Source organism: Colwellia psychrerythraea 34H, assembly GCF_000012325.1.
GTDB classification, from domain to species: Bacteria; Pseudomonadota; Gammaproteobacteria; order Enterobacterales; family Alteromonadaceae; genus Colwellia; species Colwellia psychrerythraea_A.
This window is the reverse complement of record NC_003910.7, coordinates 865,071-1,095,756: the sequence shown is the minus strand read 5'-3', so window position 1 is coordinate 1,095,756 and position 230,686 is coordinate 865,071. Positions and strand designations below refer to the sequence as shown.

201 protein-coding genes and 4 tRNA genes (2 of these 205 only partly in view) are annotated in these 230,686 nt (G+C 38.0%); 100 read left to right on the top strand and 105 right to left on the bottom strand.

Annotation, left to right across the window (positions count from 1 at the left end):
• The 9 genes from surE to CPS_RS04755 form a co-directional block, all read right to left on the bottom strand.
• Window positions 1-283: the 5' portion of a 5'/3'-nucleotidase SurE gene (gene surE / locus CPS_RS04795; RefSeq protein ID WP_041737346.1), read on the bottom strand. It extends 473 nt beyond the left edge of the window; 283 of the gene's 756 nt are visible here — the first part of the coding sequence; the start codon lies at window positions 281-283; its stop codon lies beyond the left edge, outside the window.
• A 30-nt stretch (window positions 284-313) separates the two neighbouring features.
• Entirely contained in the window at window positions 314-1,417 is a 1,104-nt protein-coding gene (truD, locus tag CPS_RS04790; protein ID WP_011041912.1) for a tRNA pseudouridine(13) synthase TruD, read from the bottom strand.
• 56 nt (window positions 1,418-1,473) lie between these two features.
• Window positions 1,474-1,986 carry a 2-C-methyl-D-erythritol 2,4-cyclodiphosphate synthase gene (gene ispF / locus CPS_RS04785; protein WP_011041911.1) on the bottom strand — a complete coding sequence of 171 codons (513 nt, stop codon included), beginning with the start codon at window positions 1,984-1,986 and terminating at the stop codon, window positions 1,474-1,476.
• Between the two features lie 70 nt (window positions 1,987-2,056).
• The gene (gene ispD, locus CPS_RS04780; RefSeq protein WP_011041910.1) at window positions 2,057-2,788 is read right to left on the bottom strand and encodes a 2-C-methyl-D-erythritol 4-phosphate cytidylyltransferase; all 732 of its coding nucleotides are present in this window, start codon (window positions 2,786-2,788) and stop codon (window positions 2,057-2,059) included.
• 23 nt (window positions 2,789-2,811) lie between these two features.
• On the bottom strand, window positions 2,812-3,111 hold the full coding sequence (ftsB, locus tag CPS_RS04775) for a cell division protein FtsB (protein ID WP_011041909.1): 300 nt from the start codon (window positions 3,109-3,111) through the stop codon (window positions 2,812-2,814).
• Window positions 3,112-3,180: 69 nt separating this feature from the next.
• The gene (locus CPS_RS04770; protein WP_011041907.1) at window positions 3,181-3,831 is read right to left on the bottom strand and encodes a hypothetical protein; all 651 of its coding nucleotides are present in this window, start codon (window positions 3,829-3,831) and stop codon (window positions 3,181-3,183) included.
• A 42-nt stretch (window positions 3,832-3,873) separates the two neighbouring features.
• The gene (locus CPS_RS04765) at window positions 3,874-4,992 is read right to left on the bottom strand and encodes a beta-ketoacyl-ACP synthase III (protein WP_011041906.1); all 1,119 of its coding nucleotides are present in this window, start codon (window positions 4,990-4,992) and stop codon (window positions 3,874-3,876) included.
• A gap of 191 nt (window positions 4,993-5,183) precedes the next feature.
• Window positions 5,184-6,209 (bottom strand): ABC transporter permease, encoded by a 1,026-nt coding sequence (locus tag CPS_RS04760; RefSeq protein WP_011041905.1) that lies wholly within the window; start codon window positions 6,207-6,209, stop codon window positions 5,184-5,186.
• 32 nt (window positions 6,210-6,241) lie between these two features.
• Window positions 6,242-7,123, bottom strand: coding sequence for an ABC transporter ATP-binding protein (locus CPS_RS04755; RefSeq protein ID WP_011041904.1), 882 nt, complete (start codon window positions 7,121-7,123; stop codon window positions 6,242-6,244).
• Between the two features lie 480 nt (window positions 7,124-7,603).
• On the opposite strand from CPS_RS04755, the gene CPS_RS04750 reads away from it, so the two are divergent.
• Together CPS_RS04750 and CPS_RS04745 are read left to right on the top strand one after the other, a co-directional pair.
• Window positions 7,604-7,810 (top strand): hypothetical protein, encoded by a 207-nt coding sequence (locus CPS_RS04750; protein ID WP_049757745.1) that lies wholly within the window; start codon window positions 7,604-7,606, stop codon window positions 7,808-7,810.
• Window positions 7,801-8,028, top strand: a complete 228-nt coding sequence (locus tag CPS_RS04745; protein WP_011041900.1) for a hypothetical protein — start codon at window positions 7,801-7,803, stop codon at window positions 8,026-8,028. The genes CPS_RS04750 and CPS_RS04745 overlap by 10 nt, the downstream gene beginning before the upstream one ends.
• Before the next feature lie 39 nt (window positions 8,029-8,067).
• On the opposite strand, the gene CPS_RS04740 is transcribed toward CPS_RS04745, so the two are convergent.
• Entirely contained in the window at window positions 8,068-10,317 is a 2,250-nt protein-coding gene (locus tag CPS_RS04740) for a GNAT family N-acetyltransferase (RefSeq protein WP_238383589.1), read from the bottom strand.
• 239 nt (window positions 10,318-10,556) lie between these two features.
• Here CPS_RS04740 and napE point away from each other — a divergent pair, with 239 nt between their 5' ends.
• The 8 genes from napE to pdxH all read left to right on the top strand — a co-directional run bounded on the left by napE (window position 10,557) and on the right by pdxH (window position 16,844).
• Complete coding sequence (gene napE, locus CPS_RS04735; protein ID WP_011041898.1) at window positions 10,557-10,718, top strand: periplasmic nitrate reductase, NapE protein; 162 nt, start codon at window positions 10,557-10,559, stop codon at window positions 10,716-10,718.
• A gap of 4 nt (window positions 10,719-10,722) precedes the next feature.
• Complete coding sequence (gene napF / locus CPS_RS04730) at window positions 10,723-11,271, top strand: ferredoxin-type protein NapF (protein WP_011041897.1); 549 nt, start codon at window positions 10,723-10,725, stop codon at window positions 11,269-11,271.
• A 19-nt stretch (window positions 11,272-11,290) separates the two neighbouring features.
• Entirely contained in the window at window positions 11,291-11,608 is a 318-nt protein-coding gene (locus CPS_RS04725) for a chaperone NapD (RefSeq protein WP_011041896.1), read from the top strand.
• Between the two features lie 56 nt (window positions 11,609-11,664).
• Window positions 11,665-14,163: a nitrate reductase catalytic subunit NapA gene (napA, locus tag CPS_RS04720; RefSeq protein WP_011041895.1), complete on the top strand. Its 2,499-nt coding sequence runs from the start codon at window positions 11,665-11,667 to the stop codon at window positions 14,161-14,163.
• Between the two features lie 9 nt (window positions 14,164-14,172).
• Complete coding sequence (locus CPS_RS04715) at window positions 14,173-14,676, top strand: nitrate reductase cytochrome c-type subunit (protein WP_011041894.1); 504 nt, start codon at window positions 14,173-14,175, stop codon at window positions 14,674-14,676.
• An 8-nt stretch (window positions 14,677-14,684) separates the two neighbouring features.
• Entirely contained in the window at window positions 14,685-15,272 is a 588-nt protein-coding gene (locus tag CPS_RS04710; RefSeq protein WP_011041893.1) for a cytochrome c3 family protein, read from the top strand.
• Window positions 15,273-15,867: 595 nt separating this feature from the next.
• Window positions 15,868-16,080, top strand: a complete 213-nt coding sequence (locus tag CPS_RS04705; protein ID WP_011041892.1) for a PA3496 family putative envelope integrity protein — start codon at window positions 15,868-15,870, stop codon at window positions 16,078-16,080.
• 110 nt (window positions 16,081-16,190) lie between these two features.
• Entirely contained in the window at window positions 16,191-16,844 is a 654-nt protein-coding gene (pdxH, locus tag CPS_RS04700; protein ID WP_011041891.1) for a pyridoxamine 5'-phosphate oxidase, read from the top strand.
• 88 nt (window positions 16,845-16,932) lie between these two features.
• Here pdxH and CPS_RS04695 read toward each other — a convergent pair whose 3' ends face one another.
• The 16 genes from CPS_RS04695 to CPS_RS04615 form a co-directional block, all read right to left on the bottom strand.
• Window positions 16,933-17,745 carry a M48 family metallopeptidase gene (locus CPS_RS04695; RefSeq protein ID WP_011041890.1) on the bottom strand — a complete coding sequence of 271 codons (813 nt, stop codon included), beginning with the start codon at window positions 17,743-17,745 and terminating at the stop codon, window positions 16,933-16,935.
• A 442-nt stretch (window positions 17,746-18,187) separates the two neighbouring features.
• On the bottom strand, window positions 18,188-19,321 hold the full coding sequence (locus CPS_RS04690) for a sodium ion-translocating decarboxylase subunit beta (protein ID WP_011041888.1): 1,134 nt from the start codon (window positions 19,319-19,321) through the stop codon (window positions 18,188-18,190).
• 8 nt (window positions 19,322-19,329) lie between these two features.
• Window positions 19,330-21,108: a sodium-extruding oxaloacetate decarboxylase subunit alpha gene (oadA, locus tag CPS_RS04685; protein WP_011041887.1), complete on the bottom strand. Its 1,779-nt coding sequence runs from the start codon at window positions 21,106-21,108 to the stop codon at window positions 19,330-19,332.
• A 65-nt stretch (window positions 21,109-21,173) separates the two neighbouring features.
• Window positions 21,174-21,452, bottom strand: a complete 279-nt coding sequence (locus tag CPS_RS04680; protein ID WP_011041886.1) for an OadG family protein — start codon at window positions 21,450-21,452, stop codon at window positions 21,174-21,176.
• A gap of 1,260 nt (window positions 21,453-22,712) precedes the next feature.
• Window positions 22,713-22,789, bottom strand: a tRNA-Arg gene (locus CPS_RS04675).
• 144 nt (window positions 22,790-22,933) lie between these two features.
• Window positions 22,934-23,010 (bottom strand) — tRNA-Arg (locus CPS_RS04670).
• A gap of 65 nt (window positions 23,011-23,075) precedes the next feature.
• A tRNA-Arg gene (locus CPS_RS04665) sits at window positions 23,076-23,152 on the bottom strand.
• Window positions 23,153-23,232: 80 nt separating this feature from the next.
• A tRNA-Ser gene (locus CPS_RS04660) sits at window positions 23,233-23,324 on the bottom strand.
• Between the two features lie 368 nt (window positions 23,325-23,692).
• A complete protein-coding gene (gene csrA, locus CPS_RS04655) occupies window positions 23,693-23,890 on the bottom strand; it encodes a carbon storage regulator CsrA (protein ID WP_011041885.1) in 198 nt (65 codons plus the stop codon).
• A gap of 453 nt (window positions 23,891-24,343) precedes the next feature.
• Window positions 24,344-26,974 (bottom strand): alanine--tRNA ligase, encoded by a 2,631-nt coding sequence (gene alaS, locus CPS_RS04650; protein ID WP_011041884.1) that lies wholly within the window; start codon window positions 26,972-26,974, stop codon window positions 24,344-24,346.
• 491 nt (window positions 26,975-27,465) lie between these two features.
• Window positions 27,466-28,524, bottom strand: a complete 1,059-nt coding sequence (gene dinB / locus CPS_RS04640; RefSeq protein ID WP_011041883.1) for a DNA polymerase IV — start codon at window positions 28,522-28,524, stop codon at window positions 27,466-27,468.
• A gap of 108 nt (window positions 28,525-28,632) precedes the next feature.
• A complete protein-coding gene (gene hemH, locus CPS_RS04635) occupies window positions 28,633-29,697 on the bottom strand; it encodes a ferrochelatase (RefSeq protein WP_011041882.1) in 1,065 nt (354 codons plus the stop codon).
• A gap of 678 nt (window positions 29,698-30,375) precedes the next feature.
• A complete protein-coding gene (gene ccmI / locus CPS_RS04630) occupies window positions 30,376-31,674 on the bottom strand; it encodes a c-type cytochrome biogenesis protein CcmI (protein ID WP_011041881.1) in 1,299 nt (432 codons plus the stop codon).
• 97 nt (window positions 31,675-31,771) lie between these two features.
• Window positions 31,772-32,239, bottom strand: a complete 468-nt coding sequence (locus CPS_RS04625) for a cytochrome c-type biogenesis protein (protein WP_011041880.1) — start codon at window positions 32,237-32,239, stop codon at window positions 31,772-31,774.
• A gap of 1 nt (window position 32,240) precedes the next feature.
• Window positions 32,241-32,789 carry a DsbE family thiol:disulfide interchange protein gene (locus CPS_RS04620; RefSeq protein WP_011041879.1) on the bottom strand — a complete coding sequence of 183 codons (549 nt, stop codon included), beginning with the start codon at window positions 32,787-32,789 and terminating at the stop codon, window positions 32,241-32,243.
• Between the two features lie 2 nt (window positions 32,790-32,791).
• Window positions 32,792-34,831, bottom strand: coding sequence for a heme lyase CcmF/NrfE family subunit (locus tag CPS_RS04615; protein ID WP_011041878.1), 2,040 nt, complete (start codon window positions 34,829-34,831; stop codon window positions 32,792-32,794).
• Window positions 34,832-35,166: 335 nt separating this feature from the next.
• Here CPS_RS04615 and ccmA point away from each other — a divergent pair, with 335 nt between their 5' ends.
• The 5 genes from ccmA (at window position 35,167) to ccmE (ending at window position 38,254) form a co-directional block, all read left to right on the top strand.
• Window positions 35,167-35,826, top strand: coding sequence for a cytochrome c biogenesis heme-transporting ATPase CcmA (gene ccmA, locus CPS_RS04610; RefSeq protein WP_011041877.1), 660 nt, complete (start codon window positions 35,167-35,169; stop codon window positions 35,824-35,826).
• 199 nt (window positions 35,827-36,025) lie between these two features.
• Complete coding sequence (gene ccmB, locus CPS_RS04605; protein ID WP_041737340.1) at window positions 36,026-36,679, top strand: heme exporter protein CcmB; 654 nt, start codon at window positions 36,026-36,028, stop codon at window positions 36,677-36,679.
• Window positions 36,679-37,425 carry a heme ABC transporter permease gene (locus tag CPS_RS04600; protein WP_011041875.1) on the top strand — a complete coding sequence of 249 codons (747 nt, stop codon included), beginning with the start codon at window positions 36,679-36,681 and terminating at the stop codon, window positions 37,423-37,425. The genes ccmB and CPS_RS04600 overlap by 1 nt, the downstream gene beginning before the upstream one ends.
• Before the next feature lie 59 nt (window positions 37,426-37,484).
• Window positions 37,485-37,718 carry a heme exporter protein CcmD gene (gene ccmD, locus CPS_RS04595; protein ID WP_011041874.1) on the top strand — a complete coding sequence of 78 codons (234 nt, stop codon included), beginning with the start codon at window positions 37,485-37,487 and terminating at the stop codon, window positions 37,716-37,718.
• Complete coding sequence (gene ccmE / locus CPS_RS04590) at window positions 37,718-38,254, top strand: cytochrome c maturation protein CcmE (protein WP_011041873.1); 537 nt, start codon at window positions 37,718-37,720, stop codon at window positions 38,252-38,254. Before ccmD ends, ccmE begins: the two co-directional genes overlap by 1 nt.
• A 110-nt stretch (window positions 38,255-38,364) precedes the next feature.
• Here the strand turns inward: ccmE and CPS_RS04585 are convergent, their stop codons facing one another.
• The 10 genes from CPS_RS04585 to pgi form a co-directional block, all read right to left on the bottom strand.
• A complete protein-coding gene (locus CPS_RS04585) occupies window positions 38,365-38,574 on the bottom strand; it encodes a TIGR02922 family protein (protein ID WP_011041872.1) in 210 nt (69 codons plus the stop codon).
• Between the two features lie 305 nt (window positions 38,575-38,879).
• Window positions 38,880-40,187, bottom strand: coding sequence for an N-acetylglucosamine MFS transporter NagP (gene nagP, locus CPS_RS04580; protein WP_420794789.1), 1,308 nt, complete (start codon window positions 40,185-40,187; stop codon window positions 38,880-38,882).
• Between the two features lie 100 nt (window positions 40,188-40,287).
• Window positions 40,288-41,418, bottom strand: a complete 1,131-nt coding sequence (gene nagA, locus CPS_RS04575; RefSeq protein ID WP_011041870.1) for an N-acetylglucosamine-6-phosphate deacetylase — start codon at window positions 41,416-41,418, stop codon at window positions 40,288-40,290.
• 97 nt (window positions 41,419-41,515) lie between these two features.
• Window positions 41,516-42,409, bottom strand: a complete 894-nt coding sequence (gene nagK / locus CPS_RS04570) for an N-acetylglucosamine kinase (RefSeq protein WP_011041869.1) — start codon at window positions 42,407-42,409, stop codon at window positions 41,516-41,518.
• A gap of 447 nt (window positions 42,410-42,856) precedes the next feature.
• The gene (locus CPS_RS04565; protein ID WP_138140237.1) at window positions 42,857-45,511 is read right to left on the bottom strand and encodes a family 20 glycosylhydrolase; all 2,655 of its coding nucleotides are present in this window, start codon (window positions 45,509-45,511) and stop codon (window positions 42,857-42,859) included.
• Between the two features lie 339 nt (window positions 45,512-45,850).
• The gene (locus tag CPS_RS04560; protein ID WP_011041867.1) at window positions 45,851-46,552 is read right to left on the bottom strand and encodes a SapC family protein; all 702 of its coding nucleotides are present in this window, start codon (window positions 46,550-46,552) and stop codon (window positions 45,851-45,853) included.
• A 62-nt stretch (window positions 46,553-46,614) separates the two neighbouring features.
• Complete coding sequence (locus CPS_RS04555) at window positions 46,615-48,174, bottom strand: tryptophan halogenase family protein (protein ID WP_138140236.1); 1,560 nt, start codon at window positions 48,172-48,174, stop codon at window positions 46,615-46,617.
• Window positions 48,175-48,198: 24 nt separating this feature from the next.
• Complete coding sequence (locus tag CPS_RS04550; RefSeq protein WP_138140347.1) at window positions 48,199-49,770, bottom strand: tryptophan halogenase family protein; 1,572 nt, start codon at window positions 49,768-49,770, stop codon at window positions 48,199-48,201.
• 182 nt (window positions 49,771-49,952) lie between these two features.
• Complete coding sequence (locus CPS_RS04545) at window positions 49,953-52,490, bottom strand: TonB-dependent receptor (protein WP_011041864.1); 2,538 nt, start codon at window positions 52,488-52,490, stop codon at window positions 49,953-49,955.
• Between the two features lie 560 nt (window positions 52,491-53,050).
• Window positions 53,051-54,691, bottom strand: coding sequence for a glucose-6-phosphate isomerase (gene pgi, locus CPS_RS04540; RefSeq protein ID WP_011041863.1), 1,641 nt, complete (start codon window positions 54,689-54,691; stop codon window positions 53,051-53,053).
• A gap of 255 nt (window positions 54,692-54,946) precedes the next feature.
• Between pgi and CPS_RS04535 the strand changes: the two genes are divergently transcribed.
• Window positions 54,947-55,969, top strand: coding sequence for a LacI family DNA-binding transcriptional regulator (locus CPS_RS04535; RefSeq protein ID WP_011041862.1), 1,023 nt, complete (start codon window positions 54,947-54,949; stop codon window positions 55,967-55,969).
• Between the two features lie 164 nt (window positions 55,970-56,133).
• Here CPS_RS04535 and CPS_RS23845 read toward each other — a convergent pair whose 3' ends face one another.
• The 10 genes from CPS_RS23845 to CPS_RS04490 all read right to left on the bottom strand — a co-directional run bounded on the left by CPS_RS23845 (window position 56,134) and on the right by CPS_RS04490 (window position 65,777).
• Window positions 56,134-56,289, bottom strand: coding sequence for a hypothetical protein (locus CPS_RS23845; protein WP_011041861.1), 156 nt, complete (start codon window positions 56,287-56,289; stop codon window positions 56,134-56,136).
• Window positions 56,290-56,455: 166 nt separating this feature from the next.
• Window positions 56,456-56,806, bottom strand: a complete 351-nt coding sequence (gene rraB, locus CPS_RS04530; protein ID WP_011041860.1) for a ribonuclease E inhibitor RraB — start codon at window positions 56,804-56,806, stop codon at window positions 56,456-56,458.
• Between the two features lie 300 nt (window positions 56,807-57,106).
• Window positions 57,107-57,835: a 1-acylglycerol-3-phosphate O-acyltransferase gene (locus tag CPS_RS04525; RefSeq protein ID WP_011041859.1), complete on the bottom strand. Its 729-nt coding sequence runs from the start codon at window positions 57,833-57,835 to the stop codon at window positions 57,107-57,109.
• Between the two features lie 160 nt (window positions 57,836-57,995).
• Entirely contained in the window at window positions 57,996-58,766 is a 771-nt protein-coding gene (locus tag CPS_RS04520) for a response regulator transcription factor (protein ID WP_011041858.1), read from the bottom strand.
• A 116-nt stretch (window positions 58,767-58,882) separates the two neighbouring features.
• Window positions 58,883-60,001, bottom strand: coding sequence for an ABC transporter ATP-binding protein (locus CPS_RS04515; protein ID WP_011041857.1), 1,119 nt, complete (start codon window positions 59,999-60,001; stop codon window positions 58,883-58,885).
• Complete coding sequence (locus CPS_RS04510; RefSeq protein WP_238383588.1) at window positions 59,998-61,560, bottom strand: ABC transporter permease; 1,563 nt, start codon at window positions 61,558-61,560, stop codon at window positions 59,998-60,000. The genes CPS_RS04515 and CPS_RS04510 overlap by 4 nt, the downstream gene beginning before the upstream one ends.
• A 62-nt stretch (window positions 61,561-61,622) precedes the next feature.
• The gene (locus tag CPS_RS04505) at window positions 61,623-62,633 is read right to left on the bottom strand and encodes an extracellular solute-binding protein (protein WP_081428694.1); all 1,011 of its coding nucleotides are present in this window, start codon (window positions 62,631-62,633) and stop codon (window positions 61,623-61,625) included.
• Window positions 62,634-62,734: 101 nt separating this feature from the next.
• Window positions 62,735-63,604 (bottom strand): sulfite exporter TauE/SafE family protein, encoded by an 870-nt coding sequence (locus tag CPS_RS04500; protein WP_041737332.1) that lies wholly within the window; start codon window positions 63,602-63,604, stop codon window positions 62,735-62,737.
• 51 nt (window positions 63,605-63,655) lie between these two features.
• Window positions 63,656-64,171: a YcxB family protein gene (locus tag CPS_RS04495; RefSeq protein WP_011041853.1), complete on the bottom strand. Its 516-nt coding sequence runs from the start codon at window positions 64,169-64,171 to the stop codon at window positions 63,656-63,658.
• A gap of 145 nt (window positions 64,172-64,316) precedes the next feature.
• Window positions 64,317-65,777, bottom strand: coding sequence for an HDOD domain-containing protein (locus tag CPS_RS04490; protein WP_011041852.1), 1,461 nt, complete (start codon window positions 65,775-65,777; stop codon window positions 64,317-64,319).
• Window positions 65,778-66,042: 265 nt separating this feature from the next.
• Between CPS_RS04490 and nagB the strand changes: the two genes are divergently transcribed.
• Entirely contained in the window at window positions 66,043-66,849 is an 807-nt protein-coding gene (gene nagB, locus CPS_RS04485; protein ID WP_011041851.1) for a glucosamine-6-phosphate deaminase, read from the top strand.
• Window positions 66,850-66,969: 120 nt separating this feature from the next.
• On the opposite strand, the gene panP is transcribed toward nagB, so the two are convergent.
• The 6 genes from panP to CPS_RS04455 all read right to left on the bottom strand — a co-directional run bounded on the left by panP (window position 66,970) and on the right by CPS_RS04455 (window position 72,824).
• Window positions 66,970-68,601, bottom strand: a complete 1,632-nt coding sequence (panP, locus tag CPS_RS04480; protein WP_011041850.1) for a pyridoxal-dependent aspartate 1-decarboxylase PanP — start codon at window positions 68,599-68,601, stop codon at window positions 66,970-66,972.
• 468 nt (window positions 68,602-69,069) lie between these two features.
• Entirely contained in the window at window positions 69,070-69,825 is a 756-nt protein-coding gene (gene trmB / locus CPS_RS04475; RefSeq protein ID WP_011041849.1) for a tRNA (guanine(46)-N(7))-methyltransferase TrmB, read from the bottom strand.
• Window position 69,826: 1 nt separating this feature from the next.
• Entirely contained in the window at window positions 69,827-70,591 is a 765-nt protein-coding gene (locus CPS_RS04470; protein ID WP_011041848.1) for an ABC transporter permease, read from the bottom strand.
• Window positions 70,592-71,572, bottom strand: a complete 981-nt coding sequence (locus CPS_RS04465; protein ID WP_011041847.1) for an ABC transporter ATP-binding protein — start codon at window positions 71,570-71,572, stop codon at window positions 70,592-70,594.
• A 545-nt stretch (window positions 71,573-72,117) separates the two neighbouring features.
• Window positions 72,118-72,348 carry a hypothetical protein gene (locus CPS_RS04460; RefSeq protein ID WP_041736669.1) on the bottom strand — a complete coding sequence of 77 codons (231 nt, stop codon included), beginning with the start codon at window positions 72,346-72,348 and terminating at the stop codon, window positions 72,118-72,120.
• 77 nt (window positions 72,349-72,425) lie between these two features.
• Window positions 72,426-72,824 carry a hypothetical protein gene (locus CPS_RS04455; protein ID WP_011041844.1) on the bottom strand — a complete coding sequence of 133 codons (399 nt, stop codon included), beginning with the start codon at window positions 72,822-72,824 and terminating at the stop codon, window positions 72,426-72,428.
• Between the two features lie 474 nt (window positions 72,825-73,298).
• Between CPS_RS04455 and CPS_RS04450 the strand changes: the two genes are divergently transcribed.
• Complete coding sequence (locus CPS_RS04450) at window positions 73,299-73,667, top strand: hypothetical protein (protein ID WP_011041843.1); 369 nt, start codon at window positions 73,299-73,301, stop codon at window positions 73,665-73,667.
• Window positions 73,668-73,669: 2 nt separating this feature from the next.
• Here the strand turns inward: CPS_RS04450 and CPS_RS04445 are convergent, their stop codons facing one another.
• Entirely contained in the window at window positions 73,670-76,360 is a 2,691-nt protein-coding gene (locus CPS_RS04445) for a serine/threonine-protein kinase (RefSeq protein ID WP_011041842.1), read from the bottom strand.
• The gene (locus CPS_RS04440; RefSeq protein WP_011041841.1) at window positions 76,353-77,366 is read right to left on the bottom strand and encodes an FHA domain-containing protein; all 1,014 of its coding nucleotides are present in this window, start codon (window positions 77,364-77,366) and stop codon (window positions 76,353-76,355) included. Before CPS_RS04440 ends, CPS_RS04445 begins: the two co-directional genes overlap by 8 nt.
• 516 nt (window positions 77,367-77,882) lie before the next feature.
• Here CPS_RS04440 and CPS_RS04435 point away from each other — a divergent pair.
• Window positions 77,883-78,755 carry a lysophospholipid acyltransferase family protein gene (locus CPS_RS04435; protein ID WP_011041840.1) on the top strand — a complete coding sequence of 291 codons (873 nt, stop codon included), beginning with the start codon at window positions 77,883-77,885 and terminating at the stop codon, window positions 78,753-78,755.
• A gap of 172 nt (window positions 78,756-78,927) precedes the next feature.
• Here CPS_RS04435 and pulA read toward each other — a convergent pair whose 3' ends face one another.
• Complete coding sequence (gene pulA, locus CPS_RS04430; RefSeq protein WP_011041839.1) at window positions 78,928-81,924, bottom strand: pullulanase-type alpha-1,6-glucosidase; 2,997 nt, start codon at window positions 81,922-81,924, stop codon at window positions 78,928-78,930.
• A 108-nt stretch (window positions 81,925-82,032) separates the two neighbouring features.
• Complete coding sequence (locus CPS_RS04425; protein ID WP_011041838.1) at window positions 82,033-82,974, bottom strand: LysR family transcriptional regulator; 942 nt, start codon at window positions 82,972-82,974, stop codon at window positions 82,033-82,035.
• 228 nt (window positions 82,975-83,202) lie between these two features.
• On the opposite strand from CPS_RS04425, the gene CPS_RS04420 reads away from it, so the two are divergent.
• The 3 genes from CPS_RS04420 (at window position 83,203) to CPS_RS04410 (ending at window position 89,231) form a co-directional block, all read left to right on the top strand.
• Complete coding sequence (locus CPS_RS04420) at window positions 83,203-84,138, top strand: TlpA family protein disulfide reductase (protein ID WP_011041837.1); 936 nt, start codon at window positions 83,203-83,205, stop codon at window positions 84,136-84,138.
• A 582-nt stretch (window positions 84,139-84,720) separates the two neighbouring features.
• On the top strand, window positions 84,721-87,540 hold the full coding sequence (locus tag CPS_RS04415; protein WP_041736667.1) for a TonB-dependent receptor: 2,820 nt from the start codon (window positions 84,721-84,723) through the stop codon (window positions 87,538-87,540).
• Between the two features lie 200 nt (window positions 87,541-87,740).
• The gene (locus CPS_RS04410; RefSeq protein ID WP_011041835.1) at window positions 87,741-89,231 is read left to right on the top strand and encodes a tryptophan halogenase family protein; all 1,491 of its coding nucleotides are present in this window, start codon (window positions 87,741-87,743) and stop codon (window positions 89,229-89,231) included.
• A gap of 169 nt (window positions 89,232-89,400) precedes the next feature.
• Here the strand turns inward: CPS_RS04410 and CPS_RS04405 are convergent, their stop codons facing one another.
• Window positions 89,401-90,378, bottom strand: a complete 978-nt coding sequence (locus CPS_RS04405; protein WP_011041834.1) for a zinc-dependent alcohol dehydrogenase family protein — start codon at window positions 90,376-90,378, stop codon at window positions 89,401-89,403.
• A 206-nt stretch (window positions 90,379-90,584) separates the two neighbouring features.
• Here CPS_RS04405 and CPS_RS04400 point away from each other — a divergent pair, with 206 nt between their 5' ends.
• The 5 genes from CPS_RS04400 (at window position 90,585) to CPS_RS04380 (ending at window position 97,243) form a co-directional block, all read left to right on the top strand.
• Window positions 90,585-91,484, top strand: coding sequence for a LysR family transcriptional regulator (locus tag CPS_RS04400; RefSeq protein WP_011041833.1), 900 nt, complete (start codon window positions 90,585-90,587; stop codon window positions 91,482-91,484).
• Between the two features lie 206 nt (window positions 91,485-91,690).
• A complete protein-coding gene (locus CPS_RS04395) occupies window positions 91,691-92,146 on the top strand; it encodes a class I SAM-dependent methyltransferase (RefSeq protein ID WP_138140235.1) in 456 nt (151 codons plus the stop codon).
• A gap of 325 nt (window positions 92,147-92,471) precedes the next feature.
• Window positions 92,472-93,899 carry a coniferyl aldehyde dehydrogenase gene (locus CPS_RS04390; RefSeq protein WP_011041831.1) on the top strand — a complete coding sequence of 476 codons (1,428 nt, stop codon included), beginning with the start codon at window positions 92,472-92,474 and terminating at the stop codon, window positions 93,897-93,899.
• Window positions 93,900-94,062: 163 nt separating this feature from the next.
• Complete coding sequence (locus CPS_RS04385) at window positions 94,063-94,650, top strand: TetR/AcrR family transcriptional regulator (protein WP_011041830.1); 588 nt, start codon at window positions 94,063-94,065, stop codon at window positions 94,648-94,650.
• A 412-nt stretch (window positions 94,651-95,062) separates the two neighbouring features.
• On the top strand, window positions 95,063-97,243 hold the full coding sequence (locus tag CPS_RS04380; RefSeq protein WP_011041829.1) for an MFS transporter: 2,181 nt from the start codon (window positions 95,063-95,065) through the stop codon (window positions 97,241-97,243).
• A 163-nt stretch (window positions 97,244-97,406) separates the two neighbouring features.
• On the opposite strand, the gene CPS_RS04375 is transcribed toward CPS_RS04380, so the two are convergent.
• Together CPS_RS04375 and CPS_RS04370 are read right to left on the bottom strand one after the other, a co-directional pair.
• Window positions 97,407-99,212, bottom strand: coding sequence for an alpha-amylase family glycosyl hydrolase (locus CPS_RS04375; RefSeq protein ID WP_238383587.1), 1,806 nt, complete (start codon window positions 99,210-99,212; stop codon window positions 97,407-97,409).
• A gap of 90 nt (window positions 99,213-99,302) precedes the next feature.
• Window positions 99,303-100,931, bottom strand: a complete 1,629-nt coding sequence (locus tag CPS_RS04370; protein ID WP_041736664.1) for an alpha-glucosidase family protein — start codon at window positions 100,929-100,931, stop codon at window positions 99,303-99,305.
• 279 nt (window positions 100,932-101,210) lie between these two features.
• Between CPS_RS04370 and CPS_RS04365 the strand changes: the two genes are divergently transcribed.
• Complete coding sequence (locus CPS_RS04365) at window positions 101,211-103,721, top strand: TIM-barrel domain-containing protein (RefSeq protein WP_011041826.1); 2,511 nt, start codon at window positions 101,211-101,213, stop codon at window positions 103,719-103,721.
• Window positions 103,722-103,724: 3 nt separating this feature from the next.
• A complete protein-coding gene (locus tag CPS_RS04360; RefSeq protein ID WP_011041825.1) occupies window positions 103,725-104,750 on the top strand; it encodes a glucokinase in 1,026 nt (341 codons plus the stop codon).
• A gap of 211 nt (window positions 104,751-104,961) precedes the next feature.
• On the opposite strand, the gene CPS_RS04355 is transcribed toward CPS_RS04360, so the two are convergent.
• Complete coding sequence (locus CPS_RS04355) at window positions 104,962-106,209, bottom strand: MFS transporter (protein WP_011041824.1); 1,248 nt, start codon at window positions 106,207-106,209, stop codon at window positions 104,962-104,964.
• 207 nt (window positions 106,210-106,416) lie between these two features.
• Here CPS_RS04355 and CPS_RS04350 point away from each other — a divergent pair, with 207 nt between their 5' ends.
• Window positions 106,417-108,786: a glycoside hydrolase family 65 protein gene (locus tag CPS_RS04350; RefSeq protein WP_011041823.1), complete on the top strand. Its 2,370-nt coding sequence runs from the start codon at window positions 106,417-106,419 to the stop codon at window positions 108,784-108,786.
• Between the two features lie 28 nt (window positions 108,787-108,814).
• On the top strand, window positions 108,815-109,483 hold the full coding sequence (pgmB, locus tag CPS_RS04345) for a beta-phosphoglucomutase (protein WP_232769045.1): 669 nt from the start codon (window positions 108,815-108,817) through the stop codon (window positions 109,481-109,483).
• Here the strand turns inward: pgmB and CPS_RS04340 are convergent.
• Window positions 109,469-110,488 carry a LacI family DNA-binding transcriptional regulator gene (locus CPS_RS04340; protein WP_011041821.1) on the bottom strand — a complete coding sequence of 340 codons (1,020 nt, stop codon included), beginning with the start codon at window positions 110,486-110,488 and terminating at the stop codon, window positions 109,469-109,471. The genes pgmB and CPS_RS04340 overlap by 15 nt on opposite strands.
• Window positions 110,489-110,681: 193 nt before the next feature.
• Between CPS_RS04340 and CPS_RS04335 the strand changes: the two genes are divergently transcribed.
• The 3 genes from CPS_RS04335 (at window position 110,682) to CPS_RS04325 (ending at window position 115,839) form a co-directional block, all read left to right on the top strand.
• Entirely contained in the window at window positions 110,682-112,955 is a 2,274-nt protein-coding gene (locus CPS_RS04335) for a TonB-dependent receptor (RefSeq protein WP_011041820.1), read from the top strand.
• A 114-nt stretch (window positions 112,956-113,069) separates the two neighbouring features.
• The gene (locus CPS_RS04330; RefSeq protein WP_011041819.1) at window positions 113,070-114,089 is read left to right on the top strand and encodes a glucokinase; all 1,020 of its coding nucleotides are present in this window, start codon (window positions 113,070-113,072) and stop codon (window positions 114,087-114,089) included.
• A 253-nt stretch (window positions 114,090-114,342) separates the two neighbouring features.
• Window positions 114,343-115,839: an MFS transporter gene (locus CPS_RS04325; protein ID WP_011041818.1), complete on the top strand. Its 1,497-nt coding sequence runs from the start codon at window positions 114,343-114,345 to the stop codon at window positions 115,837-115,839.
• A gap of 104 nt (window positions 115,840-115,943) precedes the next feature.
• Here the strand turns inward: CPS_RS04325 and CPS_RS04320 are convergent, their stop codons facing one another.
• The 3 genes from CPS_RS04320 to efp all read right to left on the bottom strand — a co-directional run bounded on the left by CPS_RS04320 (window position 115,944) and on the right by efp (window position 118,563).
• Window positions 115,944-116,966, bottom strand: a complete 1,023-nt coding sequence (locus CPS_RS04320) for a LacI family DNA-binding transcriptional regulator (protein ID WP_011041817.1) — start codon at window positions 116,964-116,966, stop codon at window positions 115,944-115,946.
• A 289-nt stretch (window positions 116,967-117,255) separates the two neighbouring features.
• A complete protein-coding gene (locus CPS_RS04315) occupies window positions 117,256-117,939 on the bottom strand; it encodes an outer membrane beta-barrel protein (RefSeq protein WP_011041816.1) in 684 nt (227 codons plus the stop codon).
• 48 nt (window positions 117,940-117,987) lie between these two features.
• Window positions 117,988-118,563, bottom strand: a complete 576-nt coding sequence (gene efp, locus CPS_RS04310) for an elongation factor P (RefSeq protein ID WP_011041815.1) — start codon at window positions 118,561-118,563, stop codon at window positions 117,988-117,990.
• Between the two features lie 97 nt (window positions 118,564-118,660).
• Here efp and epmB point away from each other — a divergent pair, with 97 nt between their 5' ends.
• Window positions 118,661-119,701, top strand: a complete 1,041-nt coding sequence (epmB, locus tag CPS_RS04305; protein ID WP_138140234.1) for an EF-P beta-lysylation protein EpmB — start codon at window positions 118,661-118,663, stop codon at window positions 119,699-119,701.
• A 99-nt stretch (window positions 119,702-119,800) separates the two neighbouring features.
• Window positions 119,801-120,103 carry a hypothetical protein gene (locus CPS_RS04300; protein ID WP_011041813.1) on the top strand — a complete coding sequence of 101 codons (303 nt, stop codon included), beginning with the start codon at window positions 119,801-119,803 and terminating at the stop codon, window positions 120,101-120,103.
• A gap of 56 nt (window positions 120,104-120,159) precedes the next feature.
• Here the strand turns inward: CPS_RS04300 and CPS_RS04295 are convergent, their stop codons facing one another.
• The 3 genes from CPS_RS04295 to CPS_RS04285 all read right to left on the bottom strand — a co-directional run bounded on the left by CPS_RS04295 (window position 120,160) and on the right by CPS_RS04285 (window position 123,239).
• A complete protein-coding gene (locus tag CPS_RS04295; protein ID WP_011041812.1) occupies window positions 120,160-121,824 on the bottom strand; it encodes a mechanosensitive ion channel family protein in 1,665 nt (554 codons plus the stop codon).
• Window positions 121,825-122,085: 261 nt separating this feature from the next.
• Window positions 122,086-122,589 carry a DUF3016 domain-containing protein gene (locus tag CPS_RS04290; protein ID WP_011041811.1) on the bottom strand — a complete coding sequence of 168 codons (504 nt, stop codon included), beginning with the start codon at window positions 122,587-122,589 and terminating at the stop codon, window positions 122,086-122,088.
• 83 nt (window positions 122,590-122,672) lie between these two features.
• Window positions 122,673-123,239: a DUF4136 domain-containing protein gene (locus CPS_RS04285; RefSeq protein WP_011041810.1), complete on the bottom strand. Its 567-nt coding sequence runs from the start codon at window positions 123,237-123,239 to the stop codon at window positions 122,673-122,675.
• Between the two features lie 280 nt (window positions 123,240-123,519).
• On the opposite strand from CPS_RS04285, the gene CPS_RS04280 reads away from it, so the two are divergent.
• Complete coding sequence (locus CPS_RS04280) at window positions 123,520-125,256, top strand: substrate-binding domain-containing protein (RefSeq protein ID WP_238383586.1); 1,737 nt, start codon at window positions 123,520-123,522, stop codon at window positions 125,254-125,256.
• Between the two features lie 78 nt (window positions 125,257-125,334).
• Window positions 125,335-125,889, top strand: a complete 555-nt coding sequence (locus CPS_RS04275) for a hypothetical protein (RefSeq protein WP_011041807.1) — start codon at window positions 125,335-125,337, stop codon at window positions 125,887-125,889.
• Between the two features lie 123 nt (window positions 125,890-126,012).
• Here CPS_RS04275 and sigX read toward each other — a convergent pair whose 3' ends face one another.
• Genes sigX through CPS_RS04260 form a run of 3 tightly spaced genes read right to left on the bottom strand, consistent with a single transcriptional unit; the run spans window position 126,013 to window position 127,678 of the window.
• Window positions 126,013-126,546: an RNA polymerase sigma factor SigX gene (sigX, locus tag CPS_RS04270; protein ID WP_011041805.1), complete on the bottom strand. Its 534-nt coding sequence runs from the start codon at window positions 126,544-126,546 to the stop codon at window positions 126,013-126,015.
• Between the two features lie 17 nt (window positions 126,547-126,563).
• Entirely contained in the window at window positions 126,564-127,388 is an 825-nt protein-coding gene (locus tag CPS_RS04265) for a mechanosensitive ion channel family protein (RefSeq protein ID WP_011041804.1), read from the bottom strand.
• A complete protein-coding gene (locus tag CPS_RS04260; RefSeq protein WP_041736662.1) occupies window positions 127,388-127,678 on the bottom strand; it encodes a hypothetical protein in 291 nt (96 codons plus the stop codon). The genes CPS_RS04265 and CPS_RS04260 overlap by 1 nt, the downstream gene beginning before the upstream one ends.
• 274 nt (window positions 127,679-127,952) lie before the next feature.
• On the opposite strand from CPS_RS04260, the gene CPS_RS04255 reads away from it, so the two are divergent.
• Window positions 127,953-129,011, top strand: a complete 1,059-nt coding sequence (locus tag CPS_RS04255) for an OmpA family protein (protein ID WP_011041801.1) — start codon at window positions 127,953-127,955, stop codon at window positions 129,009-129,011.
• A gap of 448 nt (window positions 129,012-129,459) precedes the next feature.
• Here CPS_RS04255 and groL read toward each other — a convergent pair whose 3' ends face one another.
• From groL to CPS_RS04240, 3 genes are all read right to left on the bottom strand, one after another.
• Complete coding sequence (groL, locus tag CPS_RS04250; RefSeq protein ID WP_011041800.1) at window positions 129,460-131,106, bottom strand: chaperonin GroEL; 1,647 nt, start codon at window positions 131,104-131,106, stop codon at window positions 129,460-129,462.
• 180 nt (window positions 131,107-131,286) lie between these two features.
• A complete protein-coding gene (locus CPS_RS04245; protein WP_011041799.1) occupies window positions 131,287-131,577 on the bottom strand; it encodes a co-chaperone GroES in 291 nt (96 codons plus the stop codon).
• Between the two features lie 130 nt (window positions 131,578-131,707).
• On the bottom strand, window positions 131,708-132,226 hold the full coding sequence (locus CPS_RS04240) for an FxsA family protein (RefSeq protein WP_011041798.1): 519 nt from the start codon (window positions 132,224-132,226) through the stop codon (window positions 131,708-131,710).
• Between the two features lie 132 nt (window positions 132,227-132,358).
• On the opposite strand from CPS_RS04240, the gene cutA reads away from it, so the two are divergent.
• Window positions 132,359-132,670 (top strand): divalent-cation tolerance protein CutA, encoded by a 312-nt coding sequence (gene cutA, locus CPS_RS04235; protein ID WP_011041797.1) that lies wholly within the window; start codon window positions 132,359-132,361, stop codon window positions 132,668-132,670.
• Window positions 132,671-132,675: 5 nt separating this feature from the next.
• Entirely contained in the window at window positions 132,676-134,502 is a 1,827-nt protein-coding gene (locus tag CPS_RS04230) for a protein-disulfide reductase DsbD (RefSeq protein WP_011041796.1), read from the top strand.
• Between the two features lie 260 nt (window positions 134,503-134,762).
• On the opposite strand, the gene CPS_RS04225 is transcribed toward CPS_RS04230, so the two are convergent.
• Genes CPS_RS04225 through CPS_RS04215 form a run of 3 tightly spaced genes read right to left on the bottom strand, consistent with a single transcriptional unit; the run spans window position 134,763 to window position 138,868 of the window.
• The gene (locus CPS_RS04225; protein WP_011041795.1) at window positions 134,763-137,228 is read right to left on the bottom strand and encodes a putative bifunctional diguanylate cyclase/phosphodiesterase; all 2,466 of its coding nucleotides are present in this window, start codon (window positions 137,226-137,228) and stop codon (window positions 134,763-134,765) included.
• A gap of 10 nt (window positions 137,229-137,238) precedes the next feature.
• On the bottom strand, window positions 137,239-138,531 hold the full coding sequence (locus CPS_RS04220) for an outer membrane beta-barrel protein (RefSeq protein WP_011041794.1): 1,293 nt from the start codon (window positions 138,529-138,531) through the stop codon (window positions 137,239-137,241).
• A complete protein-coding gene (locus CPS_RS04215; protein WP_011041793.1) occupies window positions 138,509-138,868 on the bottom strand; it encodes a hypothetical protein in 360 nt (119 codons plus the stop codon). Before CPS_RS04215 ends, CPS_RS04220 begins: the two co-directional genes overlap by 23 nt.
• A gap of 419 nt (window positions 138,869-139,287) precedes the next feature.
• Here CPS_RS04215 and aroQ point away from each other — a divergent pair, with 419 nt between their 5' ends.
• The 7 genes from aroQ (at window position 139,288) to CPS_RS04185 (ending at window position 144,574) form a co-directional block, all read left to right on the top strand.
• Entirely contained in the window at window positions 139,288-139,749 is a 462-nt protein-coding gene (gene aroQ / locus CPS_RS04210; protein WP_011041791.1) for a type II 3-dehydroquinate dehydratase, read from the top strand.
• Between the two features lie 90 nt (window positions 139,750-139,839).
• Entirely contained in the window at window positions 139,840-140,286 is a 447-nt protein-coding gene (gene accB / locus CPS_RS04205) for an acetyl-CoA carboxylase biotin carboxyl carrier protein (protein ID WP_011041790.1), read from the top strand.
• Between the two features lie 22 nt (window positions 140,287-140,308).
• On the top strand, window positions 140,309-141,655 hold the full coding sequence (gene accC, locus CPS_RS04200; RefSeq protein WP_011041789.1) for an acetyl-CoA carboxylase biotin carboxylase subunit: 1,347 nt from the start codon (window positions 140,309-140,311) through the stop codon (window positions 141,653-141,655).
• Window positions 141,656-141,763: 108 nt separating this feature from the next.
• Window positions 141,764-141,940: an oxidoreductase-like domain-containing protein gene (locus tag CPS_RS23165; protein WP_011041788.1), complete on the top strand. Its 177-nt coding sequence runs from the start codon at window positions 141,764-141,766 to the stop codon at window positions 141,938-141,940.
• A 180-nt stretch (window positions 141,941-142,120) separates the two neighbouring features.
• On the top strand, window positions 142,121-142,399 hold the full coding sequence (locus tag CPS_RS04195) for a hypothetical protein (protein ID WP_011041787.1): 279 nt from the start codon (window positions 142,121-142,123) through the stop codon (window positions 142,397-142,399).
• A 529-nt stretch (window positions 142,400-142,928) separates the two neighbouring features.
• Window positions 142,929-143,741, top strand: coding sequence for a 3-hydroxybutyrate dehydrogenase (locus CPS_RS04190; RefSeq protein WP_011041786.1), 813 nt, complete (start codon window positions 142,929-142,931; stop codon window positions 143,739-143,741).
• A 350-nt stretch (window positions 143,742-144,091) separates the two neighbouring features.
• Window positions 144,092-144,574 (top strand): LEA type 2 family protein, encoded by a 483-nt coding sequence (locus tag CPS_RS04185; RefSeq protein WP_011041785.1) that lies wholly within the window; start codon window positions 144,092-144,094, stop codon window positions 144,572-144,574.
• Between the two features lie 127 nt (window positions 144,575-144,701).
• Here the strand turns inward: CPS_RS04185 and CPS_RS04180 are convergent, their stop codons facing one another.
• Together CPS_RS04180 and CPS_RS04175 are read right to left on the bottom strand one after the other, a co-directional pair.
• On the bottom strand, window positions 144,702-145,685 hold the full coding sequence (locus CPS_RS04180) for an alpha/beta hydrolase (protein WP_011041784.1): 984 nt from the start codon (window positions 145,683-145,685) through the stop codon (window positions 144,702-144,704).
• Window positions 145,673-146,869 (bottom strand): MFS transporter, encoded by a 1,197-nt coding sequence (locus tag CPS_RS04175; protein WP_011041783.1) that lies wholly within the window; start codon window positions 146,867-146,869, stop codon window positions 145,673-145,675. Before CPS_RS04175 ends, CPS_RS04180 begins: the two co-directional genes overlap by 13 nt.
• Before the next feature lie 209 nt (window positions 146,870-147,078).
• On the opposite strand from CPS_RS04175, the gene CPS_RS04170 reads away from it, so the two are divergent.
• Window positions 147,079-150,585 (top strand): PAS domain-containing hybrid sensor histidine kinase/response regulator, encoded by a 3,507-nt coding sequence (locus tag CPS_RS04170; RefSeq protein ID WP_011041782.1) that lies wholly within the window; start codon window positions 147,079-147,081, stop codon window positions 150,583-150,585.
• Window positions 150,586-150,739: 154 nt separating this feature from the next.
• Complete coding sequence (locus CPS_RS04165) at window positions 150,740-151,705, top strand: DUF4382 domain-containing protein (RefSeq protein ID WP_011041781.1); 966 nt, start codon at window positions 150,740-150,742, stop codon at window positions 151,703-151,705.
• A gap of 121 nt (window positions 151,706-151,826) precedes the next feature.
• On the opposite strand, the gene CPS_RS04160 is transcribed toward CPS_RS04165, so the two are convergent.
• The 4 genes from CPS_RS04160 to CPS_RS04145 form a co-directional block, all read right to left on the bottom strand.
• Window positions 151,827-152,498: a response regulator transcription factor gene (locus tag CPS_RS04160; protein ID WP_011041780.1), complete on the bottom strand. Its 672-nt coding sequence runs from the start codon at window positions 152,496-152,498 to the stop codon at window positions 151,827-151,829.
• A gap of 113 nt (window positions 152,499-152,611) precedes the next feature.
• The gene (locus tag CPS_RS04155; RefSeq protein WP_011041779.1) at window positions 152,612-154,864 is read right to left on the bottom strand and encodes a TonB-dependent receptor; all 2,253 of its coding nucleotides are present in this window, start codon (window positions 154,862-154,864) and stop codon (window positions 152,612-152,614) included.
• A gap of 140 nt (window positions 154,865-155,004) precedes the next feature.
• The gene (locus CPS_RS04150) at window positions 155,005-155,955 is read right to left on the bottom strand and encodes an extracellular catalytic domain type 1 short-chain-length polyhydroxyalkanoate depolymerase (protein WP_138140233.1); all 951 of its coding nucleotides are present in this window, start codon (window positions 155,953-155,955) and stop codon (window positions 155,005-155,007) included.
• A gap of 166 nt (window positions 155,956-156,121) precedes the next feature.
• Window positions 156,122-157,018: a LysR family transcriptional regulator gene (locus tag CPS_RS04145; RefSeq protein WP_011041777.1), complete on the bottom strand. Its 897-nt coding sequence runs from the start codon at window positions 157,016-157,018 to the stop codon at window positions 156,122-156,124.
• A 149-nt stretch (window positions 157,019-157,167) separates the two neighbouring features.
• On the opposite strand from CPS_RS04145, the gene CPS_RS04140 reads away from it, so the two are divergent.
• Window positions 157,168-157,857, top strand: coding sequence for a type 1 glutamine amidotransferase domain-containing protein (locus CPS_RS04140; RefSeq protein WP_011041776.1), 690 nt, complete (start codon window positions 157,168-157,170; stop codon window positions 157,855-157,857).
• Between the two features lie 218 nt (window positions 157,858-158,075).
• Window positions 158,076-159,119, top strand: coding sequence for an NADP-dependent oxidoreductase (locus CPS_RS04135; RefSeq protein ID WP_011041774.1), 1,044 nt, complete (start codon window positions 158,076-158,078; stop codon window positions 159,117-159,119).
• Window positions 159,120-159,244: 125 nt separating this feature from the next.
• Here the strand turns inward: CPS_RS04135 and ssb are convergent, their stop codons facing one another.
• Together ssb and CPS_RS04125 are read right to left on the bottom strand one after the other, a co-directional pair.
• Window positions 159,245-159,946 (bottom strand): single-stranded DNA-binding protein, encoded by a 702-nt coding sequence (gene ssb / locus CPS_RS04130; protein WP_011041773.1) that lies wholly within the window; start codon window positions 159,944-159,946, stop codon window positions 159,245-159,247.
• 359 nt (window positions 159,947-160,305) lie between these two features.
• Window positions 160,306-160,701: an acyl-CoA thioesterase gene (locus CPS_RS04125; protein WP_011041772.1), complete on the bottom strand. Its 396-nt coding sequence runs from the start codon at window positions 160,699-160,701 to the stop codon at window positions 160,306-160,308.
• Window positions 160,702-161,143: 442 nt separating this feature from the next.
• On the opposite strand from CPS_RS04125, the gene CPS_RS04120 reads away from it, so the two are divergent.
• On the top strand, window positions 161,144-162,970 hold the full coding sequence (locus tag CPS_RS04120; protein WP_011041770.1) for a hypothetical protein: 1,827 nt from the start codon (window positions 161,144-161,146) through the stop codon (window positions 162,968-162,970).
• Window positions 162,971-163,042: 72 nt separating this feature from the next.
• Here the strand turns inward: CPS_RS04120 and pssA are convergent, their stop codons facing one another.
• Window positions 163,043-164,371, bottom strand: a complete 1,329-nt coding sequence (pssA, locus tag CPS_RS04115; protein ID WP_011041769.1) for a CDP-diacylglycerol--serine O-phosphatidyltransferase — start codon at window positions 164,369-164,371, stop codon at window positions 163,043-163,045.
• Between the two features lie 125 nt (window positions 164,372-164,496).
• Window positions 164,497-166,539, bottom strand: coding sequence for an FAD-dependent oxidoreductase (locus tag CPS_RS04110; RefSeq protein ID WP_011041768.1), 2,043 nt, complete (start codon window positions 166,537-166,539; stop codon window positions 164,497-164,499).
• A 165-nt stretch (window positions 166,540-166,704) separates the two neighbouring features.
• Between CPS_RS04110 and CPS_RS04105 the strand changes: the two genes are divergently transcribed.
• Window positions 166,705-167,190: a GreA/GreB family elongation factor gene (locus tag CPS_RS04105; protein WP_011041767.1), complete on the top strand. Its 486-nt coding sequence runs from the start codon at window positions 166,705-166,707 to the stop codon at window positions 167,188-167,190.
• A 30-nt stretch (window positions 167,191-167,220) separates the two neighbouring features.
• On the opposite strand, the gene CPS_RS04100 is transcribed toward CPS_RS04105, so the two are convergent.
• Both CPS_RS04100 and CPS_RS04095 read right to left on the bottom strand, forming a co-directional pair.
• A complete protein-coding gene (locus tag CPS_RS04100; RefSeq protein ID WP_011041766.1) occupies window positions 167,221-167,436 on the bottom strand; it encodes a dodecin in 216 nt (71 codons plus the stop codon).
• 134 nt (window positions 167,437-167,570) lie between these two features.
• Entirely contained in the window at window positions 167,571-168,935 is a 1,365-nt protein-coding gene (locus tag CPS_RS04095) for an MFS transporter (RefSeq protein ID WP_011041765.1), read from the bottom strand.
• 514 nt (window positions 168,936-169,449) lie between these two features.
• On the opposite strand from CPS_RS04095, the gene uvrA reads away from it, so the two are divergent.
• Window positions 169,450-172,281: an excinuclease ABC subunit UvrA gene (uvrA, locus tag CPS_RS04090; protein ID WP_011041763.1), complete on the top strand. Its 2,832-nt coding sequence runs from the start codon at window positions 169,450-169,452 to the stop codon at window positions 172,279-172,281.
• A 92-nt stretch (window positions 172,282-172,373) separates the two neighbouring features.
• Entirely contained in the window at window positions 172,374-172,919 is a 546-nt protein-coding gene (locus CPS_RS04085; RefSeq protein ID WP_011041762.1) for a GNAT family N-acetyltransferase, read from the top strand.
• 58 nt (window positions 172,920-172,977) lie between these two features.
• Here the strand turns inward: CPS_RS04085 and CPS_RS04080 are convergent, their stop codons facing one another.
• Window positions 172,978-173,196: a helix-turn-helix domain-containing protein gene (locus CPS_RS04080; protein ID WP_011041761.1), complete on the bottom strand. Its 219-nt coding sequence runs from the start codon at window positions 173,194-173,196 to the stop codon at window positions 172,978-172,980.
• Between the two features lie 609 nt (window positions 173,197-173,805).
• Between CPS_RS04080 and CPS_RS04075 the strand changes: the two genes are divergently transcribed.
• The gene (locus tag CPS_RS04075) at window positions 173,806-175,701 is read left to right on the top strand and encodes a propionyl-CoA synthetase (protein ID WP_011041760.1); all 1,896 of its coding nucleotides are present in this window, start codon (window positions 173,806-173,808) and stop codon (window positions 175,699-175,701) included.
• Window positions 175,702-175,841: 140 nt separating this feature from the next.
• Here CPS_RS04075 and CPS_RS04070 read toward each other — a convergent pair whose 3' ends face one another.
• A complete protein-coding gene (locus tag CPS_RS04070) occupies window positions 175,842-176,690 on the bottom strand; it encodes a pseudouridine synthase (RefSeq protein WP_232769051.1) in 849 nt (282 codons plus the stop codon).
• 448 nt (window positions 176,691-177,138) lie between these two features.
• Between CPS_RS04070 and CPS_RS04065 the strand changes: the two genes are divergently transcribed.
• Complete coding sequence (locus CPS_RS04065; RefSeq protein ID WP_011041758.1) at window positions 177,139-177,849, top strand: glycerophosphodiester phosphodiesterase; 711 nt, start codon at window positions 177,139-177,141, stop codon at window positions 177,847-177,849.
• 55 nt (window positions 177,850-177,904) lie between these two features.
• Here CPS_RS04065 and CPS_RS04060 read toward each other — a convergent pair whose 3' ends face one another.
• From CPS_RS04060 to hutI, 4 genes are all read right to left on the bottom strand, one after another.
• The gene (locus CPS_RS04060; RefSeq protein WP_101153672.1) at window positions 177,905-179,191 is read right to left on the bottom strand and encodes a hypothetical protein; all 1,287 of its coding nucleotides are present in this window, start codon (window positions 179,189-179,191) and stop codon (window positions 177,905-177,907) included.
• On the bottom strand, window positions 179,188-181,536 hold the full coding sequence (locus tag CPS_RS04055; RefSeq protein ID WP_011041756.1) for a bifunctional diguanylate cyclase/phosphodiesterase: 2,349 nt from the start codon (window positions 181,534-181,536) through the stop codon (window positions 179,188-179,190). Before CPS_RS04055 ends, CPS_RS04060 begins: the two co-directional genes overlap by 4 nt.
• Before the next feature lie 25 nt (window positions 181,537-181,561).
• The gene (locus tag CPS_RS04050; protein WP_138140232.1) at window positions 181,562-182,269 is read right to left on the bottom strand and encodes a hypothetical protein; all 708 of its coding nucleotides are present in this window, start codon (window positions 182,267-182,269) and stop codon (window positions 181,562-181,564) included.
• A 559-nt stretch (window positions 182,270-182,828) separates the two neighbouring features.
• On the bottom strand, window positions 182,829-184,085 hold the full coding sequence (hutI, locus tag CPS_RS04040) for an imidazolonepropionase (RefSeq protein ID WP_011041754.1): 1,257 nt from the start codon (window positions 184,083-184,085) through the stop codon (window positions 182,829-182,831).
• Between the two features lie 213 nt (window positions 184,086-184,298).
• On the opposite strand from hutI, the gene hutC reads away from it, so the two are divergent.
• The 3 genes from hutC to hutH all read left to right on the top strand — a co-directional run bounded on the left by hutC (window position 184,299) and on the right by hutH (window position 188,577).
• Window positions 184,299-185,036, top strand: coding sequence for a histidine utilization repressor (hutC, locus tag CPS_RS04035; protein WP_011041753.1), 738 nt, complete (start codon window positions 184,299-184,301; stop codon window positions 185,034-185,036).
• A 139-nt stretch (window positions 185,037-185,175) separates the two neighbouring features.
• Entirely contained in the window at window positions 185,176-186,870 is a 1,695-nt protein-coding gene (hutU, locus tag CPS_RS04030; RefSeq protein ID WP_011041752.1) for a urocanate hydratase, read from the top strand.
• Between the two features lie 162 nt (window positions 186,871-187,032).
• Complete coding sequence (hutH, locus tag CPS_RS04025; RefSeq protein WP_011041751.1) at window positions 187,033-188,577, top strand: histidine ammonia-lyase; 1,545 nt, start codon at window positions 187,033-187,035, stop codon at window positions 188,575-188,577.
• Window positions 188,578-189,038: 461 nt separating this feature from the next.
• Here the strand turns inward: hutH and CPS_RS04020 are convergent, their stop codons facing one another.
• The 4 genes from CPS_RS04020 to CPS_RS04005 form a co-directional block, all read right to left on the bottom strand.
• Window positions 189,039-189,971 carry a tRNA-dihydrouridine synthase gene (locus tag CPS_RS04020; RefSeq protein ID WP_011041749.1) on the bottom strand — a complete coding sequence of 311 codons (933 nt, stop codon included), beginning with the start codon at window positions 189,969-189,971 and terminating at the stop codon, window positions 189,039-189,041.
• A 348-nt stretch (window positions 189,972-190,319) separates the two neighbouring features.
• Entirely contained in the window at window positions 190,320-191,234 is a 915-nt protein-coding gene (locus CPS_RS04015) for an SDR family oxidoreductase (protein ID WP_011041747.1), read from the bottom strand.
• Between the two features lie 27 nt (window positions 191,235-191,261).
• Complete coding sequence (locus tag CPS_RS04010; RefSeq protein ID WP_011041746.1) at window positions 191,262-191,759, bottom strand: nuclear transport factor 2 family protein; 498 nt, start codon at window positions 191,757-191,759, stop codon at window positions 191,262-191,264.
• Between the two features lie 31 nt (window positions 191,760-191,790).
• Entirely contained in the window at window positions 191,791-192,687 is an 897-nt protein-coding gene (locus CPS_RS04005; RefSeq protein WP_011041745.1) for a bifunctional GNAT family N-acetyltransferase/hotdog fold thioesterase, read from the bottom strand.
• Window positions 192,688-192,743: 56 nt separating this feature from the next.
• On the opposite strand from CPS_RS04005, the gene CPS_RS23840 reads away from it, so the two are divergent.
• A complete protein-coding gene (locus tag CPS_RS23840) occupies window positions 192,744-193,505 on the top strand; it encodes a hypothetical protein (RefSeq protein ID WP_011041744.1) in 762 nt (253 codons plus the stop codon).
• A 220-nt stretch (window positions 193,506-193,725) separates the two neighbouring features.
• Here the strand turns inward: CPS_RS23840 and CPS_RS03995 are convergent, their stop codons facing one another.
• The gene (locus CPS_RS03995) at window positions 193,726-194,730 is read right to left on the bottom strand and encodes a phage integrase (protein ID WP_011041743.1); all 1,005 of its coding nucleotides are present in this window, start codon (window positions 194,728-194,730) and stop codon (window positions 193,726-193,728) included.
• Between the two features lie 501 nt (window positions 194,731-195,231).
• Here CPS_RS03995 and CPS_RS03990 point away from each other — a divergent pair.
• From CPS_RS03990 to CPS_RS03965, 5 genes are all read left to right on the top strand, one after another.
• Window positions 195,232-195,438 (top strand): hypothetical protein, encoded by a 207-nt coding sequence (locus CPS_RS03990; protein WP_011041742.1) that lies wholly within the window; start codon window positions 195,232-195,234, stop codon window positions 195,436-195,438.
• A 4-nt stretch (window positions 195,439-195,442) separates the two neighbouring features.
• The gene (locus CPS_RS03985; protein ID WP_041736653.1) at window positions 195,443-196,084 is read left to right on the top strand and encodes a hypothetical protein; all 642 of its coding nucleotides are present in this window, start codon (window positions 195,443-195,445) and stop codon (window positions 196,082-196,084) included.
• Window positions 196,081-196,533, top strand: a complete 453-nt coding sequence (locus CPS_RS03980) for a hypothetical protein (protein ID WP_011041740.1) — start codon at window positions 196,081-196,083, stop codon at window positions 196,531-196,533. The genes CPS_RS03985 and CPS_RS03980 overlap by 4 nt, the downstream gene beginning before the upstream one ends.
• A 100-nt stretch (window positions 196,534-196,633) precedes the next feature.
• Window positions 196,634-197,026 (top strand): DUF2513 domain-containing protein, encoded by a 393-nt coding sequence (locus CPS_RS03975; RefSeq protein WP_011041739.1) that lies wholly within the window; start codon window positions 196,634-196,636, stop codon window positions 197,024-197,026.
• Window positions 197,027-197,111: 85 nt separating this feature from the next.
• Window positions 197,112-198,292 (top strand): IS3-like element ISCps3 family transposase gene (locus CPS_RS03965; RefSeq protein WP_085961186.1). Its coding sequence is split into 2 segments (ribosomal slippage): window positions 197,112-197,397 and window positions 197,397-198,292, totalling 1,182 coding nucleotides; the frame shifts between segments, so codons are not numbered across the junction.
• A 220-nt stretch (window positions 198,293-198,512) separates the two neighbouring features.
• Here CPS_RS03965 and CPS_RS03960 read toward each other — a convergent pair.
• Window positions 198,513-198,983, bottom strand: a complete 471-nt coding sequence (locus CPS_RS03960; RefSeq protein WP_011041735.1) for a hypothetical protein — start codon at window positions 198,981-198,983, stop codon at window positions 198,513-198,515.
• A gap of 176 nt (window positions 198,984-199,159) precedes the next feature.
• Window positions 199,160-199,558, bottom strand: coding sequence for a hypothetical protein (locus CPS_RS03955; protein WP_011041733.1), 399 nt, complete (start codon window positions 199,556-199,558; stop codon window positions 199,160-199,162).
• Between the two features lie 111 nt (window positions 199,559-199,669).
• Here CPS_RS03955 and CPS_RS03950 point away from each other — a divergent pair, with 111 nt between their 5' ends.
• From CPS_RS03950 to CPS_RS22795, 9 genes are all read left to right on the top strand, one after another.
• On the top strand, window positions 199,670-199,912 hold the full coding sequence (locus CPS_RS03950) for a hypothetical protein (RefSeq protein ID WP_011041732.1): 243 nt from the start codon (window positions 199,670-199,672) through the stop codon (window positions 199,910-199,912).
• 2 nt (window positions 199,913-199,914) lie between these two features.
• On the top strand, window positions 199,915-200,118 hold the full coding sequence (locus CPS_RS03945; RefSeq protein WP_011041731.1) for a hypothetical protein: 204 nt from the start codon (window positions 199,915-199,917) through the stop codon (window positions 200,116-200,118).
• Window positions 200,108-201,541 carry a replication initiation factor domain-containing protein gene (locus CPS_RS03940; RefSeq protein ID WP_011041228.1) on the top strand — a complete coding sequence of 478 codons (1,434 nt, stop codon included), beginning with the start codon at window positions 200,108-200,110 and terminating at the stop codon, window positions 201,539-201,541. Before CPS_RS03945 ends, CPS_RS03940 begins: the two co-directional genes overlap by 11 nt.
• A 25-nt stretch (window positions 201,542-201,566) precedes the next feature.
• Window positions 201,567-201,911, top strand: coding sequence for a hypothetical protein (locus tag CPS_RS03935; protein WP_011041227.1), 345 nt, complete (start codon window positions 201,567-201,569; stop codon window positions 201,909-201,911).
• A gap of 6 nt (window positions 201,912-201,917) precedes the next feature.
• Window positions 201,918-202,172 (top strand): hypothetical protein, encoded by a 255-nt coding sequence (locus CPS_RS03930; protein ID WP_011041226.1) that lies wholly within the window; start codon window positions 201,918-201,920, stop codon window positions 202,170-202,172.
• A gap of 15 nt (window positions 202,173-202,187) precedes the next feature.
• A complete protein-coding gene (locus tag CPS_RS03925; RefSeq protein WP_011041225.1) occupies window positions 202,188-202,415 on the top strand; it encodes a hypothetical protein in 228 nt (75 codons plus the stop codon).
• Between the two features lie 120 nt (window positions 202,416-202,535).
• Entirely contained in the window at window positions 202,536-203,897 is a 1,362-nt protein-coding gene (locus CPS_RS03920; RefSeq protein ID WP_011041730.1) for a hypothetical protein, read from the top strand.
• Window positions 203,894-204,298 (top strand): hypothetical protein, encoded by a 405-nt coding sequence (locus CPS_RS03915; RefSeq protein ID WP_011041729.1) that lies wholly within the window; start codon window positions 203,894-203,896, stop codon window positions 204,296-204,298. Before CPS_RS03920 ends, CPS_RS03915 begins: the two co-directional genes overlap by 4 nt.
• A gap of 89 nt (window positions 204,299-204,387) precedes the next feature.
• Window positions 204,388-205,755, top strand: a complete 1,368-nt coding sequence (locus tag CPS_RS22795; RefSeq protein WP_011041728.1) for a zonular occludens toxin family protein — start codon at window positions 204,388-204,390, stop codon at window positions 205,753-205,755.
• A 277-nt stretch (window positions 205,756-206,032) separates the two neighbouring features.
• Here CPS_RS22795 and CPS_RS03905 read toward each other — a convergent pair whose 3' ends face one another.
• Together CPS_RS03905 and CPS_RS24245 are read right to left on the bottom strand one after the other, a co-directional pair.
• Complete coding sequence (locus CPS_RS03905; protein WP_011041221.1) at window positions 206,033-206,281, bottom strand: hypothetical protein; 249 nt, start codon at window positions 206,279-206,281, stop codon at window positions 206,033-206,035.
• Entirely contained in the window at window positions 206,271-206,405 is a 135-nt protein-coding gene (locus CPS_RS24245) for a hypothetical protein (RefSeq protein WP_011041220.1), read from the bottom strand. Before CPS_RS24245 ends, CPS_RS03905 begins: the two co-directional genes overlap by 11 nt.
• Before the next feature lie 1,062 nt (window positions 206,406-207,467).
• Between CPS_RS24245 and CPS_RS03895 the strand changes: the two genes are divergently transcribed.
• Window positions 207,468-208,499, top strand: coding sequence for a hypothetical protein (locus tag CPS_RS03895; protein WP_011041726.1), 1,032 nt, complete (start codon window positions 207,468-207,470; stop codon window positions 208,497-208,499).
• A 331-nt stretch (window positions 208,500-208,830) separates the two neighbouring features.
• Here CPS_RS03895 and fusA read toward each other — a convergent pair whose 3' ends face one another.
• Complete coding sequence (gene fusA / locus CPS_RS03890; RefSeq protein WP_011041724.1) at window positions 208,831-210,936, bottom strand: elongation factor G; 2,106 nt, start codon at window positions 210,934-210,936, stop codon at window positions 208,831-208,833.
• Window positions 210,937-211,915: 979 nt separating this feature from the next.
• On the opposite strand from fusA, the gene rpsJ reads away from it, so the two are divergent.
• From rpsJ to CPS_RS03790, 21 genes are all read left to right on the top strand, one after another.
• On the top strand, window positions 211,916-212,227 hold the full coding sequence (rpsJ, locus tag CPS_RS03885; protein WP_011041723.1) for a 30S ribosomal protein S10: 312 nt from the start codon (window positions 211,916-211,918) through the stop codon (window positions 212,225-212,227).
• Between the two features lie 14 nt (window positions 212,228-212,241).
• Entirely contained in the window at window positions 212,242-212,880 is a 639-nt protein-coding gene (gene rplC / locus CPS_RS03880; RefSeq protein ID WP_011041722.1) for a 50S ribosomal protein L3, read from the top strand.
• Between the two features lie 16 nt (window positions 212,881-212,896).
• Window positions 212,897-213,502, top strand: coding sequence for a 50S ribosomal protein L4 (gene rplD / locus CPS_RS03875; RefSeq protein WP_011041721.1), 606 nt, complete (start codon window positions 212,897-212,899; stop codon window positions 213,500-213,502).
• Window positions 213,499-213,801 (top strand): 50S ribosomal protein L23, encoded by a 303-nt coding sequence (gene rplW, locus CPS_RS03870; RefSeq protein ID WP_011041720.1) that lies wholly within the window; start codon window positions 213,499-213,501, stop codon window positions 213,799-213,801. The genes rplD and rplW overlap by 4 nt, the downstream gene beginning before the upstream one ends.
• 12 nt (window positions 213,802-213,813) lie before the next feature.
• Entirely contained in the window at window positions 213,814-214,638 is an 825-nt protein-coding gene (gene rplB, locus CPS_RS03865) for a 50S ribosomal protein L2 (RefSeq protein ID WP_011041719.1), read from the top strand.
• 81 nt (window positions 214,639-214,719) lie between these two features.
• On the top strand, window positions 214,720-214,995 hold the full coding sequence (gene rpsS, locus CPS_RS03860; RefSeq protein ID WP_011041718.1) for a 30S ribosomal protein S19: 276 nt from the start codon (window positions 214,720-214,722) through the stop codon (window positions 214,993-214,995).
• Window positions 214,996-215,006: 11 nt separating this feature from the next.
• Complete coding sequence (gene rplV / locus CPS_RS03855; RefSeq protein ID WP_011041717.1) at window positions 215,007-215,339, top strand: 50S ribosomal protein L22; 333 nt, start codon at window positions 215,007-215,009, stop codon at window positions 215,337-215,339.
• A 12-nt stretch (window positions 215,340-215,351) separates the two neighbouring features.
• Entirely contained in the window at window positions 215,352-216,047 is a 696-nt protein-coding gene (gene rpsC / locus CPS_RS03850; protein WP_011041716.1) for a 30S ribosomal protein S3, read from the top strand.
• Window positions 216,048-216,058: 11 nt separating this feature from the next.
• Window positions 216,059-216,472, top strand: a complete 414-nt coding sequence (rplP, locus tag CPS_RS03845) for a 50S ribosomal protein L16 (protein ID WP_011041715.1) — start codon at window positions 216,059-216,061, stop codon at window positions 216,470-216,472.
• Window positions 216,472-216,663 carry a 50S ribosomal protein L29 gene (gene rpmC / locus CPS_RS03840; protein ID WP_011041714.1) on the top strand — a complete coding sequence of 64 codons (192 nt, stop codon included), beginning with the start codon at window positions 216,472-216,474 and terminating at the stop codon, window positions 216,661-216,663. The genes rplP and rpmC overlap by 1 nt, the downstream gene beginning before the upstream one ends.
• A complete protein-coding gene (gene rpsQ / locus CPS_RS03835) occupies window positions 216,663-216,914 on the top strand; it encodes a 30S ribosomal protein S17 (protein WP_011041713.1) in 252 nt (83 codons plus the stop codon). Before rpmC ends, rpsQ begins: the two co-directional genes overlap by 1 nt.
• A gap of 461 nt (window positions 216,915-217,375) precedes the next feature.
• Window positions 217,376-218,332, top strand: a complete 957-nt coding sequence (pip, locus tag CPS_RS03830) for a prolyl aminopeptidase (RefSeq protein WP_011041712.1) — start codon at window positions 217,376-217,378, stop codon at window positions 218,330-218,332.
• Between the two features lie 109 nt (window positions 218,333-218,441).
• Window positions 218,442-218,513 (top strand): pyrroloquinoline quinone precursor peptide PqqA, encoded by a 72-nt coding sequence (pqqA, locus tag CPS_RS24240; protein WP_011041711.1) that lies wholly within the window; start codon window positions 218,442-218,444, stop codon window positions 218,511-218,513.
• Window positions 218,514-218,751: 238 nt separating this feature from the next.
• A complete protein-coding gene (pqqB, locus tag CPS_RS03825) occupies window positions 218,752-219,669 on the top strand; it encodes a pyrroloquinoline quinone biosynthesis protein PqqB (RefSeq protein WP_011041710.1) in 918 nt (305 codons plus the stop codon).
• A gap of 330 nt (window positions 219,670-219,999) precedes the next feature.
• Window positions 220,000-220,755, top strand: coding sequence for a pyrroloquinoline-quinone synthase PqqC (pqqC, locus tag CPS_RS03820; protein ID WP_011041708.1), 756 nt, complete (start codon window positions 220,000-220,002; stop codon window positions 220,753-220,755).
• A complete protein-coding gene (pqqD, locus tag CPS_RS03815; protein ID WP_011041707.1) occupies window positions 220,752-221,024 on the top strand; it encodes a pyrroloquinoline quinone biosynthesis peptide chaperone PqqD in 273 nt (90 codons plus the stop codon). Before pqqC ends, pqqD begins: the two co-directional genes overlap by 4 nt.
• On the top strand, window positions 221,017-222,153 hold the full coding sequence (gene pqqE, locus CPS_RS03810; protein ID WP_011041706.1) for a pyrroloquinoline quinone biosynthesis protein PqqE: 1,137 nt from the start codon (window positions 221,017-221,019) through the stop codon (window positions 222,151-222,153). The genes pqqD and pqqE overlap by 8 nt, the downstream gene beginning before the upstream one ends.
• Complete coding sequence (locus tag CPS_RS03805; RefSeq protein ID WP_011041705.1) at window positions 222,150-223,883, top strand: insulinase family protein; 1,734 nt, start codon at window positions 222,150-222,152, stop codon at window positions 223,881-223,883. Before pqqE ends, CPS_RS03805 begins: the two co-directional genes overlap by 4 nt.
• A 535-nt stretch (window positions 223,884-224,418) precedes the next feature.
• Window positions 224,419-225,735: an amidohydrolase gene (locus tag CPS_RS03800; protein ID WP_011041703.1), complete on the top strand. Its 1,317-nt coding sequence runs from the start codon at window positions 224,419-224,421 to the stop codon at window positions 225,733-225,735.
• Between the two features lie 284 nt (window positions 225,736-226,019).
• Window positions 226,020-226,913, top strand: coding sequence for a LysR substrate-binding domain-containing protein (locus tag CPS_RS03795; RefSeq protein WP_011041702.1), 894 nt, complete (start codon window positions 226,020-226,022; stop codon window positions 226,911-226,913).
• Window positions 226,914-227,333: 420 nt separating this feature from the next.
• Entirely contained in the window at window positions 227,334-227,633 is a 300-nt protein-coding gene (locus CPS_RS03790; protein ID WP_011041701.1) for a hypothetical protein, read from the top strand.
• Here the strand turns inward: CPS_RS03790 and norR are convergent.
• Window positions 227,630-229,213 (bottom strand): nitric oxide reductase transcriptional regulator NorR, encoded by a 1,584-nt coding sequence (gene norR, locus CPS_RS03785; protein ID WP_011041700.1) that lies wholly within the window; start codon window positions 229,211-229,213, stop codon window positions 227,630-227,632. The genes CPS_RS03790 and norR overlap by 4 nt on opposite strands.
• Before the next feature lie 235 nt (window positions 229,214-229,448).
• On the opposite strand from norR, the gene CPS_RS03780 reads away from it, so the two are divergent.
• On the top strand, window positions 229,449-229,721 hold the full coding sequence (locus CPS_RS03780; protein ID WP_011041699.1) for a hypothetical protein: 273 nt from the start codon (window positions 229,449-229,451) through the stop codon (window positions 229,719-229,721).
• A gap of 1 nt (window position 229,722) precedes the next feature.
• A protein-coding gene (locus CPS_RS03775; RefSeq protein ID WP_011041698.1) for an NnrS family protein crosses the window boundary here: on the top strand, window positions 229,723-230,686 show its 5' portion. Its footprint extends 323 nt past the window's final position; the window shows 964 of its 1,287 coding nt (coding positions 1-964); the start codon lies at window positions 229,723-229,725; its stop codon lies beyond the right edge, outside the window.

The window sequence follows — 230,686 nt, the reverse complement described above, 5'->3', positions numbered from 1 at the left end:
AATTCGCGCCTTTATTTATACCTGCAACCACTAAGTCACAATCAGTAAAAAGCTGGCTACTGCCTAAGTGCACTGAATCTGTTGGTGTACCGTTTACCGAGATAAAACCATTATCCAAATGCTCTGCCCGTAAAGGATTAAGCAATGTTAATGAGTTACTAGCACCACTGCAATTTCGATCTGGGGCGACTACGTTTACAGAAAAATGTTTAACGAGTTCATCAAAAAGCACTTTAATACCTAATGCATGCACGCCATCATCATTGCTCAATAATATTTTCATTTTACTCGTTAAGTTTTGTTCATCCATAATTTATGCCGAATCCTGCTGATTTGAGTTAACAGCTGTTTCTCTTTTATCAATACGCGTTGTCATATCTTGGTAGTTCAATAACTCACGTAAAACCGTCGTGGCGTAACACCCCGCAGGTAAAAAGAAACTAATTTTCACTGCATTACTCTCTTCTTGTGCTGAGTCTTCTTCCGCTGATAACAATTCAATATCGGTATCGCTAACCGTTAAGCGAATGCGACGGCGTTCTTGCTTTAAACCAAAACGTGGTAGCCCTTCACAAAATTCTAAATTCTTTGTCGCTACTTCTTGTTCTAATACCTGTGGTGCATTGCTAGTCATCAGTTCACCAGCGCCCCACATAGGTGCGGTTATATCCACATCTTTATCAGTAAAACGTTGTTGAATAGCGCTATCTACTTCATCCAGATGAAATACTGATTGTGTGCCCGCTAGCATTAACACATCGCCGACAGCTACTTTATCAAAACATTGCTGTTGAATTCGTTCATTAAGCACTGAATTAAAAATATGTGACCGGGCTGCCGATAGATACATACCACGCTTTTTCTTATCTTTTACTTTCTGCCCTGAGAATAATGATAAAGCACGTTCTATATTGCCACCGCCAATACCAAAACGCTGCTCGCCGAAATAATTAGGGACACCCTGTTCAACAATTTTTTGCCAGCGTTCAGTAAACGCTTTGATAGCGGTCACTTCACGTAAAATGAGCTCAAATCGATTACCAGTTAATGCACCTGTGCGTAATTTTTTATTATGTCGCTTATAAGAAAGAACCTCGACACCTTCAATATTCAAGTCATCTAAATTATATTCTTGCTTACCTGGAACGTGTATACCAAACCACTGCTCGGTGACCGCAAAGCGATCTTTCAAACCAGCATAAGAAACAAGCTGTTCTTTTACTTCAAAGTACTTTGCTAGTTCTCGAGCAACAAAGAGGGTATTAGCCCCGGTTTTTCGAATATGAACAAATAAATGCTCTCCTTCACCACAGGGTAAAAAGGGCAATTCTTCAAACACTTGAAAATCACTTATTTGACTACGTAATAAACCACTCGATTCTGGTTTTCCATGTAAGTAGGCTTGTTCAATTAACATGTCATCTATCTTCTTATAATTCTGTATGTGTTAGCGATAAAAGGCGATAAGCCCAACTAAATATTTTGTATTTCTTCGATAAGTGGTAAAGGATGTTCAATTGCAATTAATAAAACCACGGCATGCACTGAGATACCTTCTTTTCGCCCGGTATACCCTAGTTTTTCTGTCGTGGTGGCTTTCACATTAACTTGCTCAATTGTTGTTTTTAAGTCTTCACTTAAACAAGTACGCATCGCTACTAAATGAGGTGCCATCTTAGGTGCTTGAGCTACAATCGTAATATCAGCATTGCCTAGTTGAAAGCCCTTGTCTGTCATTAACGAAACAACATGACGTAGTAGTATTCTGCTAGAGATATTTTCATATTGTCCGTCGGTATCAGGAAAGTGGTTGCCAATATCAGCTAAACATAATGCCCCTAAAATAGCGTCACAAAGCGCATGAATCGCGACGTCGCCATCGGAGTGTGCGATAAATCCCAGTTCAAAAGGTATTTTTACTCCACCGAGCACTAAAGGCCCTTTGCCACCAAATTTATGTACATCAAAACCATGACCTATGCGCATTTTGTTGTCCTTTTATCTAGTTATACTAATCACATTAACTCACTGAACTGTTAAGATCAGGACAGTCAATCTAATTGGTATTATTCGCTTGCTTATTTAAATAAAATTCAGCTAATGCTAAATCATTAGGGTGAGTTATCTTTATATTTTCACTACTTGCTGAAACTAATAAGCTAGGTAAGTTAGCCTGTTCAATAGCTGAAGCTTCATCCGTTATTTTTAAACTATTTTCTAGAGCTTGCTCTATGGCAAGTGTTAACTCATCAGTCTTATACATCTGTGGTGTCAAAGCATGCCATAATTGCTCTCGCTCGACGGTGCTCTCGATAATAGTATTATCACCTTTAGCACTGTCTTTAATAAGTACGCCACGTTTCATGGTGTCTCTAACAGGCGTGGCTAATATTCCGCCGTAATCTTTGCGTAAGCATCGAGTAATTAACTTATCGATATCTTGATGGCTAACACAGGGGCGCGCCGCATCATGTACTAATACCCAAGGGTATTTATCGCTATCGACAGCCTTTAAACCATTGAGCACTGAATTAACTCGTTCAGTACCTCCGTTTACACGAATGATGTCTTTATGATGTGCTAGTTCAGATTCCGCAAAGTATTGATCCTCGGTTCCTAAAGCAACAATAACTTGACTGATTAACGGGTGACTTAACAACCTCATCACAGTATGCGATAAAATTGTTTCATTATTGATGCGAAGGTATTGTTTGGGACAATTTGCCTGCATGCGTTTACCTACGCCTGCAGCGGGTACAATAACAATAAACTTTAGAGTTGACGCCATTAAGAAGCTACCTTGCCTTTCATCTAATTATTTACGTTACGAGTGCTATTTTCTTTAGGAATAAGACGAAAGAATGTTTCATTTTCTTTGATCATACCTAACTCATTTCGAGCACGTTCTTCAATCGCTTCAAGTCCTAATTTTAAATCATCGGTGTCAGCAAAAAGTAATTTGTTGCGTTGTTGTAATTTTTCATTGGCACTTTGCTGGCGAACAACATTTTCTTTCAGAACGAGATAATCAGGCACACTATTTTTACCAAACCAAAGTCGGTATTGAAGTAATACTAATAGTATCAGCAAAATTGCTGTGAATACGCGCATGACAACCTAAATAAAGTGTATAGACAAATACGAGATTATTACCGTTATTATACCTATCTACGGGCAGAGTTAAATAGCTAACGGTTTTTTGAAGTTTTTCCAATTAATAGAGCAGGATAGTAACAATTCTCTCAACGTTGGGATAATAGGAAGTTGTTTATTATTGCCTTGCCAGCAGTGCCCCGTACAAGCTGAGGTCATTATTTTTTTATTGGGTTTGAGCAGGCGCTTATTTGTCTCTTGACCTTTATGCATTAATTCATCAGTGGTTAACGAAAACCAACCGCCGACATTTGTTCGTATCCTCTGCTTATCAAGATCGATCCGATCAATGCAATCAATAATAATATGATCAGCTAACAACACGGGAACAACAAGGCCGACGTAAATATCTTTTTGCAAGTACCAGTTAATTATGTTCGCACATTCTTGCTCAGTTTCTTGTCCAGATAAAGGTATTTGTTTACCTTGTTTGGCTGACCAACTGGCATTATGAGTATCTAGCAGCAGTGGCGAGTGCCCTTGTGCGATAACTGTTACCATAGCGTGAGCTGTACGAGTTATATAATATGACAAACTTTCTAAGCGTGCTTGTACAGATTGCGCACTTGAAAAGTCGCCTTTGGCAATAAGACTAATTTCACGCTGATAAAGGGCATTGCATAGCTCTGCAAAATCTCCCGTATCTGTGTGTAGTTGCCAAAGGCTAGATTGCGACATAATTCCTACTCTATATAAGGCCTACTTTACATGAGCTTTACTTTAGACATATTCCAACAATAAACAGCATGCTGAGTATCCTGCACCAAAAGAACATAATACACTTTTGTCTCCAGTCGCTAGGTCCTGTTTATTTTTGTGCAAAGCAATAATACAACCTGCTGAACTCGTATTTGCATATTCATCTAATATAATAGGCGCTTCAGCGCTGCTTGGTTCTCTTCCAAGAACTTTTTTACCAATGAAATTATTCATATTGATATTAGCTTGGTGTAAATATAATCGCTTAATGTCATCAGCACCTATATCCATTTTTGCCATTTCACTGGTAATTAAATTAGAGACCATAGGCAAAACTTCTTTAAACACTTTTCGTCCCTGCTGGATAAAGAATTTGTCATCATTATCCGAGTTTTCTGGACTACAGTTATTCATATAACCAATATTACTACGAATATTATTAGAAAAACTGGTCATTGGTTTTTCACTGATGATTTTAAAAACATGCTCCGCATTAGCGGTACTTTCATCTTCGATAATTGATGCCGTTGCTACATCACCAAAAATAAAATGACTATCTCTATCTCGATAATTAATTTGTGGTGATAGTATTTCAGGGTTAATGACCAACACTGTTTTTGCTGTGCCACTACGAATAGCATTTGCTGCATTGATAATGCCAAACGTTGCTGCCGAACAAGCGACCAACATATCAAACCCCCAACCACCACAGCCAAGGGCATTCTGTATTTCAATCGCCATAGCAGGATACGAACGCTGGGTATAAGCACAGGCAACAATAATAAGATCAATATCGGCTGGTGTTTTATTGGCAGCTAACATCGCTTCCTTAGCTGCTGCAACACCTATCTCGGCCTGCATAGAGAGTTGGTCATTATCACGTTCGGTATAACGTGGCGACATAATATCGACATTTAAAATGCTTTCTTTCTCCATGACATAACGGCTTTTTATGCCCGAAGCTTTTTCAATAAAACTACTGTCTGATGGAGATAGCGCGACGATCTTGCCTGCTTCAATCTCCTGACTATGAGTAAGATTAAATTTCTCTACGTATTGGTTAAAACAGTGTACTAATTCATCATTTGAGATGCTCTGGGTTGGCGTGTACAACCCAGTTCCACTAATCACTACAGCCATAATAGGTCTCTTAAAATAAGGGGTAAATGTCATTGTATTTATGTGACAACGACGTACTCAAGGCAAGTATACTGGTATGACCATGCAATTACCACCAACTCAAATAATGTCGTAAAGCTATCAAAACTTTACTCTACTTGCCTGTTTATAATACTAATACTACACCACAAAACCATCGTTTCAATTTTTATTTAACGTTCAGTATTCCAACTAAACAAATAAGCCCCTAATGCCAAAAAGACACTACTCATCAGCAATAATATATTAACATGAAAACTAATATCACTTAGTGTGGCACCTTCAGTAATAACGGCTCTTGCGCCAGCAACTAAGTGAGTAAGCGGCATAAAATCTGCTAATATTTTTAATCCCTCAGGTGCTCCTTCTAAACTAAACCACACGCCTGAAAGCATTATCATCGGCCAAGAGGTTACATTTAAAAGGCCGCCAATAAGCTCTTCACTTTTACTGCGACTTGCTACCAGTAGCCCTAGGCTAATTAAACAAAAAGCACCTAATGCGCCGATAATGAAAAGGTCTACATAGCTTCCCAGCATGAAAAAGTCGAAAAAGATATTACAGCCACTATAAACCACCGTTGACATGAACATAACAATGAATAGCCGTGATAATAATTGCGCAGAAACAAATTCAAAAGCAGACAGTGGCGTTGCTTTTAAACGCTTTAATACTGAGTTTTTTCGATAACGTACGATGACATAACCAACACCAAATAGGCAACTGAACATCATATTCATACCCAGTATTCCAGGTAGCACCCAATCAACATAACGAATGTTCTTGCCACTACTTTGTAGGCGAGTAAATCCTGACTGTTGACCAAGGAATATTTTTTCAACTAAATAACTCTTGGATGATTCTTCATTCACCCAATAACGCTTAGCATCATAGTCAACTAACAAATCGAGACTGTGACGGCTAAGCTTTGCTTTTGCTAACGCAAGATCTTTATAGTTAATAAAATCAATAAAGCGTAATTCAGTAAGCGATGTTTGCGCTGCATTTTCATGTTGTAATTGACCTTGATCTACCAGCAAGCCTATTTTATAGGCTGGGCGACCATCACCTGAAAAAATAAAGGAAAAACCGACCAGTAATAGAATTGGAAAAAATAGATTCCAACCGAGTGATGACTTATCACGGAAAAATTCAATATTTCGTGCTTTAAAAACAGCAAAAAAACGTTTGAAATTCATATTATTTCCTAAAATATAAGGGTCAGGGCTCGTTATGCTTGTAACGAATGACCTGTAAGCTTCAAAAATAAATCATCAAGATTAGCCGACTTAACATGCAAGCCATCAAGGGAAACATTATTTCTCATTAACAAGGATAAGGTTTGTTCAACGTTTTTACTCGTGATTTCAATACGATCAGCTAATTTATTCCAGCCATGTACATTGACCAATTCATTCGAAATTTGTGCCTGAGGTAGGTAGATAAAAACATCTTCAAAATGCTTAGCTAACAATTCATGCGGGGTTCCTGCTTCAATTATTCGCCCCAGATCCATGATGACAATATCATCACATAGCTGCTCTGCTTCATCCATATAGTGGGTTGTCAAAACAACAGTTTTATTCTGTTCTTTAATATTTTTGATCAACTGCCAAAAGTTTCGACGGGCATGAGGGTCTAAGCCCGTAGTAGGTTCATCAAGAAAGATAATTTGAGGGTCATTTATTAACGCTAAAGCGAGTAATAATCGCTGCCTTTGCCCCCCCGATAATAAACGATTGTCCCTATCTAAAAACTCACTTAAATCACACAGTTCAATTAATTGTGCTTGTGGTAAAGTGTTTTGATAGAAAGAGGCAAATAAGTTGAGTGTTTCTTTAACGGTTAAAAAATCTTGTAAAGCGGTATGTTGAAACTGAATGCCTATTTGCTGAGATATTTGACTATCAACATGCTGGCCTTGATAAAGCACATGTCCTGAAGAGGCACTTATAATACCTTCCATAATTTCAATAGTCGTCGTTTTTCCAGCACCATTAGGTCCGAGTAAACCAAAACAATGGCCCTGTTGAACGTCGAAACTCACGTTATCAACGGCACAGACATCTTTATATTGCTTACTAAGTGACTGTACGCTTACTGCTGCATTCATATATTAGCTCCCTTTTACTCAACATCTATGCCTGTTACCAATCAAGATACAGGTTTCAGAGTGCTTGAGCAATTTCAATACAAGGCGCACCTTTGTAGTAATGGTTATTCAGAAGAATATGCTCCTGCATTCTCTAATAACACCATCCATGTAACGTCCTGACAAAAAAGTGCAACGATGTAGTGGTGTTGCTCAAGCGCTTATTAGATGGGCTAAAAATGATTTATGTTGCGTTATTCATTTGAATAATGGAACGACCACTGTCTAAAATAAATGTCTTAACTAAATAGTTTTTAGCTATCACTAAAATCCTGCACTTTGAATCATAGCCGGTATATATACAGTGAATTGATGAATCGCAATCAGTAATACTAAATAACATTACTATCAATCACTCTACTAAAAACAACAAATGATAATAATTATCATTTGCATCTGATTGATTCTTTGTTTATGCTTAATAAAACAAGGGGAGAAAATATGGCCACTATTACCACTAACAAAATTGACAAAGTACAAGTTGAGATTTCTAGCAGCCTACTTTCTCATTTACTCAATTCAGGTTTATTACATTGCGGTGATTGCAAGTGTTTAAATGCCAATGCTAAAACAGTTATTTGGCATAACTTACTTGCAAGTAGCACAAGCAGTGACACTCTCGATGGAGAAGAAATATTATGTGCTTAACTGCTTCAAATGAATTTACTTATATGGAAAGCTGGCTGGTTATGTTACTTACCACCTATAACAACAACCCAAGTAGTGGTTTAGCTAAAACCATTAGCTTTTATCTAACTAAGTTGTTGCACCATGATGACATAAACTTTAGTGGTAACAAGCGCTGTGAATATCTTGCTATGCAACGATATTGGCAATGGCATGCAAGAAATAAAGAAGCCAGTTAACTAATTCATAGGCCTAATTAATGGACTTAGTTAATCAGCTCAGTTAATTGCAGTATTTAGTCTTAAATGTACATAGTTTTTAATATGATTGTTCAGCATTTTCTTCCCTGTTAAGCCAAATTGTTGGCAAACAGAGTCACTATCATGCTTTTGAATCAATCTTGCAACAAGCACTAAAGACTGCTGTAAAACTTCTGTTGAGTGGCACTTAGTTTCACTCAACAGATCCTGCTTAAGCCATAAATATAAACTATAACAACAACTACTATATAAGCGTTCACCACGTGAAAATGCCTGAACATTAGCAATATCTCGCTCAGACAAAGCGCTTACATCTCCTTTAGAGTTTTGTCTCAATAACAAAAATACAAGCTCCGTCGTAAGTGCTCTATATTCTTCTAACAGTAAATAATCGAAACTTTGATAAAAGTTACGCTTAAAACTCTGCTGCTCTTGCTTGCTTTTTACAACAAGTCCTTTAATTAATAAAGCAGAATGCTCTCCACTAGCCTTGTCCTTGGTGAAACCAATTCTAGCAGTAGAAAATCCAGCGTTAAGCCAGAAAGAAAGCAGCTCAGGATTAACCCCAAAACTAGCGCCAATAAAATCAACACCTTGCTCTTTTGCTAATAATTCTATGTAGTGAATAAATTGAGCACCAATACCTTGCTGCTGAATTTGTGGGTGAACAGCAATGCGCATAATACGTAAATATTTATAATTAAAGGCTTGTTCAAAACCGCAATGGCTGAATAATGATTGCGGCAAAAAATGATTACGTAAACGACGTTCAGAATGTTTTATTGCTCGAATATCTGCATCACTCACGTTATTCCCCTTCCCTTCATTCATCAATAAAGCAACAGCTAGCATTTCTGCATCATTATTTTTGGAAGAGTAAAGGCAAGTTAATTGTACTTGAGGGTTATCTAGTAGTAGCTGTAAATCACTCGGCTTAGTTTGGTAGTGTGCTGTTACCAAAATAGCAAAAACTTGCTTTAATAGTGCTTCATCAGCAACCAGCTCTTTTGCAGATATAACTTTGAATACAGGTTCATTTGATTTATTTAGGACTTCGGCTTTCTCGACAGAACTACCTTTGCCATAGGTAGGCGGCTGAGGTGCTAATGTTGTTTTCAACTTAGGTAATTCTGCATTTAACAAACAAGCGTCAAAGACCAATTGTTCAAGCGGATCATTTTCCCGCCAACGGATCGGCTGATTAATATGTAAATTCACCCATTGTGGGCATAACCTATCAAGTACTTTTTTAAACTTTAAAGTAAAACCTCGCCCAGCTCCTTCATAACCATGAACAGTACTAGAAAAAACCATCCGATGATAACTTCTAAGTAATTGTTCAAGTAGATAAACAGGAATTGCCGCAGCTTCATCGACCAAAAGAAGATTAAGTTTTATCGGTGACCTTATTAATTGGTCAACAGCCATAAACGTTAACTTAACCTTGCCAAAGGTAATCGTATTACCTTGCTGCTCGACGCAATTTAAGCTTTGCTTTAATTGCCGATAGAAAACTGACAGCGCTTGAACATCAGGAGCAGTAATAACAATATCAAACTCATCCTGTTCGTGTTCTTTCATCAGTTGAGCACAGGCAATAGCCAATGCTGATGACTTTCCTCGGCCACGATCAGCCGTTAACACTAGCGGTCTTTTTCTTTGACCTGAGAGTACTTTTTTGATGGCGATAACCGCACTGTACTGCTCTTGGGTAATACAGCCATGTGGGTAAGTCGAAGTTGCCGACAGCTTTACCGGATTATCTACATCAAAATGAAGAGGTAAAACCGAAGCTTGCGACTCCGTTATGATGGTATGACTAGGCATCTTTGATAATAGTGAATAAAAGCGTTTAAAAAACAGGCTTTGTTCAAGTTTCTCATCTCTCGATGGTATAACTAGAAATAATATTCCGCCAGCTTTTAGCGTGCCCGACAAGCCGGCAAATGCATCAATGGTAAACTCACTATCGACAAAAATAATAAAATCACTTTCACTTCCTAACTTATCCCGGTAGCGTTTTCTCTGTACATTTGCAGGAAATATAGCGCTATCACCATAAACAAGACATTGAACTTGCGAAGAAAAAGTTTGAAAATTTTGTTTAGTCTCTGTGCTTAAAGCCGCGTGAATCACATCAATAGAGCGTAATAAAGACATTGCCCAAGACTCACAACCCGATAAAACGACCATGCGTCGCTCATTTTTTGCTGCTGCTGTCCTGACATAATTGTTAAACCAGGATAGGAAATCTTGTACTTGCACCATATTTTTTTAAAACCCTGAAGTAGAAGTAAGTGAATAAAATCCAAGTTATCGAGTATGTTAAAGCAAAAAAAAAATATTTCGCCTAGCTTTTTTGCGCGATTAAACTCTATACTGCTTAAGGCCATAAATTAACTATGGTTAATTTGCTAAACCTGATCTAGATCAAACTATTTGACCTAGCAAGGGATTAAAGTTAACCCAAATTTAGCTTACCTTAATCATAAACTTTCGAGAGCATTATGAACCAAGCAACATCTCCTGAACAACAAAAAAAGCATGAGCGAAATACCTTTATTTTTCTGGCTGTTTTTTTAGCACCTATCTTATCGGTAATTATCGTTGCCGGTTTTGGTTTTGCAGTCTGGATCAGTCAAATATTCTTTGGTCCACCAAGCGCTTAATCTCTTGTCTACTAACAACACTAAAACAGTCGAACGTTTAGCCGATCCTTCAAGAAGGCGCTTTTTTCGCGGACGTGTAAAAACTAAACACGAATTACGCTTACCTTGGGTAATTAATGAAGCGGTATTTACCTCTGGCTGCACTCAATGCCAAGATTGCATTAGCAGTTGCGAGAGCAATATTATTGTTAAAGATGAAGATGGCTTTCCAAAAATCGATTTCAGTTTAGGTGAATGTACCTTTTGTAATAAGTGTATAGAGAGCTGTGAACAACCGCTTTTTTCGGGTGTATTTACTGAAGAAAATACTTTAAAAAATAAAAAAGCTTGGCCGGTAACGTTGGAAATTAGTGATAAGTGTTTAGCTAAAAATAATATTTATTGTCAAAGTTGCCGTGATGAATGTGAAACTAGCGTAATAAAATTTAATTACCTTAATTCAAGCATTCCACAACCCAGTTTAAATGATCTTGATTGTACTCAATGTGGCGCATGCATTAAAAGTTGCCCACAAGATGCAATAGCGTTTAACTTTGACCAAACAACAGTTTAAAAAATAATTTAAGAAATATATGACACAAAAAGACCATAGAACACCTGAATACCACGTAGCTAGTCTAGTTGCCTCGCCAATATTTGCACAACTCGATGAAGTGAAAGCGGTTATTACTGCTGTTGAAGGTGCAGAAATTCACGCAGTCAGCGATGAAGGTAAAATAGTTTTCACTGTTGAAGGTACTGGCTTTAAAGATCTTGACAAAAAAATAGATATTATAAGAGTCCATAAAGGCATACTTAACGTATCACCTGTTTATCACCAAGTTTTAGACGAGAGTGGTGATGACAATGCTGAAGAACAATACAGTGAAGTAGCCATCAAAAAAGAATAAAGAATAAAATTAACCCTGTTTAAAACCGAATCAAAAAGCAAAAGGAAGGTGACACGATGACAATTAATCGCCGCGAATTTATAAAAGCAAATGCGATTGCAGCAGCCGCTGCTGTTGCTGGGGTATCTGTACCTGCAGTAGCCTCTAACTTAATTACCAGCTCCGATATTACTAAACTTAAGTGGGATAAAGCTGCTTGTCGTTTTTGTGGTACAGGCTGTAGTGTTAATGTAGGCGTTATGGATGGCAAAGTTGTTGCTACCCATGGCGATATTAAATCACCTGTGAACAAAGGTCTTAGTTGTGTGAAAGGTTATTTCCTTTCAAAAATCATGTACGGCAAAGACAGACTTACCACTCCTTTATTACGTATGACCAACGGTAAATACGATAAAGAAGGTGAATTCACTCCTATTTCTTGGGATCAAGCTTTCAATGTAATGGCTGAAAAAGCTAATGATGCATTGAAGAAAGATGGTCCAGAAGCACTTGGTATGTTCGGCTCTGGTCAATGGACTGTTCAAGAAGGTTATGCTGCAGTTAAATTGATGAAAGCAGGCTTTCGTACTAACAATATTGATCCTAATGCTCGTCACTGTATGGCGTCTGCTGTTGGTGGCTTTATGCGTACCTTTGGTATCGATGAGCCTATGGGCTGTTACGATGATTTAGAAGCTGCTGATGCCTTTGTATTATGGGGCTCAAACATGGCAGAAATGCATCCTATTTTATGGACGCGTTTAACTGATCGTCGTTTAAGTGCACCCCATGTAAAAGTTGCTGTATTATCTACTTTTGAGCACAGAAGTTTCGATTTAGCCGATAACGGCATGATCTTCACGCCACAAACTGATTTAGCTATTTTAAACTACATTGCTAACTATATTATTCAAACTGGTCGCGTAAACAAAGACTTTGTAAGTAAACATACAAACTTTAGATTAGGCGAAACAGATATAGGTTACGGTTTACGTCCTGAGCATCCGCTAGAACAAAAAGCTAAAAACAACGGTAAAACTAAAGGCAGCTCTACGCCAATTGACTTTGATGAATACGCAAAATTTGTTAGCACATATACGGTTGAATCCGTATCAAAACTTTCTGGTGTTCCTGAGCATAAGCTAAAAGAATTAGCTGAGATGTATGCGGATCCAAAAATCAAAGTAACATCATTTTGGACTATGGGCTTTAACCAACATACTCGTGGTGTTTGGGCCAATAACCTAGTTTATAACATTCACTTGTTAACAGGTAAAATCTCAACTCCTGGTAACAGCCCGTTTTCATTAACAGGTCAACCTTCCGCGTGTGGTACTGCTCGTGAAGTAGGTACTTTCTCACATCGTTTGCCTGCCGATATGGTTGTTAAAAACCCTAAGCATCGTGCTATTGCTGAGAAAATTTGGGACTTGCCTGAAGGCACTATTCCAGCAAAACCTGGTTACCATGCCGTTTTACAAAACCGTATGCTTAAAGACGGTAAGTTAAACTTCTACTGGGTGCAGTGTAATAACAACATGCAAGCTGCCGCTAACATCAATGAAGAAGCTTACCCTGGTTACCGTAACCCGAAAAACTTTATTGTAGTATCAGACCCGTATCCAACAGTTACCGCACAGGCAGCTGATTTAATTTTACCAACAGCAATGTGGGTAGAAAAAGAAGGTATGTATGGTAATGCCGAGCGTCGTACACAATCTTGGTACCAAATGGTTGAAGCTCCAGAAGGTGCTAAATCAGATATGTGGCAATTAGTAGAATTCTCTAAACGCTTTAAAGTAGAAGATGTTTGGCCAGAAGAGCTGATTGCTAAAAAGCCTGAAGTTCGTGGTAAAACGTTATTTGATGTGCTTTATAAAGACGCCTCTGTTGGTAAGTTCCCACTGTCGGAAATACCTGAAGATCGTTTAAATGACGAGTCTCGTGATTTTGGTTTCTATATCCAAAAAGGCTTATTTGAAGAATATGCCAGCTTTGGTCGTGGTCATGCCCATGATTTAGCACCATATGACAGATACCATAAAGAGCGTGGTTTACGCTGGCCTGTTGTTAATGGTAAAGAAACTAAATGGCGCTTTAAAGAAGGTTCTGATCCGTATTGTAAACCTGGTAGTGACTGGGACTTCTACGGAAAACCTGATGGCAGAGCTGTTATCTTCGCTCTACCTTATGAGCCTGCAGCTGAGTCTCCAGATGAAGAATACGACTTATGGTTATCTACCGGTCGTGTACTAGAACATTGGCATTCAGGTTCAATGACACAACGTGTACCTGAGTTATATAAAGCGATGCCTGATGCATTAGTTTACATGCACCCTGATGATGCAAAAAAACGTAACATGCGCCGCGGTGATTTAGTGAAGCTTATTTCTCGACGTGGTGAAGTACAAACACGTGTTGAAACAAGAGGCCGTAATAAGCCACCTGTTGGTTTAGTGTATATGCCTTGGTTTGATGCCAGTCGTTTAGTTAACAAAGTCACTTTAGATGCCACCGATCCGTTATCGAAAGAAACAGATTATAAAAAGTGTGCTATTAAAATTGTTAAAGTTTAGGAGTCTACAATGAAAAATTTAAACCTAGCAGCAATTGCCAGTTTATTGGTACTAGCAGTATCGCCAATTATGTACTCTCTAAACGCTAATGCAGCAGATAAAGAAACAGTTAACTCTGTTGCAACACTAAGGGATGCAACTCCTATTGATGTGCAAAAAGAGCCTAACATCATTCCTAAAGTGATAAACAAGGATATCAAACAGGGTCGTAACTACCCTATGCAGCCACCTGTTATTCCACATACTACGCGTAGTTATGAGGTGAATAAAAACAATAACAAGTGTATGTCTTGTCATTCTCGTCATCGTACGGAAAAATCACAGGCACCTATGGTGAGTGTTACACATTACATGGACAGAGATGGTAACTTCTTAGCAGAAGTATCCCCTCGTCGTTATTTTTGTAATCAGTGTCATGTCACTCAACTTGATGCTGAACCACTAGTGGAAAATACTTTTGTTGATATGCATACTTTGATGAAACAAAAAACCACTAGCGCTAAAGAGCATTAGGAGGCGCCATGAAAAACATATTAATGATTGGTTGGAGAACACTAACTAAACCAAGTGGCTACTACAGCTTAGGCGTTTTGGTTATAGGCGGATTCATCGCTGGTATTATATTTTGGGGTGGTTTCAACACCGCTTTAGAAGTAACCAATACGGAAAAGTTTTGTATTTCGTGTCATGAAATGGAAAATAATGTTTATGAAGAGTTAAAAACGACTATACATTTTTCCAACCGTTCAGGCGTTCGAGCTACTTGTCCTGATTGTCATGTTCCACATAATTGGACTGACAAGATTGCGCGTAAAATGAAAGCATCTAAAGAGGTTTGGGGCGCTATTTTTGGCACCATTAATACTCGAGAGAAGTTTTTAGTGCATCGCAAACGTTTAGCGCAAAATGAATGGGAACGTTTAAAAGCCAATGACTCTTTAGAGTGCCGTAACTGTCATAACTTCGACTATATGGACTTTACCGAGCAAAGTGAGCGTGCATCTTACCAACACTCTACCGCTTTAGCTTCAGGTGAAAAAACCTGTATTGATTGTCACAAAGGTATTGCTCATCAGCTCCCTGACATGAAAGGCGTTGAAGGCTGGTAATCGCTTCAAATATCGTACATGAATAATGTAAACTAAAACCAGTGCTTGTCACTGGTTTTTTATTGCTTATATACCCAAGCCACTTGGAAATGCAGTTTCAGAGCTAAGCTAGGGTATCAGAGCAAGGCGTGATAGGAATATAATGGTTATTCCCTTATAAAGTATTGCAACGCAGCACTGATTTTCTAGCTTAGCTCCCGTAGGGTAAAGCGATAAAGGGTTATCTCCTGCGTTATTAATTTCGATAATGGAACAACCATTACTTTCAATCAATGCCTTGAATATAACTCTTTCTCACTTTACTGAATCCTGGATTTCCAAGTGGTTTGGGTATAGATCTCCCAAGATGACTTTTCATGGCCAGATAGAGAAATTTATATTATCTAACATGTCTATATTTAAGCCCGCTATAAAGGGCGAATAAGCGACTTGTATAAGCTTTATACCAACTTAGATTAAAAAAAAACTAGTCAGTAATTATTTATCATATTTTTGATATTTTTTTGTAAAGATGCATTGAAAATAGCCATTATCTTACCTATGTTAAACAATATACTTTGAAGTATTTTATTAATTAGTAAAAAAGGTAGAGAAAATGGAAATCGATATTGATGATAACTTTCCCGACGAATCAAGTGATAGCGGTTCAGATGAAAGTACAGACAACAATAGTCTAAAGGGTACGTCTTTAGCTGAAAAGAATGCTCAAGAACAAGCCCAAAAAAATCTATTAGCGCGCAAGCGTATTGATGAATTGAGAGAGAAAAAACGCCTTAAAGACTTATTAGATGATAGTGAGGATTGGTAGGCTGTAACAAATTATAATTCATCTTGGTATTAGCTTGATATAACTTTGCAATAACGTCATTTAAGCATAGAATAACTGCATACTTTTATTTTCTATTAACTTTAAATATTATGACGTTATTTGAAAAACTGCGTTGCCTGTTTACCTTTGGTCAAGGCGTCGCTTTACCTCTTCCTGAACTCTCTTCTAACACAACGCCCGATCAAATATTTGAACAATGGTTTGCTGATGCAAATAAGTCAGGGATATTGCTACCGGAAGCTATGTCTGTCAGTAGCTGTAATAGTGACGGACAACCTAGTTCTCGCATGGTCCTACTCAAAGATTATGATAAAGAGGGGTTTGTGTTTTTTACTAATTACGAAAGCCGTAAAAGCCATGAGCTAGCTGAAAACAATAAAGTAGCCTTATTGTTTCACTGGAATGTCTTACAACGACAAATTCGTATTGAAGGTACGGTTGAAAAAGTATCTATACAAGAATCTGCTGATTACTTTCATAGTAGAGACAGAGGTAGTCAAGTTGGTGCTTGGGCATCAAAGCAAAGTCAAAAACTTAAATACGATGATGAACTCAAAGAGCGCATGAGCCATTATCAAGATAAGTTTTCAGAAGGTGAAGTACCTCATCCTGAGTTTTGGGGAGGATGGCGAGTAAAACCTCATGCTATTGAGTTTTGGCAAGGTCGAGCTAATCGTTTACATGACCGCCTATGTTTTGAAAAAGATGGTGAAACATGGCTTAACCACAAATTAAATCCTTAAGGTATAACTCTACATTCTTTACGCCATAAGGATTTACAGCAATTAAAGTTAATTTACTTTAATTGCTGTAAATAACACAAATGACGGCTTACGCCTTCGGCGAAGGGATTACTTTAGGTTTTTGACAATTAGGTCTGCTATCTGTTTTATAAAGAGTCATAGCACTAGGTAAGTGTTCTGTTAGCTGGTTTATACGCGTTTTATTTGACGGATGAGTCGACATAAACTCTGCCGGAGCCCCCTTACTTAATTTCGCCATATTTTGCCAAAGCTTAATACTGGCGCTTGGTTCGAAACCAGAACGCGCCATCAGATCTTGGCCAACAATATCAGCCTCACTTTCATGAGCACGACTATAAGGCATAATAACGCCATACTGCAGTCCCAAACCTAATCCTGCCATCCATAAGCCTTTATTTTCCACGTCTGATAACCCAACAGCGGCGGTTGCAGCAGCCATCCCCATATTTTGCAGTTTATTAGCTGATAAACGCTCATTTGAGTGATGTTCAATAACATGACCAACCTCATGTCCAATAATCGCACCCAACTGATCTTGATTTTCAGTCACATTTAAAATACCGGTGTAGACGCCAATTTTACCACTAGGTAAAGCAAAAGCATTCACTTGTGCGGAATCAAACACAACAACTTCCCAGTCACCTTGATGAACCGATTTAGCGACATTTTTAGTTATCGATTTAGCAACACATTGCACAAAGTCATTAGTCGCTTTATCTGTGCTTATAGGTGTTTTCTTTTTCATGTCTTCAAATGAAGCAGCGCCCATTTTATCAAGCTCTGCATCTGAAAATAACATCACTTGTTTTCGACCAGTACTAGAACTTGTACAGGCAGTAAGCGCGATTAACGCGGTAAGCATAATGAGAGGTAGTTTCATGATTAACTTATATAATCCTTAAATTGTTATTAACTGTATTTTATGACGATGGCTACCAATATACCAGTAAGTAATCTTCTTAGGTTTATATAAAGCTATTCAAACTTCAGGAAACAGGCATAAAAAAACCGAGCTAAGCTCGGTTTTTTAACAGTACAACTTATACCAATTTGATTAAATTTCTTCCCAACTCAGAGCTATGTTAAATGTTCAATAACAAGGCAAATTTGTTTAGGTCTAGTCATTCTAAATCAAATAAATTTAACGATGCTAATGGGCATAGAACAAGTTCCCAAAGGGCGAGTTTAAAAGGCTTACATGCTGCGTTATTGATTTTGACAAGGGAATAACCATTCTCTTCAATCAATGTCTTGCCTCTAAGCCTTTTAATTCTCGCTGAGTGGGAAAGAACTTTATCAACTTGGTATTATTCAGTTAAACGCTAACCGCCCACTAAGGCCAATAAAATACCTGCAGCTACGGCTGAACCGAGCACACCAGCCACATTAGGGCCCATTGCATGCATTAATAAGAAGTTATGTGGATTTGCTTGCAAACCAACTTTATTAGCAACACGTGCAGCCATAGGTACTGCAGATACTCCCGCCGCACCAATTAATGGATTAATAGGGTCTTTAGAAAACTTATTCATCGTCTTGGCCATAATCACACCTGAAGCGGTACCGATTGAGAACGCTACGGCGCCCAAAGCCAAAATGCCTAAGGTTTCAACATTTAAAAAAGCATCAGCACTCAGTTTTGAACCAACACCTAAACCTAAAAAGATAGTGGTAATGTTGATAAGCTCATTTTGTGCTGTAGAACTTAAACGATCAACAACACCAGACTCTCGCATTAAGTTACCTAGACAAAACATCCCTACTAAAGGTGTTGCGGAAGGTAAAAAGAAAATAGTCATGGCTAGCACACCAATTGGGAAAACAATTTTCTCAATTTTAGTTACAGGTCGTAACTGCTTCATTTCAATTTTACGTTCTTCTTCAGTGGTCAATGCTTTCATTATTGGCGGTTGAATAATTGGAACCAATGCCATATACGAATATGCCGCGACAGCAATAGCGCCAAGTAATTCAGGTGCTAACTTTGAAGCAAGGAAAATAGCCGTTGGACCATCAGCGCCACCAATAATTGCAATGGCAGAAGCATCTTTAAGCGTAAACTCTATACCTGGAATATAATTTAACGCTATAGCACCAAATAATGTAGCAAATATTCCAAACTGTGCCGCTGCACCTAAAAATAGTGTTTTAGGATTAGCTATAAGAGCACCAAAGTCGGTCATAGCACCAACACCCATGAAGATAATGAGTGGGAAAATTCCCGTATCAACACCAGCATAGTAGATATAATGTAACAAACCGCCAACTTCTGAAAAGCCAGCAACAGGGATGTTAGTTAAAATCGCACCAAAACCCATAGGTAATAATAACAAAGGTTCAAAGTTACGAGCAATGGCAAGATAAAGTAAACCACAGCCAACTAACATCATCACAACTTGGCCTAATTCAAAATTCGCCAAGCCTGTTGATAACCATAAAGTATTTAAAGAATCCATGTTGGCCTCTAAGAAAAACTAAGTAAGGCATCACCAACGGCAACTGAGTCGCCCTCTCTGGTGAACAAAGATACTATTTCGCCAGCCGAAACTGCACGAATTTCTGTTTCCATTTTCATCGCTTCCATGATGATAACTACATCACCAGCTTCTACGTGGTCACCCTCTTGAACGATTACTTTGAAGATGTTACCTGCTAATGGCGCATTTAACGTTTCTTCAGCAGTGATAGATGCGGATTGTTTCATGGCATCATCACCAGCGGGGTGCGTAATAGCCTCAATACAGCCTCCAGCAGCGACGACAACATCATAAACCTTGCCATCGACACTTACTGCGTAACTTTCAGGAGAACACACAGGATTTGACGCTGAGCTACTTTGTGGTTTTGCACTTGCTTTTGTTGGAATAGGTTCAAAAGCACTTGGGTTGTTACGGTTTTCTAAAAACTTCAAACCTATCTGTGGAAATAATGCATAAGTTAATACATCATCAATAGTTTCATCAGCTAGATTGATATTCTTTTCTTTTGCTAAAATTTGCAATTCTGCTGAAAGTTTATCAACTTCAGGGTCAAGCAAATCAGCAGGACGACAGGTGATAGCTTCTTTGCCATCTAAAACACGTGCTTGTAGCTCAGCATCAACAGGAGCTGCGGTTGCACCGTATTCACCTTTCAATACACCTGCAGTTTCTTTTGTTATAGACTTATAACGTTCACCGGTTAAGATGTTAAGTACTGCTTGTGTACCAACAATTTGCGACGTTGGCGTTACTAGTGGGATATAACCTAAATCCTTACGAACTTTAGGTATTTCAGTTAATACTTCATCGAACTTGTCTGCAGCGCCTTGTTCTTTTAACTGGTTTTCCATATTAGTTAACATGCCACCAGGAACTTGTGCTGTTAAAATACGGGCATCAACACCTTTTAAGCTACCTTCAAATTCAGCATACTTTTCTCTAACGCCACGAAAATATGCGGCAACTTCAGCCATTTTCTCAACGTTTAGACCAGATGCTCGTGGACTACCTTCAACAATAGCGGCAATTGTTTCTGTTGGCGAATGACCGTAAGTCATACTCATCGAAGAAATTGAGGTATCGATAACATCAACATCACTATCAATAGCTTTCATTTGTGTAGCAACACTCAAACCTGTAGTTGCATGGCAATGTAAAGCAATAGGTAGAGAAACTGTTTCTTTAAGACGACTAATTAACTCTGCTGCATCATAAGGCTTCAATAAACCCGACATATCTTTAATACAAAGTGAATGAGCGCCCATATCTTCAAGCTGCTTAGCCATAGTCAACCAGCCTTCAAGTGTATGCACTGGGCTTTCGGTATAACTCAATGTACCTTGGGCATGTGCCCCAACTCTAACAGCGGCTTTAATAGAAGTTTGCAGGTTTCTAACATCGTTCATGGCATCGAAAATTCGAAAAACATCAATACCATTGATATGAGCACGTTCTACAAATTTTTCTACTACATCATCAGCATAATGGCGATAACCTAGTATATTTTGACCACGAAACAACATTTGTTGTTTGGTCTTAGGCATCGCTTTTTTAAGGGCACGAATACGTTCCCATGGATCTTCACCCAAGTAACGAATACATGAATCAAACGTTGCACCACCCCAAGATTCAATTGACCAATAACCAACCTCGTCTAGTGTTGCTGCGATAGGCAGCATATCGGCTAAACGAAGCCTAGTGGCTAAAATTGATTGATGTCCATCTCTTAAGACAACTTCGGTGATACCTAATGGCTTACTCATGTTAATGCCCTTTTATCTAACTTTTAAAATATAGTGGTGAAGAAGAGTTTCAATATTGGTCAAACTTATTTATCTTGGCTATGTTGAGCCCGATACCGTTGAACCGCCCCGCTGATTGCAGCAACAACTGCCGGTGAAATTTCACCCGTAGTTTTGCTATTACTCTTACTTTTTTTATTAGGTCGAGAATGTGGCACTACAATAGCATCTGGAAACTTTACCGCTAGTCTTGCCAACACAGTATTAATAAAGATAATTAATACACCTAGAAATGCAAACACAAATACCATTCCTGCTAACATGAGTGTTCCAGCTTCTATAAATTGCTGCTGCATATTGTCCATTTTTTATTCTCGTTCAAAAATCTTGCAATTAGAATAATCACTCCAATACCTACAATGCAAACAATTTTATGGTGTTTCATAAAAATAATTTACCGTCAACCCCCAAAACAACGAATATTCACCATAACAACAGAAATATACATGCCATTTTGCATACTTTAAATATTGTATACATTATCAAAAGCATGAATATAGGGTATCAGAAAAAGATAAGTACTGATTTTATACAATATACATAATGTATATTTGCATTCATAAACACTGAATATACATCCAAGTATTTGGATAGTTAACCCTAAAAAACAACTGATACCGTACTGTTTATTTCATAAAGTAAGCAACTAATGCCTAAATTAAATAAGTTGAATTGAATAACCTTGATAATTGGTCGTTTCATAGCTACTTTCGTGCCAAAACACTCCTTTATTCCAGTATCCATTCGATCATAAAAATCTAATAAATAACACTGAATCTCAGGGAGTGTTCAAATAATTCTAACCAAGGTAAATAGTTTAAGCATAGTCGAAAACGTCATTCAAGAGCCATATAAAGCACTATCACTATTCATGCTGATATTACGCCTCACAATTTAATCTTTGGGTGTAGGATGATCATCGTTACTATTGTCAGAGTCTTGAGGTAAGTAAAAACAATCAATAAATTAGCAAGAAATAAAGTAGCCACACTTTTCGTATTAAGCTTTATACAATTGCCTTTGATAGAGCCATTGATCCCCTAGAAAACAGGAAACATTAATATGTCTCCAACTTGAGCTAATGTCAGATACGTTAGTAAACGAGCCTGAGGCCGTAAATTGATTTAATCGTAGCTAGCTTGTTATTTAAAATAAAACTGCGCAGTTGACTTATGTTCGCGGTATTAAAATTTAACCTTCGCTTTCATGATTGACTTTTGCTTGAGCGGTCGCTCTTAAAAAAAGAACATTTAATATCTTTCAGGCATAAAAAAACCTACTAGAAGCTAGGTTTCTTTATATCTACCAAAGTAGAAATGTGGGGGGCGCGCGGCAGGAGTTGACCTTCCGGCCGTATAGGGTTCCAGTCGTAGCCAACTGTCTATTCAGTAAAAGGCTATCCAGCAGAGTTATGCATGCGTCAGGAAACGTTTATTTTCAAACCTAACCTGAGCTATCCGTTATTTCAGGTTAATTCCTTCCAATAAAGGTGCTAGGACATATATTTCAGGCATAAAAAAACCTAGCAAAAGCTAGGTTTTTTTATATCTACCAAAGTAGAAATGTGGTGGGCGCGGCAGGAGTCGAACCTGCGACCGCCTGGTTCGTAGCCAGGTACTCTATCCAGCTGAGCTACGCGCCCACGGTATGAAAACTTATTTATCCAGCCTTAACATAAGCTGCTTTTATTTTAGCACTCCTACTAATAAAGGAAGAGTGTTAGAATATTTCCCATAAAAAAACCTAGCAAAAGCTAGGTCATTCTATATCTACCTAAGTAGAAAAGTGGTGGGCGTGGCAGGAGTCGAACCTGCGACCGCCTGGTTCGTAGCCAGGTACTCTATCCAGCTGAGCTACACGCCCAAAGTTTAAAATTTTATCCAGCTTTAACAATAGCTGCTCTTCATTATTTTACCACTTGGAGAAAGTGGTGGGCGCGGCAGGAGTCGAACCTGCGACCGCCTGGTTCGTAGCCAGGTACTCTATCCAGCTGAGCTACGCGCCCTCATGAACTATTTTTTATATCTTAGTCTAAAGATAGCGAACTTTCGTTCTACACAACCACTATTCTTCATAAGAAGAAAATGGCGGAGAGCGAGAGATTCGAACTCTCGAACGGATTTAAAGCCGTTACTCCCTTAGCAGGGGAGCGCCTTCGGCCACTCGGCCAGCTCTCCATTTTTCTTTTACTTCTTTATTGTTGAGTACTAATGCGTATTAAATACACCTTAGATAAGAACCCTCTATCCGGTTACAAACCAGACATTCCCTTAACAGGTGAGCGTCTTCAGCCACTTGGCTGCCTCTCCAATGGGTGCGAATAATAAGGGATTCTAAAAATAAGTCAAACAATTTTTAGCATTTATTTAGTATAAATTTCTATTTGCTGACAATTCAGTCAAATATGATGTTTTTTAATCATTAACTTAACGCAAAGCTTAAAAAAACACCGCCTGAGCGGTGTTTTTTAGTCATTATATAAAGCTTTATATATAACAATGTTTCTCAGTTAGTCTAACAATCCACTTAAATGATAAGAGATTTATTAGACTTTATTACCTGAAGCTTCATTATCGCCTTTTTCGGCTTGAATGCGCATGTAAATTTCTTCACGATGTACTGAGATTTCTTTTGGTGCATTAACACCTATTCTTACCTGATTTCCTTTAACGCCCAAAACAGTCACAGTAACTTCGTCACCAATCATTAATGTTTCGCCAACGCGCCTTGTTAATATAAGCATATTTTCTTCCTTATCCTTTAAAGTGAGATCACTAAATAAATATATATAAGCTAGTAATATATTAGAGTTAGCTACTTTTTTAATCCATCCACTATAATTAATAGTCAATTTATTATAAAAAGTCATTATTCATTAAAAACACCATATCCGATGATAGTTTTCAATGAAACTTCGATTATGAGTAATAAAAGAGACTATTACTCTACTAAACGATCATATTTTAGCAATATTTCCATATCATTGAATAGCTTTATAGCTTAATTTTGCAGCCAAATCTGTGATCATTTGTAATGTTTTATGCGTTTAGATTAAATACTGACAAAGTAGAACCAATTTTCAGCGGAACGAACAGTGTTAAAACAACACAGTAAAAATGCAAAAAGGAAGCAAAATGCTTCCTTTTTAGTCTTTACGATAAATGATAACTTAACTCTTAATCATTCAAGGCCTCTTTTAAGCCAGTTTTTCTGTTAACCATGCTGAGACGCTTTCTAGTGCTGAGGTTATGTTTTCAGGCTGACTACCGCCCGCTTGCGCCATATCAGGACGACCACCACCTTTACCACCGACTTGTTGCGCAACCATATTCACAAGGTCACCCGCTTTAACTCGCCCTACCAAATCTTTAGTAACACCAGCAATTAAGCCAACTTTTGGACCATTGGCTGTAGCCAACATAATAACGCCTGACTGCATTTTGTTTTTAAGTTCATCAACCATGCCGCGTAATGCTTTACTTTCTACGCTACCTAAATCTGCAATGAGAACCTTAACACCATTAATTTCAATGGTGTTGTTTACTAAATCAGATCCTGCTTGTGCTGCTAGTTCTTGCTTAAGTTGTCCAATTTCTTTTTCAAGCTGCTTAGAACGACTAATAAGTAGCTCCACTTTGCTACTCGCATTAGTTACATCGCTTTTAACCAGTGCCGCAATAGTCGTTAAAGAAGCGGTTTGTTGATTTATAAAATCAAGTGCACCTGTCCCCGTAACAGCTTCAATACGACGAACACCTGCTGCGATACCAGATTCAGACACTATTTTTAAGAAACCGATATCACCGGTTCTATTAACATGCACACCACCACAAAGCTCTATTGAAAAATCACCGAGTGTTACTACACGAACTTCATCATCATACTTCTCACCAAAGAGAGCCATAGCGCCTTTTGCTTTAGCTTCTTCGATATACATTGATTCGGTTTGTTTTGCATGGTTGCGTCGAATTTCATTGTTAACCATTTGCTCAACATCATGTAATTCTTGAGCGGTAACGCCTTCAAAATGAGAGAAATCAAAACGTAACTTATCACTATCACATAATGACCCCTTCTGTGTAACATGCTCACCTAATACTTTGCGCAATGCTTCATGCAATAAATGTGTTGCGGTATGGTTTTTAACAATAGCCGCTCTGCGCTCAACATTAATTTCAGCTTTTACTCGACGATTCAAACCAACATCGGTATGAGCTGTACCTCTATGAGCAAAAGCATTACCTAATTTGATTGTATCTGTTACTTCAAATACTCCGCCATCAAGGTGAAGTAAGCCACTATCACCTACTTGACCGCCTGATTCAGCGTAAAATGGCGTATGATCTAATATCACAATGCCCTGTTCACCTGAGTTTAGTTGACTAACCGGGTCTTGATCTTGGCTGTTAAATAGCTCAACAACAGTCGCTGAATATGAGTCATTATCGTAGCCTTTAAAAGCTGTATTCTGGTCAGATTTAAGTTGTTGATTATAATCAGTGCCAAATTGACTTGCTTGCTGGGCACGCTCTCGCTGTTGCTTCATCGCAACATCAAAACCATCTTTATCAATTTTCAAGTTACGCTCTCGGGCAATATCTGCCGTTAAGTCGGCAGGAAAACCGTAGGTATCGTACAGCTTAAATACGTCATCACCTTTAATAATATCGCCAGATAAATTAGCTAAAATATCTTCTAATAAGATCATGCCACGATCGAGAGTTCGACCAAACTGCTCTTCTTCAATGCGTAATAGTTTTTCAATAATTGCTTGTTGCTGAGCCAACTCTGGATAGGCTTCTCCCATTTGAGCAATTAATGAGGCAACAAGTTTATGGAAGAAATGTCCTGTCGCTTCTAGTTTATGACCATGACGAATAGCACGACGAATAATGCGGCGAAGTACATAACCTCGGCCTTCATTTGACGGTACAACCCCATCAACAATTAAAAAGCTACATGAGCGAATATGGTCACCAATAACACGTAGTGATTTATGCTCAAGATCACTGCAATCAAGTAATGCAGCAGTATCTTTAATTAGTGCTTGGAAAATATCAATTTCATAGTTGCTATGCACATTTTGCATAATTGCAGAAATACGCTCTAAACCCATACCAGTATCGATAGATGGATTAGGTAACGGATCCATGCGGCCGTCACTTTGACGGTTAAACTGCATAAATACTATGTTCCATATCTCTATAAAACGGTCACCATCTTCATCAGGCGATCCTGGAGGTCCGCCGAAGATGTCTTCCCCGTGATCATAGAATATTTCAGAACAAGGTCCACAAGGGCCTGTATCACCCATTGACCAGAAGTTGTCTGATTCATACTTTTTGTTAGCTGACTTATCACCAATACGAATTATTTTATCTTCAGGTACACCAACCTCATCTCTCCAGTAAGAGAAAGCTTCTTCATCCGTGGCATATACTGTGACTAATAACTTTTCTTTTGCTAACCCTAACTCGCCAGTTAAAAACTCCCAAGCATAACTAATTGCATCATTTTTGAAGTAATCACCAAAACTAAAGTTACCCATCATTTCGAAAAAAGTGTGATGACGTGCAGTGTAGCCAACATTTTCTAAATCGTTATGCTTACCACCGGCTCGTACACAGCGTTGTGCAGAGGTTGCTCGTGTATAACTACGTGTCTCAGCACCTAAAAAAACATCTTTAAAAGGAACCATGCCTGCATTGGTAAATAATAACGTTGCATCATTACCAGGAACAAGTGAGCTACTTTTAACTATTTGATGTTGTTTGGTGGCAAAAAAATCTAAAAATGCCTGACGGACTTCTGCGGTGCTTTTAATCATGGGATACTCTACAAATCGATTTAGGTCTATTTTAATTAGGGTCTACGTTCATTATGGCTTTAGCTTTATACCGAAAAATTTAATCACGGGAATAACCAGGGTATTATAAAAAACGAATTTTCTTAGCTTGTTCTTTTTGTGCTGCTTATTATACGCAAGCTCACCTTGAAGATACCAATCAATTTCACAACTTTCACGCAATTCTTGGATAAATGTTGTGCAGACGCCTTTTTGTTCTAGTTCATTAGCTATGTAAAGCCAACCAGAGCCTCGATTCAATTGATATCGACAGCGACTGACAACAATGCACTCATCCCTCAAATAGCCTTTTGGGCTCAAATTTCGAAAGCCGCATCAATCTCTTCGACGAAAAATAACGCAGGGTTAGTTTTTGTAGCAATGCTAGTTTGGAATGTTCTGGTCGTTCTAATAAAATCACGGCACAATGTAGTGCCGTATTTTTCAATGCCACTCTGATCTGATAATAAGTGCTATAGCGAAAGAGACAACTGCTGACTTTCGCCTGGACTATCAGCAAATCCTAGTGTTAGACCAACAAGCCGTACACCGCGTTTATTTGAGCGGCTATATGCCTTTGATAATAAACTGATAAAAAGGGCTTGCTGACACTCGTTGCTTTGTGTTTCTACGGTTGTTTGATTAAAATCAGTAAACTTAAGCTTCACACCTTGCCTAATGATTTCCCTATTACTGTGGGGAGCGAGTCTAGTGAGTAATTTTTGGTATAAGGAATCAATAACAAGCTTACACTCATCTTGAGTAGATATATCGTGCGCCAATGTTGTTTCGATGGCGAGAGATTTGCGTTGCCGGCTGACTTCTAAATCTCGATTATCGACACCATGTGATTTTAAGTACAAGCTATTAGCAAACTTACCGACAATATTTTGTAGCGCTCGAATATTACTTTGACGTACATCAGCACAAGTTACATAACCATGCCTATTTAATTTTTCAAACGTTTTTGGACCAATACCGGGTATTTTCTTTAATGAAAGTTGTTCAACAAAGTTAGCGACTTTATCTGGGGTAATAACGCATTGACCATTAGGTTTATTTTCATCACTGGCAATTTTTGCTAAAAACTTATTCGGTGCAATGCCTGCTGATGCCGTTAAATTTAATTCATTAAAGATATCAGCTCTAATTCTCTCAGCAATAAGCGTTGCACTACCCTGACACATTGTTGCATCAGTAACATCCAGATAGGCCTCATCTAAAGATAAAGGTTCAATGAGATCGGTATAACGAGAAAATATTTCTCTAATATTTTTGGAGGTTTCTTTATAAACATCCATGCGGCCATGAACAATTTTAAGGTGTGGACAAAGCTGTTTGGCTTTAATCGCCGGCATGGCTGAACGGACACCAAACTGACGAGCTTGATAATTACTAGTACATAAGACACTACGCGGGCCATCACCACCAACGGCCAATGGGATATTTTGATATTCAGGAAAATCTCGCATTTCAATAGCAGCATAAAAGCAGTCCATATCAATGTGAATTATTTTTTTCTGATTACCCATAATGCACCCACCGCCATAAACTGTATATAAAAACAGTATACTATTTTTATATAGCTTAGCAAGTGAGTTTATTGAATTGGCGACTGACTAATTTTGTTCATTAAATACCTAGTTAAGGTTGGGCGCCCCCAATGTTGGTGCCAACACATCAAACAAGGCATCAATATGATCATCACGATCATTTAGCGCAGCAATATAATGATAGCTTTCACCACCTGCTTCTAAGAATACTTCACTATTTTCGTGAATTAACTCTTCAAGGGTTTCAAGACAATCAGCACTAAATGCAGGGCTCATAATAGCAACGTGTTTTATACCTTGCTTAGGAAGATTTTCCAGGGTCTCATCCGTATACGGCTTAAGCCACTCAGCCTTACCGAAACGTGATTGGAAGGTCATAATAATTTCATCATCAGTAAAACCTAAATCACTTTCAAGTAATAGCCTTTTGAGTAGTGAAGTTGTTTCCTGACAGAAGTCATAATAGGGATCTCCCCACTTATGAAATAGCTCTGGCATACCATGATATGACAACACTAAGCGCTCGGGCTTACCATGGCTTGCTACATGCTCTTTAACTGTTTCAGCTAATGCTTGTATATAGAATGGATTGTTATGATAGGTATTTAAAAAGTGTATCGATGGTATATAGCGCCATTTTTGTAATTCTTTACTAACAGCATCAAAAGTGGACGCTGTCGTTGGACCTGCGTATTGAGGATATAGAGGTAACACAACAAGTTTATCAACACCTTGTTGCTGAAATTTTTGTAATACACTCGCAATTGATGGGTTTCCATAACGCATGGCAAAATCAACAATAACATTGTCACCGTATTGAGATTTTATTTTCGTCGCCATTTTTTCTTTCTGTGCCGCCGTAATTGATATCAAAGGCGCGCCATCATCTTGCCAAACCGTTTGGTACAACTTGGCAGATTTTGCTGGTCTAATGCGTAAAATAATACCGTGTAAAATTAATAGCCAAATTAAGCGCGGAATTTCGACCACACGTGTATCTGATAAAAACTCTCGTAAATAACGACGTACTGCACTTGTTGTCGGCTCATCGGGTGATCCTAAATTAGTTAATAATACTGCTGTTGTTGTGCTTTTATTTTCATCAGCGGTATTATCACTATTTTGTTGACGTGCACTAAAGCGAGATTTCATTTGGCTTTTTCTTCTTATTTTAAGTTATTGAGTTTATATACCCGTTCCACTTGAAGATGCTCGTTTCAGGAAACCTGGGCGAATCATAATCAAGGCACATTTTTTGTTAATGGTATCCCCTTAGCAACAAATGTAACGACGGGTATGTTTTGCTCAGTTTTCCCCAAAGGGCTGGTTTATAAACGCTTTATACTGCGTTATTGATTTCGACAATAGAATAACTATTCTCTTCAATCAATGCCTTGCCTAAAGGCGTTTATCATTCCAGCTGAATCCTGCATCTTCAAGTGGAGCGTGTATATAATACCCATCGGACTCATTTATCGATCACTTAACGAGAATTAAAAGTCTTAGTGGCAAGGCATTAGTCAAATAGAGTGGTTATTCAGGAAAAATATGCCTCTATATTTTCTCATCAGCTGCATCCATTCAGCGCCTTGATCAAATTAGATAACGCCGATATAAGCTTTTTATACTCGACTTTTCAAGATCATTAACAAACTAAGAATATTACAAAAAAAATTAAATATAGAAAACTATATTTAATTTTATGTTTGTTTCAAACTCGTACTGGAGCTCTCAATTGGTCAATAGATGAATTCGTTTGATATAACCCCATTACCAACCAAGATGCTGATTTAGAGCATTTTCAATGGTAACAGGTATTATCAGCACAAGTTACTCAACCAGTTTATTCACAACTAATTCAAGTGCTTCACTGCGATTAACATCGATACCAAGCGCTTGAGCTTTATAGTCACCTGATTTAATGCCTACACCACCTTGCATTGAGACAATGGCATATACGTGTACTTTATCTACACTACTTAAGTTGTTTTCACTGCTCATCGCTTGACTATTATTCAACACAACGATAGTAGGTAAATCACTAGCTTTCATCTTAACCGCAGCAAGAGGCATACGCTGACCATTTGTCGGTACCGCATATATAAAGACTACTCGATCTTCTCCTTGCGCTAATTGCTTAGCAATATCATCTGATAAACGGACACTCACTTTTAATTGAGGTCCTGCTGCATCTGCTGGGTTATCAGCAGAACTACTTACTGACTGTTCTGCTGAGCTACTTGCTGAGACACCGAGTCGATTATTAGCTTCTGCAACCGCTTCTTTTAATGCGGTAATATTGACGCCTTGATTATTTGCATCAATAACACGCTGCCAGTGGATTACCGCTTGTTGGTAATTTTCACCAATAAAGTTATGCATGCCCAATAAAATATTGGTTGATGGATCATCTATATCAAGGGCTAATGCCTTATCAATATATTTTTGTACTTGGTCACTGATTTGTTGATTATTTTTATAATAAAGCGCTTGAGCAATAGCACCTAAAATATCGGCATGCTCCCCTTCAATTTTGATCACCCGATTAAATGCAATAACTGCTTCATCGAAGCCGCCGACTGCAACATAAGTTTGCCCTAGGTTATACCAGGCTTCACTATCTTCAGGGTTTGATTCAATATGTTTTTGCAGTTTTTCAATATGTGCCATAGCATCAGTTTCACGCTGTTTTAGCATTTCTTCTTGTGATTTAGCTTCTTGCTGCCCATGCCCTGCTGGTAACTCAGTAAGAATTTTATAACTGCCTTGCTTGTTATAAAGTGCCACAGAGAAAATGATAATAAAGACACTTAACCCTAGTGGCCAAAGAGGAGAATACGGCTTAACTACAGTAGTGGTAACTTTGTCTTCAGTCGAAGTAGTATCAATATCTTGCAATAAGGTATTATCAAGTTCAGCTAACAGGTACTGATAGTTTTCCTCATCAATGCCTCCTTCGCCGTAGTCTTTTTCTATTTCTTTTTTGTGCTCATGATATAGGCGTATATTGGTTTCATCACGCAAACTGCTATCGACACGAACATCTTGTGTTTTCTGTTTAAAGAAAGGTCGCCATACAATCAATAATAATAAAATTAAAAATATAAGGCCTATTACTAAAAATTCCATAATGCTATCTACTACTTCTTTTAATTTATCGAGTGGTAATACCAATCAGACTTATTTATTATCACTGAGTGAGAATTAATGAATCCGTTTGCTATACCTATTTATTGTTTGTTAAGTTTTTAAGCTTTTCTTTTTGCTCTGAGGATAAAGCCAAGACTTTTTTATCCACTGGTTTTCGGCGAACAATAACAATAACCACAATAATACCTAACAAAATTAACACTGCTGGACCAAACCATAAAATGTAAGTCAACTCAGAGACTCTCGGTCGATATAAAACAAATTCACCATAGCGGTCGACCATAAAGTTAACAATTTCACTATCGGCTTTACCTTGTTGCAATAACTCGTATAGCTCTCGACGCAAATCAGCTGCAATGGGTGAGTTAGAGTCAGCTAAGTTTTGGTTTTGACACTTAGGACATCGTAATTCTTTACTTAATGCTTGGAAGCGAATTTTAGTCACTTCATCATTAAATTCATAAGTTTCTACTGGGCTAGCCGAAGCTACATTAGCACCAAATGCGAAGACCAATATGAGTATAAATATGCTGAATAGACGCATGTTATTTCCCCTGCTTTTTTTCTTCAATTAGCTGAGCAATTAATGGCTCAAATTCACGTCGCCATACGCGTGTATCAATAGCACCAGCAAAACGTTTACGAATAATACCATGATGATCAATAACGAACGTTTCTGGCGCACCATAAACACCGAGATCTAAACCTAAGGTCCCTTCTTCATCAAAAATTGAAAACATATAAGGGTCTTCATAGTTTTGCAGCCATTTCTGTGCGGCAACACGCTCATCTTTATAGTTCAAGCCATACAATTTAACTTGAGGGTCTTTTGCAATATCAACTAAATACGGGTGTTCATACTTACACGTAGGACACCAGGTAGCCCAAACATTAACTAAAACAATATCACCAAGAAGATCTGCTTGAGTGACCATTTGTTCACTGTTATTAAGTGTTTGCAGAGCAAAAGCCGGCATAGTCTTGCCAACAAGTGCCGACGGCATATCCTGTGGGTTAAGTGATAAGCCACGATACAATACAACACCTAAGGCGATGACTAATATCAAAGGTAAAAAGCGAATTAGCTTACCCATTACTATATCTCCGATACTTTTGGCGTATTCGTTGGCGTTGCAGCCACTGTGTTTGTCAACGAGTCAGCAACAACTGGTGACTTAACAACTACAGTTTTTTTACGGCGATAGCGTTTATCAAGCATTGATAAAATACCACCTGCGCCCATGAAAATTGCACCTAACCAGATCCAACGAACAAATGGTTTATAATGTACTCGAATTGCCCACGCACCACCGGGTAATGGATCACCTAAAGCGACATATACGTCACGGAACAAACCAGGATCAATTCCGGCTTCAGTCATTCCCATCGTTTGTACACGGTAAGTGCGACGTTCCGGTTTGAGTAAACTAACGAATTCACTTTCGTTCGGGCCAGTAACTTTATAGATATTAATTTGTCCTTGCTCGGCACTGTAATTAGGGCCTTCAACATGTTTAATGCCTTTAAACTCAATTTGGTAACCTGAAATAGTTACTCTTTCGTTTAACGCCATTTTTACATTGGTTTCGCTTTCATACATTGAAACGATGGTAACGCCAACAATAGTGATAGCAATACCAGCATGAGCTGTGGCCATGCCTATATGGCTTGTCGTTAATTTTCCTACTGTTTGAAATTGATTTTTAACTTCTTTAACAACCACTAAGAAAACCCAAGTCGCTAACGTAATACCCATAGCAACCAAAGCATTGAACTCGCCACCATAAATCACAGGAAACAATAAACCAAAAGCAATACTAAATACCGATGAACTTAAAAGTCTTTTACGTAACTCGCCTTGTTTCGCTTTTTTCCAACGAATCAAAGGCCCTATTCCCATAATGATAAATAGAATACTCATGATAGGAACAAAAACGGCATTAAAATACGGAGGACCCACTGATATTTTCCCGTAACCTAACGCATCAACTAATAATGGATATAGAGTGCCTAAAAGAACGGTTACCGCTGCAACAACTAAAATAACGTTACACAATAATAGTGCCGTTTCACGTGAATAAAATGCGAAGCGAGAAAAGCTCGCCACAGTACTCGCTCTAAAGGCGTATAACGTTAAAGAGCCGCCTATAGCAATAGCAAGAATCACAAGTATAAAGATACCGCGAGAAGGATCAGCAGCGAAAGAATGTACCGAAGTAATCACCCCAGAACGTACTAAGAAGGTACCTAATAAACTTAAACCAAAAGCAAATATTGCCAGTAAAATAGTCCAGTTTCTAAAAGTGCCACGTTTTTCTGTAACCGCTAAAGAATGGATCAGAGCAGTACCGACCAGCCAAGGCATAAATGATGCATTTTCAACAGGATCCCAGAACCACCAACCGCCCCAGCCAAGTTCATAATATGCCCACCAGCTACCTAGCGCGATACCTAATGTTAAACACACCCACGCGCCGACAGTCCAAGGACGAGACCAGCGAGCCCATGCTGCATCCATTTTACCCGCCATTAAAGCAGCAACAGCAAACGCAAAAGCAACAGCAAAACCAACATAACCAAGATATAACAATGGTGGATGAATAATTAAGCCAATATCTTGTAATAATGGGTTTAAATCACGACCTTCCATCGGCACATTCGGCCATAAACGGTCAAATGGATTGGAGGTTAATAAAGTAAAAGCGATAAATCCGATAGCAATCATGCCCATGACAGCTAAAACACGGGAAATAAACTCTTCTTCAATACCTTTTGAAAAACGCGCAACGGCGGCAGTCCATGCAGTTAATGAGAACACCCACAACAATAATGAGCCTTCATGACCGCCCCAAACGGCGCTTATTTTAAAATAATAAGGTAAATGGGTATTTGAGTGACCGGCGATGTACTTAATAGAAAAATCATCAACGACAAAACTATAGGCAAGAATGACAAGACTAATACCAGTGAAAAAAAACATACCGTAAGCAAGTGGTCTAGCATAGGTCATGAGTTTCTTTAATGAACTCTGCTCCGGACTATGAACACCGATTAACGGAATTAAAGTTAAGCAAATAGCAAATGCTAAAGCAATTATAAGGGCTAAGTGACCGAGTTCAGGTATAAGCTCAGGCATTTGTGTTGCTACCATATCGGGTATCATTGGGTTCTCCGCTCTACTTCAAAAAACAATTAACCATGAGTAATTAGTAAACAATACTAATTAGGCTAAAAATTATCGCGTCATACTAACATTTTATCGGTTCAAATATTAATGTAAATTAACGACTCAAGTTGTTTCATAATGTTACAAGTTTCTTGGGCTATGTTAATGTTGGCTATGGTATTATATCACCCAAAGTGATTATACGATCCATATCAAGAATTACTCGACAAACATACGCTAGAATTCAGCCTCCTAGCTTGGTGTTATAGACTTTAACAAAACGTTGATACAGAATAGTGAATACATTGTCCAAAAAAAACTCAACTCCCTTGATCAGTGCAGTAAACCTCACCTGTATTCGAGAAGAACGCTTATTATTTGATGAGTTGTCACTGCAAATAAATGCCGGTGACATAGTGCAAGTTGAGGGCCCTAATGGCTCTGGAAAAACCAGTTTATTACGTATTTTATCGGGTCTCTCTCAACCCTATGATGGTCAAATATTATACAGAGAGCAACTCATAAGTCACTGTCGAGAAGAATTTCATCAAAATTTACTTTATTTTGGCCATTTATCTGGTGTAAAAGGTGAAATGACCGCAGAAGAAAATCTTGATTTTAATTTGGCATTACATGGTAACAAAACCCAAGAGAGCTTATCTTATTTAGCAAAGGTAAACCTTTCAGGCTTTGAAGAGTGTTTGGCATCACATTTAAGTGCTGGCCAGCATAGACGTATCGCATTAGCGCGTTTATATCAAAGTAATGTGCCTATTTGGATTTTAGATGAACCCTTTACTGCCATAGATAAACAAGGCGTTGCTAGTTTAGAGCGACTGTTTTCTTTACATGCTGAACGTGGTGGTTGTGTTATTTTAACCACACACCAAGATTTAATTAGCATAAAGCCTGAACAAATCAAAAAAATCACTCTAGATTACAGCTATGATAGTGCTGTTGATTAATATGCATTCCTTTTAGAGCGTTTAGAGAAATAACCTAATGACCTTAAAAGCCCAGTCTAGTCAAATGACTGAAAACTTAGTAGGCATTATCGATGAGACTCTCATAGATAATGCTTTGATAGAGAATACTGTGATAGTGAATACCGCTTTAGAAAGTACTGCACAGTCATCACAACCGCTCTCTTATCGCCATGCCTTTATGTTGGTATTAAAACGTGATCTTACCATTGCGATGCGCCATAAAGATGACATCATTAATCCCTTACTATTTTTTGTTATTGTAGTCACACTTTTCCCTTTAGGTATTGGTCCTGAAGCACAAACGTTAAGCCGTATTGCCCCAGGTATTATTTGGGTAGCAGCATTATTAGCGACCCTTTTATCATTAGACCGATTATTTAAATCAGATCACCTTGATGGTTCACTTGAACAAATGTTACTTAGCCCTCACCCGATATTTGTATTAGTGCTGGCTAAAATATTCGCTCATTGGCTTATTACTGGCTTACCACTTCTTTTAATAGCGCCGCTGTTAGCTGTGCTCCTGCATTTAGATGAACACAGTTACACCGCATTATTACTTACCTTATTGCTAGGTACGCCTGTACTTAGTCTACTTGGTGCAGTGGGTGTTGCACTTACCGTAGGGATTAAAAAAGGGGGGGTATTACTCAGCTTACTTGTTTTACCCCTTTATATTCCGGTATTAATTTTTGCTACCAGCGCGATAGATACTGCCGCGCTTGGCTTACCTTACAGCGGTCAACTTGCTATAATCGCCGCATTATTCTTTGGATCTTTAACGCTCGCCCCCTTTGCTGTTGGGGCCGCCCTAAAAGTGAGTACCAACTGATGTGGAAATGGTTACACCCTTATGCAAACCCAGAAGTGTCTTATCACTTTACTAATAAGTTATTACCTTGGTTAAGCGCCCTTGCGGCAATCTTTCTCGGTATTGGCTTAGTATGGGCATTATTGTTCGCCCCTGCTGATTATCAGCAAGGACATAGCTTTCGTATCTTCTACATTCATGTACCTGCAGCGTCATTATCTATGGGCATTTATTTTGCTATGGCCGTCGCCGCCTTTAGCAGCTTAGTATGGCAATTAAAACTTGCCGATGCATCTGCAGCCGCTATGGCTCCTGTTGGCGCAAGCTTCACTGCCATCGCACTAATTACTGGTGCTGCTTGGGGTAAACCAATGTGGGGTACTTGGTGGATTTGGGATGCCCGTTTAACATCAGAGCTCATTTTACTGTTTTTGTACTTAGGGGTAATTGCCTTACATAACGCATTTGAAGATAAAAACTTAGCCGGTAAAGCTGCTGGAATTTTAACGCTTGTTGGCGTGATAAATATCCCAATTATTAAATACTCAGTTGACTGGTGGAATACCTTGCATCAGGGGTCTACGGTAAGCAAATTAGGTAAGCCGTCAATGTCACTTGATATGTTATGGCCATTCATCTTTTGTTTTATCGGCTTTTCATTATTAGTCGGTGTGATCATTTGTCTACGTTTTCGTAATGAAATTCTAGCGCGCAATAGCATTCGTCCCTGGGTGCGTGAGTTAGTGGAAAACAACTCAAGTAGTTAATGACAGAACAAGCACTATAAATAATACACAAAATTAGCAAGGTAGTTGGAGAGCACTCAATGCAATTTAATAGTTTTAGCGATTTCATCAATATGGGCGGTTATGGCTTTTATGTCTGGCTTTCTTTTGGTGCTGCCGCTTTGATACTTACACTTTTATTGATCAGCTCTAAAGCGGATCATCAGAAAATCATCACCCAAATAGCTAAGCGTAAGCAGCGAGAAGACAAACTCCGTCAAGCTAAAGCACTACGTAAGCAACAAAATAAAGAATTAAACGAGGTAATTGAATAATGAATCCACGCCGTAAAAAACGTCTTGCTATTGTTGGCTCTATCCTTATTGGTATAGGCGTAGTGTCCGGGCTTGTTTTGTATGCCCTAAGTCAAAATATTGATTTATTTTTCACCCCGTCAGAGATCACGCAAGGTAAAAAAGAAACCGGATTAAAACCGAGTCTTGGCCAACGTATTCGTATCGGTGGTTTAGTGGTGCCGGGCTCAGTAAAGCGCGATCCTGAGAATCTTAAAGTATCATTTAGGCTTAGTGATATGGCCATGCCTATCGTTTTCAAAGATAGCGACCCTATGGTTACTGTGTATTACGAAGGAATATTACCTGATTTATTTCGCGAAGGCCAAGGCATTGTAGCCAATGGTACGTTGACCGAACACCCACCAACGGGCTTAAGTATTGAAGCAAGTGAAGTACTTGCTAAGCATGATGAAAATTATATGCCAGCAGAATTAGCTGAGGCTGCAGGTCAAAAGCATGACAAAGCAACTTACAGTGACAAACAATTAGAAAGTAAAAAAACTAACAGTTATTAATCTAACGTTTGACACAAAAAAGGTGACATTATGTCACCTTTTTTATTTATACAGAGTCCGTTTAATAAAACCTGTGTATTAATACTTTGTAAGTTCAGTACTTATTGATATCAATACTCATTCACCAGCTTATCACCAACGCTATTAATGACATCTATATCACCTTCACAGACAGCTACTATGGTTTTACCTCGTTTAAATTCCTGAGGTATGATCATATCGCCATAGGCATTTATATTAAAACTCTGAGTTTTTCGATACAGTGCTAATTCATTATCACAACAATAGATAACCGTAACTTTCCTTTTAGCTTCACACATAATAAATTCCTTTTTAATGCGTTACCTTCCTCTCTGCTTAAGCTGATAATCACTTTCATTGACAATATTATAAAAGTGGTCAGACCTTAACCAGTGAGATCATACTAATATGGTTAAACCAGTAGGTCAACACTGGCACAACTAGAACACCATGTTTTAAACATTAATCCTCTATATATTCCTACTTTCCTTACCAACACTTAACTAATTGAATTTTAGATACAAAAAAACCTCAACACCGTTTATATAGAATAAAAATGTATTGAGGTTTTCTTAGCAGCGTTTAAATCGAAGTTTAAATCACTTTATTTCCAAGACTTCATCTTACAGCCTTTAATTGCGTAAAATAAAATAAATAAATAACAAGGTAGCATAACAATATAACCACCTTGAAGGTCTACTGCTTTTCCACTGGTGCCACTTACTAAACTCCAGAATAATGGACCAAAGGCGCCACCAGAAATCCCCATGACTAACAGCGCAGAGCCAACACTGGTTAGTTTACCCATACCAGAAAGGGCTAATGGGAAAACAGCTGGCCAAACAATAGCGTTAGCAAGCCCTAAGAAAGCAATTAATATCAAGGTATCAGGTAACTGAGCACCACCAAGAATAAACGACAGCGAGTCAGCTATCGCAAAAGAGTTATTATCGCCAAAGATGACACCACCAGTAAGTGCCAAACCTAAAACAGCAGAGACCATCAAGGCTTTTTGTTGTGAAATAAAACGCGGGATAAGTACGATACCTAGAATATAACCTAGTACCATGCAACCCATAGTATAAGAGGTCATAACACTGTAATTTTCAACGCCTAACGCAAGAGCGAATGCGCCAATGGTATCCCCGGCAATAACTTCTACGGCAACATATAAAAATAATGCCACAACACCTAGTGCTAAGTTAGGGTGAGAAAGCGCTTCTTTTAAGTGACCTTTATTTTCACCCTCTTCTTCTTCACTTGCTAGCTCAGGTAAAGGAGACTTTTTCACTGCAAAGCCTAAAATACCAATAAACAAAGCCATGCCTAAATAAGGTAAAATTAATTTATCAGCCATAGCATCAATTTGAACTTGGCTTAACTCTGTACCAACGGTATCGCTAAAACCACTTAAGATTAATGCGGTAAAAACGATAGGAGCAACGACACCTGCGCCTTTATTTAAGATTCCCATAATTGAGATACGTGCTGCTGCTGACTCTTCAGGGCCAATACGAACTACGTATGGATTAACCGCAGTTTGTAGTAACGTTTGTCCTGTACCCATAACCAGCTGGGCTAATAGAAATAATGGAAAAATTTGTGTTTTAGCTGCTGGAATGAAAAGTAAACCAGCAATCATCATGGTCCCCATACCTAAAGCCATACCATTTTTATAACCTACTTTACGAATAATGGCCGCAGAAGGTAAGGCAGTAAAGGTAACCGCAATATAAAAAGAAAATAATATTAGCGATGCTTGAAATGGTGTTAATTGTAGTATTTGTTGCAAGTAAGGCATTAAGGAGCCGTTTAACCAGGTAGCAAAACCTAGGATAAAAAATAGCCCGGCAACGATAACCATCGGTACAGCATTACTTTGCTTCTTCTCTTCTGTTAAAGACATTTCCATAACTTCCTCGTTAACTTGCATTATAATTATTATTTAAATTGGTTTAGTAGTCGCTAGTTTTGATGGTCTAGTTTTAATCGAAATAATTGCGGCTAGTAAACTAAACTTTTGCACCTGCAATCCAGGTTTCTTGTACAGACAAATCATCATTCAATACCACCATATCAGCTTGTTTTCCTGGTATGAGTTCACCACGCATAACCGTTTGGTTTTGATATAAATATTGTGCTGGGTACAAACTGGCCATCCGAATTGCTTCGCCTAACTCAATGCCCAACTTGTGATGCGTATTTTTCACGGCACTGGCCATATCTAAAGAAGAGCCAGCGAGTTCACCTGTGGTTGACGTAAGTTTACCGTTATCGACATAAACTGTACGATCGTATAAAGCGAATTGGGTTTGATCTGTGCCTACGGGCGGCATTGCATCAGTTACTAAGAATATTTTACCTTGAGGTTTAGCTTGAATTGCTAATCTACAACTGGCGTAATCCACATGGAAACCATCAACAATTAAACCGCAGCTAGTATGATTATTTAAAAGCGCAGCGCCAACAACACCCGGTTCACGACCTTGCAATGGGGACATAGCATTAAATAAATGAGTAAAACCACTTGCCCCAGCATCAATAGCCTGTTGAGTCGTTTTAAAATCAGCATTAGTGTGACCTAAGCAAACTTTAATTCCTAACTCAACCATTCGGGTTACGTCTTCAGCACTTACAGTTTCCGGTGCAAGCGTTACCATAATTTGGCCAATGTCTTGGCGAGAGAGAACCTGCCATTCATCATCAGAAATAGGTCGAATATAATCGGCACAATGGGTACCTTTTTTATCAATAGATAAGTGCGGTCCCTCAAAATGGATGCCAATGATACCGGGAACACCTTCTGATATTGCTTGAGCAATGGCCTTTGCAGCTTGCTGCATTACTTCAATTTTATCGGTAATTAAGGTCGGCATCATCGCTGTGGTACCAAACCTAGCATGAGCAGTCATGATTGTTTTTAAGTTATCAACTGACGGTGAATCATTGAATAATGCACCGCCACCACCGTTAACTTGCAAGTCGATATAACCTGGAACAACTAAACCTGTAACACTAACATCAATATTAGTAATATCTTGGTCAATAGCAGTAATTTTACCATCGACTATGGTCAATACTTGATCATCGAGAAAAGCTTGCCCATCAAAGAATCGTTGAGCATGAAAGCGTTTTTGTGTCATGAGTTGTCCTAAATTATCAAGTTCAATGGCTAGCGATATTATACCAATCGGACTACTTTATTAATCCATTTGTATAATACAATCATTACTCAGATTGCTATTTAGCCTGTTGCTGCCTAGCGAAAAATACAGAGCCCACTTCAGGTGCATTTAAAGGCACTTCTAACATACTTTTAATTTCATCTGCTAACCAAAATTTCAACCTTGGTGTTAGACCACCAAGCATAGAGATGCGTGGTGGATTTTTTACCGCTAAAGTGCGGGCAATATTATTAATATACTCAGCGCCTTCAGTAACAATAGCTAGAGCAACATTATCGCCAGCTTCTGCCGCATCAAACACTAAATTCGCTTGCTGTGCATAGAATGTTGCTTTTTGACTGGCAACCGCTTCTACCAGATCGGTATCGTCTTTACAGTTAAGTTTCTGCAACAATACCTTTGACATCGACGTAGGCTGAACTAAACCATCAAGAGATAATAAAACCTGCTTAACGCCTTGCAGGCCAAACCAAGCACCACTACCTTTATCACCGTGAGGAAATCCATGAGCGCCAACAATCGTATGCTGTTCATCAACGCAAGAAAAACCACATGAACCAGTACCACTAATAATAACTGCGCCATCTTTGCCATCATGTGCAGCTAGACAAGCAATTAATAAATCAGTGGCTAAATGCATTTGTTTAAAGGGATGCTGCCAAGAAGCCATTTTATTAAACAACGCCGGGATATTAACGCCCGCTAGTCCCACACCAGCTACTAGTTCATTTAGTTCGATATTTACTAGACCAGCATCTTCTAATGCTAACTTTGCCGACTCAGTAATTGAGTTAGTCGCTTGTTCAAAACCATGTAACGGATTGCCTGGACCTGAAATGCCTGTACCAAGTATTTCATTATCTTCATTCATGATAATGGCTTTGCACTTACTACCACCACCATCAATACCTAAAAATAATTTATTGCTTTTGTTACTACTTGTCAGCATACCGGCCCCATATTAACTGCTCGAACTATTCGTTTTTTTCATCTTAGCTAGAAATGACAGCGTTGTCATTTGTTTTTTTAAATAAAGTTACAACTTTTTTAAAAAATGTTACCTAATGTAAATTAACTAACTGATAAAAATCGATATATCTGTTATACCAATCGGACTAGTTTATTGCTCACTTAGCGAGAATTAAAAGGCTTAGAGGCAAGGCATTGATTGAAGAGAATAGTTATTCTATTGTCAAAATCAATAACGCCGCTTGTAAGCCTTTACTTTTTATTAGGTACTCGCCCTTCGGGAGCTCATTAGCAAACTGATAACATCACAAAATGAATAAAATATAGACTACTATGTTTAACTCATTTTGCTTGTTTTAAGCTCGCTAACGCAACTCTAAGCTGACCAATAAATTAATCCGTTTGGTATTAGTTAATTTTTATCCTTTTACTTTATTTTCGTAATACGGCTTGTTCTTAAGCCATTAGTACTTCGACTCCTAATACTTACTTCACCTGAAACAGCAGTAGGATTTTGATAAGTAAGCCAGTTTCCACCATTCACTCGATATTCTATGGCAAGACCTGGAAAAGCAATATTGGCGTGCAACTTACCCGCTTGGATAATCGCACCTACGGTAGGTAAACGGTAATCAATTTGTGCTAACTCAAGTTTAGTAAACTCCTTTTGTCCTAAAGTATTTGCAAATAACGCCCATTGGCTATCACGCATGGCTTTTGACTTGTCGGAGAAGCTATTACTCTGTTGAGAATATTTTGCACCTTGGTAATTATAAGGTACAGCCCAATCAGCAAGATGCCATGCACGTTCTGCAAGAGCTAATAAACGTGGAAAAACTTTATGTTCAACCATATCATCAGTACGAACATTTTCACTCCATAACTGTCCCTGAATACCTAGAAATTTTTTCCCCGGTGCTAGGGCTGCTTTTGTATCATCGGCAACATAGGCGTTATCTTCTCTGTCTAACCAAAATTCAGCATGAACGGGTAAATTATCAGGCATAAATTGAAAGACTTTTTCTGTATTAGTATGACGTGATGCCCAGTAATAACCGTGTTCTTTTGGATCTGCTTCATGTGGAAAATCGAAATATAAAACATCTGGGCTAGAAATAACGACTTGCCAATCTCTGTTTGCCAATCGGTGAACCTTTTCGTGGCCTCCCCAAGCTAGCGTATCCCAAGCATTGGCTTGAACTATAGCGGGCATATTATCTACACGAGTGTGCTCCATACCATCGCTCCAACCCGCAGTTTCAATATCCAGATCAGATAATATTCCGGCCACACGTTCAATGAAATAAGCGCCAAGCTCACCCATTTCTGTAACACCCTGATCATTATTAGCGACAAACGCTTTACAAGCTGGTGATTCTAACCAAGCACCCGCTGTTTCATCTGCGCCTATATGATAGCGAGTTAGTGGTTGGCCAGCATCGGCATGGATTTTCTTCACCTGAGTCATCACTTCAATAACAAAGTCATAAGAAGACTCTAAGCAGGCATTAATAGTGTTATCACTGTAAAATTGTACTGAGGAATACTGAGTGTTATCTTCAAAATCCTCGAGTAAGAACTGTTTAGCTTTTGCTTCATCTTCTAAGGCCATGAATTTTTTGTAACGGGCCGTCATCGCTTTAATCGAGGCACGAGAGTGACCTGGCATATCAAGTGATGGGATCACTTGAATATGACGTGCAGTGGCCGCTTGTAAAATTTCATGATAGTCACTTACGCTGTAATAGCCGCTTACTGATGAGTTTTCATCAACACCTGCGCCTAACTGCGAGATCAAACAGTTTTCTTCTGCCACATCAAAACAACGTTTTGCGCCAATATTAGTTAATTCAGGCAAGCTTGGGATCTCCAAGCGCCAACCTTCATCATCACCAAGGTGCAAATGTAGTTTGTTTAATTTGTATGCCGCCATTTGGTCAAGTAGTTTTAGAATAAACTCTTTAGAATGAAAATTTCTAGCAACATCAACTAACATGCCACGAAAGGTAAAGTGTGGTTCATCATCAACCACTATCATAGGTAGACGCGATTCACCAACCGTCACTAAGCTTGCTAGTGATTGCAAGCCATTGAAGACACCATTACCATCGACACCCACTATGCTAATTTCTTTCTCAGTTACCGTTAAACTATAACTGCCAATAACTTTATCGTTATTACTCACAATACTTAAATGCAGTGGCAAACCGACAGAGTTCTGTTTAACACCCAAGGTGTCTAAACGCGATATCGCTGCATCCACATCATGGTGTTTTACATTGCCAAGAGAGATTGCAATGCCTTTACTTATATCTGCAAAGCCATCATTGGCATCGAGAGTGACTGATTTAGGTGTTGGAATAATTGCTTGAATAACTGCTAACTTATCTTCTACCAGTACAGAATTACGTTGATAAAGTTTTTCACTAGTTAACCATTGAGTCTTATCTGAGGCTGTGCGCTTAAATTGCGTTTTTTCATCAGTAAAAGGTTCAACATAGGGTAATATTTCTAGTCCCGTATCTTTATCAATATAGGGTACTGTACTTTCAATAACACGAGCATCTAAACCAGGTGCACTGACAATATAGTTAGGTAAAGCGTCAGTCTCACTCAGTGACCAAAACATAGCACGAAACGTTATTTTTTTAGTTTCTGCTGCAGAAAATCCAGAAAATTTGTCCTGTAAAGCAATAACATGTAAGTCACCGTTTAGGTGTTTTACGGTGAAATCTTCACTTTCAAAAGACTGGATAGGTGAGATTTGGCTAAAATGAATAGTCCAATCTTTAGCTGCAATTGCTTTCTTCGCAGTAAAACTTAACTCCACTTCAAAGCATGCACCATCAGCAATTTTACTGTCACATTTATCCGTAGGAATATTGGTAACCACTCGATAATTAACCTCTAAATTCTGGGCTATGTTATCTATATCACTCTGGGTAACGGAGTAAATTGCCTGTAGGTTGATTTTCTCCCCCGTATCAACTGCTGGCTCAGGATATTTTTCACAACCGAGTAAAGATAAACTAGCGGCAATTGTAAACGCCCACTTTATTTTATTCATCTTGCTAATTTGCATAGTAAAGGACCTTTTACAGTTTCAAATGATAAAACTGTGTTGCTTTAGATGTTATTGATGTTATTGGTATCGCAACTACGCACAACACTGACAGCGCTTCAATCTATTTTTATAGATCGAAATGGTTTCATTCATTAAAGGTATTTTCATTTACAAGCCTAATTTTAAGAGTGATAAATGTCTCTACCAATTAACAACATAATTATCGTCAGTGATGGAATTGATGACTTGCTAGGCTCCTGTAATTAGGAGAAGAAGTTTAATATCAATAGGTATTTTGATAATAAAAACCCGCTACATTATTTAGCAGGTTTTTAAATACACGTACACTATTGGAGGCTATTTACTTGATTGTCTGTCGATTAATTTCTTAATACATTGCATTGACATTAATATTGCGTAAATAGCAGGTAACGCATTAGTTTTTCTTAACTCAGAAAACTCACTATCGGATAGGTCATTCAGTTTTTGTTCATTAATAACGTACAAACCATCTAAAGTATATTCTTCTTGCCCTGCTAGGTTTAAACTCAACGTTTGTGGCGCTAGTAATTCTTTAGCTAATAATAGTTGAATGAAATTCTGCGTTACGCCACTTTTGTTTACATAGTCAACAACAGCTTCACCTTTGGCTGTTAACCATTCTTTTTGAACGCCTTTTTCATCAAAAAAAGCATCACCTATTGTTTCATTCACTAATGCCGAGTCTTCATCAACACATAAAAGGGCTTTATCACTTCCTTCAGCTTGATGGATGACGAAAGGATAAAGAGTAAGCGCTTCTGGTATATAGCTCCCCTGCCAAGATTTTTCATCAAAAAACAAATTCTCTTGTGGTTTCAAACCAAGTAATACTACGGCATTAAAGCGGCCAGTTTCAGCATCTTTAATAAAGACGATAGGAAACTCTTTACTGGCACTAATAAACTCTTGAACTACCACTGGAGCAAAGTGCTTGGTCTTACTTTGTATAAAGCTTGGATTACTTTTAACTTTAACGTTACCGTGAGCACTGTTGTTAATAGCTTTAATAGATGCCATTTTAATCTCCGTAATTTTTTAAATATGCTTGTTTGAGCAAAAGATTGCTCAAACGATCGTTATTATATTTTCTGAAAACCATATTGAGCTATCTTGTTCAATAATTCTCTATTTTCAGGTAATTGTTGCTGCATTTTCTGTGTTAAATCTTGTACTGTATTATATTGTTGCTGAGCAAAACCCTGCTTCGTATATGAGTTTTCGTTAAAGGTTAACGTCTGGTCAAAGCCCATACCATAAAGCACGTATTGATAACTGTCTAACGGAAAAGGCTCGTAGACATTATCAAAATCGTAACCGGTAATTAACTGGTGTTTCCAGCTATCCAAAGACGCTAACAATGTGTCTGGCACAGTACTAAGCACCTTGTTGTCTTGCCAAAATGGTTCTGTTCTTTTTGATAAAAAGTAATGCATTTTGATAAAATCAATGGTTTTATCCCAACGGAATTTAAATGACTTATTCACTTTTTCCTCAACAGCTAGCATCGCGTGACGATCACGAGGAAATAGCTCTGACAACATATTGGCAGAGGCTTCAATAAGGAAAATCGCCGACGCTTCCAGTGGCTCAACAAATGCTGCAGATAAACCAATAGCAAAACAGTTTTTATGCCAAAATTTTTCTCTATAACCAACATTCATCTTTATTAAACGTGACTCAAGCTGATCAGCTTGAGGGCCAATGTAATTACGTAATACTTGTTCTGCACGTTCATGACTCGTGTGCGCAGAGGAATACACATAACCTGTACCACGTCTATTAGACAAACCGATATCCCATGTCCACCCAGCTTCTTGCGCAGTAGAAATAGTACAACTAGCAATAGATGATTCTTCATTTTCATAGGGCACTTGAATAGCCAACGCGTGATCACAAAGTAAAGTATCATCGATACTTTTAAAAGGTATACCTAGCGCTTTACCAATCAATAAACTTTTAAAGCCCGTACAATCAACAAAAAACTCGCCTAATACAACACCTACACTATCGCAATGAATATTAATGATATAACCATCATCATCTAAATTCACATCAGTGACGTTAGCAGATACATGTTTAACCCCTAACTTGGTCGTTGCATGTTCACGTAATAAGTCAGTAAAAAGCCCCGCATCTAAGTGATAAGCATAGTTTTGTACACCTTCAAATTCTCGGTTGGTGATCAACTTAGGGGCTAAACCTGATTCGCAAATAGCCGCTTGCATACTAATAGTTTCAGCGTAGCTGTTGTTATCACCAATCATACCTAGCTTCCAATAAGGCGCTAAGTTAAAATCTAAAGGATCATTAATTGAGGTAAACAAATGATAATAATGACTATTAATGCCATTTTTTGGTGCTTGCTGCCAATTAACAAATTTTGTTGCTTGCTTGAATGAAGCATTACACTTTGATAAAAAATCAGCTTCGCTAATCCCTAGTTTTGCTAACGTTTTTCTCATGGTAGGCCAAGTTCCCTCACCCACACCAATGGTGGGGATATCAGGAGATTCAACTAGCGTGACTTGTATCGCTCCACTTTCGACACTATTGAATTTTTGAGCTAAATTTGCGGCAGTTAACCAACCGGCCGTACCACCACCTACCACCACAACTTGTTTCACTTGTTCATTCATCATAGTTCACCGATACCTGTCATTAACCTATACTTGAGTAAACCCATATTTAATTACTTTTTCAATCAGCTCTCTTTGCTTAGGTAACTTATCGATTAACAGCACACTGGCTTTATCAATATTATTAAATAAGTGCTTAGCTTTAGTTGTTTCAGTATATTTAGCTGCAACTTTAGCTACATCAGTTTCAAACCCCATACCATATAGAACATAAAGATAACTGTCTAAATTAAAGGGTTCCCAAGCGTTTTCAAAGTCATATTTGGTTGGTACTTGTCCTTGCCAAAATGCCAGTCGTTGCTTTAAGTTATCAGGGATACTGATTGGGTCACAGTTATCAATCCAGTATTGGCTATCTCGGCGTTGAGAAATACAGTAATGCAATTTAATAAACTCAACCGTACGCTGCATACGCATCGTTAATTGCTGATTAAATTTGTCTTCAGCATATTTCATTTGTGCTTTATCACGAGGAAACTGTGCTGCAAGCATATTAGCTGCGGCATCAAATAAGAAAATAGCCGATGCTTCAAGTGGCTCAACAAAGCCCGCCGACATACCAATAGCCACACTGTTTTTATGCCAGAACTTCTTGTGGTAACCATGGTTGAGCTTTATTTTACGAATAGTCAAATCGTCGCTGTAATCATCCCCTAGATAATCAATAAGTTGTTGCTCGGCTTTTTGATCTGAGATGTACTTGCTACTAAATACATGACCAACTCCACGACGGTCCTGTAAACCTATATCCCATATCCAACCTGCTTCTTGGGCTGTTGCGAGAGTATGGGTATTTATTTTTTGATTTCTATCAGCATAAGGTACTTGTACTGCTAAGGCGGTATCATTAAAAATAACATCGCTAATACTTTGCCAAGCTGTGTTATAGGTTTCTTTAATGATTAACCCTTTCGCACCGCTACAATCGACAAAAAAATCAGCGAAAATTTTCTTTTCACTTTCATGGTCAGTGTCTACATGCGTGATAAAGTCTTCATTATCTAGCGCTACATTGGTGACATTGGCACTGACAAATTTAACCCCAAGTTTCTCAACGCAATGCCGTTTTAAAAACTCGGCCAATTTATTCGCATTTAAATGATAGGCATACTCTTGCGCGGCACTATATTCTGCCATCACAATTTGTTTAGGTGCTAGTCCTTCATCACAAACTCTTGCTTGTGATGCAACAGCTCTATCATAAGGTAAGCGTGTTTTTTTATCTTGTTGTAACCAATAAGGGGCTAAGTTAAAATCGTATGAAGAATGGCTAACCGTACTGAGTGGGTGATAATAACTGTGTGATTGTTTTGGCTCTGGCGTTTTAGACCAATTAATAAACTCTGCACCTTGTTTAAAGGTCGCATCGCATTCACGAATGAAGTCTGTTTCGCTAATACCTATTTTATGTAATGTCGCTCTTAAGTTTGGCCATGTGCCTTCTCCAACACCTAAAATTGGAATGGTCGGCGATTCAACCAAAGTGACTTTAACACCATCAGTATTTTTACTATTCAACGTTTTGGCAAGTATTGCCGCACTTAACCAACCAGCAGTGCCACCGCCAATTATAAGAATATGATTATTATCTAAGGCCATCATGAATACCTAATTAGCATAAGAAATATATCTTAGCATCTAATAATAGTGAAAGGAAAAGAGGAAGGTTATTACCCCTAGCAATTTCATAAATTGCTAGGGGTAGAAAAAGGAAAGTAAACTTTCCTTTTTCTTTTACACTATCTTTTCAGATATGTTTTTTACATAACCTTAACGATGACTTATAAACGATAAGATACTTTAAGATAAATGTTACGACCATTATCAGCAGCTAAACGCATTGCATCAAACTCACTAACAAAACGTTGAGTGGTTGTTTCTTCAAGGATGTTTGTTGCTTCCAGACTTACATCCAGACCTTCTGTTGCATGCCAAGTAACGTTAGCATCTAAGAAACCATGGGCATCCCAACCTGTGTTACCACCAATACCTGTTGATTGAGCAATAAACTCATCACGATACGTATAAGCAAGGCGTGTAGACACTAAGTCAGTTTCGTAAAATGCACTTACGTTATAACTTATTTTAGACATACCAGCTAAAGGCGCCTTAACAATTTCTGAACCGTTATCTTGTAAACCATAACCATCAGTATAAGTTAAGTTAGCAGACCAACCAAATTCACCCATTTGTTGTTGATACTGTAATTCAACACCTTCAAGTTGACCGCCAAGACCCTGGCCTGGTGTACTTAAAATATACTCTTCACCTTTGTACTGAATTTTTTCTTCGTTAGCACCAGGAATAATAAAAGAACTAATATCTTTACTAAACAATGTAGCTGAAAGTAAAGATTCTTCGTTGAAGTACCACTCTAAACCAATGTCATATTGGTTTGCACGGTATGGCTCAAGTTTAATACTACCTTTAGTGATGCGTTTAGTCGTTTCATTAACACTTGCAGCAGGGTTTAAGAACGAATAATTAGGACGACTCATTACTTTAGCGGCAGATATACGAAGTATTAAATCACTATCTAAATCAAGTGCTAAGTTAAAGCTAGGTAACCAATCAGAGTAATCACTCTCTTCTTCTGCTGGATCATTCCCTAAGAAGTAATCTGCAGAGGTGTCAGTTTTAACATAACGTATGCCAATGTTACCTCTATAGTCGTCACCACTAAAGTCACCTTGTACATAAGCAGCAAAAATATCTTCTTTGATAACGCCAAAGCTATCTTTATTTAATGTTTCACCCGTTTTTACGCTATCCATATAGGTACGTATTTTATTGCCGTCAACACGGGCAATAGCTGTTGGGCTATCCCCACTCAAACCAACACCCGAGTGGTTAAAAGTACCATCAGCAAAATCAGCTTTTGTTAAGCCGTCAGTAAAACCATCTTCAAATGTCCATTTATTAGAATAACTAGTAAATTCATGATCCCTTAATTTAGCGCCTGTTTTGATATTTGAAACAGGGCCTAACTCGACATCAAAATTAATATCAACTTGTGCAAAGGTTTCATCATCTTCACGGTACCCAGCAGCATTAACAGAGGCATTAGTCATTGCGTATTCAGCATGATTACTTGCATCTGCATTGTTTGGGCTTAACAACATACTGTCATGACCTGACATATCAAAATCAATACTTTGGTTAGCATTAGTAGATGCCCAACCTACATTATAGTTTCCGCCATCGCCACCTGTTGCATTGGTATTACCAACTTTAGCATTTATTGAATACCCATCACCTGAATAATCAACTTCATAAGCAATAACACCAGTATCTGTCTCAGCATTTCGAGAGTTGGTGTCATCAAAGGCAGCGCCAGCATACTTACCATTTAACGCAAAACCATTTTCTGGGCCAAATTTCGTAGCGCCAGTTACATTTGCATTAAATGCAGCACTGTCTGTGCCTGCAATAATTAAATAGTTTTGGTTAGTATTAGCAGCATCTAAATCAATAGTTAAATAATGCAGGTTCATTGATAAACTATCTGTTGGTGCATATTGTAAAGTTAAGTCATAAGCAGTACGTTTTCGGTCTTGCTTAAATTCAGCAATACCTGCTCCAGCCCAACCGTCATCCATATAGTTTTCAGCTTTATGAGCACGACCCACACTTTCTAATGTTGAGATACTACCTAATAAACCAAAAGTTTCGCTATCATTTTTCCAGCTATAGAAACCAGTCGCCCCTTGGCCATTATCATCAGAAATACTGTTATCTTGAATTTCAGCAGAAAGGTATAAAGTGTTCGCATCAAGCTCTAACGGCTTTCTTGTACGTACAGCAACGGTGCCACCAACACCACCTTCATCTAAGGAAGCCATAGGGGATTTATAAACATCAACACCAGCAACTAATTCAGGTGGAAGTAAGTCCATGTCAAATGAACGACTAGCTGGTTGTTGAGAAAACCAACCAGTAGAAGCCAAGTAATTACCATTCATAGTAACCAAAGTTAATTCTGGGTTTGTACCACGGATAGAGACGTTGCCACCTTCACCGGCAAAATTTCTAGCAATAGTGACACCTGGAATACGTTGTAAAGATTCAGCAATATTTCGGTCTGGAAATTTACCAATATCTTCAGCTGAAATAGAATCAACAACAGCATCAGAAAAACGTTTGTTGTTTAACGCTTTTTTTAAGCTACCACGAATACCAGTAACTTGAATTACCTCAACTTGGTCTTTGTTTATTTCAGAAGCGGCTTCTTCGGCTGCCATAGCTTGTGATGTTACACCAGCTAGGATCATTGCTATTGAGCTCGCTAACACGCCTTTTTTAAATGTTTTAGTTGACATCGACTTTCCCTTACACACGTTTTGTTTTTAGAATGTTTTTATATTTACTTATAATAATTAATTCGGTTTTACGACAGCGCTGTCAATATTTAATGACAACGCTGTCATAAGACGTAATAAACCATACCGTTTATTTTTACGTTTGACCAGAATAAATTAACTAAAAACTGTATAACAGTTACATAAAATCACAAAGACCATGAATATAAAGGATTTTTTTATTTGTTATTTTTGTCATTAAATCGTAACTATCGAAATAACTATCACTTTTTGTATAATAAAAACACGTAAAATATTACAGTATGAATTTTTATTTAATTTTATGGAATAATAATTCACTAAGATGTAAAGGAAAATATGGCAATTATTTTATTGAGTTATTTGATCTACGGGTAAAAAAAAGCTAACACCATATTTATATGGTATTAGCTTTAATCACTGTATTTTGTCTAGCTAAATTTTTCATTTGCATGTAATCAAAACAAAAAAATTTAGTGAGCTGAAGTCGGCTTAATATGAATTAATAGAGACTCAGGTTAGGTATTATTCATAAAAGGCAGCTACTTTGCTGACTGATAAAACTTCAATAAACTTGACGTTGAACAGTCATGCTGAGCAGAAATATTATCTGTTTGTAGCTCGGTTTGAATCTCTGCAGCCAGGCCTTTACCCAATTCAACACCCCATTGATCGAAAGAGCATATTTGTAAGATGATGCCTTGAACAAATATCTTGTGCTCATAAGCTGCAATTAAGCTACCTAAGTTCCTTGGGTTGATACACTTTAGTAAAATAGTATTTGTGGGTCTATTGCCCTTGTGTACTTTATGTGGAGCAACGTTATCAATGTACTCAGCATTACGTCCTTTTGCTTTAAGATCGGCACGGACCTGCTCCTCATTCACCCCGACCATCAATGCTTGTGTTTGTGCAAAGAAATTTGCCATCAAGGTTTCATGATGCCCTTTTACTGGGGTAACACTTTTAACCGAGCCAATAAAATCGGCAGGCACAACATTATTACTTTGATGTAGATACTGGTAAAAGGCATGCTGACCATTGATGCCTAACTCGCCCCAAATAGAAGGCACAGTAGCATAATCGATTTCATCGCCATCCCAACTCACCGATTTACCATTACTTTCCATTTCGGCTTGCTGCAAATATGCAGTTAACATATGCAACGTTTGATCGTAAGGTAAAATAGCTTGTGACTGAGAGCCAAGGAAAGTGGTATTCCAAACACTAATTAAAGCTAGAATGGCTGGAAAATTATCTTTTAATGGCGCATTAATAAAATGCTGATCCATATCATGAGCACCGGCAAGTAACTCTTCAAACTTATCAAAACCTAGATCAAGAGCAATCGCTAGACCAATAGCCGACCATAATGAAAAGCGGCCACCAACCCAATCCCACATATCAAAGATGTTTTGTTCTTCTATACCAAAACTCATGGCATTTTCTTTATTTGCCGTGACCGCAACAAAATGTTTTGCTACTGAGTTTTCATCGAAAGAGGCACTTGTTAGCCAATTAATTGCTGTACGAGCATTTGTCATGGTTTCAGTGGTAGTAAAGGTTTTACTTGAAACAATAAACAGAACTTTTTCTGGCTCTAACGGACGAAGTACTTCTGCAATTTGCGCACCATCAACGTTAGATACATAATGAACATTCACACTGCCATCGCTGTAATGTTTCAATGCTTCAGTGACCATTTGAGGCCCAAGATTAGAGCCACCCACTCCGATATTAACAATATCGGTAATACGTTTACCTGAGTAGCCTAACCAATGTCCCTGACGAACTTTGTTTACAAATACTTCCATCTCAGCTAGTTGATTTTTGACATGCTCAGTTACGTTTTCACCCTCGATAATGAAGGCTTCGTCACTTTGACGACGTAACGCTGTGTGTAATACCGCACGGTCCTCGGTTTTATTTATTTTCTCACCAGCAAACATCTTGGCTCGCCAATCACATACTTGCGTCTCTTCTGCTAGCGCTAATAATGCATCAAGCGTTTCGGTATCAATAAGATTTTTAGAGTAATCGAGTAACATGTTTGGCAATTCGATAGAGAACTTATTAAAACGTTCACTGTCTTGTGCAAACAAAGTATTCATATGCTGAGATTTTTTATCTTGGGCAAGTAACTGAAGCTTTTTCCAGCTAGCTAATGTTTGACGAGACGACATACTAATTCCTATAAGGTGGTTCAGATACAATTATCGACTTTATCATTGCAGTTAACCTGAGTATTTGCTCGGTTTAACCATTATGACTTGTAATATTTTCATGGTACCCTATTAAAAAATGACAGCGCTGTCAATTATTATTACTCTAAATAATACTGCAAAGTCCTATAGATTACTACGGACTGGCTATGCAATAATTACAACACCCTGGTACAGCCAGTCAGTTTATAAAAATAAGAACAAGGTTATCTGCAGATGAAAGCGACAATAAATGACGTAGCCAAACAAGCTGGTGTATCAATAAAAACTGTTTCTCGTGTTATTAACAATGAGATTTCAGTACGCCAATTAACACGTGAAAAAGTACAAAAAGCTGTCGAAGAATTAAATTATCAGCCAAATTTAGCGGCACGAAATTTAGCCGGAGCAAAATCGTTTTCTGTTGCTTATATTTATGATAACCCTAACGCTTATTACATCATTGATATGCAGGAAGGAATATTATCTGCCTGTAAACAACAAGGCTTTGAGTTATTAATTCACCCTTGTGATGCGAAAAATAAAAACATTACCGAAGAGGTTGTTAACATGGTTAAGCATGCGCGTATTGCAGGCTTAATTTTGACCCCGCCTCTTTCTGAAATGCCTGAGTTTGTTAAATCATTAGTAGCGCTTGACGTTAAAGTTGTACGTATCATGTCTGGTGACGTTGCTCCTGATGATCTAAGCCCTTGTGTTATGGTAAATGATAGAGACGCTGCACAAACTATTACCCAACATTTAATTGACTTAGGCCATAAAGATATTGGTTTTATTGCCGGTGACGCAAAACATATGTCGACAGTTGAACGCTATAAAGGTTACAGAAGAGCCTTAAAAGAAAGTAACATCGACTTTGATAAAGAACTAGTTATCGAGGGTGAATACTCTTTTGATTCAGGAGTTAGTGGTGCAAAGCAGTTGATGTCTGCAGAAAGCAATAATACTCGTCCAACCGCTATATTTTCTTGTAACGATGAAATTGCTGCGGGGGCATTATTTGCCGCAAGATTAATGAATATATCTATTCCTGAGCAACTATCAATAGTAGGGTTTGAAAACAGTCCATTCTCTCGTCAAACTTGGCCAAAACTCACTACCGCGGATCAGCCAAATAGCCAAATAGCTGAAGATGCTGCAAACTTACTTATTAGCCAAGTTCGCAAGCAAAAGAATCAAACAACCATCAGTCAATATGTACCAAAACTTATCATCAGAGACTCAACAGCAAAGTGTTAGTACTTTCAATACTATAAAGTGAAGCCAAACATAGCTTTTCCCTCTTATATAGTAGTGAATTATACAGTAGTGAAACTTTGCTAGTTTTTATAGGTATGAATTTTTTGATAGGAGGTAGGGTAAATTAGTTGATTTCTACTACGTAAAAATAAACCGATTACGTTTTATTTAATATTAAAGGTATCATCTATCTTTTTCATTCTAGCTAAATGATTTAAGTGCGCTTTTCTAGCCGCAAAGATAAAAATAGCAATAACAACAGTTATTGAGAGAGCGAGAACAGTGGGTTCTTGTGATAGTACTCTACTAAGCCATTCCATGGTTTACTTTCCTTAGTGTAAAAAATCCTGATAATTTCAACTATCAGCTGGTCCAATTTAGTTAGCACCAGCAAGCCAGCGAATAAAAACTGGCTAGTTATGTCGCACATCTTAAGATATTTAGTACAGGTGTTCAAGCCTTAGAGTATTTTACTATACCTTAAAGTTATTCTTCAAAGTATGTACCCCAACCATCATAGTCAACACCACATTGTTTTGCTAACTCAAACATCGCTTGGGTTTCTTTTTTAATTAAATTTACATCCAGCATTTGCTCTGTCGCAATATCAAAGGCAAAAACTTTATCGCCATTTTCTAATTCTGCTTCTTCTGGCTCTTCAATTTCGAGTCCTAACTTAAATGCAGCAATAGCTGCCTTTTCTAATAAATCAAAATCACTACTCGCAAAGTGATGCTCAATGGTGTGATAAACTTCGTCATTAGTACCATCTTCAAGCAGTTCAGCAATTAGCATTTCAGTATGGCTAAACCATTGTTGTAATTCTTCATCGATCATTTTCATTACCTATTTATGTTTTATAATCAATCTATACCCGTTCCACTTGAAGATGCTCGTTTCAGGAAACCTGAGCGAATCATAATCAAGGCACATTTTTTGTTAATGGTTATTCCCTTAAAAACAAATGTAACGACGAATATGGTTTGCTCAGATTTCCCCAAAGGGCTGGTTTATAGACGCTTTATGCTACGTTATTTATTTCGATAATAGAATAACTATTCTCTTCAATCAATGTCTTGCCTAAAGGCGTTTCTAATTCCAGCTGAATCCTGCATCTTCAAATGGAACGGGTATATGTTATTTATTATGATAAGCCGCGGCTTCAATTGATAACTGTTCTATTTTATTGGACATTAAATTATGGACTTCATTTACTCTTGAGCGTAAGTTTTCGCGACTTGCATCATCAAGGTGAATAGGATCTAGGAATTCTATGATGATTTTTCCATTATCCCAGCGGTTTAAGTCAATTGTACCTACCTGATTACTGGCACATATGGGTACAATTGGCACTCCTGCCTGAAGAGCTGTGCGAAAAGCCCCTGTTTTCAATGGCAATAGACCCCTTCCTCGGCTACGGGTACCTTCAGGAAACATCCAGACAGAAAGCTTATTTTTCTTTATTTTATCAGCCGTTAATTCAATTGTATTCATTGCCTTACTGGTGTTTTTTCGATCAATTAAAATATTGCCCGTTAACCAATACATTTGTCCAAAAATAGGAATCCATTTTAAGCTTTTTTTGCCTACGCTCACGGTACCAGGCTGAACTGCGTTAGCATGAGTAAAAAGATCATAGCTGTTCTGATGATTTGCCATCCAAACCACAGGTCCAATATCTTTAAGTGATGCAGGAATTCTCAGTTCGACGTCAACACCAAATATTTTAGTGATTTTTCCAAGAAATACTGAAGTATGATAAACATTATCACGGTGAAAAGGACGCAACAAACAATAGAAAATAGAGACAGTGCAAATGATGAACAACGCCAAGGTCATTAAAAAAACGCGTATTACAGCTAGCAAAGAAAGCTCCAGCGTTGGTAGCTAAAAAAAGAGTATGGGCGAGTATACAGAAAAAACAAAAATAGGGTAAAGCTATTATTTATTTATCTTAGGAAATGACTAAGGGTGGCACAATAGTCCAATACGAGCACGTTATTGAACTATTGTGTAAAAGGTTAAACTAAGAGGCTATATTGTTAAACATGTATCCTTGACCCCAAACTGTCTCTATCTGATTATTCTTCATACCAGCTATAGTCAGTTTTTCACGTAGTTGTGACATTCTGACATCCAGAGTACGCTCTACGCCATTGTATACTCTTCGAAGCAAGGTGCTATAGAGTTGATCTCGGGATAAGATCTTTCCTTGGTGTTCAACTAAAGACTTCAATAAATTAAACTCAAAGGTTGTTAACTTCACTACTTCGCCATTAATAAAGCATTTTTGTGATTTAGGCTGTAGACAAACATCCCCCATAGTTAAACTCGCTAATTCAACTTGGTTTATTTTATGACGTTGACGACGAAATAAAGCCTCAATTCGCATCATCAGTATTCGACTATCAATCGGCTTAAGTAAGTAATCATCGACACCTAACTTAAAGGCTTCAACTTGCTCTTTTTCACTGTTTTTGCTTGAGACAATCACAAGTAGACCATCAAATAAGGCGCGAAGATCTCGTATTATTAATAACTGTGCACTATCAGAAAACCCAACATCTAGCACTATCATGCTTGGTCGATGATCTACTAAGTAGCTTTTCAGCTCTTGACTGAGGACTTCACCTGTACGCATTTTTGTAGTGTGGTAAACGGATTGTTCCCCATTAACTAAAAAGGCTTTACTGAGATATTGATCATTCTCAATCAACAGTAACTTTTGTTGTATTTGATTATCATTCTTAGTTTCAAGTGGTTGTATATTTTCAACAAGCTCAATACTTGATGCCATGACAGACTCCTTAAAATTAAATAATTTTGATTTGATAATTAAATTATAAAAGAAAATAACAAAGAGACTGTAATAGCTTGTTATGAAACTGTAACACCTTGCAATGGCCGTAATTGTTAGAGATTAGTTACTTTATTAAAAAATAAAAAGTCATGAGGCTTAATGCTAACAACCACTTTTTGCTTGAATGATAGAGCAACATCACTGTATAAACTAAGCTTAGAAAAGGCCAAGTGTTTATCTTTAACAAGGCAGTCTAAACTGCTCAAATAATAATGATATCCCTGCTCGGTAACACTAATGTATTCAACTTGTGCATTAGCAATATTATGTTCATCCTCTTCAACATTGAGCTGTAATTGAGAGGATTTGACCAGTAAATAAACTAGGCTTGTTTGCTTATCTCTCTGATTATCTACAGTAAATTCACCTAATAAGCTCTGCGCACTTACTGAATTAACTTGGCAAGGAAGCCAACTACCAAGCTGTAAAAAGTCAGCTACCTGATAACTATTCGGTTGCTGGCAAACAATACTAGGCGCATCAAGTTGTAATAATATTCCTTGCGCCATTACGGCCATTTTGTCAGCAAAGGTGAAGACTTCGTCTTTATTATGGGTTACAAAAATAGCAGTCATCTTAAACTGCTTTAATAGTTGTCTTATTTCTAGCATCAATTCATTTCTAAGACGAGCATCGATATTTGAAAAAGGTTCATCAAGTAAAAGTAACTTAGGTTTTGGTGCTAAAGCTCTCGCAATGGCTACACGCTGTTGCTGACCACCAGAGAGCTGATGAATATAACTATCACGGTAATCGTTTAGCTTTAATAGGGTAAGTAAGTGGTCAATTTGTTCAACTTGCTCAGCTTTACTCTGCTTGCTTAGTCCAAAGGCGATATTTTGTTTTACGGTTAAGTGAGGAAATAACGCATAATCTTGGAATATCATGCCGACTTGACGCTGCTCTGCTGGAACGCTGTGCTCACCATCACTAAGCAAATTACCATCAATAATTATTTTGCCTTTACTTGGTTTACTAAAACCAGCGATAGCATTAAGCAAAGTTGTTTTCCCGCAACCACTTGCGCCAACAAGGCCTAAAATATCCCCTTCATTAAGACTTAAATCCAACGTTGATAAAACCACTTTATCTTGTAGTGAAATAGAAAGTTGTTGGATAGATAATAGAGTAATGGGCTCGATAGATGGCTGAGTAGTTAATAACGCGGTCATACTTTTTCCTTACTCTTATTCAGTAGCACTATAGGTAATAAGCCGAACAGCACAATGAGGATTGCCCCTAAAGCGCCTTGCTCTAACACTTCATCAGAAATGAGCTGATAAATTTGACTACTTAACGTTTCAAAATTAAAAGGCCGTAATAATAATACTGCCGGTAATTCTTTCATTGCTTCCACAAAAACTAATAACCATGCCACCAATATTGCTGGCGTTAAAATAGGTAAATGTACTTTAGTTAAACTTCCTCTTAAATTAACGCCTAACGTGGCAGGTGCGTAATCTAATGATCGAGGAATTTGCTTTATACCGCTCGTAATGGTGCCATTAGCAATCGCAGAAAAACGTACTACCAGTGCGAATACAATAGCAAACAAAGAGCCTGATAAGATTAGCCCTGGCGCGCCAAACCCTATAAATTCAGCCGCATCGTTAATCCAGTGGTCTAGGGGGCCTAATGTTGACAACATCGCCATAGCCAAAACAGTGCCAGGTACGGCATAACCAAAGCCTGATATCAGTTGTGGCACTTGACGATACTTATCATTATGTAAACGCTGATACAAACCTAGTGATAAAGCAATAACAACTGCAATTGTCGCAGCAAATACCGACACCTTCAGTGAATTGATACCGGTAGATAATAAAGCAGATAATTGCGCAAAATCACTGTATTGCACTGCCATAATGATCAATAAGGTTATCGGTAATAAGAAACCTAAAATGACCAGTGCCCAGCAAAAAATGCTGGCAATAAGTTGTTGGCTAAAAGACAACTGTATCAGTTCTCGTTTTGAGTTAGGTCTTGCACTTTGATGACGTAACCCTGCCCTACTTCGTTGTTCTGCTAACACAACAAATAATACCAATAACATTAAAATACTGGCTAAAGCATTGGCTGCACCGAGGTCGCCATAACCAAGCCAAGTATCATAAATAGCAGTCGTTAGCGTGTTAACAGAGAAGTATTGTACGGTAGCAAAATCGGCTAAGGTTTCCATTAAAACAAGACTCGCCGAAACAGCAATCGCTGGTCTTGCCAAAGGGAGAGCAACTTTAAAGAAACTTTGTTTGGCAGTTAGGCCAAGTAATCGACTTGCGCGAATTAAGTTTTGATCTTGTTGCTCAAAAGCGCCACGCGTTAGCATGTAAATATAGGGAAATAACACCAGTGCCAGCATTAAAGCAGCACCGGGTAAGGTACGAATATCAAAAAACCAATAATCGTTTGGCGATTGCCAATCAAACCAGCCTCTTAAGGCACGCTGAACAGGGCCTGCATAATCAAATAAGTCGGTATAAAGATAAGCGACTAAATACGCCGGCATAGCTAAAGGTAAGAGTAACAACCAACGAAGTTGCTGCTTAAATACAATGTTGGTTTGCGTAATGATTGCAGCACTAAACACGCCAAAAACTAACGCCAATAACACCACCCAAAAGGCAAGTAATAAGGTGTTTTCAAGATAACTTGGTAGCACTGTTTGCCATAAATGAACAAACAGCTGCGTTGAAGCACTAACGCCACCGACTAGCATAACCACTACTGGCACTATCAATACCAGTGCAATTATATAGCTAGATAACTTCCATGTTCTGCTGTTATACAGTGCGATCACAAATCAAACTGTGCTTGATCTAATAGCTTTAATGCTGTTTTACGGTTTTTAGCAATATCTTCTAACGGTAACGCATCTGCTTTATAACTACCCCAAGAAGCAACCAGCTTTGATACTGCAACACCTTCACGAACAGGATATTCCATATTTGTTTGTGCATATAACGCTTGTGCAGGTTTAGAGACTAGAAATTCCATTAACGCTTGAGCATTCTTCGCATTAGGAGCATATTTAGCCATAGCAACGCCTGAGATATTAATATGGGCCCCGCGATTTTTTTGGTTAGGGAAATTAATGTACACTTCATCAGCCCATACTTTTTGCTTTTCATCTTTTAGCATTTTTCCAAAGTAGTAACTATTACCTAATGAAATATCACACAACTTTTGATGGATCGCTTGTACTTGGCCACGATCACTGCCCTGAGGTTTACGTGCTAAATTATTCTTAACTTTTTTAAGCCAATCTAACGTATAAGCTTCGCCATGTTCACTGATCATCGAAGCCACTAAGGCAACGTTATATGGGTGTTTACCGCTACGTGTACAAATACGACCTTTATATTTTTCATTCGCTAAGTCTTCATAATTTATATCAATTTTTCCCAAACGCTTCGCTGAATATATATTACGAACCCGCGTAGTTAAGGCAAACCAAGTATTATCTTGTGCTTGGTATTGTTTAGGGATTGAATTACTTAATACTGGAGAGTTAACTGCTTGAACTAAGTCTTTATCGCGTAATTCAATCAAACGACTAATATCTGTGGTGAGTAGTATATCGGCAGGGCTATATTTACCTTCACGCGCTAAGCGTTCAGCCATACCCTTTTTAGCAAAAACTACATTCACTTTAATACCAGTTTGCTCAGTAAATTGGGTAAATAAAGGTTCTACAAGAAAAGGTTGTCTGTAAGAGTAAACATTAACTTCGTCACTTGCACTGGCGCTAAAATTTGCCATAAAAAATAGTGCAATAAACAAGGTAGTAAACGATTTCGTCAACATGAGTTGTGTCTCAATAAAAGATTATGAGCTAATTGTACTAGGACAACAACAATTGTCAACGCATATACGAATCACTCTCATTAAGCTTTATTTATTGCAATTTAAATTAAACCCACCACACCACTTAACAGTAACCAACAAGCAAAAAATAATTTCAACTTAATTGCCGATAAATGGGTTACTAAGGTTTTAGCAAATATGCCTCCTAGAACTGCCCCTGGACCTGCGAATAAAACAACTTGCCAATAAACGTCGCTGTTTACTTGTGCAATCGCCGTCCAAACACTGATTGCGGAAACGATTACAGCAGCAGCTACTGCCATACTAATATCAAAATGTCGTAACAATAGGTAAATAACTAATAACTCACCAACTCCAACACTTAACCAAGCGGTAACAGCACCACCAAACAAACCAATAAGTATCAGAAAAATATAGTCGACATAATATAATTGGCTGCGCTCACGATGCGGTTGCAGCAAATAAATAGTCAATACAATGAAGAAACCCAACAGCAATGAAAACCAGCTAAAACTAGTATGCAAAGTAGCAGGTGAATTTACTTGGTAGAAAAATACAGCATTGAGACCGATTATCGAAGCGATAGTGGTCACACAGATAATACGTTTAAAACCTTGCCATAAACGTAGGTCAGTTTTCTCAGTTCTATAATGGTGCCACCATGTAACAGCACCTGCGGTCATACCAAAACATTGGATAGCAAAGCTTGTGGCAATTGATTGTTGCTCAGTAAAGTTAAGCTGGGTAAACATGGGAATAAACACCACACCACCACCAGCCCCAGTTGAGTTGGCAAAAATAGCACCTAAAGTGCCTAAAAAGGTAAAGAATATATAATCCGCTAATTGGCTCAACGTATGGTTAGAGCTCAATAGTAAACTGACCCATAAGATTAAAAACAACATTATAAACTTAGGGTTTGATAACCGCATAAATGCTTGTTTAGTCATATCAGCCACAGGTGTTTTTACTTTGAATTAATGTATTTTACTCGCATTGACCTAAGCGACAGTAGGATTTTTTTGTCCTATAAAAGCGGTAGCGTCATCCGATAAACAACTTTTAGAGATATAGCTTTTACTGGCAATATCTTTGCCCATTGCTGTTTTACCTAAGCTAAAGTAAATCAAAAATCCTAGATCAGTTTCTGTAACGCGAGTGACATCAGCCCACAAAATACGGTTATTTATATGGAATGACTCTGTCAAAATACCTTGTTCATCAATGGTCAGTTTTACTTCACTATGGGAAGCCTTACTAAGCATCTGCCTAATCACCCACCAAGGTTTATGATAATAAACACTAATTGTTTCGAGAAGTCCTAAAGCAATGACGAACCAAGCCGCGTAAGGGTTCACAGGTGTAGCCAACAAAATGATCAAACCGAAGACAGTTAAAACGTTGGCTTTAAAGTACGTTTTTTTATCATGTGATAAGGTACTCGATTGAGTGTAGCATTCGCTATAGTGGGCTTTATCTAAAGTGAAACTGGCTGTATATGAACTAGATTGGGTCATTAGGAATTTTGGCACAGACGTGCATTAACAAATTTAATTATCGTTAGTTTATCAGAAGACGTGCTAAAACGAGTAACTAATTGTATCAACACTTACAAACCTATTAACTTCATATTGCTCTGATAAAAGATTATAGAATAAAAATTTAACTGTACTTTATCATGGTTAAACACATGTTAAGGTGATCTATAAAGGCACATATTTGTTGGAAATCTTGTGTCTCTATCTTTTGATCTGGACTGAGTAATTGCAAACATATCACGCCTATTGCTTTACCGCCTATTTTTACAGGAACAAAAGCTATAGCGCCTTCCACAATTACCTCACTGATCTCTTCGGTGACTAAATCTCGCCAACGAATTTCTTGATGGTCATTGATTAACGCTGCTGTATCCGTACTAATCACTCTAGCAATAACATTATCACTGTGCTTGATATCAATATTAATTTTACTAGCATCGTCTTGAGCATTTTTATTAACAACTAACCGTGATTTAACTCGAGCTCTATCATCTACTAGCATTAAAAAAGAACTACGGTCAAAGGCAAAGGTAAGGGCTAAACTTTCCAGTGTTAATTGTAAATATTCATTAAAGTCCTTACTGTTTTGAATTAACTTTGTTAGCTTCATAAAACCATTTAGTAACGCTTTATCCTTACTGACAACCTCTCTAGTATCAAAGTCCCCTCCAAGGGATTTAAAGTCTTCGGCGGTTGGTAAACTGTTAATTCGCTCTGTTAATATTTCAGCACCATAAGATGACAGTAACTTCTCAGCCTGCTCGCGCGTATGCTCAATTCTTACCGTTAATTGCCTTACTGAGATACCCACTATATAGGCTATTTCTTTAAGCAATTTATGATAGTCTTCCTCACAGCCTTCTGGTTTTGCGATAATAGCGCTGAGTTTGTCAGCAAAGTAAATAACTTTCACTTCATCAGTACGCGTGGTTGGTTGGTCGAGAGCCTTGATTAATAAATCACTCAAGTTCCAAGTACCAGCAAGCCCTTTACTCAATTCGCTAAAATTAGTACCCATTTCTTTCCGACAATATTGATTAAAATCTTGTGGTGACTTGGCTTCATAATTTGCCAGTTTTTTAGCTACATCACCACCAGCGCTCCAAAATGCACTTTCACCTATACGATACAACATAGCTGCAAGGTATACTTCCTCTTGTATCTCCTCACTATAATTAGGCACCATCATTTTAGCTAACATACCAGCATAAAATGAATTAGCCATAAGTTGGGTCAACTGTTCATAAACATTAATATCAAGGCTTTTCGAGGCTAATAAACTAGAGACTAACTTTGCTGTTAAGCAAATGTTCTTAACGGATTGAATACCAAGAACTACAGATGCGCGAGAGACGGTGGTGACTTTGTTAATACTAATGTGTTGAATATTATTAGCGACTTTAAGCAAGCATGAAGAGAGCCCTTGATCGTGCAAAATCGCTTCACTTAATTTTGGTAGCGATGACTTATCATCGTTAGAAAATTTATCTAACATCCTAGCAGTGGAAGTTATAGCAGGTAATTCGCTATTGGCTATAAGATCAATCCATTGCGTTGTTGTTTGAGGATGTTGGTGATTTGTCATAGGCCATCATTTTGTTTATTTTGGAAGTAATTTTACTATGCGCTCAATAAACCATTAAGTCTAAATATTTAGTAAAAGAAAGCTATTATTTATATATAGTTAAGTGAATATAGCTGGTTATAGATAATTATCTATATACAAAAGCAATAATTGACAGCGCTGTCATTATTTAATAAGGTTATATAATATATATCATGCTAACAAGCTTATCACTGTGAATATAAGCTTACAGTGCAATTTATTTTCATTTTTTTAAGGAAAAAACATGCAAGTTATTATTTTTGATAATGCACAACAAGTTGCCGAAAATGCTGCAGAATGGGTAGCAGAACTAATCAATAAAAAATCCAACCCTGTCTTAGGTTTAGCAACAGGCAGTACGCCAATTAGCCTTTATCAAGAATTGGTTAACAAGTATAAAGCTGGTGAGCTTAGTTTTAGCAACACCACAAGTTTCAATTTAGACGAATACTTAGGTATTAATGAAAAAAATCAACAAAGCTATCGTCATTTTATGAATGAAAATTTATTCAATCATGTAGATATTAATAAATTGAAGACATTTTTACCTACTTGTAATCAAGGTGAGAATCCTAGAGAACAAGGCTTAGATTACGAAGATAAAATTGCGCAAGCTGGTGGTATAGATTTACAAATATTAGGTATAGGCGCCAATGGTCATATCGGCTTCAATGAACCTACTTCAAGTCTAGCTTCTCGTACTCGTATTAAAACACTAACTCAACAAACACTTAATGATAACAGTCGTTTATTTGCTGCTGATGAGTTTCAACCAACATTAGCCATGACTATGGGTATTGCTACCATTTTAGATGCTAGATATGTACTGCTTATGGCAACGGGTAAAAGTAAAGCAAAAGCAGTAAAAGAGATGGTTACAGGCCCGTTATCAGCAGTTTGTCCCGCATCATCTTTACAACTACATGAAAATGCCATTGTACTACTTGATAAAGAAGCAGCAAGCGAGTTGGAAGATCATGAATATTACGTTTGGGCAGATAAGCAAAACGTGAAGATAAATCAAGAGTTTGGCTTATACCATAACTATTAAAAAGTGATGGCGATGATGTACAAAATTTTAGCCACAGTCTTCAAAAAGGTTCAAGTTAACTAATATAACTTGAGCCTTTTATCTGGGATAAACCTTATCGAAGGGAATCAATTAGTCATTTTATTTTGCTGCTTGTAACAACTCAGGTAAAAATTGCTCACTTTCCTGTGCAAGCTGACATTGCTCCTGCAATATACCTTGCAAAATTTCTTTAGTAGTTAGTGGGTTTGCTAACACAACTCTAAAAACGATAACTTTTTCACCACCATATCGACTTACTTCAATGCGAGTTCGTGAGACAAAAGAGCGCCCATCTTCACGTTGACGCTTTTGAATAAACTTGGTCAATTTACCGAGCAACATGTTCACCGACTTATTAGCTTCATCATCATTTCGAGCTAATAGAGCCTGAACTGACTTAGGTGCATAGCGATACGTTAATAGACACAATTCAGGGCGAGTAATTAGTTCAAAATCATCATGCTGGTGAATAATATCTGCAAAATACTCTGCTTTTTCAATGGCCTGATTAATAAGCATTTCATAACCTGGTCGGCTAATAATATGCAAGCTCGAATACACTAACATCGCCATTCCCGGGCGAGAGCCTTCTAAAGTATGACTACCTAAATCTTTTGAGCCTTTACGTAATATATATTCCGCATGATGCTCAATCGCACTTACCGAGGCAGGATCTTTAAAAATAACCAAACCTGCCCCCATAGGCACATACATCTGTTTGTGTGCGTCAATGGTCACTGAGTCAGCTTGTTCGATGCCTTTAAGCAAAGGACGATATTTGTTCGACAATAATGTTGCTCCGCCCCAAGCAGCATCAACATGAAAATGACATTGATTTTGCTGGGCTATCTCAGCAATTTTATCAAGTGGATCAATATTACCGGTTTCAGTTGTACCGGCCACGCCAACAATTGCCAGTACTTTGATATTTTGTGCTGCCAGTTGCTGACATTTATCCGCCAGCTTCTGGCAATCTATTTTATTATGTTCATCGGTAGGTATCGCAATAACATTTTCTTGGCCGATACCTAAAATATCAGCCGATTTTTTCAATGAGTAATGACCACGATCGGACACTAAAATAGCTAAGTCTTGATAGCCATAATGCCTCATAGCACGATGTAAGCCCTCGCGAGCCACGCCCCTAAAATCACCATCAGCCTTTAACAGCTTATTACGTGCTACCCACAAGGCGGTAATATTAGCGACAGTACCACCTGAACAAAAGGCGCCAAGGGAATGTTCAGCACTGTGCATCCAGTTTTTGTAAAAGACATCATCGTGTTGATAAACCAAGTTGTGCATCATGCCTAAAACTTGGCGCTCTAATGGCGTAAAAGCTTTTGATGTTTCAACTTTAACTAAGTTTTGATTTAAACCCACCATCAACTTAGACAGAGGTAAAATAAAAGAAGGCAATGCTGAGGTCATATGACCGATAAAACTAGGACTTGAAGTATGTACTGACTGCGCGACTAATTTATCGAGCAAATGGTGCATGTGATCAGAAACAAATTCAGGCTGCTCGGGAATACGAGCATTAATGAAATCTTGCTCAATATCAGTTAGGGCATTTTTGCTAGCAACAATGTGATTATTTAAAAAACCCACTAAATTTTGCGACATCTCTTGCTCAAGACGTCCTAAGGTAGAATCAGGAGCTTCAGCAATGGTAAAAATTCGATGTAAAGACTCTTGCGTTGCTTCTGCAATGCGCTTAGTTGCTTTCATAGTTATTCACTTTACTTCAATATACTCACCTGCTTGGCCAACATCAGTTGTGCGCACACGCAAGGTTTTATAATTATTGGCTATTTGTAACCGAGACGAAAAACAAACTTTAATAAAAAATAGCGCAAAAGTCTCGTGATTTCGTCACCAAAACCACAATCTTTGCTATCGCTCTAGGGCGTATTGAGTTTTTATGGTTGATTCTTGTTCGAATTAAATGGTTTATACTCGCGGCGCAAGGCATGTAACATAGTAATTCTATGTAAATTCCTCGCAACAAAGAGTAAGAATCATTTAAACGAATCCAAAGGGCAGTGTTTATTAACCATTTTTACTACGTTATCGCCTATTCGAGTAACGCTACATGGATGTAGCTTACTAGACAATGCAGGAGCATATTGTCCTAAATAACTACACAACATAAGCTCCGCCGTTGTATAAAAGTCTAATAAACAACTGCAAGACCAATCAATAAAGTTCAACACGTCCTAATATTAATTGCCAACAAATTTGATCGCTGGCTTGATATTTTGCTTCGAATGGCGTTAATGCTAACGAAGAGTCAACCACTGGCAAAGCGTCAATTTGACCGCGTAAATCGACCAATTTAGCCGCTTGTTGAAATTCAGCTAAATAAATACGCCAATTGCTACGCAAAATAAGCTGCTGACCGATACTGGTCATTTGTGGGAAAACGGCACTACCATGCCAACGGCGTTGTAAGTGTTTAGACTTTGGCCAAGGATTAGGATATAAAATGTAGTGTTTTGATACTGGCCAATCAGCAGCTTTAACTAATCGATAAAAATCATTCAAGTCTGCGCGCACTAAATGATAGTTTTCGGCACTAAAACCATCATCAACATCGAAACCTTCAACATTACGATTAATTCTATGATCTGACTTATCCACACCAATCACTAACGCTTGTGGGTTTTGCTTGGCTAAAATACGTGTACTTTGACCAACACCACAACACGCATCCAAGATAATCTCTCCCTCAGGATTTACCACTAGAAAGGCATTCACCAATGCATCCATTTGTGCAAAGGCTTCTTTAGTATGTGCTTGATAAGGCTTTTGGGAAGCATGAGTTAGGTGTCTTTTCACCACTTCATCAAGCTTTTCGTGAATACCTTCTTGATTACTAATAATCGCCTTAGAATCACCCAATGATGTTTGAGTATCAATAGTATTTATACTCGTTGTCGTATTAGCTGCCATGTTAGCTTCTTAGTCCTATACCTTTAGAGATAAGTACCATCGCAATGGTAAATAAAGTAACAATAAAGAAACCAATTACTGCAAAAGCGGTAACTAGACTCACATCAGATATGCCTAAAAAACCGTATCTAAAAGCATTAACCATATACACAATAGGATTAATTTGAGAAACGCCCTGCCAAAATTCAGGTAATAAACTAATCGAATAAAACACGCCGCCAAGGTAAGTCAATGGCGTTAAAATAAAGGTAGGTATAATTGAAATATCATCAAAACTGCCAGCAAAAATTGCGTTAATTAACCCACCTAAAGCGAAGGTTGCCGACGTTAACGTTACCGTAGCGATTATCACCCAAATATTGTGCAGTTGAATATCAACAAAAAGTAATGAAACTATGGTAACAATTAAGCCAACTAAAATACCGCGACACATTCCGCCGCCAACATAGCCAGCCACAATCACCCAATTTGGCACAGGTGCTACTAACATTTCCTCTACATTTCGCTGCCACTTGGCACTAAAAAACGACGAGGCCACGTTAGAATACGAGTTAGTAATAACACTCATCATAATCAAGCCTGGCACAATAAACGACATATAATCAAAGCCGCCCATTTCACCAATACGCGAACCAATCAATGAGCCAAAAATAACAAAATACAAGCTAATAGTTATAGCGGGTGGTACTAAGGTTTGCACCCAAATACGGGTAAAACGTTGGATTTCTTTCGTTAAAATACTTTTTAACGCAATAGAGTTATTCATTTAGTTTGCTCCAACGACAGCACTTAGCTGGTCAGTTTGAGTAGTACTCGGTTTTTTATTTATCAAGTTGACAAACAAAGCCTCTAAGCGGTTACTTTTATTACGCATACTCAGCACTTCAATATCAGCAGCGTTTAATTGTTCAAAAATTTGATTAAGGTTTTGCGATTTTTTTAAATCGACTTCCAAGGTATGGTCATCAATAATTCGATAAGCGACAGATTGTGATTGCTCGGCAAATTGCTCTAATTTACTTAGCGTTATATTCGCTTGAAGATCAAACACAAAAGTTTCAACATCCAGTTGTGCTAATAATTTTTTCATACTGGTATCTTCAACAATCTCACCACCATCAATGATAGCAATATTGCGACAAAGCATTTCAGCTTCTTCTAAATAGTGCGTGGTAAGAATAATGGTAATACCTTGCTCATTTAACTCTTTTAGAAAGTTCCACATTGAACGGCGCACTTCAATATCAACACCTGCGGTAGGTTCATCTAAAATCAACATTTGTGGTTCATGCATTAACGCGCGCGCAATCATTAAACGACGCTTCATACCACCAGAGAGTGCACGAGCGGGTTCATCACGCTTGTCCCATAATTCTAGCTGCTTTAAGTATTTTTCTGCACGCTGTATCGCGATAGGTTTACTTACGCCGTAATAGCCTGCTTGATTGACTAAAATATTAACCAAGGGCTCAAACTGACTAAAGTTGAATTCTTGCGGCACTAGTCCAATAAAACTTTTAGCTTTTTCTAAATCGGTATCAATGTCGTAACCAAAGACTTTTACTTGACCACCCGTTTTATTAACCAATGAAGTTATCACGCCGATAGAAGTAGACTTACCTGCACCATTAGGACCAAGCAAGGCAAAAAAGTCGCCCTGCTTTACGGTTAAATCTATGCCTTTTAACGCTTGAAAACCGCCTTTATAGGTCTTTTCAAGTGCGCTAATTTCTAGTGCGTATGTCATGTTAGCTGCCAATCAAAATAAGGATGGAGTATAAATATGGAGTCGAACAACTCATTTTCAATAGCAAGGTTATGATATTTATAGTCGTTACTATTCAAAATGTAAGAATTTCGTGAGAATTTAATTTTTTTCTTCTGCTGATATTACCAATAATACCATTTACATTAATTTAGTGATCAAAATTCAATGAGGATAAATCTTCAAGTTCAAGGCGCGTGATTGAGCAATAGCTGGCTATTGGGATTGAGCGCAATGCAGAAGTGTAGATATAGACCATTTGAAGATGGGCAATTACTTAATGTAATTGGTATAACTTAAAAAAAGGGAATTAACTTCGCTGTAGTATTATATAGCATTGAAAGCGAAGAATTTAAGAAGTATTTATTAGCTCCTGATTCAGTAGAGGGTGTAATTTTGATAAGCACTATGATTACCTAAAAAATAAAAAGGGCAATCAGTGTTAACTAGTTACCCTTATCATGTGTAAATTATCGATTAGCTAAAGCGTGATGAAAACATGAAAAGACAAGGGGTATATACCCCTTCTATTCTCCTTTACGGAGTGGGAGCGCTTGGTCTTGTTCTAAATGGTTCAGGTGGCATAACATATTAATAAAATTCTGCGCCTCTGTTAAACTACCAAAACGACCGATAGCATCCTCATCAGGATCAACTACCTCATAAGAAATTCTTATTACGTTATCATTTCCATCTAATACATCAACTTGAACCAAATTGAAACCAGACTTACTTAAGAGAGTTTTTCTATTTTTCATACGCAACTCCAGTTGCAAAACTCGGTACAAAAAGTAGTCCGTCCCCTTCAGTATGAGCAACTATTTCAAAAATGATGTTAGTTTTTGATGAATGAATTAACGCCATCGCTATACCCTAGAGCAAAAGCTTGATGAACACTCTTTTGATCGCCACCATCACTTACTGGCGCATCACCAAGACTTTCAATATCCAAACTAATAAATTGTTGTAACAGAGAACCCTGCTCGAACCCTGAGTTATACGCGCATTGACAACACTTATTTGCTCCCTTAGCATGCAATTGATGCGGAGCTAAATTTGTAAGCAAACTTTCGTCTACTTGCCTTACATGAGGTTGGCTGCATGGCGCTGAATTATTCTTATTCACTATCTTTAATCCACGAGTGCCTTTAGTTTTTTCTGAATCTGAAACAGCATCAGCCTCAAGGTTTAAGCCCCGATTTGAATCTAAGTTTAGTGATAATATTGCATGCATTATTTTGCCTTCCCAACTCTAAAAGTATCAGTGTTTTCAAAGAAACTTGTTATTTTTTAGCCTCAATTAACTATCCCACATTTAAATGTCAAAGAACATTACACGCCATTACAAAAACGATGACATTGATGAAATATTGAGTAAAACAAATGAATTTTTTAGGTAGGTTGTGCAATAAAAATGACACTACATTACGAAAATAAAATATTGATAATTTTAATACCAAATTATTGACAAAAAAATAAAAATACAATAAGCAACCATTTAACAGTAACTTATTAGAGGGGAAAATAGTGAAAAAGCAAATATATAGCAGTATTAAATAGACTGTAATTGGCTGTCATGGTTTAAGGCGCACCTAGTCTATAAATTTGTACCCAGCTTTGAAGGGAACTAAATCCTTCTTCACATAAATTACTTTTACATGAACTACATACTTCACACATATATCACAAAAATTAAATAGGAAATGTCATGAACAAATATATTAAAGTTTTATCTATGGTACTAGCGCTAACGAGCAGTGTTTATTTACCTAGCGCTATTGCAGCGAGCACTACTAGTTCTACCGAGATGTTAATCACGCTTGCAGAGACTGACCCAGTGTTAGTTGACCGATTAAATGACATTGCCTTAAATGATCCAAAACTACTCAAGAAAATATTAAAATTGGCTGGTTCAGACGCTACTCAGTTAGAAAGATTATTAAATCTACTTGAGAACGACCCTGAAACTTTTGATAAATTAGTAACCATCAAAGATGCTGAAACAACCCAAGAATTAACAGTAGAAGAACCTATGTATTCAACATTTGGAATTGACGATGGTGATATAATGCAATAAAGCTAAGTTCTACAACGTTTTTGATTATTATACTTCACCATTAAGAGCTCAAACTCTTTGTCATCACACAAACTATCAAACCAAGGAAGGTTGAACCAAACTGAGCCAACTTTATTTGCTAAGGCCTTATTAACTTCAAATATTGCAGAAACCCTTTCACCTAAAACACTATAAACAAGAGCAGATGTATATGCGACTTCGCCATTATCTGGCGCAAGGTGCTTTGCCTTATTTAAAGCTTCTATAGCTAAGTTTTGCTGATTTAACTGGAGCTGTGCTTGAGCTATATCCAGCCAATATCTATATTTATTATTATCAACTGGAGCATCAATCACCTTCTTATAATTAAAGTTTGATGATTTTACTCTTCCTAAAATGAACTCAATATCTGCCAGATTTAATCGTCTAATTCTATTTTTCGGACTCAAATCCACAGCTTTTTTTGCATATATTAAAGATTTTTTATATTGTTTATTTAATGCATAAGCCAAACTTAAGTTGGTTAAATCTCTACCATTACTTAAAGCAGCTACTATTTTTTCATAGGCTGTAATCGCTAACTCAAGTTTTCCTTGCAGTAACCAAATATTGGCTTGCAATTGTTGTGCTTTATAGTTACCAGGGATAATTTCAAGCATTTTATTTAGCGCATCTTCAGCTTTGGATAAATCCCCCATACGCCAGTAACTAAAGGCTAGATTATAAAGTAACGTGGTACTGGGCCTTAAAACAAGTGCCTCTTCAAAAGTATCTGCCGCCTTTTGATATTGACCTTTAGAAAAAAACAAAATTGCATTGAGTTCACTTAAGACAAAACTACTTGCTCCTTTATTTTTCGCTTCTATTATTTGTTGCTGCGCTGTATCAAGCTCTTTGATTTTATACGCTACAAAAAAGCTATCAATAGCATGGTAAACACTATAACGATATTCAGGTGGGGAGTTTTGTAGAACTAACTCAAGTCGTTTAAGGTGAATTTCATCACGGCTATCTGTGTATAGGTTTGAAGCAGTTTCGCGGAATAAACCATAAGCCGCATACAAATAAGGCGAACGTGTTAACAACGTCTCTAATTTAGTTAAGCTTTCGACACTATATTCGCCTTGTCCTTTAATCTGACTGTAAAGTTCTATATAGTTCCGGTAGTCATTTTCATTAATAGGGCGTTGTACTAAACCCGATTGATTGACTTCTGATTCTTCAGGAAAAAGCGAGGCAAACTGTGTTTGGCTGGTGCTAAAAATTGCATTAAATTTATCTACCGGTGCTAACCAGTTTTTTTCAGATTTTACCGATAAATTGTCGCTGCTATTGTCATTAACAACCAAGCGTGAAAAGCTCACTTTACAGCGACTATTATCGCACTCAAGTGTAGTTGAAATAATATCTGATGCACCTACCGCCTGCCTTAGCTTATTCAAATCATCTGGATATTCTTTGGTAATAGCATTCACTTCACGTTGCGAGATCAAATACATATTCTTGGTATTTATTACCGCTTGTCGCAGCGCATCTTCCACTGCTGAAATAACTAAATCTTGCTGCATTGGTGCCATTAATGAGCTATCGGCCAGTGTCGGTTTTAAAATAACCACTTGTTTAGTTTCAACTTCTTGCGTGTTGTAAAAGCCAACGAATAAAATCATCACCAGGCACAGTAAAGCTATGCTAGCGACAGTTTTATAGTTTTGCTTAAACCATGACGCTTGTAGGTTGTCAGCTGGCTGAACTATTTGAGTATTTTGGGAAAGCAGTGTTGTATGAACAGCTTGAGTGTACTGACCAGTATCATCACCAGCTATGTTAGCTGAACCAGAAGACAAGGGCATTGTCGCTTGTTCACTTATTTCGGCTTGCAATAGCGCCGTTCTAATATGCTTTAAACGATTCTCGATAGCTTCAGCGGTTAATGTTCGTTGCTCAAGCGGTTTAACTAACATTTCCATTAACAAATCAGTTAACGCACTGGGCGCATTCAGCATTAAATTTTTCGCGTGTTCCGGTGTATGTTCACAAATTCTTTTAGCAACGTCTGTCGCAGAACCACCATTATTACCGTAAGCAAAAGGATGGCTACCCACCATTAATTGATAAGCAATAATACCGAATGAAAAGATATCACTACGATAATCTACCGCCTGCAGCTTTATTTGCTCTGGTGACATAAAAAGTAAACTTCCAAACTGCAGCGGATTGTTACTTGCTGTCTGTTCACTATTTTGGCTTTCATTACTCGCCAATAAAGCAATGCCAAAGTCAGTGATTTTTAACTGCCCTTGGTCATTCACTAGTATATTACTAGGCTTTAAATCACAATGAATTACACCATTTTTATGTGCAGCAGCTAATCCTGCAGAAAGTTGCTGTAATAAATCTAGTTTCTGTACCAGAGTGGTATAGGCTTCCTGTTGAAACTGAGTCAGCGTTTTACTGTTGAAATACTCCATAACCAAGGAGATATGATCACCTTCATCATGGACATTATAAATTTGAATAATATTAGAATGGTTCACACGTGCTAATAAACGTGCTTCTTTGAGGGCGTGATTAACCTCATCATCTTTAGGCTGGTAGGTTAATTCTTTAATGGCAACTTGTCGTTGTAATTGATTATCTTGGGCTAGGTAAACTTTACCCATACCACCTTCACCCAACAATCGTTCACGGCTGTAATGAGGTAACTTGTTATCCATGTAATACCGTAAGAGATACTTTATCTTGTCCGCGATTTACGATCAGTTCATTACCTTTATATATACGATAAAAAACGCCAGCAAAGCGTATCTTCTTACCTTTACGCTCAATTAACTCATCACCATCGCAAGCACCATCAAACATGTCTCTAAATTGCTGTTTAGCGCGACAAACATGTGTATTGAATAATGTGATGTCACATCCTAACTCTTTAGTTAGTGTTTCTGGTAAACGCCAGCCTTGGTTATCGGCATCGATACCTTGTTTAGCATCTTCATCACGATGTCTCGCTAAGCTCAATGTTAAGTAATGATGTGCTTTATTAGCTAAACAAAATTTTTCATCATCCGTTGTTACCGTTAATTCGGTATTTTCTTCATCTAGACTTAAGTTAAAACGATACTTTATTTGATCAACCGATAGTTTAGCTTTAGCCATTAATACGGTATTTTCAGTTAAAGGGATTAATTTAAGTTGCCACTTTTGATTATTGAAAAATAATAAATCTGAATTGGCGACAGGGTAAGCACTGCCGTCTGTATCAATAAGGAATTCTTTATACCACTGATCTTTACTTGGTACATAAAATAAAGCGATCTCAGGATTCTGCTCCGAAGGAAGTAAATTACCATCAGTCAAAACAATTGGAGATTCAGTAACACAATCACCCGGTTGGGCAATGGGCAGTAACATATTTTGCGGTGGTCTCAGATCTTGTATCTCAAAGCCATGACTTTCACCTGAAGCAAAAAATATTTTATCTCCAACCTTAAGTTTATGTGGGTTATCTTTGACTAATTTTTGATTGTTTACCCAAGTACCATTATTACTTAAATCTCGAATAAGCCATTGGTTATTATTCCATTCAACAACCGCGTGAATGCGAGAGACTTCTTGAGCATTAATGACAGTATCAACATTAGTTGGTGAACGACCAAAACAATGACAAGCATTTAAATAACTTAACGCTTCGTTTTTATTATTTAGATTTAAAATAGCAGCCATATGATTATCATTGATACATTAAGTAATTACGGAGATGCAAAATATGCATAGGTAATATGATTGTATATAAATACAAGAGACTCTTCTAGTGGGATGATAAGTTATATTCTGACGGGAAAAGTATGCTGTAAAGCTACTATTTACTAATATTCACCTAAAATACAATAGATTAGCCTAAAACATATAATTACTAGGCAATAAACGGAAACAAATTGAAATAAAAAACAGGTTAAAACACTTGGTAAGTAACGAGTAAATTGCTCAAACCACTTGTTTTAAACATTATAGCAATAAAAAAAAGGTGATTTTTCTTATAAAAAACTAGCTAAGCGATTGTTATTATTAATAACAGCATGCACTAGCGTAGGCTTCCTAATACAACTTTAAAACAGTCATTTAAATTTAGTTATTATTATTAGCAGTTAAGCGAACAAAATTAATACCTACATCAATATTTTTGACTACTTTCCTGTTACAATTGCGCCATCTCAGTAGTAACTTTATATTGACTTTATCATGGCTAAAAAAGAACTCACCATAAGAGAAAAAACCATCTTTGACGGTATTTTCACAAAATATTTCTTAAAATTTATCTTCACTCTGTGGTTTAAACTTGCGGGATGGAAACTTTGTAAAATCGCACCTGAAGGTGCTGGTGTTGCGATTGCTGCACCACATACCTCAAATTGGGATTTTGTTTACGCCCTAGGTGCCGCTATTTTACAAGATGTAAAAATTTACTTTTCGGTAAAAGACAGTTTATGCCGAGTACCCGTATTAGGTACTTGGATGATGTATTTAGGCGCGATACCTATTAATCGCTCTGCAAAAGGCGTAGGTCAAGTTGAGCAGATAAAACAATTTATCAATAGCCAAAAATTAAACCGGGTATTTTTCCTATTTACTCCTGAAGGCACGCGTGGCCCAGTACCTAAATGGAAATCGGGCTTTTACCATGTGGCTCAAGGCTGCAACTTACCTATTTTTTTAGCCAAGGTTGATTACTTAAGCAAAGAAGCAGGAGTTTTTCACACCTTTAAATTAACGGAAGATAGAAGTAGTGACATAAAAGCAATTCAAGCTTCTTATGAAAGCATTCAAGGCAAGTTTCCATTAGATCAATATCCTGCATACAAAGGCCAAATGCCAAAAATATCTGAAGCTGAAGCCAAGATAATTAAAGCGTTGTATTCTTTTAAAGGCGTAGCCACTAAGCTTGAAATTACCACCAAAGCAAAATTAGGTGAGTTATCAACGACTATGCTGGACTACTTAATTGATAAGGGCTTGTTAGAAAAAAATATGGATAGTGATAAAAATGGCGAGCCTAGTTATCAATTGACCTTTGCAGGTCGTGGTTGTTTCTTACATTTATCACCAAGCGTTTAATTAACTCCTATTAACGCTAAGCTTAAAAGAGCTATACCCTAAGTATTAATTAACTGAATCTATCGTTAAATAACAAAGGCCTCGTTTATCCACTTCACATGGAATAAACGGGGCCTTTTCGTTTTATTCACACCTAGGTCGTTTCCCTATAGATAAATAAAGCTTAACTCGCTTATTTACTGTCAGGTTTTACAAATACTACGCTGGATAATGGCGGAACAATAAAACCTTTTACCGTTACTTTACTTTGTTTAACCACTTCATCACTTCCCCTTTTCTGGATCGGGTGTAATTGATATCCGTGAGTGCTAGTAGAATCAAAGTCCTCTTTAAAGTTATAGTTAAATGTCTGTGTTTTATCACTGATATTAAAGATAACCAGTAAACTTTGATATTTACTGTCTACAGCTTCACCTTGCGTATCATCGATTTTCATCACTAATAAGCCAGTTTGCTGCGCTGAGATACTGCCGCCTTGCTTTAATGCCCCAGCATTAAGAAAACTTACTTTATCAATAATGCTCTGTTCGGTGGTCAACCTAAATAATGGACTACTCATACGAATTGCCAACATATCGATAAATGCATTACTGCTTCGCTGAATTTGCTCAGCGTTGACCTGATCACGACCTTGGTGCCCGGCAAGTACTTCTTTTATTAACGGCCAGTTGTCTTTATCTTTTTCAGCTGGTGGTAGCCCAACATTGTAGAAGTTATCCTGCTTGGAAAAATCAACTCGATTGAACCAGTCACCATAGTCATAACTGTCTCTAAGAAATGACTTAGAGCGCATAAACTCTGAGCCCATGTGAATAAAAGGGATACCTTGAGCGAATAAAGCGAAAGACAAACTTTGTAGATGCATTCTCACTCTATCTTCTGTTGACACATCAAATGGTAAGCGGTATTGGCTGTTATCCCAAAGTGTTTGATTATCATGCTTGGAAACATAGTTGATGGTATCTGCGGGATCTAAGGCATAACCTGTTGGCTGATCGCCATAAGGGATATCTTTGCCTAATACTTTTTCGCCATTACTTTCACCTTTGAGAGTTCTTAAAGGAAAGTTAATTAAATTCCCTGCTAAGCCAATTCGCAACTGGTCCATACGTAAGGCATAGTCAGCCTGAATCATTGTTTGGTCTTGGCTTTCATTTGGCTGTTTATTATTGGGAAAGGTTAACAGACCATTACCTACGCCCTGGGAGTCTCGGGTATTATTGCCGCCACCACGAACAGCATCACGCAATCTATCTGAAAAAGTCCCTATTTCGCTACCACCTAGTTCTAACTGACTGGCTTGAATAAATTGACTATTACTCGCTACTTCACCAAAGTTCCAGCCTTCACCGTAAAAGTAAGTATCATTGTCTACTAGGCGCACTGCTTCTCTGGCAGTCAACATTGCATCTTTTGGCTGATGTCCCATTAAATCGAAGCGAAAACCATCAATTTTATAATCACGAGCCCAGACAACTAATGAATCTGTCATTAGTTTTGCCATCATTACACGCTCTGTCGCGGTATTATCACAACAAGTCGATTGCTCAATGTCCCCAGTTAATGGATCCAGACGGTGGTAATAGGTGGGCACAATTTTATCTAATACTGAATTAGGCTCTAATCCTGCTTGGTGAGTGTGGTTATAAACTACATCCATAATCACCCTGAAACCCATAGCATGTAGGCTTTGAACCATTTCTCTAAATTCAACTAAGCGTGATACACCTTTAGCATCAACAGCATAACTACCTTCTGGCACAGTATAATGAAAAGGATCGTAACCCCAATTGTAGTTATCGACTTCACGTAACTCGCTCACCAATTGCTGTGTTTGCTCTCCTGCAACCTCATAGCTCTGTAATAATGACTTTATTGACTGTTTTTCATCGTAAGGTTGCTGACATAGGCTGATATTTTTTGTAATGGCACAAACTTTACCCAAACTATCATCTATATCAAGGTGTTTACTGTCATCTTCATTGACCGTCGCTATATCAAAAGTAGGTAATAAATGAATGTTATTTAATCCTGCAATTTGCAGCGCTTTTAAATGTTGAATGCCATCAGAGTTTTTCTCGCTAAAGGCTTTGTATTTGCCTTTAAAGCCAGAGTCACTAAGTTGCTGTTCGTTAGCACTAAAGTCACGGATATGGGTTTCATAAAAAACATTATCTTCGACATTTTTCACGGTAGGTATTTGCTGAGTAAGCCAGTCTTTTGGTTGAGTAACGGCGTCATTTAAATCAACAACCTGTGAATACTCACTATTAACAGACAAGCTTAAGGAATAGGGGTCAGTAACGGATAAGGATTCAATTTTTTTTGATGCAGGATGATAAACATTAACTTGATACTTATAATAAGCGTAACTCGCTTGGCTATCTGACAATACCTGCCAAACTCCCGTACTGCTATCTTCTACCATCTCAAGCTTACCATCTGACAGAGCTTGTAAGTTATCATCAAAAAGCTGTATAGAAACAGCTTGTGCTGTTGGTGCCCATAACTTAAAACTAACAGCAGTGCTGACACCCTCGACTTCTTGGTTGCTAATAATTGTTGCGCCTAAATCAGTCACTTCATCAGCGTCATTTTTGCCCTGAGTATAAAGTGCATCAATAACGCCGCCGATTTGCACATAAGCAACTTCTTTGGCTTGCTTACTTGTTTTAAGGGCAGGTTCAACGGTTGTATCAATAGTCGCATCGATGGCAACCACCATAACTTGTTGTTTTAACCAACGCTTGCTTTGATCTGGTGTTAATTGCAGTTCAAATGCTTGAAAGTCAGCTAAATGTGGAAACTTTGTAGCCAGTTTTTCAGGAAAATTAACGGGCATTAAATCAATGCTACTAAAACCGACTGAATTTTTGCTTAATAGTTGGTATTGAAATTTATTAACTGATTTGGGCAGTACCAATATATTGGTGCTTAACCAATGAGCCGAGCTATCACTAGGTAAGTTATCTAAGTCGCTTACTTTAAAGGCACTTGCCGTAATAGTTTTGCTTTTGGCCGCGATATCAACGCCTTGATTATCTAACTGAGAAGATTGAGTCGATTTACTTGTTTCCCCACAAGCACTAACTAATAAACTGGCAGAAAGCGCAATATAAACTGCACGGTTAAGGCTTGAAATAGAGTGAAAGAAAGAAGGTGTTTTCATAATAAACGAGTCGTTAAAATTGTTATGGATAATAACTTACGCGTTCAGAGATCAGATAAATACTAGTTTTCCCATCTTACATACGTATTCAAGCTCAAGACGATTTTACTAACTAGAATTAATTGAGGTATCCAGCCAAGTCTTCGATGGTGTCTCCCCTATTTCTTTAAGGTAATCTTTAACAAACTCGATAAATACCTGTGTGCGTCTGGGAAGATCTTTTCGTTTAGGATAAACAATAAATACCCCTGAACTGGGAAATTCATCAAGTATTGCTACAACCTTCATTTTGCCAGCAACGACTAAAGCCTTAGCATTAAAATGCGGCATAAGGCTAAGACCCAAACCTTCAGCACACATTTGAGCCATTGTTTCACCATCATCAACAATGGTTACCTTTTTCGGTTCAATATCAATGTGACAACCTTGATAGCTAAAGTTTATCGGCATAGTCTTACCTGTTTGCTTAAAACGGAATAACACCCAAGGCAAAGCAACAAGTCCTTCATTCGAAATATCAACCTTTCGAGTCGCCAGTAAATCACTGCTGGCACATATCACAAATGCCATTGGTGACAACTTTTGTGCCACCAAACGGCTATCGTTTAAAGTCCCACTTCGAATAGAAACATCAACAGCATCACTGATCATATCAACATATTGATCATTAAAACTGACCTCTAACTCTATATCAGGATAAGCCTTTTTAAATCGACTCAACATCGGCAGCATATACACACGTCCATACGATACCGGTAAATTAATTTTAAGCGCACCACTGTAACTATTATTGGCTGATTTTAGCTCGTGTTCACACGATTCAAGTTGTTGATAGAGAGAGCCCACAGTATCAGCATATTTCTGCCCTGCAGAAGTCAAACTTAATTGCCGAGTAGAGCGATAAAGCAATTGCAAACCAAGCTGTTCTTCTAATCTTTTAATCGCTTTACTAACAGTCGATGGGTCTGTTGCATGCTTTTTAGCTGTTGCAGAAAAGCTACCCGTTTCAATAGTCGACATAAACAAAGCAATAGTTTTAAATTTATCCATAGTGATCTTATTAATAAATCGATTAATGAATTATATTCACTAATATAATTCATTATCAGCACTTCTGATAATAATAATTTGACGTAAACTAAGTTTCATTGAACAACTATCTATCAAAATTTATTAATATTTCAACAAATTACCTGTAAAAAGTTAGCTTTAAACCATTACCTATAAATAAGTCACCTTTAACTATCTACCTAACACCACATTGCCAAGGGATCCCTTATGTTCATGCTCAAACGCCTGTTATTGTCCATCACTCTCACATTATTTATCAGCACAATTTCTTTAGTGTACGCCAGTAATCTATCGAAACAGTTATTAACGATTCCAATGACCCTAACCACAAGAGAAGTCGTTACCTTGGAGCAATATCAAGGAAAAAAACCGGTCTATTTAAAGTTTTGGGCTACCTGGTGTAAACCATGTATCAAACAAATGCCGCACTTTGAAAAAATTAACCAGCAACATGGTGATGATTTAGCTGTCATCGCCATTAATTTAGGCATAAATGATAATTTGGCAGCCGTACAAAAAGTACAGCAAGAATTTAATTTATCGATGCCGATGGTTATCGATACCAAAGGTGATTTAGCGCAAGCGTTTAGATTGCTTGGCACGCCGTATCACTTATTATTTGATAAACAAATGAACTTAGTTCACCTCGGCCACAAAGCCGATTCGGTACTTGATAACAAAATTGCCCTTATCAGTGCCACCAAGGAGTTAGATTTACTTGCTGACACTGCCATTGCCGAAACTGAAAAACCGTTGGATTTAGGACTGGATGACAGTAAAACGCACGCTTTTTTATTTACTGCTACTTGGTGTGATTGGTATTTTAAAGACTCTCGCCCCACTGCATCACAGCAATGTATATCAGCACAAAATTCAGTCAATAACTTAACTAAAAAATTCGACAAGTTCGCATGGCAAGGGATTATTTCAAGACTTTGGACTGGCCCCTCTGAATTAGCTAATTACACCAAGAAATACCAGGTAAAACATCCCATTGCAATTGACGTTAGCAATAGCATGTTTCATCAGTATGGCATTAAAGAATTTCCGAGTTTAGTGGTGGTAAAAAACGGTGAAGTTATATTAAAAACCTCTGACTTCTCTAAACCCGAATCTTTAGCAAAACAATTATCTAAGTTGTAAATAAGATAAGTACTCGCAAAGATGGAGGTATTCCCAATCAAACTGTAGATTTATTGAGTAATAATCTGATTACTCGACGAGTCTACATACCCAACCTTTAGCCAACCTTTCAAAATAGTTTTAAGATAAAATATACATTTTCTCCTAGATTATGGCTGACATTGGCGAGACCCTACAGCTACTTTTCGATCACCTCTGTACCTGACATTAATTTCACAATTTCTATGTATAAAGTTTAATTCAAACACCACATCCGTGGTTTCTGTCTTCCTTTTACAAACAAACATAGTTACTGAGCGCTGTGTAACACGTAAAATATGCCTCAGCTGATCACTTGTTTATTTTTGAATCAATCGTTGCATACGTATTCAATGAGTAAAGAAGACTCAGCTACGCTCTGAATACGTATGCAACGACTATCCATCCGTAATTTGCCCCTTTATATTAAAGTTGTTCACAAATAATAACCAATCGATACATGTGACCACATAACTACATACGTAAAACACAAACATATAATTATTAGGCTAAATGGAAGTTAGCTTATAAAATTAATCACGGATGGCTAGGGGAGAATATTCAATGCTACATTTTAAACCAAGCAAAATGACATTAGCTTTGCTTTCAAGTGGCTTAATGGCATTAAGCACTGCAAGTTATGCTGCCGAAGAAACGAAAGCTGCAGAAGAAGAAGTTGAAGTAATTCAAGTAACAGGTATTCGTGGTAGCTTACAAAGAGCACAAGCGATTAAAATGAGCTCAAACTCAATTGTTGAAGTTCTCTCTGCTGAAGATATCGGTAAATTACCTGATACCAGTGTTGCAGAATCATTAGCCCGTCTTCCTGGTGTAACCGGCGAGCGTCGTAACGGTCGTACTAGTGGTCTATCAGTACGTGGTTTCAATGAAAACTATATTGGTACTTCGTTAAACGGTCGTGAATTACTTGGTATGGGTGATAACCGTGGCGTAGAGTTCGATTTATACCCAACTGAAATAGTATCTAACATTGTAGTATACAAAACACCTGAAGCTGGCCTTATAGCGCAAGGCATTGGTGGTACTATTGATCTACAAACCGTAAGTCCATTAAATTCAGATGCTTCGATGACACTTAATGCTGTTTACGAACAAAATGAAAAAGATTCAGCCAACCCAGATTATGATAACAACGGTCATCGTTTATCATTCAACTATGTCGACCAATTTATGGACGATACCTTAGGCCTAGCTTTTGTTGTTTCTAATCAAGAAACACCTCGTCAAGAAGAGAACTTCCGTGGTTGGGGTTATGCTGATGTTGGCTATGCAAGTTGTGATGATAATGGCGAAAACTGTGTAAAAAAACAAGATTTAAGCGGTAATGATATAGATCCTGCTACAAAAGTTTTAGGTGGCCATGATTCATTTGCCCGCTCTGCTTTGATGGAACGTAGTTCAGTTGCGGCAATTATTGAATATCAACCTAATGACCAACTTAGCGTTAAATTCGATGCCTTATACATAGACTTTAATGAAAGTGATGTACGTCGTGGCCTTGAAGAAGGTGGCCCTGTATGGGGTGGTGTCAACTACGATGTTGCATCAATCGAAAATGGTTTAGTTACTGCAGGTCAATGGGACGGTTTCCATTCAGTAGTTCGTAATGACGCCAGAACACAAGAGTCTGAACTGACTACCTTTGGCTTAAATGTTGAATATGCCTTAGATGATAATTGGTCGACCGTTTTAGATATATCAACAGGTGATGTTGATAAATCAATCATCGATTTAGAAAGCTATTCAGGTACTGGTCGTGCTGGCGTAGATGGACGTCCATCAGCTGCTCGTTCATGGGAAATGACTTCAACTGGCGTTATGTATAGCGCTCATCCAACGCTTCCAGGTGTTGATTATACTGATGAAAGCCTTATGCGTCTTGCAGGTCCTCAATCATGGGGTGCACCTGTTATTGGCAGTGATGCACAAGATGGTTTTGTTAACCGTCCTGTATTCGAAGAAGAATTAGACAGTATTCGCTTTGAAGTTAACGGTGTAGTTGAATACAGTATTATTAGTGGCATCAGCATGGGTGTTAACTACTCTGAACGTAGTAAAAGTAAAATCAATGAAGGTGATTACCTAACTTCTCCTGAATACCCTGGTGCTGGAGCTATCCCTGATGTTTTAGGTGTTGCAGGTTTAGACTTCATTGGTATTGATGGTGTCCTTGCTTACGACAGTTTAGGTTTATACAAAAGTGGTTATTACACCGCAACAGAAGCCTCTTTAGTGCAAACTGATCGCTTAGGTGATACCTATACCGTTGATGAAGAAACATTAACGTTATACGCAAAAGTTGATTTTGAAGCTGATTTTGCTGGCATCTACATGACAGGTAACTTTGGCGTTCAATACATTGACGTTGACCAATCTTCAACAGGTTTTTCAACGGTTGAAAATGCACAAGCTTATGTTGTATCAACACCAGTAAGTGGCGGCGCTTCATATTCGGATGTGTTACCAACACTAAACTTGAATTTTGAAATTGCTGAAAATCAATTTATTCGTACTGGTTTATCAAAAGTCCAAAGTCGTCCTCGTATGGATGATATGCGTCCTAATGCCCGTGCTACTTTTGCTTATAATGATAATCAAATTCAAAGTTCAAACCCACAAAATGGTCCTTGGACTGGCAGTGCTGGTAACCCGATGTTAGAGCCTTTAACAGCGAACCAGTTTGATCTTTCTTACGAAAACTACTTTGCTGAAGATGGTTATTTTGCCGCAACATTTTTCTATAAAGATTTAACTAACTGGCATAGAACTTCAGATGCACTAACTGATTTTTCTGATGTGTATATCCCTGAGATACATAAAGATTCTAATGGTGATGCTCCTGCAACGTTGAATGGTTTTGTTAGTACCACCACAGATGGTTTTGAAGGTTTCGTACGTGGTTACGAATTACAAGCAAGTGTTCCATTTCGTATAATGCATGACTCTTTAGAAGGTTTTGGTTTGGTCATTAGTGGAACATTCCTAGATGGTAAACTTAGTGATGGAGGTAAAGTGCCTGGACTTTCTGAAGAAAGTTACTCATTAACCGCTTACTATGAAAGAAACGGCTTCGAAGTTCGTATCGCCGGTACAAAACGTGATGAATTCTTAACTGAAACACGCGGAGGCAGCCTTGCTTTGGAAGCAACTGATGATTTAGGTGCCGAAATTTGGGATGCACAAATCAGTTATGACTTCGATGAATCTGGCATTGAATCACTACAAGGGTTACGTGTTTCATTCCAAGCTCAGAACATTACCGACGAAAAGACTATTCAAGCTGAAGCGAATGATGGAAGACAAATTACCTCTTATCAATCATTTGGTGCTAACTACTCGTTAGGTCTTAACTACTCCTTCTAGTTAGATTGTAGTTAGAGTAAAGCCTGTCAGTATACTGACAGGCTTTTTTTTAAGTGACTTTTGCACTATAAAACGGTTAGGGTCTGTAGGTATTAAATTTTAATCTCTGCTATTGACTACTCTTCAAAGCGCAAGACGAAAGAGTGTAGTGCAAAACTCATTTGATTTAATCACACGTTATTTATAAGAGAAACTCAAACATGAATAGTCCAGTTAAAAAAGTAGTTGTATTAGGCGGCGGCACTTCTGGATGGATTTCTGCAGCCTTATTGAAAAAAATTCTCGGTTCAGCTATTCAACTTGAGTTAGTCGAGTCTGATGCAATTGGCACTATTGGTGTTGGAGAAGCGACCATTCCACCAATCAAACACTTAAATAATGTTTTGGGCATAAATGAAGCCGAATTTTTACGTGAAACCAAAGCAACCATAAAACTTGGTATTAATTTTGAAAACTGGAAAAGCCAGGGTCACAGCTATTTACATAGTTTTGGTGCGGCAGGAAAAAGCTTAGCCTTTTGTCATTTTCATCACCTATTAAAGCGCGCCAATCAATTAGAAGATGACAGCCATTTATGGCAATACGATTTAAATTACTTATGTGCTAAAGCAGGTAAATTTGCCCAGATAAAAAGTAAAGACCCTATCATTGAATTACCTTACGCTTATCATTTTGATGCGGGGTTATATGCAAAGTTTTTACGAAAGTTTAGTGAGAAAATAGGCGTAATTAGAACAGAAGGTTTAGTCGAGCACGTTGAGCAATGCCCTAACTCTGGACATATAACGTCTCTTAAGTTGAAAAGTGGGCAAACAGTCACAGGTGATTTGTTTATCGACTGTTCCGGTTTTAAAGGCGTGCTTATTCAAGAAAAACTTCGCACTGGTTATGAAGATTGGAGTCATTTACTGCAATGTGACCGTGCGATTGCGGTACCTTCAGAACGATTAGAAAAAACCTTACCTTATACGCGTTCTATAGCTCATGCCGCAGGCTGGCAATGGCGCATTCCACTGCAACACCGCAACGGTAATGGCTTAGTTTACAGTAGTAGCCATTGTAGTGAACAACAGGCTATGGATACCATAATGGGTAATTTAGACAGTAAAGCCATTGCTGATCCTAAAGTTATTAAGTTTCAAACGGGTCGACGTTACCAACAGTGGAATAAAAATGTTATCGCTATTGGTCTATCAAGTGGCTTTTTAGAGCCTCTTGAATCCACCAGTATTCATCTTGTGCAATCTGCTGTTGTTCGCTTAGCACACCTTTTTCCTCATCAGGGTATTAATAGCAGCCTAGTTGATGAATTCAACAAGCAGTCGGCTACTGAATTTGAACAAATAAGAGACTTTTTAGTACTGCATTATCATGCTACAGAGCGCACTGATAGTGATTTTTGGCAAGATATGCGTCATATGAAAATTCCGGACAGTCTCGCCCATAAAATTGAAATATTTAAACAAAGCGGACGATTATTTAGAGAGCAAAATGATTTATTCACTGATAGTTCATGGCTCCAAGTGATGTTAGGACAAGGTATCGTACCGCAAGATTATCATCCAATAGCCAATATAATGTCTGATGAAAAGCTCGCTGAAATGCTAAGAAAAGTGAAAGAGATTAAGCAAGCACCTATTGATAAACTGCCCAGTCATGATGAGTTTTTGAGAATATTCTGTCAGCAGTAGATAGGCGTCTATAAATGATGATAATGATGATTCTATAAACATCACTGAGACTTTTTGGCTAAGTGCCAGTAAATGAATAGCTACTAATAGTCATTAGCAGCTATTCATTAAATTAAGTTCAGTTGAACTCAGTTCTATTCAATTCAGTTCTATGCAATTATTACAGAATTTATACCGTTAAGGTGATTTTTCCTAATGCTTTACCCGAAGCAAGGTGATCGTGAGCTTTTGCTACCTCCCATATTGAGAAATCGCTTTCATCAATAATAGGGGTAATTTTTCCTGCATCGACCAAGGTTGCAATTTCAGTAAGAATACGGCCATGTGAGGCATGGTTAATACCGTGGCATAATGGAATAAGCACTAAAACACTGTGGAATGACAAACTTTTCAGGGCAATTTGTAGTGGATCAGCAATAGGTAAAATAGTCGCTACATGGCCATTTAACTTAGCTGCTTCAAATGATTTCTCAATGTTATCACCTGCAACGGTATCAAATACTTTATCAAAACCAATACCATCGGTGTAAGCCCGCACGTAGTCAGCAACCGACTCAGTCTTATAATCAACTAAGTTATCTGCACCAAGTGTTTTTGCTAACACTTCGTTAGCTGAAGAATAGGTTGAAGTTACATTAGCACCCAATACTTTGGCTAACTGAACCGCAATATGACCAACGCCACCCGTAGCGCCATGAATAAGTACCTTATCACCTTGTTGCACATTCATTTTTTCAACGAGTGCTTCATAAGAAGTGATTGCGACTAATGGCAGAGCTGCCGCTTGTTTCATTGTCAGTGTTTTAGGTTTATTAGCCATTAACAATGCATCAACCAACATAAATTCAGCTAACGCGCCGTCAACGCCGTTAATACCACCAGCCATACCGTAAACTTCGTCCCCCACGTTAAAACCGGTAACACCTTCACCCACTTCACAAACAATACCTGCAACATCACCGTGTAATATTTCAGGTAAATTCGCTGACCAAGGTAGCTCAATTGAACGCAGCATAGTATCAATTGGGTTTACACTTGTTGCTTTCACTTCGACTACCATATGGCCTGCTTTAGCAACTGGCTTTGCCTTTTCTGCAAGTTGGAAAACTTCAGTAGACCCAATTTCTTTAATGATCATTGCTTTCATAGGTTTCTCTCTTTATTTGTATGTTTGGTTACGTGCGTATTTGTCTACATTGGCTTTACTACGAGTTTGTTTGCTCGTTTAAGTGTGGCTATTCTATCTATTGCTAATTGAGCAAGCCATAACCTAAACTGCAAATCACATTTGCCTTTTTGGCAAGGCGAAGTTAGAGTAACTGCAATATAAATAATCCTTATGTAACAGCCATTATGAGTTCACTGAATCGGTTACTGTATTTCAACAGTGTTGTCGAAACCGGCAGTATTTCCCAAACCAGTAGAATTTTTGATGTGCAGCCCTCCTCAATTTCTAGGCAACTCGCGGTACTAGAACAAGAACTCGGCGTACGATTGCTAAATAAAACGACTAGGAATACTGGTTTAACTGAAGCTGGGCATAAATATTACGAATACTCTCAACGTATTGTCTCGGAATTTGATGAAGCCAAAAGAGTCGTTAATGACTTACAAGAAGTGCCAAAGGGTAAGCTTAATATAAGTATGACAGTGGGTTTTGGTGAAAGTGTTGTACTGCCACTGATTTCGAAGTTTATCTCGTTGTATCCGAATATTGTAATAGACCTGGAATTAACCGAACGGGTTGTAGATCTTGTCGAAGAGAATATTGATGTAGCGATTCGAAGTGGTCGTTTACCTGACTCAACCATGATAGCAAGGCAACTAACGTTAAATAATTTCCTCCTATGTGCAAGTCCTCAATATTTAATTAACCATAGTATCCCGCACGCACCTGAAGATTTAAAAGATCATCAATGTATCCGATACAATTATTCTCGATGGAAAGATTGGTTTTTAATGGCAGAAGAAAAAACAAAACTGTCCCTTAACAACACCATTTCGGTTAACTCTGTTAATGGTCAAAAACAACTTGTTCTGAATGATGCTGGACTCGCTTTAATTCCTTTATGGGCCGTCAGAAGTGAACTAGAAGATGGCTCGCTAATTCAAGTCATGCCAGAATATACTTTCAGCCCTTATGAAGAGTTGAGTGCCACCTATGCCATATACTTAAAACGAGAGTTGATTTCACCAAAGACACGGGTTTTCTTAGATTTTTTAGTAGAAAATATCGTAAACATTGAAAGCTAATCCCCCTTACTAAGTGTTATTCTCTTTTAATGATAACGTATTTGAAAACCGCACCAGTAACCTATCTTTCTTCATAACTTGCACAACCTATTTGAGAGTTTTCTTTGATAATTTCTGAACTACTTTTACTCATTAGCTTGATTTTCATTGTGCTGCTTATTACCAGCTCGATCGTGTATAGCACAGTAAAATTGGGCATATCGCCTATGCCAAGCTCAAATAAAGCCTATTTTTCCATGATGCAGTTAGTTGATAAAACAGGGTCAGGTACTATCGTTGACTTGGGTAGCGGCTGGGGTAACTTTGTCATTCGTATCGCCAAAAGATATCCGCAAAGACAAGTAGTAGGATACGAACTATCCTTTCTGCCTTGGTTGACATCAAGCTGTATTAAAAAGATATTGGGGTTAAAAAACTTAACCTTACATAGGAAGAACTTTTATCTGGCAGACTTTTCTAAGGCCTCCGTATTAATCTGTTATTTGTTCCCCGAGGCGATGGAAAAAATCAGCCATAAATTACAAGTAGAAAAGTCTAACGTCAGCTTTCTTATTAGTAATAACTTTGCACTACCCTCATGGCAAGCTTATAGAACGATACGGCTTAATGACTTTTATAAATCTCCCGTTTATTTATACAAAATCAGTAAAGCAGAAACTTAAAAAGTTATAACAACCTCATATTTTAAAGACATATCCTGTTCAGCAATATTTTTCCTAAGAAATAATTAATTAGTCGTAATGACCACGACTAATTAATTTATATCCCTTGAGAGCCTATCTAACCTCACTTTAGTTATAAATTAATAATAATTTTTGTGATTACTTTGAATAAAAAACAAACAAAACATTGCAATTATGGTTGTAATGAGTTCAAATATCCATACCGACTAACTAGTCAGTCTATTCTTTTGATGATTATCCATACACATCAAAAGCTAGGTCTATACCTAAATAACACTAAGCGACTTGAACAATGGAGTTACCGATGAATATGTCAGAAAAAATGAATACTGAACTGCGTGAATTATCAAGCATACTAACTGGCCAAAAACAGGCATACCGCAGTGCTCCTAACCCGTCAGCTAAAGAGCGAATTGCACAACTATCCGCTTTAAAAAGTGCCCTACTTTCTTTTCAAGACGACTTGGTCAACGCGCTTAATGAAGATTACGGACAACGTCCCGCACAAGATAGTTTAATAGCCGATATAATGCCTTGTATCGTCAATATTAATTACACTATTAAACGCCTTAATAAATGGATGAAACCGCAACGCCGTCATGCAGGGCTATTATTAGCGCCAGCTAAAGTTGAAGTGCATTATCAACCTTTGGGCGTAGTCGGTATTATGGTGCCGTGGAATTTTCCTGTGATGTTATCTATTGGTCCGTTAATCACAGCCTTAGCTGCTGGCAACAGAGCAATGATTAAATTGTCAGAGTTTACTCCGAGTACCAACCAAGTTATCAAGAAAATGTTAAGCAGTATTTTAGAACAAAATACCGTTACCTGTATTGAAGGAGAAGCCAACATCGCGGCAGAGTTTTCTGCATTACCCTTTGATCACTTAATTTTTACTGGCTCCACTACAGTTGGACGACACGTAATGCGAGCGGCTGCTGATAACCTTACCCCTGTTACTTTAGAGCTGGGTGGAAAATCCCCAGTGATTATTGCGCCGGACATGCCAATAGACACAGCCGTTGAGCGCTTAATTTTTGGCAAGTGTTTAAATGCAGGACAAATATGTGTGGCACCCGATTATATTCTTTGCCCTAAAGATAAAGTTGAAGCCTTTATCAGTAGTTATCAAAAGCAATTTCAAACTATGTATGGCGATAAACATCAAAGTACAGATTATGCTCATGTAATAAACGAAAATCAGCATAATAGATTACTTTCTTGGTTAGATGACGCAGTGAGTAAAGGTGCAAAAGTAGTTTCAGCTAATGGGCAAGACATTGACCGAAACTCACGTGAGCTTGCCACGCAATTAGTCACTGAAACCACCGATGACATGCTGATAATGCAACAAGAGATTTTTGGCCCAATTCTCCCCATTATTAGCTATGAAGATATTTCAGAAACAATTGATTATATTAATGAGCGCGCTCGGCCTTTAGCGCTTTATATTATGAGTTTTGATACAGAAACCCAGCAACATTTGTTGAGTCAAACTCACTCTGGTGGTGTTTGCATTAATGAAACAATCTTTCATGTAGCCGCTGATGATGCACCTTTTGGAGGTATTGGAGATTCTGGCATGGGCCAATATCATGGCAAGGAAGGTTTTTTAACCTTTTCCAAAGCAAAAACAGTGCTGTCTCGAGGTAAGTTAAATATCGGAAAATTAGTGCATCCTCCCTACGGTGGTTTGATACAAAGGTTGATGTTGAAGTTTTTCTTAAGATAATATTAAATTAAATGAGAATAAGACGATAATGTTGTAATTTCATAGTGTTATAATGGCGCTATTCTACGGTGGAATAGTGCCCATGCTTCAAATAGTGCCAATGCAGAATTATTTTTCACTTCATTAATAACCACCTTAAATCTATAAAAGAGTAAACGAATATATGTCTGTAACTATAAACCAGCCTAAAAATAAAAAGCAGCAGCTTTTAGATACCGCCTTAGCCTTGTTTGTAAATCAAGGTATTTATGCAACGTCCACCGCATCTATTGCCAAAACAGCAGGTGTTGCCACTGGCACTCTTTTTCATCATTTCCCTTCAAAAGATGCTTTAGTTCTTGAACTTTATAAAAATATAAAACAAGAATTTGCACTGCAAATAGCACCATTCGAACTCGATGCAACCCAGTTAGAACAACAAGCCAAAGTGATTTGGCAACAAGCAATTGATTGGGCTTTAGCTAATGCTGAGCAACAGCAATTTTGCTTACTTGTGATGCAATACCAACCGCTTTCGGCCAATACTAAAGCTCAAATATTTGCTGATGAGTTTGGTTTTCTAAAGGAGATAATGCTCTTTGGTCAACAGCATCAACTTATTGCTAATTATCCGATAGAGCTGATGTTAGAAAGTGCCCATGGTCAGTTCCTTACTAGTAGTCAGTTTTTCATTAACAACACTGAGCTCGCTCAAGATGCTAAATACCGCGAGGCGGCATTTAATCTATTCTGGCAGTCATTCACACGTTAAATGGATACTGCTAGTTATTGAATCAAACGTAAGCGTGATTTATCGTTTATGACTTAGTTACCCGTTGGAAAAACACGGCAGGAGCATAGAGTACTCATAATTCTGGTAGGATTTAAAATATATCCCTTCGACTAAACACATTATAAGCCTGAAATTTTCCAAGTTTTACAGATTCTATCCCCCAAATAACGACTAAAACTCAGTTAAAAACGACTACCAAGCTTGTGTAGCACTATTTTCAATATTTTTACTATAATCAATAACATTCTGTTGTTATGCTGCGCAATTATCAGCTACTTTTAAGTAGTATCAATAATTTCTGGCTGGGCGATGAGTGAAACCATTTTCATAAAATGCTATTCACTTAGATACCGGAGAAGTTACCCAACAAATATAGAAAAGAGAACTGCGTGTGATAACGACCCTCAAACCTTTTATCCTATTACTAACAAGTGGCTTTTTGTTAATGTTAGGTTATGGATTAAGCAACATTTTACTACCTGTGCGTATGCAGAGCGATGGGGTGAGCCTGGATAATATGGGCTTAGTACTGTCTATGTTGTCTGTGGGTTTTTTGCTGGGTGCATATTATAGCCGTATCTTATTACAACGTGCTGGTCATATAAGAATATTTGCCATGTGCGGTAGTTTAACCTCTGTGGCGATTTTACTTTCAGGCCTTTACCCCGAGCCTTTAATACTCGCGGGGATGAGGATAGTTACGGGGTTTTGTATTGCTTGCACCAATGCCACTCTTGATAGTTGGTTAAGTCATAGCGCCACTGAAAAAAATAGGGGACGTATACTCTCCATTAATCAGATGATGATAATGACAGCCCTATTTTCTGGCCAATTTTTATTAAATGTCGCGCCGATTAATGATATTACCCTGTTTGTTATCTGTGGCATTTTATTTAGTTTATCCATTACACCCATCGTTATTAGCAGACAACAAGGTCCACAAATTGAAGATAGCCCATCAATGTCTTTAATAACTGTGTTCAAACTGTCTCCTTTGGGTGTGGTAAGTAGTTTTTATTGTGGCATTTTGTATGCTGGTTTAATGAATATGTTGCCTATTTTTGCCAGTAACAACGGTATTACAGATTTAGATTTATCCATATTTATGGGATCAGCAATCTCTGGGGCAATTATTTTACAGTTCCCTATTGCCTATTTATCGGATAACTTTGACCGCCGAAAAGTCATGCTATTTATGGTAGCGACACTCATTGTACTGTGCTTATCTGTGCCATTACTTATGTCCGAAGATATGTTCAAACTAACCTTATTTGCTATTGCGCTAATCACTGGTTTGGTTGCCTGTCTTTACCCAATGAGTATGTCTGAAACATTTGATACCGTCTTAAAAGAACAAATTTTGGCAGCAATGAGTTCGCTATTATTAATCTATGCCTTAGGCAGTATTTTAGGTCCTTACCTTGCTTCTGTAGTGATGAATTCCTTCGGTAGCAGCGCGCTGTTTAGCTTTATGAATGTAGTCGCCTTAACTCTGTTACTTTTTATCGGTATTCGTATGAAGCTACAGCAAGCTTTACCACTTGATGAGCAAGAAAGCTTTATCATGCAAACACCCAGTGGCGTAGTATCAGAGCTCGATCCTCGTACACAATATGCAGAAGCACAATTCGAATCAACTCCGGAAGTGGAAGTTGCTATTAGCTTGGCGAATAAAAACCCATCGGCTGCGGTTAATATGGTTAAAGCAATTGTGCAAAGAGATCCAAAAAATGCGTCAAACTTAGCCGCGGCATTAAGTACTATAGAGGCGATAGACATTGGGAAATTATATGCCGCAATAACATCAGCAGCTCCACAAATGAGCATTCACATTGCTGAAGCATTAACCAATGCATCCCCTGAACAAGCGGATCAACTTGTTGATTGGATCACCTCTGAGTATCCCGATCAATTTACTAACATTGTTGTCGCAATTGCTAATGCAATGCCTGATAACGGTATTGATTTAATGGAATTAGCCGCTGAGAACATGGCCGAAGAATACCCTAGTGAGTTGCTAGAAATGACTGAAGAATATATGACAAACCTATCGGATTCTTTAGATGCAATGCGTCCAGTCGATAGGGTCGCTGCGGCCTGTGAAAATACGGCAACAGAGCTTTACAATCGTTTATCCGATGTATCTCCTGAACAGTCTGCAGAGCTTGCCTTCACGGTATCAGAATCTCTGCCTGAGTCGTCAAACGATGTTGCTGAAGCCTATGTTCAAAACTTAATTGATAGTGAAAGCGAAGGCGAAAATGAAAATACCAATGAAAACGAGCAAGTTTTCTCAGAAGATGCATTAGAAAATATCGAGAATGCAGCTAATAACTATATTAATCATATGGTTGACAACATCCCTGAGCATGCAGTAGATGTCGCGAGTACATTCGTTGATTCTTTTCCCGAAGTTGCTTCGGATATGCTCGAAATACTGCAAGACTCGGATGACATCGAAGACAGCGAGTTAAGTATTTCTATTGATGATAAGCCGTTACAGAGTATTGTAGAGCAGCAATTACAAGAAGCCGTACAGACTCAGTCTGATGATATTGAACAAAAAAATTAAAGCCGAACTAATATGAAAACCAACTTTAATTACCCCGTACAGAAATAGTTTTGGACAAGATGGGTTAGCGATATCAGTATAAATAAAATGAAAGTAAAACCAATATTCCTATTACAAGTAATAGGAATATTTACACTACTGTTTCGATGTTAGATTCAGTTAACTACTTCAATTGATAAATAGCAAAGCTCAGGGGTGCTATCTCATCAGCCTTTCCAGACTCCACTGAACGATAAAGCAATGTAGTTTCTGCTTGTTTAACGCCTATTTTCTCTGACACTAGATTCAAGCTTTGCGCATTTATTGCCGTATTAAACACAACCAATAAACTTTGTGCATTAGTGTTATTCGTCGCTTTCGTTTGACGTGTAATAGCAAAAATACCGGCTTCATTTTGAGAATATACCACCGCCTGCTCACCAAAACGTAACGCTGGGTATTGCTGATATAACTGAGCGTACTTAGCAAAGCTTTGATAAAAAAGATGGTTAGTATCAAAATTATCGTCGGCTGTGCTTTTAGTTGTAGCCAGTAAATCATCATCATTATAACTGTCAACAAATGAAGGCATCATATCTTGGCGTGAAGCTTGATCACCACCATCACCGACAAAACCTTGCTCATCTCCATAATAAATTACCGGTACACCGCGACTAAAGAACATCATCGCATGTGCCAATAAGTTACGTTGAATTTGTGCTTGTTCACTATAATTATGAGAACTTTGCTTCAGTGAAAAAGCAAAGCGACCCATGTCATGATTACCGGTAAAATTAACTAATTGATTAGCATTGGTGTTGCGAATATATTTATGCTCAGTATTATAAAAATGGTCTTTAGCGAATAATTGCGCCAATACATCAGTACCTTGCTGTTCAACCAAGGCTTTCGTCATCGCACCTTGAAAAGCAAAGTCTAATACTGAAGGAATTTTAGCTTCTGTAGTAAAGCGACTTAATAATTCAGGTTCAAAACTATAAACTTCACCAAACATGAAAAAGTTATCAATACCTTGTGCTTTAGCATGTTGCATTAGGGCTGGTGAGAATTGCTGCCAAAACTCTATGTTGACATGTTTAACGGTATCAATACGAAAGCCATCAGGCTTAAACTCATCAATAATATCTTGGTAAATAGCAATCATGCCATTAACAACACTAGATTTTTGGGTATATAAATCATCAAGGCCAGCAAAGTCACCTCGCACTGAGCTTTCGCCTCGCCAGAATGAATCACCTTGGTTGTGATAAACATCCATATCATTAAGCCATGCTGGATATTTTAGTGTTTCATCACCTTTAGGAATTAATGGGGTGTAATACTTGCCTTGAGCAAGTTGCGCCATAGAAATAAATGGACAATCATTACCTTTACTTACATCAACTATCCAACCTAAACCGTCTTCGCCGTGGCATTCTTTGGTCTTGATCACGTCAGCTGTATGGTTAGTGATAATATCAAAAAATACTTTTATATTACGTTTGTGCGCTTGGTCTATAAAGTTTTTTAGTTCGGCGTTACTGCCCAGGTGCGGGTCAATTTCAGTGAAATCCAATATCCAATATCCATGATAACCAGAGGTTCCCGCTTGCATAGCGCGATTACGAAGTATCGGCGTTAACCAAATGGCACTTACCCCCATATTATCTAGGTAAGGTAATTTTTCAGTCAAACCAGCTAAATCACCACCGTGATACATGCCTTTATGCGTTTTATCTAACCCACCGCGAGACACAGCACGCTTTTTATCATTTTCAGCAGCGCCTAAATCATTACTGGTGTCGGCATTGTAAAAACGGTCAGGTAAAACAAAGTAAAAGACCTCTTCTTGAAAATCACGTTGCTGATAAGGTGCTAACGTTGCCGCCTTAGCCGTTAACTTTTCTGTTAGCTCCACGCCTCCTGCTTGGCTTACTTGAGATGTAATACACGCCAAGCTTATAGCTGTTAATACCGAACATTTACTCATAAAATTCATAGCGTTTCTCTTAATGCGTTTACCGTATTGACCGAATTAACTTACTGACATATCTAACTAAGTAACTGACTAAGCTAGCGATTAAAGCTTGCTATAAAAACAGCCAAAAGGTGGTAGTTCTAATACACCATCAGTAATTGTTGCGCTTATTAGCTTATGATCAGACAACACAGTTAGGCTATCACTTGCTGGAGTCAGTGAAGATAAAGCTACTATTTGGCTTTGCTCACTAAAGTTAAAGCATACTAATAACTGCTCACCTTGGTATTGACGAACAAAAGCTAGTAGTGGTTCTGCAGTATCAATAAAATTGATGTCACCGTAACGTAACGCTGGTTGATCTTTGCGCCAGCGGTTAAAATTACGGTAGCTATTAAGCACAGAATCGACCGCATCATCTTGCACATCGACTGATTTAGCAAAGTGTTCATTGGATACCGGTAACCAGGGTTTGCCTTCACTAAAGCCAGCATTAATTGCATTATGCTGCCAAGGATGTGGCGTTCTGCAACCATCTCTGCCTTTAAATTGAGGCCAAAAAGTGATGCCATAAGGGTCTTGAATATCTTCAAAGGCAATATCGGCTTCATTTAAACCTAACTCTTCACCTTGATAACTACAAACGCTGCCACGTAATGACGAAATCATTGCATAGAGCATTTTAGCAAAATCTTTACTATTAAAACCGCCCCACCTAGTAACAACACGCTCTACATCATGGTTTGAAATAGACCAACATGGCCAGCCATCTAATACACGCGATTCAAGGTTTTGTACAACCTGTTTAATATAACTCGCACTAAAATTATCCGTTAATAAATCAAAGCTATAGCCCATATGCAAGCGGTGTTCGCCTTGGGTATATTCAGCCATAGTTTTTAAGGAATCTTCTGAAGATATTTCACCTAAAGCCACCGTACCTGGGTACTCGTTTAGCAGTGTTCGAATATCTTCCATAAAACCTAAGTTTTCATCTTGGGTGTTATTGTAATAATGATACTGATAAGCGTATGGGTTTTTCTCATCAAAGCCGATGCTTGTTCTTAACTCTTTAGCTTTCGCGGGATTATCACGTAATTGCGCATCATGATAACAAAAGTTAATCGCATCAAGGCGGAAACCATCAACACCACGTTTAAGCCAAAATTCAATATTGTCTAATACCGCTTGGCGTACATCAGGATTATGAAAGTTTAAATCTGGCTGACTGGTTAAAAAGTTATGTAGGTAATATTGTTGACGTCTTGGCTCCCAAGTCCAACCTGTTCCGCCAAATATAGATAACCAATTGTTAGGCGCAGTGCCATCTTCTTTGGCATCACTCCAGACATACCAATCCGCTTTATCATTAGTTTGATCTTCACGTGAGTCAATAAACCATTGATGCTGATCCGAGGTATGACTAAGCACCTGATCAATCATAATTTTAATGCCAAGGGCATGTGCTTTAATGACAAGTTCATCAAAGTCAGCCAGCGTACCAAAAATAGGGTCTATTTCACGATAGTCGCTAATATCATAGCCAAAGTCTTTCATTGGGGATTTGAAAAAAGGAGAGATCCAAATAGCATCAACCCCTAAACTAGCAATATAGTCTAACTTGCTAATGATTCCTGGCAAATCGCCAATACCGTCCTGATTAGCATCATAGAAGCTACGTGGATAAATTTGATAAATTACCGCGCCACGCCACCACATTTGTTCATTCATTTGAAAACCCCAACACTGATACTTGTTCAACTGGTAATAGTTATTATCAACAGTCGCTGTCCAAGCATTTAATAATTCTTCAAATAAGAATACGCAAATAAAAAGTTAGCTGAAAGGCTTTGCATACGTATGTATAACAAATCCCTCAAATTGCATACGTATGTAATACTTATGTCATGAGAAGTAACCCTTGCATACGTATTCAAGATGCTGCGTGCGGTAGACTAAGGGTATTATCGTTAACACTCTCGTATTCCTCTCAACTTTAAGGGTATTGTTTTGCGTTCATTCACATTGAAATACTTCACCATTAATTCATTAACTTGTTTACTCACTGGCTTATTAACTTGCTTGGTTATATCAACGCCATCATTGGCAAGTTCGGGGAATTACCTTAATCATAAATTAGCAGGTGATAGCCTTGTTATCACCACTAACTCAGTAGAAGTAACTTTGAGTGCTTATGGTGAAGGCGCAATAGCAGCACATTACCAAAACCTTGAGAAAAAGCTGCCAGCTAGCCAACTGCCCTCCTTTGCCATCAAAGAAAATGCACATAACAGTAAGTTTGTTATAACAGAAGATAAGAATCAGCTGACATTAACCTTAAATAAGCTAAGTGCGGTGATCAACAAAGCGCCCTTTTCTATTAGTTATTACCAGAAAAATAAGCACCAGAAAGACACATTACTTATCTCTGAGCAGAAGGGTTTCTTTAGCGATACCGTTCTTGAAGAAAATAAAAGCTTAGCTGTTCAAGGATTTCGCTTTCACCTAACTGACACTGAAAAACTACTTGGCGGTGGTGAACGAGTGCTTGGTATGGATAGACGCGGTCATAGTTTCCCTTTATATAATCGAGCACATTACGGCTATACCACACAATCAGAGCAAATGAATTTCTCAATACCCGCAGTAATGTCGAGTAATAAATATATTGTGCTATTTGATAACTCCGCCAAGGGTTATATGGATCTAGCGAAAAAAGAAAAGAATACCCTTGAGTTTTCTGCCGTTGCAGGTCGAATGGCTTATATTGTATTTTCTGCTGATTCTTACCCTAAACTGCTCAATAACTATGTTGATGTTACCGGTAAACAACCGCTACCTCCGCGTTGGTCTTTAGGTAACTATGCTTCACGTTTTGGTTATCGCTCAGAAGCCCAAGTAAGAGCAACAGTAAATAAATTTATCGATTTAGATTTTCCTCTTGATGCCTTAATTCTAGATTTATATTGGTTTGGTAAAGACATTAAAGGCCATATGGGTAATTTAGCTTGGGATAAAGAAGCCTTCCCTGAACCTGAAAAAATGATAAGTGATATTAAAGAGCAAGGCGTAAACACTATCTTGATCACTGAACCCTTTGTACTGAGTACTTCAGCTAAGTGGCAAGATGCTGTTGAACAGCAAGCATTAGCCAAAGATGCACAGGGCAACGCTAAACAGTTTGATTTTTATTTTGGTAATACCGGTTTAGTTGATGTCTTCAATGACAAAGGACAGCAGTGGTTTAACAATATTTACCAAACACTTTATCAGCAAGGCGTAACGGGTTGGTGGGGTGATTTAGGTGAGCCGGAAGTTCACCCCAGCGATACATTACATACCCTTAGCGATGGCAGTGTCGTTAATGCTGATGCCATTCATAATGTTTATGGCCATCAATGGGCAAAAATGGTTTTTGAGAATCAACTTAAGTTGAGCCCTGATCAGCGACCGTTTATTCTAATGCGTTCAGGTTTTGCTGGCTCACAACGCTATGGCATGATCCCGTGGACCGGTGACGTTAGTCGCTCTTGGGGTGGCTTAAAGCCGCAAGTTGAGTTGAGCTTACAAATGAGTTTATTAGGCATGGCTTATACTCATTCTGATTTAGGTGGTTTTGCCGGCGGCGAGAAGTTTGACCAAGAAATGTATATCCGTTGGTTACAATATGGCATATTCCAGCCAATCTACCGTCCACACGGTCAAGATAACATTGCACCAGAAGCTGTATTTCATGACAAACGCACGCAAGATATTTTACGAGAGTACATAAAACTCAGATATAAACTGCTGCCATACAACTACACCCTAGCCTATCAAAACAGCACCACCGGTATGCCTTTAATGCGTCCGCTTTTCTTTGAAGAGCAGCTTGAACATAAAGAAAAATCAACTGCATTTGATAACGCGAGTAGCTACTTGTGGGGTGATGCTTTTCTAGTAACCCCTGTTGTTTCAGCAGATGTTAGCTCTGTAGCAATAGATTTACCTGCTGGCGTTTGGTTTGATTATTTCACCAATGAAAATGAGCCAAGTAAAAAGTATCAAGGTAATCAAACCATCAATTTACCGACTACTTTAGAGAAACTGCCAGTACTAGTACGCGCTGGTGCGTTTATTCCCATGATAGATGATATTCAATCAACACAGGATTATGACGCCAGTAAATTAACCTTACATTATTATGCAGATAAATCAGTCGCTACCGCTGACTATGAAATGTATGAAGACGATGGCAAAACCTATCAAGCTATCGAAAAAGGTTTATTTGAATTACTACAATTCTCAGCTAATCAACAGCAGCAACATTTGAGCATAAACCTAAATCGCAAAGGCAAAGGTTATAACGGCATGCCCAAAGAACGCAACATGACTGTCGTAATTCATAACATCACGCAAGCCCCAAGTAACATCAAATTGAACAATAAAGTGATAAAAAATGGCGTTTGGCAAGATAAAAATAACACCTTAACCGTCACTTTTGCTTGGCAGCATCAACCTCTAACCTTAACGATACAATAAGTCATGAATACAAATTTAGCTCACACCAAAGAACAGACCACTATCAATCTAATTGCAGATATTGGCGGTACCAATATTCGCTTGGCTCAAGCAACAGCAAAGCTCGGCACGAATACGCGTGACATTGCTATTAATGATATTGAGACCTATCAATGCAAAGAGTTTTCTAGCTTAGCTGATGTGGTTGCACATTATATTGATGTTAAAGAACTGAATAACTTGGCCATTAACGCTTGTTTCGCTATCGCTTGCCCTGTAGATAATGACTTGATTAGCATGACTAATTTACCTTGGCAGTTCTCTCAAAACGAACTCAAACAGTCATTAAATTTACATTCATTACGCTTTATTAATGACTACACCGCAATAGCCATGGCCATTCCTCTGCTATCAGAACAACAGAAGATTAAAATAGGTGGCGGCGAAAGTATTGCGGGTAAACCCATTTCAGTCTGTGGACCAGGTACAGGGTTAGGTGTTGCAAACTTAGTACCACTGTCTCTGTCAGGCAATGAGCAATGGCATTGCATTAGTGGTGAAGGTGGTCATATTGATTTTGCTCCGGTTAATGAAATCGAGCAACAGGTGATGAACTTTATCCAAGGCATCAAAAAGCGAGTTTCATACGAACAGTTATTGTCAGGTTATGGCTTAGAGCAAATCTATCAAGCACTGTTATTTATTAATCATGGCAAAGAAATTACCACGGTTGAAGACAAACTTACCGCTAAAGATATTACGGCGAATGCGCTTAACGCCACTTGTACTGTTTGTGAGCAAACACTGACACTCTTTTGTGATGTGCTGGGTAGTTTTGCCGGCAACCTTGCTTTAATAATGAATAGCCAAGGCGGTGTTTATATTGCTGGTGGCATAGTGCCGCGTTTTGTTGACTATTTAAAACTGAGTGACTTTAGAGCGCGCTTTGAAACAAAGGGACGACTTTCCTCTATCACAGAGCAAGCTCCTACCTACGTAATAACTGAAGAGCAACCAGGATTACTTGGCGCCGCAGCTTGTTTGTTATAACAATCTTTATTTTGATCAAGAGATAATTGCGTCGAGCCTGTCTTATCTTTATTATCTCTTAATCTAGTACTATCAAATTTCCCCCTTAATTCCCTCACAATTAGCTCAAGCCATGATGTAGAACTATCCAACAGCATTTCAAACGGTTACGTTTATCTTACAACTGAAAAGTACTTAGACCTGTTCAAAACTTAATAAACCTTCCCTGTAGTTATGCTTTCACTGCGTCCGTGAGTTCATTCGACTCCACATGAGACTTCAATAGCGCTAGCATCAGTGCAATAATCACAATGGGTAATAAGGTAAAATAAAATGCGGTTTGCCCATCAAAAGCAGAAAAAACAGCGCCTGTAATCATAGAGCCTGTTGTTCCCCCAAGAGCCGAAAAGAGTACAATTAATCCGGTCATTGCGGCATGTCTTCTTTGTGGTAACGCACTCAAAATGACTGAGTTTATTGCGGGGTAAATGGGAGCCATAAACAGCCCAATAAAAGGGAATAACCAAGCGGCTACAGGTAAATTATGCCAACTAACATTTTCATTAACAACAAGGTCTTTTGTCAACGGTAGTGTCAATAACACTAAAATGGCCATTCCTAACAAACAAACGTTCAGTAACACATACCAATTAATACGTCTTAGTATTGCACCCGCACCTAAACGGCCGATAGCTAAACAAGCAGCAAAAATACTGGTAACTTGTACACTAATATCTGTCGGTAAGTGAAGCACCTCGTTATTAAATGTTGGTAACCAGGTACCAATACCCTGCTCAATAAGAACATATAAAAAAGCCGAAATAACAAATACTAAAACCATAGGTATTTTTACTAATTTGATCATGGCAACAAATTCATCAAACGCTGACGTTTTATTCTCAGCTGCTTCGACCTGTTTAAAAGGTGTTGATAATAATAATAAAATATTTATGGAACATAATAATGCAAGCCAATAATAAACTTCAAACCAGTCAAGCGATTTCGGTTCATCTGGATTGATAAAAAAGCCAAATATCCAATAACCTGATAAGACCCCAACCATAAAGAATCCCTCTATGGTGTTGAGAAATGAAGCATGTTCTTGACGGTTATTAGTGATCAAACCCACGGTTGAATAAACAGACACTTTTACTAACGCAAAACCAATACCAACTGACAGAAATAATACTTTACTCATGGCAAAACTAGGCAACTGCGGCATTATTAAACAAGTAATAGTCACCAGGCTCAGTCCGATTAAAATTGCTTTTCTATAACCAAAACGAGGTAAATACGAAGCAACTAAAAAAGAAACCAAAGCAATGGGTAAGTCTTTGAAGCCTTCTAATATACCGGCTGAGGGTTTGCTAATATCGAAATTATTAATAACTTGTAAAATCACAACCCCCACACTGTTAAGCAAAATAGCAAAAACAAAATAAGTGAGTAACAAAGATAATTTAATACGCCAGTTTTTCATAACACTCCCCGAATATATACTTCATATAAGCATAGTTAATGACTATTAACGAATTATTTACGCACTACGACAATAAACACTATCGATTGCATATTTAGTAACATTCAATAATAGTAGCTTCAAAAATATTATTTTGCAAACGATTGCATAATTTAAATAACCTTGTATTATTAATAGCAGAAGAGAACAATTAAATAAGGTTAACGTGTGAAAACTTTAAACAACTACCTAGCTATAGATGAAGATAAACAGTGGATTTTATCGCAAGATCAGTTAACACACCTTTCAGAGGGTGTTATTGAAACATTATTTTCATTAGGTAATGGTACTTTAGGTACGCGTGGCACTAGCGGTTATGAAAGTGACATCACCCAACCTGAGTGTGAAGGCACTTATATCAATGGGTCTTATATCAGAGAGACGATTGAATATGATGAATCAGCTTATGGCTTTGCACAATTTAATAATAAAATGATGCAAGCATTTAATACCAAAGCTATTGAAATATCATCAGAAAATGAAGTTTTCAAACCTCATAGCATTGGCAAAAGACATGTAAACTTGCACCAAGCGTCTTATCATGAGGTATTACAACTTCACTCAGATTCAGGTAAAGAAATTAAGCTGCATATCACTCGATTTGTATGTCAACATCAACAAAATATGATGATAAATCACTACCAAATAGAGGCGGTAAATTTTTCAGGTAAATTACAAATAACGTCTTCGATTAGAGGAAGTGATTCGACAAGTCAAAATAGCAATGACCCTAGAATAGGCAATTTATCAATGATTGATAAACTACACTGTTTAGAGTCATTATCTACACCCGAATATGCCTTTCTATTACATCAACTATCAGATCCAAAAAGTTTGATGATTGCTGCAACAAGTCACCAGTTTGAGCAAAAAAATAAGCATATTAAGATCAGTTCAAACAGTAAAAATGTATTAACTGAACAATTTGAAGTAGAACTTACTGACAATAAAGTTACCTTCAGTAAATACAGCTTATATTTATGCCCTCAAACGTTAACAAGTAATAATCAACAACAAAACGCACCAGTAGATGAGCAAGCATTAATCACTCAAGCTCGTGAAGAGCTCTTATGTGCTAAAAACCTTGGTTATCAAGAGAACTTACAATTACATCAACAATTGATGAATGATTTTTGGCAAGATAGTGATGTAATCATTGAAGGGCATGACCAACATCAATTAGCTATCAGATTGAATATGCTGCATTTAACTATGTCAGCAGGAAAAGATGGTCAAAGAAATATAGCCGCCAAAGGTTTAACTGGCCCTGGTTACGACGGGCATTACTTTTGGGACTCAGAGATCTATATTATCCCCTACTTCATTTACACTCAGCCTGATGTAGCAAAAAGCCTATTAAGTTATCGCTTTAACAGTTTAGCAAAAGCTAAGAGTCGTGCAACAGAAATGGGCCATGAACAAGGCGCCTTATTTCCTTGGCGTACTATCAGTGGTGAAGAATGTTCATCCTTTTTTCCAGCAGGAACAGCGCAATACCATATCAATGCAGCAATTGCCTACGCAGTGAGACAATATTTTAAAGCAAGTGATGACTGGCAGTTCATTTGGGATGAAGGTGCTGAACTTGTTATTGAAACCGCACGATTATGGCCCTCATTAGGGCATTTCAACAAAAATAACAGTAATCGTTTTTGCATTGATACTGTTACTGGACCAGATGAATATACCGCATTGGTTAATAACAATTATTACACTAACTCAATGGCAAAAATTCACTTATCCTTTGCTATTGAGCTGATAAATAAATTAAGCGTTAACAATGAAATCCGATGTAACCTGCTGCTAACTAAGCTAAATCTTTCCATTGAAGAGCTGAATATTTGGAAAGAAATTGCTGAGAGAATGTACCTTCCACATCAAGCGGAGCAAAACATTAGCCCGCAGGATGACAGTTTTTTAGATAAAAAACCTTGGGACTTTATCGGTACGCCCAAAGATAAATACCCACTGTTATTAAACTTTCATCCACTGGTAATTTATCGTCACCAAGTTTTAAAACAAGCTGATGTGATCCTTGCCAACTTTTTGCAAGATGATGAAGTAGATATCCGTTTAAAGCGAAATAATTTGGCTTTTTACGAACCGATAACAACTCATGATTCAACCTTATCAGCCTGTACCCATAGCTTAGCTTACAGTGAAACAGGCAATCATCAGGCCGCCTTTGATTACTTTGATGACACAGTGTTAACGGATTTAAATAATCTACACAACAATAGCCATTATGGTGTGCATACAGCCGCTATGTCTGGTTCTTGGATGTGTATTACACAGGGTTTTGCTGGCTTACGTATTAGAGATAATTACGCGAGTTTTCAGCCTAATTTACCAAAGCAGTGGCAAGGTTTACGTTTTAAATTGAAGCTATTGGGTTGCCAAGTTGAATTAACATTATCTCGTGGACAAATAACTTACCAGCTATTGTCTGGTAAACAGTTCTCTTTAAAACATTACCAACAAGATTATTTACTCACAGAACTAGAGCCAACCTTGCATATTGCAATTGATGAAGATTAATCGAAAAAGTAGCCTCGTGGAGAAAGAAATGATGATAACAAGTGCAGTAATATTCGACTTAGACGGTGTGTTAACTGATACCGCAGAATTTCACTTTATAGCCTGGCAAGCTATAGCTAATAAACTCGACATTACCTTTGATAGAGAAGACAACGAAAAGCTTAAAGGGGTGGATCGTGAAAACTCTTTAAAATACATTTTATCTAAGGGTAATTTAGTTGTTAGCACAACAGAATTTGAACAATTGCTCAAAGAAAAAAATGACCAATATCTAACCTTAATCGACGAAGTTAACCCAAGTCATTTGTTTGATGGAGTATTAAATTGCTTTGCCGTGTTAAAAAAGTCTAACGTTAAGATTGGCTTAGCTTCTGCTAGTAAAAATGCTAGCTTAGTCATTACTAAACTCGGCATTGAGCATTTATTTGATTTCATTGGTGATGCCGCTTCCGTTGCCAACAGTAAACCTGCACCCGATATTTTTCTTTCGGTCGCACATGGACTGAAGGTATCACCAAAAAACTGCATCGGTGTTGAAGATGCTGTCGCGGGTGTAAGCGCAATAAAGTCTGCCAATATGTTTGCTGTAGGCATAGGTGAAAGCCAAGTACTCACACAAGCAGATTTAGTTTTCCCTAGCATGAGTGAGTTTGATTTTAAACGAGTCGAAACAGCATTTTTATTATCTGCTACTTGATTGCCTTTGCACGACTTCAACATCTAATAGCTGTGATTTAACGGGCTGTTGGTTAATTTTATTTAAAAGAATCTTAACCAATAGTCGACCACCTGCGGCCGTATTTTGTTTAATCGTTGACAAAGACGGAGAACAAAATTCTGACATAGCGATATCATCAAAACCAATAATAGCTATTTTTTGGGGTACATCGATATTTTGCTCAAACAGATATTTACTAGCCCCAAGTGCGATAGCATCACTAACCGCAAAGATACCGTCAATGCCTTGATCTTCTATTAATAAGTGATCGCGAAGTTTTGAGTAACCATCGTTAGAAGTGAAGTCTGTTTTAATTTGCAGCCCATGTTCAATCGGTAGATCCGCTTCTTTTAGTGCATCTTGATAACCTAACCAGCGCTGCTCTACTTCGTTATGATTTATATCACCAAGAAAGGCAATTCGTCTGCAGCCTTGCTTAATCAAGTGTTGTACCGCAAGAAAGCCACCTTTTCGATTATCACTTCCTATTGTGGTATAGCTGTTCTCATGAATTTCAGTACCCCAAACCACAAACGGTAACTTGGTATTTGCTAACGACTCAACACGTTGGTCATGCTCGCCTTGGCCAATAATGATTAAACCATCCGCACGTTTTGATTCATAGTAATAGCTATACCAATCATGCGTAGCGGTTTTAGTTGTAGTGAGCAACATATCATAACCAAACTTAGTTAACTCATCGGCAATAGTACCTAATATTTCCATTAAAAATGGATCAGAGATAACTTGTCCAGACTTACGCTCTAACATTACCACCACAGCAATCGTATTGGTTTTTTGTGTGCGCAGCTTACTCGCGGTGACATTAACTTTGAAGTTATGTTCTTTAGCAATCCCCTGAACCAAGTCCCTAGTAGACTGTTTAATAACAGGATTATCCCTTAGTGCTCGAGATGCTGTCGATGTGGATACATTCGCTAATTTAGCTATGTCCGCTAGTGTCATTAAATTTTTTTTATTCATGTCATTGATTATTACATAATTTACGTGCGAAGTAATCCTTTCAAACCATAACAATGCAATCGATTGTAAAAAGACCTTGCAATCGATTGCATTAATATCTATATTAATTCTGGGGAAGAAAAAACGTACAAAATATTATTATAATTAACAGTTGATATAGCATTTGCTAATATTGACGATAGAGGACGACAACATGCCAAATAAATTTAAATTATCATCATTAGCACTGTCTATAGCACTAAGTTGCCATGCTAGTAATAGCTGGGCTGAGGAACAACCTTCTGCAAGTAGTGACAACGTTGAAAAAATAGTTGTAACGGGTACTTTCAGCGGTAAAAGTGTTGCTAAGGAAGAAGCAAGTTTTGCTGTTAGTTCATTTTCTGAAGACGACATAAAAAAATTAGCACCTAAAAGTACTGCTGATTTATTTAAAGCTATTCCAGGTGTTTGGGCTGAAAGCTCTAGTGGTGTTGCAGGCGCTAATGTTTTCGTGCGTGGTTTTCCTGGTGCTAGTGATGCTCCGTTTTTAACTGTTCAGTTAGAAGGTGCGCCAATTTTCCCACCACCTACACTATCGTTCCTAGAAAACTCATCGATGTTCCGTTTAGATGAAACCGTTGAATTTATGGAAGCGCTTCGTGGTGGTACTAATCCAGTAATATCTAACGGGCAACCAGGCCTAACCACCAATTTTTTATTAAAAGAAGGCGCTGAAGATACTGAAGGTTTGGTAAAATATTCTACTTCTGATTATGGTTTACAACGTTTAGATGCAGTAGTAAGTGGTGAAATAGCTGAAGACCTCTATATCATGGTTGGTGGTTATATTAAAAGCTCACCCGGTGTTCGGGATGCTGGATTTAATGCCGAAGAAGGTAATCAATTTACCATCAACATTACTAAAGAGTTAGACAACGGTAAAATCAATTTCTATACCCGTCAAACTGATGATCACGGGACTTGGTATTTACCTACACCTTTAGACGTTGAAGGGGTTGATAATGAATTCACCCAAATAGGTACGCTAAATCGTCAAGCCGAAATTGCATATGGTCCAGATGGCACCACTGAGACTATTGATTTTGGCCAAGGTCGTGGCTGGAACGGTTCGGTATCTGGGGGTAGTATTGACTTAGAGTTCAATAATGGCTGGGTACTAGTTGATCGTTTTAGTTTCACTTCGGGTGATGCTGATACTTACGGTTTAGTCCCAAATGGTGCTGCAGTTAAATTATCAACGGTAGCTGATAACGGCAGTACTGCTTTTGGTGCAGTGACAGGCACTGAATACTCTGGTGATACTGATGTTCAACAAATTGGCCGTTGGGTAGTAAAGAAAGAAATTGAAGCATTCACCAATGACTTTGCTTTAACCAAAACCTTTGATAAAGGCAGTGTAACCGCAGGTTTATATAACTCAACCTTTTCATCTAAAGATTGGTGGTCAATAGGCAATCAGTCTTATCATGTTGTAGCACAGGGTGGCGAAAACCTTACCGGTATAGATTGTAATGACAATGCAGACAGTTGTGGCTGGAACTACGACTTAAATGGTATTGGCGAAGGCAGAACCACTGCATTGTATTTAGCTTCATCCTACGAAATATCAGATTCAGTCACAATCGATGCAGGTCTACGACGTGAAAACCATGAAATTGAATATACGGTTGATGAAGGTTTAGATGGCGTGATCACTCAAGCAGTCTCTTATGATGAGTCAAGCACTGCTTGGACCGCTGGTATTAACTGGATGTTCTCAGAGAAACAAGGGATATTTTTCCGTGCAAGTGAAGGCAGTAAAATGCCATTCTTTGATGACTTCAGAGAGAACTACGCCTCTTATCAAAATGGTGACGATTTAATTAAAGATGTTGAACAATTTGAATTGGGTTATAAACATTCAAGTGAGAACTTCGAACTTTATGCCACAGGTTTCTTCAATGAAGTTAACTCTACTTTCGCCGTAAGTCCTGAACAGGCAGCAGTAGCATTTACTAACGAAGCGTATGGCGTAGAGATTGATTTTAATTACTTCACCGACAATGGTTTCTCTATTAACTTAAATGCGACCTTGCAAGAAACAGAAGTCACTGCACATGATGATCCTGCGGTTATTGGTAAAGAAGCGCAAAGATTACCTGGTTATCAAGTTCGCGTTACACCAAGTTATGACATAGAATTTGAAAATGGTATGTATGCAACCTTGTACGGCACTCTTACAGCGGTAGATGATCGCTTCAGCGAGCAATATAACGAGAAAGCATTAATACTAGAAAGTTATCAAAAAATTGACCTTGGTGTAATTTTCAATCTTACTGACGAAGTGAAAATGCAATTAGCAGTTAATAACCTGACAGACGAAGAAGGTTTAACCGAAGGTGACCCACGCGGTGTATCTGGTGTATTGGACAATGGCCGTTATATATTAGGTCGTACAATAGATTTCAACGTGAGTTATAGTTTTTAAGCAGTAGAGCAATGAATAAAAAGGCTACCATTTAGGTAGCCTTTTTTATTCATTAAAAATTAATTATGAAAAATATCATAACGTTATATATAAGTAATCAGGCGAATTTTACTAATGAATATTGAAAAAGAAAGCACTCTGGTCAGCCTAATTGCGGATATTGGCGGTACCAATATTCGCTTGGCTCAAGCAACAGCAAAGCTCGGCACGAATACGCGTGACATTGCTATTAATGATATTGAGACCTATCAATGCAAAGAGTTTTCTAGCTTAGCTGATGTGGTTGCACATTATATTGATGTTAAAGAACTGAATAACTTGGCCATTAACGCTTGTTTCGCTATCGCTTGCCCTGTAGATAATGACTTGATTAGCATGACTAATTTACCTTGGCAGTTCTCTCAAAACGAACTCAAACAGTCATTAAATTTACATTCATTACGCTTTATTAATGACTACACCGCAATAGCCATGGCCATTCCTCTGCTATCAGAACAACAGAAGATTAAAATAGGTGGCGGCGAAAGTATTGCGGGTAAACCCATTTCAGTCTGTGGACCAGGTACAGGGTTAGGTGTTGCAAACTTAGTACCACTGTCTCTGTCAGGCAATGAGCAATGGCATTGCATTAGTGGTGAAGGTGGTCATATTGATTTTGCTCCGGTTAATGAAATCGAGCAACAGGTGATGAACTTTATCCAAGGCATCAAAAAGCGAGTTTCATACGAACAGTTATTGTCAGGTTATGGCTTAGAGCAAATCTATCAAGCACTGTTATTTATTAATCATGGCAAAGAAATTACCACGGTTGAAGACAAACTTACCGCTAAAGATATTACGGCGAATGCGCTTAACGCCACTTGTACTGTTTGTGAGCAAACACTGACACTCTTTTGTGATGTGCTGGGTAGCTTTGCCGGTAACCTTGCCTTAATAATGAATAGCCAAGGCGGTGTTTATATTGCTGGCGGCATAGTGCCGCGTTTTGTTGACTATTTAAAACTGAGTGACTTTAGAGCGCGCTTTGAAACAAAGGGACGACTCTCCTCTATCACAGAGCAAGCTCCTACCTACGTGATAACTGAAGAGCAACCAGGATTACTTGGCGCCGCGGCTTTTGTTTTACAAAGCTAAGAAGTCAGAGTTAAACATAATCCTGAATGGTAAGTAGTGAATACGTATGTAACATCTAGTGGTGACTCGTTAAAATGCGTATATTAAAATTCTTGTTTTAGTTTTTCGCTCACTAACGCTTAAAGATAATTCAACACACGCTTGTTTAATGCCTTATTGGTATTGCACATTATTATTAAGATTCATCTAAAATAGTAATGTGCTTTTTTTTAAAGGCAAGCACCGCAATACCTAACAATAAGAGTGCCCTGAGATGAGCGAGACGAGTAATCAAAATCAACACAATCAACATAAACCACGCTTGAGTTTTTGGCAAATTTGGAATGTTAGCTTTGGTTTTCTGGGCGTACAATTTGGCTTTGCCTTACAAAACGCTAATGCCAGTAGAATACTCTCCGATTTAGGCGCTGATTTACACTCTTTATCACTCTTTTGGTTAGTTGCTCCCATCATGGGTTTGATTATTCAACCTATTGTTGGCTCAGCTTCAGATAAAACTTGGAATCGCTTAGGGCGTCGTAATCCTTATATTTTAGCTGGCGGTGTGGCCGCAGCGATTGGTATGCTATTAATGCCAAACTCAGCAACGTTAGCGAGTTTTATCACTCCACTATTTTTTGGCGCTATGATGTTGGCGTTAATGGACGCTTCTTTTAACTTAGCTTTCCAACCATTTCGTGCCTTAGTATCTGACATGGTACCTGCTGAGCAACGAAACGTCGGTTACTCTATTCAATCTTTTTTAATTAATATTGGTGCTGTTTTTGGCTCAATTTTACCGTTTGTTTTAACCAACGTCATTGGCTTAGAAAATACCGCAAGTAGTGGTCAGGTTGCCCCCTCAGTAATATGGGCTTTCTATATTGGCGCAACGGTTATGCTTGGTTCGGTATTATGGACAGTATTACGTACTAAAGAATATCAGCCAGGGACTAATGGTTTAGCTGAGCTAGAAGAACAAAAAGAATCGCAATCCCTTAGCGAGAAATTAGTTGAATTTTTCTCACTAGTAAAAACTATGCCGAAAACAATGAAGCAACTTGCGCTAGTGCAATTCTTCTCATGGTTTGCACTCTTTATTATGTGGGTATACACCATGCCAGCCATTGCACAGCATATCTGGGGCATTGATGCAAAATGGTTTGATCCAACATATCTAGAGTCCGTAGGCACCATACCAGCCCATATCGCTAAAGCTAAAGGTACGGCTGGTGATTGGGTGGGCATTATCTTCGCTGCTTATTCATTATTTGCCGCTATTGCTTCAATTTTCATGGCGAAAGTAGCCAATAAAATTGGTCGTAAATTAACTTACTCACTTTCTTTATTAGCTGGCGGTATCGGCTATTTAAGTATCATGCTAGTACATAACCCTGAACTAACTCTGGTTAATTTAGGTATCACCCAAATTTCAGTACCTCAAGGTGCGGTGTCGTTATTTTTACCTATGATTGGCGTTGGTATTGCTTGGGCTGCAATATTAGCAATGCCCTACGCTATTTTGGCAGGGTCATTACCCGTGAAACAAACTGGCGTTTATATGGGAATATTTAATTTCACCATTGCTGCTCCACAGATTGTTTCTGGAATTTTTGCGGGTTGGATTTTAACGGCAGTGTTCGATAATCAAGCCATTTATATTATTATGCTGGCAGGTATTTCAATGCTATTAGGAGCGATTTCAGTGTACTTTGTTAAAGAAGATACTGAACAAGCAATTGTGACTAAGCAAGTTAACCTCACTTCTTAAAGCTTTACTTTTGTCACCTTTAATTAATGTTAAAGGTGACAAATAAAGTTTGCCTTTTCTACTAATCACCTTATCTAACTACTTACCTAACTGACGATTACTCTCTAACTGCCACAAGATTTACGAATAACTAATTCAGGCGGGATCAAAGTAGTTTTCACTTCTTCACCACTTATCATAGCCAGTAGGGTATTGACTAATAACTCGCCGGCCAATTGTGTGTCTTGTTTCACTGTTGTTAGCGCTGGGAAAGTAAAACTGGCAATAGCAATATCATCAAAACCTACGAGAGCAACTTGCTCGGGAATATCGATATTATGTTCTTGTAGTGCACGCATGGCACCTATAGCAATAAGATCACAAGCAGCGCAAATGGCATCAAAGGGCTCTCCACTTGAGATTAATTGGCATGCGGCCTGATAGCCCGCTTCTTCAGTGTAAAGCGCATTGAATTGCAAACCTTGGTTCACTGCCATGTTATTGTCGGCTAAAGACTGACAATGGCCTTTATAGCGTTCAAAAAACTCTGGTGCATGAGTGGAGGCACTCCCTAAAAAGGCAAGGTTTTTGCGGCCTTTTTTGATGAGATGCTCTGTCATTTCTTTACCACCTTGGTAGTTATCACAACCAACCGAAATAAGCGGTAAATTCTTAACTTCTGCTCCCCAGCGAACAAAATGAGTACCTTGGTCTAACAACTTGACTAACTTCTCTTCGTAGTCAACATAGTCACCATAACCTAACAAAATCAAACCATCAGCTTTATTACTATCTTCAAAGTCAGCATGCCAGTCATCACTGGCTTGTTGAAAAGACACTAATAGATCATAACCTTTCTGCGAACAAGCTCGAGTAATACTGCCCAACATAGACAAGAAAAATGGATTTATTGCTGAATCATCATTGGTAGGATCTTCAAATAACAACAACGCAATAGTATCACTCTGCTGTGAGCGTAAATTACTGGCATTTTTATCAACCTTATAATTTAACTCTTTTGCAATAGCTTGAATTTTCTCTCGTGTTGCCTCATTCACTAATGGACTATTTCGCAAAGCTCTAGAGACAGTAGATTGAGACACCCCTGCCCGGTATGCGATATCAAATGATGTGGATTTTTCTTTCACGCGACCTACTTAAAAAGTAAAATAACAAGATTAAAACTTAGTATGAATATACCTTAGCGACTGCCTTATGTATAGATAGCAGTAAGGTAAACTAGTTTACCTTTTTAACACGTTTGTTAGCTACTTACATGACTAAGCAGTGTTATTAATGGCTAAGCAATAAAAAACCCAGTAAACAGTAATACTGCTTGCTGGGTTTTTTTTAACAATTAATTAACTAACAAATAGTAATTATCGCTTTAACGATTCAACGGTTATCTACACACAAAAAGGCAGCATAAAATATGCCTTAAAATATAGAACCAACTTCCAGGTTATAAGAGCCGATAGTGACATTTTCTGAATGGCTCATATCGATCCAGTTTTGTTTATAACTTACACGGAAAAACAAACTGTTATCTAACTCATAACGAAAACCTACCGCTGCATTGTAAGAAAAACGTGTATCGTCATAGGTAGGTTGATATCCATCACAGTAAATCTGTCCCCACCAAGTTACCCAACAACCGCCAACAGCGTCCCCACTAGGGATATTACTGTCTAGGTAACTCCAACCAGCACCTACTTGTACATAAGGTGTAAACTGGGAAGCAAAAATACTGTAAACCACATTGAATTGACTTTCCAATAAATCCATTTTATTTCTTCCAGAGATAGTATTACCATTATCTCTAACCGCCGTAGCTTCATAGCTAGGTGTAGTAGAAGCAAAATCAAAGTTTACTAAAATATGAGGGTTTACATTATAACCCAGGGTAAAACCCCAACCATAATCACTTTCCAGATCAAGACTTGATCCATTTTGGCCATCGACAGTGGTATCTTGAGAGTAAACGACTTTAAAACTAGATTCCCACTTGTCGTTGCGTTTAGTGTAGTTAGCACTAGCATCTGTACTCACAGTACAGGCCAGTAAAGCAATAACACTACTGAAGATCACTGCTTTAGTCATTAATATCTTGCTGAAAAACATAATTATTCCTTTAGTTTTATGATTTTATGGTTCTATATTTTTACTATCTTATTGTGCTTTTGTTGCTCGCGAAACATATTCACCTGAACGTGTATCAATACGAACTTTCTCGCCGATTTGAACAAATAAAGGTACACGAACAACTGCGCCAGTTGCTAATGTTGCTGGCTTACCACCAGTACCCGCAGTATCCCCTTTTAAACCAGGATCTGTTTCGGTAATATCGATTTCAACAAAGTTTGCTGCCGTAACTGTAATTGGCGTACCATTCCATAAGGTAATAGTACAAATATCACCTTCAACTAACCACTTTACAGTCTCGCCTAGGGCTTTTTCTTCTGCGCCAATTTGCTCGAATGTTTCGTTGTTCATAAAGTGCCAAAATTCACCATCAGCGTATAAATAGGCAAGTTCAACTTCCATTACGTCAGCACCTTCAACAGTTTCACCTGATTTGAAGGTTTTTTCTAAGACTTTACCTGAAACGAGTTTACGAATTTTAACACGGCTAAAGGCTTGGCCTTTACCTGGTTTTACCAATTCATTTTCAAGAATATTACAAGGTTCGCCATCAAGCATGATTTTAAGTCCAGCTTTGAACTGGTTGGTACTGAAATTAGCCATAGTAAGAGTGCTCTTTATTAATTACTGAGTTATTTATTTGATCTTCGCTAACCTATAACCGTTATAATGGTCGAAGTAGCTAGCAAGAGATGTTCAATTGAAATTAGAATTGCCGCAGATAATAACCCAAATTGATCATGATTTGCATCTTTGTGATGAAAAATCATGGCAAAAAGACTTACGTGATGTAGTGACTGAGCCAGAAAAACTGTTAACACTGCTGAATATTGCTCCTGATGACTATTTACAGCATTTTAAAGCGCGTAAATTATTTCCCGTGCGTGTGCCCCTTTCATTTATCAAACGCATGAAAAAAGGTGACTTTGACGATCCGCTACTTAAACAAGTGATGCCGCTATCTAGCGAGTTTTTACTCTCAGATGGTTACACTGCGGATCCCTTAAACGAACATGATACCGTTGCTGAAGGTTTATTACATAAATACAAAAGTCGGGTATTAATGATAGTTAAAACAGCCTGTGCTATTAATTGTCGTTATTGCTTTCGCCGTCACTTTCCCTATCAAGATAACAGCCCTAATAAAAAGCGCTGGCAAAGCGCCCTTGACTATATTGCTGCTCATAATGAAATAAGTGAGGTTATTTTCAGTGGTGGCGATCCTTTAATGGCCAATGACGACCATTTAGCATGGCTAATTGAACAGATAGAGCAAATCCCCCATGTATCGCGTTTACGTATTCATAGCCGTTTACCTGTAGTAATACCCAATAGGATTACAGCCAAGCTGGTGACACTTTTGAAGTGCTCACGTTTAAAAGCCACTATGGTATTGCATATCAACCACCCCAATGAAATTAACCAAGAGTTAATAGAGGCGCTTGAGCCGCTTCGTGAAGCACGTATACCACTATTTAACCAAAGTGTGCTTTTACGTGGAATAAATGACGACGCACAAGTATTAATTAACTTAAGTGAGGCATTATTTGATGCTGGTATTCAACCCTACTACTTACATCTTTTCGATGCAGTACAAGGCGCAGCTCACTTCGATATTGCGGAAGCAGATGCAGTAGCGATTGTTAAAACTATGCTCGCAAGCTTACCGGGATTTTTAATGCCTAAATTGGTGCGAGAAATTGCCGGACAAGCTAACAAAACGCCGATCAATCTGGCATAATTGCCCAAAAGAATACCCAATCTATTGAGTTAACCTCCACTCAGCGAGATTAACTTAACTGGGCAGGTATAAAGTCCTCACCTCAAAGTAAGAAATGTTATGACTAAAGCTATCGAACAACAACTTATTGAAAATATTTCAGTGATCTTAAAGAAATCATTAACGGCTGACGCGACCTTAGCTGATTTACGTTCCAAGGAAAAAGCCAGCTTTAAAGCTGTTTTTACTGCTGACTCACCCTTTTCAAGTTCAGCAGATACATTTCAGCCATACGTTGAAGAAGTTGCCGATGACCTATTGAAGTGGCAAGAAAGTAAAGATCAAGCTCAGCTAATTGCGCTAGTTAAAAAGATAGAACAGCTATTCACTGTATTAGCTAATTTTGAGCAAAGTTATAATTAATTCATTGGTATAATCGCATTGCTCAACTTACTTAGCGGCTCGAACCAGCCGCTAAGTTATTCGACAACTCTTTCTGAGATCACTTGTACTTTACAATCATGTTCATTGAGTAAAGCCAAAATATTCAGATTGAGTTGGTTGATTTCATCTAAAAAGACATCGAAATCGGTCGTGTTAACATAAGCAAAAACATCTAATTCTAATCCATAGATAGTATACGCTTTGAAATGGCTACGTAATGGCGATGCGGCAAGGCTGTCGGTAGAGCTGAGCATGCCCCTAATGGCTACAAGTAGCGCATCAATATTTTCCTTTGGCGTATCCGGTGCTAAGAAAATCTTAGGTTTAAAGGCCATTTTTTCACGTTCTGAGTAATTCTCTATATTCATATCAATAAATTTCGCATTTGCGACATAAATAACACTTCTATCTATCGTACGAATACGCGTAGCGCGTAAACCAATTTCCTCTACTACACCTAAACTATTACCAAATCGACAGAAATTACCAATCCTAATAGGAGCCGAAGTATATAAAGTAATAGCGCCAATGATATTTTCTACCGTTTTTTGCGCGGCTAAAGCGATGGCTAAACCACCAATTCCTAGACCCGCTAATAAAGTAGAAGCATTAAAACCAAGGTTTTCTAACCAATTCAGCGCAGCAATACTAAAGATCATGATCTTTATTACTGTGCCTGCTGGTCTCAGTAAGTACACGGCTAAGGGTTTATCTTGAGCGATGAATTTCTCTGCCAATAGTACTTTCATTAAATCAATAAAACGGAAGGTCACCCAACACCAAGCGATGATCAGTAGCGTACTTCCCTCAGTCACTGCCCTAAGCGCAATAGTAACATTGGCTTCATCATGAAAATTTCGTGCAAAAATAACGGCTATCAATAATGCAAAAGGCTCTTTAATAAATCTTAAAACTTCATTTGAGACTTTTTTGTAAACGCGCTTGATAGCAAAAGCGACCACCCAGGTTAGTATTTTTGCAATAAAATAATACAGCACAAGCATCAAAATGAAATATAGCCATTGCCAAAGCATGACACCAAACAAGTCTACCGCAGGTAATTTTTTAGCTAAGAGCTCCCCCAAAGGGGAATATGAATATCGTTTAAATAAACGCGGAATTTTCTCTACTGTAGCATTTGATATTTTCCATATTTTAACTTTATCTTGCGCGCGAGGAACTCGCTGTAATAATACATCGATATTGTTACCTTGATAATCGACCTGCCCAACCAACTCTCTATAAGAAGGTAAATTATCATTTTTCCTTCCTTCTTTTCGGGAGCTAATACTATTAAGGTCAACCCAAAGAGTACGATTTAATACTACGCCTAATTGTCTTGCCAATTCTTCCTTGCCAACACTGAGTGTTTTGTCAGAAAGGTTACGATAATCTAAATAATTAGTCGCTAATGTTAAATCACCTGAGCGTAAGGCACGTAAATATCCCCCGATAGCGCTACGAGGTTGTCCTCGTTCAAAATCATCTTTGGGAACATTATAATCTTCAGAATAATCCGATTTTTCTAGCTCTTGCTGTGATTTATCTTTACTGTCGAGCATTTTTTTAATGGATACCTCTTCACCATTATTAGGAGGTGAAGCACTCAATGCACTTTGACTATTAAGAAGTAGAGATAATAAAAGGGTAAAAATAAAAGAAGAACGGATAAAAAAAGTAGAGTTTTGGGGCAGCTTCATTGCGCCTTATCCTTGCGATAACGTAAAATAACTTAGCAAAGATAATAACTTAATTATACCAATCGAACCAATTTATTGATTACTTAGCGAAATTAAAAGGCATAAAGGCAAGGCATTAAATGAAGGGAATGGTTATTCAGGATAATAGCTGCTGCATTCTATAATAAGCTTTATACGTTTGCTATGACTTAGGTAGAATAGAATTTCCAGCAATAAAAAAAGCCACTAAAGTGACTTTTTATAGCGATTTTTTATGAAATATTACTTGCTGACAATCATTTCTTTAAAGGTTTTTTCAAACCAATCATCAAGCATTTTTTTCTCATAACCTAAAGACTTGTTGCGATATTTTAAGTTGCTGCCCGACATGAAACTCATATCTTTTACCACAACATCATCTGACTGAACCACTGCACCATCAGCATCTAAAACTTGATAAGAAAAATTCATCCGAGGTGAATATACTTCTTTGACGATACGGGTGCGGTTAATACCACCATGGTGTGTATCACCGGCTAAATCTACATCAGTAACATCAATTTTCAAGATTTTTCCTGCAGGCAATGTCGCTGCAAGTTTAGCAAAGTGCTTCTCAAGATCTTTAAAAGTTCGTTCTCTAAACTGCTTTCGTCCGTCATTACCTTCATTGATATCACGGTAACTTTTATAATCAGTCCAAGTCACTTCACTCGTTGCCGCAAAAGCATTAGGTGCTAATAAAAAACTAGCGGTTAATAGTGTAACCATTAAAATAGATTGTTTCATATGTTGTTCCTCAAATTAATTTTTCAACTTAAGTAAAACAGAATACACCTGCTAGAGCAGTATCAATTTGATACTAACATGTGCTAATTTGTAGCGTAAAACTGTTTCATTACGCGACTAACAATTATTGCTGTACGTTGTTCTCTTTCTATTTCACTCTTATCTTCATGAGCAAAGCCTTGTACAGCACCGCGCCATACTTTTTTCCCAGTAAGAACATCTTCAATGTAAATCAAAAAGCTGCCTTTTCTCAATTCATCATTGCTCGGTAAACCTGGTGTAATGCCAAACTTATCATTAATGGTTTTATCTGATAAATCACTGGCTAAAGCAATACCAAAACCAACATGAAAAACTGAGTTACTGGCATCATCGGTATTTTTGAAACCATGACTCTTTAGATCAGCAATAATAGCGTTCGCATAAAGCTCATATGCAGCTTGAGTTTGCTCAGGTTTTAATGAGGTTTCTTTTACATATTTAGGCGCTAAAGAAAATAGACTACCTGGTGAATAAGAAATTGGAATATCGCGAACACTAGATATCGCCAATTGATTTTTATTCACTTGTTTCTCTTGAGGAACAGTCACACAAGCACTAACAATTAAACTAGTAAACAGAGCCACAGCTAAACTAATATTTTTCTTCATTTTTCAATCCTAGAAATATGTATTAACACTTCAATACTGACTTAATTATGTAATTAAGTATATAAATACATCCAATTAAATTCTGCGACAGAATGTAATATAAATGAATTAATTTGATCTCAAAAAACCTTGCTAAAATCATTCTAAATAGAATTGTTTTTATGTATAAGCAACTGACTTATTTAATCTAACTCCACCAATAAAGACAACAATAGTCATTAAAATGTAACCTTCACTGATTAAGCTTACTAACAATATTTTCACCTTAGAGATAGCCTCAATGATGTCTACTTTTTCCGGCTCGTGGCAAGCAGATAACCAACCACTTATGGCTAAGCTAGTCCAATTAGCCCGTCTTGCACAAAGCGAGTTTGATATTGAAATATCAATAGAAAAAATGCTTCAAGAAGTAGATTATCGTCAGTTGGTGATCAGTGAGTTAACTCAACTCGCACACCAAGATATCAACCAGCTCACTTCATGGTTGATATCGATAGAAAAAGACACTGAAAAAACAGAAATTATTCCGTCGAAAAAACGTCCTTTAATTCTACTTCTAACCTTAGTCTTCTTTATATTCTCAGCTAGTATTTTTTGGTACTCGAATTCATTTGAATCAAATAATTCACCTCTAACCTCAAAGGCGCAAATAACTAAGGTAACTAGTGAGTCTAGCCAAAGCAACGAATCGATGATATTAACGGTTAGCAGTACACCACAAGCTGCTAAATCATCAATAGCTATGACTTCCTCACAATCTAAGTCTGATAGTGAGACAGTTTTTCGATTACATGGTTCAAATACGATAGGGGAGAAATTGGCGCCCTTATTGTTGGAAGGTTTTTTGCAACACCTGCATATAAAGGAGTTCGCTTGGACTCGTAGCACTCCGCTGGAGCGAGTTTTACACTACCATGTTGACGGAAAACCTTATGCTATTGAATTAAAAGCACACGGTTCTAGCACCGCATTTTCCGCACTAAAAGATAAAACTGCAGACATTGGTATGTCTTCACGTAGAATAAAAGACAGTGAAGTTAAACAATTAACCAAAACTGCAGGTCACTTAAATAAAATCGGTAACGAGCATATTATCGGTTTAGATGGCTTAGCCGTTATTGTTAATCAGAATAATCCAGTTAAGCGACTTTCAAGTGAAACACTCGCTAAAATATTTTCGGGTGAAATAAGTAATTGGTCACAAATTGGTGGAGCTATATTACCGATTAAACTGTATGCTCGAGACCAACACTCAGGTACTTGGGATACTTTTAAAAGCCTTGTATTGAAAAAGCATAGCAAAAAGTTATCTCAACAAGCTATACGATTTGAATCGAGTTCGGAGTTATCTACATTAGTTTCACAGAACGAAGCTGCAATTGGCTTTATTGGCTTAAACTATGTATTACATAATAAAGCGATTGCTATTTCAGAGTCTAAAGATACTGGCGCCATTTTCCCTACTCGGTTTACCATAGGTACAGAAGATTATGCTCTTTCAAGACGTTTATATTTTTATACTCCTACATCAGCCTCTAACCTAGTAAAAGACTTCGCTCAATATGCTCTGTCAACCGAAGGTCAGCAAGTTGTTGCTAACGCTGGCCTCATTTCACAGAATATAAAATTAGAGCAGGTTTACCCTTTATCTAGAGCGCCAAAAAAGTATCAGCAATACGCTAGTAAGGCTAAACGCCTTTCACTTAATTTTAGGTTTGCTTATGCGACTAAGGAACTTGATAACAAGGGAAAGCGCGATTTATTACGTCTCGTTGATTTTATGGAAGATCACCAAAGCAGTAGAATTGTATTAATGGGTTTTTCTGATAGCGTTGGAGCACAAGTAAAAAATACCCACTTATCTTATCAACGAGCAAAGTCGGTTGAACTTGCTCTTACCTCACGCGGAATACCGGTACTGGCCGTTGAGGCTATGGGGGAAGCATTACCTATAGCAAATAATAATACCGAAGATGGTCGAAAACGTAATCGCCGCGTAGAAGTCTGGTTACTCTAAAAAATCTGTCCATTTTAATAGTTTTGCAATATATAAAGATTAATATGAGCACATCAACTTTATTCAAGAAGAATAATCATGTTTAATTTATTATCTAGCCAAGCAAAATTATTAATATTACTCAGCAATTATTCTACACAAGAGCTTGAAGTGGTGAGTGTTAATTTTAAGTTGACGATCAAACTACTTAACCAAAGTGTTACTCAGTTATTAGAAAACCGTAGAATTCATGGCGCTCTACTGCCCAGAGAAGATAAGAGCACCGATGACTTTAATTATAAAGATATTCAAAGTTTAAGCTGTGAGCAAGTATTACTGAAAAAAGATTACCTTATCAAAGCAATTAATGAGTTTTGTTTAACAGAGGCTATTATCGTGAGAGATAACTTTAGCAATTGCTTAGAGTTTATTGCTGACCAAAGCTCTGCTATTTTGCCCATTGCTGATATAAAGCTAAATAAACGTGAAAAAAAATCCATTATTGAAAGAAGTAAAGTTTCCCCCATTCACTTAACTGAAATTAAACAACGATTAGCTCAAGCGTTACACAAACCCTGTGATAAAAAAGAGTCAGTAAAAGCAAAACTTAATAAGCTTCTTACCTCTACAAACGCAGCTCAACTAAATGCTTAACTGGATCCTTAACTAAGTCCATAACTAAGTCCATAACTAAGTCCATAACTAAGGTTATCAGCAAATAAGGCTAACGCCCTCGTTAAAAAAAGGACCAACACAAAAAGAACTAAACCCAATTGTCTACTCCTTCAACTGCCCTTTTAAGAACTCTATCACCCTTTTATGGCGCATTTTCACCGCGGATAGTTTTAAGTTACAAATGTCTGCTATCTCCTGAAATTCTAACTCTGTACGATAACGGAGTAGCATAATATTTCGATCAACAAATGACAAATTGACCATTAACGCGGACAACGCTGTAGCTAAATCTTGATGATTATGTTCAGGAGCAATTATATTTTCTAAATATTCATCATTTTGTTCTAAGGTATCCCAACGACGGTCTCTTATTTTGTTAATACATTCATTATGAGCAATTTTGAATAGCCACGCCTTAAAAGACACCGCCCACTTAAAATCCTTCAAGTGAGTGAGTATCTTGATAATGGTTTCCTGTACAACATCTTCAGCATCAGATTGATTATTGAGTAATTTTGCACAATACCCCTTCAAAATAGGAAGGTATGGTGTAATTAACTGCTGAAAAAGACGCGTATCATAAGGCAGGTTTACTTGTACTAAAGTGACAAGTTGCCGTTCATTAAGCGTAGTCAAACGTTAAATAAATCGCGTTATTGCTTGGTAACTTTGTTGGCTAATAAAAAAGTATTAGGCACGGTAGTCATCGACTCACCTTCACCCATTACTTTACTCGCCACGCTACCAATGGAGGCTAAAGTGCCTTTGATATCTTTTACTTCGATGTTATCACCGACCTGATACATTTCTCGTAAATAAACACCTGCAACAATTTCTTGTGCCATTGACTTGGTACCGATGCCTAATGAAATCGCTGCGGCTAAGCCGACACTCGCAATAATTACAGTCATAATGTTATTCAGCAGAGACACATCAATATCAAGTTGCGTTATTGATAATGAAACAGTGATAACGATAATAATACCGCGACAGACTTCAGCAACAGAGCGGCCATAATCAATACCGGTATTTTTTGCCGCTATTTTTACGCCATTGAAAACAATTTGAGCAACAAAGAAGCCAGACAAAAGTACAGCGAGTGAAGCAAGTAATTTAGGTAAGAACAGTACTAAGGTATCAATTAACCCTGATAGCACCGTTAAGCCGACAATATCTAATGCCGCTAATAAGAATATTAATAGGAAAAATGTTGAAACAATACTCGCAACCACTTGGCTACCGGTAACGCTCACTTCCATTTTTTTAAATAGAATGTCTAAACCAAGTTTATCTAAAAAAGTATTAAAGCCAATTTTAATTAAAAATTTATTTAAAAACCTTTTCACCATTGATGCAACTAACCAACCAACCAGCAAAAATATTGTAGCGACAATTAAGTCAGGCAAAAAAGTTATCATTTTATGCCAGATAGCCATAAAGCCAGAGTAAGCTTTTTCTGTGATGTTTTCAGTATCCATTATTTGCCCTTATTGTTGATTATATTGGTGGCAGTATTTGTGACCGCATTTGTGCTTATTTTTTGTGGCTTAGCTGCCATTTGCTTAAATATTGGCTTTAGAATTTTCATAAATATACTAATAAAAACAACCCAAAGTGAAGCCATACCCAGTGCCAACAGGTCTTTCGTACCTCGCTGATTATTGGCCGTTGTTGTTGCACGTTTAAATAAGTCGTCGTCTGAAGTACTAAAGGTTAATTCAGGATCATTTTTAAGTTCTGCTGCTATGTTCTTTTCTAAGTCTTTCATTTTATCCTCGAGCAATAATTTTTATCGCTTAGTCCTTTAACGACTGAGTAGTTAAAAAGTCACATTAAATTTGTAAAAATTTCATTCTTATTTTTAGTTATAAACTTTTAGCCATATTTCAATCGAGTGCATTCTACGCTAATAAACTTACTTTTTTTTAGCTTTGAATGTTAATTGTAAAATAAATATTAAAAGTTTGTGACTTTTACACTTCTGATCCGTTATAGGGTCAGAAATTACATAAAATTACATAAAACTCAATAAGGATTTATCCATGAAAACGTTCAACATTACCCTGTTAGCTGCATTAATTAGTTCACCATTAGCTGCAGAAGGCATTGATAAAACATGGGAAGTAGGCGTGTTTGGCGATTATATTAAGTCAGACACAGGTAAAGAAAATAAGATGGACTGGCAACAAATTGAAGCTGGCAAGGGCTTAGGTATTGATTTACAAAAAATCATTAACGAACAATGGAATGCTCGTATAGAGTTAGCAAAAACTCGTTACGACATTAACAATGGTAATGATACTGATTATGGTACACGGTTTGGCCTTGACGCTATTTATAAGATTGAAGATACAGGTATTTACGCTTTCGCTGGGGTAAAACGTTTTAATAACGTGAAAAGCTACAACGCGGTTAATATAGGCCTTGGTTATAACGTCGATATTAATGATTGTTTCTCTTTATACAGCGAAGCGGTTGTTTATCGTGATGTCGACTATGGTTTTACAGACCAAGGCTTTAAAATCGGTGTGAAATACGTTTTTGGTGACGTGAAAAAATCTCCTGTTGTTAAGAAAGCGGTATCTCAGGAAGTTGCTGCAATACCAGTAGTTGCAGCAGTAATTCTTGCTGATACTGATAATGATGGCATTAATGATAAGCAAGATAACTGTAAAAATACGCCAGCAAACGTAAAAGTTGATTCAAGTGGTTGTCCACTCTTTTTAGATACAGCTGTAGACGTTGACTTGAACGTGGCGTTCGAAAACAATAGTTCACAGATAAAAGCAGAAACAATGAATGATATTCAACGTTTAGCTGATTTTATGAAGGAATATAAAAACACAAGTGTTGTTATTGAAGGGCATAGTTCAGCTGCAGGTAGCGCTAAATATAACTTAGCACTTTCACAAAAACGTGCTGATGCGGTTAAGAGTCTATTAATTAATAAATTTGATATAGAGGAAAGCCGTTTATCTGCCAAAGGTTTTGGTGAAACACAACTAATTTCTAAGGGCAATACAGCTGCCGATCATGAGTTAAATCGTAGAGTTATTGCAAAAATTGAAGCTACCGTGAAAAAAATGATGATAAAAAGCTAAAATCCATATTGGTAACGAGGGGAAATAAGAATTTCTCCTCGTTTATTTCACGTAATGTTAACCCCTTTGTGAGTTACATTGAAATATAGGAATCCTATGAAAAAAATGACTTTATTAACACGTAAGTTCATTAGCGACAATGTAAAAGTAAATAACACAGCTTGCTCTTATCCGATACGCACAGTAGCCTCAATTATTCCAGTTGTTAGAAAAAAGCCATCAACCAATATCTCAACCCTCCCCTGTAAAAAAGTTTAAATTGATAAGTTCGATAAGTTAAATCATAGAAAACAAAAAACTCACCGAAGTGAGTTTTTTAGATGCTACAAGCAAGTTTAATGCTTTATACGTGGTAAATTGTTTAGTACAAGGCGCTGTAAGCGACGCATAGTATTTTCTATGTGAGCAAAACAGCAACGCAGTAATTAACGATTTAGACAAGCATAAATTACATCATGCCGCCCATGCCACCCATACCGCCCATGCCGCCCATATCTGGCATAGCAGGAGCTGAATCTTGAGGTGCATCAGTAATCATAGCTTCAGTCGTTAACATTAAACCTGCAACAGAAGCAGCAAATTGTAGTGCTGAACGCGTTACTTTAGTTGGATCTAAGATACCCATTGCAATCATATCGCCGTAAGTACTGTTACCCGCATTGTAACCGTAGTTACCTTCACCGTTACGTACTTCATTAAGTACAACTGAAGCTTCGTCACCGCAGTTTGCTACGATTTGACGAAGTGGCGCTTCCATCGCACGAATAGCTACGTTAATGCCGTGTGTTTGGTCTTCGTTAATGCCTTCAAGATCTTTAATTGCTTCAGCAGCGCGAACTAATGCAACACCACCACCGGCAACAACACCTTCTTCAACGGCTGCGCGAGTTGCATGCAATGCATCTTCAACACGTGCTTTTTTCTCTTTCATTTCAATTTCGGTTGCAGCACCGATTTTAATTACTGCAACACCGCCAGCTAGTTTAGCTAGACGTTCTTGTAATTTTTCTTTGTCGTAATCAGAAGAAGAGTCTTCGATTTGACCACGAATTTGAGAAACGCGTGCTTTAATGTCTGCTTCTTCACCAATGCCGTCAATAATGATTGTTGTGTCTTTAGAAATAACAACACGTTTAGCTTGACCTAAGTCTTCTAAAGTCGCTTTCTCTAATTCCATACCAATTTCTTCAGAAATTACGGTACCAGCCGTTAGTGTCGCAACGTCTTGTAACATTGCTTTACGACGGTCGCCAAAACCTGGTGCTTTAACAGCAGCAACTTTAACGATGCCACGCATGTTATTTACTACTAATGTTGCTAGTGCTTCACCTTCAACATCTTCAGCAATAATTAGTAATGGCTTACCTGATTTAGCTACGGCTTCAAGAGTAGTTAGTAATTCACGAATGTTCGATACTTTTTTATCTACTAGTAAGATGAATGGATTTTCAAGTTCAACCGTGCCATTTTCTTGCTTGTTGATAAAGTATGGAGATAAGTAACCGCGATCAAATTGCATGCCTTCAACAACATCTAATTCGTCAGTTAATGCTTGACCTTCTTCAACAGTAATTACGCCTTCAGCGCCTACTTTGTCCATTGCTGTCGCAATGATTTGACCAACGGTTTCATCTGAGTTTGCAGAGATAGTACCTACTTGCTCAATTGCTTTATTATCAGTAACTGGTGTTGATGCATCTTTTAATGCCGCAACAGCAGCAATAACGGCTTTGTCGATACCACGTTTAAGATCCATTGGGTTCATGCCCGCAGCGATAGATTTTAAACCTTCGTTAACTATAGCTTGTGCTAAAACAGTCGCAGTAGTTGTTCCATCACCGGCTTCATCATTGGCTTTAGAAGCAACTTCTTTCACCATTTGCGCGCCCATATTTTCGAATTTATCATCTAATTCGATTTCTTTAGCTACGGTAACACCATCTTTAGTGATTGTTGGACCACCAAAAGATTTATCAATAACTACGTTACGACCTTTTGGTCCCAATGTTACTTTTACCGCGTCAGCTAATACATTTACGCCACGTAACATTTTAGTTCGTGCGTCATTTCCAAATAATACGTCTTTTGCAGCCATGTTATTTATTCCTGTAATTTTGTTTATTTATAAATAATTAATTTGAATCTAAACACTCAAGCAGCATTTTAATTATGCTAATTCGCTTAAGTGCAAAGAAGAAGCACGGAGCTTACGATAGTAAGTGAGTACTTCTGATGTCACCCTTAAGATGAAGAGGCGACTTTAAAATTTCTGTGACTACTCAACGATCGCTAAAATATCTGACTCTGAAAGAATTAAGACTTCTTCGCCATCAATTTTTTCAGTTTTAACGCCGTAACCTTCACTAAAGATAACTTGATCGCCAACTTTTACGTCTAATGGGCGTACTTCACCATTTTCTAAGATACGGCCATTACCTACAGCAATAACTTCACCACGTGTTGATTTTTCCGCTGCGCTGCCTGTTAATACAATACCGCCAGCTGATTTTGATTCAACTTTTTTACGTTTAACAATTACACGATCATGTAGTGGACGAATGCTCATTAATTCTCTCCTGAGATAACTCAATTATTTTGTAAGGTTACTAGTCATAATTAACAACTATATAGTTGATAATAGAAATGGGGATAAAATAAATCTTCACAAGCCCTAAACTAAAAAAACTTAATCACAACTAATCTTTACGTTTGAATTCACCTTCCAAGGTATCGCCTTGGTGATGTGAAATAGGTTCATTTGATGAAGCTTTTGATGAAGTAAAAGGTTCAGCTGACTCTTCATGCTGATAGACATTGCCAGTAGTGCTGTGATGAAAAGAGGCGCCTCCACCAAGTTGGTTAACCTTAATATGTTTTTGTACTTGAGTAGCAATTGCCGCACGCACACTAGGCACCAATAACAACAAACCAAAAATATCGGTAACAAAGCCAGGAGTTACTAATAAAACACCAGCCACTAATAACATTAAACCCGTGACTATTTCCCCTGATGGCATTTCACCTTGTGCCATTTTTGTTTGCACCGACTGTAACGTAGCCAAACCTTGCTGACGTACATATTTTGCGCCTAACCAAGCACTTAAAATAACAATAGCGATTGTTGGCCACAATCCAAGTAAAGCACCCACTTGCATAATCACCGTTATTTCGATGATAGGGATAATGATAAAAAGTACAAATAATAGTTGAAACATAATGATTCCTTATTTTCTATGAAACTTATATTGGGCTAAACAGGTCTTTTTCAAGGGCAGTTGATAGAAGCCTAAGTTTTCCTTAATACTCAAGGTATACTATCAATAGGAATACAGTTATAGGTAACAATTTTGTATCAATTAGTATTAACAACCTGTCCCGATGAAATAGTAGCTAAAAAAATTGCTCAGCACTTGGTTACAGAGAAACTTGCCGCCTGCGTTAATATAGTGCCAAACATTACCTCTATTTATTGTTGGCAAGAGGAGTTACATTGCGACAATGAAGTACAATTATTGATAAAAACTGATGAAAATAAATTCGCCACCTTAAGTGATCGAATTAATCAATTACACCCATATGACGTGGTGGAAGTTATTGCCTTGAATATCCAGCAAGGTGATAAACATTATTTAAACTGGATCACTAACTCTTTGAAGTAGACTTAATGAAAAACTTACTATCTCTTTGCTTTCTGATGTTAGCAGCTTTTACTCTTAACCCTGCTGCTGCACAAGAAAAGCAATCTATTTTTGATGTTTCTAATAGCAGTTTATTTAGTAATGATGATGAATTTTTAAAAGTTGATCAAGCATTCGCTTTTAATTTTTATCAGAAAAATAACTTGCTGGAAGTTAGTTTCGATATTGCTCCTGAGTATTATCTTTACCGTCATCAGTTTAAATTTAAGGGTAAAAACACTCAATTTACTTCCGTTTTATTACCTGATGGCATAGACCACGAAGATGAATTTTTTGGTGTTCAAAAGATATTTACTGAAAACCTAGCATTCACCGTAAATCTTGAAAACGTATCAAATGATGCCAGTATCAAAATCACTTATCAGGGTTGTGCTGAAAAAGGTCTATGTTACCCACCAACAAGTAAGGTAATTAAGTTAAGCAAATTTATTCTAGGTGAAAGTACATCAGCACCAAGTTCCGATGCCGCCCAACAGACAAACGAAGGCGAAGTTAAAAAAAGTGAGCAGCATCAGTTATCTGATATGCTCAAGCAAGATAGCCTGTTATTAACACTCATTGCCTTTTTTGTTGGCGGTCTATTATTATCATTTACACCCTGCGTTTTCCCTATGTACCCTATTTTAACGGGTATTATTGTTGGTCAAGGAGAAGGGTTAACGACTAAAAAAGCATTTACCTTATCTTTTTTCTACGTACAAGGCATGGCAATAACTTACACCCTTTTAGGCGTGGTTGTTGCAATGGCAGGCGCTAAGTTCCAAGCCGTTTTTCAACACCCAATAGTATTAATTGGTTTGAGTATTTTATTCATCTTTTTAGCGCTATCAATGTTTGGTGTCTTTAACTTAGCGTTACCGGCAAGCTGGCAGAATAAACTAAACAATGTAAGTAACAAGCAAAAAGGTGGCTCCATTACTGGCGTATTAATGATGGGTGTTATTTCAGGCTTAGTCGCTTCTCCTTGTACCACGGCGCCACTCACAGGCGCACTGCTTTACATATCTCAAACAGGCGATGTCGTCTTAGGTGCTTCTGCATTATATGCATTAAGTTTAGGTATGGGATTACCTTTACTTATTTTAGGTAGTTCTGGTGGTAAGTTACTGCCTAAAGCTGGTGCTTGGATGAATATCATCAAAAATATTTTCGGCCTATTATTACTTGCTGTACCAGTATTTTTATTAGAACGATTTATCCCAGAAGTTGCTAGCCAAGCGTTATGGGCATTATTGATATTAGTCAGTGCGAGCTACTTCTATGTTGCTAATCAAAATCACGCAGCAGCGCAAAATGTTCAACAAGGAAAGGGTTTTTGGTATGGCTTACGTTCACTGGTCATATTTTTGATGCTGTTTTTTGGCGCTAACCTTGCTTACCAGTTAATTTATCCAAGCAGTAATAATGTTACCAATAATGCGCAGCATGCTAGTTTTAAGCAAGTAACGTCTTTAGCGCAATTAGAAGATGAAGTAAAAAAGGCCAACATGCAGGGCAAAACAGTGATGGTAGACTTATACGCTGACTGGTGTATTGCCTGTAAAGAATTTGAAAAATATACGTTCGTAGATGCTGACGTACAAAAGGCATTGAGTAATAGTGTGTGGTTGCAAATTGACATGACAGAGTTTGACTCAACTGATAATGCCGAACTTGTTCAGCACTATACTATATTGGGTCTCCCCTCTATTCTGTTCTTTGATTTACAAGGAAATGAATTAACTAAGCAACGTACCACAGGTTTTATGAAAGCTGCTGAGTTCAGTGCCCACGTGAAGTCTATATTTAAATAGTCACGTTAATAATTGAAAAGTATATTCACTTAAATAAAGCCAGCCTCAACTTAGGCTGGCTTTATACTATTCTGATTAAACCACTGCCCACTGATGTGGATTAAACCACTGCCCACTGATGTGGATTAAAACATTCCAAGACCGCGTTACACTCAATCCCAATAGCTATCTATTAGCCAATTGAGCGCATTGATTGATTATCACTACGCATAACGAGATCACAAACTTAATTAAAATGGTGTTACTTAAGAAAACCTAACTCAAGCAGACTTACCTGTTGATAAATCTGGCTCAATTTTCTTGGCTACTTTCCAATAGCCTTTTGTTGTTTGCTTGTCTAGCATAGTAAACAAGTCTTTTTCTGGAATAGGCTTAGAATAATAATAGCCTTGAATAATATCGCAATCATTTTCAGTTAAGCTACGTAATTGCGCTTGTGTTTCTACCCCTTCTGCTACTACCGTCAAACCTAAGTTTTTAACCATTGCGATAGTCGAAGTAATAATTTGAAAGTCAGAATGATTTTCTAACATGCCAAAAATAAAACTCTTATCTATTTTAATAACATCAACAGGCATTTTCTTTAAATACGCTAACGATGAATAACCCGTACCAAAATCATCAATAGCAAAACTAAAGCCAATAACTTTCAAGGACTCCATCATCGCAATGGTATGATCCATATCTTTCACTAACGTTTGCTCAGTAAGCTCTAGTTCAAAATTTTTCGCTGTTAATGAGAATTCGACCAATAAATCATTTAGGAAATGCGGTAAATTAGCATCCATAAACTGTCCCGCAGATAAATTAATCGCAATACGTATGTTTTCTAGGCCGTATTCTTTGATACTTATTACTAACTCAAAGCATCGGCGAATAATCCAATAACCTAATTCGATCATATGTTGAGAGTTTTCTAAAATAGGAATAAAGTCCTCTGGCGAGATCATTCCGCGTTCAGGGTGTTGCCAGCGTAATAGTGCTTCAAAACCATATAGCTTTTTAGTTTTTGCACATATCTGCGGTTGTAGACTTAGACTAAACTGCTGTTTAGCTAACGCTTGTCTGACTTCACCTTCAAGCATCACCCTATGAGCGACACGTTGAAACATTTCTTGGTGATAGATGTGATACTGACCACCGCCATTATCTTTTGCTTCATACATGGCGATATCAGCATGGCTGATCAAATCATCCGACTTTTCTGTCGCTGATTCTGTATAAGCAATACCAATACTCGTTGAAACATAAAATATATTAGAGCCAAGTTTTATCGACTCTTTAAACTGTAACAGTACCTTCTCCGCTACTTCAATAGCATCATCGACACTGTTAAGGTGGCTAAGCACAATAACAAATTCATCACCGCCAAAACGACTCGCTAAATCTAGTTCACCAACACTAACCCGCACACGCTCAGCAGCTTGAATAAGTAACTTATCACCAATATTATGACCATTACTGTCATTAACCTTTTTAAAGTCATCTAAATCGAGAAACAGCACAGCAACACCACTTTTATGGCGAGCAATATTTGCTAATGACTTACGCAATTGATAATTAAGCATATTACGATTAGGCAAACCCGTTAGCAAATCATACATCGCTATATTTTCTAACTCTTTAGTTTTTTGCTCTACCACTAAGTTGAGTTGTTCTAATTCAAAGCTCAGCTCTTCAGATGAATGAGCTAATACATCTAATTCATCCGCAAACATTCGAGGTCTTTTTAGGTCAACTTGTCTAAACTGATCAAACTTTTTCTGTGCTAATAACGGAAGCGCATTAGATAACAGCAATAATCGTTTAGTAAAGGGACTAGAAATAAAGTAAACAAATGCCGCTAGTAAACTAAAAATAAGACTCAAAGATAATATAAAGCGCTTTTGGTATGCATCATTCTTTGCTTTATAAGCTGTCACATCATCAATTAAAGCGAGATAAAAACCTTGTTTGTCTTGCTCTGATAAAGTTAATAGGTTTATCAGGTAGCTATTTTTTTCTAAATCTAAGTGTAACCCCTGCGCTAATACTTGATTAAGTGCTGAATCAGGTTTATTCATCGCTAATAAGGACTCTGTTAGTCGCATATTAGATGCCGAAATCACTTTAGCTGAGGACGAGTTAATTTCACCATTAGCGGGTATCCGAATTACAGCAACATCTCTATCTAAAGTGGTTTTCAAAGCAAACAGCATATCAACCAATGAAGTACTCATGGTAACAACCACCATATCACCTTGCTTATTGAGTAAAGGTAAACTCAATAACAATTGACAGCTTTGTGGGCAATATATTCGATGTTCTGGTTCTTGTAATCTAAAGACTTGTGCAATGTTATCTTGCACTACTGCTGGGAAGTCATTGGTAGCAAATAAAATATTTTGTTTCTCATCAACTAACCAGATATCTTCAACGTTAAGGTGTAACTGTAGAGCGTCATATTGCTTCTCTAACTGCAAGGCTAGGTTAGAAAAATCATCTTGCTGTGATAATTGAATCAAGTCGGTGAAGGACTCTAACCAAACGGTAATTTTGGTGCGCAAAATACTATTGTGCAGATTAACTTGCACTTGACCTTGGACAATATTATTTTGCTGAAATTCTTGATAATCGGCTTGTAAACGCCAATAGGATAACGAAGAAAACCCTACCGCTAAAAGCAGTAAGGTTGAGACTATTAGTACCAAAAGCTTGGTTGGTACACCAACAAATTTTATATTCATAACACTACTTTTAAAACCAATACATCAACTGAATAGCCCACATTTGCCAATCTTCGGAGTCGTTAATTTGAGTATTAGGCACAACTACAGGTGTCAATTTACCTGCGCCATTTACCCAATGATATTCCATGCGAGCACTAAAATCACTGGTAATATCGTAATTTAGCCCTAAAGTAATATCTTTATGAAAACCGAAATAATAAGGAACTGCGCCACCTGTAGCTTGTTCCAGCTTTTTACCATCTTTATCATCTTTATCTGAATAAAAATCTTCATAGCGTGCTAAAAGCGTTACTTTTTTCGTTAATTTATAACGCGTCTGTAAGTAGAAACCTTGCCCAATACTATCACGTTGAAATCCTGGATAATAAAAGCCATCAATAATGAATCGTTGTTGATATATTTCACCGCTAAATTCCCAGTTTTCACCTTCATACAGAGCATTCATAGTATAATATTGAAAGGTAAAATCACTATCATAAAATACATCACCACTTTCTGGATGCCCTTGATCATAAGTAAATTCGGCATTAAGTAATGAAATACCAAAACGCCAGGGTGAAAATGCGGGTTGCCAATACAAGCTTGTTTGAGCATCATGATTCTGCTTCGCACTTCCTTGAGCAAACTCACTTAAAATATTTTTTGTCTGCTCATCTGAAATAGGTGATTTACCATAACTTAATTGCCAATCGAAATTACCATAGTCATCAGTACTATAACTAACTTTAGTTGCAATGCCATCACTGCCTACCGCAATATCTCTAAAACCATCAAAATATACTGATTGCGGTAAAATAATACTGGGTCTAGCAAAAGGAATATCTCTAGAACTAGAGTAGAGCCAATGATTGTTTTTAAAACGCCCAAAATACACATTGGCTTGCCAATGTTCACTGGTAAACGCCGACCAGTCAACTAATGCATAATCAATTCTTGCACCTTCTGAGTAGCGATTCCCACCATCTAAGTAAACCACTTGCCCTGCAAGGCGAAACTTATCCGATAATTGATAAGATGCATTAAGGCCGATTTCAGTTAATTCTGCAGACAAATCACCATCATCATTTACAAAATCACTACCATCAACATCAATCAATCCTTGTGAGATAAAACCATGTAATTGAAAATCTTGCGAATTAGAATAAGTTTCATTTTCTTCAGCTTGGGTAGCTCCTGCGTAATAACCAGTAAAGATTAACGCAAGCATGACTGCTCTGGAAATAAACCGTTTAAAACAATACAAATTATTAACTCTGTTAGACATTTCCACTGCAGCATTAGTCTTTAATTTTGATAACATTTACTACTCCTTTACCACTAGCCTGCTGACCTGCTTCCATATCAGGGGCTTCTATCCTGTTAGTACTTTCATTTTGCTTTAACTTTTTTAACGTATCGTCATCTATATAACCAATTGCACCGGGTGTTTTAGTAACCGCTTGAATAAGCTCTTTTTCAGAAGCCACTATTGTTGGTGCGACACCTAACCCCGAGTAAGTTAACTTATGCCAAATCCGATTAAGTTGATAAGGAAATATTTGTAACCGTTCTTTAGCAAATCGTTGATGGAGTTCGTGCTGACTCGGTAATACAAAGACATTAATTGCACTATTATCACTCCAACGCAATTGACGCATCGTATAGATACGCCGTAGTTGTGACTTGGTTAAGCTAATTTCAGTAACTTGCGGATGAGTTACTATCTCAATGGCTACAGCTTGTGAAGATACAAGACAGGCAAAGATGAGAACAATAACGAGTGAATAATATTTAATAAGGGATCCCTTACAATGAAACCGAATAAATGTAAAAAACTATTTAAAATCAATGTAATAATAAAAATAACTTGATAATAATAGCTCAAATAAACAAAAAATCAACATTTACATGCACCTAAAAGAGGTTTGACCAGTACTTTGCTGCTATATTCTTCGAAAACATCACTATTATCGCCAATAACAAAAAAAATAGAGAAATGATGCTTTTTTTTATTCACAGCGACGTCATTTTGTGTAATTATTAGGGAAATTAATTTTTAATGGTGTTTTAACAGAAGATGACCGCAAAGTTTACTGTTTTAGTGTTAAATGGCCCAAACTTGAATATGCTTGGTAAGCGAGAGCCTACTATATATGGCAATCAAGGCCTATCCGAGATTATAGCTGATCTAGGCTTGCAAGCTGATCAAAAAAATATTGTGTTAAAACACCTGCAATCAAATGCTGAGCATGAATTGGTCGATGCTATTCATAATGGCTATCAACAAGTAGATTTTATTATCATCAACCCTGCCGCTTTCACACATACTAGTGTTGCGATAAGAGATGCCTTACTTTCTGTTGCCATACCTTTTATCGAAGTACATTTATCAAATGTGCATGCTCGTGAAGCTTTCAGAAAACATTCTTATCTATCTGATATTGCCACAGGTGTGATTTGCGGTTTTGGTGCGCAAGGTTATAGCTTTGCCCTAGACGCTGCTTATACATACCTAAATAAAGCACAAGTAGATAAATAAGAACTAATAACAAACCGTAACAGTTAATGACCAATCATTAACTTATATTTAAAATATATTATTTTTAGTCACTCAAATTAAGGTGTCCCAATGGATATTCGTAAAATCAAAAAACTTATCGAACTTGTTGAAGAGTCTGGTATCAACGAATTAGAGATCTCTGAAGGTGAAGAATCAGTACGAATCAGCCGTGGTGCTGTCGCTATGCAAGCTGCTCCTATGATGCAAGCAGCCCCTATGGCAGCTCCTTTAGCAGCACCAGTTGCAGCAGCTCCTGTTGTGGCCGCTGCTCCAGTAGTTACTGGCCATATAGTTCGTTCTCCAATGGTTGGTACTTACTATGCTTCTGCTTCACCTGACTCTCCAGCATTTGCTGAAGTTGGCAAGCATGTAAATGCTGGCGATACTCTTTGTATTGTTGAAGCAATGAAAATGATGAACCAAATTGAAGCTGATAAGTCTGGCGTTATTAAAGAAATTTTAGCACAAAATGAAGACGCCATTGAATTTGACCAACCGCTATTCATCATTGAATAAGCCTAACCAGAAGGGTTATTCCATGTTAGATAAAGTTGTTATCGCCAACCGTGGCGAAATTGCCTTAAGAATATTACGTGCTTGTAAAGAGTTAGGTATTAAAACTGTAGCGGTTCACTCAACTGCTGACAAAAATCTTAAACACGTATTATTAGCTGATGAAACCATTTGTATTGGTAAAGCACCAGCGCCAGATAGCTACCTTAATATTCCTGCAATCATAACGGCAGCAGAATTAACTAATGCTGTAGCGATTCATCCAGGTTATGGATTTTTAGCAGAAAATGCTGATTTTGCTGAGCAAGTTGAAAACTCTGGTTTTGCCTTTATCGGTCCAAAAGCAGAAAGCATCCGTATTATGGGTGATAAAGTTCAAGCTATCAAAGCAATGAAAGTTGCAGGTGTACCTTGCGTACCAGGTTCTGATGGCCCATTGGATGACGATGAAGAAGCAAACAAAGCCCATGCTAAACGTATTGGTTACCCTATTATCGTTAAAGCTGCTGGTGGCGGTGGTGGTCGTGGCATGCGCGTTGTCCGTAGCGAAGCTGAATTAGTTGAGTCAATTGCTTTAACCAAAAAAGAAGCCGGCACAATTTTCAAAAATGATATGGTTTACATGGAAAAATTCCTTGAAAATCCACGTCATGTTGAAATTCAAATAATGGCTGACGGCAAAGGCGCTGCAATTCACTTAGGTGAACGTGATTGTTCAATGCAACGTCGTCATCAAAAAGTAGTAGAAGAAGCTCCTGCACCTGGTATTACGCCTGAAATGCGCGCTAAAATTGGTGAGCGTTGTTGTAAAGCTTGTGTTGACATTAACTATCGCGGTGCTGGTACCTTTGAATTTTTGTATGAAAATGGTGAATTCTATTTCATTGAAATGAATACACGTATTCAGGTTGAACATCCAGTAACTGAAATGATCACTGGTGTTGATTTGATCAAAGAACAACTTCGTGTTGCTGCTGGTCAACCGTTATCTTATACCCAAGATGACATCAAGGTTTCAGGTCACTCTATTGAATGTCGTATTAATGCGGAAGATCCTCGTACCTTTATCCCTTCACCGGGTAAAATTACGCGTTTCCACCCACCAGGTGGTTTAGGCGTACGTTGGGATTCTCATATTTATGCTGATTACTCTGTACCTCCACATTATGACTCTATGATTGGTAAATTAATTACTTGGGGTGATAACCGTGATGTAGCGATTGCACGTATGCGTAATGCTTTATCAGAGTTAGTGATTGATGGCATCAAAACTAACATTACTTTGCATCAAGACATTTTAAATGATCAAGGTTTTGTTAATGGCGGCGCTAACATTCATTATTTAGAGCAAAAGTTAGCTGAACTTGGCTAGCTAATACACAATTCTGAATAAATAAAAGCTCTGCAATTGCAGAGCTTTTTGTTATTCTAGCATCATAAAAATTAGTAAATACTCCACTTATTTTGAGTTAAAAATTATATGTCGAATTCCCATGAAAAACCAATGGCTCCAGCAGATGATGATTGTTGTGGTGGTGGTGCCTGTAATCCTTGTGTTTGGGATCACTATTACGCCGAATTACAAAAATGGCGTATTAAAGAAGCTAAAATCAAAGAGCAACAAACGGAAGCAGAAGCAGAAAAAAACTCAAAATAGCATCGCCGCTAAGAACTTCTCGCTCGAATATTCAAAGAAGTACCAACTTTCTTTAAACGCTTTTATTACTGTTCAAATAGTAACCATACAAATAGTAACAACAAGCTAACAATTGCCTACAACATTCCTAGTAAGACTTAGCTAATATCTCATCACTAACTAAAGAGTGAGACAGATATTATGTTAAATACTTTAAGACAGCACAGTAACTTTACCCCTGCTAATGCTTTCATGACTGATAGCAGACAACAAGATCATGATAAAGACGCTATGTGGGACAAACTTAACTTAAGCCAGCAATATGCCGTATGTACCCTAGGCCAGTTTGGTTACCTACTTACCTATGTGCGCTCAATCGGTGATGCTAGGTTAGCGATACTAAAACAGGATGGCAAAATTGCCACGATCAACGAAGCAGGTATTATCAATGTTAACCCTGCAATTAAGTGCCGCCAATAACACTCAGCTAATTTATCTAAAGACCAGACAGTAAAAGGCGAATAGTTACTCGCCTTTTACTCAGCTAAATTATACTTAAGCAGTTAAAATACTTAATGATTTTGACTTTTTCAGCATTAATTAAAGTAAATTTATCGCAATGAAAGTCTATCAACAAAGCACCTTATAAATATATCTCCGTTAACCACAAGTTCCCCCTCTGGGTTAGTTTTATAATCTCTTCTACTGAAACTTCTGGAGCACGTTCAATTAAGTGTAACTTTCCCCCTCTTTAAATAAAGTAAGGCACCTCATTATCAACAGCTTTACCACCATCCATTTATAACGTTGCAAAAACCCTCAAGTAAGTAAATCGATCCACTGTCATCCTTATTTTTCTTGAATGGCACTAAGGTAGTAACTCAACTCTCCTTCAATTCAGCTAAGGTAATTAATCCGTTAGATTCAACTCAATTTCCGAATGCAGCATGGACGATATTACCTCAAAAGATATGCTGTTCTTCTTTACTGATAATAAAAAGGAAACAATATGTTAGAAAGTACTCCATTACAAAGCACAACATTGAAAGGTAAAACAGCACTTATTACTGGTTCAACAAGTGGTATTGGCTTAGCCAGTGCTCACGTATTGGCTGAGCAAGGTATTAATTTAGTCTTACATGGTTTGATGAGCGATGATGAAGGCGCTAACCTAGCGCAGGAGTTTTCTGAAAAATATCAAATAAAAACCTTATTCGATAATGCTAACTTAATGGACACAAGTGCCATCAGCGTTTTTATGGATAAAGCCACAAAAACGATGGGCTCGATTGATATCTTGATCAACAATGCAGGTATTCAACATACAGAAGCAGTGGATACTTTTCCAGAGAGTAAATGGAATGCCATCATTGCCATTAATTTAACCGCTGCCTTTCATACGACTCAGCACGCTTTAAGTGGTATGAAAGCCAACTCATGGGGCAGAATTGTTAATATTGCTTCTGTTCATGGCCTTGTTGCCTCTAAAAATAAAGTCGCATATTGTGCAGCAAAACATGGCATTGTTGGCCTGACCAAAGTCGTTGCTCTTGAGTGCGCAGAACATGGCATTACTGCCAATGCTATTTGTCCAGGCTGGGTAGATACGCCACTTATCAATGATCAAATCACTGAAATTGCCAATAAAGAAAGTACCAGCTTTGAGCAAGCAAAATACCAACTTATTACCGCCAAACAGCCTGTACCTGATATGATGGCGCCTCGTCAAATTGGTGAGTTCATCCTCTTTCTTTGCAGTGATAGTGCCCGCAGCATTACCGGTTCGTCATTGCCTATGGATGGCGCTTGGACCGCTCAATAACAAGCCTTTTTAAAATACCTGTTTCATTGCCCTTCACTGCAATTAATTATAGAAGTTAATTTGTTGTCACTGATAAATAGAGAGCATAACTAGTGTTCTCTATATTTTTTAAACAAACATTAATCTGAGATTCAAGTTCTCCCCCAAGGACTACTTTATTCGCTAAGCAGATAATTAATTTAAATTTTTTGCCAGATATTTTATAATTAATAATTTATGTCATATTAGTGATAAGTCTCAGTAATATCAGTAGTTGGCTGTGTAGAGAATAATCTAATCATAACGAGAAAAATGTACCAACCATTACCCTTTTAATATAAGTTGAAAGAAATCACTCTCAAGGATAAAAAATGACTTTAGCTAGAACACTGCCCATACGTATATTTTTCGTGGCTGCACTACTTTTTCTGTCTGGCTGCGCCACCATGAATCTAGACTACGAAGAGCCCACTATCGAGTTAGTTTCTTTTAAGGCTTTGCCAGCTAATGGCTTCGAACAAAATTTTGAAATAGGTTTGAAATTAACCAATCCTAATGATTTTGAATTGCCGTTCAATGGTATTAGCTATCAACTAAGCGTGGCAGGAGAGGCATTAGCACATGGTGTTGCCGCGAATATCCCCACTGCAACAGCATACGGAGAGTCACGCTTTGTAGTTCCTGTTTCAACCAGCTTAATGGGAGGCTTCAAGGTGATTAGAGCGCTTATGAATAGTAAAGGACAAGATATCAGTTACCAATTGAAGGCCAAATTAGATATCGACATTCCCTTTATGCCCAAGTTAACTGTTATTCAAGACGGTATTATTCCCCTCGGTCAAAAGCCTCAATAACGAGGTTTATCATCCCTAGTTTTAGAGATTGAATGAACTGTTGCTCTATAAGTGAAGGCTGAGTTATATTTAAGAATAAAAATCGAGCCTACTAAACTAGGTAAAGCGAACTAACAGCAAGGTAAAATTATTGGTCATTAATACCTGCTTTAACAAATTGTCCAATGAGCTGATAAGTTTGTTGGCATTCATCGCTAACTAAATCATTTAGCAACATATAGGCGTGAGTCATACCATCAAAAGAATGGTGTTCAACATTTACGCCGACCTCATCCAACGATTTAGCATAAGCGACACCTTCATCTCTTAGCGGGTCGCATCCAGCAGTAATGACCAAAGTTGTTGGCATATTCGCTGAAAACTTACCAAGTAATGGTGATGCTTTCACTATTTTAGCTTGCGTGATTTCATCTTGCTCTAAACTGCTTACTTGGAAGTACTGCTGAAAGTACCAATGCATTTTATCTTTTTCTAATAAGAAACCTTGACCATTTTCATCAATAGAAGCACTCGCCATGGTGTAATCCACACTCGGATAAACCAAAATTTGCTTATCAATTTTTATCGAATTACTGGTCTTTTCATTAATTAAGTTATTCATTACTAAACTAGTACAGATGGCTCCACCAGCACTATCACCAGCAATATAGAGTTCATCACTATACTTCATTTCTGTCAGAAGGCTTTGATAGCGTTCAAGTACTTGCTGACAATCATCCAAGCCTGCTGGATATGGGTATTCAGGTGCTAATCGATAATCAACACAAATGACAATAGCCTGAGTAGCAAGCGCGAGTTTACGACTGATGGGATCATATAAATCGGCACTGCCACACATATGTCCGCCGCCATGAAAATGTAGTAATACTGGCAACATATCATTAGGCGCAGGATTATAAATACGAACTGGAATATTATGGCTAGAGGTCGCTAAAAAAGAATCTTTTACTATCGCTATATTTGGCCCTGCCCCCATTAACGCCGATAAATTATCTAAGCCCTGTCTAACTAATTCAGCACTAAAGCCCTGCCCGGTTGCTTTGGCCGCAGCAATGGCAATATTTGCTTGCTCAAGAAGTGGTACTAACTTGGGGGATATTATTCCGCGCATAATTTATCCTTAATTGTTAATTCTTTAACCTTACCCGTTTCAGGCAAGAAAAAACTGCCAATAAAAAAGGTACTACTTATTAATGAAATGAGAATAAATGAAGCGGTATAATCACCTTGATTCATATCCACTAATTTACCAAATAGCCATAAGATAACAGTAGAAAGTAAGTAGCTGATTGAATAGAAAAAACTAAATACTACGGTAATACGTTGCCCTGTCATTTTAGGTAACTCATGTGGAATAGAAACCAGCGCAGTGATAGGGAAGAAAATAAAAAATCCTAATACAATGGCAGATAGAGTTTGTAACCAAACACTGCTACTAAAAGATACCCCAATAATAGTCAGCACCATCATAGCACCAGACCATCGAATAACAGGTAAACGAAGTGGCATTTTTTTACTGTAAATAATGCCCGCTAATGTACCAACAATACCAAAACCTATCACCCACTTACTCTGGCTAATGCCGGCTTTAGGGTAAAAAGTAAATAGACAGATATAAAATGCCAATAAACCCGAATAAGTTAAGCCGTAAGCCCAAATAAATTTATCCTTTAGACCATCAATATAACTGTAATTTTCGACGGTTTGACTCTCTTGGTCGTGTCCCTGAGTCTCAGGTTCAAAATTTACCAATAGCCAAACAAAACTTAGCAATAAACTAGCAATTGAAAAGCTAATCAAACTAATTTTCCAATCCCCAGTGAATTGGTTGATTGCGGTCATTTTCCATAACACGACACCCGTACCAATATTAAAAGCAACCGCGTTAAGACCGTTAATAACAGGGCGTTCATTAACTGGAAACCATTGCATAACAATAGGGTTGAAGTAGACGATCATGAACGCTCCACCTAATCCCATCAGGAATCGACTTAGCAATAACAATTCATAGTTAGGAGCAAAGGGCGTTAATAAACCAATGGCTATAAACAAGCTAGCAATAAAAAAAGCATACTTAAGGCCAAACTTTAACGCAACCCAAGCAGCAGCGAACGTACCAACAATTTTTGCCAAGGTTACCGCGCCACTGATAAAGCTTGCAGAAGCTAAACTATCTATGTGCATAGCCGACATTATTTGCCCCATACTTGCTGTGCCGCCTACCCAAGCCATAGCAAATAGTACATAACTAATAAAAACAATGGCTTCAACCAAGTATTTGTTACTGATTTTCATATATGATAGTTTCTAATCAAGGTAAATATTTACCTTTAGATTAGCGTATGACTGTTAGCAAATAACTACTACCTTAGTTCACTACCCCGTTAGATAGGCCGTGTTATGCTGACCATAGTGCTATATATATTCATATTAATCGCTAACTTAAATAAGTTAATCGCTTGGTACATTATTTTTGAGACAGATCACACCATAAAGGATAGTTCTTGTTAGTTTGGCTTTCACTCGATACTTGGCTTATCACGATACTGTCCATTGCTTATTTGGCAGTACTTTTTATTGTTGCCCATTGGGGACAAAATCAAGCATCTGAAAATTGGAGCTGTAAACCTTGGGTTTATAGTTTATCGCTGGGCGTTAGCTGTAGCTCATGGGCATTTTATGGCACCGTTGGACAAGCAGCGACCACAGGGGCATGGCTCGCACCAATTTATATCGGCTCTATTCTTTGTTTAGTGCTGGCTTGGCCAATGCTACACAAAATTCTCCTGATCGTTAAGCAGCAAAATTTAACTTCCATTGCTGATTTTATTGCCTTTCGCTACGACCGTTCACCTAAAGTTGCTGCGCTGGTTACCCTTGTTGCACTAACGGGTATTATCCCCTATATCGCGCTACAACTTCGCGCCATCAGTACCAGTTTTGATCTATTAACCGGTACTTATCAGTCGGGTATCAGCACTGCTTTTGTGGTGACTATCGTACTTATCTTTTTCAGTATTTTATTTGGTACGCGCCAAATAGCCGCCAATAAACAAAATCAAGGGTTAGTACTGGCCATCGCTTTTAGCTCTGTTATTAAATTGTTTGCCTTAACAGCAGTAGGTATTTTTGCCACCTTCTATGTTTTTGATGGTTTTACCGACTTAATCAACCAAGGTGAAAATATCAGCTCAATTACTGGCACTAATTCTGTTTATCTTGCAGTAGCACAAGCAGTATTAGGGGCGATTACTATATTTATCTTACCTCAGCAGTTTCATATGATGATGATTGAAAATCACCATCAACAAGAGTTAAAAACTGCCCGTTGGCTGTTTCCTTTATACCTATTACTTATTAATGTTTTTATTTTACCTATCGCAATTGCTGGGCAGTTAACCTTCCCCGGCGGCAGTGTCGATGCCGATACTTATGTGTTAACTCTCCCACTTTTTTACCAACAAGCTTGGCTTGGCATTACGGTTTATATTGGTGGCTTAGCTGCAGCAACCAGCATGGTAATCGTCGCCGCTATTGTATTGAGTACCATGGTATCAACCGAAGTATTAACGCCACTGGTATTAAAGTTTCGATTGTTTAATACCAAACAAAAACAACAAATGTCTGGGCTATTGCTTAACCTGCGTCGTGGTTCTATCGCCATAATTCTTCTTCTTGCCTTCATTTTCGAGCGTATCATTGCTCAGCAAAATCACCTTGCCACCATCGGCTTATTATCATTTGTTTTACTCTCACAATTTGCCCCAGCGACCATTGGTGCTTTGTACTGGCGTAAAGCCAATGCAAAGGCAGCATTAACGGGCTTGGTTGTCGGCAGTATCGTCTGGCTCTATACCCTGTTATTACCAGCATTAATCCCCAACAGCCAGTGGATTGAAACAGGCTTATGGCAAATGACTTGGTTAAAACCTACTGCCCTCTTTGGCGTTGATTTTTTAGATAGTACTAGCCATGGTGTTTTTTACAGTTTGCTGCTCAACGTTATCTGTTACGTTGTTGTCTCATTAATCAGCCAACGCAGTGTCGGTGAAAAATTACAAGCCGAATATTTTGTCAATAAAAGCCAAAATCAGTTTGAACGGAATTTATCCCTCGATGATTTATACAGTTTATTAGTACGCTTTATTGATAAACCGGCTGCTGAAGCGTTAATGACCTTTGCTAAAAGCAGTGAAAAAAACGAAAGTAACATTGAATACACTCGTCTACAGCTTTCGGGTGTACTAGGCTCAGCTTCAACACGCATGGTAATGAAAGCAGCCTCAACATCTCAGGATATGCCGCTAGAAGATGTTGTAAGTATTGTCGATGAAGCCAACCAAATGTTTCGCTTTAACCGCGAGTTATTACAATCAGGGGTAGAGAATATTGAACAAGGTATTAGTGTCATTGACGCCGATATGCGCTTAGTTGCTTGGAATCAACGCTATATTCAATTGCTTGATTATCCTGAAGGGTTTGTCTGTGCAGGAAAGCCTATTGAAGAGTTATTACGCTATAACATTGCCAAAGGCATAATTACAGGTACAGGTACTGGAGAAAGCGCTAGTAGGCACGACGAAGGTGAAGATTTAATTACCCGACGTATTGAGCATATGCGTATGGGGCATAACCATTACTTTCAGCGTTCTATGCCCAATGGCGTGGTATTAGAAATTAGGGGGCAATCAATGCCTGGTGGCGGTTTTGTTAGCACCTTTTCTGATATTACCGCCCATATTGAAGCAGAAAAAGCCTTACAAAAAGCTAACGAAAGTTTAGAAAGGCGTGTTGAAGAAAGAACGCAAGAGCTGAGACGTGCTAAAGCAGAAGCTGAAGCAGCCAACAGCAGTAAAACACGTTTTTTAGCTGCCGCCAGCCATGACTTAATGCAGCCCTTTAATGCGTTGTCACTATTTACTTCGATGCTGAAAAAGAAAGTCGAAAATGACGAATTAGCACAACTGGCTAATAATATTGACGATTCATTGAATGTTGTTGAAGCGCTACTTTCCGATTTAGTCGAAATCTCACGTCTTGATAATAACTTAGACATTATTGAGAAGAACCACTTTGCGTTAGATGAGTTATTAATACCGTTAAAGAATGAGTTTACCGTTTTAGCCCAACAAGATGACATTAGCTTTAGTTATCAACCTAGTTCAACATGGGTAAATTCCGATAAGCGTATGTTACGTAGAATACTACAAAATTTTTTATCAAACGCTGTACATTATTGCCGTGATAAAACCGGTGACAAAGCCGGTATTACCAACAAAATAGTTTTAGGTGTTCGCCACAAAAAAGACGTTGTCCGTATTGAAGTTTGGGATAACGGCCCGGGGATAGCGGTCGATAAACAACTGACTATTTTTCAAGAGTTTGAGCGATTAGACCAAAATCGTGAGATACCAGGTCTAGGATTAGGCTTAGCTATTGCCGAACGTATGGCTTCGTTACTCGATTTGAAAATATCACTTAAATCGACCGTAGGAAAAGGCACATGCTTTATGCTTGAGCTACCGAGAGTTGAGCATAAAGCCGTCAATCTACCAGGTAACTTATCTAACAAAATACCGAATAAAACAGCAAGCCATGACATTAAAAATACCGTTACTATCAATGAAGACTTTGCTGATATGTCAGTATTAGTTATTGATAATGATGCGTTGATGTTAACCGCTATATCTTCACAATTGATTGAATGGGGCTGTTTGGTTTATACCGCGAAAGATAAAGAATCGCTAACTAAGATTGTGACTGAAATGCAACAACCCGCTCGCTTCATCATTGCTGATTACCATCTCGATAATAATACCAATGGCGTTGATTTGGTAAGCCATTTATTACGTAAAGAGCATTGGCAAAGCCCTTGTGTGATCTGCTCTGCCGATCCTTCTGAACAAGTTAGGCAACACACCAGCGATGCAAATTTTCTATTTTTACGAAAACCCGTTAAATCATTAGCGTTAAAACGTTTGATCAGACAGATAACGTCGACCGTGTTATAAAATGATAAAATAGTAAACGCATCAGCTTTCATATATTATTAGACATATATCCTAAATTTATTTCTACTTTTATGAAACCATTTTTTGGCTTTTCCTAATAAGTTTCAAATAATTCTATCACTTAGTTTTTACTAAAAAATTTGTAGGCCCTACTATGTTAAATAAAATCCCCCTAACCTCACTTGTATTAGCCAGTTTGTTGCTAAGCGCTTGTGGTGGCTCAGATAAGCAAGACTTGGTTCTAGATAAAGAGCTCGAACAGGCTAAATTCTCATTAGGTATGAGTGATGCGCCAGTAGAAGAAGCAGAGGTAGTCGCTATTGAAATTGATAGCATTAAGCTCACTAATACTGATGATAACAATGGTAAACAAGAAGTATTGATAGAAGAATTTACCAACGAAGATGGCGATATTGTAGATACCATTCAAGTAAATTTACTCGATTTTACTGGCATAGCGCAAATGAAAATTGTTGATGAGGCCCAAGGCATCACTTTAGCGACTGGTGTTTATACTATGGAGTTAGTGGTTGTTGATGCTGGCTCTTATGTCATATTAGACAATGATGCTACAGAATATGACATTAAAGTGCCTAGCTCACGCTTAAAGCTTGGTGAATTTACAGTGCACAGCGATGCCGTACAAGTAGATAATAAACCTGCCTACACCATAGAGTTTGACCTGACAAAATCGTTAGTGTTACGTGGTAATGATCCGGCAAAAAATGGTTATATCATTAAACCTCATGGTGTTCGTATTGTTAGCTTATATGGTGATATAACAGGTACTGTTTCAGCAGAAAACACCAATTTAGGGCCTTGTATGGTTTATTTATATGATGAAGCACCAACAACGCTAGCGGATTTATTTGATAGTAATGATGAAAGCTTTATTGGCGAAATACCCACTGCAATTGAGCCCTTAGCAGCAACAACGGTTGCTGTTGATGGCAACTATAGCATTGGTTTTGTACCTGAAGGTGATTATACCGTAGCACTTCGATGTAATACCGAGGTCGATGATAATGTTCAATATGACCAACTGGTGATCCCATCGCCTGAAGGGAACTCACAAGCAGTTAATGTTTCAGCGGGTAATACCAATGAAGTGAACTTTTAACGGTATATGATCTGAGATATTTTATTAGACCAAGCACTTTGCTTGGTCTTTTTTTGGCCTTTTATCACACAATATAACGCTCACTGCGTAAAATTAGTTCCGGCAGCCTACTAAGAATAGTTTAGATGGGGCTATTAACATTCTCTGTTGGCGACAACATCAGCTGCTGATAAGCAAGCCCTGCTAACGTTCGATTATTCACTTCCAACTTTTCCAAAATAGCTGAAACATGTTTTTTCACTGTAGTTTCTTTGATGTTGAGATAATAAGCAATCTGCTTATTGAGTTGACCATCAGCAATTTGAGTTAACACTACGTACTGTTGCGGCGTTAATTGTCCTAGCTGTTTAGCGAGTTTTTGATGAGCAAGTGCGGTTTGTTGGCCTGCATTTTTTTCTATCAATTCAGGTAACCAAATATCACCCATCAATACTGTATCAATGGCACTAGCAATGGTAGTCAAGTCGGCTGATTTAGGAATAAATGCTGCAGCACCAAAGTTAATCGCTTTTTGCATGGTCTCATCATTATCATCAGAAGACACCATAATCACCACTAAATCGGGGTAGTGGTTTTGCAGCTGAGTAAGTCCGGTAAAACCATCATTACCTGGCATATGCAAATCGAGAAAAACGATTTCTAGACTCGGAGTGGCTTCAATAGCAATTAATAGTTCACTAAAGTTGTCGGCTTCTAACGTGCCGGCATCATCAATACATTCGATAATTGCTTGTTTAAGTGCCGTACGAAATAACGGATGATCATCGGCAATAATAACTTTTGCTTGTGACATTTAACGCTCCTACATGATTCTTAATCCAGTATGAAAAAAAGAGCTGACAAGTGCCAGCTCTTTTTACTCTGAATTCACTACTTGGTATTGTCCTACATTAAACGAGCCAATACTTAAAACTGATAGCCAATAGTTAATGAAATAGTTGTTGGGTCACCATAATAAGCAATAAGTGTAGTATCGCCACCAAAGCCAGGTAACCAATTACCCTCTTCATCTTGGCCGCCAGTAAAGTCATAAGCACCCACCATATACTCTTCATCAGTAATATTTTTCCAATGTAGAGCGGCAGTCCAATCACCTTCATTACTGTACCAATTTATACCCAAGTTAAGTAAACCATAAGCATCTTGAGTCAACCTATTATCAAGTTCAACCAAAGCATAATCGTCACGATAGTAATAATTACTATTTATAACAAAAGTACCAACAGAAGTTTCAATATCGTAAGTGACACCAAAATTAGCTGTAGTATCTGGCGTATTGGCTACAGTATAAATATCAGAAATATCATCATAACCATTACCATTCCAGCTTAATACTTCAGTAAATTCACTATCAATATAACCCAAAGCAAAGTTAAAGCTTAGTGACTCTGTTGCAGCATATTCCACTTCAAGCTCTAAACCTATCGCTTCAGATTGACCAATGTTACCTAAGCGTGAATCTAACACGGTAGGATCTTCATTTGGTACCACACTTTTGTATTGACGGTCTTTATGTTCTAGTGCAAAAACTGTTGCATTAACACGTAATTGATTAAACCACTCACTTTTTATACCAAGCTCAACAGAATCAACTATTTCTGGATTTACTGCTGGTTCATTAGTTGATGCACGAGGATTAAAGGTACCCGATTTGAAACCTTGTGAATAACTAGCAAATACCATCATATCTTCATCAACTTGGTACTCGACACCCACTTTAGGTGTGAAACGTGACCAAGTTTTGTTGCCATTTAATACTTCTGTTACTGGTAAATCTCCACGTGTATACCCAGGAATCCAGTTTGACTCTGGGTATTCTATTGAAAAGCGGAGATCATCATTTACATTCGCATATTTTTCTTCTTCTGTATAACGAGCACCTAAAGTAAACGATAACTTTTCAGTCAGATTATATGAACCTTGTGCATAAACAGCATAACTTTCGCTATTATTACAACCACTTTTTTCTGCTGTTAAACTTTGAAAAATGATGGCGTCATAATGACCGCATGACTCGCCATCAAAATAATATAATCCAGAAACAAATGATAAGTTATCTCCATTATAATTTAACTGAATTTCTTGCGAGAATTGCTCATCATCATAAATAGCTGGTACATCAAAAATTTGTAAAGGAGTATTATCAAAATCAATATTCGTTGGAGAATAATTCTCACGAGCTGCCGTCACTGATTTTAATGACCAATAATCATTAATATAATATTCAGCGGTTAAACTCCAGCCTTCATTCTCAACCACATTTTTGGTTGGTAAGCTTGTATATGAATCATATACACTATCAGGTATAGGCGCATCGGTTACTATACTAGGTAATAAACGGTAACCACCTTTAGCGTTGGAATCATCTTGGGTATTATCGTAATTAAAACGGAAGAACCAATCATCTGTAGGGGTAAATTCAACCGTTACTCGACCAGCAAAAACATCCTTGTTATAGTTTTCTAAATCTTGCCCAGGTAAGCCTGATTGTAAAAACTCACCGTAACCATCACGAGATAAGCTGGCTAAAGCAAAACCAACATAGAGTTTGTCATCAACTACTGGCACCGCACCAGCCACTTTATAATCTTGACGTGCGTAATTACCAAAAGTTGCTTTTATGTCAAACTCCGCATCTCCTGACATTTTTTTGGTGACATATTTGATTGCGCCACCTATGGTGTTTTTTCCGTATAAACTACCTTGTGGACCACGTAATACTTCAATACGTTCAACATCAAGAATATCAAGCACAGCGCCTTGTGGACGTGCAATATATACGTCATCAACATAAATACCAACGCCCGGTTCATAACCCCATAAAGGATCCTCTTGACCAACACCGCGGATAAAGGCGGTCAATGTTGAGTTAGTACCACGGCTACTTTGTAAGGTAGTATTTGGTGAGAATTGCTGAACTTCTGTCATCACGCTAATACCGTTCTGTTCAAGTTGTTCTGCACCAATAGAGGTAACGGCGACAGGAACATTCTGCAGAGTCTCTACGGTTTTACGAGCGGTAACTTCAATACGTTCAAGACCTGAGTTATCTTGAGCGCTTGTTGATTCATTTGCTTCTTCTGCAAGGGCAATGTTAGTGGTTAACGCGCTGGCAATAGCTAAAGCGAGGTAACTTAATTTTTTGTTATAGCGTTTCATAGTAGTGCCTTATTATAATTTTATTGAATCAGTTGTTTTAAGATTTTTTTTGATGTTTTTACTGATGTTTAAACTCTATAACAAAACTAGACAAAGTTAATTTGTACTATAGTACCATAGAGGTTAGTTACTGAATATTATCAACTTTTACCTTTTACACCCCAAAATTCGATGATATTCATAGCACTATCAAACGAAGATTCATATAAAAAGTCCGCACTCGCATCTCTATTTTTGTAACTAGAATTAACGCTTAAACCGTGACCAATTTCATTAATTTCAACCAACTTAACTTGCACAGGCTCTTCTTTATTTTGCCAAAGTGTTTGCTGATAATCTGCGAGTAAGGATTTACTTGGTTTCAATGCAGTTTCTGAAAGCTTTGACCACTGCAAAGCTAAGCTCTGGGAATTTTTGGGATTGACAACTTTATCTTTACTGCCCGTGATGACAATAAGCCTCGGCCATTGTTTAACGGCTTCATTACCGTGCTTTGCTAAGCTAGCTAGTTCGACTGATGACTGTGAAGGGCCATTTCTCATGCAAGAAATTGCTTTAGCCAAATTATTAGCACAAGGATAAGGTAAACCCGCAATAACAGCGCCAGCAGAGAAGAGTTCAGGATAGTGAACTAACAATGCACTGGTCATAGCACCGCCAGCGGAAAGGCCTGCAATAAATACATGGTCAAATTCTGACTGCGCCTTTAGTGCGAGGATCATATTTTTGATCGACAACACCTCCCCTTGATCCTTGTCGCTATCTTGCTCTGAGAACCAATTAAAACAGGAGGTAACATTATTTTTTTTACTTTGCTGTGGTAGTAACAGAGTGAAATTATGTTGTTTAGCAAGCGAAACAAAGCCACTTTGTTTTGCTAAGGTTTCACCTTGCTGCACGCATCCGTGTAGAAATACCACAAGGGATTTAGATTGCTTGGTCGGTTGAAAGTAACTTGCCGCTAAGTTGCCAGGGTTATCACCAAAATCAGTTAAAGGCTGAAAGTTTTCTAATGGATGAGAGGTAGCAATTGCGGAACAACTAAGGCCGCATAAGAACGTCCACAAGAGTGGCTTTAATTTATGTAACATAGTATCAATATTCAGGTTTTGTCGTATGACAATAATGGCGCAATGCCACGTAGCTCTGTATGGTACTTTAGTGCCAAGCAAGATTTAACTGAATGTTCTATGGGTGAAAGATCTTAATTTAATTTACGAAATAGCAAACAAAGTGGATAACCAAAGGCTGGCCCGCTTACTGATTCTTTAAGAAGTATGCTTTTAAAAAATCTATCAACAACCGCAATTTCTTCGACTCGGCATTCCCTGGAGGAAATACCCCATAGACATGAATATCCCTCATATCGTAATCATCAAGTACCGAAAGCAACTGCCCTGCTTTGATTCTAGGTTTTGCATCATAAACAGGAATACGACCTAGACCGTGGCCACCTTCAACAAAAGCGGTTCTTGCTGCCGCATTATTTGTGCTGATTGTGCCTTTCATTTCAATGCTAAAAGAACGACTACCTTTTGTCAGCTCGAGCGAACCCGCAGTTAACTTATACAGCACCCATTGATGTTTATTCAGCTCCGTTGGGTGTTTAGGAAAACCAAACTTTTCAAAATATGCGGGTGAGCCACAAAGACAAGTGCTGAGTGTTGATAATTTTGCTGCTTGTAGGCCTGAATCGGCTAAAGGAGCACCACGAATAGCTAGGTCTATGCCTTCTTTGATAATATTTACCACTTCATCCGTAAGCATGACATCAAGTTCAATTTTAGGGTAAATGGTACGAAACTCATTAAGTGCAGGAACAATAGTTTGCAAACCAACATTAACTGGACAGGTAATCTTTAATAAACCGACCGGTTCATGTTTAAGATTTTCAATCTGTCGATTAGCCGCTGATGCTTGCTCAGCGATAACGCGGCAATATTGATAATACTCAAGCCCTGCTTCAGTCGCTGAAATAGTGCGAGTAGAGCGATTCAGTAGTTTTATACCTAATTGAGCTTCAAGTTTTTTTATATGGTAACTCACCACCGCACGAGAGAGTCCAATATGTTTAGCAGCACCACTGAGCGTACCCTGCTCAATCACTTGGGCAAAAACAACCATACTTTTTAGCTGTTCAAAAGAAATATTCATCATTAACCTATCAAGATGATCATACCCTTATTGTATCATTTATTGATACAAAGAAGTCTATATAATCTGCATTGTTAGCTTAGCTCTACTCAACTACACTTACCGTCAATGAAACATCCCTGGCAATAATTTAAATATCGAGGTTTACAATGCAAACTAAAAACATATTAATGGTATTAACATCACACGCTGAATTAGGTAACACTGGAAAGAAAACAGGCTTTTGGGTAGAAGAGTTTGCAGCCCCTTATTACGCGTTTAAAGATGCAGGCATAAACGTTACCTTAGCTTCTCCAGCAGGAGGACAAGCGCCAATCGATCCGACTAGTGAATTAGATGATTTTCAAACAACAGCAACCAAGCGTTATTTCGAAGATGCTGAAAGCCAAAACCTTATAGCCAATACTCAGGTTCTAGCGCAAATCAACAGTGAAGATTTTGATGCGGTATTTTACCCAGGTGGACATGGCCCTTTATGGGATTTAACAGACAATACCAATTCCATCCAATTGATTGAACAGTTTATTGCAGCTAGCAAACCTGTTGCAGCTGTTTGTCATGCTACTGCCGCTTTATTAAACGTTAAAGATAGTAACGGTGAGTATGCAGTTAAGGGTAAAGCGGTTTCAGGTTTTACCAACACTGAAGAAGACGCTGTACAGCTAACCGACATTGTGCCTTTTTTACTCGAAGATGAATTGATCAAACGCGGTGCTGACTATCAAAAAGTTGAAGATTGGCATGCCTTTGCTGTTCAAGACGGTTTACTCATTTCGGGTCAAAACCCAGCCAGTTCAATCTTAGTCGCTGAAAAATTAATGAGACAACTAAACGGTTAATGACTTCTGCTCAGCACTGAGTTTTTTGAGCAAAATTATCTTATTCAATTTAGTGCTGACTCTTTAATACCAATCAGAATGATGAATGGCTCAACTTCATTGCAACATAAGCAATAAGAGTGATTTTTCAAGAACAAGGCCATTTAAAAAGATTACTGAGTTAGTCTGATTGCTATAACGACATAACTTTTATTTACTGCTTAAAAAGAGAATTACTAATGAATCAAAACAAACAAGTAAATCGACAAATATTGTTAGCTTCACGTCCTTTTGGTGCGCCAAGCCACGACAACTTTACACTAGCACAAACAGCCAAGCCTAGCCCAAAACAGGGTGAAGTATTATTACGTACGGTATATCTTTCATTAGATCCCTATATGAGAGGTCGTATGAATGATGCAAAATCTTACGCCGATCCCGTAGCATTAAATGAGGTAATGGTTGGTGGCACTGTTTGTAGAGTCGAAGAATCGAAGCATGCTGATTACCAACAAGGAGATTGGGTTGTTTCTTTTGGTGGCTGGCAGGATTACAGCATATCAAATGGCGTTGACCTACTTAAGTTAGGTAATGATATTTCAAACCCATCTTATGCACTAGGAGTTCTCGGTATGCCGGGTTTAACTGCCTATATGGGATTATTAGATATTGGCCAACCAAAAGCTGGGGAGACAGTTGTCGTCGCAGCTGCAACAGGTGCCGTAGGTAGTTTAGTAGGGCAAATTGCTAAAATACAAGGCTGTAAAGTGATTGGTATAGCGGGTGGTACTGAGAAGTGCCAATATGCCGTTGATACCCTTGGTTTTGATGCCTGTTTAGATCACCACAGTGATGAATTAGCTACCCTACTGGCAAAAACTTGTACTGATGGTATCGACGTTTACTTTGAAAATGTTGGCGGTAAAGTCTTTGATGCCGTATTACCGCTACTTAATCCTAAGTCTCGTATTCCTTTATGTGGCCTTATTTCACAATATAATGCCACTGAATTACCTGATGGTCCTGATCGTATGTCTTCGTTAATGGGCACATTATTGGTTAAGCGCGCTAAAATGCAAGGTTTCATCGTATTTGATGACTATGGCCACCGTTATGGCGAATTTAATAAAGCGATGATGACATGGCTTAGTGAAGGAAAGATCAAATACAAAGAGCACAGAGTAGAAGGCTTAGAAAATAGCGTATCGTCATTTATTGGTTTGTTGGAAGGCAAGAACTTTGGCAAGTTAGTAGTTCGTGTTGGTCCTGATGACTTAACATAACTAAGCTATATACCCGTTAACCTTCAAAGTACATCTAGATTGGTACCGAGTTTAAACGCGTATAAAAACAAAAACCCAGCAATTACGCTGGGTTTTATGTTTTAACTTGACCGTTTTATCAGAAATTAAAACGGGATATCATCATCGAAATCAATTGATGGTTCTTGTGGGTTCACTTTAGGTGCTTGCTGTTGCTGATAACCACCTTGTTGTGCTGGTGCTTGTTGAGGAGCAAAACCACCTTGTTGTGCTGGTGCTTGCTGTTGCGGAGCAAAGCCACCTTGTTGTGCTGGTGCTTGTTGTTGCGGAGCAAAGCCACCTTGTTGTGCTGGTGCTTTTGCTTGCTGTCCTTGGTTAGAAAATCCACCTTGTTGAGCTGGCTGGTTAGAAAATCCACCCGATTGCTGTGGAGCTTGTTGCTGGAAGCCACCACTTTGCTGTTGTCCTTGATTAGCAAAACCACCGCCCTGACCTTGAGACGACTTTCCATCTAACATTTGCATTACGCCATTAAAGCCCTGTAATACGATTTCAGTCGTATATTGATCTTGACCTTGTTGGTTGGTCCACTTACGCGTTTGCAAAGATCCTTCAAGATATACTTTTGAACCTTTTTTCAAGTATTCACCAGCAATTTCAGCAAGTTTTCCAAACATAACAACACGATGCCATTCTGTTTTGTCTTTCTGCTCACCAGTTTGTTTGTCTTTCCATGAGTCTGACGTTGCAACAGTAATATTTGCTACTGCACCACCATTTGGCATAAAACGTACCTCAGGATCTTTACCTAAGTTACCTACTATGATTACTTTATTTACACCCGCCATGAAAATATCCTATTAATTGAGCTATTAAGACGTACGTCATTTCTTTTTCTATTTAAATAGAAAGAAAGTGTGTCTTTGAAATTTAGTTTAAGGGGGTAATTCTATAGTGAGCAGCGATCAAATTCGAGTGATTTTTTGCTAAAAGCTCATTTATTTTAATTTAATCTCTTTTAAAAATACCGAACCAAATTGCAGATGAAAAACAGTGTATAAACACGGCGTTGATATTACCTACTAATTAATTGTTATCACTGATAATTAGTAGGTGACGCTAATATTTATACCTGTGATCAATCTACATTTATTTTTCAGAACAGAATTAACCTAAATAAACTGACAAACTTCAAAAGTTATGAAGACTATAACTCAATAAAGTGTTCAGTTAGCTGAGTACGAATCTCATCAGATATTCTTTTAGAGCTTTGCGTCTCATAATCAAAATTTACCATGGCTGCCGTACCCGACACACATTTTTCTCCGTGCTGCCAAAGTTCTTGATAAACATCAAACGAGGCGCCACCGATTCGGCTAACGAATGTTCTGATCTCAATTTCCTGACCATAAAATAGCTGTCCGTGATAAGAAACTTCTATTTTAGCAATGATAAGTTGCCATTTTTTAGGGTCTAAATCAGGAGTGAAAAATCTAAATATAGGGGCACGTCCACCTTCAAACCAAACTGGTGGTTTAGTATTATTAATATGCCCTAAAGCATCCGTATCACTAAAGTGTGGCATCATTTTTTCACTGAACATAATTAACCTTTTTATGATTATTCGCTTTACGGCACGAACTTAAGTGCTGTAAATATTAATTTTATTGATAAGATATACTATCTTAACTTTATAGAAATTTCATAAATATTAGAATGATATAGATGAAAATGCCTTTATCATCGATTAGCTGTTTATTTTCTCTATACCCAAGCCACACGAGTTGTTAATGTAATTACTACACTCACGCTGATCTTCATAAATACTGTGATTGAAATTAATTCTTTCGTTGAGAAGATATTATTTATGATTCCATGCTGGTGTAACAACAAATAAAAGTGAAAATTGAGTACACTGAGACTAAAAAGCCCCTGTGAACCGAGTAAAACACTAAATAAATAATGTTGAAGTTGCCTGTTAACGCTATAGTTAAATGAGTGATATATAAACATATTACTCATCACTTCTTTATTTTAGGTACGCGATGCTGTTTTTATTAAAAGTCATAAAAAAAATAAAACAATGTAATGCCATATCGCCAAAATCTAACAATAAAATCTCACTTACTTGGCGAGATGATGTATTTTCTGGACGACTTTCATTGCTAGTCGCCGGCTTACTATTAATTATTTTTTGCCCCATAATATCAGCTACCGAACGCGTAGCTGAAAAAATAGATAACAGCTCAGGGTCGGCCAATGCCATAGATGGGAATTCAATCCAGAATCAATCCTTAAATCAAGCTGATATTGAGTCTTCAGATGAAAAAGTACTGTGCGATACCAGTCAGCCAAAAATAACCTTCAAACCACAAACAATCTTCGATAAAAACGAAGAAGGTTTTACTTTTTTACATCGTTGGGCCAATGCCATTCATATTGATACAAAAATTATAACGCTAGAAAATGAAGCTAATTTTTTTATCAAAAAATGTACAAAAACTTTTGCTGATATGGCTGAACTAGAACGCCATTTACGTAGCAGAAAATACCTTAGAGATGCAGAAGTTAGCGCTGATGAATACGTAGAAAACATTACCATTACCACTTGGGATAATTGGTCACTTATGCCAACGCTTAGCTTTGGCCGCAAGGGAGGAATAAACACTTATAGCTTTGGTATAAAAGAGCGTAACTTACTCGGGTTAGGCATAGATACCGAAATTGAATCATACCGAAATGCCCAGCGTTCAGGTTACAAACTAGTGGCCACTATCCCACTTTTTCAAAAACAAAATACTTCGGTTAAGTTGGGTTTTGCTGATAATGATGATGGTCAACAACGTAGCTTATTTCTGCATAAAATATTTGCTGGTTTTCATACCAAGACCTCCTATCATATAGGCTTTAATGAAGAGTCTCGTAACGACACTATTTTTCAAAATGGTCTGGACCAAAGTGTATTTGGCCATGATATTAGCTTTAAAGAAGCAAGCTACGCATGGCTAAGTTTTAACAGTGAGAACCGCTTACTAAGATATCGTGTTGGCATAACGCAAGATAAAGAAACGTTCACCGAGCTTTCTGATGAAGAGAATCTCGACTTATCCAATCCACCTCTGACTAATGTAAAACCCGAAGATAGAGATTTACTCTACCCATGGCTAGCATTTGAATATATTGAAAAAGATTTTAGAAAACTCACAAATGTGCACTTGATTACCCAAATAGAAGATTTTAACCATGGTTGGCAACTTAACTCTAGCCTTGGTATAGGCAATGGTAACAAAGAAAACTCAGCATGGACTGTATGGAAGATGCGAGTTAAAAAAGGCTTCAACTTGCATGATAATTCCTTATTGTTACTTGATCTTGCACTAGCTAATGATATTTACCAACATAGAGATAGTCGTTTATTGGTAAAGCTTAGCGGGGAGTATTTTTATCAATTGAATAAAAACTGGGGTTTTTATCTAAGTAATACCAATGTTATCAGTAAAAACCAATATATTGACCAACCAGTGACTATGGGAGGCAACACTGGTTTACGCGGTTTTCCACTGCAATATCAGCACGGACAAGATAGCATTAAAGTTACTTCTGAAATCAGATATTACCCTGAAGTAAATCTTTTTAAACTGTTTGATTTAGCTGGTGTGGCTTTTGTCGATGCGGGTCGAACCTATGGAGAGTCAACAGTCAAAAATATTGAGGAAGGCTGGTTAAGCTCTGCGGGACTTGGCTTGAGATTACACTCGCCACATTCAGGCGGTAACCATCCCATCATTCACATCGACTTTGCGTTTCCACAAAGCGATAATCCAGAAATTAATGGTTTTGAAATTAGAGTGCAGGCAAAAAAATCATTCTAGCTATATTTTAATCATCAACCTTTAAACAATATTTTGAGCAATAAAGGAGATTATTGCTTCAACAAGTCGATACTACAAAAATCGCTTCAACACTCTATCTATTTGGGCAACACGTATCTTTTTCAATAATTTTTGAGGTTTTTCAGGGTAGTCTTCTACTGAATCAATATCAGAGAAATGCGAAACTTTACTCGTATTGACTAAAATACCGAGCAGTTCTTCATCCGTTTTTTGTAATAGCTGTTTATTGACATCATCAACAACTAAGCCATTCTCTAAATCCAGTGCCCAAGCACGGGGATTTAAATTACTGCCCGTAATCAAATGATAGCGGTCATCAACGCGTAAACCTTTGAGATGAAAGCTATTATCTTTATCTTTCCATAAATGGATATTCAATAAACCTTGGTCAATAAAATTTTGATAACGTTTAACAAAACGCTTAAGTAACATCTCATAAACATAGGGGATGATACCTATGGTACTGAAATCTTCATCATTGCCAATAAAAAAGTCATTCGCTGTTTTATCGCCTACAACCACAGTTGTTTTAACACCACGTTTTAGGGCTCTAATCACATCTTTAGCAAGAGAATGAGGTAGATTAAAATAAGGCGTGAAAAGCACCATATTATCATCAGCTTTTTGCACTAAGTGACGAGTAGCTCGATTAAGCTGATTTTTACGGCGACCAAAACCTACTAGCGGTGTAATAAGGGCTTTATTACTCACTATTTTTGATTGGCTAAGACCTTGTTGTTGAGCAACAATATAGTGAGATTTTTTTAGCTGAAGTTTTAATGCGATCAGATTTTTCTTTTGTTCTACCGCATCAGGTAACCATTCTTGATTAAGAAGTGGCGCCAGACCTGAATCAATAAAAGTATCAGATAAGTAGTGGCAAAAACTATCGGCTAATGCTGCGCTATTGATAGTACAGTAGCGATCTAAACGATATCGCTCACCTTGATGTAGATAAATATCATTGATACTTGCGCCTGTATAGAAAAGCTTCTCATCGAAAACCATGCCTTTTAGGTGTAAAACCCCAAAGACTTCTTTTCGCTTAACAGCAACACCATAGATATTAACGGTGTGAGGATACTCATGTGCTAATTTCAAATAAAGTGCACGGTTACCTAAGCTTGCCTTTTCACCAATTAAACCACGTTGTCCACGGTTAAAATCAACAAAGATATTAATCTCTATTGTTGGGAAATTAGCTTTAGCTTGGTATAAGGCATGGAGGATCTCTCTACCTGCCTCATCATCTTGTAGATATAAGGCAGTAATGAAAATACGCTGACGTGCGCATTCAATAAGGGACAACAACTGCTGCTTATATTCTTTAGGCGTGGTAAGGAATTCAATATCACCACTATCGACAATTATTTCTTGCACTGTGCTCTATCTAAAAAAAATTAATTCACGACAGTATATCAATAATAAACCGAAGAAATATAGGGTTTTTCTTCGGTTCACTACAGCTATCTTCGCATTAAGGTGTTGATTTCATCCAAATAGGCCTAAATTTTCACCGCTAACTCTGCCGCTTGGCGTATCGCACGTTTAGCATCAAGTTCCGCAGCAACATTAGCTCCACCAATTAGATGTACAGGTAAACCACCATCAATTAGCTTTTGCTGTAAATCTCGATTCGATTCTTGCCCTGCGCAGATAATGATATTATCAACTTCAAGCAATTGCTCTTTACCATCAACTTCAATCACTAAGCCTTTCTCAGTAATGGCTTTATAACTTGCGCCAGCCAACATAGTAACGCCTTGTTTTACTAAATTGGCTCTATGTACCCAGCCTGATGTTTTACCCAAGCCTTTGCCCACTTTAGTCGTTTTGCGTTGTATCAGAGTAATATGCCTTGCCGGATCATGCTTAGGTATATCTTGTTTACTTAGCAATGCCCCATTTTTCAGGTATTGCTTATCAACCCCCCAATTTTTAAGCCATGCTTCTGGGTCATTAGTTAATGATTTTTCTGATAAATAAGTGGCTACATCAAAGCCAATACCGCCAGCACCTATAATCGCGACCTTGTTACCAACCTCAACTTTATCTCGCAGCACTTGTAAATATGTAAGTACTTTATTACTGGTATAACCTTCCTCTAAACCTTTAATATCGAGCTTTCTTGGTTTTATACCTGTTGCTAATACCACTTCATCAAAACCAGCAGCGAGTAATTTTTCTGCACTTTGCTCAGTGTTAAGATACACCTTAATATCAAGCAAACTTATCTGTTTGTTAAAATAGCGTAATGTCTCAAAAAATTCTTCTTTACCGGGTACTTGTTTAGCGACATTAAACTGGCCACCTATCTCGCTAATTTTATCAAATAGTTCAACATGATGTCCTCGCTCCGCAGCATAAACACTAAAAGCTAATCCCGCAGGTCCGGCACCTATCACGGCTAATTTTTTAACTTGTTTAGCTTTTTCTATAACAAGCTCTGTTTCATAACATGCCATTGGGTTGACTAAACATGAGGCTCGCTTTTGTGCAAACACGTGATCTAAGCACGCTTGGTTACAACCAATGCAGGTATTAATTTCATCGGCTTTATTTTCTGCGGCTTTATTAACAAAGTCGGCATCCGCCAAGAAAGGTCTCGCCATTGACACCATATCAGCTTGCCCCGTCGCTAACACTTCTTCAGCAACTTCAGGCGTATTAATTCTGTTAGTTGTGATTAGGGGTATAGACACTTCTTTTTTCATTTTTTCAGTGACCCAGGTAAATGCAGCTCTAGGTACTGAAGTAACTATGGTCGGAACGCGTGCTTCATGCCAACCAATACCAGTATTAATCAGTGTGGCACCAGCCTGCTCTACCGCTTTTGCCATAGTGACAACTTCTTCCCAACTGTTGCCACCTTCAACTAAATCCAACATGGATAAACGAAAGATGATGATAAAATTTTCGCCCACTTTAGCGCGTACTGCTTTAATCGTTTCAATAGCTAGGCGCATTCTGTTTTCAATACTACCGCCCCACTCATCGTTACGCTTATTTGTTCTTACACAAGCAAACTGGTTAATTAAATAACCTTCAGAGCCCATAATTTCCACACCATCATAGCCTGCTTTAGCCGCTAACTTGGCTGAGTAAGCATAATCTTTAATGGTCGATTTAATTTGACGCACTGACATTGCTTTAGGCGTAAAAGGAGAAATAGGTGATTTGATTTTACTGGGGGCCACACCAAAAGGATGATAGGCGTATCGACCCGTATGTAATAGTTGCAAGCAGATTTTAGTTGGGTACTGATGAACGGCGTCTGTTACTTGTTTGTGTTTATTTGCTTGCCAAAAATGACTTAGCTCACTACCAAACGGTGCTATTCTGCCGCGTAGATTAGGACTAACACCACCGGTAACGATCAAGCCCACACCGCCTTTCGCTCTTGCTTGATAGAATGCAGCTAATTTTGCAAAACCACCGCGCTCTTCTTCTAAGCCAGTATGCATGGATCCCATAAGGACACGGTTAGCTAATTGGGTAAAGCCAAGGTCTAGTGGCGCTAATAAATGTGGGTAGGCAGTTGTTGTCATAATTATGCTCTGCTATTGGTCGTACCAGTTGTTATAGTGTTATTAATTTACTGACATTTAGACAAAAACACAAGTTATGATAAAATCGCCTCGCTAAAACTGAGCTAACGAAATAACGACCTCTGCATACCACAAACATTTAAAATAACGATTACATAAGACTATATGCCTAATAAGAAACAGCTAGCTGACCTTGTTGTCACTGCACTCTCGAAACAGCTGCAACAAGCTATTGATGCTGCAAACGAAGCTCATGCCGCTGCGGTTGATGATCAAAGTGTTGCTGAAACACAATATGATACGCTAGCGATAGAGGCGAGTTATTTGGCTGAAGGACAGTCTAAGCGAGTGATTGAGTTCCAGCACGCTATCGATGCCTATAAAGCGCTTGAACTAATTGAATTCAATAGCGAGAGCTATATCGCTTTAGGCGCCCTGGTACAATTATCCACTGATTCAGACACCAACCATTGGTTCTTTATAGGGCCTGCTGCCGGAGGGTTTCGCTGTCAGCTAGCTCAACAAAATATCACGGTGATAACACCGCAATCACCTATGGGAATAGCATTAATAGGTAAACAGCTAGATGATGATATAGAAGTCATGCTCGGTAGCAATAAACTTGAAGATTACATCGTTACGTTAAAATAAACTAAAAATGCAAAATTTAGTAAAATCCAGTTAACTTGACGCTATTTTAAAGCCAATTTTCAAGGTAACTTGGTAATGGCCGACAGCACCATTAACTATATGACCTCGGGTTTCTATGACCTCAAACCAATCCATATTATTGATTGATTTGTTACACTCTGCCAAGGCATTTTCAATAGCATCTTCAATACTATTTTTAGATGAGCCAACCATTTCAATTTTTTTGTAAGTGTGGTGTTCAGACATAATAGTCACCGCTAAATTGTTTAAGATAAACTTTAGTTTAGCGTGCTTTTAATATATTGCTGAGAGATGCTCGCTGATAGTCGTATAAAATTCAGGTATCGCGAACACCTTCAACAGAGGATTATTTCTGTAGTCTAACTTTGAAGTAACGCTTTAATGGCGAGTAAATCCACCGTTTTAACATCAACCTTTAAATAAGCGACTGCCTCGGTGTGCACTAGGGTTGCTTCGATAACACCGGGCATATTGATTAATTGGTCGGCCATTTTATCAGCTTCTTCTTCACAGGTAATATTGGTGGCAAAACTAAAACTTTTTGATTTTTTCAATGACTGCATACCAAAGCTTAATCCCAACCAGATAACCGTTACTATTGTCATCACTAAGAAGATGGTTTGCTCGCCATATTGGCTCGCTATAAAACCACCCAGAATACCACCAACAAAAGCACCTAAAAACTGGCTGCTTGAATATATCCCCATAGCACTACCTTTAACGCCAGCAGGTGCTATACGTGATAAGATTGACGGCATGGTTGCCTCTAAATAGTTAAAAGCTGTGAAAAATAGTACAACTGACAGCACTAGGCTCCAGAAACCACTAGGTAATAACCAAAGTAAAAATAAAGCTATGGCCAATAGTGTAATAGCCGCACTGAACATGGGTTTTTCTTTCTGTTTTTTAATGGCAAAAATCATAAATGGCACCATTAAAAAGAAAGAACCTAATAAAGTAGGTAAGTAAATTTGCCAATGGTCTTCAAGAGATAAACCACTAGCGACAAACTGTTTAGGCAAAGTAATAAAACAGGCCGTCAGTGTCATATGTAGAATGAAAACGCCCCAATTTAAACGGGATAATTGTGGGTGGCGAATCAAACGAGTAATTTGCTCAGGCAAGGCAACGTTATCGCCACGCGGTGCTTTATTCACTGAGTTTGGCACCATAAATTGAATCATCGCCATGGCAAAGGTAGTCAATAGCCCTGTAAACCAAAATAAGCCACTTAAACCAAAGGCATCAGCAACTATTGGTCCTAAAATCATAGCAAAGGTAAATGATAAACCGATAAACATACCAATGGTTGCCATGACTTTAGGTCGCTGTTCTTCTCGACTTAAATCAGCAGCTAAAGCAAGTATTGCACTAGCAATAGCACCCATCCCCTGAATTGCTCGACCGAGCACAACACCATAAATAGTGTCAGACATTGCCGCAACAATACTACCGATGAGAAAGACCACTAAGCCGGCAAGAATTACCGGTTTCCTGCCATATTTATCCGAAAGAATGCCCATAGGGATTTGCAATAAAGCTTGCGTTAATCCATAGGCACCAATGGCTAATCCTAACCAAATGGGACTATAACCCGTTAGTTGTTCACCATAAATGGCGAATACGGGTAAGATCATGAACAAGCCTAACATGCGCACGCCAAAGACACTGGCTAAGGAAAAGGCGGCTTTTTTCTCAATACGGTTTAAACCTGAAACACTCATAACGTTGCTGAAACCTAAAAATAGATGAAGAAATCGGAAAAAATTGCGAGTAGTTTACCACGCCAAGAAGCACAACAAAATCCCCACAATGAAAACAAGGTGTTAAGCGCAATACACAAACAATCTCAATATGCTTAATTCAGCTGGAATTATAAACGTTTTATTCATCGTTATTGATTTCGACAAGGACGCTACATGGATATAGCTTCTTAGAGAATGCAGACGGTACAGGAAGTACCTTATTAGATAATGCAGGAGCAATTATCCTGAGAATATTCTCCTGAATAGCCATTTTATTCAATCAATACCTTGCCTCTAAACCTTTTAATTCTCGCTAATTAGTCGATTTATTAATGTGCTTGGTATTACCATTTTTTCCTTTCCTACAGTGCCAACAGAACACTGTAAAAATAAACAGTTTAATTTTCATATTATGCCCTAGATTAGTTTTTATACTGTAAATTCTATGACATAATCGTCGGTTCTATTTTATCGCTATTTGAGTTAAAAACGCATGAAGAATATTGAAGTCAGAGGGGCTCGCACACACAACCTCAAAGACATTAGTTTAACTATACCTCGAGATAAACTCGTGGTCATTACCGGCCTTTCTGGTTCAGGAAAATCTTCTCTTGCCTTTGATACACTCTACGCTGAGGGACAACGTCGTTATGTAGAATCGCTTTCAGCTTATGCGCGTCAATTTTTATCTTTAATGGAAAAGCCTGATGTTGATCATATTGAAGGTTTATCGCCCGCTATCTCCATCGAGCAAAAGTCAACATCTCACAACCCGCGCTCAACCGTAGGTACCATCACTGAGATATACGATTATTTGCGTTTGCTTTATGCCAGAGTTGGTGAACCTCGTTGTCCAGAGCATGGTCAAGCACTAGCGGCACAAACAGTTTCACAAATGGTTGATAAAGTTTTAGAACTTGAAGAAGGCACAAAAGTGATGCTACTCGCGCCTATTATACAAGACCGTAAAGGCGAACATGTAAAGCTTCTTGATAACTTAGCTGCCCAAGGCTTTATTCGTGCGCGTATTGACGGGGAAGTTTGTGACTTATCTGATCCACCACCGTTAGAATTACATAAAAAACACACTATAGAAGTTGTCGTTGACCGTATAAAAGTGCGTGAAGATATTCAATTACGACTTTCAGAATCTTTTGAAACGACCTTAACGTTAACTTCTGGGACTGCCAAAGTCGCTTTTATGGATGAGCCGGACCGTGAAGAACTTATTTTCTCAGCTAACTTTGCGTGTCCACATTGTGGTTACAGCATGCAAGAGTTAGAGCCACGTTTGTTCTCTTTTAATAATCCTGCTGGTGCTTGTCAAACCTGTGATGGTTTAGGTATTGAACAGTACTTTGATAGCTCTCGCGTTATTGCCAATGCAGAGTTAAGTCTTGCCGGCGGCGCAGTTCGTGGCTGGGATAAACGTAATTTTTATTACTTTCAAATGCTGCAAGCCCTTGCCGATCATTATAAATTCCCCGTTGATAAACCGTTTAATAAGTTATCCGCTAAAGCCCAAAAAGTTGTGCTTTATGGTAGTGATGAGCAAGAAATTGAATTTAAATACATGAACGACCGTGGTGATGTTGTGGTGCGTAAGCATCCTTTTGAAGGCATCATCAATAATATGCAACGCCGTTATAAAGAAACGGAGTCAAATTCGGTACGTGAAGAGCTAGGAAAATACCTTAATTCACAACATTGTCCGGATTGTAATGGTAGTCGATTACGCTTAGAAGCTCGCAATGTTTTTATCGAAGATACACCACTCACTGTCGTGGCTGAATTTTCCATTAGTGATGCCCTCAAGTTTTTTCAAGGTTTAACCCTCACAGGCCAGAAAGCACAAGTTGCTGAAAAAATATTAAAAGAAGTAAACGAACGTTTAGGATTTTTAGTGAACGTTGGCCTTAATTATCTCAATTTGTCACGTGGCGCAAACACCCTATCTGGCGGTGAAGCACAGCGAATACGTCTTGCTAGTCAAATCGGCGCAGGTTTGGTTGGTGTCATGTATGTTTTAGATGAACCCTCTATTGGCCTTCATCAACGTGATAATGAACGCTTACTTGGCACCTTGATACATCTCCGTGATTTAGGTAATACCGTTATTGTGGTTGAACATGATGAAGATGCTATTCGCGCGGCAGATTTTGTGGTGGATATTGGCCCAGGCGCTGGTGTACATGGCGGTGAAATTATCGCGCAAGGCACCGTGGATGACATACTCAATTGTAAAGAGTCTTTAACGGGGAAATACCTTTCTGGCGTAGAACGAATTGAAATACCTAAACAGCGTCATGCTTTTGATAAAAAGAATGTCGTTAAGCTCAAAGGCGCTACCGGTAATAATTTAAAAAATGTCGACTTAGTCATTCCTACCGGTTTAATGACCTGTGTAACTGGCGTGTCGGGCTCAGGTAAATCCACACTTATTAACGATACGTTATATAAATTAGCGCATATCGAGCTTAATGGTGCAACGGTTGATGAACCAGCTCCTTACAAAAGCATTCATGGTTTAGAACTATTAGATAAAGTTATCGAGATTGATCAAAGTCCAATAGGCCGAACCCCACGCTCAAATCCCGCGACATACACTGGCATATTTACGGCCGTGCGCGATATTTTCTCTGCGACACAAGAGTCACGTTCTCGAGGTTATAAAGCAGGACGATTTAGCTTTAATGTTAAAGGTGGACGTTGTGAAGCCTGTCAAGGTGACGGCATGATCAAGGTAGAAATGCACTTTTTACCTGATGTTTATGTACCGTGTGATGTATGTAAAAGTAAACGTTATAACCGCGAAACGTTAGAAGTTTTATACAAAGGTAAAAATATTCATCAAGTATTAGACTTAACCATTGAAGATGCTTTTGACTTTTTCAAAGCTATTCCTGCGATTAATCGTAAGTTGCAAACCTTACTCGATGTTGGTTTAGGCTATATCAAACTAGGGCAGTCAGCAATCACTCTATCGGGCGGTGAAGCACAACGAGTCAAGTTATCAAAAGAGTTATCAAAAAGAGATACCGGCAAAACGTTGTATATTTTAGATGAGCCAACCACAGGTTTGCATTTCCACGATATAAAACAATTATTAAACGTTATTCATCGCTTGCGTGATCATGGCAATACGATTGTGGTGATTGAGCATAACTTAGATGTTGTCAAAACAGCCGATTGGGTTATCGACTTAGGTCCTGAAGGCGGCGCAGGTGGCGGTGAAATTTTAGTAACAGGTACTCCTGAACAAGTTGCCAAGCATAAAACGTCACATACAGCGCGATTTTTAAAACCTTTATTAGCGTCAAAATAAAGCCGTAACTTTAATAACGATTACGGCACGAAGCATAACGCATAAAAGAATGCGTTATGCTTCACTTATCTCCTTCTTTTAATAGGAATTTTATGTACATCAAAAATAGTGAACGACTAAAGTTTAGATTAATGGATTCTAAAGATGCCCAAGAATTATGGGAGATAGATCAAGATCCAACAGTGATGAAGTTTCTTAATGGCGGTAACCCCACCAGCATAGAGCAGGTTAACAGCGTATTTATTCCAAGAATGAACAAATACCGGAATAGCGAATTAGGCTGGGGAATTTGGCAAGTATCAAATAAAGTAACTGATGAGTATTTAGGTTGGGTATTGATCCGTCCGATGTCATTTTTTACTGAGTCACCCAATACTAAGGATTTAGAGTTAGGTTGGCGATTTTTCCAAAGTACTTGGGGAAAAGGGTACGCTACAGAAGCGGCAATAGCGATAAGAGATGCTGTAGTTGCCAATACCGATGTTACTCATGTTTCTGCACTAGCCGTAGCTGACAATCTAGCTTCGGTTGGCGTGATGAAAAAAATGGGCATGCACTTTGTCAGAGCTTATTTACATGAAGATCCCATTGGTGATTTTGATGCCGTCCATTATCAAATGTCAGTGAGAAATAAGTAAGCTAAGCTCAAGTGATGTGAGTGTTTTTACTAAGAGCGACTAAGAAAGAGTAGTATTCCTACTCTTCAACCTTGTCTACCTCATAGGTTAAAATATCTCCCGGCTGACAATCTAGCACTTTACACAATTTATTTAGCGTATCAAAACGAATAGCACGCGCTTTATCATTTTTTAAGATTGATAAATTCTGCGCGGTAACCCCTACCCTATCTGCCAACGTTTTTAATTTCATTTTACGTTTTGCAAGCATGATATCTAACGTGATAATTATAGCCATAATGACACCATCAACCTCTGTTTATGATCAAAATGGATAGCTTGCTTAAAACTATCCGACGTAATAAATAACAAATCAATAAAAGATATATACCCGTTACGAGTAAAAGTTAATAAACTTTAGAGCAGCAATAAAGAAAACGATATCACTGGCACAACTCAATACCATGCATATCATTGAAAAGAGCAAATTATTGTCGTGATAACCACACTATGCTACTAGATAATGCAAAAAACTGCGGCTAAGATTACTACTAACAGAATGAAAAAAAGCAGGATATAGCATAAAACAGTCGCTGTGTTAACGCTATGTCTTCTTCTACCTTTTATGCTTTAAGATGACAAATTGTCGACATACGCATCTAAAACAATATTATAACTGATTAGCATTATTTTATTTTCAAAGTATTTAAAACAATTTAACCACAAACAAAAGCGAATGATATAAAGCTATTTTTTATCGATAAACATTAAATAACAATCAAATAACAATAAACAATAAATTAAGTAAATCACCCTATTTATTTGGGTATTAGCCTAAGGTCTAATTGGTTAATTTTGTCGACAGTTTTAATGTATGTATATCCGAGTTATCTACAAGGCCAATATAATGAAACACATTGAACAACAAGAATTAGCAATCAATTCACCCGAGAGTTACTGGAAAGAGCAGTCTGAACTAGTTGCTTGGTACAAAAAACCTCAAACGATATTGTCGACAAACACTGATTCTTGGCATGATTGGTTTGCCGATGGCGAATTGAACTCTTGCTATCTTGCGTTGGATTATCATGTTGAACAAGGCCGAGGTGCTCAAACTGCACTGATATATGACTCGCCGGTTACCGGAAAAAAACAAAAATTTAGTTATCTTGAACTGACCAGTCTAGTGGCAAAATTTGCTGATGTACTCAGATCACAGGATGTTACTAAAGGCGATCGTGTATTAATTTATATGCCAATGATCCCACAAGCCGCTATAGCAATGCTGGCATGTGCTCGATTAGGTGCAATTCATTCCGTCGTTTTTGGTGGTTTTGCTGCCAATGAACTTGCAGTACGTATCAATGATGCTGAGCCAAAAGTTATTGTTGGTGCTAGCTGTGGTGTTGAAATAGCCAAAGTTATTCCTTATAAACCATTAATTGATCAAGCTATCGAAATCGCTAATCATAAGCCAAAAAATTGCATCATTTACCAAAGAGAAGAAGTTCAAGCACAGTTAGTACCGAACAGAGATCTTGACTGGCAGGAACAAATGGATGTTGCTGTTGAAATTCCTGCTGTACCCGTTAAAAGCACCGACCCACTCTATATTTTGTATACCTCAGGTACCACAGGCAAACCAAAAGGTGTGGTAAGAGATAATGGCGGTCATGCTGTCGCAATGCTTTATAGCATGAAAAACATCTATGGCATGCAGAAAGGGGATACCTTCTGGGCTGCCTCGGACGTTGGTTGGGTTGTGGGTCATTCTTACATTATTTACGGTACTTTAATGGCAGGCTGTACCACGATTGTTTATGAAGGAAAGCCGATTAGAACACCTGATGCTGGTGCTTTTTGGCGTGTTTGTGCTGAGTATAAAGTTAACGCTTTATTTTCAGCACCTACCGCCTTTCGTGCTATCGGAAAAGAAGATCCAGAAGGTGACTTATTAAAAGATTACGACCTCTCATCATTGAAACGTTTATTCCTCGCAGGAGAACGCTTAGATCCAGCAACCTATCATTGGCTTAAAGAAAAAACACAACTACCAGTAATAGATCATTGGTGGCAAACAGAAACAGGCTGGGCAATTGCCAGCACGCCATTAGATGACGGCTCTGACAATATAGTAGCAACAAAAGCTGGCTCTGCTGGTTTTCCAATCGCAGGATTTGATGTACAAATTCTTGATGGCGATGGTCAGCAAGTCCCTGCTGGACAGCAAGGTAGTGTCGCCATAAAACTACCACTTCCTCCTGGCTGTTTAGCCACTATATATCGCGATTCTGAGCGTTTAGTATCAGGGTATTTATCAAATCATCCTGGCTATTATACGTCGGGAGACGGTGGCTATATTGATGAAGAAGGTTATCTTTTCATCATGGGTCGCATTGATGATGTTATCAATGTTGCTGGGCATCGTTTATCAACCGGTGAGATGGAAGAGGTTTTATCGGGTCATCCAGCGGTAGCAGAATGTGCTGTTGTCGGCATTCACGATGCACTAAAAGGGCAAGTACCTCTTGGGTTAGTCGTCATAAAAAATGGTATTACCACCAGTGATGAAGATCTCATTAGCGAATTAAAACAAAGCATTCGTAATGATATTGGCGCAATAGCATCATTGAAAAAACTACTGATCATTGATAGATTGCCAAAAACGCGTTCTGGCAAAATTTTACGTAAAACCCTTAGACAAATGATTGATGGGCAAGAAATTGAAATACCTTCAACCATAGAAGATAGCCAAGTAATAACTGAACTTTCAGGTGCTCTAGTGGGCATCAACAAAGACTAGTTATTGACGTTATACGCATAAGCAAGTGTTTACTTAGTGATAACTTGTTTATGCGAAATGGTAATAAAAAAGAAACTTACATAGTCACACTATGTAAGTTTTTTTGTAATAATCAGTAAGAAGCGTTTAATTGAACTGATTTAGTCTTTTGTTTTATGGCTGTTATAAGGCCAAACATCTTTTTCATCTTCCTCTTTACTAGAAGATGTTTCTGCAGCTGTATTTGGCTCAGTTTTCGATTCACTTTTATTATCTGCATTATTTAATGAGGCCGATAGTTCTTCAAGGTCATTCATGCTTGAAGTCGTCTGTTTAGGCTGAGCTGTATTAATAGCCGTTTTACTAGAGCCTTCAACCGCTTGGTTAATTTCGGCCATTTCAGTTATCGTTAATTCTCGCCATTGCCCCGGTGTTAAATCCCCTAACTCAACTTTCATAATACGTGAGCGTTTTAATTTTAAAACCTCATAATCGAGATATTCACACATACGGCGAATTTGACGATTAAGACCTTGAGTAAGGATAATGGTAAACTCAAAACGGCTTTTAACTTGCACAATACAAGGTTTGGTAATGGTCCCTAAAATAGGTACGCCACGAGACATTCTCTCGATGAAGCGTTCACTAATAGGTTTATCAACGGTGACAATATATTCTTTGTCGTGAGCATTTTCCGCGCGTAAAATTTTATTAACAATATCTCCATCACTGGTGAGAAATATCAAACCTTCCGATGGTTTATCTAATCGACCGATAGGAAAAATACGTTTTTTATGACCAATGGCATCAATAATATTACCGCGCACATGTTTTTCAGTGGTACAGGTAATGCCAATAGGTTTGTTATAAGCGATATAAATACGATCCGACTTGTCATCACTAATTGGAGCAATATCATATCCATCTACTTTAACGACATCACCCGCCAACACTTTAGTACCAAGCTCTGGCACTTTATCATTGATGGTTACCCGATTGGCTTCTATCATTTTATCGGCACTACGGCGCGAACAAAAACCAGAATCACTAATGTATTTATTTAAACGTTTTGGGGGAGTCGAAGTGGTCAATTTGTCGCTGCTCATTTTATTTTAGTACAATCTCGTTACTCGGTATTATACTTAAAACCAACACTAATGTATTAATCATATTTAATTCATACCAAGTCCATTAAGTTATTTATCACTCAGCGAGAATTAAAAGGCTTAGAGGCAAGGCATTGATTGAAGAGAATGGTTATTCCCTTATCAAAATCAATAACGATGTATGTAAACCTTTACCTTTTATTAGGTACTCGCCCTTGGGAGCTTGTCAGAAAAGCAATAACTTCACAAATTTGTTAGATATAGAATGACTATACCAGCACAAATTTTATTTGTTCTGGCTTCTCTGACATAGCTCTGAGTTGGGAATAAATTTAATGGAATTGGTATAACTATGTTAATTTTTGCACACAGAGGCGCTAGCGGAGTTGCACCAGAAAACACGCTACGATCCATTCGTACAGCATTAGAAGCTGAAGTAGATGGTATTGAAATAGATATTCATGAAGTTGACGGTAAATTATTTGTTATTCATGACCGATGGCTGCACAGAACCACATCAGGCCAGGGGCAAATTTTTAACTATGATTATCAGTATTTACGCAGCTTAGATGCAGGTGACGGTGAAGTTATTCCAACCTTAGACGAAGTATTAAAGTTGATTGCCGGAAAATGCACTATCAATATTGAATTAAAAGCAGTGAGAAATTTAACGTTATTATTTTCCTGTATTGATGACGCTATCAAGACAACTGAGCTATTGAGTAATGATGTTTTATTTTCATCTTTTAATCACAGGTTATTACATGCCATACAGCAACAGCGAAGTGATTTTGCTATCGGCGCTCTTACGGCATGTTACCCGTTAGACTATGCAAAATTTGCCGAACAACTAAATGCTTATTCTGTTCACCTTGATGTCGACTTCATTAGTGAGCATTTTGTCGCTGATGCTCACAAACGCGGCTTAAAAGTATTTGTCTATACGGTCGATGAATTAGAAGATATCAATGCCATGAAACATTTAGGTGTCGATGGTATATTTTCTAATTACCCAACAAAAGCCAAAAGCCATATTGCCCATTTAAACGGTATTGCCAAATAAGCACGATGTTATTGGGTATTTAAACCATTTAAATGTGTGAGGTACTCATCTAAACTTAGAAAAAATAACGGGCAGCTAATTGAAATTGTTTTTCGATTAGGTCAACCGGCTCAGCAGTATAGTATCGAGCAGGCCTGTGGCTATCAATAATGGTAAACTCTGCTGATAAAAACCATGGCTTACTCAAACGATAACTGTGATTTAATGTCAGGGCTTGACCTTGTTCATTATTATTATCGCCCCAAGTATCATCATTATCTGTCACCGAAAAATCTTCAACTCGCAAAGTACTTTTATGCTTTCTATTCGCAACAATGGCTTGCCAATTATAATGTAGCGCGACAAAGGCACTGGCATAGTCATTGTTGACTACATCCACCTGACTTTCGCTTTGCATCAAGGTATCACCTGATAGATACTGCGCAGTTAACGATAAGTTTTTACTAAAACGCCAACGAGCACCTAAGTGATAAAAGCGTGTTCGCCAACCGTACTGTCCATCAATGACTTTATAAGGGGTTGCTCTGTTATCATAATAACCCGCAGATATTTCACCCTTTCCTCTTAGTTTCCATTCTCCTCGTACGTGGAATCCTACACGGTGGTCTAGCTCGAAAAAAGGGTCAGATTTATCTGCTTGCCCTGCTAATGCCTGCCCGTCAGCACGAGCTGGAAACCATGGAAAAGCACGTTGCTCTGTCCAAAGCGTTTGTCTGTTACTTATTGTCCAACCATGCCAAGCTAATAAAGCGCCTGCGGGATCATTATTGATAAAGGCCGTCGCTGAAAGTGATAGATCATATTTATTATTGTTCATTCGCCCTAAACGAGTCACTTTAAACTCTGAGCCCAATACTCGAATTTCTTCACCAAGCCAGGTATTTATTGTTGATGAATCTAAGGTGTCTTTACTTGCCCAAGCGTAAGCATTATTTTCAAGGGAGATTTCTGGATAGAAGATACCCACTTTAGTTTGAAAGCGATAACCTGAGCTAGTGGGTAGTGAGCGATATTTTAGATAGGCTTCAGTAAATCCTAAAACAGTGCTTTCACCATCACCGCTAGCTTTAGGATAAGCATTAACGACGCCATGGGCACTGAGACCATTTTCCCAAGATACCGATAAATCTGCGCCAATCTGCGCCACTGAGAAATGTAGACCATCACCTAAGCCAAGCTTACCTTGTCCGCTAGTAAGGTAACCTTTATCCAAAGAGTCAATGTAACTAACTCTAAAGTCTACAATGCCATGCGCAGTATATTCAGCCGCTCGAGCCATGTGTAATGGAAAATAGAATAATAAAACCAAAAACTGGCAAAGCATTATGCCTGTTTTAATCAAACCTTTTCCTCAACATCTTGAATAGTTAACTGTGCTAACAGCCATGGAGTTAACTCCATGGCCGGTTTTGGTTTACTGATATAATAACCCTGCGCAAGTTCACAGCCATGAGCTGCTAACCAATTTAACGCAAATTCATCTTCTATTCCCTCAGCAACCACGTGCAGTCCCATATTATGAGCAAGTTCAATTGTGGAGCGCACTATAATTTGATCATCTTCATCATGTTCAAGGTGTTGAATAAATGATTTATCTATTTTTAATTCATGTACTGGCAATTGTTTCAATTGTGCTAATGATGAATAACCCGTGCCGTAATCATCGATCGATATTTTCATACCGTAATCTTTAAATTCTGCCAATAATTTAATTGCCGCCTCAGGGTCTTCTACTACAGAGCTCTCGGTCACTTCCAGCGTAATTTTTTCTGCAGGTACCTTGGCCGCCATAATTGACTGACAGATAAAGTGATGAAAATCGTTCTCTTTTAAATTTTCTGCAGAAACATTTATCGCTATATTCAAATCAATACCCTGTTCTTGCCAAGCATTATATTGGTCCAATGCGGTAATAAATACCCAACGTGTTAACGCCTTAATTTGACCTGTTTGTTCTGCAATGTGAATAAAATTATCAGGAGGCACCATGCCTAATGTAGGGTGCTGCCAGCGAACTAATGCTTCGGCGTGAGTTACCGTTTTAGTTTTTAAACACATTTTAGGTTGAAAGTGTAATTCCAACTCACCTGCCGGAATAGCTTGTTTCAAATCGTTAATCAAACTTAAACGCTCAACCGTATTAACATCAAGATCAGGATGGTATATTTGTACTAACTTCCTCTTCTCTCTTGTACTGTTTAGCGCCGTATCTGCCATTTGTAATAATGATTTATCATCAACAGCATGCTCAGGATACGCTGCTACGCCAATCCTAACTTGCAGCTGTAAGCTAATGCCCTGATAATCAAATATTGGTTCAAGCTCAGCTCTTAGCTGATAAATAGCTTCATCGACCTTCAAATGTTCTACCAATAAAATAAATTCATCTGCTCCTAAATGTGCCAAGGCGTTAAAACTATTCATTTGACAAAGATTATGTAAACGACTTGCAAGTTCTTTAATAACTTCATCACCTACATCATGACCCAATGTATCGTTAACATCTTTCAAACGACTAAGATTTAAATGTAAAACTAGAAAATTTTTCTGTTGTTCTATGAGTTTTTTTAGGGTTTTATTGAGTTTGTTTCGGTTGGGTAAATCCGTTAATGGATCATGATCTGCACGATGAGTAATCGCTTCTTCACGCTGTAATACCGCAGCTTGCATTTGATTAAATTCGTCTGCAAGTTGCCCTATTTCATTGTTATCTTTTAACGTAACTTTTTGCTGATAATCTCCGCTGGCGATTACTTTAGCTTGAGCAACCAAGCGTTTAATCGGCTTACTAATAGAGCCCGCAATAAAATAAGCACTAGTAAGTGACAACAATAGGGTTAACGCTGCTAGGAATAAAAACTTCCACCACTGTTCTTGCAATAAGGCGACAAAATTAGCTCGTAAACCATGCATGGCAACACCGAATTCTTGGTCATCAAATTCGGTGATTAATGAGTGAGTAGCGATATATTGATCGGGGGCTTTATTTTCAATAACCTGCACCGCCAACTCTAGTAACTTATCGTAACTTTCATTGTTTTCACTACTCTGGACAACTGAAATCAACTGCCACGCACCTTCATTTTTGATAATAAAATCGGTATTTAAACCAGTAATATTTTTAAATTCATCCGCTAATCGCTCATCTATTTCAAAACCAAAAGCGATCCATCCTAACGTTTTAGCTCCCACAGTAACTGGCGATAAACTCAATTGATAAAGTGCATCATCAATCATATATAAATGCGCTGCTTGACCGGTTTCAAGCCATTCACTGAAACGAAAGGCACTGTTTCGTTCAGCGCCTTGTCGAATTTTACCTTTACCGTTTACAAAATGACGTTGTAATTGTCCATTGATGATCCCTGCTGAAGAGATGGTCATGGCCAAATCAGCATCAATACGTTTTCTATGATTATTTAACGCAAATAATAAACTGCGAGTATCCTCATTAAAGACTTCTTTTAAACCATAATCTTTCGCTACTGTTTCAGCAAAAGTAGATAAATAGGTCAGTCTGCGATCAAATAACTCGGTAAAAATGGTTTTTGCTGTCGTTAAACGGTTATTAATTTCTGCCGCTTCTTGATTTTTCTTTTCGCTATATAGAGTCCAAAAAGCAATGGCTTGAACCATTAATAACAGTATGACAAACAATAAAAATATTTTATTTTGTAAACTCTTCATTCATTAACTTCTTATTTTTTTTATACTAATAATCGGAAAGAAAATCAAAATCATCATCACTTTTTTGGACAGGGATATCATCCATGTCTTTCTGTAAAGTCAAAGTAATGATGTCACCAGCTGAAAGATCCTTTTCTATAATCATCCGATTATTCTCTGCTTGCATTTGAGGGTGCCATACCACAACGCGATATTTTCCTAATTCATTTAGCGTAAAACTAGCTACCCCTTGTTCATCCGTTTTAGCAAAATAAGGCGTGTCTACGACTAAAAGGTAACCACTCATCCAATCGTGAATATTACAGCCCATAGCAATTTCAGCAGCGTGATTGAATTGTGCTGTTGAGTCAGTTTTACCTGCTCGTATTTTAAAGGAGAATTTATTTTCACTATCGGCTGAGTAAATATGATGAGTAATATCATCTTGATTTACAAAGTTGACCGTAGAGGTACTTTGGCTAACGCTTATATAGGGAATAAAGGATTTACTATGCTGACTAATTTCAACTGTTTTACTCTGTTGAGGTAAAACTTGATCCATTAACGGCTCAATATACACCACCATATTTTGCAAAGGTTTGTTCTTTACATTCTTAACTTGTACTTGAACACAAGTTGTATTTTCTTTTGGACAAGCTTCCACCGACCAAGAGGCCAACGAGATAAAAAACAATGAAGAAATATAGACACAATAAGGTAAAAGCGCAGAGCGCAAAAGAAAAGGATGGCTCACCATCTACTCCTATCAAATTTCACTTGAGCGTGCAGTGTATACCAGTTTTGTCTTGGTGGAAAATCGTTGCCTTAATGCTCGCTAATTTTAACTGAACTGTCATATATATTGAGCTATTTCAAGGGCTGCACACTTTTCACGCTATTGTTTAGTATACTCAGCGAAGAAAAGTCAGGCTAACACCAACCTGGTTATTAACCTGATTTCGTCATGAGTACTGCATTGCAATACTTATACCCGCTCTACTTGAAGATGCTCGTTTCAGGAAGTCTGAGCGATTCATAATCAAGGCCCATTTTTTTATTAAGGGTTATTCCCTTAAAAAGAAATGTAACGCAGATCATTATTTGCTCAGCCTTCCCCAAGGGCGGGTTTAGAAACGCTTTATGCTGCGTTATTGATTTCGACAAGGACGCTGCATGGATGCAGCTTATTAGAGAATGCAGGAGCATATTCTCCTGAGTAACCATTCTCTTCAATCAATGCCTTGCTTAAAGGCGTTTCTAATTCCAGCTGAATCCTGCATCTTCAAGTGGAACGGGTATATAACTTAGCGCTCTTACGCACTCTCATTCATCAATACTTGCTGTCCATTTTGAATTAAACGGCTCAATGGATTTACACCAAATTGATAACAAAGCTCTGCCGGTTGATTAATATTCCATAACGCAATATCAGCATCATAACCAACTGCCAACTGCCCTTTGCTTTCACTTAATCCTAAGGCTTTAGCGCCATAACAGGTGATACCTGCCAATGCTTCAGACGGTGTTAATCTAAACAAGGTGCAGGCCATATTAAGCATTAGGTGGATATTATGAATAGGGGAAGTGCCGGGGTTGGCATCCGTAGCGACTGCCATAGGTACTTGATGTTTACGAAGCAGTTCTATTGGTGGTAATTGGGTTTCACGTAGGAAGTAAAAAGCTCCGGGTAATAATACGGCGGTCATGCCCGATTTTTTCATCGCTTTAATACCCGCTTCATCTAGAAACTCAATATGATCAGAGGACAAAGCATTATAGTTAGCTGCCAATTCAGAAGCGCCTAAGTTAGATAATTGCTCAGCATGAACTTTAATAGGTAAATCATGGGATTGTGCGGCATCAAAAACACGTTTGGTTTGTGCAAGACTAAACCCTATACCTTCACAAAATACATCAACGGCATCAGCTAAGTTTTCGCTCACCACTTGTGGCAACATTTCTTCGCAAACAACATCAAGGTAACCTTCGGCATTATCTTTGTATTCTATCGGTAAAGCGTGCGCCCCCAGAAAAGTACGTTTAATTGTAACAGGCAGTTCATCAGCTAATAAGCCCGCTACTTTTAGCATTTTGATTTCGTTTATCGTATCTAAGCCATAACCTGACTTAATTTCAACCGTAGTAACACCTTGCTGATGTAAAGCGGTTAAACGCGGTAAGGCGCTGGCAAGTAACTCTTGTTCACTTGCCCTTCGCGTCGCGGTAACTGTTGAGACAATCCCGCCGCCCGCATTAGCAATTTCTTGGTAGCTTTTACCTTGTAAACGCATTTCAAATTCATTGGCACGGTTGCCGCCGTACACTAGGTGTGTATGACAATCGATTAAACCAGGTGTTAACCATTGTCCCTTGCAATCGATAACTTCAATATCTTCATCTGTTACCGAAAAGTGCTCAGGTAAATCACTTTCTTTACCTAACCAAGCAATTTTACCTGCGCTAATTGCTAATGCACCTTGAGATATTTCACCGTAACTTTCACTGCCATCAGTCATAGTTGCCAGATTTACATTGATATAAAGAGTTTGCCAGTGCTTAAAGAGTGTCATGCCGCGACCTTATGGAGAAAGTGATGAAAGCGAAAATGATAAGCCAGTCTTCATAGATATAAAAACTTGAAAATAATCTCAGCTGATAGAAAAACTTTTACTTTGAAATTTTAACTTGAAATTATGCCGATCGCAACTTGTATATACAACTCTTGCCTTTTTATTAAATATGTGAGATCGTATAAATAAGTTCAAACAAAGCCAAAACTAATCATGACTATCAATGCTAGTAACAGCGCAACAAAAAAAGATAAGCCTGCCAAGTATACTATGATCAAGCAATATATTTGTGAACATATTGAGTCAGGTGAATGGCCGCAAAATGCAAAAGTACCTTCTGAAAACGAGCTTACACAGCAATTTGATGTAAGCCGCATGACGGCAAGACGTGCTCTACAAGAACTAACTGAGCAAGGTATTTTAGTACGTTCTCAAGGTGCTGGCACTTTTGTCGCAACGTTTAAGTCACAATCATCCTTGCTAGAAATTCGCAATATTAGTGATGAAATTAGTGATCGTGGTCATCAACATAAAGCTAAGCAATTATTATTAAATTCTACTGCCGTTACTGATGAAATAGCTATTTTACTCAACTTGAAAAATAACGAAGATGTTTTTTATTCTGAGATATTACATTATGAGAATGATGATGCGATTCAATTAGAACAACGTTTTGTAAATGTCAGTTTAGTGCCTGATTATTTATTACAAAACTTCACACAAATCACCCCACATGAATATCTTTCATCGGTTGCTCCCTTAACTGAAGCAACCCACGAAATAGAAGCCATTCTCGCAAGTGATGAAATTTGCCAACAATTAGACATACAATCAACTACGCCTTGTTTACAAGTTAAACGCCGTACTTGGTCGAAACAAGGTGTCGTTAGTGTCGCAATTTTGACATCACCTGGTGATAAATACCGTTTAGGCAGCCACCTTAAATTTTAAGCATGTTTGCTTACTTGCTCTTAGTATTATCGAGTAAGTAATACCGCGAATTTTATTTTTACAACTATAGTTTACATACTCTTTTTTATTGCACTTATACGTCTTTAAATGCTGAGTATTTGTACCATGAGGAAAAACGATGACAACTAACATAGACCCACGCTTAGACACTTCACGCGTAATTCGCGCTGACCGCGGTACTGAAATCACCGCAAAAAGTTGGTTAACTGAAGCCGCTAAACGTATGTTAATGAACAACTTAGATCCTGAAGTTGCTGAACATCCACAATCGTTAGTGGTATATGGCGGCATAGGTCGTGCAGCACGTAACTGGGAATGTTACGACAAAATTATTGAAGTGTTAAACCGCCTTGAAAATGATGAAACCTTAATGGTGCAATCAGGTAAACCTGTTGGCGTATTTAAAACTCACGAAAATGCACCGCGCGTATTAATTGCTAACTCTAACCTAGTACCTAATTGGGCTAATTGGGAGCATTTTAACGAGTTAGATAAAAAAGGCCTGATGATGTACGGCCAAATGACTGCAGGCTCTTGGATTTACATTGGCTCACAAGGTATTGTTCAAGGCACTTACGAAACATTTGTTGCTATGGCAAACCAACACTTTGGTGGCAGCGCTAAAGGCAAGTGGGTACTTACCGGTGGTTTAGGCGGCATGGGTGGAGCTCAACCACTAGCAGCAATCATGGCAGGCTTCTCAGCATTAGTGGTTGAATGTGATGAGACACGTATCGATTTCCGTATCAATACTCGCTACGTTGATAAGAAAGCAAAAACGTTAGATGAAGCATTAGCAATCATCTTTGAAGCAAATGAAAAAGGAGAAGCGATTTCAGTAGGTCTTTTAGGCAATGCTGCAGACGTTTTCCCTGAGTTAGTTAAACGTGGTATCACCCCTGATGTAGTCACTGACCAAACGTCTGCACATGATCCATTGAATGGTTACTTGCCACAAGGCTGGACCATGGAACATGCTGCACAAATGCGCTTGAAAGATGAAGCAGCTGTGGTTAAAGCGGCTAAACAATCTATGGCGGTACAAGTTCAAGCCATGCTTGATTTACAGAAAATGGGTGCTGCTACTACCGATTATGGTAACAACATCCGTCAAATGGCATTGGAAGAAGGTGTAACAAACGCTTTTGATTTTCCTGGTTTTGTGCCTGCTTATGTTCGTCCATTATTCTGTGAAGGTATTGGACCATTTCGTTGGGTTGCACTATCTGGCGATCCAGAAGATATCTACAAAACTGATGCTAAAGTAAAAGAACTTATTCCTGATAACCCACATTTGCATAACTGGTTAGACATGGCGCGTGAGCGTATTGCTTTTCAAGGTTTACCTGCACGTATTTGTTGGGTTGGTTTGAAAGACAGAGCACGTTTAGCGTTGGCGTTTAACGAAATGGTTAAAACCGGTGAGCTTTCAGCGCCAGTCGTTATCGGTCGTGATCATTTAGATTCAGGCTCTGTTGCTTCACCAAATCGTGAAACTGAAAGCATGTTAGATGGCTCTGATGCCGTTTCGGATTGGCCATTACTTAACGCTTTATTATCAACTTCGGGTGGCGCTACATGGGTTAGCATACACCATGGTGGTGGTGTTGGAATGGGCTTTAGTCAACACTCTGGTGTGGTTATTGTTGCTGACGGTACTGATGATGCAGCTAAACGTATTGGTCGTGTATTATGGAATGATCCTGCAACGGGTGTTATGCGCCATGCAGACGCTGGCTACGATCTCGCTGTAGATTGTGCCAAAGAGCAAGGTCTCGACTTACCCATGATAGATGGTGCAAACGGTAAGTAGTAACAAATTTCAGCTACGCAATAAAACTAAGTAAGTGATCCTCGAAACATCTTATCGAGGATCCAGCTTCAAGTGAGTAGATTCCCACTAATCCATGATGGGAATGACGAACTTAAGGTTATTACATAGAACACTATATAGACAAAAATTGAGAAAATTATAATGAACCATATTACTGAACTAAAAATTATTCCAGGGCAGTTAACGCTTGCTCAATTACGCGACGTAAACCGTTTTGACGGTATCAAATACAGCTTAGATGAAAGTGCTTTTTCTGAGATTAATAAAAGTGCTAACGCAGTACAGCAAGTGATTAAAGATAATCGTGTTGTTTACGGTATTAACACAGGTTTTGGCTTATTAGCCAGCACACGCATTAAAAATGAAGAGCTAGAATTATTGCAACGCTCTATTGTTCTTTCACACTCAGCAGGTTTTGGTGAGTACATGGAAGACTCAACAGTGCGTTTGATGATGGTACTTAAAATAAACTCACTTTCACGTGGTTTTTCAGGTATTCGTTTACAAGTTATTCAAGCATTAATTACCTTATTAAATGCTGAAGTATACCCATGTGTACCAAAGAAAGGTTCTGTAGGCGCTTCTGGTGATTTAGCACCACTTTCTCACATGGTTTTACCTTTATTAGGTGAAGGCGAAATGTCTTACCAAGATCAAGTGATTCCAGCCGCTGAAGGATTAAAAATTGCAGGTCTTGAGGTAGTAACCCTAGCAGCAAAAGAAGGTTTAGCGTTATTAAACGGCACACAAGCTTCTACAGCGTTTTCTTTAGAAGGTTTATTCCATGCTGAAGACTTATACGCTGCAGGTACGGTAATTGGTTCTATTTCTGTAGAAGCCGCGATGGGCTCTCGTGCCCCGTTTGATCATCGTGTACATTTTGTCCGTGGTCAAAAAGGTCAAATTGATGCGGCACGTGCTTATCGTGAAGTATTAACTGATAGCTCTGAAATTGCTGAGGCACACGTTGATTGTGAAAAAGTACAAGACCCTTATTCACTTCGTTGTCAGCCTCAAGTAATGGGTGCTTGTTTAACACAAATTCGTCAAGCGGCAGAAGTATTGCACGTTGAAGCGAATGGCGTAACAGATAACCCGTTAGTTTTCGCTAACGAAGGTGACTTTATCTCTGCCGGTAACTTCCATGCTGAGCCTGTTGCTATGGCCGCTGATAATTTAGCCTTAGCTATTGCTGAGATTGGTTCATTATCTGAACGTCGCATGGCGTTATTAATTGACTCAAGCTTAAGTAAACTACCACCATTTTTAGTTGATAACGGTGGTGTTAACTCTGGCTTTATGATCGCGCAAGTTACTTCTGCAGCATTAGCTTCAGAGAATAAGTCACTTGCTCATCCAGCTTCAGTTGATAGTTTACCAACCTCTGCTAATCAAGAAGATCACGTATCTATGGCATGTTTTGCTGGTCGTCGTTTAGCAGACATGAGCGAGAATACTAATGGCGTTCTTGCCGTTGAGTACTTAGCCGCAGTGCAAGGTTTAGACTTTAGAGCTCCGCTTAAGGGCTCGCCTCTTATTGAAAAAGCAAAAGCTAAATTACGTGAAACAGTTTCTTTCTACGATAAAGACAGATACTTTGCACCTGATATTGTTGAAGCATCAGAAATTATCTCTGATGGTTACTTGAATCAATATATGCCAGAAGGTTTATTACCTAGCTTTTAAGATGTCCAATCAACAATTAGCTTATTGAGCATTAGAATAAAAAACGAAAAAAGGTAGCTTAATAGCTACCTTTTTTATTGCTTTGATAGAAAGGATTTAACCGACTAAATATATAGCCAAACCTTGCTACTCAATAATACACCGTCATACCCGAAGTCTCTGATCGGGTATCCAGTTTTAAATATCTTATACCCGTTCCACTTGAAGATGCATTATTCAGCTGGAATTAGAAACGCCTTTAGGCAAGGCATTGATTGAAGAGAATAGTTATTCTATTGTCGAAATCAATAACGCAGTATAAAGCGTTTCTAAACCAGCCCCTTGGGGGAAGGCTGAGCAAATTATACTCTGCGTTACATTTCTTTTTAAAGGAATGCTTAACAAAAAATGCACCTTGATTATGAATCGCTCAAACTTCCTGAAACGAGCATCTTCAAGTGGAGCGGGTATATATTCAAGAATTACAATGCCGCTCTAATACCTTCTGCTGTTTTTAATCTTCTGATTTCGTCAAACAGTACATCCGCTTCCTTATAATGACTCTTTAAATATTTAAGCCACTGCTTGATACGATTGCAGTAATACTTGCTCTTGTCACCGTGAGTTTCAAATTCTGTATAGGCCGATAATATAGCCCGAACTTCTAACCACGGCATATTATCGCTTTCTTGTTTAATGACCTGTCCTAAATTAGGAATAGTTAGTGCGCCTCGACCAACCATAAGATCGGTACAGCCAGAAATTTCTCGACACTTAATTGCATCTTCTAAATTCCAAATCTCACCATTGGCGATAACGGGAATATTAATTGCGTTTTTTACTTTAGCAATCCAGTGCCAATGAGCAGGTGGTTTGTAACCTTCTAATTTAGTACGGGCATGTATAGTAAGTTCATTGGCACCAGCAGCCTCAACCGCTTGACCATTTTCTATGGCGAGAGTCTTATCTTCATAACCCAAACGAATTTTAGCACTAACAATGGTATCGCTAGGTACAGCTTCTTTAACGGCTTTTATTATTTGATAAAGATTTTCGGGATCTTTTAATAAAATAGAGCCGCCCCGACTTTTATTAACCGTTTTAGAGGGGCAGCCAAAGTTTAAATCGATACCACTTGAACCAAGCTCAATAACTTTAGCGGCATTTTCAGCCATATATTCAGGGTATTGTCCCAATAACTGTACACGAACAGGTGTTCCCGCTTTAGTGCAGCTACCGTAAACATCAGCATCAATTAACTCCGGGCAGTATCGATGAAAAACACGATCTGGAAGAACTTGATCAACCACACGAATAAACTCAGTGACGCAGAGGTCATAACTGCCTACTTGCGTCAGTAAATCACGCATTCTGTAATCCAGCACGCCTTCCATAGGCGCCAGTACAACTCGCATTAGTATGAAGAGTCCTTTGTAGAATACAGTGGTTTTTCGGTTTTATTTATCCGAAAACGAGTACTGATATTAATGAGTAAAAAATAAAAAGCTAACGTTAAAGAAGCGACGATAAGGTGAATAAATAACGTGAATAGTTGTAAATTTTCTTGCCAGAAGAAGATTGGCCCAGCATACGTTACATAGCAAAGATCCAAAATAGTGACATGACCCCAGACAACAAGAAATAGTAATTTAGCTTGATGACGAATTATAAATTTTGTTGGGAATAGATTCAAAAGTTGGCTCTTCAATAAGTATCGGCGCTAGTATATCAAAAGCGCTGATACCCTGTATAAGAATAATGGACTACACTGCTAACTCAAGCCAAGCAAGTAAATCGTCATAAACAAATTCATAAGCTAACTCTGCCTGAGTTTTCTTGCCCGATACTACCTTGGGCGCATTATCTTCTGATAGTTCGATCTCTTCAAACGTAGGCGTTGGTAATTGTAAAGCACTTGCTGCAGCTTGGTAATATTGCTTTTTTGTGACTTTAGTTGAACTCACACCATTAAAAATTCCCCCGCAGTTAGCACTTTGTAATAATGTCTGAATGAGACCAACGGCATCTTGCTGATGAATTAAGTTAACAATTGCTTGGGGGCTTTTTAGCATATGACCATTTAGCAAAAACTTGCCAGGATGACGCTTTGGTCCCACTAAACCAGATAACCTGAGCACATAAGCTTTCTTATTGCCTACTTCAGCATTTAACGCATTTAAGCGAGACTCATTTCGGCCAGGGTGATTAAAGCTTAATACCGCTTGCTCAGCTTGATTTAATACCGAAACTTTATCAGCCGACATATCTAAAATGCTGTTTTCCTCAACGTCTCCTGATAAGCCGTTATATATCGCACTGCTGCTCAGTAAAATAATCTGTTCGACACAATTGCCGACTTTAGCTGACTCAACTAGCTGTTGTACTTTATCCGCATAATCAACACGACCCTGCCTAAATTGTGGCGTAATGGCGATAACTAAACATTGCTGCTTAAAAATGGGGTGGGTATTTAACTGCGCTTGTTCTGCTGGTAAAGATAATACTTCAGCTTCTATACCTTGGCTTTTCAATTGTTCGATATTATCTATATTGCTTCGCGTCGCAAGGACTGCTATATCCTGATTTTTCAGCTGATAGGCTAATGCGCTACCCAACCAACCACAGCCAATGATACCTACAGAGGAGATTTTATCATTATTCACTACTTTATTAGTCATTGCGTTACTCGTTTTATATTAGTGATACTACTTGCTCTGCTCAAACATTTTGATTTGTTTAACGAGGGCTTTAGCTAAACCATTAGGCATAGGGATTGATAAGTTATACTGGGATATTTTCCAGCCTCCGTCAGTTTTTATTAATATACCTGAGCCACGACAAGTGCCATAACTTTCGCTAAAGAGTAACTCATCAAAAAAGGCTACCTGCCCTTGTTTAACTAAGCTGATATTTCGCTCAGTGGGAGTATAGAGCCAGCCTTTGCCTTTAGAAAAATATGGCACCACAAAAGCCTTAAACTCTTCTTTGCTCCAGCGCTCGCTCGCATCGGTACCAAGAAAAATGGCATCTTGGCTAAGTAGGTTAAAATAAGGCGTAGCCTGTGCGTCTGCTGCCGCCTGATGAAAGCTATTTAAGACCTTAGTTATACTTTGTTCATCATTCACAGCAAGCACTGCAAAACTACATAATTGAGCAGTTAGTCCAAAAACTAACGCAACGACTAACAGACTAAACTTTCTCATGGTTTCTCACTTTTTAAAGTTCTGGCTTAAGTTATGGTGTAGGCACTAATACCGCATAACTTCCGGTAAAGGTAGCCGCAATATCTTCACCACTATAAAGGTGAGCCGTTAAATTAATACGTGCATTTTTTCCTCGGGTTAATCGAGTAAAGTCACCTGAGACCGATTCAGCAGAAACTTTTGCATAACCAATGCCTGCTATCGGTGCATGATATTTAATATCCGCCTTAGCTAAGACAATATCGCCTTTCAATTGCTGCTGCTGCAACTGTAAATACACCCAGCCCCAACCAGATAAAGTGGCCAAGGTATAAATACTGCCGGCAAACATAGTGTTATGTAAGTTTTTATTAAAATCACCATCACAATGAGTAATAAGCTCTTTACCATCAAAATAACTAATTTTAATATTCATCACTTTACTGAGCGGAATAGTCTTATGCCAAACCTCTTGCAGTGCTGTTGACACTTGTTCTTGGTGATCATGTGCATGAGCTAAGGCTTTATTCATCACAAAGTGTTTAATTTCATCAAACAACAGGTGTGAAAAACCTTGTAAGCTATAACCAAGTTTTTGGTAAAACCCTACAGCATCTTCTCGCGCATTCAACGTAATCTCAGTAAGACCTAACTTTTGTGCTTGGTGTTCAAGCGCTTCAATTATTTTCTGACCGAGTCCCTGCCCTTGTGCTTCAGCACTTACCGCCATAAAACGAATTTGGCCAGAAAACTGATCAGATTTTTCTAGTCGCCCAACTGCGATCACTTTATCATTTTCATCAAGGATCATACGATGTATAGATTCTTGCTCTAAGCTATCACGCTCACTGCCTAAGGCTTGTTCCCATGGCTGACGTAATATTTGCCAACGTAATTGGTAATATTGTTCAAACTCTAAAGCTGTTTTTGGTGACCTGCAGACATTCATTGACTATCCTTACGCTTATTCAATGCGTTATAATAATTAAATTTAGGAATTGGCTTATGCAGTTAGCGAAACACTTAGCCCAAGGGAGGTTAGTGTATTTAAGCCAACAACAAGATGCAATAACGGTGAGTGAAAATGACTCTTATCGTTGGATGGCATTTAGTGATGTAGTGCAAAGTGTTATGCACAAACGTAAACCTTGGCAATTAACCTTACCACATCAGATCGCTCTGCTATTACCACTGCTATTTTTTAAACCAACCCGCATCATTGAACTAGGATTAGGCGGCGGAAACCTCACTCGGTTTTTACAGCATTTATCGCCAGATATAATGTTAACCACTGTTGAACACAGTCAGGAGGTTATCAACAGCTTTACTCAATACTTCAACCCTGAACAAGCTGAACTTGATATTGTCTGTGCGGATGGCATGACCTGGTTAGCACAGCAGAACGCTAGCGATATGGATTGGATTATTTGTGATGTTTACCAGTCTCAAGAGTTTGGTTTTGATTGCATTGTAAATCAACTTGAGGTGTTAACAGGTAAGTTAGATTCACAATCAAGTTTATCAATTAATTTACCTGATATTAGTGATAGCGATATTAATTTATGCTTAACGATATTACAGCAGTTACAACCAAGTCATCATATTACGTATTTTGATATTCCTAATTATCTTAATATTGTTATCCATCTAACACCTAAGCACTGGCAACTTCACCGGCTGATAAAGCGAAATAAACAGAGTTACCTTGCTTCAAATACTATGCAGCGTTGGCGTAAATTCTGGCCTCATGGCAAACAGCTCAATTAGAGACTGTTGACACTTTATCTTCATCAATGACTTCTTCTCTTACCTAACATATAAATGTTAGAACAAAGCTTACTGATTTTCAGGCAATAAAAAAGGATGCCGAAGCAACCTTAAGCATACTTACCGCATAAGGGTTTCACAGGTTTTATGCGGCCTACGTGTTACTGCTCGTTATTGATTGTTACTGTTTGTTAGTACTACGGGGTATTTTTTGGGTATTTTATTTACTGATTGGATTTAGCATCACGGCATCGTGTAAGTGTGTTTTACAAAAGTGTGCATACTTCATAGTTTCTTCAATTCGTGCATGTCCGAGTATTTCTTTTAGTACCAGAATATTCCCGCCATTCATCATAAAATGACTAGCAAATGTATGTCTTAAAGCATGTGTAGCTTGTCCTTTGGGGAGTGTTATACCGGTCTTAGCTAATGACGTTCTAAATGTTTTCATGCTGTCACTAAACAATCTACCCTCTTTTTCGGGTATTTCATTTTTAAGCTCGTCTGATATGGGGATTATTCTTGTCTTGCCATTTTTGGTTTTAATGAATGTAATGAAGTTGTCTCTTAAGTTTCTACTTAGTAGTTTTTCAGCTTCTCCCCACCTTGCACCAGTTGATAAACATATTTTTGAAATGTAATAAGCATCAATATTGTCTGAGTTCTTTAGCTCATTTAATAAGGTCATCATTTCGTTCTTTGAAAAGAATCCCATTTCAGGCGCTGAATACTTTAAGTTTTTAAGCCCGTTTAGTGGGTTTGTTTTTAATTCCCCAAGCCTTATCAGCTCATTAAATACGCCTTTAATTTTATTTTGGTCTTCATTTACAGTTTTAGCGCATACTTTCTCTAATCTTATAGCTCTGTATGCTACCCATACTTTAGGCGTTAACTTTCTAGCAATAGGATCATTAAGTCCTTTACACATATTTTTTAACTTTTGAAGTAGCGCTTTTTCTTCAATTAAATTTTTGCCATGTAACTTATGCCATAAATCAATAATTGTGCTTAACTTTCGATTATCGTCTGTATCAGGTTGCCATTCTTTTAAACCATTATTTTCTGAAATTAAATGGTTCATAAACCGCCTTGTTTCACCAAGTGTTAAGAAGCTTTTTTTGTATCGTTTGCCGTGGTGGCCATTAGGTCTAAAGTCAATTTGATAAGGCTTACTTTCTGAATCGGTTTTCCAAATTCCATCTTGTACTTTTTTAATTTTCTTCATGGCTAAATCCTTTTAAATATTTTATTCCATATTATAAAATAGTTAAGACCTTTTTGGGATCTTCATAAATAATGAGAAATTCGTCACGCGTTGAGAAATTTCAACACTAATAAATATTGGTGCTAATGTTCCCTTGGTGCACATTGCCGACAGTGCAGTTAAAATTTTCTCATGTTTTCTAATGAATTAAGTCTGTTCTGTAACTGATTTTATGTACAGCCCCACCAGAAGTTTACACTTTTTTGCGAGAAAGAAGGTATAGCGCCTTCTTTCAACTAAGAGTATAAAACCTAGTTCTTGTTAATGCCTTGAAAATCATTGAATTAACCGTTATTGTTGAACTCAATGAATTTTTAAAGGAAGCATGATGCCTTATTTAAATAAGGCATCATGCCTCCCAATAAGCTGTTATGTGGCTTATTGGGAATAGGTGTTCCAACTACCCTAGATGCTTGATAAACTACTACTACTACTACTAGTAATAAGATAATGAGAATAAATATGAATGAGAAAAAATTTATACCAAGGCAAAGAGCCCCTTTTGTTTCTATGGGGTTTAGATTAGCAAGCGGAGATGAGCTATGTATTGTTGATTTCCTAGACCTGCCTGATGACAATGTTACAAAAGTGGAAACTTCAATAGCGATCACAAAGAACCAAGCAAAGAAGTTAATTGAAGGCTTACAGGAGTTTATCAACGAGGATTAAATTCATGAATAAACCTTCAAAAGTTGTCTTTTTCACTGATATGGATAAAGTAAAAAATTCAGAAGTGAAAAGTTTCGCGACTAAAAAATCTTATCATGTCAGTATAAACTCTATTTCTACATCCGTTTATGAAACTGAGCGAAATAGCTGGAATGAATCTCTACTAAAAATTTGTAGTTATTGTGAAGATAAGAAAGAGTTGGCTAATCAAAGTAATCATTTTAATGATTTACTAGATTTTATGGCTAACTTAGCAATAGAGAAAAGTGTCCACAATAGAGTGCTTGAGGATGCTCGAAATGCATTCCTTACATATTATGAAGATAATAAAACCAATCAATTAAACAAATTTCCTGAACCATCTGTAGATTCACTTATGCAATTGGTAAGGTTCATTCCTGAAATTAGTAGACTTAAACATAATGTTTATATTGATGAAAATACCGGTGCGTTTGGTTTAACTTTAAAATCGAGTAAAAAAAGTAAGCCCATATTAAATTTATTAATGAAGGAAAATAAAGAGGTCACATTCTCTTTTATAAAAAAAGGAAAAGGGATCATAAAAATAACAGGGAGAGCATTTTTTAATCATAACTTAGAGGACTCCCACGAAATATATAACCTGATCAGAATGGTGAAAAGTTGAATATTTGTCTTTCAAAAAAAATTACACCTAACGTTTGCAGCTCAACACAGTTGTATTTACTACGATACGTAAAACCATCTTATATAGTCGATAACGAACCTACTGATGAATCTCTTCAATTAAGAGAAGATCGCTTACCACCTGAAGAATACCTCTCTTTCTTTCAATCCACATCTAGTGTATTACCGGAACGTTATCAAGACTTTATTAAGTTAATGAAGCAGAAAGAATTTACCATGGCAAAAACATCCGGAATTATGCATATAAATTCAGAAGATGTAGAAAGCCAAGTGAATGTCCCTCGAAGGTTAATTGAAATAAAGGATTGCAACAGACCTCATTACGGCTTGTATTTTTGTAGTGAAAAAGAAGAAGATGTAATTGAAGCAAAAACTATGTTGTTATTTCTCGCTGAATTTGAGCTTACACGCAGCATAACAAGCTGTTAAACAAGAACAAAAAATAGTTGGCTTTTGCTTCTGCGTCGCTTATTTTAGCCAACATATTATTGCCTCTTAACGAGGCGTTATACGTATATGGAGGCCTACAATGCGGATAGATTATGAGTTTATTGAACAAATTCTAGAAGTATTTCTTAATAGTGATTCACCGATTGTTAATTGGCAAAATTTTGATGATCTTGATAGTGATAAATTTGTATTTCATATGGAAATAATGGCTGATAAGAACCTTGTTGTAGGCATAAATATAACAGGAGATCTTTGTCTTAGAAACTTCAGTAAAGGATATCCTGATGGATACAATATAATATTAGTTGATTGGAGGTTAACGGCTGACGGGCATGACTTCGCTGCAGCACTTACAAAGCCAGATATATTATTAACAATTAAAGATAAATTTCGCAAAGAAGGTTTATCAGCTGTAATCGATGTATCTAAGAAAATAGCATCGAAGCAAGTTCTTAAATTGTTAGATGAATAATACGCATAACAAGCGTTTAAACCGGGACACTTGAAGTTCCCCCGCTTTAACGGACACCAAAATCTAACTAAAGATGAGGTGTCTTATGCCAAAGTACAACAATCCAAGACGAACTTGGAAGTATTCAAACGACTTTAAAGTCAATGCTGTTCAACTGAGTTTTGTTGTCGGCGTCACAATCAAATCTGTCGCTGAAAAACTCGACATACACCCATTTATGCTGTCACGATGGCGAAAAGAATATCGTGAAGGGATCATTGTGGTGGATAAACGAAAAAAAGTGGCAGGGCAATCAAAAGCCAAAAAAGTACTGACCAAAGAACAGCAACTTGAACGTGAAAATAAAGCACTCAAGGAGGAGCTGTATATCCTAAAAAAGTGGCAACGGTTTCTTGCAGAGGAACATCAAGTCGATATCGATTCATCGAAAAACTCAGAGCCGACATAAAAGTTACGCGATTACTGACGTTTTTTGATGTATCTAAAAGTGGTTATTATGACTGGCGTGAGCGCCAACCGAGTGCTAGAGCCATAGAAGATGTTGAGCTTAAACATAAAATACAGCAAATTTTCAAAGAGAATAGAGGACGATATGGGAGCCCTCGAATATTTAAGGCCTTACAAAAGCAAGGGTACAACATAGGTAAAAAACGTGTCGAACGTTTGTATCGTGCGCTTGGTTTGGTTGCCAGAGTAATGCGCGTGACGACACGTTCAGCCTTTTATAAACGCTTCCTAACGACAGGTAAAAACTTACGACCTGATGGCGAAGTCCCATTGGCTAAAGATAAGGTCTGGGTAGCTGATGTCACGTATTTGAAAGTTAAAGGCGTATGGCGTTATTTGTCGGTCATCATGGATTTATATTCACGGCGCATTATTAGCTGGAGTTTGGATAAAAATAGGACGATGGAAGTGACCAAGCGTACATTGCAAAATGCAGTTAAGAAACGCAAACCATCCGGTGACTTAATGCTCCACACTGATAGAGGCGTAGAATATCGTGGGCACATTTACCAGAAAGCATTGAAACGACATGGGATCACTCATAGTTTGAGTAGAGCTGGAAAATGTACTGATAATGCGCATATGGAGTCATTTTTCCATTCAATGAAGACGGAAGTTATTCGTGGTAATGTGTTTAAAAGTGATAAAGAACTGCGAGGAACACTTGGCAACTACATTAACAAATACTACAATGTTTCGAGGATGCATTCAGGGATAAACTATTGTTCTCCAATAGAATATGAAGCCCTGGCAGCGTAAAATAAAATGTGTCCGTTTTATCGGGGGAAGATCAACTTTTAATGGCCCGTTATCAATACAAAAATCTAATCCAAGTTGCCTGTATTTTCTTACTGTTTGAGAAGTTTTTAAGTGTTAGAAGTGATTTTTTTAGACGAGTACCTGCATGGCCGTTTGGCCTAAAGTCAATTAGACAGATTTGCTTTCAGAATCAGTTTTCCAAATACCATCCTGTACCTTTTTAATTTTTTTCATTGTGGCTTGCTGTCCATTCCATATCGAATTTTTTTGCTGCTTCATCCCTATAACTTAAGCACTTTGAAAATTCTTGTATGTTTTTAGGGAATAGACATTCTTTTGGTTTGTCATAGTATTGTATCCATGCATCTTGTTTTTCGTCCTTGAACTTTCCCTTTAGAGATATCGTATTCGTTATATTCTTAGTTGGGTAATTTATATCGCTATATTTTTTATACGTTGTTTTTTGATTGTTTGTTGTTTTATAGCTCTTTGACTTCTTACTTTTACCTTTTCGGCATTTTTGATATTCGTCGTGCTTTTTATGTTCTTTCTTTCTTAAATATTCGGTAGATTTATGTCTTAATTGAGATTGAACACTTTTAAGCGCATTCCATTCTAGTTCGCATTTAGATTTTGCAGAGGCTTGATTTGAAACTACTAATAAGCAGATTATTATTAATATTTTTAGCATTTTATATATCCTTATTGCTATTTTTTTTGAGACTTTAAATCTAGGGAATGAAATGAATCAAAGTTTACTTATCCGTTATTTCGAATTAAAAAAACTACCACCTGATTTACGCTACCTTGCATTAAAACAGTGGGAACAAGAGGTAATAATCAACATTCAACAAAGAAGAGATTCGGTTACTGAACTTTCTTTAGTTGTTTGCTCTCATCGTTAATATTACAAACTTCTTTAATTTCAGACGTTATTGCTTCAGTTACATGTGAGATTTTAACGTCTTTATTTAAGGTGATTAGGTTAGTTTGTATTGCTGCAAAAACTCCTTCGGTAACTGATAATTTCAATTCATTTATATCTATTTTTTCTAATTTATTTTCAATTCCATAAATCAAATAATCCATAGAAACATTAAATTCTTCGCATGCTTTCGTGCAAGCCTCAAATGGAATTGAGCCTCTATTTTTTACAGAAGATCCCCAGTTTTTCTTAAAACCAAGTTTTATTGATAGTTCGTTTAGTTTTTTTGTTTCATAAAGGGTTAATAACCTTTCAAAAATTTCATTTGAATTCAACGTCATACAAAATAAACCTCAAAACGCGATAAAAAGGACTTGAAATCCACATATTGCGAGTTTAATATTCACATCAGAGTTTAACACTGCGTAACGCAATGATTGATGAGTATAAAAATGTTAACTAACAATATTACACTTACAGACAGTCAATTTGAATCACTTAAAAAGGATTTAATCCTTTTAAGCATGCCTTTCGTTAGTGTAGCCGACTATTCCCGCATTAAGGGCGAAACAGAAGTAAGCGTTCGCCAACAAATCCACAAGGGTTTATTACCAATAAAATCAAAATTAAAAGCTCGTGAAAAAACTTTCATCAATCTAGAAGCTATCCGCCAAGAAGCGCAGGCAGCGGCTTAACCATGAATAATCCTAACGTGTACTTTCAAAGGGAAGACTGGGGCGATGTTGCTATACAGCACAACGGCCAAGTGCATCACTTTTGTAATTTAGTCTCGTTAATTGGATTTCTTCAAACGGTATACGGTCACGAATTCAACTTAATTGAAGTTGATGAAAATAACTATCACGAACTACAACGACAAGGGGCTTTTGATGAAAACTAAACCAACAACAATCCCTTGTTTAGTGGATGCCTTGTCACTGACTTGGTCACCCAAAGAATTATTAAACATTAAGCAGATGGCCAAAATTGGCGCCTGTATCAAAAGCGAATTAATTGTTAAGGCAAAAGATGCGGCGTTAAACCGTGAACTGGCCAAGCTTGAGAACACAAAAAACAAAGAGCTGTTAGGCACTAACGCGTTTAACGCGCATGAATATGAAGCGATTTTGAGCCGTTATAAAGAATCTTGTAGCACCATTACCCGTGAATATAACAATCGTCGACATAAAGATTTACCGCTTAAATCACTTGCCCTTTCAGACAACGAAGTTTCTGCACGTTACGAATTACGTGACATGTTAAAAGGCGAATTAGAAGTCGATACCGGCATTAAATATGGTGACCGTTTAAACAACTTATTAGACAACATTGGCGTCGATTTACTTGATGTTCTTTGTTGCGGTGAAGTAGAACGCTTTGTTTGTCGCTTGAATAATGTGTTCACTCAGGAAACTTTTATTTGGACGGTTAAGAATAATCCGACAGGACGTTTTAATTATTCTTACTCAGCCACTCTGTACGCTGATGGTGAGCAAGCTGGTGTTATTTGTTGGGGTGGTAAAAACCTTGGTTGTTACGTGTCGTTCATGGGAACGGGTTGTAACGCTTTGGATATGAAACGCCTCTATGAAGAAATCAAAAATATTCCAGCGCTTAAAATTACCCGTATTGATTTAGCGCATGACGATTACGCAGGGAAGCACTCTATTAAGCGAGCATTGAGTAAAGCCAAGAAAGGCCTGTTTAACTCTGGCGGCCGCCCTGCTTGTTATATGTATGTTGAATCTGGGCATTTAACAGAAAAAATGCTGAAAGAGAACTTTAAAGACTTAAAAGAAATCAGTAACGAGTCCACTAAATCAACGGCTAAGAAAACCTTTGGCTTTATTCCAAGCAAGGGAAAAACGCTTTATATCGGTTCTCGTGAATCTGGCAAGCTGTTACGCATATATGAAAAAGGTAAACAGCTAGGTGATATGAAATCTAAGTGGGTACGTTGGGAAGTTGAATTGCATTCAAGCCAACGCGTTATACCACTTGATGCCATGGTAAAGCCGAGTGAATACCTTGCAGCCACTTACCCAGCACTCAATTTTTTAAGTGTTGAGCAATGCAAAATTAAAACCCTGGTTAAACAAGCCACCATGACCATCGAGAAAATTGTTGAAAACCAAGTTATCAGTACACGTAAAGCCATCAACATGATGCGCGTAATTTGTGGTTTATCTGATAGCGAAATCGTAGAGAAATTTGTAAAAGACATTGAAGAGCCCGACTGTCGTTCGTCAATGCCTAAACGGTTGAAAGCCTCTGTTATTGAAGAGTGGGTTTTACAACAACAAGCACAAACGGCAGCAGCTTAAACATTAATTATTTGGAGAGATAAACATGAGTATTCAAACAGGTATTTTTTTACGCGGCATTTTAGTCGGTACTAAGTTAACTAAAAACCGTTACATCGATAAAGGTGGCGTAGCTCAAGAGAACAGCTATACCGAAATTGGTATTGAAGTCTCTTTTGTTAATGGCTTTGACCAAGAACAAAAGATGATTAGAACCGCTCGCATAAGTGCTGAAAAAGAAAAAGATGCCTTTTTCATTAAAACGCTTTCAGAAAGTCACGGTGCTTTGGTTGAATTACCTGTGAATGTCGGTGATTACCGCAATGTTTACGTTGATTCAAAAGCCGTACTGCTTGTGATTGAACCCGCTCAACAACAAAAAGCAGGTTAATTAATTATGTCGGTTTGTGCAGCTAATGACGGTACAGGTTATTTAAAAATAGTTGCAGAAACGGACTGTACAGAATTTGTTTTGGTGAGTCAGTCTGAATTCGTTGAATTACAAAGTGGCTCACTACAACAAATGAATGAAACGCTACATCTGCTTTTTGCTTTTGATGTAGAAGTGTTCGCAATCGTTGAATTAGCGCTAATTATGGCTTTTTTAACATCACATTTCGGTGGGCGTGTTGCTCGCTGGTTAGGTAAATAAAATAAGGTTTATAACATGAACAAATTAGTTAGTTTTTTAAAAACAAAAAAAGTTAAAGCGGTAGCTGCTGTTTCTGCAATTGCTGGCTCTTCTGCTGCGGTTCAAGCGGCTGATTATACGGCTCAAATTGGTACGGCAGTAACTGAAGGTAGTGGCAATGTAACCGCTGTTATAGCGGGTGTTATTGGTGTAGCAATCCTTGGTTTTGGTGTTGGTAAAATGCTTGGTTGGTTCGGTCGTTAAGCGATGGTCACAACCATTTTATTAGCTTGTTGCCTTTATTACTGCTGTATCGAGGGATTTACAAGCGGGATTAGGGCTTCTTAGGAAGTCCTTTTTTTTACCTAAAATTTGAGTCTTGTTATGTTTCGATTATTACTTTTTATCCTGATTTTTATTTTTAGTTTTAATGTTTCGGCTATTGTTACGATCACTAATAAAATAGGTTTAGCTTCGGCTTTTACTTTTGATTATTGTTCTGGTGATGATGCCCAATCAGCTAATTGTGCTCAGATTGCCCCCTCTGAAATCGCTTACGGTGATGGTAATACCTATTATAAATGTCCTCTTATTTATTCAAGCTCTACAAGGATTAAGTATCGCTTGGGTTCTCAGTGTAATGATTCTGGTAATATCACTGCTACTCTTTATTTGTCTTATTCTGTCGGTTGTCAATCTCCTATTGAATGCCATGAATTAGCAAATTTAGATTGTAGTTCTACTTCAAGAGTTGTTACTGGTTTCGTTTACACTTCCCCTAATGTTTATAGTTATTCTTGTGAAGATTTTAAATCTGAGTCTGATAAGTGTAACGATGTTGTAAAAAATCAATGTGCTAATAACTGGGGCGTTAAAAGTTCAAATTATACTGATGATGGTCAAGGCACTACTTCTTGTACTGGTGTTTGTAATGATGGCTCTATACCTAAAGAAGAGGATTGTTCAGTTTATCCTTTTTGTGATGTTCCTGAGCCACCTAGTGATTTAGATTTCGGTTCTGGTAGTACTGGTTCAAGTGTTGACCCCTCTACAACTACTACTGAAGATGTTGAACATGATATTGATTATGAAGCTGATGGAACCACTTCTGACACCTCTTCAAATATTTCATCATTACAAGGCGATAAGCTTATTAATGAAGTTGTTGCTACCCGCAATGCTAATACTAAAAATTTAGCTTCTACCACTGAGACAACTAATCAAACTATTGTTGAAAAATCTGATGATATATCAACCACTGTTAGTAATTCTGCTAACGGTATTATTGATGCTGTTAATCGTATTGAAAAAGCTGTTTTTGATGATAAGGGTATTATTGGTGCTGTTAATAGTCTTGGTTCTGGTATCGATGGTTTGGGTGATAAAATTGATGGTTTGGGTGATGAATTAGGGGGTAGTTATCAGTCTGATTTTGGCGTAGCTAGCTTTAGTGCTTATGACACTCTTTTTATTAATGAAAGTGATTTAACTGGTCTTACTGATGGTTTTAAGGCTTCTATTGGTGTTGAGAATAGGTTGTTTATTAATGAGGTAAGGGAAAAGTTTAATTTTACGGCGGGTAATAGTGGTGGTTATCAGGCTAATAATCTTGATTTAGGTAAATGGGGTTCTCATGATATTTCATTAGCTCGTTTTTCTGAGTATTTTGGCGGTGTTGGCAATGTTGTTTATTTTCTTGCTGCCCTTAGTGCGTTGACTATTGTACTTGGGGGGATTAAATCATGAAGTTATTGATTTTTGTTTTATTAGCTTTTTTTTCCTTTGATGTTTTTGCTGCTCCTCAAACGGGTGTTACTGGTTTTTTTGAAACTGCCACAATCTTTTTCATGAGTATTTATGAGTTTTTTACTGTCATTATTCCTACTGCAATAGGTGATTTTTTTGTTTGGTTAACGAGTTATTTACTCTATTTAAAGTTTTATCTTATGTATGAAACGTTGGTTTTTGCTCATGAGGTCGCTTTATCTTTTATTCAAATGATTAACATTAATGAGGTTGTGAATACGGCAATTTCTAATCTTCCGCCTGATTTACGACAAGCGGCTTCAGATATGCGTTTTTTTGATGCGCTTAGCTTACTTATTGAGGCGCTTATTACACGTCTTGTTTATCAGATGAGTTTCTAATGATTAGATTTATATATTTGTCTGCGCGTTTATCTTTTTTGATTGTTTTTTCATTTGTCGTTTTGTTTTATATGCAAAGAGGTTAACTCATGGCTACTAAAGTTTTTCATGGTCCCCCAGGCTCTTACAAATCATCTACGGCCATGTGGTTTGAAATTGTTCCTGCTTTACGTCTTGGTCGTGTAGTTGTTACTAATTTGCAGGGCATCAAAACGCTTGAAGAGATACAGCGCGAGTTAAAAGAGGTTTTTCCTAGTACGGCTAGATTGTTACGAATAAGTATTGGTAATGATACGGGTATGTTGTTGATGCGTAATTTCTTTCATTGGTTGCCGATTGGCGCGCTTATCTTTCTGGATGAAATACAAGATATTTACCCAAATGATAAGTCTTTTAAGGCTTCTGATTATGACTATAAGACTGAGGGCGCTTTTGATGATTTATTGCCTCAAGAGTTTTCGGAAATTTATCATGAAGAACAACGCAAAATTAAGTCCAATGTAAACATTGAAGATTATCAGGATGATATTGGTGAATCTCTTTTTGATGAGCGAAATTATTTACGATACCCAAGAACGCTGCGTGAATGCTTTATGCGTCATAGGCATTACAACTGGGATATCTTATTGGCCACGCCTGATATTAAGGAAATATCATCGTTTATCCGCTCTGTTTGTGAGGTTGCTTATGCTCACTCGTCAAAAGATGCGATCCCAATTCCCTACTACAAAAGACGTCCTAGAATTCTAGAACATTTACCCAAAACTAATGGAATTTCTGTTGGTAAAAACGATATTGTCACGTTCAAAAAGGTGCCGCTCGATGTTTTCAAACTTTATAAGTCCACAGCAACAGGAAAATCTACTAAATCGGGCGCTGGTCAGTCGCCTATTACTCCTAGTGTTATTGTTGGCTTCGCCTTTGTGGTTGCCTATCTTGTGTATATGGTTTTCTTTTTCTTCGACGATGAAAGCATTGAAGTTGATGAACCGTTGGCGAATAGTTTACCTAATGCGATTTCACAAAGTCCGAAAGCTTCAGCGGCTGCTGTTCAAGTTGCTAATGCTTCCGTTCGTACTGCTCAAAAAAGTGATGGGGAGATTAATCCTTTTTCTTTTCGTCGTGCTAGTGTTTCGACTGTTACTGCGCCTAATAATTTTGTAGCGCTGCCGTTCGGTGCGACCAAGATGTATATCAATGCGGTTAATACGGTTTATTTTAATAAGCATCGTGTTACTCGTGATTATGTCTTCACTGCTTACATTAATGATGAAGTATTAAATGTTGGCTCTGAATCGTTAATAGCGATGGGTTATAAGATTTTCTTTAGCTCAGACTGTTTAGTTGAATTAAGGTCAAATAATCACAGTAACTATGTGTATTGTGAGCCAACTAAACCGAGTGAGCCTTTTCAAGAAGCGAGGGGCAATAGCCCTATTCAGTTGTCATTACTCTAAGTTGTTTGTTTATGTGTTGTACGTAGCCGTTATTACGTTCTTTTTTACGTTTTAGTACCAAAGTTGTTTAACCTGGTTAAACCGGTAAGCCTTTTTTGGTACTAATTCATTGTCCAGGCATGCTTGCCAGGATAACTTTTTGGTACTAATTCATTGTCCAGGCACGCTTGCCAGGATAACTTTTTGGTACTAATTCATTGTCCAGGCACGCTTGCCAGGATAACTTTTTGGTACTAATTCATTGTCCAGGCACGCTTGCCAGGATAACCTTTTGGTACTAATCCGTTAGAATATCGAGGGCTTGTTGCAACCCTTTCTGCTGTCGCTTTATCGTTTTGATTTCTTCAAGTATCGCCTCAAGCTTTTCCAGCTTCTTTTTTGTTTTCCTTAATTCTTTGGTCACTGATACATGATTAACGATCGCTTTCTTTGTTGCACCAGCGGCGGTTGCTTCACTGTAATGTTGTTTAAGCGATTCAACGAACGCGACGAACTCAGGCTCTGACTCATTAATTTTAATTAGCATGATTAGTTTCCTTTTCATCAGCAGTATTTAGCGTCTTCATTTTGGCCACAATTGCCCGTGTCTCTTCCTTTAGTTCTTCAATCTCTTTTAAAGTGTTAGCGATTTCAGCTTCAATATCATTCATGCTCTAAGTTCCCTGATAGTGTCAATTTAATGTGTACCCGTTTCGCAGAAACATAGGGGTGCGCGCTTAATTTGATGCTAATCAAACAGAGTGAGAGAATAATTTTGTCAATGAAAATCAAGGAGTGTCTGAGGTTATTTTTGTGTATTTAAAAATGTTCTTAGAAACCTTTATTTTACTTTACTAAATTAGGCTTGAAGCTCTTTGGAACCGCTTTTGACCTTTTCTCTATTCTTTACTTAATGATTACTTTTAGGCAACTGAGCTTTCTATTGACGACCCTGAGCGATGATGACGAGGACGAGGGCGAAGCCTGAGCAACGAGGAAGAGGAATGGAGCGGTAGGAGGAAATGAAAGATTTTACTCCCGTTTAGTAATACGGGGGTAAAGTTTTTTCGGAGTGCTGCTGTATGCGTTAATTGCTGAGGCCTACAGCGATTTGTCAGTTTTAGGTTTGTTCTTTTTTAGCGAAGCGTTAAGAAAAAAACAAACTGCACTAATCGAGCGAAGCGAGTGCTCTTCTGTACTTCATCGCGTAGCGAATATTTATAAAATTTGTATAAAACAAAAAGTTAACTATATTTTAGTTAGTATGAATCAAGGATGATTATTATGACTAGCGAAGAATTCAGACGTTTAAATTTTTTATCAGAAAAATCAATTAATGGCGACCCCACCCATAGTGAGCTTGTTGAACTAAAGAGACTTCTAACGATGTGGAATATATCAACAGAATATAATTTGCTACTATCCTCTTATACTACTAATTCAGAAAATTAATATTCTTACTAATGATATTTCAACTAAATATTATTTTCGTAATAAACTTTAACTGAATCGACCCCCGTCATGTATTACGGGGGTCGATTACACCAAATTATGCTGCTTCACACTAAACGATATTTCCCTATTATTAACACACACTATAAATGTAATTTTTAAATTACATTTATTATAATCTGAACAATATAGCTACTATAAAGATATGAAAATTTAGAGGGTTAAGGTAAATTAGTAATTACTAAACAACAGAATATGTCACTGTAGTAATTGAGATTAATATGAATAAACCAAAAATTTCGATGATAGTTGGTAATGGATTTTCTATCAGCTTCGGTTATTTTACAAGCTTAATGCAGGAATGGAATACTCAAGCACCTCTAAGCTGGGAAATAAAGTGTCCTGATAGTGATGTTTTACTTATCGATTGCTTGCCTAACCTCAAGTTAATTAAAGACTCGCTTCCTGATGAAAGTGATTTTGATATATTTTTAAAACTTCAAAACGAAAGTTTTTGCAAATCATTAGGTGTTGAGGTCAGACGATGTTTGATTGAAGCTAGGCACTTTCTGACGATTTCTTTTTCACATTTAGCTACAGCTCAAATAGATAACTTCCGAAAGGATTGGCCTTGGTTTATGTGGCTTCAACTCCATAGAGATAATTTAATAAATGCATTCTCTTTAAATTACGACCTTTTATTAGAAACATGCTTAGATGAATTAGGTTGTATTTATAATTCCCAGCAAATAAATGGTCATGGACATGGACTGCCACTTTTTAAACCCCATGGCTCGGTTGATTTTGAAATAGTTGGTCTCGATATCCCTGTAAGGTATCCATTGAATGGGATAATTGATGTTAACGATATGCCAATAAAAAGGTTAAAGACGAGTGATTTGCTCTACCCAAGAACACAGCCTCTATGTATCGTACCGAATGAGGTAAATAAGTATAAAAATTTTCAATGGGTTAAAGAAGCTAATAACTGTTTCAAAAAAGAACTAAATAAGTCTACACATTGTGTTTTTATTGGAATTTCCTATTTTGAATGTGATCGACAAGAAATAGATGAAATTTTAAATAACCTTCCGTCTTCTGCTCAAATTATAATCGCCAATCCTGAGCCACCGATTGATTTTATGGAAAAATTAAAAGGTAGACCTGTAATCGTCTGGGATAACCCCCATGGACCAGTAAACTTAAATGGCAGTTTAATTTCATTAAAAGATATAAAAACGGGAAACCTGCTTAGTAATTGTTTCTGTAAAAGTGGATTAAGTTATCAATTTTGCTGTGGCTTAAACTTATGATGATGTGCAATAAATTATTATATTTTTTCTCTTATCTAGCTAACTTTATTATTAAAAATAGCAAACAGCTTATGTAAAAACGTTGGCGCAGTTAGGTAGGTAAAGGGAATCGAATCCCTGCTTATAATTCGTAATTAAGAAGCATGAACAGACTTAGAGCTATAACGTAATTTATTAAGTAAGGGGTATTTTACGGGTATTTTTTGCTTTAAGCTTTTAGGTAACTTCAATCTAAGCCATTAATACAAGGGCTTGTATGACATATTTCAGGCAATAAAAAAGGATGCCGAAGCATCCTTTATATCAAAAATAATTAAAGATTAATTATTTTCTATTTTCTAGCTGCGTCTTTAGCTATTTTAGCCGCTTTAACTTCAGCAATTACAATTTCAGCTACGTTATTAGGACAAGGCATGTAGTGAGAGAATTCCATAGAGAATTGACCACGACCTGATGTCATTGTACGTAAAGTTCCGATGTAACCGAACATTTCTGAAAGAGGTACGTCAGCTTTAATACGAACACCAGAAACACCCGCTTCTTGACCTCCGATCATACCACGACGACGGTTTAAATCACCAATAACATCACCAACGTGATCATCAGGCGTAAACACATCAACTTTCATGATAGGTTCAATTAACTGTGCACCAGCTTTTGGAATTGATTGACGGAAAGCGCCACGAGCAGCTAATTCAAATGCAACAGCAGATGAATCGACAGCATGGAAGCCACCATCGTATAATTCAATTTCAACGTCAAGTACAGGGAAGCCAGCAAGAACACCAGTATCCATCATGCCTTTGAAGCCTTTCTCGATTGCTGGGAAGAATTCTTTAGGAACATTACCACCAACAACAACAGAGCTGAATACGAAACCAGAACCAGGTTCGCCGGGCTTGATACGGTAATCAATTTTACCGAACTGACCAGAACCACCAGATTGTTTCTTATGTGTGTAAGAATCTTCAATTGCAGTTGTGATTGTTTCACGGTATGCAACTTGTGGCTTACCAACTTCTAATTCAACACCGTAAGTACGTTTAAGAATATCTACTTTGATATCTAAGTGAAGCTCACCCATACCAGATAAAATCGTTTCACCTGAATCGATATCAGTTTCAACTTTAAAAGTAGGATCTTCTGCAACCATTTTACCGATAGCAAGACCCATTTTCTCAGTTGAACCTTTATCTTTTGGTGTTACAGAGATTGAAATTACAGGCTTAGGGAATACCATCGCTTCTAGAACGATAGGGTGTTTAGGATCACATAATGTGTGGCCTGTCTGAACATTACTTTTCATACCAACAATCGCGATGATATCACCAGCTTGTGCTGAAGTAAGTTCGTTACGGTCATCAGCTTGCATTTCACACATACGTCCAACACGCTCAGTTTTACCTGTAGCAGCATTAAGAATGGTATCGCCTTTCTTCAATGTACCTGAATAGATACGTACGAAAGTTAATGTACCAAAACGGTCATCAGTGATTTTGAATGCTAACGCTTTGAATGTTTCATCTGCAGAAACGATTGCAAACTCACCATTAGGCGTACCTTCTTCATCAGTAAGTGGTTGTGGATTAACATCTGTAGGTGAAGGCAAGTAATCAACAACAGCATCAAGAATTAATTGAATACCTTTGTTTTTAAATGCAGATGCACCGTAAGTTGGGAAGAAAGTCATATCACGAGTACCAGTACGGATACACGCTTTGATTTGTTCTATAGTAGGGACCATTTCCCCTTCTAAGAACTCCATCAACATGTCTTCATCAACTTCTAAAGCTGTTTCAATTAACTTCACACGGTATTCAGCAGCTTGCTCTACCATATCAGCTGGAATATCAGTAACTTCATAGTTTTCTGGAAGACCAGTGTCATCCCAGATGTAAGCTTTTTCAGAAAGTAGGTCAACAACGCCAACGAACTCATCTTCAGTACCAATAGGTAAAGTCATTATTAATGGGTTAGCACCTAAAACGTCTTTAACTTGCTTACAAACACGGTAAAAATCAGCGCCTAAACGGTCAAGTTTGTTCACCATGATGATACGAGCAACTTTTGAGTCGTTCGCGTAACGCCAGTTAGTTTCTGATTGTGGTTCAACACCACCAGAACCACAGAATACACCAACACCACCATCAAGTACTTTTAATGAACGGTAAACTTCTACAGTGAAATCAACGTGACCAGGAGTATCGATAACGTTGAAACGGTGATCGTTCCAAAAACAACTTACCGCAGCAGACTGGATGGTAATACCGCGCTCAGCTTCTTGTTCCATGAAGTCAGTCGTAGACTCGCCGTCATGTACTTCACCAGTTTTATGGATCTGACCGGTTAGTTTAAGGATACGTTCAGTTGTTGTGGTTTTACCCGCATCAACGTGAGCGAATATACCAATGTTTCTGTATTTGGATAAATCTGCCATTACTTTACTCTACTTAGTTTAAGGTCTATCCCACTTTATCTTCTATATATAAGAAAGAATGAAAGCAGAATTGTTGAAAATTTGCGCGCGAGTATACCATTAACAAAAACAAATCCATAGAAAATTGATAAATAATTTATTAATTCGGTCCGGTTTATTAGTCTAAAATTGAGCTTCTGCTTATATATAGCAAAAGAATAGTTTAAAAAGTTTTTCTCAGTAAACCTCAATATCTGGAAGAGATGAAAATTCTATCCAATTGTGGCCAGCAGAAATTTATTGAATGAACAGTAGTTCAACCATATATAAACACACCTACTATATAAGCTATGGCTTTTTATATAGTTGATTAGTCAGATTGCACTTTTATCACTAATATGGAGTACGTGACAAAATTATCGAACTTATATCCCACACGACTTTGCTAATGTTTAAGTCCTTACTTAACGCTACTCTATTATAGCTAAGCACTTTATCCTTTTTACATGCCAAACGCATGAGCTTGGCACAAAGCTAGCTTCCAAGGTATTGTTGGTTGCCAACCTAGCTTTGTTAAAATTAAAATAACTCTGCTTTATATAGGCCTACTGAATTAAAGACCGACAACGCCCTGTTTGGTCTATTTTATTTACCCTTCTAATCTTATTTGTCTCCCTCCATATGCCTATTATTGGCAAGTTTCTGCTAATAAAAGTAGCAATTCTATAATCAGCTATAAATAACTTGCACACCACAAGCTTTCTTGTATAATACGCGCTCGCATTCAGCCAAATTGAGTGTGTTATGCTAAAGATTATTACTAAAACCTTTATGGTTAAGTAACGCTTATAGCACTAAATGAATAAGAATTAAGTTTCTATTCGTTTCACAGCAGCTCTAATTTTGAGTTGAATGTTTATTAGTTAATACACCCCCTTCCGGCACACAAGGAAGCAGAGGGATGTATTTTTTTGTTCTTTAAAAAAGGGGATTTGTCTTCATGTCAAATCAAAGAATTCGCATTCGTTTGAAAGCGTTCGATCATCGTTTGATTGATCAATCTACAGCAGAAATCGTTGATACTGCAAAACGTACTGGCGCACAGGTTCGTGGTCCAATTCCACTTCCTACTCGCAAAGAACGTTACACTATCTTGACTTCTCCACACGTTAACAAAGATGCGCGAGATCAGTACGAAATTCGTACTCATAAACGCATGATTGATATCGTTGAGCCAACTGAAAAGACTGTAGACGCATTAATGCGTTTAGATCTTGCAGCTGGTGTTGATGTTCAAATCAGCTTGGGCTAAGGGGAGTTTTAACAATGACTATAGGTCTAGTTGGACGTAAAGTGGGTATGACTCGTGTCTTCACAGAAGATGGTGTTTCTACCCCTGTTACTGTTATCGAAGTTGAAGCAAACCGTGTTGCTCAGGTTAAAACTGTAGACAACGATGGTTATTCAGCACTACAAGTTACTACGGGCAAGCGTAAAGCAAGCCGTGTAACTAAACCTGCTGCTGGACATTTCGCTAAAGCAGGAATTGAAGCAGGCCGCGGCTTGTGGGAATTCCGTTTAAACGAAAATGAAGGTAGTGACATCGAAGCTGGCAGTGAAATCACTGTTGAAGTATTCAATGACACTAAATTAGTAGACGTTACTGGTACATCGAAAGGTAAAGGTTTCCAAGGCGGTATTAAACGCTGGAACTTTACTATGCAACATGCAACGCATGGTGTTTCGTTATCACATAGATCTAACGGTTCGTTAGGTCAATGTCAAACACCAGGTCGTGTATTTAAAGGCAAAAAAATGTCTGGTCATATGGGTGCTGTGCGTTGTACTACACAAAACCTTGAATTGGTTCGCGTTGATGCTGAACGTAACTTGTTGCTTATTAAAGGCGCAGTTCCGGGTGCTATCAATGGCAATGTAATCATCAAACCAGCTGTTAAAGCTTAGTCCAGGAGATTTTATGATGGAATTATCATTAAAAGACGCATCTGGTGCTCTTGAAGTATCTGAAGCAACTTTTGGACGTGAGTTTAATGAAGCGTTAGTACACCAAGTAGTAGTTGCATATGCAGCTGGTGCTCGTCAAGGTACTCGTGCTCAGAAAACTCGTTCAGAAGTTAGCGGCGGTGGTGCAAAACCATGGCGTCAAAAAGGTACTGGCCGTGCACGTGCTGGTACTACCCGTGGTCCAATCTGGCGTACAGGTGGCGTAACATTCGCTGCTAAACCTCAGGATCACAGCCAAAAAGTTAACCGTAAAATGTATCGTGGTGCTATTGCTAGCATCCTATCTGAACTAGTTCGTCAAGAACGTCTAGTTGTGGTAGAGAACTTTTCGGTAGAAACACCTAAAACTAAAGAATTAGTTGCTAAGCTTAAAGGCTTAGAGCTTAAAGACGTATTGATTGTAACGAAAGAAGTTGACGAGAACTTGTTCTTATCAGCACGCAACTTATATAAAGTTGACGTTCGTGATGTTGCAGCAATTGACCCTGTAAGCTTAGTTGGTTTCGAAAAAGTTTTAATCACTGCTGATGCAGTTAAAGAAATTGAGGGGATTTTAGCATGATAAACGAAGAACGTTTGTTGAAAGTGCTTTTAGCACCGAATATCTCTGAAAAAGCAACTACAGCTGCTGAAGCAAACAACACTGTTGTTTTCAAAGTAGCTACAGATGCAACTAAAGCTGAAATTAAAGCGGCAGTTGAGAAACTTTTTGAAGTTACAGTTGAAGGTGTTAATACACTTAATGTTAAGGGTAAAGTAAAACGTACCGGTGCTCGTTTTGGTCGTCGTAACGACTGGAAAAAAGCCTACGTTACTCTTGCAGAAGGTAGTGACATCGACTTCGTTGGCGCGGAATCATAAGGAGCAGTTAAAATGGCTATAGTAAAATGTAAACCTACTTCTCCGGGTCGTCGTCACCTAGTTAAAGTGGTAAACAAAGAGCTTCATACAGGTAAGCCTTATGCACCATTATTAGACACTAAGTCTAAGTCTGGTGGTCGTAACAATAATGGTCGCATTACGGTTCGTCACATTGGTGGTGGTCATAAGCAACATTATCGTATAGTTGATTTTAAACGTCTTAAAGATGGCATTCCAGCCAAAGTTGAACGTTTAGAATACGATCCAAACCGAAGCGCTAACATCGCATTAGTATTGTATGCCGATGGTGAACGTCGTTACATCTTAGCCCCTAAAGGCTTATCAGCTGGTGATAGTATCCTGTCTGGTGTTGGTGCTCCGATCAAACCTGGTAATACAATGCCACTACGTAACATACCGTTAGGTAGTGTTATTCACGCAATCGAACTTAAGCCAGGCAAAGGTGCTCAAATCGCACGTGCAGCCGGAACTTACGCACAATTAGTTGCGAAAGATGGTGCTTACGTTACTTTACGTCTTCGCTCTGGCGAAATGCGTAAAATAGAGTCTGATTGTCGTGCTACTTTAGGTGAAATCGGCAATTCTGAACACATGCTTCGCTCTTTGGGTAAAGCTGGTGCTTCAAGATGGCGCGGTGTTCGCCCAACTGTTCGTGGTGTTGCCATGAACCCAGTTGATCACCCACATGGTGGTGGTGAAGGTAAAACATCTGGCGGTCGTCACCCGGTATCCCCTTGGGGCGTACCAACTAAGGGTTACAAGACTCGTTCGAACAAGCGTACTGATAAATTTATCGTACGTCGTCGTGCTAAGTAATTAGTACATTTAATTAATATTCTGATTGCTGAACTTAGCTTGCTAAGTTCACATGAAGAATTGAATATATAAGGATTCACCATGCCACGTTCCCTCAAGAAAGGTCCATTTATTGACCTACACTTGTTGACGAAGGTAGAGAAAGCGGTGGAAAGCGGGAATAAAAAGCCAATTAAAACTTGGTCCCGTCGTTCAATGATCATTCCTACAATGATCGGATTGACCATCGCTGTCCATAATGGCCGTCAACACGTCCCTGTATTTGTAACCGAAGAAATGATCGGTCACAAATTAGGAGAATTTGCACCAACTCGTACTTATCGCGGTCATGTCGCTGATAAGAAAGCGAAGAAATAAGGGGAAGTTACATGCAAGCTATTGCTATACATAAATTTGCCCGCGGTTCTGCTCAGAAAGCGCGTTTAGTTGCGGATCAAATCCGTGGCGTTAATGTAGAGAAAGCACTTGAAATTTTAACTTTCAGCAACAAAAAAGCTGCTGAATTAGTTAAAAAAGTACTTAACTCTGCTATCGCAAATGCCGAGCATAACGAAGGTGCAGACATTGATGAATTATTCGTTAAAACAATTTTGATTGACGATGGTCCAACAATGAAACGTATTATGCCACGTGCGAAAGGCCGAGCCGATCGCATCATCAAGCGCACTAGTCACATCACTGTGATTGTGTCTGATTCTTAGGAGTATATTAGTATGGGTCAAAAAGTTAATCCTACCGGTATTCGCTTAGGTATCACGAAACCTTTCGCGTCTACTTGGTTTGCAAGCAACAAAGATTTTGCTAGCAACTTAGACGGCGATCATAAGGTTCGCGAATTTTTAAAAGAAAAGCTTAAGCGTGCATCACTTTCTAAAGTGGTAATCGAACGTCCAGCTAAATCTATCCGCGTAACAATTCACACGGCTCGTCCAGGTGTTGTTATCGGTAAGAAAGGCGAAGATGTTGAGAAACTACGTTTAGCCGTTTCTAAAATTGCTGGTGTTCCTGCTCAAATCAACATCGCTGAAGTACGTAAGCCAGAAATGGATGCGCAGCTTGTTGCAGACAGCATTGCTAGTCAATTAGAACGTCGTGTTATGTTCCGTCGCGCTATGAAGCGTGCAGTTCAAAACGCAATGCGTTTAGGCGCTAAAGGCATCAAAGTACAAGTTAGTGGTCGTTTAGGCGGCGCTGATATCGCACGTGCAGAATGGTATCGTGAGGGTCGTGTACCTTTACATACTTTACGTGCTGATATTGACTACGCAATTGCGCGTGGTAACACTACTTACGGTGTTATTGGTATCAAAGTTTGGATTTTCAAAGGTGAAATCATTGGTAACATGCCTCTACAGGCAGAAGTACCAGCGGCTAAACCTAAAAGAAAAACCAACCGCAAGCCTAAGTAGAGGAATAAGTTATGTTACAACCAAAACGTACTAAATTCCGCAAGCAATTTAAACTGCGCAACCGTGGTCTTGCTCACGTAGGTAGTTCAGTTAGCTTCGGTACTTTCGGTTTGAAATCAATGGAACGTGGTCGTATGACTGCACGCCAAATTGAAGCCGCTCGTCGTGCCATGACTCGTCATGTGAAACGTCAAGGTAAAATCTGGATACGCGTATTCCCTGATAAGCCAATTACTAAAAAACCTCTTGAGGTTCGTATGGGTAAAGGTAAGGGTTCAGTTGAGTATTGGGTTTGCCAAATTCTTCCAGGTCGTGTTCTTTATGAAATGGAAGGTGTTTCTGAAGAAATCGCGCGTGAAGCTTTTGCTTTAGCCGCTTCTAAACTACCATTCAAAACCACCTTCGTAACTAGGACGGCATTGTAATGAAAGTTAGTGAACTTAAAGCAAAAAGCATTGAAGAGCTAAATGCTGAATTACTAGAACTTCTTCGCGAGCAGTTTAACTACCGCATGCAAGCAAGTACTGGTCAATTAGCACAAACTCATTTGCTAAGAATCGTACGTCGCAATATCGCACGTGTTAAGACTATCATCACTGAAAAGGCAGGTAAGTAATGAGCGAAACTAAAATCCGCACACTACAAGGCGTTGTTGTCAGTAACAAAATGGATAAGTCTATCGTTGTTTTGATTGAGCGCCGTGTTAAGCACCCTATGTACGGTAAATACATGACGCGTTCAACTAAGTTGAAAGCACATGATGAAACTAACGTATGTAACGAAGGTGACTTAGTAACTATTACTGAAGTTGCGCCAATTTCTAAGTCTAAAAACTGGAAATTAGTTGACGTAATTACTAAAGCTTAATTCTTTATAAATTAATATTTATACTTAATTAACTTTATTATAGTTAGCAAAAAGACCTTAACATTTATTTGTTAAGGTCTTTTTTTATGCGCTAAATATATCGACATAATTTCTAAGTCTGCTGTTCCTAGTTTAAAGGAAAGACACGTGGAAATTAGTTGACGTAATTACTAAAGCTTAATTCTTTATAAATTAATATTCATACTTAATTAACTTTATTATAGTTAGCAAAAAGACCTTAACATTTATTTGTTAAGGTCTTTTTTTTATGTGGTCTATTAATCAATAGAGCACATATCTAGGTATAGATCTTTAGTCTGCGAAAAAGATAAGTGTTATGAACATTAACGGTATTATTTAACGTAAAGTCATTGTGTTGCGCTTTCATTCGCCTAGTGTAAACTGATCACATTATAATTATTTTTAGCCTTTATTCCCCTAAACTTGTTAAGAGGCCTACTTTGTTACATTCACTTTATCCAGAAATTGAACCATTTTCTCAACAGTATCTTAAAGTTAGTCCTCTTCACCAACTCTATATTGAACAGTGCGGTAATGAACAAGGAATACCTGTTATTTTTTTACATGGTGGGCCCGGTTCAGCTTGTCGAGAACAACATCGTTGTTATTTTGATCCTGCTATTTACCATATTATTTTATTTGATCAACGAGGCTGCGGTCGCTCAAAACCACAAGGTGAGCTAAAGGAAAACAACACCCTAGCATTAGTGGAAGATATCAATACTATTCGTAAACATCTTGGCATTAGTCAATGGTTAGTCTTCGGTGGCTCTTGGGGGGCCACTTTAGCTTTGGTTTATGCAAAACAGTATCCTAAACAAGTGTTGGGCATGATTTTACGAGGCGTTTTTCTAGGTCGTGCACAAGATATTAACTGGGTATACACTAATAAAGGTGCTGCTCAAATATATCCCGACGCATGGCAAGCATTAGTTGATAATCTCCCCATCGAGCAGCAACAAGCACCACTAAATGCTTTATATCAAAGGTTAATTAATAGCGATGAACAGATAAGTCGAGATGCCTATAATCGTTTACAGCAATGGGAATCGGCAATATTAAATATTCAACCAGGCACCCCTGCTAGCATAGTCGATACAATCAATAAAAAACCCTCAATCATTCAACTTCATTACTCAATAAACCGTTGTTTCATTGAGAAAAATCCTATTCTTGAGCAAATAACTCAAATCAGTGATATTCCAATTAAAATAATACAAGGCCGCTATGATTTTGTTTGTCCGGTAGAGCAAGCATGGCAATTGGCATACCATTGCCCACAGGCAAAATTAACAGTGATTGATATGGCTGGTCACCTCGCGAACGAACCTTTAATGAGCAACGCATTGGTTGAGGCCACACTTAGTTTTTCTAAACAGTTTTTGAATCATCATTAACAAAAACCCTCCTATATATTAAGAATGTTCGTTCTAAAGTATGATTTCTTTCAAGTGGCTGCCGATCTATATTGATCTAGCAACTAACTTACAATAATGAGGATTGACTATGTGGACTAAACCAAAGTTTGAAGAAATGCGTTTAGGTTTTGAAGTAACACTTTATATCAGCAACAGATAATGCCTTTTGAGAAATGATACCAGTTTCATTGACTAGTTTATCTACTTTATACGCAGTAAAAATAGCTAAATACAAGGCATTTATTTTAATAACTAGTTCTTCTAATTATTAAATAAATAATGAAGTAGTTGGTTATTTTAACCAGTAGAAATGATCAAATAGTTAGTGAGATTGGTATGCGATTACCCTCGGTAACTTCTCCCTCTGAGGGTATTTCTCATAGTTTTTTAAGGAATTTATGCAAATTTTAATTCTTGGTTCGGCTGCTGGTGGTGGTTTTCCACAGTGGAACTGTCATTGTGCTAATTGTAAAGGATTACGAGCCGGAACCATAAAAGCTACACCGCGTACACAGTCTTCTATCGCTGTCAGTCCTGACGGTAAAAATTGGGCACTCATTAATGCTTCACCCGATATTCGTCAGCAAATAAATCAATCCCCACAATTATGGCCTGAGCAAGGTGCACGGGGTACTAATATTCGTGGCGCCATTCTAACCGATAGCCAAATTGATCACACCACAGGCTTAATTACCTTACGTGAAGGCTTACCCCTTGATGTTTATTGTTCTCATGTTGTTTATGAAGATTTAACTTCTGCATATCCGTTATTTAACATGCTTGAACACTGGCACGGCGGTCTATCATTTAAACCTATTGGTTATCAGCAGAGTGATGCTTTTAGTGTTGAAGGTGTTGCAGATATCGAGTTCGTTCCCGTGACTATAGAGTCGAATGCTCCTCCTTATTCTAAATACCGTGACAAAGTCGTTGCTGGTAACAATATCGGCCTCAAAATTGTTGATAAAACGAGTGGGAAATACCTTTTTTATTTACCGGGCATCGTAGAAAGCACACCTGAAGTTGAAGAGATATTGGCAGATGCTAGCTGCGTATTAATCGATGGCACACTCTGGCTTGACGATGAAATGATCGCACAAGGCGTTGGTACTAAACTTGGATCCCAAATGGGCCATATGCCAGTAAATGGTGATTTTGGCACTGTCGCATTACTCAATAAATTTGATATCGATCGAAAGATTTTAATCCATATTAATAACACCAACCCTATTCTCAATGAAGAATCAGCACAACATCAATTTGTGTTGGACAATGGTGTTGAAATAGCCGTAGATGGCATGGAAATAACAATATAATTGCTTTAATGATCTGATAATAAATGCAATTGATATATACCCGTTCCACTTGAAGATGCAGGATTCAGCTGGAATTAGAAACGCCTTTAGGCAAGGCATTGATTGAAGAGAATGGTTGTTCCCTTCTCAAAATCAATAACGTAGCATAAAGCGTTTCTAAAACAGCCCTTTGGGGATGTCTGAGCAAATCATGCGCTTCGTTGCATCTATTTTTAAGGGAACAACCCTTAATAAAAAGAGGCGCCTTGATCATGAATCGCTCAGGCACCCTGAAACTCGCATCTTCAAGTGGAGCGGGTATAACACTTAATACTAAGAGGCGCTTTATTTATGCAACAACCATGGACAAGAGAGCAGTTTGAAGAAATGCTCCGCGCTAAAGGGCAGCTTTACCATATTCATCACCCATTTCATATTGCCATGCACCAAGGTGAATGTAGTGTTGAGCAAATTCAGGGTTGGGTGGCAAACCGTTTTTATTACCAAGTAAATATTCCTATTAAAGATGCCGCCATATTAGCTAATTGTCATGATATGGAAACTCGTCGTCTATGGATCCAACGCATATTAGATCACGATGGCAGTGTAGAAGACAAAACCTTAGGTGGTATTGAAGCCTGGTTACAATTGGGCCAAGCGGTAGGATTAGATAGACAAGACTTACTGGATGAGAAATTTGTTTTACCTGGGGTGCGATTCGCCGTAGATGCCTATGTAAACTTTGCTCGCCGTGCTAACTGGCAGCAAGCTGCATGTTCGTCACTGACGGAAATGTTTGCCCCTCAAATACATCAAAGCAGGCTAGACAGTTGGCCTATAAATTATCCTTGGATTGAAACACAAGGCTTACAGTATTTTCAAATGCGCTTATCTCAAGCAAGACGCGATGTTAATCATGGCCTACAAATCACCTTAGATCACTTTACTACTCGTCAAGCACAAGACGAGGCATTAAATATTCTCCAATTTAAATTAGATATTTTGTGGAGTATGCTTGATGCTATGACCTTAGCATATCAACAGGACCGAGCGCCTTACCAAGGTTTAATAGCTGAGCCAAATTACCATAAGAGAATTTTTAAATGATAAATCAGTCCGTGCCGCCAAGTTTAAACGCTATGTTCCGACTGCAATGGGAACAAGCGCAAGATTGTTATGTACTATTATTTCCTGAAGGTATGGTTAAACTTAATGGTAGTGCTGGAGAAATCATGCAACTGGTTGATGGTATAAACAAAGTTTCTGACATCATCAACATGTTAAATAAAAAATTTCCTGATGCTGGTGATTTAACTGACGATGTGCATGAGTTTTTAATTGCCGCCTATGATAAAAAATGGCTTTATTATGAATAATCAATCCCAAGTAAAAGTTGGTCCTCCACTATGGTTGTTGGCTGAGCTCACTTACGATTGTCCTTTGCATTGTCCTTATTGCTCTAATCCAACAGAGCTTGGTGATACAAAAGATGAGCTCAATACTGAGCAGTGGCTTGATGTATTAACACAAGCACGTGCTATGGGCGCGGTACAACTGGGTTTTTCAGGTGGCGAACCTTTATTGCGCAAAGACTTAGAACAGATGGTTAAGCACTCAAGAGAATTGGGTTTTTACACTAACTTGATTACTTCGGGCATTGGTTTAACCGAAAAACGTATTGCCAAGTTAAAAGTAGCGGGCTTAGATCATATTCAAATTAGTTTTCAAGGTGCAGATCCTGAAATGAACGATATTATCGCAGGACGCGGTAACGCCTTTGAACAAAAATTTAAAATGGCGCAGTCGGTTAAAGCACAGGGTTATCCAATGGTATTAAATTTTGTTATTTCAAAACAAAATATTAGCCAAGTTGAAGATATCATGCGCTTAAGTTGCCAATTAAATGCCGATTATGTTGAGCTTGCTACAGCGCAATATTATGGCTGGGCGTATGATAATCGAGATCATTTATTACCTTCACAGCAACAACTAATAGACGCAGAAAAAATCGTCAATGAGTTCCGTGATAAGCAACAAGGTAAAGGGCCACAATTTATTTTTGTGACACCTGATTATTTTGAAGTTCGTCCTAAGGCGTGTATGAATGGATGGGGCAGTACCTTCTTAACCATAGCGCCAGATGGTAGTGCGCTGCCATGTCATAGCGCAAAAATGTTGCCACTAAAGTTTCCTAATGTAAAAGATAAATCTATCAGCGATATTTGGCAGCAAGACTTCTCTTTTAATCGTTTTCGTGGTGATAGCTGGATGCCTCAACCTTGTCAAAGTTGTGATGAAAAAGAGAAAGATTTTGGCGGTTGTCGATGCCAAGCCTTTATGATGACAGGCGATATGGATAAAACAGATCCTGTGTGCAGTAAATCGCCCGATCATCATTTAATTCAAGAAGCTATTGAACGAGCAAAACACCCAAAAAATCCGCTATTAGAAAGGGTAAATAAGCGCAGCATTAAAGATGCTGATATTGTTCAAATAAAACTATGACCCCTTCCAGTCAAATTAAGCGTCACCCTAACGGGTTACAACATCATAATATTAATGACGAGCAAGGTTTTAGTGCATTAATTGTGGTTAACACACCTGCGCTAGACGACAGTGGTGTTAGCCACGCCGTTGAACATTTGATCTTTCGTCGAAGTGCGGCATTTAATCATCCTGAATCTTTATTTCAGCTTACGGCACTGACCGATTTATCCATTAACGCCTCCACCCACTATAATGTCACCTACTATCATTGTCACAGTCAGTGCCAGAAAGCCTGTTTATTGGGCTTAAATTATTTACTAAATGGTCTATTAGCACCTATATTCGAAGCACAAGATTTAGCACAGGAAATTTACCACGACGATTTTTACGGTGTGATTAACCGTGAATTAACTCCTCAACAAGATGACCAACAAAGTGTCATTGCGCGTAGTGATACTTCGGCTCAACGATGCTATCAATACGGTGGTGATATTGAACTGCTCTCGCAGTTAACCAAGACCGATATCACACGGTATCATGCTCAATATTACCAAGCACAAAAGATGCACTTGGTTACTGGAAATATTGAACCAACGTTAGTCGCTTCTCTACTTGAATCCATTGATGATACAACCAAGAACAGGACACCGTATTGCCCTAAAGTCCTACCTAAAGCTGATTTTTGTAACAATAGGCAGTTAGTTCGGTGGTATATTCATTATGAGTTTTATGCCTATTTCTCAACAAATCATAAAAACTTAAATCACTTAATTAAAAGCTTTGACGCCCAGCTAATTTCACCACAATACAACCTAAACAATAACCAACAGTTTGCACTCGATATTATTGCGCCTATAAATGTCTCAGAAACAGTTTTATCTAAAGTATTGATAAGCTTTATTTTAAAACATCCTGAAGGTAAGAGCGTTGAAGAGGATAAACAACTTCATAAGTTTTCACCTGAGATTATTCGCTTATTTAATTACTATCAAACTCTCGTGCGAGACTTAGAGACTAACTTAACTAAAAGCATAGCTAAAAACTTAACTAAAAAACCGCCACAGAGCTTAACAGAACATGCAACATTCATTGTAGGCAGAGGCACGGCTTATCCGCTGCAAAAACAGCAACTGCAAGCACAGATAAAGCAACAACAAACAAAAATACCCACAGCGTTATTGCCTGTTGCAAACCTGTTATTAAGACCGTTGTCAGAACATTTAAGTGAGAATGAATATCAGCAAAGTGAATATAAACACCGTGCTTTACCAACACTTTTTTCATCTTTATTATTGCGAGCTCAACAGCTATTAATACAGCAGCAAGACCAAGGCCAACACCAAGAACTGCATCGAAAAAGAATAGCTGAGGTTTTTGATACAGACCACAGCCTCATAGTCATTAACATTAAAGAGAAAGAACAAGGTTTAGCGTTATTAACTAGTTTTATTATCAACGCATACCCGACCTTTCTTGCTTCACGTACTCAAGGTCATTGTTATGCTATAGCCAGTCAATATGTCATGGAAAGTCATCATCTCGTCTTTTATAGCGCCTTTGATGTAGCGCCCTACTTTAGATTAACAGTCATAATAGAGTCCCTTATGATCTTGTGTAAAGATCTATCATTTATTGCCGCAGCTTTACCCTTAGCAAAATCTAAACTTAACAATATTGAGCTTAAAAATGTTACCACTGACTCAGTTGCTGAGTTTATTTCACATAATCTACTCACTAGCGATACTTAGTTTATACCCGTTCCACTTGAGGATGCAGTTTCAGAGTTAAGCGAGGAAATCAGATCAAGGCGCGATAAGATGATAATGGTATTCCCTTATCAAGTAGTGCAACGCAGGACTAGTTTTCTAGCTTAGCTCCCTACGGGCAAGCCGATAAAGGGTCATCTCCGGCGTTATGGACTTCGACAAGAGAATAACTATTCTCTTCAATCAATGCCTGGTAGCTAACCCTTTCTCGACTTGCTGAAATCTGCATCTTCAAGTGGAGCGGGTATATAGCTTAGGTTTACTTACAGATACAGCCAGAAATTTCGTAATAATCCTATTTGAACCCCTTAGCCCATTAAGCTAATACCCATCAGATTAATTAATGGTTCAAATTTTAATGAGGATAAATTTTCAAGAACAAGGCGCCTGATTGAGCAATAGCTGGCTATTGGGATTGAAAGCAACGATGTTATTGGATATTTAGACCATTTAAAAAGATCACTTAGTTAGTCTGATTGGTATAAGATAGTTTTTCAATCGTCAATCGAGTAATACAATGAAAACTATAGTATTTATAACCTCTATTTTATGCCTCGCTAGCAGCACATTAACCTATGCTGCACAGGATAATACAAAATTAGTTAAAGCGGCTATGCCTGAGTTGATGGCGATATATAAAGATTTGCACCAAACACCTGAACTCTCTAGCGTAGAATTTAACACCGCTAAAAAGTTAGCTAAAACAGCCCGAGAATTAGGTTTTGAAGTCACTGAAAAAGTAGGTGGCACAGGTGTTGTTGCGGTATTAAAAAACGGTAAAGGCCCAACAGTATTGATTCGTGCTGATATGGATGCCTTGCCCGTAAAAGAGCAAACCGGATTAGCATTTGCTTCCAAGGTCACCACCACGACTGAAGAAGGCCAACAAGCCCATGTAATGCATGCTTGCGCACATGATACCCATATGAGTAGCTGGGTTGGTGTCGCAAAGTTACTCAGTGAAAATAAAGCAAATTGGTCAGGTACTTTAGTGATGATATTACAACCTGCTGAAGAACGTGGTCGTGGTGCAAAAGACATGATAGCGGACGGCTTATATAAACGTTTCCCAAAACCTGATTATGCCTTAGCTTTTCATAATTCTGCCAGCTTAAAGGCGGGCGTAATTGGTTATACTCCTGGTTATACTTTTGCTAATGTTGATAGCGTAAATATCCTTGTTAAAGGCGTTGGTGGTCATGGTGCCTACCCACACGCAACTAAAGATCCTATTGTATTGGGCGCACGCATTGTTGGTGCCTTGCAAACATTAGTTAGTCGAGAATTAGATCCTCAAGACCCTGCTGTCGTCACTGTCGGCAGTTTTCAATCAGGTACGAAACACAATATCATTTCTGATCAGGCGTTATTGTTATTAACCGTGCGCAGTTACTCAGATGAAACGCGTCAAACCTTACTCGATGGTATTGCTAGAATAGCCAAAGGTGAAGGTATCGCTATGGGTTTACCTGAAAAATTACTACCGGTAGTTACCGTCAAAGATGAATTTACCCCAGCCACTTATAACGAACCTGAATTTACCAAAAAAATGGCTAGCTTATTTGTCACTGAACTTGGTAAAGATCGCGTGATTGAAGTGCCTGCGGTAATGGCAGGTGAAGATTTTGGCCGTTACTATCGTGCAGATACTAGCATTAAAAGTATGATATTTTGGGTTGGTGGTGTGCCACATGATAAATGGCAATCAGCCCAAGAAACAGGTGAAGGCTTACCTTCATTGCATAGCCCATTTTGGGCGCCTGATGCTGAAAAAGTCATTGCTACCGCAACACAAGCGATGAACAGCGCCGTGTTAACCATATTGGCAAAGTAAATTCACAACCTAAATTGAACTAATTCTATCATCCCGTCATAAAAATCGAGTATTTGAGGTCAGTAGCAAAAAAATTTTCTACTGACCGGAAAAGTGATAAAAATCAAGGGTGTTCTTCAAAATAAAAAGTAATACCCTAAACTATCCCTACTTAATCCCTGTAAAATAATAGTTTTGATTACAGTAAAGTACAAAGGTAATGATTAATTTTATTCACCTATTAATTATACAAATGATCACTTATCATTGTTGTTATCGTTACCTCACTGCAAGTTAATACAATCATGTCAAACAAGTTGCCTGCTTTACACCTTTTTGGAATTTTCGAAGCTGCTGCGCGCCATGAAAATTTCAAGCAGGCTGCGGCTGAATTATTTATAACACCCTCAGCGGTAAGTCATCAAATTAAAGCGTTAGAAGCTTTTTTAGGTTTTGAGTTATTTCAGAGAAAAAGTCGTGGTGTCGCATTAAATGCTGCAGGTAAAGTATATTTACACTATGTACAGCAGGGTATAAATAAGCTTGAACAAGGCACAAAAATTGTTAGTAATAAGTTCTCTTCACCTTCACTTAAAATATCTACTTTTACGACGATGGCAAGTAATGTCATTATCCCTACATTAAGTGATTTTCAGCAACAGCATCCTACTATCGACATTCGTATTGAAACAGGGATGAATTTAACTGACTTACGTTATGATGACTGTGATCTAGCTATACGTATGGGAAAGGGTGATTGGCCGGGTGTTGTGGTTAAAAAATTACTTAACCTTACAGCCCATGCTGTATGCTCTGCAGAGTTCGCCAAAAAACATAAACTCACTTCACCTGAACAAATTAGCCAAGTTCCCCTTATCGACCTTGCTAATATGAATAATATTTGGCGTACTTGGGCGGGAGCGATGCAGCTGCCTGAAATGCAATATCAGCATAAATTAACCTTTGGTAATTATGATGCTTCTCTACAAGCCGCAGAGCAGGGACTGGGGTTGGCACTGGCAATCATGCCAATTGAACATGCGTTAATTGAACGTAATTTATTGGTGTTACCGTTCGAAAAATCAACGAATTTTGACCAGTCACTCTATGCTGTATACCGTGAAGAAGATCAAAATCGAAATGATATTCACTGCTTTCTTGACTGGTTAACACAGTCACCTAATCTTAAGCCCATTTAATCTTATACCCGTTACCATTCAAGATGCATGTTTCAGAGTGCTTGAGCAATTTCAATTCAAGGCGCTGTGATGAAATAATGGTTATTCAGGAGAATTGCTCCTGCATTCTCTAATAAGCTACATCCATGTAGCGTCATTATAAGTAACAGCAACGACGAAGTGATGTTGCTCAAACGCTTCTTCGATGGGTTTCAAATGACTTTATACCGCGTTAAATAATCAAACCATAGAATGACTATGCTTAAACTATTTACCTTGCCTAAAGCCATTTTAATTCCCACTGAAATCCTGCACTTTGATTGGTAATGGGTATATACCTTATGGGTTATTTTAATTCATCTATACAGTGAATATTATCCTTTTGTAACCATTGCGCTATAGCATTAACATTATCCAAACGGTCAAAACAAGGATAAAATAATGTTTAGTTCAAAAATCATGCTGTTCTATCGAATCATTGCCCTACTAATGCTGAGTATACCTACGGTAATAAATATTTATAATAACGGTGATATTGTCAGCTCGATTATTTATGTGCCATTAATAACACTCGGATTATCAGCTATCGCTATCTTTCTCGACGGCAAACTAGAAGCTGTATTAAATCGAGGTATGATCTTAACGATGTTTAGAGCACATACTGCCAATAGTTACCTAAAAACGACAAGTGATATCAAAGTCAGTCATCCAGACTTCAGGTTACTAAAAGAAGTGACTTAAATAATGGACTTCACCACTTTAATATTCAAACGTTTGGCAATACGGTTTAAATTAGCGCGATCGGTAGATAGTCGCCTTGCAGCAGCGGCCCAATTACCCTCTTCTTCTTTGAGAATTCGGCTAATTAATTGTTTTTGAAAACTCTCTGTTTCTACTTTTAAATTCAAGTTAACCTGCTGTTCAGCAATTGATGAGAGTCCACTTTCTGCGATAAGCTCTATCGGCAACTCTGCGCCAACCGCGTTAAGTGTTCCGCAATCGATTTTATCGATTGATATTATCGCCTTATCACGCTGTCGTGCCCGTGCTTTTAGGGTAGCCCTGCTGACTACATGCTCTAGTTCGCGCACATTACCAGGCCAGTTATATTGTGTTAAATGAGCAACCGCCTGCTCAGTAATTTTTAACTGAGCAATACCTAGCTTTCGCCGAGTTTGTTCAACAAAGTAACCAGCTAATAACTGTACATCGCCAACTCTCTCATAAAGCCTAGGCACTCTAATCGGGTATACACTTAATCTGTGATACAAATCGGCACGAAAGCGGCCTTCTCCCACTTCTTCTTTGAGATCTCGATTGGTCGCAGCGACAATACGAACATCCACTTCTTCAACATTATCTTGGCCAACCGGCTGAATCTCATTGCTTTGTATTGCCCTTAATATTTTACTTTGCGCACCAAAGGGCAACTCCCCTATTTCATCTAAAAATAATGTACCACCATCAGCCAAGGAAAATTTACCAGCACGATTTCTATCTGCGCCAGTAAAAGCCCCTTTAACATGTCCAAACAGCTCACTTTCAATCAAGTTTTCAGGTAGCGCGGCACAATTGACATAAACCATAGGGCCATGTTGACGAAGTGATTTTTGATGAAGAGTACGGGCAACTAGTTCTTTGCCCACCCCGGTTTCACCATAGATTAAAATGTTAAAATCGGAAGAAGCGACAATATCTAACTCTTGCTTGAGTTGCGACATAATAGGGCTTTCGCCAATAAGCTCACCACCATCGCGTTTCCATGCTTCTTCTGTTAACTCTGCCACTACGCGCTGTGAATGATCCGCTCTACTTTCAAGTTGATCTAGCAGAAAAGCGGTATTGAGTGTTGCAGCAGCAATCGCTGAAATAACCTCTAACATACGCACATCAATGTCTTCAAAATCATGCGGTGTAAGGCTATCAATCGTTAATAAACCCAATAGCTTATCATCATAATATAGTGGCAAGCCCATACATGAATGCACAGGTAAATCCCCCTCACGGTCAATCAATAGCCCGTCATAAGGGTCAGGTAACGGTGAGTCAGCCGCAAAACGAATAGGTGATTTTGATTGGCAAAGTGCTAGAAATCGAGGATGTTCTTCGACATAAAAACGGCGACCTAAGGTATCTCTACTTAAGCCTTGTAAAGCAATAGGTTTGAGCACGTCACCATGATAAGAAAGTAACGCTACCGCATCACAGGTGATCGTTTTCCTAACAGTATCTAATAACCGATCAAATCTATCTTTGGTGTTTAAACTCGTCGCAAGGTCGAGGGCTAGCTCAATAACTGCCGTTGATGATATTTTTTTCATAACTTTTCCTGATGCAAGCCCATGTAGAGTTAAAACATTTTTACGCTGGTCATGAAGAGATAAAATAACACAATAGAGTCATTATGACCACAAAATAACAAGGTCATAATGACTACGTAAACATCCACCAATAACTTAACATCATGTATTTAAAGAATAAATAAACTTGGCACTTGCTTTGCAGTTACTAAATAAATAATCAAAGTAAATAAACAACAATCGATAAGAGGTCACCATGTATTCGCAATTTTTCATCGCTCCTCAACTGCCTAAGATAGAGAATGCGCTAGCTTTTCAAAAATGCTTAGTCATAGGTAACTATTTAATGTTGTTATCTTTTTTTGTTGTGGTTACTTCTGTTTTTATTACTTTCGCTATTGATGACCATTTCACCATCTCTGCGCAAGTCTCTGCACATATTGCCACAATTGTTTTCGCGGGTTTACTCAAAATTGGCTATGTATTGCGCTGTATTGCTTTACATGGTTTTGGTCAAAGGAACTTTTAATATGTTACAAATTCAAGACTCTGAAAGCGCTCAATTAAACTTTGATCAACCTAGTTCTGATCATCAAGATACCAATGCACTTAATTATTTAGCACAACACCCGATATTAGATTTGCCCTTTAGAAGCTATTTTTTACTGGCCGTTGCTTGCTCTATGGTCGCATTAGGAATATGGGCTGCTTATTTTAATGGCTACTTTACCTTTGCTGAAAATGGCATTAGCCCATTGGCTTGGCATATTCATGAAATGATTTTTGGTTTTGGTGCCACTGTTGCCGTCGGTTTTATTCTTACCGCCGCGCAGACATGGACAGGCCAACCAAGCATTAAAGGTTTACAGGTACTTGCTTTCGTCGGATTGTGGTTACTTGTTAGAGCCGCATTATTGGTTAACTCACCTAGTACTATTATTGTGGCTATTGTCTTACAAAGTTTTTGGTGGTTGGGCTCAATTATTGTCTTTACTCGTTTGGTGCTAAAAGGTAACAACCGACGAAATTACTTATTTATTCCATTGTTATCAGCGTTAATGTTACTCAATATCGCTTTACTGTTACTTGATTTTAATGGCTATCATGAATTAACCCGACACATTGCTAGAACCAGTGTATTAATGTTTTGCCTACTGATGGGTATTTTAGGTGGACGCGTAATCCCCTTTTTTACCGTTTCAGGCGCTAAGCTTGAACCTATCAAAACGCCTAACTGGCTGACGCCCTTATTAACAATCACGTCAATTTTGGGCGTATTAGCCTTTTTTAGTTCTGCTTTTATTGAATTACCCTTTAGTCCGGCAATATTAATGATAGCGTCCGGTCTACTTCACCTTATCAGGCAAGGTTATTGGCGCAGCTTTGCAACCCGAAAAATCGCTTTATTATGGTCATTGCATATCGCCAACTTTTCCTTAGCTTTAGGGCTTATTTTACTTGGTGTGAGTTATTTTCAGACGCAAAGCCTAGAGT

Bases quoted from the DNA above. Each gene is read 5' to 3' on its own strand.
- nagB (WP_011041851.1), top strand. From the start codon at position 66,043: ATGCAAGTTATTATTTTTGATAATGCACAACAAGTTGCCGAAAATGCT.
- CPS_RS04770 (WP_011041907.1), bottom strand. From the start codon at position 3,831: ATGTCGCAATCTAGCCTTTGGCAACTACACACAGATACGGGAGATTTT.
- CPS_RS04325 (WP_011041818.1), top strand. From the start codon at position 114,343: ATGAGCGAGACGAGTAATCAAAATCAACACAATCAACATAAACCACGC.
- CPS_RS04220 (WP_011041794.1), bottom strand. From the start codon at position 138,531: ATGTTATCAAAATTAAAGACTAATGCTGCAGTGGAAATGTCTAACAGA.
- CPS_RS04125 (WP_011041772.1), bottom strand. From the start codon at position 160,701: ATGTTCAGTGAAAAAATGATGCCACACTTTAGTGATACGGATGCTTTA.
- CPS_RS04625 (WP_011041880.1), bottom strand. From the start codon at position 32,239: ATGCGTCTATTCAGCATATTTATACTCATATTGGTCTTCGCATTTGGT.
- CPS_RS23165 (WP_011041788.1), top strand. From the start codon at position 141,764: ATGTCGAATTCCCATGAAAAACCAATGGCTCCAGCAGATGATGATTGT.
- CPS_RS04760 (WP_011041905.1), bottom strand. From the start codon at position 6,209: ATGAATTTCAAACGTTTTTTTGCTGTTTTTAAAGCACGAAATATTGAA.
- CPS_RS04315 (WP_011041816.1), bottom strand. From the start codon at position 117,939: ATGTTTTTCAGCAAGATATTAATGACTAAAGCAGTGATCTTCAGTAGT.
- CPS_RS04335 (WP_011041820.1), top strand. From the start codon at position 110,682: ATGCCAAATAAATTTAAATTATCATCATTAGCACTGTCTATAGCACTA.
- fusA (WP_011041724.1), bottom strand. From the start codon at position 210,936: ATGGCAGATTTATCCAAATACAGAAACATTGGTATATTCGCTCACGTT.
- CPS_RS04370 (WP_041736664.1), bottom strand. From the start codon at position 100,931: ATGAATGAACAAATGTGGTGGCGTGGCGCGGTAATTTATCAAATTTAT.
- CPS_RS04450 (WP_011041843.1), top strand. From the start codon at position 73,299: ATGAACAAATATATTAAAGTTTTATCTATGGTACTAGCGCTAACGAGC.
- CPS_RS03795 (WP_011041702.1), top strand. From the start codon at position 226,020: ATGTCAAACAAGTTGCCTGCTTTACACCTTTTTGGAATTTTCGAAGCT.
- ispF (WP_011041911.1), bottom strand. From the start codon at position 1,986: ATGCGCATAGGTCATGGTTTTGATGTACATAAATTTGGTGGCAAAGGG.
- CPS_RS04240 (WP_011041798.1), bottom strand. From the start codon at position 132,226: ATGTTTCAACTATTATTTGTACTTTTTATCATTATCCCTATCATCGAA.
- CPS_RS04275 (WP_011041807.1), top strand. From the start codon at position 125,335: ATGTTTAATTTATTATCTAGCCAAGCAAAATTATTAATATTACTCAGC.
- CPS_RS04020 (WP_011041749.1), bottom strand. From the start codon at position 189,971: ATGCGAGTTGTACTGGCGCCTATGGAAGGCGTGCTGGATTACAGAATG.
- CPS_RS03945 (WP_011041731.1), top strand. From the start codon at position 199,915: ATGAATAATCCTAACGTGTACTTTCAAAGGGAAGACTGGGGCGATGTT.
- ccmE (WP_011041873.1), top strand. From the start codon at position 37,718: ATGAATCCACGCCGTAAAAAACGTCTTGCTATTGTTGGCTCTATCCTT.
- CPS_RS04080 (WP_011041761.1), bottom strand. From the start codon at position 173,196: ATGGCTATAATTATCACGTTAGATATCATGCTTGCAAAACGTAAAATG.
- CPS_RS04195 (WP_011041787.1), top strand. From the start codon at position 142,121: ATGTTAAATACTTTAAGACAGCACAGTAACTTTACCCCTGCTAATGCT.
- accC (WP_011041789.1), top strand. From the start codon at position 140,309: ATGTTAGATAAAGTTGTTATCGCCAACCGTGGCGAAATTGCCTTAAGA.
- CPS_RS04715 (WP_011041894.1), top strand. From the start codon at position 14,173: ATGAAAAATTTAAACCTAGCAGCAATTGCCAGTTTATTGGTACTAGCA.
- efp (WP_011041815.1), bottom strand. From the start codon at position 118,563: ATGGCTAATTTCAGTACCAACCAGTTCAAAGCTGGACTTAAAATCATG.
- CPS_RS04585 (WP_011041872.1), bottom strand. From the start codon at position 38,574: ATGTGTGAAGCTAAAAGGAAAGTTACGGTTATCTATTGTTGTGATAAT.
- CPS_RS04005 (WP_011041745.1), bottom strand. From the start codon at position 192,687: ATGAATGTCTGCAGGTCACCAAAAACAGCTTTAGAGTTTGAACAATAT.
- CPS_RS03995 (WP_011041743.1), bottom strand. From the start codon at position 194,730: ATGAAGAAAATTAAAAAAGTACAAGATGGAATTTGGAAAACCGATTCA.
- rplP (WP_011041715.1), top strand. From the start codon at position 216,059: ATGTTACAACCAAAACGTACTAAATTCCGCAAGCAATTTAAACTGCGC.
- CPS_RS03920 (WP_011041730.1), top strand. From the start codon at position 202,536: ATGTTTCGATTATTACTTTTTATCCTGATTTTTATTTTTAGTTTTAAT.
- CPS_RS04065 (WP_011041758.1), top strand. From the start codon at position 177,139: ATGTTAATTTTTGCACACAGAGGCGCTAGCGGAGTTGCACCAGAAAAC.
- CPS_RS04330 (WP_011041819.1), top strand. From the start codon at position 113,070: ATGAATATTGAAAAAGAAAGCACTCTGGTCAGCCTAATTGCGGATATT.
- CPS_RS04505 (WP_081428694.1), bottom strand. From the start codon at position 62,633: ATGTTGACGAAATCGTTTACTACCTTGTTTATTGCACTATTTTTTATG.
- pqqE (WP_011041706.1), top strand. From the start codon at position 221,017: ATGAATAATCAATCCCAAGTAAAAGTTGGTCCTCCACTATGGTTGTTG.
- trmB (WP_011041849.1), bottom strand. From the start codon at position 69,825: ATGGCAGCTAATACGACAACGAGTATAAATACTATTGATACTCAAACA.
- panP (WP_011041850.1), bottom strand. From the start codon at position 68,601: ATGAAAGCAACTAAGCGCATTGCAGAAGCAACGCAAGAGTCTTTACAT.
- CPS_RS23840 (WP_011041744.1), top strand. From the start codon at position 192,744: ATGCAGTTAGCGAAACACTTAGCCCAAGGGAGGTTAGTGTATTTAAGC.
- hutH (WP_011041751.1), top strand. From the start codon at position 187,033: ATGAACCATATTACTGAACTAAAAATTATTCCAGGGCAGTTAACGCTT.
- CPS_RS04095 (WP_011041765.1), bottom strand. From the start codon at position 168,935: ATGAGTGTTTCAGGTTTAAACCGTATTGAGAAAAAAGCCGCCTTTTCC.
- CPS_RS03930 (WP_011041226.1), top strand. From the start codon at position 201,918: ATGTCGGTTTGTGCAGCTAATGACGGTACAGGTTATTTAAAAATAGTT.
- CPS_RS03940 (WP_011041228.1), top strand. From the start codon at position 200,108: ATGAAAACTAAACCAACAACAATCCCTTGTTTAGTGGATGCCTTGTCA.
- CPS_RS03915 (WP_011041729.1), top strand. From the start codon at position 203,894: ATGAAGTTATTGATTTTTGTTTTATTAGCTTTTTTTTCCTTTGATGTT.
- CPS_RS04105 (WP_011041767.1), top strand. From the start codon at position 166,705: ATGCCTAATAAGAAACAGCTAGCTGACCTTGTTGTCACTGCACTCTCG.
- CPS_RS04285 (WP_011041810.1), bottom strand. From the start codon at position 123,239: ATGAAGAAAAATATTAGTTTAGCTGTGGCTCTGTTTACTAGTTTAATT.
- CPS_RS04405 (WP_011041834.1), bottom strand. From the start codon at position 90,378: ATGAAAGCAATGATCATTAAAGAAATTGGGTCTACTGAAGTTTTCCAA.
- CPS_RS04460 (WP_041736669.1), bottom strand. From the start codon at position 72,348: ATGAAAAATAGAAAAACTCTCTTAAGTAAGTCTGGTTTCAATTTGGTT.
- rplV (WP_011041717.1), top strand. From the start codon at position 215,007: ATGCAAGCTATTGCTATACATAAATTTGCCCGCGGTTCTGCTCAGAAA.
- CPS_RS04690 (WP_011041888.1), bottom strand. From the start codon at position 19,321: ATGGATTCTTTAAATACTTTATGGTTATCAACAGGCTTGGCGAATTTT.
- CPS_RS04075 (WP_011041760.1), top strand. From the start codon at position 173,806: ATGAAACACATTGAACAACAAGAATTAGCAATCAATTCACCCGAGAGT.
- CPS_RS03960 (WP_011041735.1), bottom strand. From the start codon at position 198,983: ATGCTAAAAATATTAATAATAATCTGCTTATTAGTAGTTTCAAATCAA.
- CPS_RS03895 (WP_011041726.1), top strand. From the start codon at position 207,468: ATGAATAAACCAAAAATTTCGATGATAGTTGGTAATGGATTTTCTATC.
- CPS_RS04500 (WP_041737332.1), bottom strand. From the start codon at position 63,604: ATGACTAAACAAGCATTTATGCGGTTATCAAACCCTAAGTTTATAATG.
- CPS_RS04085 (WP_011041762.1), top strand. From the start codon at position 172,374: ATGTACATCAAAAATAGTGAACGACTAAAGTTTAGATTAATGGATTCT.
- CPS_RS04415 (WP_041736667.1), top strand. From the start codon at position 84,721: ATGCTACATTTTAAACCAAGCAAAATGACATTAGCTTTGCTTTCAAGT.
- accB (WP_011041790.1), top strand. From the start codon at position 139,840: ATGGATATTCGTAAAATCAAAAAACTTATCGAACTTGTTGAAGAGTCT.
- CPS_RS03985 (WP_041736653.1), top strand. From the start codon at position 195,443: ATGAATAAACCTTCAAAAGTTGTCTTTTTCACTGATATGGATAAAGTA.
- CPS_RS04495 (WP_011041853.1), bottom strand. From the start codon at position 64,171: ATGACCCAATCTAGTTCATATACAGCCAGTTTCACTTTAGATAAAGCC.
- nagK (WP_011041869.1), bottom strand. From the start codon at position 42,409: ATGCTGACAAGTAGTAACAAAAGCAATAAATTATTTTTAGGTATTGAT.
- hutC (WP_011041753.1), top strand. From the start codon at position 184,299: ATGACTATCAATGCTAGTAACAGCGCAACAAAAAAAGATAAGCCTGCC.
- oadA (WP_011041887.1), bottom strand. From the start codon at position 21,108: ATGAGTAAGCCATTAGGTATCACCGAAGTTGTCTTAAGAGATGGACAT.
- CPS_RS04225 (WP_011041795.1), bottom strand. From the start codon at position 137,228: ATGAATATAAAATTTGTTGGTGTACCAACCAAGCTTTTGGTACTAATA.
- CPS_RS04395 (WP_138140235.1), top strand. From the start codon at position 91,691: ATGCCAAGCTCAAATAAAGCCTATTTTTCCATGATGCAGTTAGTTGAT.
- CPS_RS04295 (WP_011041812.1), bottom strand. From the start codon at position 121,824: ATGAAGCTGCCCCAAAACTCTACTTTTTTTATCCGTTCTTCTTTTATT.
- CPS_RS04620 (WP_011041879.1), bottom strand. From the start codon at position 32,789: ATGGGTAAGCTAATTCGCTTTTTACCTTTGATATTAGTCATCGCCTTA.
- CPS_RS04565 (WP_138140237.1), bottom strand. From the start codon at position 45,511: ATGCAAATTAGCAAGATGAATAAAATAAAGTGGGCGTTTACAATTGCC.
- rplB (WP_011041719.1), top strand. From the start codon at position 213,814: ATGGCTATAGTAAAATGTAAACCTACTTCTCCGGGTCGTCGTCACCTA.
- CPS_RS04445 (WP_011041842.1), bottom strand. From the start codon at position 76,360: ATGGATAACAAGTTACCTCATTACAGCCGTGAACGATTGTTGGGTGAA.
- nagA (WP_011041870.1), bottom strand. From the start codon at position 41,418: ATGACACAAAAACGCTTTCATGCTCAACGATTCTTTGATGGGCAAGCT.
- rplC (WP_011041722.1), top strand. From the start codon at position 212,242: ATGACTATAGGTCTAGTTGGACGTAAAGTGGGTATGACTCGTGTCTTC.
- CPS_RS24245 (WP_011041220.1), bottom strand. From the start codon at position 206,405: ATGAATGATATTGAAGCTGAAATCGCTAACACTTTAAAAGAGATTGAA.
- CPS_RS03790 (WP_011041701.1), top strand. From the start codon at position 227,334: ATGTTTAGTTCAAAAATCATGCTGTTCTATCGAATCATTGCCCTACTA.
- CPS_RS04420 (WP_011041837.1), top strand. From the start codon at position 83,203: ATGTTCATGCTCAAACGCCTGTTATTGTCCATCACTCTCACATTATTT.
- pgi (WP_011041863.1), bottom strand. From the start codon at position 54,691: ATGTCGTCTCGTCAAACATTAGCTAGCTGGAAAAAGCTTCAGTTACTT.
- CPS_RS04535 (WP_011041862.1), top strand. From the start codon at position 54,947: ATGAAAGCGACAATAAATGACGTAGCCAAACAAGCTGGTGTATCAATA.
- CPS_RS03925 (WP_011041225.1), top strand. From the start codon at position 202,188: ATGAACAAATTAGTTAGTTTTTTAAAAACAAAAAAAGTTAAAGCGGTA.
- rplW (WP_011041720.1), top strand. From the start codon at position 213,499: ATGATAAACGAAGAACGTTTGTTGAAAGTGCTTTTAGCACCGAATATC.
- CPS_RS04175 (WP_011041783.1), bottom strand. From the start codon at position 146,869: ATGAAAATCAGTAACAAATACTTGGTTGAAGCCATTGTTTTTATTAGT.
- CPS_RS04190 (WP_011041786.1), top strand. From the start codon at position 142,929: ATGTTAGAAAGTACTCCATTACAAAGCACAACATTGAAAGGTAAAACA.
- CPS_RS04515 (WP_011041857.1), bottom strand. From the start codon at position 60,001: ATGACCGCGTTATTAACTACTCAGCCATCTATCGAGCCCATTACTCTA.
- ispD (WP_011041910.1), bottom strand. From the start codon at position 2,788: ATGGCGTCAACTCTAAAGTTTATTGTTATTGTACCCGCTGCAGGCGTA.
- hutI (WP_011041754.1), bottom strand. From the start codon at position 184,085: ATGACACTCTTTAAGCACTGGCAAACTCTTTATATCAATGTAAATCTG.
- CPS_RS04140 (WP_011041776.1), top strand. From the start codon at position 157,168: ATGCAAACTAAAAACATATTAATGGTATTAACATCACACGCTGAATTA.
- CPS_RS04755 (WP_011041904.1), bottom strand. From the start codon at position 7,123: ATGAATGCAGCAGTAAGCGTACAGTCACTTAGTAAGCAATATAAAGAT.
- CPS_RS03905 (WP_011041221.1), bottom strand. From the start codon at position 206,281: ATGCTAATTAAAATTAATGAGTCAGAGCCTGAGTTCGTCGCGTTCGTT.
- pqqD (WP_011041707.1), top strand. From the start codon at position 220,752: ATGATAAATCAGTCCGTGCCGCCAAGTTTAAACGCTATGTTCCGACTG.
- aroQ (WP_011041791.1), top strand. From the start codon at position 139,288: ATGACCGCAAAGTTTACTGTTTTAGTGTTAAATGGCCCAAACTTGAAT.
- CPS_RS22795 (WP_011041728.1), top strand. From the start codon at position 204,388: ATGGCTACTAAAGTTTTTCATGGTCCCCCAGGCTCTTACAAATCATCT.
- pdxH (WP_011041891.1), top strand. From the start codon at position 16,191: ATGACGTTATTTGAAAAACTGCGTTGCCTGTTTACCTTTGGTCAAGGC.
- CPS_RS04455 (WP_011041844.1), bottom strand. From the start codon at position 72,824: ATGCATGCAATATTATCACTAAACTTAGATTCAAATCGGGGCTTAAAC.
- CPS_RS04120 (WP_011041770.1), top strand. From the start codon at position 161,144: ATGCTGTTTTTATTAAAAGTCATAAAAAAAATAAAACAATGTAATGCC.
- CPS_RS04725 (WP_011041896.1), top strand. From the start codon at position 11,291: ATGACACAAAAAGACCATAGAACACCTGAATACCACGTAGCTAGTCTA.
- pgmB (WP_232769045.1), top strand. From the start codon at position 108,815: ATGATGATAACAAGTGCAGTAATATTCGACTTAGACGGTGTGTTAACT.
- CPS_RS04100 (WP_011041766.1), bottom strand. From the start codon at position 167,436: ATGTCTGAACACCACACTTACAAAAAAATTGAAATGGTTGGCTCATCT.
- CPS_RS04705 (WP_011041892.1), top strand. From the start codon at position 15,868: ATGGAAATCGATATTGATGATAACTTTCCCGACGAATCAAGTGATAGC.
- CPS_RS04490 (WP_011041852.1), bottom strand. From the start codon at position 65,777: ATGACAAATCACCAACATCCTCAAACAACAACGCAATGGATTGATCTT.
- CPS_RS04465 (WP_011041847.1), bottom strand. From the start codon at position 71,572: ATGACATACGCACTAGAAATTAGCGCACTTGAAAAGACCTATAAAGGC.
- CPS_RS04600 (WP_011041875.1), top strand. From the start codon at position 36,679: ATGTGGAAATGGTTACACCCTTATGCAAACCCAGAAGTGTCTTATCAC.
- CPS_RS03935 (WP_011041227.1), top strand. From the start codon at position 201,567: ATGAGTATTCAAACAGGTATTTTTTTACGCGGCATTTTAGTCGGTACT.
- CPS_RS03990 (WP_011041742.1), top strand. From the start codon at position 195,232: ATGAATGAGAAAAAATTTATACCAAGGCAAAGAGCCCCTTTTGTTTCT.
- CPS_RS04260 (WP_041736662.1), bottom strand. From the start codon at position 127,678: ATGAAAGACTTAGAAAAGAACATAGCAGCAGAACTTAAAAATGATCCT.
- CPS_RS04615 (WP_011041878.1), bottom strand. From the start codon at position 34,831: ATGCCTGAGCTTATACCTGAACTCGGTCACTTAGCCCTTATAATTGCT.
- CPS_RS04385 (WP_011041830.1), top strand. From the start codon at position 94,063: ATGTCTGTAACTATAAACCAGCCTAAAAATAAAAAGCAGCAGCTTTTA.
- ftsB (WP_011041909.1), bottom strand. From the start codon at position 3,111: ATGCGCGTATTCACAGCAATTTTGCTGATACTATTAGTATTACTTCAA.
- CPS_RS04390 (WP_011041831.1), top strand. From the start codon at position 92,472: ATGAATATGTCAGAAAAAATGAATACTGAACTGCGTGAATTATCAAGC.
- CPS_RS04010 (WP_011041746.1), bottom strand. From the start codon at position 191,759: ATGAGAAAGTTTAGTCTGTTAGTCGTTGCGTTAGTTTTTGGACTAACT.
- norR (WP_011041700.1), bottom strand. From the start codon at position 229,213: ATGAAAAAAATATCATCAACGGCAGTTATTGAGCTAGCCCTCGACCTT.
- CPS_RS04740 (WP_238383589.1), bottom strand. From the start codon at position 10,317: ATGGTGCAAGTACAAGATTTCCTATCCTGGTTTAACAATTATGTCAGG.
- CPS_RS04710 (WP_011041893.1), top strand. From the start codon at position 14,685: ATGAAAAACATATTAATGATTGGTTGGAGAACACTAACTAAACCAAGT.
- CPS_RS04185 (WP_011041785.1), top strand. From the start codon at position 144,092: ATGACTTTAGCTAGAACACTGCCCATACGTATATTTTTCGTGGCTGCA.
- CPS_RS04160 (WP_011041780.1), bottom strand. From the start codon at position 152,498: ATGTCACAAGCAAAAGTTATTATTGCCGATGATCATCCGTTATTTCGT.
- alaS (WP_011041884.1), bottom strand. From the start codon at position 26,974: ATGATTAAAAGCACCGCAGAAGTCCGTCAGGCATTTTTAGATTTTTTT.
- CPS_RS03955 (WP_011041733.1), bottom strand. From the start codon at position 199,558: ATGACGTTGAATTCAAATGAAATTTTTGAAAGGTTATTAACCCTTTAT.
- CPS_RS04055 (WP_011041756.1), bottom strand. From the start codon at position 181,536: ATGAAGAGTTTACAAAATAAAATATTTTTATTGTTTGTCATACTGTTA.
- CPS_RS04750 (WP_049757745.1), top strand. From the start codon at position 7,604: ATGGCCACTATTACCACTAACAAAATTGACAAAGTACAAGTTGAGATT.
- CPS_RS04180 (WP_011041784.1), bottom strand. From the start codon at position 145,685: ATGCGCGGAATAATATCCCCCAAGTTAGTACCACTTCTTGAGCAAGCA.
- CPS_RS04550 (WP_138140347.1), bottom strand. From the start codon at position 49,770: ATGGCCTTAGATAATAATCATATTCTTATAATTGGCGGTGGCACTGCT.
- rpsQ (WP_011041713.1), top strand. From the start codon at position 216,663: ATGAGCGAAACTAAAATCCGCACACTACAAGGCGTTGTTGTCAGTAAC.
- CPS_RS04135 (WP_011041774.1), top strand. From the start codon at position 158,076: ATGAATCAAAACAAACAAGTAAATCGACAAATATTGTTAGCTTCACGT.
- CPS_RS04355 (WP_011041824.1), bottom strand. From the start codon at position 106,209: ATGAAAAACTGGCGTATTAAATTATCTTTGTTACTCACTTATTTTGTT.
- rpsC (WP_011041716.1), top strand. From the start codon at position 215,352: ATGGGTCAAAAAGTTAATCCTACCGGTATTCGCTTAGGTATCACGAAA.
- CPS_RS04145 (WP_011041777.1), bottom strand. From the start codon at position 157,018: ATGAATATTTCTTTTGAACAGCTAAAAAGTATGGTTGTTTTTGCCCAA.
- CPS_RS04555 (WP_138140236.1), bottom strand. From the start codon at position 48,174: ATGATGAATGAACAAGTGAAACAAGTTGTGGTGGTAGGTGGTGGTACG.
- uvrA (WP_011041763.1), top strand. From the start codon at position 169,450: ATGAAGAATATTGAAGTCAGAGGGGCTCGCACACACAACCTCAAAGAC.
- CPS_RS04765 (WP_011041906.1), bottom strand. From the start codon at position 4,992: ATGGCTGTAGTGATTAGTGGAACTGGGTTGTACACGCCAACCCAGAGC.
- CPS_RS04245 (WP_011041799.1), bottom strand. From the start codon at position 131,577: ATGAGCATTCGTCCACTACATGATCGTGTAATTGTTAAACGTAAAAAA.
- CPS_RS04255 (WP_011041801.1), top strand. From the start codon at position 127,953: ATGAAAACGTTCAACATTACCCTGTTAGCTGCATTAATTAGTTCACCA.
- CPS_RS04440 (WP_011041841.1), bottom strand. From the start codon at position 77,366: ATGGCTGCTATTTTAAATCTAAATAATAAAAACGAAGCGTTAAGTTAT.
- CPS_RS04360 (WP_011041825.1), top strand. From the start codon at position 103,725: ATGAATACAAATTTAGCTCACACCAAAGAACAGACCACTATCAATCTA.
- groL (WP_011041800.1), bottom strand. From the start codon at position 131,106: ATGGCTGCAAAAGACGTATTATTTGGAAATGACGCACGAACTAAAATG.
- napA (WP_011041895.1), top strand. From the start codon at position 11,665: ATGACAATTAATCGCCGCGAATTTATAAAAGCAAATGCGATTGCAGCA.
- CPS_RS04300 (WP_011041813.1), top strand. From the start codon at position 119,801: ATGACTAAAGCTATCGAACAACAACTTATTGAAAATATTTCAGTGATC.
- CPS_RS03780 (WP_011041699.1), top strand. From the start codon at position 229,449: ATGTATTCGCAATTTTTCATCGCTCCTCAACTGCCTAAGATAGAGAAT.
- rraB (WP_011041860.1), bottom strand. From the start codon at position 56,806: ATGATCGATGAAGAATTACAACAATGGTTTAGCCATACTGAAATGCTA.
- rpsJ (WP_011041723.1), top strand. From the start codon at position 211,916: ATGTCAAATCAAAGAATTCGCATTCGTTTGAAAGCGTTCGATCATCGT.
- CPS_RS04230 (WP_011041796.1), top strand. From the start codon at position 132,676: ATGAAAAACTTACTATCTCTTTGCTTTCTGATGTTAGCAGCTTTTACT.
- rpsS (WP_011041718.1), top strand. From the start codon at position 214,720: ATGCCACGTTCCCTCAAGAAAGGTCCATTTATTGACCTACACTTGTTG.
- CPS_RS04165 (WP_011041781.1), top strand. From the start codon at position 150,740: ATGTTAAATAAAATCCCCCTAACCTCACTTGTATTAGCCAGTTTGTTG.
- CPS_RS04290 (WP_011041811.1), bottom strand. From the start codon at position 122,589: ATGAAACAATCTATTTTAATGGTTACACTATTAACCGCTAGTTTTTTA.
- CPS_RS04375 (WP_238383587.1), bottom strand. From the start codon at position 99,212: ATGAGTAAATGTTCGGTATTAACAGCTATAAGCTTGGCGTGTATTACA.
- ccmD (WP_011041874.1), top strand. From the start codon at position 37,485: ATGCAATTTAATAGTTTTAGCGATTTCATCAATATGGGCGGTTATGGC.
- CPS_RS03800 (WP_011041703.1), top strand. From the start codon at position 224,419: ATGAAAACTATAGTATTTATAACCTCTATTTTATGCCTCGCTAGCAGC.
- hemH (WP_011041882.1), bottom strand. From the start codon at position 29,697: ATGAAATCTCGCTTTAGTGCACGTCAACAAAATAGTGATAATACCGCT.
- CPS_RS04280 (WP_238383586.1), top strand. From the start codon at position 123,520: ATGATGTCTACTTTTTCCGGCTCGTGGCAAGCAGATAACCAACCACTT.
- CPS_RS04410 (WP_011041835.1), top strand. From the start codon at position 87,741: ATGAATAGTCCAGTTAAAAAAGTAGTTGTATTAGGCGGCGGCACTTCT.
- hutU (WP_011041752.1), top strand. From the start codon at position 185,176: ATGACAACTAACATAGACCCACGCTTAGACACTTCACGCGTAATTCGC.
- CPS_RS04070 (WP_232769051.1), bottom strand. From the start codon at position 176,690: ATGATAGAAGCCAATCGGGTAACCATCAATGATAAAGTGCCAGAGCTT.
- pqqB (WP_011041710.1), top strand. From the start codon at position 218,752: ATGCAAATTTTAATTCTTGGTTCGGCTGCTGGTGGTGGTTTTCCACAG.
- ccmI (WP_011041881.1), bottom strand. From the start codon at position 31,674: ATGGAATTTTTAGTAATAGGCCTTATATTTTTAATTTTATTATTATTG.
- CPS_RS03975 (WP_011041739.1), top strand. From the start codon at position 196,634: ATGCGGATAGATTATGAGTTTATTGAACAAATTCTAGAAGTATTTCTT.
- CPS_RS04520 (WP_011041858.1), bottom strand. From the start codon at position 58,766: ATGGCATCAAGTATTGAGCTTGTTGAAAATATACAACCACTTGAAACT.
- CPS_RS23845 (WP_011041861.1), bottom strand. From the start codon at position 56,289: ATGGAATGGCTTAGTAGAGTACTATCACAAGAACCCACTGTTCTCGCT.
- napE (WP_011041898.1), top strand. From the start codon at position 10,557: ATGAACCAAGCAACATCTCCTGAACAACAAAAAAAGCATGAGCGAAAT.
- CPS_RS04150 (WP_138140233.1), bottom strand. From the start codon at position 155,955: ATGTTACATAAATTAAAGCCACTCTTGTGGACGTTCTTATGCGGCCTT.
- CPS_RS04435 (WP_011041840.1), top strand. From the start codon at position 77,883: ATGGCTAAAAAAGAACTCACCATAAGAGAAAAAACCATCTTTGACGGT.
- csrA (WP_011041885.1), bottom strand. From the start codon at position 23,890: ATGCTTATATTAACAAGGCGCGTTGGCGAAACATTAATGATTGGTGAC.
- CPS_RS04695 (WP_011041890.1), bottom strand. From the start codon at position 17,745: ATGAAACTACCTCTCATTATGCTTACCGCGTTAATCGCGCTTACTGCC.
- pqqC (WP_011041708.1), top strand. From the start codon at position 220,000: ATGCAACAACCATGGACAAGAGAGCAGTTTGAAGAAATGCTCCGCGCT.
- dinB (WP_011041883.1), bottom strand. From the start codon at position 28,524: ATGGGTAATCAGAAAAAAATAATTCACATTGATATGGACTGCTTTTAT.
- pulA (WP_011041839.1), bottom strand. From the start codon at position 81,924: ATGAAAACACCTTCTTTCTTTCACTCTATTTCAAGCCTTAACCGTGCA.
- CPS_RS04015 (WP_011041747.1), bottom strand. From the start codon at position 191,234: ATGACTAATAAAGTAGTGAATAATGATAAAATCTCCTCTGTAGGTATC.
- CPS_RS03950 (WP_011041732.1), top strand. From the start codon at position 199,670: ATGTTAACTAACAATATTACACTTACAGACAGTCAATTTGAATCACTT.
- CPS_RS04155 (WP_011041779.1), bottom strand. From the start codon at position 154,864: ATGAAACGCTATAACAAAAAATTAAGTTACCTCGCTTTAGCTATTGCC.
- rplD (WP_011041721.1), top strand. From the start codon at position 212,897: ATGGAATTATCATTAAAAGACGCATCTGGTGCTCTTGAAGTATCTGAA.
- CPS_RS04400 (WP_011041833.1), top strand. From the start codon at position 90,585: ATGAGTTCACTGAATCGGTTACTGTATTTCAACAGTGTTGTCGAAACC.
- ccmB (WP_041737340.1), top strand. From the start codon at position 36,026: ATGTTGGTATTAAAACGTGATCTTACCATTGCGATGCGCCATAAAGAT.
- CPS_RS04110 (WP_011041768.1), bottom strand. From the start codon at position 166,539: ATGACAACAACTGCCTACCCACATTTATTAGCGCCACTAGACCTTGGC.
- nagP (WP_420794789.1), bottom strand. From the start codon at position 40,187: ATGGAAATGTCTTTAACAGAAGAGAAGAAGCAAAGTAATGCTGTACCG.
- CPS_RS04215 (WP_011041793.1), bottom strand. From the start codon at position 138,868: ATGCGTCAATTGCGTTGGAGTGATAATAGTGCAATTAATGTCTTTGTA.
- CPS_RS04470 (WP_011041848.1), bottom strand. From the start codon at position 70,591: ATGAATAACTCTATTGCGTTAAAAAGTATTTTAACGAAAGAAATCCAA.
- truD (WP_011041912.1), bottom strand. From the start codon at position 1,417: ATGTTAATTGAACAAGCCTACTTACATGGAAAACCAGAATCGAGTGGT.
- ssb (WP_011041773.1), bottom strand. From the start codon at position 159,946: ATGGCGGGTGTAAATAAAGTAATCATAGTAGGTAACTTAGGTAAAGAT.
- CPS_RS04340 (WP_011041821.1), bottom strand. From the start codon at position 110,488: ATGAATAAAAAAAATTTAATGACACTAGCGGACATAGCTAAATTAGCG.
- CPS_RS04560 (WP_011041867.1), bottom strand. From the start codon at position 46,552: ATGGCATCTATTAAAGCTATTAACAACAGTGCTCACGGTAACGTTAAA.
- CPS_RS04745 (WP_011041900.1), top strand. From the start codon at position 7,801: ATGTGCTTAACTGCTTCAAATGAATTTACTTATATGGAAAGCTGGCTG.
- CPS_RS04545 (WP_011041864.1), bottom strand. From the start codon at position 52,490: ATGTCAACTAAAACATTTAAAAAAGGCGTGTTAGCGAGCTCAATAGCA.
- CPS_RS04425 (WP_011041838.1), bottom strand. From the start codon at position 82,974: ATGGATAAATTTAAAACTATTGCTTTGTTTATGTCGACTATTGAAACG.
- rpmC (WP_011041714.1), top strand. From the start codon at position 216,472: ATGAAAGTTAGTGAACTTAAAGCAAAAAGCATTGAAGAGCTAAATGCT.
- CPS_RS04680 (WP_011041886.1), bottom strand. From the start codon at position 21,452: ATGGACAATATGCAGCAGCAATTTATAGAAGCTGGAACACTCATGTTA.
- CPS_RS04265 (WP_011041804.1), bottom strand. From the start codon at position 127,388: ATGGATACTGAAAACATCACAGAAAAAGCTTACTCTGGCTTTATGGCT.
- CPS_RS03805 (WP_011041705.1), top strand. From the start codon at position 222,150: ATGACCCCTTCCAGTCAAATTAAGCGTCACCCTAACGGGTTACAACAT.